The following is a 225,471-nucleotide window of genomic DNA, read 5'->3' as shown; positions in this document are numbered from 1 at the left end:
AGCGACGAGAACGAGTCGCCGGCGAAGAACTGCGCGGACAGGTAGACGGCCGAGTACGCGTAGACGAGGTTGTCGTACTGCTCCAGCAGGTTGCCGATGCTGCTCGAGACGACGGCCCTCAGCTGGAGTCTCGGGGCGTCCGCCTCCGTGGCGGCGTGCGCGGGGTGCACGGTCATGGTTCCTCCTCGGGAAGGGTCAGGACGCCGCCAGGTACCCGCCGTCGACGGGCACCAGCGCGCCCGTGACGAACGAGGACTCCGGTCCGGCGAGGAAGGCGAGCACGTCGGCGAGCTCGCCGAGCTCACCCGCGCGCGCCATCGGGGCACCGTCCACGCGGGCGCGCAACGCGTCGGGCGGCAGGTCTTCGAGCAGCGCCGTCCGGAACACCCCGGGCAGCACCGCGTTCACGCGGATCCCCCGCGGCGCGAGCTCCACGGCGGCGACCTTGGTCAGCTGGTGCACCGCCGCCTTGCTCATCTGGTAGGCCACGGACGACGGCACGGTCCCCTCGCCGCCCGGCGGCGTGGTGACGCCGTAGATGGAACCCACGTTCACGACCGCGCCCCGGGTGGCGGCGAGGTCGTCGGCGAAGGTCTTGATGCCGCGCCACGGGCCGAACGCGTTCACGGCCAGCACGCGGGCGAAGTCTTCGTCGGAGGTCGACAGCAGGTCGTCGCGCGCGCTGACACCCGCGTTGTTCACCAGCAGCCCGACCGTCCCGAAGTGCTCGTGCACGTGCTCGCGCAGCCGTTCCCACGACGCGGAGTCGGTCACGTCGAGGTGCACCCGGTCCTTCTCGGTGCCGTCGAACCGCAGGTCCGCGCGCACGACGGCCGCGCCCGCGCGGGCCAAGCGGTCCGCGAAACCGGCCCCGAGCCCGCCGGCCGCACCGGTCACCACCGCCAGCGTGTCCACTCGGCTCTCCTCCCGATCGACAACGGTGCCGGGGAAGGTAGGCGGGCCGGCCCGGCTCGGCATCGGTCGTTCGACCGATGTGCGAGAGCCGCGAATCGCGGTTCAAGTGGATCGGCCTGGTCATCTTCGCGTTCGGGTTCTCGCTGGACCCGCGGTCGTCGTAGGGTCGGACGCATGGCGATGCTGCAGTTCGACGACGAAGGCGCGAAGCGCACCGACCGGCTGTACGCGAGCCCGGACGTCGTGGCGCAGCGGAACGTGGTGCTGTCCTTGCTGGCGCCGCGGCTGGGCGAGCGGGTGCTGGACGTCGGGTCGGGACCGGGGTACCTGCTGGAGTCGATGGCGCGGGCGGTGGGTGCGACGGGCGCCGCGCACGGGCTGGACCCGAGCACGGCGATGAACGCCCTGGCCGCGAAGCGGGCCGAAGGCCTGCCCTGGGTGCGGCTCGACGAAGGCGACGCGACCGCGCTGCCCTACCCGGACGACACGTTCGACGCGGCCGTGTCCACGCAGGTCTACGAGTACGTGCCCGACGTGCCGGCCGCCCTGGCCGAGCTGCGCCGCGTGCTCAAGCCCGGCGGACGCGCGCTGATCCTCGACACCGACGCCGACTCGCTCGTGTGGCACACCTCCGACCTCGCTCGGCACCGCCGGATCCTCGACGCGTGGGACGAGCACCTCGCCCACCCGCGCCTGCCGCGCGAGCTGCCCGCGCTGCTGAAGCGCGCGGGCTTCCGCGTGACCGGGCACCACGTGCACCCGATCCTGAACCCCGAGCTGACGCCGGATTCCTTCAGCGCGACCCAGATGCACATCGTCGCCGAGTTCGTCGCCGGCCGCCGCGGGGTCACGGCGGCCGAAGCCGACGCGTGGCTGGCCGACCTGCGCAAGCGCGCCGAGGACGGTGAGTACTTCTACAGCCTCAACCGGTATCTGTTCACCGCCGAAGCGGAGTGACCGGCGCGTTTCCGGCGGACGGCCGCGAGCCGGGTGGTCACGCGCCGGACATCGCCATGACGAACCCGAGCACGGTGGTGGCACTGCCCGCGACCGGCAGACACCAGGTGACACTGCCGGGAGCACCCACGACCGCTGCCTGTGCCGCCGCCGGAATCCACCCCAGTGTTCCGAACTACGGCCGCGCGCCGGACGGGACGAGCTGGTTTCGGGCGCGGTTCAGCTCTCGATCTCCTGCTGCCACCGCGTGATCCAGGCCGAGAGGTTCTTGGAGATGGCTTCGCTGTCGAGCTGGATCAGCGATGAGATCTCCTGCTGGCCGTAGGGCACGTAGTTCGCGCTGAGGAACTGCTGGGGCAGCGTGACCTTGCTGTTCGTCGGGCCTTCCGCGATCGCCTGCACGAACTTGCCGTTGACGGCCGAGGAGATCTGGAAGTCCAGGTATGCGTGGGCGTCCTTCGCGCGGCTGGTGGCCGCGGGCAGGCACATCGCGGACAGGATGGCGGTGGCGCCTTCCTGCGGCCGGACGAACGCGACAGGCGCACCGCTCGACTTCAGGGCGCTCGTGCGGTCGGCGTACCAGACGCCGATGTCGGCCTCGCCGCTCGTGAGCAGCTTGCTCATCTCGTCGGGGGTGCTGTAGATGGCCGCGAGACTCGGCTTCAAGGACGCGATCGCGGCGAAACCGGGGTCGATGGCGGTCTCGCTGCCGCCGTTGAGCCGGGCGGCCATGGCGAGGAAGTGGTAACCGGCGGTGCCGCTGACGTTCGAGATCGCGACCTTGCCGCGGTACTTCGGGTCCCACAGGTCTTTCCACGACTTCGGCGGCGTTTTCACGCGCTCGGTGTGGTAGACGATGCCGGTCATCGACGCGAGCTCGGCGACCCAGTAGCCGTCCTTGTCCACGGCCAGCGGGTACAGCTCCGACAGCGACGGCAGCTGCGCGCGGTCGAGCTTCTGCAGCAGCCCGGCGGCTTTCGCCTGGTACAGTGGCGCCAGGTCGAGGTAGGCGAGGTCGAACGCGTTGTTCGCGGCGCGCATCTTGGTCAGCGCGTCGCTCGAGATCGCGGTGATCAGGTCGACGCCGACGCCGGTCTTGGTGGTGTAGGCGTCGGCGACGGTGCTCTGCACGGCGCTCTGGAACGTGCCGCCGAAGCTGTTGATCTTCAGTCCGCCACCCGACGAGCCGGGTTTGCCCGCCATGTTCGGGCCGCAGGCGGTGAGCACGGCGGCGCCCGCCGCGGCGCCGGTGAGCCGGAGGAAGCCCCGGCGGTCGAGGGTCGGCATGGTGTCTCCTAGCTGGTCGGCACGGTGGGGAGGGGAGTCAGTGCAGGGAACGGCCGCCGTCGAGCGCGAGCGTTGCGCCGGTGGCATAGCGGTTGGTGGCGAGCAGCACCACGGCCTCGGCGATCTCGGCCGCTTCGGCGGTGCGTTTCACCAGGTACGGTTCGAAGTTCCGCACGGCCGCGCGAGCCTCGCCGCCGCGCTGCTCCTGGGCGTGGCGCGCGAGCGGGGTGTCGACGAGGCCCGGGCACACGCAGTTCACGCGGATGCCCTGCGGCGCGTGGTCGATCGCCATCGCCCGCGTCAGCCCGACCACCGCGGCTTTCGACGCGACGTAGGCGGGCATCTCCGGGATCGCGCGCAACGCGGCCGCCGACGCGACGTTGACGATCGCGCCGCCCTCGGGCATCAACGGGATGAACGCGCGCGCCGTGCGCCACACGCCGGTGACGTTCACGTCGAAGGCCCGCGTCCAGTCCGCTTCGGACACGGAGAGCACGTCGCCGACGGCGACCACACCCGCGCAGTTCACCAGCACGTCGCACCGGCCGTGCTCGGCGGCCACCCGGCCGGCCAGCGCGGCGACACTGTCCGAAGAGGACACATCCGTGGACGGCGAAGCCGCCACATCGGCCACGACGACCGAGAAGCCGCGCTCCGCCAGCAGGTCCACCACTGCCGCGCCGATGCCGCTCGCGCCGCCGGTGACCACGGCGACCCCGGTCACGGCGCAAGCCCCGCTTCCGCGAGCAGCGCCGGCCGCACGCGGTCCGCGTAGTCCGCGCAGGACACGAACTCGCCCGTCCCGGCAGCCAGGATGTGCTTGATCGTCTCCTCCAGCGCCCACAGCCGCGACGGGCGCCCGATCACCTGCGGGTGCATGGCCAGCATGAAGTGCGTGCCCTTCTCCTGCGAAATCCCGTCGTACTCGCGCGTCCACGACTCCGCGACGGCCGAGGGCGCCGCCATCGTGCGGCCCGGCAACCGGTTGCTGTAGAGGAAAAACGGCGCGTCGTCGAGCACCCACGCGAAGGGCAGCTCGACGATCGAGGTCGTGCGCCCCTGGTCGGCCAGCAGGTGCGCGGTGTCGGCGTCGAAGAGGTTCGACGAGAACGTCATCCCGAACTGTTCCATGTACCGCACGGAATCCGCGGTCAGCTCCCCCGCCGGCGAGCGCCAGCCGCGCGGCTCGCGCCCGGTCGCCTTCACGATCGCGTCCCAGCCCTTCCGGAACTCCTCCAGCTCGGCCTCGGGCCCCAGCTTGTCCGACCACTCGTGCGTGTAGCTGTGGTGCTCGATGACGATCCCGGCTTCGAGGATGGCCTCGATCTGCGCCGGGTACCGCTCGACCACGAGTCCGGGCACGAAAAACGTCGCCGTGAGCTCGTACCGCTTGAGCAGCGCCAGGATCCGCGGCAGGCCGACCTTCGGCCCGTAGTGGCCTTGCGAGAGCCAGACCGGCTTTTCCGCACCCGCCGGGTCGCGCGCGGTCCACAGCAGCTCGGCGTCGAGGTCGAAGGTCAGCAGAACGGGAGTGGGCATCGGCGGCGCTCCTAACGCGACGTGGACAGGGCGGGCACGGGCGGCAGGCGGAACACGCGGTCCTGGAACGTCGCGGCGTAGGACATCAGCACGTCCTCCGAACCGGGCCGCCCGATCAGCTGCAGCCCGGCGGGCATCGACCGGACGGTGCCGCACGGCACCGTCACCGCCGGGAAACCGGTGTAGTTCAACAGGAACGTGAAGGCCACGAACCCGCGCCGCGCGTCCTCCGGCAGCTCGAGATCACCGTCGGGGATCCGCGGCGCGGTGAACGGCACGGTCGGCGTGGCCACCACGTCCACGCCGTCGAGCAGGCGTTCCAGGTGCTCCACGGCCTTCAGCTGGGTTTCGACCGCGGCCGAGTACGCGGCGCCGGTGACGGCCGAGCCGCGCGCGAACTGGTGGCGGCCGTAGTCGGTCAGCAGCGCGTTGGCCTTCTCGTCGCGGAAGATCTCCTCGCCGCCGGTGGAGAACCGGTCGGCCTGCATCATGTCGTAGAACGCCTCGCTGAACCGCGGCGAGTCAAGGCTGGCCACCGTTTCGTCGAGCCGGCCGCCGCATTCGCGCGCGAACCCGGCGGCGGCTTCGTACGCCGTGGCCACGACTTCGCCGTCCGCGCCGGGTACGCCGCTGTCGCCGATCCACCGCACGCGCGGGGTCGCCGGGATCCCGGCCGGCTGCCGGATGCCGGTCGGCAGCAGGCCGCGGCTGAGCCCGTCGCCGGCGTACGGTCCGGCCATCACCTGGTGGAGCACGTGCGCGTCGCGGGCGTCGAGCGTGATCGGACCGCCGGCGGAGAACCGGCGCGTGCCGATGCGGCCGCCGGTGCGGGGCAGCGCACCGCGCGAGGGCATCAGGCCGACGCAGCCGCACAGCGCGGCGGGCACGCGGATCGAGCCACCGCCGTCGCTGCCCACGGCGATCGTGGTCAGCCCGGCCGCGATCGACGCCGCCGCTCCCCCGCTCGACCCGCCCGTGGTGCAGGCCGGGTCCCACGGGTTGCGCGTTTCGGGCTGCAGGTCGTTGACCGTGCGGATGTAGATCGCGAACTCGGGCGTGTTCGTCTTCCCGACGAGGATCCCGCCGGCTCGGCGGATCCGGTGCACCAGCTCGGCGTCGTGGTCGGGCACGTGGTGGTCGTAGACGCGTGAGCCGTACGTCGTGCGCACGCCGCGGGTGTCGAACACGTCCTTGACGGAGAACGGCACTCCCCACAGCGGCCCGGGTTCCTCGCCCGCGGCACGGCGGCGGTCGAGCTCGCGGACCTGCTCGCGCGCGTGTTCCTCGTCGACGGTGAGGAACGCGTGCAGCGACGGGTCGGTCTTCCCGATGCCGGCCAGCGTCTCGTCCAGGACCTCGCCGGCGGAGAGCACTCCGTCGACGACGGCGTTGCGGAGCTCGAGCGCTCGTTCGGGAATCATGACCATCCTCCCCAGATGGACCAGCCGCCGTCGACGGACAGCGTCTGGCCGGTGATGTAGGACGCGTCGCGCGAGAGCAGGAACCGCGCGGCGGTGGCGATTTCGCGGGGCGCGCCGAGCCGGCCCAGCGGCGTGCGCTGCAGCACCTGGCCCTCGTCGAGCAGCCCGCGGGCGAAGTTGGTGCGCACCAAGGGAGTCAGGATCGTGCCGGGCGCGATCGCGTTCACGCGCACGCCGTCGGGCGCCCACTCGGCGGCCAGCTGTCTGGTCAGCCCTTCGAGCGCGGCTTTCGTCGCGCCGTAGCCGGCGCGGCCGGTCAGCGCCCGGCCGGCGGCGAGGCTCGACATCGTCACCACGGCGCCGTGCGCGGCCACGAGGTGCGGGTGCGCGGCCCGCAGCAGCCGCGTCGCGCCGAGCAGGTGCGTTTCCAGCAGCGTGGCCCAGTCGTCGTCACCGAGCTCGCCGAACGCTTTGGTGAGCCCGGTGCCGGCGTTGCTGACCACCCCGTCGAGGCGGCCGAACCGCTCGACAGCGTTGCTCACCAACGCTTCCGCCACCGACGGCTCCCGCATGTCGCCCGCGACCGGCACGGCCGTACCACCTTCGGCGCCGACCAGCTCGATCGTCTCGGCCAGCCCCGCGTCGGCTTCGAGCCCGTGGACGACGACGTCCCAGCCGCACTTCGCCAGCTCGACCGCGCAGGCCCGGCCGATGCCGGACGACGACCCGGTCACCACCGCCGCCGGCCGCGTGCCCTCAGCGCTCATCCTGGGTGCCCCCTCGCGTCACGAGCCCGACGAGCAGCGCGGAGACCAGCACGATCACGGTCGAGACCGCGGCGATCGTCGGGTTGTTCGAGTACTGGACGTAGGTGAAGATCGTGATCGGCAGCGTCGTGAATCCGCTGCCGGCGAGGAACAGCGTGACCACCGCTTCGTCGAACGAGATGACGAACGCGAACACCGCGCCGCCCACGATCGCGCCGCGCAGCGACGGCAGCACGATCCGGCCGAACGTGCGCAGCGCACCGGCCCCGAGCGAACGCGAAGCCTCCTCCAGCGCCGGATCGAGGCGCCGCAGCCCGGCCAGCACCGACCGCGTGACGAAGGGCGACGCGATGATCACGTGCGCCAGCAGGCCGCCGGGGAAGGTCCCGAGCCAGCCCGACAACGACAGCGCGAACAGGATGCCCAGCCCCAGCACCACCGCGGGCAGCAGGATCGGCGACAGCAGCACCTGTTCCAGCGCGCCGGTGACCACGCCGGGCCGGCGCACGATCGCGTAGCTCGCGAGCACGCCCGCCACGACGCTGAGCACCGTGGTCGTGGCCGCGAGCTCCAGGCTGGTCCACAACGCCTCGAGGAACTTCGGATCGTCCGCGGCGGCCGCGAACCACTTGAGCGTGAAGCCCTGCGGCGGGAACGTGAGGTACCCGGTCTCGGTGACCGACGAACCGATCGCGACGGCCAGCGGCGCGAGGGCGAAGACCACGATCACGGCGATCACCACACCGAACAGGATCCTGCCCGCCCACCGGCGTTCACCCGCGCGTCGCACGACGCACCGCCCAGGTCTGCAGGGACAGGATCACGAAGGTGATCACCAGCAGCACGACACCCAAAGCCGAAGCGAGCGGCCAGTTCTGCGCCGTCGTGGCCTGCTGGTAGATCACCGTGACGATCGTGGACACCTTGCCGCCGCCCAGCATCTGCGGCGTGATGAGCGCGCTCATGCTCGTCACGAACGTCAGCGCCGACCCGGCGGCCAGGCCGTCGAGCGACTGCGGGAACGTCACGCGCCGGAACACCTGCCCCGGCGGCGAACCCAGGGCCGCGGCCGCCTCCTCCGTGCGGCGGTCCAGCGCCGACAACGCGGCGACGAGACTGATGACCATGAACGGGAAGTAGGTGTGCACGAGCCCGACCACCACGCCGGTCGGCGTGTTCAGCAGCTTCACCGACGACAGCCCGACGGCGTCGAGCGCGCGCTGCAGGAACCCGTCGCTGCCGAGCAGCACCTGCCAGCCGAACGTCTTCACGACGACGCTGGTGAGCATCGGGATCGTCACCACGGCCATCAGCGGGCCGCGCAGCCGCCGCGGGCCGCGCGTGATCGCCAGCGCGAGCGGATACCCGATCAGCGCGGAGATCACGGTGGTCGCGAGCGCGAGGCCGAGCGTGCGCAGGATCAGGTTGCCGTACAACGGCGTGGTGAAGATCGTGAGGAACTGCTCGAAGGTGAAGCCCCACGTCTGCCCGCCGGCGGCGTCGAAGTGCTCGAGCGAGAACCGGATCACGAAGTAGAGCGGCACCGCGAACCCGACGGCGAAGATCACCAGCATCGGCAGCAGAAGCAGCAAGACCCGGCGGGACGGCGCTTTCCGGGCTTTCCCGGCGATGCGCGGCGGCGCGGCCGGCTGGGTGAGCGTGGCGGTCATGCGCCGGCCCCGTCGGGCAGGAGCACGGCGTCGTGCGCGGCTATGCGCAGTGAAACCTGTTGTCCTGCCTCGAACCGTGTGCTCGCCGTGCCGGTGACGAGTGCCTGGATCCGGGTTCCGGCGGCGTCGGCCTGCACGACGAGCGAGCTGCCGTAGTAGAAGCTCTCGGCGATCGTCGCGGGCAGCACGCCGGGTCCGGCCGGGGCCGGTGCGTCGATCCGCACGTCCTCGGGCCGCACGAGCACCATCACTTCCGCGCCCGGAGCGGCTTCGTCGCCGGTGACCAGCACGCCCGCGGCCGTGGTGACCGTGGTGGATCCGGTTGCCGGACCGGCCGCGGTCACGGTGCCCGCCAGCAGGTTCGCTTCGCCGGCGAAGCCCGCCATGAACGCGTTGACCGGACGCCGGTACACCTCGCGCGGGGTGGCGAGCTGCTCGATCCGGCCTTCGCGCAGCACGGCCATCCGGTCGGCCATGCCGAAGGCCTCCTGGCGGTCGTGCGTGACCATGATCGTCGTCGTCCCGGTGCGTTGCTGCAGCCGCCGGATCTCCTCGCCCACCTCGCGGCGCAGATTGGCGTCGAGGTTCGACAGCGGCTCGTCGAGCAGCAGCAGCTCGGGGTCCATCGCCAGCGCCCGGGCCAGCGCGACGCGTTGCTGCTGCCCGCCGGACAGGCGCGCCGGGCGTTTGCCCGCGTGCCCGGCCAGCTGCACGAGCTCGACCAGCTCGGCCACGCGCGCCTTGACGGCGGCGCGGCCTTTCTTCTGCACCTTCAGCGGATACGCGATGTTGTCCGCGACGGACAGGTGCGGGAACAGCGCGTAGCTCTGGAAGACCAGGCCGATGTTGCGGCGGTGCACCGGCACGCCGGCGAGGTCGCGCCCGTGCAGCAGCAGCCGTCCCGCGGCCGGCTCGGCGAACCCGGCGATCGTGCGGATCATCGTCGTCTTGCCCGACCCGCTGGGCCCGAGCAACGCGATCAGCTCGCCGCGCCGCACCGACAAGTCGACTTCTTGCAGCACGCGGGTGGCGCCGTAGTCGACCGTGACGCCGCGCATGGCGAGCACGACATCGGCTTCCGGCCGGGCGTCCGCCGTGGTCACGTCCGCGGCCCGGCTCCGAATGGTGGCGGGCATGCGCACCTCCGCATCGTCGTGGAGTGCCATCCGAGCTTCCTAGCATCTGGTCAGACCAGATGCTAGGTTGACGGGAGCCATCATTCATCGGCGCCCGGGCGGGGTCAAGACGTTCCCTCCGACCGGCTCGCCCCCGTCGACCTCACGCGGGTGGGCACGAGAGGATTGCGGAATGTTCACCCCCGTCACCAAGGGCCGGGCCTTCGAATCGGTCGTCGCCCAGATCGAGGCCGCCATCTACGGGGGCCAGTTCAAAGCCGGCGACTACCTGCCGTCGGAGCGCGCGCTGGTCGAGCAGTTCTCCGTCGGCCGGTCCACGGTCCGGGAAGCGCTGCGCATCCTGGAGAACATGGGACTGATCAAGACCAGTCCCGGCAGCCACAAGGGACCGCGGGTGTCGGCGTCGATGACCGAGGGCATCTCGCGGATGCTCAACGGCGCGGTGAAGGTCGAGCAGATCTCGCTCGTCGACCTCGTGCAGTACCGCATGATGACCGGCTCCACGGCCAACTTCCTCGCCGCGCACCTGCGCACGCAGGAACACCTCGACGAGATGGCCGAGGCGATCCGGCTCATGGCCGAGGTCGGCAGCGGCGACACCGAGGCGTTCGCGCGCGCCGACGCGCAGTTCCACGCCGCGATCCGCAAGGCGGCGGGCAACGCGCTGATGGACATCATCAACGACGTGATCGAAGAGGCCATAGTGGACCTCGTTCGCGACACTGTGGACTCTTCGACCGAGACCGACGAGGTGCGGGCGGAGTTCGTGCGCACGCACCAAGAGGTCTACGACGCGATCGAGCGCGGCGACGCCGAGACCGCCGCGTCGCTGTCGCGCCACAGTCTCGCGGCCGTGTACGGGCGGAGCCTGTCGGCCGAGGACCGGCGCCGGCTGGAGCTGCTCGACGCGTCGGTCCGCTCGGAGTAGCCCGCCCCGCCCTCAGGTCTCGAGCCTCAAGCCTCAAGCCTCAGTCGAAGAGGAGACGCGCATGCGCAAGCACCACCTGGCCGTGATCGGCGGCGACGGCATCGGCCCCGACGTGACCGCGGCCGCCCTCACCGCCGTGCACGCGGCGGCCGGGAAGTTCGGGTTCGCCGTGGAGACCACGGAGTTCGACCTCGGCGCCGAGCACTACCTGCGCACCGGCGTGGTCCTCGACGAGCCGGCCGTGGAGAAGCTGCGCGAGCACGACGCGATCCTGCTCGGCGCGGTCGGCGACCCGCGCGTCGCGCCCGGCATCCTGGAACGCGGCCTGATCGTGGCGCTGCGGGTGGCGTTCCGGCAGTCGGTGAACGTCCGGCCGGTGCGCCTCTACCCCGGTGTGGAAAGCCCGGTGAAGGGCGTGACGCCGGAGAACTGCGACCTCGTGGTGCTGCGCGAGAACACCGAAGGCCTCTACGCCGGCGGCGGTTCGACCACCCACGCCGGCACCCCGCACGCCGTGGCGCTGCAGAACTCGGTGACCACCGTGGCGGCGACGAGGGAGATCGTCGAGTTCGCGTTCCGGCTCGCGGAGCGGCGCCGGCGGCGCGTGACGTTGTGCCACAAGACGAACATCCTCGTGCACGCCGGGCAGCTGTGGCAGGACGTCGTCGACGAGGTCGCCACGCGCCACCCCGACGTGGAGCACGACTACGTGCACGCCGACGCGATGTGCCTGCACCTGCCGACGAACCCGGGCCGCTTCGACGTGGTGGTGACCGACAACCTCTTCGGCGACATCATCAGCGACCTCGGCGCCACCGTCCAAGGTGGACTCGGCGTGGCCGCGAGCGCCAACCACAACCCGACCGGCAGCGCGCCGAGCATGTTCGAGCCCGTGCACGGCTCCGCGCCCGACATCGCCGGCCGCGGCTGGGCGAACCCGGCCGCGGCCGTGCTGTCGGCCGCGCTCTGCCTCGCCACCCTCGGCGAGCGCGACGCGGCGCTCGCGCTGGAGGCCGCCGCCGCGTCCGTGCTCGCCGAGCTCCCCGCCCTGGCGGGCCCGGACATGGGTGCCACCACCGATGAGCTCGGGCACCGGATCGCCGACCGCGTCGCCACGGTGGCCCCGGCGGCGATCGGCGACCCGGCACGGTCGTTGGTCAGGGCGCTCGCCTGAGCGGGATCAGTTACCCGCGAGGATCTGGTCGATGCGGGCGAGCAGCTCGGGGCTGTTGCCGGTGATCTTGCGGAACTCGTCGAGCCGCAGGGCCGGGCCCTCGTCCAGCGACAGCTCGGCGCTCCGCACCAGCACGCGCTTCGCCGCGTAACCTCGCCGGAGCGCTCGCCGAGCTCCTCCAGCCGGTCGCCGAGCTCCGCGATCGACGCGAAGTCGAGGTAGTTCGGGGGCGGGCGGGTGTAGGTCAGCACGGCGACACCGTCGCGGTCTTCCAAGGTCCCGCTGGGCATGAGTTGATCTCAAGGACGAACCCCCGCACACCCGGTCCGAACGACCCGAAAGGAACCGGAACCTGCCCTCGCGCGCACCGTCCTCTGTGGACACCCGGGACCCCCGGCGCGATTCGTGTCTTGTCGGAGACACTCGGGCGACCACCTGGCGAACGCCGTCCCGGCTTCCCGATCCCCTCTCCGTCCGCGGCCGACCGCGATGCAAAAGGCGGCCGAACACCTGCTGTGGGTGGTCACGATGCAGGCGGCACTGGGTGGAAGTGACCGACAGCTGAGTCAGACAAAAACCAACCATCTCTGCGAACTTTCAGGTCAAGACTTTCGTAGCTAACCCACGCCCGGCGCTCTCTGGTCTGCTCAGGGGCAAGATCCTGCAGGTCCTCGAAGGGAGATGGCGAATGAGGGCAGACGTGAGGCGCGTGGTGGCCGCGCTGGCCGGGGTGGTGGCGGCGGGCGTGGTGGCCGCGGCGGGGGCGCCCGCGGCGTCGGCCGAGCAGGAGCCGTTGATCGTGGGCGGGACGCCCACCACGATCGACGAGTTCCCGGCCACGGTGATCTTCAACGTGGGTGGCGCGCAGCACTGCGCGGGCAGCCTGGTGGCGCCCAACAAGGTGCTGACGGCGGCGCACTGCACCGACGGCGTGAAACCCGCCCAGATGGAGATCATCGGCGGGCAGACCAACTTCTCCGACACCACGGGCGAGAAGGCGGGCGTCACGGAGGTCTGGCAGAACCCTGACTTCACCATGTCCGGCATGCAGCACGACAACTCCGTGCTGACGCTGGACAAGAACCTCTCCTTCAAGCCCGCCACGCTGGTGCAGTCCGCCGACGACCCGGCCTACCGGACTGGCTCCGACGTCACCGTGGTCGGCTGGGGCACCACGTCGGAGAACGGCGACGTCTCGGACGGGCTGCTGAAGGTCACCCTGCCGGTGGCGGACAACGACACCTGCGCCGCGGCGTACCAGAAGATCGGGGACAACTTCGACAAGGCGTCGATGTTCTGCGCGGGCGTGCCGGAAGGCGGCAAGGACTCGTGCCAGGGCGACTCCGGCGGCCCGGCCTACGTGGACGGCAAGCTGGCCGGCATCGTGTCCTGGGGCCAGGGCTGCGCGCGCGAAGGGTTCCCCGGCGTGTACACCAACGTGGGCAACGACTACCAGGTGATCAGCTCTCATTTGGGCTGACCACCGCCCGCCGGCGGGCTGCGCACCAGCCCGCCGGCGGGGTAGCGTGTCCCTCCATCCGACGCAGCGGAGGCGCGATGGAGGGCATGACCGTCCGGCTGGACACCCGCGACGTCGACCTGGCCCGCGCCCAGGTGGCCGGCTCCTACTGCCCCCACGACCTCTCCCCGCGCGGCCCGGCGTTCCACGCCCGCCACGCCGAAGCGTCCGGCGACGAGCTCGGCGTCTTCTCCCTCTCCTACGGCGGCGATCCCGTGCAGGTCGATCCCGTGCCGTTCGGCGACTTCGTGCTGTTCTCCCGTCCGCTCGCCGGCGAGCTCACCGTCGGCGAGGACACCCGCGTCGCCACCGGGCAGACCGTCGCCCTCGACGCACGGTCCGCCCACGCGCTGGCGTTCGGCCCCGGCTGCCGGCTGCTCACCGTGAAGCTCCCCGGCAAGCTGCTCGCCCGCGCGGCTGCCGCGTCGGGCCGGGCCGCCGACATCCGCACCGGCCGAGCACTCGACCCGCGGCCGTGGGACGCGGTCACCCGGTTCGTCGTCCGAGAGGTGCTTCCCCACGGTCTGCTGAAAGCGCCGTTCGGCACGTCGGTGGCGCAGCTCGTCGCCGTCGCGGCGCTGGACTCGTTCGGCGGCGCCGCCCCGAGCCGCCGGCAGGGCACCGCGGCCGATGTCGTCCGCCGGGCCTGCGAGTACATCGACGCCCACGCCGGCGCGGCCGTCGGCCTGCTCGACATCGCCGCCGCGGCCGACGTCGCCCCGCGCACCCTGCAGGACCACTTCCGCGAGCAGCTCGGCACGTCCCCGACGGCCCGGCTGCGGCAGGTCCGCCTCGAACGCGTGCACGCGGAACTCCTGGCCGGCGCCGCGAAATCCGTGGCCGAAGTCGCCACCCGCTGGGGTTTCGGCAACCTCGGGCGCTTCGCCGCCGACTACCGCCGGACGTTCGGCACCACCCCGTCCGACGACCTGCACCGCGCCTGAGCCCCGCGCGTTCCGGCCAGGCCGCGGATTCCGGACAGCCGCGGCCCGGCAACACGGCTACCTTGCCCGCCACCGCATCACCGCCTGCGAAGGGAAGACGCCATGGCCACTCTCGTCCTCGTCCACGGTTCCTGGCACGACGGACCGCTCTGGGAACCCGTCGCGAAGCACCTGCGCGACCGCGGCCACGAAGTGCACACCCCGACCGTCGCGGGCCACGGCAACGGCGTGGACAAGAACGTCGACCACAACGACTGCACGCAGTCGATCGTCGACGCCATCACCACCGCCGACCTGCACGACGTCGTCCTGCTCGGCCACAGCTTCGGCGGCACGGTGATCGCCCGCGTCGCCGAGGAGATCCCCGAGCGGCTCAAACGGCTGATCTTCTGGAACGCGTTCGTCCCCGCGCCGGGCAACAGCCTCAACGACGAGCTCCCGCCCCACTACCGCGAGATGTTCGCGCAGACCGCCGCCGCCAGCGACGACAACTCGGTCGCCATGCCCTTCCCGCTGTGGCGCGAGGCCTTCATCCAGGACGCCGACGCCGAGCTCGCCGCGTCGACGCACCGGGAGCTGTCCACCGAGCCTTACCAGCCGTTCCTGGACAAGCTCGACCTCACGCGGTTCTACGCGAGCGACATCCCCAAGAGCTACATCAACGCCACGGAGGACACCGCCCTGCCGCCCGGCGAATGGGGCTGGCACCCGCGGATGTCGGGCCGGCTCGGGCTGTACCGCCTCGTGCAGCTGCGCGGCAGCCACGAGGTCATGTTCACCGCACCGGACCGGCTCGCCACCGCGATCGAGGAAGCCGCCCGCGACTGATCGGTCAGGCGCCGTAGGTCGCCTGCGTCACCGCGAACACGTTGCGGTTGCCCGCGCCTTCCTGGAGTGTCCACAGTAGATCGGCATTGGTCGCGTCTTCCCAGTACGACAGGCTTTCGCCGCTGGAGATCCACGTGTGCGTCGCCGGGCCGGTGGCCGGGGTCCAGTAGTAGAGCTTCTTCTGGCCCGAGGAGTTGAACCACCAGCGGTTGTTGTGCGAGGCGACGCCGTTGAGGTTGTACCAGGGCAGCTGCAGCGCCTCGCTCGCCGTGGTCGTGGCGGCGAACGTCGTCGCGCCCGCGGCGAACGGGAACCGGATCGCGCGCGGCGCGCGGTTCGGGTACGCGGTGCAGCCGGACTGGCAGGTGTACTCCGCCATCACGATCGACTTGCTCACGCGGTCGAGCGAGATCGAGGACCACGCGAGGTTGGTGCCCGACGTGGTCTTCGACGTGATCGTGCCGACCTGCGGGAGCACGTAGGCGTAGTTGTGGGCGTAGTAGGTGCTGCCGGTCTGGTGCCCGATCTGGCCGGCCGTGCCGCCGGTGTTCGTCTTGAGGATCTTGCGCAAGTCGAACACGCGCATGCCGTGGCCGGTGTCGGCGACGTACAGGTAGTCGCCGTACCAGGACACGCCCCCGGCGTGGATCGGGATGTCCTTGAAGTCCGGCGCCGACGCCGTGCCGGTCGGCTCGACGAGGAGGATCTTGCGGTACTTGTTGGGGTAGGTGGCGTCCCAGTCGACGAGCGTGATGCGGCTGCGGGCCTGCGCGCCGTCGCAGCCGTCCTTGGTGTACCAGCTGACGAGCACGAGCTGGTGGCCGTCGTAGTTGCCGCTGTTCGCGGTACCCACGGCGTCGCGGCTGGTCGTGATGCCCTGCGGGTAGTTGGCGCAGTCGGAGTTGTCCGCGCTGTCGAACCGGAACCCGTCGGCCAGCCCCGCCACCGAAACCGACGACGGCAGCGCCGTCCGGTCGTGGTTCGCGTTGTCCATCACCGTGTGCACGGCGGCGGTCCCCAAGGTCGAGACCAGTGCCGCGTTCACGCTGTCGAACTGGTGATAGTCCGCGGTGAGCGTGTACTGGCTCGTGGGCAGATTGGTCGGCGCCGTCGCCGCCAACGCCGGCGGCGACGCGACCACCGCTCCCGCTATGAGCACCGCGGCGGCCACAACCGCCCGCGAAGCAACCAGAACCCGACGACGCACCGACATGAGACCCCCCAGGATCCGAAGCTACGTTCGCGGCCACGCTAGGGGTGGGTGGCGGGGTTCCGCAATACCCCTAATGCCACCCCCGGTTACGGGGAGTCAGGGGTACACCTGCCGGTTGCTGACTGTCCACTCAGTACTCATCTGCCGGCCGCCTCGGAGTGGTGGAACCGCAGGGGCTTCGGCCGATGTGAACGATGTTGGACGCTGACGACGCCCCGCCGGCCTGGACGACATCCCGACGGCCTGACGACGGTCCTGACTGCGACGACACCACTTGTTCACAGCACAGTGATCTCGACGCTTGCACGCCCAGCGGACCCCGACTGCCTCAGACGCCTCGCGCCGCTGACGTCAACACCCACCCGACGGCCGCACCAAGACGAACAACGCCGGGGTCCAGACAACGAATCCTCGCGGCAGTGACCACGTTCCGCCCAGCGGAGCCTCCTCCGAAGTTGCAGCCGCCGCAGTCCGAACCGCCCCACGCCGCCCGGGTCAGGATTCGCCAGTCGACCGCATCAGCGCGAACAGCCCCCGCCGCCCCGACAACGGGTCGTCAGCCGCCGTGACACCGTTGCGGGCCAGTAAAGCGGCCTCCACGCCCGTGGCGGCGGCGTGCCCGAGCTGGGCCGCGCCGAGGGGCGTGCCCGTGAGGGCGGCGAGGCCGGAGGCCTGCGTGGCCGCGATGCCGATGGTGTGGCGCAGGGCCGGGCCGCGCAGGTCGAGGACGCGGGCCGCCGCGGCGGCCGCGGCGACGGTGCCCGCCGTGGTTTCGAGGCACCAGCCGGAGCGGGTGTGGTCGGGGCCGAGGCCGTCGGCCACGGCGCGGGCGACCGCGTAGCCGGCGACGACGGCGTCGGGCGCCCCGTCGAGTGCGGCGACGGCGGCGACCACGGCGGCCCACTCGAGGTGCAGTTTCGCGGCCGCCGTGCCGAACAGGCGGGCGCGGCCGGTGGACCGGTCGGCGGCTAGGCCCAGTGCCTCGCGCACGACGTCGGCGGGTTCGGCCGCCCGGACGAGGGTGAGCGCGATGGCGGCCTCCGGGGAGTCGGCCACCGGGGCGTGGACGAGGGCCAGGATCTCCTCGGTCACGCGACCACCGCGTCCAGCAGCGCGCCGAGCCCGGGCGCGGTGGCGAGCCCGTCGACGGCCGCCGCCAGTTCGCGGGCCGCGCCGGGGCCGAGCATCGGTTCGACCAGGCGGTCGACCTTCCTGAACAGCTCCTCGTCGGTGAGCGGCCGGGCCTCGCTGCCGCGCGCGTGCTCGACGTGGACCTCCACCGGATCCTCCCCTTCCCGTTCGACGCGCACCGTCGCCGAGTCCCGCGGGCACTCGGCGATCGGCACGAGGTTCGTCAGCTCGCGCAGCCGGGCCACGTCGGCGGCGGCCGCGCGCTCGTCGGAGAACTGGCGCAGCCCGGCCTCGCCGTCGAGCAGGCCCACGGCCGCCGCGTGCCGGGCGCTGAAGCGCGCCTGCAGGCCGTCGACGGGCTGCGCACGGCCCATCAGCTCGGGCACCAGCGGGTGGCACCGGATCTCGACGGCCGTGATCGACCGCGGCTCCCCGATCAGCGCGGACGCGGCGACGGCAGCGTCGATCGCCGGGTGCGCCACGATCCCGCACGGGTAGGGCTTGAACGTGTTGCTCTCCAGCTCCCACGCGCCGGTCCACGCGCGCCGCAGCTGTTCGTAACGCGGCTGCGCGAACACCGGCAGCACGCCGCCCGGGCCGAGCGGATCGTCGGGCGCGGCCAGGCCGGCGGCCGCCAGCCGCGCCGCGAGCACCCCCGTGGCCGCGGCTTTCCCCGCGTGCAACGGTTTCGTCATGGAGCCGAACGCCTCGCGCTGGCCGAGCGTGCCCGTCGCCGCGATGCCGAGGGCGTGGCCGAGCCGCGTCGCGTCGAGGCCGAGCAGGTGGCCGGCGGCGACGGCCGCGCCGAACACCCCGCACGTGCCCGTGATGTGCCAGCCGCGGTCGTAGTGGCTGGGCGAAATGGCGACCCCGATCCGCAGCTGCGCCTCGCACCCGAGGGCGAACGCGGTGAGCGCCGTGGCGCCGTCGGGAGCGGTTTCGGGTGCGAGCGCCAGCACGGCGGCGAGCGCGGTGGCGCCGGGGTGGATCACGGTGTGCAGGTGGGTGTCGTCGAAGTCGTCGAGGTGCCCGGCCGTGCCGGTGACGATCGCGGCCCACTCGGGATCGAGCCGTTCGCCGCGGCCGGGGACCGGGACGGCGCCGGTGGCCCCGAGCTCGGCGGCGGTCGCGAGCACCGCCTCGACCGCCGGGGTGCGGGCCGCGCCGATCGCCGCGCCGAGGACGTTGAGCAGACTGCGCCGCGCGGCCCGGGCCACCGCGGCGGGCAGCGGCGCTTCGGCCGCTTTCCGCGCGTGCGCGCAGAAGAGCCGGGTCGAGTCGGAAGCCATCCGAAGATCATTTCAACGCCGCCCGCCGAGAACAACGACAACCGCGCGCCGGTCCGTTGCGAAAATCGCAACGATCAGCCGTTGCCCCGCGCGCGCCCGCACCATCAGCGAAACAGCGGGTTTTCTTTGGTGCGCCAGGAAAATCGTGCGGTGACACCCCCGTCGCGATCGGGATCCGCACGACGAGCGGATGGTGGTGATCGGCCATCCGGCTCGGCACCGGCCATCGACTCGACGACGAACGGGTGACTGCCCTCCACCGACACGCGCGGCAGGAACCCGGGCACAGGTTCCCGCGGCTGCTCGCGTCCGACGCAACGAACGACCGATCCTTCGTTTCCCGCAGGTGCACCGCTTAGTGCCTGGTCAGCGGATCCCCGATCGGCACCGCGAACACCAGGGGTTCGGTGAACAGCGGCAGCGCCACCACGTCGGGTGCGGCGGAGCCGAGCATCGGCGTCACCGCGCAGGCGGGTGACCGCGTCCATCGCGCAGCTCTGGTAGCAGCGGAACCGCAGGTCGGGGTGGCATTCGAGGAGACCCACCAGCACCTCCGGCACGAAGCCGAGCCCGAGGGAGAACGTGTGCGCGATCCACAGCACCTGCCGCGGACCGCCGGAAGCGGCGTGCGTGGTGACGATCGCCTCGGCCCGCCTGCGCAACACCGCGCTCAAGCACGCGGCCGGTGTCGGTCAGCCGGACGCGGCGCCCGTGCTGTTCCACGAGGTCGCCCCCAGCTTGCGCTCCAGCGCGAGGATGTTGCTGCACCGTCGTTGACGCCGAGCTCGTCGACTGCGCGGACGAAGCGCTCGTTCCCGGCGAACGCGAGGAAAACCTCGAAGTCGCGAAAGGACACTTCGTCGTCCACCGCTGTTGTTCTGCTCGCTGCGCGCCGGCGCGGACGGCCGGCCGCGCCGGACGCGGCGCGCGCGTTGCCTCACAGCTCGTGAGGTCTTGTACCGATCGGTCGGTACGGCTATAGTTCCGCGAAACATCCCAGGTCACGGGCGTGAAGATCGCCGGCCTGGGTCCGCCCGCCACGGGTCCCGGGACCCGCGGTGGCCGCCACCGGCACGCCGTTCGCGTGCCGTCTCCCCCGATGACGCTGGAGGTAGTTGTGGTTGTCGAGCAGCAGCAGGCGACGCGGATCAGACCCGCGCGCGTGGCGTTCGCGAGTTTCATCGGCACCGCCATCGAGTGGTATGACTTCTTCCTCTTCGGCTCGGCGGCGACGCTCGTCTTCAACGGCCAGTTCTTCCCCACGCTCAACCCGCTGGCCGGCACCCTGGCGGCCTTCGCGACGTTCGGGGTCGCCTTCGTGGCGCGCCCGCTCGGCGGCATCGTGTTCGGCCACTTCGGCGACCGGATCGGTCGCAAGCGGATGCTGTTCCTGTCGTTGCTGCTCATGGGCGGCGGCACGGTCGCGATCGGCTTGTTGCCGACGTACGGCCAGATCGGCGTCGCGGCACCGATCCTGCTGGTGCTCGTCCGGCTGCTGCAGGGCTTCGCCGTCGGCGGCGAGTGGGGCGGCGCGGTGCTGATGGCCGTCGAGCACGCCCCGCCGCACCGGCGCGCGTTCTACGGCAGCTGGCCGCAGGCGGGGGTGCCCGCGGGTCTCGTGCTGTCGGCGTCGGCGTTCCTCGCGGTGCAGCAGCTGCCGAAGGACCAGCTGCTGAGCTGGGGCTGGCGCCTGCCGTTCCTGGCGAGCGCGGTGCTCATCCTCGTCGGGCTGTACGTGCGGTCGCGGCTCGAGGAGTCGCCGGAGTTCAAGCGCGCCGACGTGCCCACGTTTCCCTTGCGGGACACCCTGCGGCGGTCCTTGCGCGCGGTGCTCGTGGGGATCTTCGCGCAGGCGGGGACGAACATCCCGTTCTACATCGCGAGCGTTTTCGTGCTGTCGTACGGCCCGAACGCGGCGGGCGTGTCCCGGGGCACGGTGTTGACCTGCCTCATCGTGGCTTCCCTCGTCGACATCGCGGCCGTGCCGTTGTTCGCCATGCTCGCCGACCGCATCGGCCGCCGCAACGTCCTCCTCGGCGGCGCGGTGTACTCGGCCGCCGTCGCGTTCCCGTTCTTCTGGCTCCTCGACACGGGCGCGCCGGGCGCGGTGCTGCTCGCGATGTTCCTGCTCGCGACCCTCGGCCACGCCAGTACCTACAGCGCCATGGCGGGTTTCCTCGCCGAGCTCTTCGGCGCGGAACACCGCTACACGGGCGTCTCGGTCGCCTACCAGGTCGGCGGCTTGATCACCAGCGGCCCGGCGCCGTTCATCGCGGCCGCGTTGTTCGCCGGCTTCGGCGGTTCGTGGGTGATCGCGCTGTACATCGTGGTGGCGTGCGCGATCACGTTCACGGCGCTGTTGCTGGCTCCCCGGCGGAGTTGACCGCGCGCAGGACTACGTCGCGGGTGTGGTGGGTGCCTTCCGGCCCGGGCCTGGTCCGGGGCCGCGACTCGTGGACCAGGATCGTCCAGCCGTCGAGGAGCCCCGCGATCTCGTCGGGCCGGTAGTAGTCGGCGTAGTCCACGCCCTCGTCGCCGGGGTCATGCCCGGCCACGAGCAGCGTGCCCCCGGGCGCGACCGACGCGAGCAACCGGTTCAGCGCCTCGTGCTCCGGCTGGTGCCGCAAGGGGAAGTACTGCACCGACACGAGATCGAACACCCCGGCCGGCAACGCGGCGGTGCTCAGATCGGCCCGCGTCCACGCCACCCGCCCGGCGACGTCGGAGCCGTGTGCTGCCGCCGCGCCCCGCCGCAACGCCGTCTCCGCCACGTCCACCGCCGTCACCCGCCACCCCCGGTGCGCCAGCCACATCGCGTCGGCCCCCTCCCCGCACCCGACGTCCAGCGCCTCCCCCGGCGCCAGCCCCGCGGCCTCCGCCACGAGCACCCCGTTGGGCTCCCCGCTGAACACCTGCGGGCGGCCGCGGTACATCTCGTCCCAGGACTCTGTATTCATGTGCCTCGCCTTCGTCACGACGTCCGGCCACCAATCTGCCGCGCGCGCGATCTCCTCGGCAAGCTCCTTTGCCGGAACGGCAAAGTCCTTCGCGATGCCCGATAGACTCCCGGCCGTGCCGGAATTCGCGTGGGTCGAACTCGACGGGGAGGTCCAGCGCGAACTGTGGAACGAGTTCGCCACCGAATACGGCTTCCGGCGCGGCCCAGATCCGGCGTCCTGGCCGGCGATCAGGGAACCGGCGCCGTCGTTGTGCTGGGCCCTCGGCTCAGCACCGATGCAGCCGGTCGCGCAACTCGTGTGCGACGTCCTGCGCGCCTGCACCGAATACTGGGACTCGGTGTTCTGGCACGACTCCGTGCACCCGTCGGCCCAGTACCGGCCGCACCGAGTTACGGACATCACGGATCTCGATGGCTGGGAGTACACCCACTACCCCAACGGGGATTACCTGATCTTCGTGTCGAAGGACCTGTCGTTCGGCGTCGTCGGCAACCACCACGAGCGAAGCCTGTGTTTCTTCGGTGAAACCGCCGTGCAAGCGGCCACCGAGCTGAACCGCAGGATTCTCGGCCCCCTGCTCCGCCGTGACGGGCAGACCGTGGACCCCGGCTCAGTGACCGAACAGCGACGTCACCAGCGTTTCCGCGATCTCCCGCAGCTCACCCGGCTCGTACCGCACCCGTTCCATGACCGCGAGGCCGCGCGTGGTGCTGACCACGAGCCGGGCGGCGGCGTGGAGGTCCACAAGGGACTCGACGCCGTCGTCCAGAGTGGACAGTTTCTTGTACACCAAGGTTTCCAGCTCGTCCAGCAGAGCGCGCACAGCGGATTCCGCGCGGGGCGACTCCGTGGCGGCTTCGATGGCGGTGCGGGTGGAGAGGCAGCCGTGGGCGGGCGTGCCGGCGGTGAAGGTCGTGATGCAGTAGTCGAAGAAGGACAGGAGGGCCGCGCGTTTTGTCGGCCGATTGAGCGCCGCAGAGGCGCCGGCGAGGAAGCCGGCCGTGTATTCGCCGAAGGCGCGCAGGAAGATTTCTTCCTTGCCGCCGTAGGCGTTGTACAGGGAGCCGCGCTGGACGCCGGTGCCGGCGGCCAGGTCGAGCATCGACGTGGCGCGGAAGCCGCGGTCGGTGAAGACGTCGAGGGCGCGCGAGAGAGCCTCGCGCTCGTCGAACTGGCGTACGCCCGCCATGGCACCCCTTTCCCTACCCGCAGGCCAGCCTAGTCCGCTGCGGGACGTCGAAGACGCCGTGCCGCGTCAGCAGCCCGGCCAGCCACCCCAGCGCCGCCGCCAGCAGGATCGGCGGCAGCAGGTCGAGCCCGCTCAGCTCGACCGCGAGCACGACGGCCGTCGCCGGGGCCCTCGACGCCGCGGCCAGGCACGCGGCCATTCCCGCCGCCGCACCACCGGCCATGGGCAACGCCGAACCCACGGTCGCCCCGACGAACAACGCCGGCCCGATCGTCCCGACCACCCCGCCCGCCCCGACGGTCACCCCCGTCGCGACGACCTTCACGACCGCCAGCGCCAGCAACGCACTCACGCCACCCGCGGCGGCCCCGGGCTGCCCGACGCCGGCGACACCGGGCGCCACAAGCACGAGCAGCCCGACGGCCACCCCGCCAACGACAGCGCGAACCCAGCCAGAACAGGCCCAGGTGACGAGAGTCCTGAGCCGGTCCGGCCGGGCGGAATCCGCGACACCCCCGGCCCCACCCGAGCTACCGGCGACTTCATCGGCCGGACCAGCACCCGCGCGGATCCGCAGCCAGCGCCACGCCGCGCGCGCCCAACCCGGCTGAACGGCACCCCGGGCGACACGAGCGTCGCCCGAGCGAGAGCCACCGACGACGACGTCGGACCTACCCAATGCACTCCGGTGCGAGGCATCAGCAAACCGGCCCTCGCCCGAGCCACCCCGCCGTGAGCCGGCCGCACTGCGGGCCCAGCCGGGCCAAGTCGCGCCCGCGTACAGCGACCACGCCAGCACCACGCCGAACAGTCCCGCCACCACACCGCCGAACGGGGACCCGGCCACGTCCACGTCCGGTAGCCGCAGCGGTTCGCCAGGCAGTGCCCAGCCCGTGAGGGCGCCGGAGGCCGAGCCGAGGGCTACGGCGGCGAGCTCCGCGCCGCCGAGGGCCTCGACGAGGACCTCGGCCACGAGCACCACGCCGGCCAGCGGCGCGCCGAACGAAGCGGCGACGCCGCCGGCGACGGCGGCGGCCGCGACAGGGCGCAGGGAAGCGGGAGGTAGCCGCAGCACGCGGGCCAAAGTGGAGCCCAGTGCGGCCGAGATGTGGACGACCGGGCCCTCCGCGCCGCCCGAACCGCCGGAGCCGAGCATCGTGCCGGAGGCCAGCGCTTTGGCGCCGGCGACGCGGCCGCGGACCGGCGAGCCCGCGAACGCCTGGCGCACCTGGGGAATCCCGCCGCCACCGGCGTCCGGTACGAAGCGCACCACCACCACGCACAGCAGCGCGCCGGCGACCGGCGCGAGCACGACGACGGCGGGCGGCGCACCGGCCACCAGCGACCGGAGCGCGCCCACCGTCTGTCCGAACGCGACAGCCGCGACTCCGGCGACCGCGCCGGCGAGGGCAGCCGAGCCGAACAGAGCCGCCGAGCCGGCCCGAGCAACGACGCCGGACAGGCCGGTGGAGCCGGACAAGGCAGCCCTCGAGAGCAGCGGGCCCGAGCGCACGCGTCAGGCCGCGTTCAGGCGCTGGTGCAGCTCGTACGAAGCCCGCTCGACGTGGTTGTGCACCAGCTTGCCGTCCTCGATCTCCCACACGGCGGTGCCGCTGAACGAGATCGGGCGACCGTCCGGTTCGGACCCGAGCACGCCGTTGTTGCGCCCGTGCACGTTCCACCGCGAGGCGACGCGGCTGCCGTCGTGGTTCTGGAACGTTTCGACGATCTCCAGCTCCAGGTCGTGCACCTGCTCGAGGAACGCGCCGATCCACGCCTTGAAGTTCTCGCGGCCCTCGATGCGCACGCCCGCGTTCGTGATCACGAAGTCCTCGACCACGAAATCGTCGGCCGCGTCCGGGTTGTGCGCGTTCCAGACCTCGTTCCAGAACGATTCGACCAGCTCCGCCGAGTTCGGCACGGTGACCTCCAGAGTCATGTTTGACATTGCTGTCAAAGATAGCTCCGGGACGGCCTCACCGAGCCCCTTTGCGAGCAGGACCACACCGAGAGCTAGCCGGCGAACGCGTCGGCGAACCGGTAGCCGTCGAGCAGTTCCCGCGCGGCGACCAGGTACTGGATCGTCGGCGTGCCTTCCTCCAGCCAGTTGAGGCGGGCGTCGCGGTACAACCGCTCGATCGGGTACTTGCGCGTGTAGCCGATGCCGCCGTGCACCAGCAGCGCCCGGTCGGTGACGCGCCCGACGGCCTCCAGCCCGAACTGCTTCAGCAGCGAAGACTCGGCCGGGATCCGCCGGCCGGCGTCCCACTTCGCCGCGGCATCGGCCAGCATGCCGCGCAGCGCGTACACATCCGCCGCCATCTCGGCGAGGTAGCGCTGGATCGCCTGCCGTGACGCGATCGGCTTGCCGAACGTCACCCGTTCCTGCGAGTACTTCACCGAAAGCTCGAGCGCCCGCGTCGCCGTGCCGAGCGAAGACGCCGCGATGAACACCCGGCTCACCTCCAGTGCCCGCTCCAGGTGCGCACCACCCTCGCCTTCGGCGCCCACGAGCGCCGACGCGGGCACCCGTACGTCGGTGAACGTGAGCTCACCGTGCTCGGCGCCCTTGCAGCCCATGGTCTCCGGCAGCGGCGCGATGGTGAACCCGGGCGCGTCCCGCGGCACGACGAGCGCGGAAACGTCCACCTCGGACGTCTTCGCGAACACCAGGAAGTGCGACGCGATGTCCGAGTTGGTGATGAGCCACTTGCGCCCGTTCAGCACGTACTCGTCACCTTCGCGACGCGCCACAGTGGACAGATCGGCGCCGGTCCCGTTGCCGGGTTCGGTGAGCGCGAAGGCGAGCGACTTCTCCCCCGTTGCCGCACCCGGCAGGATCTCGTTCTTCTGCGCGGCGTTCCCGATCTCCGACAGCGCGTGGGCGAACGAGTTGTGGACGTGCACCATCGCCCGGATCCCGCCCTGGATCTTGGCGAACTCGGCGAGGATCGGCAGGTACTGCGCGATCGACAGGCCGGAACCGCCGTACTCGCGCGGCACGATCAGGCCGAAGGCGCCGCACGCGCGCAGCGCCGGCAGCACCACGTCGTAGGGGATCTTCTCGGTGTCCTCGATCCGGTGCTCCAGAGGGTCGAGCTCGTCCCAGATCGTGGCGAAGACGGCGTCGCGCAGCTTGCGGTAGTCGTCCTCGGGCAGGCCAGTGTTCATCGGGTCCTCCTCGGTTTTACAGGCTTGGATTTCGCGGGCTTGGGTTCACGGTCACGGATTCACAAGGTCCAGCCGCCGTCGGCGGCGAGTACCGCGCCCGTGCAGAAGGTGGCGTCCTCGGCGAGGAACACCGCGGCGCGGGCGATCTCCTCCACGGTGCCGAAGCGGCCGAGCACGGTGGCGTCGGCGATCTTCTGCCGCGCCCCGCCGGGGATCGCGGCGGTCATGTCGGTCTCGACGAACCCGGGCGCCAGCACGTTCACGCGCACGCCTTGGGGCGCAAGCTCTTTCGCGAGCGACCGGGCGAAGCCCACCGCGGCGGCCTTCACGCTCGCGTACGCGGTGTCGCCGGCGAAGCCGACCGTTCCGACGGCGGACCCGACGAGCACCACGCTGGCGTTCGAACCGCCGGCCAGCCAAGGGATCGCGGCACGCACCAGTGCGGCCGTGCTGCGCAGGTTCTCCTCGATCACGCGCCACCAGTCGCCGGGGTCGGCGCGGGCGAGCTTGCCACCCTGCCACACCGCGGCGTTGAGCACGAGCGAGTCGAGCCGGCCCCACTGCCCGCAGACCTGCCCGACGACCGATTCGGCCGTGTCGGGCGCGGCGAGGTCGAACGCCACCGGCAGCACCCGGCCGGGCGCGTCCGCGGCCAGCTTCGCGACACGGTCCCCACCGGAGCGGTACGTGCCCGCGACCCGCAGCCCCCGGTCGAGCAACTGCCGCGCGATGCCCTCGCCGATCCCCCGCGAGGCACCGGTTACCAGCGCGACCCTGACGTCTTCTGCATTCATGAAATGATTGTACCGATCGGTCTGTACGAATAACTGTGACGAAGGTCAGAGCCGCTCGACGATCGTGGCGTTGGCCATGCCGCCCCACTCGCACATCGTCTGCAGCCCGTAGCGGGCGCCGCGGTGTTCGAGCGCGCCGACGAGGGTGGTCAGGATCCGGGCGCCGCTCGCGCCGAGCGGGTGGCCGAGCGCGATCGCTCCCCCGTGCACGTTGAGCCGCTCGGGCTCGGCTTCGGTCTCGCGCAACCAGGCCAGCGGCACCGGCGCGAACGCCTCGTTGACCTCGAACAGGTCGATGTCGCGGACGGTCAGCCCCGCCCGCGCGAGCACGGCGTGCGTGGCGGGCACGACACCCATGAGCATGAGGATCGGATCGTCGCCGACCACGGCCGCCGTGTGAATCCGGGCGCGTGGGGTGCACCCCAGCGCCTCGGCCTTGGCCGCGCTCATCAGCAGCACGCCGGCCGCGCCGTCGGACAGCGGCGACGAGTTGCCCGGTGTGATCTTCCAGTCGATCCCGGGAAACCGGCTCTCGGCGGCTTCGTCCACGAAGGACGGCCGCAGACCGGCCAGACCGGCCACTGTGGTCGACGGGCGGACGGTCTCGTCGGCCGTGAGCTCCGGCGCCTCGGCGACCGCGACCAGGTCCGGTGCGAACACCGCCTGCGATTCGGCGGCGCGGCGGTGGGATTCCGCGGAGAACGCGTCCAGCTCGTCACGGCTGAGCCCCCACCGCGCGCAGATCAGCTCTGCGGAGATCCCCTGCCCGACGAGCCCGCCGGGGAACCGCTCGGCCACGCGCGAGCCGAGGTGGTCGGTGCCCTGGGTGTCGGAGTGCATCGGCACGCGCGACATCGACTCCACGCCGCACGCGATCACGACGTCGGCCGCGCCGGCCTGGATCGCGTGCGCGGCGAAGTGCACGGCCTGCTGGCTCGAGCCGCACTGACGGTCGACCGTGGTCGCGGGCACCGACTGCGGGAACCCGGCGGCGAGCACGGCACTGCGCGCCGGGTTCACGGCCTGCTCCCCGGCCTTGGTCACGCAGCCGCCGATCACGTCGTCGACGAGCGCGGGGTCCAGGTCGTTGCGCGCGACGAGGCCGGCGAGGACGTCGGCCAGCAGGTTCACGGGGTGGACGTGCGAGAGCGCGCCACCCGGCTTCCCCTTGCCGACGGGGGTGCGCAGCACGTCGACGACCACCGCGTCGCGTGGTGAAGTCATGGGTCCTCCCGGAGTCCGGCGTTGGAATCACCGGGGACCATACCTGTATGGACCGGTCGGTACAAGGATTCAGGCACGCGACGGCCCGCAACGGGAATCGAATCGGGAAAACGGGAACCGAGGCGAATGTGCGCGGGTCAGGCGCGGATGCCCTCGATCAACGCGTCGAGGAACATGTCGGCGACCTCGTCCGGCGTCAGCTCACCGTCGGGCTCGTACCAGAGGTAGGTGTAGTTGAGCATGCCGAGGATGCCCTTCACGAGCAGGCGCGGGGTCTGGCGCAGCACCTTGGCGCGCACGCCGTTGTCCAGCGCCTGGCGCCAGTAGCCTTCGTAGCGTTCGCGCGCGGTGATCACGTGGTCGCGCCACTCGCCGGTCAGCGCCGTGTACTCGCGGAAGAACACGGCCCACTCCGAGCGGTGCTCGGCGATGTTGCGCAGCAGCCCGCGGGCCATGCGCCGCAGCAGCTCCTCGGCGCCGAGGTCCTCGTCGAGCAATTGCTCGGCGTAGGCGTTCATGGAGTCGACCTGCTCTTTGCTGATCGAGTAGAGCACGGCTTCTTTGCTGCCGATGTAGTGGTACAGCGCGCCCCGCCCGAGGCCGGCAGCGGTACCCAGCTCGGCGATGCCGGTGCCGTGGTAACCGTTTCGCGCGAACAGCTCGGCCGCGATGCCGATCACGCGAGCCCGGTTCGCCTCGAATCCCGTCACCGTCATCTCGCCGACGCCCGCCTTCACCCCGTGTGGACCGAACGTTCCAAGGATATCCGCCGGCGACCTCGCCCTGGCGCAAGGACGAGGTCCCGGCACGTCGGCCGGCCGCGCGGCCGGCGTCTCACTTCTTCTGCCGGCGGCTCCCGCCGTGCCAGTCCTCCTGCTTGCCGGTTTCACCGGCGCTGACGCCGAACGCCGGCAGCTGCGGCCGCTCGCGCAGGCTGCGCTTGAGCTCGGCGAAACCCGGGAACCGCGACAGCGCCACGACGTGGTCCCACAGCTCGACCGCCTCGTCGTCGGAGGGCAGCCGGCTGATCACCGGGCCGAACAGCGCGGTGCCGCGCGGCGGCTCGAAGTGCAGGATCGGCGTGCCGACGTCCTTGCCCGTCAGCGTCAGGGCGACGTCGGTCTCCGCCTGGATCACGGCGTCCCAGGTGTCGTCCTCGAGCGCGTCGGCGTAGTCGTGCGGGAGCCCGCACGCGTCGAGCGCCGTGGTCGCGAGGTCGCGCACGCCGCGGTGCACGGCCGCGGCCGTGCCCCCGGGGACGGCGTCCTGCTCGAACGTCTCCTGCCCCAGCTTCTCGTAGAACGCGCCGATCGGCCCGGGCCCGTGCTCGCGGCGGATCCGCGCGGCCACGCGCAGCAGCTTCAGGCCCGAGGTGTGCGATTCCTCGTACTCCGGCGGGAAGTGCGCCTCGTAGTCGATGTGCGAGTTGAGCAGGCGCAACGAGATGAACCGCCACTCGACGTCGTACTGCTTCAGCCGCGCGACGGTGCGTACCCACTTGCTCGTCATCCAGGCGAACGGGCAGACGGGGTCGAAGTAGAAGTGCAGGTCAGGGTCGCTCATGAAGTGAGCGTACCCAACGACCCTTGTTTATACCGATCGGTACAAGCATAATCCCCTACCAGGAGAAGTGCTCAGACCGATCGGTCCAAGGATCGTGCTCGGCAAAGGAGGTTGGGCGACGATGCTCGACAGGTCAGCCACGCGGACGCCCGGCGAAGACGGGTTGGTGCACCGGCCGGTTTGCGCGCGGGTCACGATCGCGGAGCTCTACGAACGGGCCTACCGCCAGTTCGGCTCGCGCGTCGCCGTGCGCGACGGCGGCACCGCGCTCACCTACCGCGAGCTCGGCGACCGGGTGCACCGCATCGTGGGCGGGCTCGCCGCGCTCGGTCTGCGCCGAGGTGACCGCGGCGTGCTGTTGGTGGGAAACGGACTCGAGTTCTTCGAATCCGAACACGCCCTGTTCGCCGGCGGACTCGTGCGCACCGCGCTCAGCACGCGTCTGCACGTGCGTGAAGTCGTCCACATCCTCAACGACTGCGCGGCGTCCGTGGTGTTCGCCGATGCCGCGTGGGCCGGGCAGCTGGCCGGGATCCGCGCCGAGCTCCCCCACCTCCGGGTCGTCGTCACGGTCGCCGGCGGCCTGGGCGACACGACGCTGGACGAACTGCGCGCGGCCGAACCCGCGCGACCGGTGAAGCCCGACGCCGGCGATCCCGCGGCGATCCTCTACACGAGCGGCACGACCGGCCTGCCCAAGGGCGCCACGCTCAGCCACGCCGCCTGGGCGGCCATGGTGCGCAACGAACTCCTCGAACTGCCCCCGGCGGCCGACGACGACCTCGTGCTGCACGTCGCGCCGCTGAGCCACCTGAGCGGCTACGTGGCGCCCGCGTACTTCGTGCGCGGCGCCACGCACCTCACGTGCGCCAAGTTCGATCCCGCGGTGGTGTTGGACCTGATCGAATCCCACCACGTGACCGTGCTCCCGATGGTGCCGACGATGCTGAACCTGCTCGTCCTCGCCGCCGAGCAGCGGCCCGGCGACTACACCTCGCTGCACTCCGTGGTGTACGCGGGTTCGCCGATCGCCCCGGACCGGCTCGCCCGCGCCCGCGCGGTGTTCGGTGACGTGTTCGTGCAGTTCTACGGCCTGAGTGAGCTGCCGATCCCGATCGCGTGCCTCTCCGCCCGTGACCACGCGTTCGACCCGGCCGGCGGGATCCCGGCGCGGCTGGCGTCGGCGGGCCGGGTCAGCCCGTTCGTGGAGGTCAAGCTCGTCGACGACACCGGCGCCGAGGTGGGCCACGGCGAGATCGGCGAGATCACCGTGCGCGGCGACCAGGCGATGATGGGCTACTGGCACCGGCCCGACGCGACGGCCGCGATGCTCGGCCCGGACGGCTGGGCCGGCACCGGCGACCTCGGCCGCTTCGACGACGAGGGCTACCTGTACCTGGTGGACCGCAAGAAGGACATGGTGGTCACCGGCGGGTTCAACGTCTACCCGACGGAGATCGAGAACGTCGTGTCGACCGTGGCGGGCGTCTCGGAGGTCGCCGTGGTCGGCGTGCCGGACGAGACGTGGGGCGAGGCGTTGAAAGCGATCGTGGTGGCTCGCGCCGGGTTCACGGTGACGGCCGACGACGTGATCGCCGCGTGCGCGCAACACCTGGCCGGCTACAAGAAACCGCGTTCGGTCGAGTTCGTCGACGAGCTGCCCAAGACCGGTTCGGGCAAGATCATGCGGCGCCGGCTTCGAGACCGCTACTGGGCGGACAGCGACCGCAAGGTCGGCGGCTGACCACAGTGGACGGAGTGCCGCGGCACACGCCGTCCACAAGGGATCGTCCACAGCGGAAGGCCGGTACCCGCGTCGGGGTACCGGCCTTCCGCGGACGGTGGGCTCAGGCGTTCTGCCAGGCCTTGCGCAGCCCTTCCCGGTCGACGCGAACGCCTTCGAGGTACACGTCGGCGATCCGCCGGGTCGCCGTGATGTCCCGCAGCGGATCCTCGTCCAGGACGACGAAGTCCGCCCGCTTGCCCACCGCGAGCGAACCGCGGTCGGCCAGCCCCAGCAGCTCGGCCGACACCTCCGTGGCCAGCCGCAGCGCCGCCAGCGGCGGCAACCCGGCCGCCACCAGGGCCTCCAGCTCCCGGTGCTCGGCGAAGCCGATGATCTGCGCGAGCAGGCCCGTGTCGGCGGAGAACACCAGCCGCACGCCCGCGTCGGCCAGGGCGACGAGCGTCTTCTCCATGCCGCGGTAGGCCGCTGCGGTGTCGAACAGCGGTTCCGGCGCCTTCTCGCGGATCGTCGCGCGCAGGGCCTCCACCGCGTCGCGCGGGAGGATGTCCGCGAACGCGGGCTCGTCCAGCCAGTCCTCACCCGGCGGGCGCTGGATGGCCATCGAGGTGAACACCGCGACGTTGTGGTCCTTCAGCAGCGCGATGAGCTCGTCGTCGGTCCCCGTGCGCGGCAGGTGCGCGATGATGTCCGCGCCCGCGCGGATGACGGCCTTCGCCTCGTCGAGCGTGTAGATGTGCGCGGCGACCGTGATGCCGTGGGCGTGCGCCTCGTCGATCACGGCCTCGTAGATCTCCGGCCCGAGCTTCTCCTTGGTGCCGTGGCGGCTGTCGAGCCAGAACTTCACGGCGTCGACCCGCTTCGCGGCGAGCCCGCGCACGAACGCGCGCACCTCGTCGGGGCCGGTCGCCTCGTGCACGGCGTCGGCGGCGAAGAACGGCCCGCCGTTGGTGTCGCCCGGCGTCGGCGCGACGATCCCGGCGCCCGCGGTGAACAGCTGCGCGACGTCGCGCTCGCCGAGCGTGCCCGCGCGCTGCTCGTCGCGGACGGCGAGTTCGGTGTCGTCGCGGTCGGTGCCGAGCGACTGGAACGTGCTGACGCCGTAGTACGCGAGCCGGTGCAGGTGGTCGACGACGTTGGCACGCGAGTAGAAGCCCGCGTCCGACGTGGTGCCGCGCATGTACCCGATGTGGCCGTGCGGGTTCACGATCGCCGGGATCACCGTCTTCCCCCGCAAGGAAACCACGGTGCCCTCAGCGGTGAGGTCGGTGCCGACCTGCCGGATCACCCCGTCGCGGACGACCAGCACCGCGTCGTCGAGCACCTGCTCGCCGGTGATCAGGCGCGCTCCCGTGTAGACAGTCGCGTCGCTCACGCCCGCGCCTCCTCTCCGCTCGCGTACCGTGCACTGCGCTGTTCGTACTCGTCGTAGCCCATGGCGGCTTCGAACGCGTGCTGCTCGGTGACGAGGTGCTTCACCGCGGCCACGTCCTCACCTTCCCGCAGCGCGTCGAGCACCGCCGTGACGTTCTTCGACGCGGCCCCGATCACCGTGTACCACAGCAGAACCACGTCGGCGCCGGCCTCGCCGTACTGCGCGATCGTGCTGGACGGCTCGTCCGAACCCGGCACGTCGAGCAGATCTCCGGGCACCATGACCGGCACCGGGATCCGGTCCCGCACGCGCTCGAGGTCGGTCGCCGGGATCGCCGGCGCGAACACCAGGTCCGCGCCGGCCGCGGCGTAGGCCTCGAGCCGGCGGACGCAGCCTTCGAGGTCGTGCTCGACCCACGCCGCGTCGGAGCGCGCGATCACGAGGAAGTCGGGGTCGGTGCGGGCGTCGACCGCCGCGCGCACCTTGTTCGCCATCTGCTCCACCGAAAGCAGCCCGGCGGGCATCGACGTGTGCTTGCCGCCCAGGTTGTCCTCGATGTGCACGCCGGCCACACCGGCGTCTTCGAAGACTTTCACGGCGCGCCAGACGTTCGGGGCGTCGTAGAAGCCGTTCTCCGCGTCGGCGAGCACGGGGATGCCGACGGCGTCGACGACGCGGCGCGCCTGCTCGGCGATCTCGTTCAGCGTCAGGAGCCCGACGTCCGGCAGCCCGAACGCCGAGGCGGCGGCGGCGAAACTGCCCAGGTAGGTCGCGGGGTACCCGGCCTTTTCGACGAGGCGGGCACTGAACGCGTCGTACGCTCCGGGCAGCACCAGCGGCCCGGTTCCGGTGAGGAGGGCTTTGAACGCCTTCCTGCGCTCGTGCGGTGTGTTCGGCATCGAACTTCCTTCTCCTCAGACGAGGAAATCGCGGTAGCGGCGCAACCGCTTGCGGGCGGTTTTCATGTTGTGGCGCTTGAGCTCTTCGGCCCCGCCGGCGTCACCGCGCACGAGGGCTTCGATGATGGCGCGGTGCTCGGCGAGGCTCTCCTCCATCCGGCCCGGGGTCATCAGGATCCGGCGGCGCAGCAGGTGCGCCTGGTCCTGGATGCCGGCGAGGGTTTCGGCGAGGAAATCCTGGCCCGCCAAGCGGATCACGGTGTCGCGGTAGGAGTCGATGGCCGCGAGGAACGTCTCGAGGTCGCCAGTGGCGGCGGCGTCGTCGAGCCGGCTCGGTGCGAAGAGCTCCTGAAGCGCCGTCCAGTCCTGCGGTTCGGCGTGCTGCGCCGCGAGCCGGGCGGCGAGACCTTCCAGCACCTCGAGGACGTCGTAGATCTCCTCCAGGCGATCGAAGTCGACCTTCGCCACGACGGTGCCGACGTTGGGGATCCGCTCCACCAGCTTGCGCGACTCGAGCGCCAGCAGGGCCGACCGGACGGCGTTGCGGGTGGTGCCGAGCTCGGCGGCGAGCTTCACCTCCGGCAGCCGGCTGCCCGGCGTGAAATCCCCGCGCAACAGCCGCTCCCGCAGGTGGAGCTCGACCTCTTCGCTCTTCATGGCCGTCCCTTCGTGCTGCCCTCCACTGTAGGAACGTGTCGCCTGGATTGTCAACAATGTAAGTGACATTATTGTCGCGTGGCTCTGGTCACGCTCGTTAGGGTGGAGTCGTGACGATCTTGGTGCGCAAGTCCGGACCCGCCGACCGCCCGGCGATCCTCGCGCTGCTCGACGGCGCCCGCGGCCTCGACCTGAGCCCTGAGGAACGCGCCGCGCAGGGCTTCGTGCAGGGCAGCTTCGACGCCGGCAAACTCGTCCTGTTCGAGACCACCACCGGCGTCTTCCTCGCGGAGGACGACGGCGAACCGGCCGGCGTCGCGCTGACGTCACCGGCGGAGTCCGCCGGCGGCGGCCCGCCCGGCCGCACGGTCGAGGTCGCGCGCGCCGCAGGCCTGACCGAGGGCGTGTTCCTCTACGGCCCCGTCACGGTCGCGCCGGCCCACCGCGGCCAGGGCGTCGTGCGGCTGCTGCTCGCCGCCGTGGCCGAGCACCTCGCCGGCTACCGCGCGGGCGTGCTGTTCGTGGAGCGCGCCAACGAGAAGTCGCTGGCCGTGCACACGCACCTCGGCATGAAGCACGTCGGCGACTTCACGCACGCGGACCGGGAGTACGCCGTCTTCTCGTTCACTCCGGCGCAGTTTCGCGCCTGACCCGCAGCCACTGCTCGAACCCGGCGGCGACGATGCGCTCGTCGTGCACCCCGGCCGCCTCGGGCGAGGCCAGCCACACGATGGGCGGCCCCATCACCTCCGGCTCGAGGAACCGGTGACCGGCGGGCGCGTCCGGCAGCATGCCCGTGACGGTCGCGCCGCCGGGCAGCAGCAGGTTCACCGTGACGCCGGTGCCGCGCAGGTCCGCCGCCATCACGCGGGACAGCGATTCGCTGCCCGCGCGCGACGGCCCGTAGGGCACGAACCCGGCCCGGCTCATGGTCGCCTCGCTCACCGCGATGTTCACGATCCGCCCGCCACCCGCGGCCGGCATCCGCGGCGTCACCTCGCGGGCCACCAGGAAGTAGCCCGTCAGGTTCGTCTCCACCACCTCGCGGAAACCCTCGACCGGGACTTCCCAGAACCCGCGCGGCTCGGTCATGAACCGCGGGTTGACCGTGCGCATGCCGAGCCCGGCGTTGTTGACCAGCAGGTCGATCCCGCCGAGCCGCTCCCACACCTCCGCGACGGCTCGCGCCACCGACGCGTCGTCACGCACGTCCAGCTCGACCCCGAACGCCCCCGGCAGCCCGGCGGCGACCTCGCGCGCCCGCTCCCCCGAGCGTCCGCTCACCGCGACACCCGCCCCGGCTCCGGCGAGCGCGGTCGCCATCGCCAGCCCGAGGCCGCTGGTCGCACCTGTCACGAGCACCCTCGACTCCATCGCACCGACGCTAGGAGCTGGTGCGCGCTCCAGGTCAAGCGGGCCGGGGTATGGGAAGTCTTCAACGCGACGATTAGTCCGCAAAGGACAGACCTCAGCAGGCGCAGCGAATCGTGAACTCTTTCTCCTGCCCCGCCAGCGACATGACGTGTGCGTTGAGGTTCGCCCGCACACTCCCCCGGATCTCGTTGTCGACGCGGTACAGGTCGGTCACCAGCGTTTCCCAGTCCCGGTTGCCGTCGGCCGCCCAGCGGAACGGCAGCCGGCGCAGCGACCACGGCCCGGCCGGGTCCACGGCCGCACCCGTCTCCAGCGCGGCGCGGACGATGGCGCGTTGCTGCTCGACCTCGCGGGGCCGGCCACCGGGACAACCGAGCGGGAAATCGAGGAACGTCGCGCGCGGGGCTTTGACCGCCGAGGCCGCGCGGTGCAGCGTCGTGAGGCTGGTGGTCGGCAAGCCCCGACGTTCGATCGCGCGCGCCAGGACCCCGCCGGCGACGTGGCACTGCGGACAGAATGGCACGACCAGCACGAGGTCCACCCCCATCGCGGTGAACTCGTCCACGATCCTCGGCGCGGTCTCGGTGGCGAGCTCGTCGTACTGCGAGATCGAGCCGACCATCGACACGGCGCGGTCGGCGTAGCGGCCGATCACGCCCGCGCGCTCGAGGTCGAGCATCGTGTCGCGGGGGTAGGCGACGTTCGCGTCGGCCAGCGCGAACGCCCGGATCGGCGTCATGTGCGCGAACAGCACCTCGGACAGGTCACGCTCACGCGGCAGCAGGCGGTAGGACAGGTCGCTGCGCTGCTCCAGCCGCTTCTGGTCCGGGTAGTAGGCGCCGCACGTGACGAGCAGCCCGACGGTCGCGTCGCCCAGTGGCTTGCGCAGCGGGGTGAGCTCGGGCGCGTCGAACTTCGGCACGCTCAGCGGCGGGATGCCGAGCACGGGGCCCGCCACGTTCGCGTCGAAGTCGTAGGTCCGGGAGTCAGCCTGGACGGTCATGGGTGATCCGTTCCTTCCTCGTGGTCGGTCAAGATCCAGGCTACGTCAGATACTCGAATATCTGTCCAATACTCGAATGATGACCCGAACGGACGAGCGCGGCGAAGCCGGCTCCAGGCTCGAACATTCGTAGAATGGACGGGTGCCCGACAAGGAGACCCGCAACGAGCGCGTGTACCTGAGCCTGCGCGAGGAGATCCTCTCCGGCGCGCGCGAACCGGGCTCGCCACTGCGCACGGCGGAGCTGTGCAAACGCTTCGAGTGCAGCGTCGGCGTCGCGCGCGAGAGCCTGCTGCGCCTGGCCGAGCGCGACCTGGTGCAGGAGCGGCCGATGCAGGGCTTCCGCGTCGCGGCGCTGTCGGAGGCGGACCTGCGCGACCTCACCGAGGCCCGGCTGGAGATCGAGACCCTCGCGTTGAAACATTCGGTGCGCGAGGGCGACGCGGCGTGGGAGGCGCGCGTGGTCGGCGCCCACCACCTGCTGCTCGTCACGCCGCGCACGGACGACCCGCGGTCCTCGGTCGCGGCCGGCAAGGCCCACGGCGCGTTCCACACCGCGCTGCTCGAAGGCTGCCGCAACCAGCGCATCCTCGCGATGGCGTACCGGCTGCGCGACAAGGGTGAGCTCTACCGCCGCTGGTCCGTCGCGGAGCCGGACGGCGAACGTAACGTCGACGCCGAGCACCGCGGCCTGCTCGACGCCGTGCTCGCCCGCGATGCCGACCTGGCGGCCGGCCGCCTCGCCGCCCACCTCGAAGCGACCCACGAAACGCTCGTGAGGGGCCTCTGACGCGCGTCCACTGTGGCCGGTCCACGCACCGTCCACAGCCGACGACGCACCGTCGCGGGGCGAACCGAGCAGGAATCGAGAAGCGCTCACGCGGCCGCCCCGGTTAGCGTCGAAGACACGCAGTCGAACCGACAAACACCGGGAGCCACCATGTCCACCACGCAAGGCATCAAGACCGTGCTGCACTCCGTCTCCGACCTGAGCAAGGCCAAGGAGGTCTACACCGCGCTGCTCGGGATCACGCCGCAGGCCGACAGCGAGTACTACGTCGGGTTCGACACCGCCGGCCAGCACATCGGCCTCGTGCCGAACGGCGGCCCGCAGGCCGCGCCCTCGCCCGTGGCCTACTGGCACGTCGACGACATCGAGGCGAAGCTGGCCGAGGTGACCGCGGCGGGCGCCGTGGTGCGGGAGGAGCCGAAGAACGTCGGCGGCGGGCGGCTCGTCGCCACCGTCACCGACCCGGACGGCAACGTGCTGGGCCTGCTCCAGGACCGCTGAACCGCCGCCCGCTCCGGGCGAGCGGGCGGCCGATCGGCCACGAGCATCCCGCCCGAGCTGGTTGAATCGACGCCAGCCGCTCCACCGACCCCGTCGACGCCGCACGCGCGGCCCGCGTCCCAGCAGAGGGAGACCCGATGACCACGGCGAAGGCCAAGCCCTCGTCCGCGCCGCAGGGCGCCGACAGCCACGACGTGATCCGCGTGCACGGCGCGCGCGTGAACAATCTGAAGGACGTCAGCGTCGAGCTGCCGAAACGCCGCCTGACCGTGTTCACCGGTGTGTCCGGCTCGGGCAAGAGCTCGCTGGTCTTCGGCACGATCGCGGCGGAGTCGCAGCGGCTGATCAACGAGACCTACAGCGCGTTCGTTCAGGGCTTCATGCCCACGCTCGCCCGGCCGGACGTCGACGTGCTCGAAGGCCTCACGACGGCGATCATCGTGGACCAGGAGCGCATGGGCGCCGACCCGCGGTCCACTGTGGGCACCGCGACCGACGCCAACGCGATGCTGCGGATCCTCTTCAGCCGGCTCGGCAAGCCGTACATCGGTTCGCCGCAGGCGTTTTCCTTCAACGTCGCGTCGATCAGCGGCGGTGGCGCGGTGACGTTCGAACGCGCCGGGCGGACGGTGAAGGAGCGCCGCACCTTCAGCATCACCGGCGGCATGTGCCCGCGGTGCGAGGGCCGCGGCAAGGTCAACGACATCGACCTCACCGCGCTCTACGACGAGAACAAGTCGCTCAACGAAGGCGCCATCACCATCCCCGGCTACAGCATGGAGGGCTGGTACGGCCGGATCTTCCGCGGCAGCGGCTTCTTCGACGCGGACAAGCCGATCAGGAAGTTCACGAAAAAAGAGCTGAACGACCTGGTGTACAAGGAACCGACGAAGATCAAGGTCGAGGGCATCAACCTCACCTACTCGGGACTCGTGCCCGCGATCCAGAAGTCGTTCCTGTCCAAGGACGTCGACGCGATGCAGCCGCACATCCGCGCGTTCGTGGAGCGGGCGGTCACGTTCACCGTCTGCCCGGAGTGCGAGGGCACGCGCCTGTCGGCGGAGGCGCGTTCGTCGAAGATCGGCAAGCTGTCCATCGCCGATGCGTGCGCGATGCAGATCAACGACCTGGCCGAGTGGGTGAGCGGGCTGAAGGAACCGTCGGTCGCTCCCCTGCTGGCGTCGCTGCGGCACACGCTCGACTCGTTCGTCGAGATCGGGCTCGGTTACCTCTCGCTCGACCGGCCGTCGGGCACGCTCTCGGGCGGCGAGGCGCAGCGCACCAAGATGATCCGTCACCTCGGCTCGTCGCTGACCGACGTGACCTACGTGTTCGACGAGCCGAGCATCGGCCTGCACCCGCACGACATCCAGCGCATGAACGGCCTGCTGCAGCAGCTGCGCGACAAGGGCAACACGGTGCTCGTGGTGGAGCACAAGCCGGAGACGATCGCGATCGGCGACCACGTCGTCGACCTCGGCCCCGACGCGGGCAGCGGCGGCGGCGAGGTCGTGTACGAGGGCAGTGTCGAGGGCCTGCGCAAGTCCGGCACCCGCACCGGCCGCCACCTGGACGACCGCGCGAAGCTGAAGCCGTCGGTGCGCACGCCGTCGGGCGCCCTCGAGGTGCGCGGCGCGAGCACGCACAACCTGCAGGACGTGGACGTCGACATCCCGCTCGGCGTGCTCGTGGTCGTCACCGGCGTGGCCGGTTCGGGCAAGAGCTCCCTCATCCACGGCTCGGTGTCCGGCGGCGCCGACGTGGTGACCGTGGACCAGGGTGCGATCCGCGGGTCGCGGCGCAGCAACCCGGCCACCTACACCGGCCTGCTGGAGCCGATCCGCAAGGCCTTCGCGAAGGCCAACGGCGTGAAGCCGGCCCTGTTCAGCGCCAACTCCGAGGGCGCGTGCCCGAACTGCAACGGCGCGGGTGTCGTCTACACCGACCTCGCGATGATGGCCGGCGTCGCCACGCCGTGCGAGGTGTGCGAGGGCAAGCGGTTCCAGGCTTCGGTGCTCGAATACCGGTTCGGCGGCCGCGACATCAGCGAGGTCCTCACGATGCCGGTGGCCGAGGCCGTGGACTTCTTCGCCGACGGCGAGGCCAAGATCCCGGCGGCGCACAAGATCCTGCAGCGCCTGGCCGACGTCGGCCTCGGCTACCTCACACTGGGCCAGCCCCTCACCACCCTCTCGGGCGGCGAGCGCCAGCGCATCAAGCTCGCCACGAACATGGGCACCGACGGCGGCGTCTACGTCCTCGACGAGCCGACCGCCGGCCTGCACCTGGCCGACGTCGACCAGCTGCTCGGCCTCCTGGACCGCCTCGTCGACGCCGGCAAGTCGGTCATCGTCATCGAACACCACCAAGCCGTGATGGCCCACGCCGACTGGATCATCGACCTCGGCCCGGGCGCCGGCCACGACGGCGGCCGCGTGGTCTTCGAGGGCACGCCGGCCGACCTCGTCGCGAAGCGCGCCACGCTGACTGGGGAGCATTTGGCGGACTACGTCGGTGCGTGAGCCGAGCGGCTCAGGAACCTTTCGGCAGTGTGGGGGTTCCTGAGCCGGTGCACGGTCGCGTGGCGGTGTGCTCGGCGAACGTGGCCTCGATGGCGGGCAGCGCGGCCGCGGGGGGAGCCACTGCCAGATGTGCTTGACGGAGTGCTGAACAGCGCCCGTGTAGGTGACACAGCAGACCGCACCGAGCTGATGAACCGCAGGTCAGGGTTGTTGTCCACAAGCAACGCGAGTTGTGGATGATCCGGCCTCTGGCCAGCTCGACCACCCGATTCTGTCGGTGCGGGCCGATACGCTGGAAGCGGGCAGGCCCGATCGGCCTTCCCGGCCGCGTTCCAGCCCCCCGACCCGCACCGAGCGACGGATCGTGAAGGTCCGTGTGCTGCGGCGCTGGGGGCCGGCCCGGATCGTGTTGTTCCTGCGCCTGGTGCCCTGCACCGCGTGCTGGCTCGTTACGGCCTGGCCCGCCTGTACCATCTCGACCGGGCCACAGCCGGTCGATCCGCCGCTACGAGCGCGCCGCAGCAGGCGAACTCGTGCCCGTGGACATCAAAAAACTGGGCAGAATCCCTGACGGGGGCGGGGACCGGGCCGTGGGCCGTCAGGCCGGACACCGGCACCGCACCCGCACACCGGGCAAGACCCTCGACGCCCGCGGCCGTAGCCACGTCGGCTACAGCCACCCGCACAACGCCATGGACGATCACTCCCGGCTGGCCTACAGCGAGATCTTGCCCGACGAGCGCACAGAGACCGCCGCCGCGTTCTGGCAACGCGCGCAACTGTTCTTCACCACCCACGGAATCACAGTGCAGACAGTGCTCGGCGACAACGGCGCCTGCTACACATCACGCCTCTGGCGCGGCACGCTCACCAACGCCGGGATCATCCACACACACCCGCCCCTACCGCGCAAACGGGAAAGTAGAACGCTTCAACCGCACCCTGCTCGCCGAATGGGCCTACAACAGCCCTACCCCTCCGAACGCGCCCGCCGCGACGCCCTCCCCGGCTGGCTCCACACCTACAATCACCACCGCGGCCACACCGCACTCGGCGGCCACCCACCCGCCAGCCGCGTTCCCAACCTCCCACGACAAAACACCTACGGGGGTGGGGTCTGCCCGCCGAGGGGCCGGTTGCGCGCGGGCTCCGCCTCCGGCGGCTAGCGGCGCACGAGCCAGAACGACGGGGTGCGCGACCGAGAACAGCGCATCGAGCTCCACCACGGGCACGTCGAGGGTCGTGCCGAGGCGTGCGGCGAACGTCGACTTGCCCGCGCCACTGCGGCCAAGGAGGGCGATGCGCCGCATTGCAGCGCCTCAGTTCGCGGGCAGGGCGGCGGTGAGCTTGCCGGGGTTGAGCATCCAGAGGATCTTGTCGATGCCGTCTTCCGTGGAGGTGAAGCTGATGACGCCGTACACCGCGCCGTTGCGGCTGAGGACGGCGGCGAGGTCGCCGTTGACGTGGGTGAAGACGATGTCGGCGTCCGTCCAGAAGAACGGCTGGTAGGCGCGGATGACCTTGGCGAGCGTGGCCGGGCCGAAGATCGCCGAGCGGGCGGCGCGGGCGACGCCGCCGCCGTCGGAGTAGCTCACCACGTCGGCGGCGAAGAGCTGTTCCAGCGCCGGCAGGTCGCCGGCCTGGGCGGCGGCGAGGAACGCGGTGAGCAGCTTCTTGCGTTCCTCCTCGCTCACCGGCTTGCGCTTCTCCGCGGCCAGGTGCTTGCGGGCGCGGCTCACGTACTGGCGCGCCGTGACCTCGGTGGTCTGGATGATCTCGGCGATCTGCGAGTACGGGTAGTCGAACGCCTCGCGCAGCACGTACGCGGCGCGCTCGGTCGGCGTGAGCTTCTCCAGCAGCATCAGCACGGCCACCTCCAGCGCGGCGGCGCGCTCGGCGCCGAGCTGCGGGTCGGCTGTCGTGTCGACGGGCTCGGGCAGCCAGGGCCCGACGTAGGTCTCGCGCCGCGCGTACGCGGTCCGCGTGGCGTTGATGGCCAGGCGCGTGGTCGTGGTCGCGAGGTAGGCGGCCGGGTTCTCGACCACCGAACGGTCGGCCTTCTGCCAGCGCAGCCACACCTCCTGCAGCACGTCCTCCGCGTCGGCCGCGCTGCCGAGCATGCGGTACGCGATGCCGAACAGCCGCGGGCGCACCTGCGCGAAGACCTCGGCCGCGTCGTCGAGAGTGGCGCTTCCGCTCTCTTCCATACCCCCGGCAGCCCTTCCGACGACGTGTGCGACTGACGCGGCCAGCTTACGCCCGCCCCGGAATCCGCCGGTGATCATCCACGGCGACGTCCGCCGCGACGTGGTGCTACAGGTCTGTCCACAGTGGATCTTTCCACGATCGAGTGACAGAAGGCTCGCGAACTGTCCACACCGGAGGCACGATGATCATCGGACCTGCCCGTGACAGGATCGGAGCCGGAATGCGAACAGTGCCGGGAAACGACCGTGGCGGCCGGTGGCGGCGGTCATTGCTGATCGTCGCCGGAGTGCTGGTGCCGGGAGGGCTGCTGACGGCGCCCGCCTCGGCCGCGCCGGCAGCCGACTACTCGCTCGCCGGGGACACGTACGCGGGCGCGCAGATCGCGGCGCACGAAGGGGTGCACGGGGGTCCTGACCTGGCCCGGGCCGACGTCGACCAGACGCTCGGCCACGACGTGAGCGGGCATACCGGCGCCGTCGACTGGAAGGCCGCGAGCGGGGCGGGCGCGCGGTTCACCTACGTCAAGGCGACCGAGGGCACCGGATTCGTCAACCCGCAGTTCGGCGCGCAGTACGACGGCGCCCACGCCGCCGGCATCATCCGCGGCGCCTACCACTTCGCGCGCCCCGACGTGTCCGGCGGCGCGCAGCAGGCGGAGTACTTCATCGCGAACGGCGGGGCCTGGCGCGGCGACGGCAAAACGCTGCCCGGAGCCCTCGACATCGAGTACAACCCGTACGGCGACGCCTGTTACGGCAAGAGCCCGGCCGACATGACCAACTGGATCGCCGACTTCACCCGCACCTATCTCGCGAAGGAAGGCCGCAGCGCGCTGATCTACACCTCCACCACGTGGTGGAAACGCTGCACCGGCAACACGAACCGCTTCGGCGACACGAATCCGCTGTGGCTCGCCCGCTACGCCCCGCAGATCGGCGAGCTGCCGGCGGGCTGGGACAAGCAGAGCATCTGGCAGTTCTCGCGCACCGGCGGCCTGCCGGGCGACCAGAACTACTACAACGGGCCGTTCAACCGGGTTCAGGCACTGGCGAGCGGGCCGGCCGCCGCAGCGTGACCCCGGCATGAAAAGCGCGGCGCCCGAGCGTCTCGAACGCCTCCGCCAGCTCGGGCGGTCCGACGACCTCCAGGTCCGCGTCGAACCGCCCGAACGCGGCGGCCAGCGAAACCCACGACCACGAGCCCAGCTCCAGCCGGCACCGGTCCGGGCCGGCCTCCTCGACGACGGCGTCCCCGGCGTAGCGCGACACCGCGGCGGCGGGCAGGTCGAGCAGCACCGAGCCGCGGCAGGGCCAGCCGTTGCCGGAGCCCTGGAACCGGCTGGTCACGAAGGCGGCGACGCTGCCGCCGGGCAGCTCGCGCGGGGTGAACCGCGGTCCGGTCGGCGTGCGGGGCGTGAGCCGGTCGGCGCGGAAGACGCGCCAGTCGCCGCGGTCGAGGTCCCAGGCCACGAGGTACCAGAGGCCGCCGCGGGCGACGAGGTGGTGCGGTTCGACGCGCCGCGGCGCCGGGCCAGGCGGGTAGTCGAAGCGCAGCACCTCGCTCGCGTGGACGGCGGCGCCCAGCGCGGCGAGTACTTCGCCGCCGACCTGCGGCCCCGGCCGGGCGAGCGCCGTCACCCGGACACTGTCAATCCGGTGCCGCAGCCGGGCGGGCATGACCTGGCGCACGGTCGTCAACGCCCGCGCAGCCGCCTCCTCGATGCCCGCGCCGGCGGTGGTCGCGAGCTGGAGGGCGACGGCGAGCGCGACGGCCTGCTCGTCGTCGAACAGCAACGGCGGCAGCTGCGCGCCGGCGTCGAGGCGGTAGCCGCCGTCGGGTCCCTTGGTCGCGACGATCGGATATCCCAGCTCCCGCAGGCGATCGACGTCGCGCCGGACGGTGCGCGGGCTGACGGCGAGCCGCTCGGCCAGCGCCGCGCCCGGCCAGTCGCGGCGCGCCCGCAGCAGCGAGAGCAACGCCAGCAGGCGGGCGGAAGTCTTCGGCACGGTTTCATCCTGACGGACGAAGCGGCCACATCCTGTCCGCTACCCCTGCCACGATGACGGCATGAGCGAAAAGACCGAACTCCTCACCCAGCTGGCCGAGGCCCGGGAGACGTTGAAGGCGAGCGTCCGCGACCTCACCGACGAGCAGCTCGGCGAGCGCCCCACCGTCAGCGAGCTGTGCCTCGGCGGGCTGGTCAAGCACGTCGCGTCGATGGAAGAGCAGTGGCTGCGTTTCGCCGTCGAAGGCGCGTCGGCGATGAGTTACGAGCTGCCCGAGGGCGTGACCTGGGCCGATTTCGCGGCGGGGACCGCGCGCGAGTACCCGAAGTGGGCGATCGAGCACCAGGCCGAGTTCAGCATGCAGCCCGGCGACACGCTGGCGGCGATCCTGAAGCGCTACGACGAGGTCGCCGCGCGGACCGAGGAGATCGTCACCGCCGTGCCCGATCTGGCGGCGACGCACCCGCTGCCGGAGGCGCCGTGGCACGAGGCCGGGGCCGAGCGCAGTGTGCGCGGAGTCCTGCTGCACGTGATCGTCGAGACCGCGCAGCACGCGGGCCACGCCGACCTGCTGCGCGAGACGCTCGAGGCGTCGTGACCCTGCTGGGCAACCGCGCGCTCAACCGCGCGACGCTCGCCCGCCAGCTGCTGCTGGAGCGCGCCAACCTGCCCGCGCTCGACGCCGTCGCGCACCTGTGCGGGCTGCAGGCGCAGGAGCCGCAGGAACCGTTCACGGGCCTGTGGTCGCGGTTGCGGGGGTTCGACCCGACTGAGCTGTCGGAGCTGCTCGTCGGGCGGCAGGTGGTCCGGACCCATCTCATGCGCCGCACCGTCCACCTCGTCACCGCCGACGACGCCCTCGCCTGGCGCACCCGCCACGACGCGATGCTGCGCCAGCGCGTCCTCGGCGTGTACCGGCGCGAGCTCGACGGCGTCGACCTCACCGAGCTCGCCGCGGCGGGCCGCGCCGTCCTGGCCGACGGCGAACCGCGGTCCATGCCCGAGCTCGCTCGGGCCGTCGCCGACCGCTGGCCCGCGCCCGGGCCGCGCGCGCTGGGCGAGATGCTGGTCGCCGCGCTGGTGCCCGTCGTGCAGCTGCCACCACGCGGGGTGTGGCGGGAGAAGGCAGGCGTGCGATACCTGCCGCTGTCCGCCTGGCTGGGCCGCGACGTCCCGGCGCCCCCGGACGACGTCGTGGGCGCCGAGCTGGTCCGCCGCTACCTCGCCGCGTATGGCCCGGCCGCCACCGCCGACCTGCGCGCGTGGTCCGGCCTCGCCGGGCTGCCCGCCGCCGTCGCCTCGGTGCGCGCCGAACTCGTCTCCTTCCGCGACGACCGCGGCCGCGAACTGCTGGACCTCCCCGACGCCCCGCGCCCCGACCCGGACACCCCGGCGCCCGTCCGCTACCTCCCCGCGTTCGACAACGCCCTCCTCGGCTACGCCGACCGCACCCGCATTGTCGACGACGCCCACCGCAACCTCTCCGTCGCGGGCTCCCGCGTCCTCCTCGCGGACGGCCGCGTCACAGCGACCTGGACCGTCGAGGAGGGCACGGTGGTCGTGTCCCCGTTGCGCCGCCTGACGCGGGCGGAGCGCGCGGCCGTCTGCGACGAAGGCGAGGCCGTGGCGTTGTTCTTGTCGGACGGGGAACACCAGGGCGTCCGCGTCGAAAGGTGACGCCGGATGCCGCAGTGGCCTGAGTTTGGGCTTCAACGGCAACGGGGGACTCGGCGACGGCACCGAGACCGACCGCGCCGTCCCCGGGCCGGTGTGCGTTGTGAGCGCAACGGACTGCACGGCCACGCCACTCACCGGGATCACCACGCTCGCCGTCGGCGGCCAGGTCGCCCTGGCTCGTACTTCCGAAGCCACGATGCTCGCCTGGGGCGCGAACTTCGACGGCGTGCTCGGCAACGGGACCACGACCGACAGCCTCGCCCCGGCCGCGGTTCTGTCTTCCCCGTTGGCCGGCGTCGCCGCGATCGCTGCCGGACGCCGGCACAGACTCGCGATCCGGGCCGGGTCCTGAGGGGCAAGCACCAGCGCGCTGACCCCGCGGTACTAGGACCACCGGACGATGGTGACCGGGCCCAGGGCGGCGTGACGATGAGGACATGACGAACTCACCGCAGAACAGCACGCAGCGGACCCGGCGCCGGGTCATCGGGGTGGCCGCGAGGACGGTGGCGGCCGCCGGGATCGTGACTGCGGTCGTGTGGGGCGGGGTGGCCGCGGGGTCACCGGAGCCCGCGACGAGGCCGGCCGCGGTTGTGTCCTTTGAGGACAATCCGCAGGCCGGGGACCGGACCACGGCGGCCGTGGTGCCCGGGGATCGGCACGGGGGCACGGGGATCGAGCCGGGGGACGATCGGGATGCCCGGGCTCAGGTGACCGATGGCCGGGCACCGCAGTCGACCACGTACGCGCCGCCGACCTCCACCACGCACCCGGAAACGAGCCGCAACCACGTTGAGCCCGGCGATGACCACGGACGGCACCTCGAGCCCGGGGACAACCACGGCCGGCACCTCGAACCCGGTGACGACCACGGCCGGCACCTCGAACCCGGTGACGACCACAGCCGGCACCTCGAGCCCGGGGACGACCACGGCGGCGACAGCGGCCACGGTGGTCCCGGCCGGCACTGAACAACTCCACAAAGGACGGTGCCACCGCCGGAAACCCCGGCAGTGGCACCGACCTCCGTCAGTGGTGCGGCCGCTTCAGGCCGGTCAGGTCGCGCTTGACGACGGTGTTGCGGTCGCCCACGGTGTTACCGAAGGCGAACTGCGGCCAGTAGCCCATGATCTCCTGGCGGCTGCGCTCGCTCCACTGGCGGGCGAGTGCGCTGCGGGACTTGTAGAAGTTCAGCGCGTAACCGTGGGTGTGCAGGCGAAGGATTGAGAAGCCGCCCGGGTATTCCTTGGCGGCGGCCACTTCCTGCAGCGTCACGCGCGGGGCCGTCGGGCTGATCGTGCGGTGGTTGCGGTGGGTGTGGCCCGCGTGGTGCAGGAACACGCCCGGCGTCTGCGAGTACCAGTCGAGGATCTGCGCGGCCTGGGTGGCGTCGACGGAGCTGCCCGCGGTGATCGGGAACGCCGAGTCCTGCATCACGAGCGGGTGGTGGCCGAACACGAGCGTCGGCTGGTCGCGGTGGTTCTTGAGGTCGGTGCGGAACCAGTCGAGCTGCTCGGGCGACAGGCCGCCGGCGTCGCCGCCGTTGCCGGGCTTGTCGTAGGTGTCGAGGCCGATCACGTGCAGGCCGGACAGGTCACGCGAGAAGTAGGTGCGCTCGGTGTGCGGGAAGTACGCGTCGTGGAAGCAGTCGTTGCCCTGCCACTGCCCGACGCGGCAGGTCGAGTACGCGTCGCCGATGTGCGCGCGGTCGTGGTTGCCGCGCGTGACGAAGTAATCCTCCTGGTAACGCCCGAAGCGCGACAGCAGGTGCCCGGCGCGGCTGAGGTCGGTCGGCACCGCCTCGGCGGAGATGTCACCGGCGGCCAGCAGGTAGCGCGGGTCGAAGCGCTTCACGTCCTGCACCAGCGATTCCAGCATCACCTCCGGGTACGGCGGCAGTCCGGGCACCTGCGAGATCCCGATGTACTGCGGCTGCCCGCCGACGAGCCCGGCCTGCGTCTCGCCCATGTGCAGGTCGTTGCACAGCACCATCGAGAACAGGTGGCTGCCCTCCGGCGGCTGAGGCGTCTTGAACTCGAACGGTCCCGTCGTGCCGAGGCCGCGGTCCGTGGTGCCCACGGCGTTGCCGGCGATGAGCGTGAACGCGGTGGGCGCGGCGAGCTTGCCGTTGGAACGGGCCTGGTAGTAGTACGTCTGGCCCGGCTCGAGGTCGGTCAGCTCGACGTAGTGGTACGGGGTGTGACCGGTGATGTCGTGCGCGACCCGGTTGAGGCGGTTGGGGTTGGCGCCGTAGCGGACTTCGCCGTCGGCGTCGGCCGGGACCATGCGGCCGAGCCCGTCGTCGGTGCCGGCGCGGCCGGTGTACCACGTGATCACGGCGCGGTCTTCCGCGAGCGTCACGAGTTCGAGGTTGACGGGCGTCACCGGGCCCGAGCCTTGGGAGTCGGTCGCGGCCAGCGCGCGGGCGGGGTCGAGCAACGTCGTCGAATCCGCCGTGGCGGCGTACGCGGTCCAGCGCAACAGGTCTCGGCGGGTGAAATCGCAAGCAGGCATGCGCTGCAAGCTCAAGCCGCCCATTGAACGGAACACCGCACCAGGGAGAAACGCAAGTGTCGGCACTCGGAAGTCGGCCGATTCCCGGGTGCTCGACCGGGCCCGGTTCCGCCCGCCGGAACGTCGGGCGGGCGGAACCGGGCCGGGTCAGGCGACGAGCCGCAGCGGCTGTTCGAGCGCGTCGACCAGAACGCCCAGCCACGAAGCCGCCAGCGCCCCGTCGATCGCGCGGTGGTCGACCGCCAGCGTGAGCGCCAGCTGCGTCGCCACGGTCAGCTCGCCGTCCACCACCACGGCACCGGCTTTCCCGGCGCCCACCGCGAGGATCGACGACTGCGGCGGGTTGATGATGGCCGTGAACTCGTCCACGCCGTACATGCCGAGGTTGCTCACCGCGATCGAGCCGCCTTCGAGGTCGTGCTGCCTGAGCTTGCCCTCGTCGGCCTGGCTCGCGAACCCCTTGACCTGGCCCGAAATCGCGCTCGGCGCCAGCTTCTCGACCCCGCGCACGACCGGCGTGACCAGGCCGCGCCCGGACGCGATGGCGACGCCGACGTCGACCGAGTCGTACTTGCGCAGCGCGTCCTCGGTCCAGATGACGTTGGCGTCGGGCACCTCGGTGTGCGCGACGGCCACGGCCCGGATGATCAGGTCGTTGACCGAGATCCGTGCCGGCGACACCTCGTTGAGCTGCTTGCGCAGAGCCAGCAGCGCGTCGATCCGCGCCGTGCGCCGCACGGAGAAGTGCGGCACCGTCTGCTTGCTCATCGTCAGCCGGCTCGCGATGGCGCGGCGGATCCGGGTGTGCGGGATCTCGGTGAACGACGCGCCTGCCGCCGGTTCACGGCGGACGGGCACGGATTCGGTCACGGGCTTTTCGGGCGCCGGAGCCGGTGCCGGCGCCGGTGCGGGCTGTGGCACGGCGGGTGCCGGCCGGTCCGCTCGCACGATCGCGGCCTCCACGTCCTTGCGCACGATCCGCCCGTTCGGCCCGGTCCCGGTCACCGCTTCGAGCCCGATCCCGGCTTCCTTCAGCATCTTGCGCGCCAGGGGGCTCGCGAAGATCCGCTCACGGGACCCGTTCGACGCGGCGGGCACCGGCTCAGACTCGGCCGGTTCAGACTCGGCCGACTCAGACGGGGCCGACTCAGACGGGGCCGAGCCGTTCTGCGAAGCCGAAGCCGATCCACCCAGCTCCGCCAGCAGCCCGCTCACGTCCTCCCCCACGGCACCCAGCACGGCGATCGGCGTGCCGACCTCCACCGTCGTCCCGCGGTCCACCAGTTGCCGCAGCACGGTCGCGCCGGCTTCGGCTTCGACCTCCACGGCCGCCTTGTCCGTCTCCAGCACGGCCAGTGCCGTGCCGGCGTCGAACGCCTCGTTCTCGGGCACCAGCCACTCGCTCAGCACGGCCTCGGTCGACCCCGTGGCGACTTCGGGCACCCGCAACAGCGTTGCCATCGTTGGAACTCCTCGCTGCCAGTCGCAGTTGCGGTCAGTCGGACAGGCGCCGCAGCGCCGCGGTCACTTCCTCGGTCCGCGCGATCGCCGCGCGTTCGAGGACCTTGCTGATGCTGGGCGACGCCTCGCCGCCGGTGACGCGCTCGATCGGCGCGTCGAGCCAGTCGAACAGGCGGCGCTGGATCTCGTCGGCGAGCCGGCCGCCGTAGGAGGTGCCGATGGCGCCCTGCTCGACGATCAGCACCCGGTTGGTCTTGCGGACACTGCGTTCGATCGTGTCCCAGTCGAGGCTCGCGCGGTCGAGCCAGCGCAGGTCGATCAGGTCGGCGCTCACGCCGGTCTCGTCGAGGGCCTCGAGGCAGTGCCCGACCATGGACAGGTAGCTGATCACGGTGAGGTCGTCGCCCGTGCGCCGCAGCGCGGCCTTGCCGACGGGGATGCGGTAGTCGAAGTCGTCGACCGGCGCGGTGCCCGTGGAGGCGTAGAGGTCCACGTGCTCCAGCACCACGACCGGGTCGTCGCAGGCCAGCGCGGTGTTCAGCAGGCCCACGTAGTCGAACGGGTTCGACGGCGCCACGACCCGCAGCCCGGGTGCCGTGGTGAGGACACCGGCCGGGTCCATCGAGTGCTGCGAGCCGTAGCCGGTGCCTGCTGCGAGCTTGCTGCGCAGCACGAACGGCACGCTGCCGGTCCCGCCGAACATGTGGCGCGCCTTGGCGACCTGGTTGAACAGCTGGTCGGCGGCGACCCACATGAAGTCGGCGTACATGAACTCGACGATCGGGCGGGCCCGGCCGTCGATGGCCATGCCGCCCGCGAGGCCCGCGAACGCGTTCTCGCTGATCGGCGTGCCCAGCACGCGCTCGGGTGCCGTTTCGATGGCCTTCTTGGTGGCGCCGTTGGTGCCGCCCTTGAGCCGGTCGACGTCCTCGCCGAGCACGACCACGCGCTCGTCGGTCTCCAGCCGCCGGGCGAGGACATCGCTCACGGCGTCGATGAAGCGCCGTTCCTTGAGCGCGCCGCTGAAGGATTCGGCTTCCTCGTAACGGCTTCCGTCCAGTTCGGACAGATCACCGCGCACGCCGACGTCGACGAACGCCGGGTCCGGCCACGCGGAGTCCTTGATGCGGCGCTTGCCGTCCGGGCCGTCTTCGAGGAAGCTGTCGCCGATCTCGTGCAGCGTCCGGGTGATCTCCTCGTCGAACGCCTTGAGCCGGTCGTCGTCGGCGAGGCCGCGGCGCACGACGTGACCGCGCAGCAGGTCGATCGGGTCGCGGTCGCGCCAGGACTTCTCCTCGTCCTTCGTGCGGTAGCCGAAGGCGCTGCCCGGGTACGGGCCGTTCTGGTGGAAGTAGCGGTAGACCTCGGCCTCGACGATGGTCGGCCCGTTGCCCGCGCGCATGTGGGCCACGGCCTCGCTCATCGCCAGGTGCACGGCGAGGGGATCCATTCCGTCCACCTGCCAGCTCGGGATGTTGAACCCGAGGCCGCGTGCGGAGAGCCGGGTTTCGGCCGTGGCCGTGTCGACCGGCGTGGACACCGCGTACTGGTTGTTCTCGATGAAGAAGCAGACGGGCAGTTTCCACGCGGCGGCGAGGTTGAACGTCTCCAGCACCGAGCCGATGTTCACGGCACCGTCGCCGAAGTAGGTGACGGTGACCGCGTCGGTGCCGGTGTGGCGCTGGTTCCAGGCGAAGCCCGCGGCCTGCGGCACTCCCCCGCCGACGATCGCGTTGGTGCCCATCGCGCCGGCCTCGCGCCACTGCAGGTGCATCGACCCGCCGCGCCCGCTGCCGTAGCCCTCGGCCAGGCCGCAGATCTCGGCGAGCGTGCGGCGCAGCACCGTGCGGACTTCGTCGTCGAGCGCCGGCAGGCCGGTGGGCTTCGGGGCGACGTGACCGAAGGCCTTGGCGAGGAACTGGTGGTGGCCGCGGTGCGAGCCGTTCACGAAGTCGTCGCTGCGCAGCGGGGCGATCGAGCCGACGGCGCCGCCCTCCTGGCCGATGCTCGAGTGGGCCGGGCCGTGCACGAGGCCCTGGCCGGCGAGTTCCAGCACGTACTCCTCGAACGACCGGATCCACTGCGCCCGCCCGAGCAGGCTCAGCAGCAGGTCCGGTGCGGCTTCGTCCCAGTCCTCCGGCGTGGCGCGCAGGCGGATCCAGGGCGCGCCGGCGACCAGTGACTCGTGAGTGGCCATCAGGGCTCCTCATCTTCGAATGGATCCATTGCGAAAGGCTTGACGGAGACTATGCCGTCAAGTAGCCATGAAAAGCAAGTGAATGGATCCATTGGAGGTGTGCTCATGCCGATCCCCGGAGTGACGGGCGTCGACCACTTCGGCCTCACGGTGCCGGACCTCGACCAGGCCCACGAGTTCTTCACCGAGGTACTGGGCTGCGAATACCTGTACCGGCTCGGACCGTACGAGCACGACGACAGCTGGATGAGCGAGCATCTCGGCGTCGACGACAAGGCGGTGATGCGGCGTCTGCACTTCTACCGGCTCGCCGGCTTGGCGATCTTCGAGGTGTTCCAGTACGAGGCGCCGGAGCAGAACCTCGTCCCGCCGCGCAACTCCGACGTCGGCGGGCACCACATCGCGCTGTACGTGGAGGATCTCGACGCCGCCGTCGCCGACCTGCACCGCCGCGGCCTGCGTGTGCTCGGCGAGCCGACCACCAGCAGCGGCGCGAGCGAAGGACAGCGGTGGGTGTACTTCCTGTCACCGTGGGGCCTGCAGTGTGAGCTAGTGTCCTATCCGAACGGAAAGGCCTTCGACCACAACCCGAAGGCGTTCGACTGAGCCTTGTCCGGCTGAGTCCGGGACCACCGCCGCGAGGCGTTCGATCGAGAGGAACGGGCGTGGCCGTACCCGCGGGTGTCGCGAGCCAGCGCGTCGCCGACGAGCTGCGAGCGCGGATCCTCGACGGCCGCCTCGCCCCGGGCACGCGCATCATCCAGGACGAGCTCGCCGAGGAGCTGCACACCAGCCGCCTGCCGGTGCGCGAGGCGCTGCGCATCCTGGAGTCCCGAGGGCTGGTGACCCTGCGCGCCAACTCCGGCGCGTGGGTCACCTCCATGGACGTACGCGAGTGCGAGCTGTCGTACAAGATGCGCGAACGGCTGGAACCCTTGCTGCTGGCCGAATCCGCGCCCCGGCTGTCCGATGGGGACATCGACGAGCTGGAAGCCCTCGAGGACCGCATCGAGAAGACGGACGACGTCGAGGAGTTCCTCGTGCTCGACCGGCAGCTGCACTGGACGGTCTACCGCCACCACGACGCCCACGACCTCGCCGCCATCCTCAACCGGCTGTGGGACACGACGCAGCACTACCGCCGGGCGTTCACGCGCCTGGCCGGCGAACGCCGCAGCTGGATCATCCGCGCGGAGCACCGCCTGCTCATCGAGGCGCTGCGCCAGCGCGACCACGCTTCGGCGGAGCGCATCCTGGAGCTGCACATCCGCCGGACGCGGGTGGAATTGGTGAAGCACCCGGAGGTGTTCGCGGTGCCCGTCCCGCCCGGAACCGGGGTTAACGGTCACTGAACCCCCGGGCCGGTGTCCCGCTCGCGCGCAAGGCGGGGGTGTCGGCGGCCCTCGTGAGCCGGATCGAGAACGGCAAGGCCCGGCCCTCGGTCGCGTCGCTGTACGCGCTGGTGCAGCACCTGAACCTGACCGTGGACGAGCTGGTCGACCCCGCCGGCGCACGAGCCGAAGCGCGGAGGGCCACCCCTCTCGTCAGGCAACGGCCGATCCGTGGCCGGCGAGCTCCCGGCGCCGCAGAAGCTGATCAGCGCGCCCTGGTGCAGCTGGGCGAGACCCGCCGCACGCTCAAGCTCGAAGTCGCGCGGCATCACCTGGGCGAGCCCGCCGTCGGCGTCCGGATGGTGCACGCGCCGTTCGGCCCGCCGGAGTGACGCGGTGTCCCGCGGTATGCTGCGTCGCGACAGTGGTCATTCTCGCTGACAGTCAGCACAGGTGACCACCTCGACCGGAAGGGTGCCGTCATGACTCGACTGGCTTTCGGGTTCTCGCTCGTGCCGACGCTCGACATCGGCGCGCACCGCGAGCTGGCAGTGGCCGCGGAGGAGCACGGGCTGGAGTTCCTCGGCATCCAGGACCACCCGTACGTGCCGGAGTACCTCGACACCTTCGTGCTCGCGGGCGCCCTGCTGGCCGCCACCCGCCGCATCCACGTGTTCCCCGACGTGACGAACCTGCCGCTGCGGCCGCCCGCGATGCTCGCCAAGGCGGCCGCGTCGCTCGACCTGGTGTCCGGTGGGCGGTTCGAGCTCGCCGTCGGCGCGGGCGGCTACTGGGACGCCATCGAGCGCCTCGGCGTCCGGCGGCGCTCGAGGGCCGAGGCCAACGCCGCGCTGGAGGAGGCGTTCGAGGTCATGCGGGCGATCTGGCGCGCCGACCGGCGGCCGCTGCACCACCGCGGCGTTCACTACACAGTGGACGGTCTCGTGCCCGGGCCCGCGCCCGCGCACCCGATCGAGCTGTGGACCGGCGCGCAGGGACCGAAGGCGCTGGCCCTGACCGGCCGGATCGCCGACGGCTGGGCCGCGCCGATCCCCTCGTACCTGCCCTACGAGCAGTGGGGTCCGGCCCACACGATCCTGGACGAGGCCGCCACCGCTGCCGGCCGCCGGCCGTCGGACGTGCGCCGGATCTGCCAGATCGTCGGCACGATCACCGACGCGCCCGGCACTCTGCGGGTCACCACCGGCGCCGAACCCGTGCGCGGCGACGCGGCCCAGTGGGCCGAGTTGCTGACCCGCTCGGCCACCGAACTGCCCTTCACGACGTTCGTCTTCTGGCCGGAGCACCAGACGATCGACCAGGTGCTGCGCTTCGCGCGAGACGTCGTCCCGGCCGTCCGGCGGACGGTCGAGGGCTAGGCCGGCGGGTCCCCAGGCGAGACCAGGCCGGTTTCGTAGGCCAGCACCACTGCTTGGGCGCGGTCACGCAGGGACAGCTTCGCGAAGATCCGGGCGACGTGGGTTTTGATCGTCGCCTCGCTCAGGGTGAGCTCGGCGGCGAGCTCGGTGTTGGACCGGCCGCGGCCCAGCAGCGCCAGGACTTCGAGCTCGCGCGGGGTCAGCGCGGACAGGTCGCGGTGTGGCAACGGGACGGCCGCGGCCGGAGCCGGAGCGGCGGCCGAGGCGAAGCGTTCCACCAGCCGGCGGGTGATCGAGGGCGCCAGCAGCGCGTCGCCGGTGTCGACGAGCCGGACGGCGGCCACGAGGTGTTCGGGCGTCACGTCCTTCAGCAGGAAGCCGCTCGCGCCGGCGGCGAGGGCTTGGTAGACGTAGCTGTCGAGGTCGAACGTCGTCAGCATCAGCACCTTGCAGCGCGGGTCGTCGGCCAGGACGCGGCGGGCGGCTTCGAGACCGTCCATGGCCGGCATGCGGATGTCCATGAGCACGACGTCGGGGTGCAGCTCCCGCACCAGCTCGACCGCCGCCAGCCCGTCGGCCGCTTCGCCGACCACGTCGATGCCGCCGGCCGTGAGGATCATGCGGAAGCCCGTGCGGACCAGGCCCTGGTCGTCGGCGATGACGACCCGCGGGGCGGTCACGGGCGTTCCAGCGGGATCCGGGCGCGCACGCGGAACCCGCCGCCGAGGCGGCGGCGCGCGTCGAGGTCACCGCCGAAGGCCGCGACGCGTTCCCGCAGCCCGAGCAAGCCGCGGCCCTCGCCGGGCGAGGACGACGCGGCGGCCGAGCCGCCCGTGAGCACGCTCGGCCCGCTGTTCACCACCTCGACCCGCAGATAGTGGTCGGTGTAGCGCACCGTCACCTCGGCCTTTCCCCCGTCGCCGTGCTTGAGCGCGTTGGTGAGCGCCTCCTGGATGATCCGGTACGCCGTCAAGTCCACTCCGGACGGCAGCGACCTCGGCTCGCCCGACACGCGCACCTCCACCGGCAGCCCGGCGAACGCGATCCGGTCGACGAGCGGGCTCAGCCGCGCGAGGCTGGGCTGTGGCGCGAGGTCGGTCGGCTCCTCGCCGTCGGCCGGCGGCGCGAGCAGGCCGAGCAGGTTCCGCAGCTCCGTCATCGTGTCGCGCCCGGCGGTCTCGACCTCCCGCAACGCCTCGGCCGCCTGCGCGGGCTCGGTCTCGACCACCAGCCGCGCGGCGCCGGCCTGCACGAGCATCACGCTCACGTTGTGGCTCACGATGTCGTGCAGCTCGCGGGCGATCCGCGCGCGTTCGGCGTCGACCGCCTGCTGCGCGGCGCTTTCCCGCTCCCGCTCCAGCAGCCACCCGCGCTCCTCGAGCGCACGCACGGCCGCGCGCCGCGCGCGAACCAGCCGCACGGCCAGCACCACCGCGACCAGGCATGCCACGGCCGCGACCCCGAGTTCCCACACACCCGGAGACTCTCCCAGGCCGCCGCGCCCGCCGCATCAACCCGGCGCCTACATCCCCAGGATGACGGCGGCCGGCGGTTACCTCCCCGGACGGATGCCCCGGCGGCGAAGCTGCTTCAGGATTGCGTGCTGTGACCAGTGACGAGAGCAGCGCGAACCCGGTGGTGCAGCTGACCGCCGTGCGCAAGGAGTACAGCGATTCCGTGGCCCTGGACGGGGTCTCGCTGGGAATCCGCGCCGGTGAGGCGGTCGCGGTGATGGGACCGTCGGGCAGCGGCAAGTCGACGCTGCTGAACATGGTGGCCGGGCTGGACCGCCCGACGTCCGGCTCAGTCGTCGTCAACGGCGAAGACCTCGGCAAGCTCAGCGAGACGGGGCTCGCGCTGTTCCGCCGCCGGCGCATCGGCATGATCTTCCAGTTCTTCAACCTGCTCGACGACCTCCCGGCGCTCGACAACGTCGCCCTCGCCGCGCAGCTGACCGGAACTTCGGCCGCGCAAGCCCGCGCCCGCGCGCTGGAGCTGCTCGACGAGCTCGGGATCGCCGGGCGCCGCAACATCCACCCCGCGCAGCTCAGCGGCGGCGAACGCCAGCGCGTGGCCGTCGCCCGGGCGCTGATGAACCGGCCCGCCCTGCTGCTGGCCGACGAGCCCACCGGCGCGCTGGACAGCCGCTCCGGCGAGCAGGTGATGGACCTGCTGCTCGACCTCAACCAGATCGGGCAGACGCTGCTGCTCGTCACGCACGACGAGCGGCTCGCGAAGCAGTGCGCCACCCGCGTGGTCCACGTCGTCGACGGCCGGATCGCCGCGACCTCGGGTCTGGAGCGCACCTCGTGAGCGCCGTGTGGCGGGTGGCGCGCGCCGCGGTCCGGCGCCGGCGGGTGCAGACGGCCGTCATCGGCGTCGTGGTCGCCGTGTCGACGGGCACGATCGTGCTCGCGCTCGGGCTGCTGGTGTCGGCGTCAGGGCCGTTCCAGCGAGCGCACGCGGAGCAGAACGGCGCGCACCTCGTCGTCGCCTACGACACCACGCGGGTGCCGGGCGAGCGGCTCGCCGCCACCTCCGCGCGGCCCGGGGTCGAGGCGGCGGCCGGGCCGTTCGGGCAGGTCACGCTGGACACGGCGAAGAGCGTCGCGGCGCGGGCGGGCAGCCTGACCACGGTCGGGCGCGCGGACCCCGGGGGCGCCGTCGACCGGCTGGACGTGTGGGCGGGCCGGTGGGCGACGGCGCCCGGGGAGATCGTGCTGAACTTCCCGCGCGGCTCCGGCGACCTGGTCCCCGTCGGTTCGCGGATCGAGATCCCGGGCAAGCCCGTGCTCACCGTCGTCGGGTTCGCGTATTCGGTGAGCGCCTCCGCCGACGCGTGGGTGACGCCGGCCCAGCTGACGGCGCTGCGGCCCACCACGGCGCAGATGCTCTACCGCTTCACCCACGCCGCCACGGCGGCGGAGGTCGACGCGGGCCTGACCTCGGTGACGGCCGGGTTGCCGGCGAAGTCGGTGCTGGGCGAGCAGTCCTACCTGACCGTCGAGGAACGGCTCAACTCCGACGTCGGCCCGTACGTGCCGTTCCTGGTCCCGTTCGGGATCCTCGGGCTCGCGGTGGCCGTGCTGATCGTCGCCAACGTGGTGAGCGGCGCGGTGGTGTCCGGGTTCCGCGACATCGGGGTGCTCAAGTCGCTCGGCTTCACACCGAATCAGGTGATGGGCGTGTACCTGCTGATGGTGCTCGTCCCCGCCGCCCTCGGCTGCGTGGTCGGGACGATCGGCGGCAATCTCGTCGCCAAACCTGTGCTCACGGACGCGTTCAGCGCGTTCGGCGCGGGCGGTGTTGGGATCGACGCGTGGGTCGACGTCGTCGCGCTGGTGGGCTTGCCGCTGGTCGTCGTGCTGGCCGCGCTGGTTTCCGCGCTGCGGGCCCGCCGGCTGCCGGCGACGGCGGCGATCAGCGCGGGCAGCGGACCGCGGTTCGGGCGCGCGTTCACCGTCCAGCGGTGGCTCGCGGGCACCCGGCTGCCGCGGTCGGTCAGCCTCGGTCTCGGTGTGCCGTTCGCCCGCCCGGCGCGCAGCGCGCTGACGCTGGCGGCGATCGTGCTCGGCGTCATGACGGTGACACTGTCGATCGGCGTCACGCTGTCGGTGAACGCGTACAAAAACGCGATGCGGCCCGCGCACCCCGACCGCGTCGAGTTCCTCGCCGGCCTGCCCGACGGGCTCACCATTCCGGCCGGGCTGCCCGGTCCGCGTCCGGCGCCGGCGCTCACCGATTCTGCCGACGAAGCGATGCTGCGTTCGCTCCCCGGTTCCACCCGCGTCGCCGTCTCGGCCGAGCGCACCGTGCACCTGCTCGGCAGCCAGGAGAACCCGTCGGTCATCTTCTCGCGCGGGGACTCGGCGGCGCTGGGGCCGGAGATCCTCGACGGCCGATGGCCGGCGCGCGCCGGGGAAGCCGCCGCGCCGTCCCGGTTCCTCAACCAGCGCGGGCTCGCCCTCGGTGACACGATCACAGTGGAGCTGGGCGGAAATCGCACGCAGCTCACGCTCGTCGGGGTCACGCTGACCAACAACGACCAGGCGATCTACGCCGACTGGTCGACCCTCGACGTCCTCGCGCCGGGCACCCGCGCGGAGACCTACGACGTGCAGCTGGCTCCCGGCGCCGGCCGCGAAACGCTCGTGAGCGCGGTGCAGGCCCGCGACCCCGGGCTGGAGGCCGCTCCCCCGCGTGACGGCACGTCTTCGCAAGCCGTGCTCCTGGTCGGCAGTGCGTCGGTCCTGACGCTGGTGCTGGCGATCGTCTCGGCGCTGGGGGTGTTCAACACCGTGGTGCTCAACGCGCGCGAACGCCGCCGCGACCTGGGGATGCTCAAGGCGATCGGGATGACCCCGCGCCAGGTGACGGTCATGATGATCACCTCGGTGGGCGTCCTGGGTGTGGTCGGCGGCCTGCTCGGGCTCCCGCTCGGCTTCTTCGTGCACCGGCTGGTCGGGCCGGCCATGCTGCGGGCGGCCCAGTCGGACGTGTTCGGGTTCGTGATCGACGTTTACCGCGCGCCGATGCTCGTCGCGCTGGGGCTGGCCGGGGTCGCGATCGCCGTGCTGGGTGCGCTCATCCCCGCCGGACGCGCGGCTCGGCTGCCGATCGCGGCGGTGCTGCACAACGAATGAAGTGCTGGAGCGGGCCGGTCGTGCGGGCCCGCTTCAGTCCACTTCGGACTGCTCGGCGCGGCGGTAGTGCCGGCGCGCCTTGAGGCGGTTGCCGCACGTGGCCATCGAGCACCAGCGGGCGGTGTTGGCCTTGCTGTGGTCGATGAGGAACAGACGGCACTCCGGGTTGGCGCAGGGGCGCAGGCGGCCGGATTCGCGCAGGCCGTCCCAGGTGAGGACCGCGCGTGCGGCCGCGGTGTGACCCGCGGGGGCGTCGAGGGTCCAGCCGATGCCGTCGGCGCCGAGGGTCGCGAGGTATCCGACGCCTTCGACGAAACGCCCGACCGACGACGGTTCCGCGTCGCCGCGCACCACGTCCTGCAGGGTCGCGCGCAGGTCGAGCAGCGTGCGCCACTCCGCTTCCGTCGCCGGCTGGCCGTGGGCGGAGAGCCAGCGCCGGGCGTCTGCCGAGTCGGCGAGGTCGTCGTGCGGCGTGCCGTCGACGAGTGCCGTGGTGTTCAGCAGGTCGAGGACCAGTGTCTCGTCTGGCTCCATCGCTCTTCCCTCCATTGACCTAACCCTCAAATTCCCTCTTGACAGGTTAGTTCTACCATGTTTGAGTTCTAACTACCAGAAGCGACTTTAAGGGTTAGACATGAACGTGACGCCGATGCACCCGAGGACCAGCGAAGCCATGTCGATGTCGGAGATGGGTCAGTCCGAGATGTCCGGGTCCGGGATGCCGATGGGCCGGATGTCGATGTCCGGGCCGTCGTCGAGCCCGCTGCGGACGTTCCTGCGGACCGAGTCCGGCAGCGCCGGGATCCTCGTCGCGGCGATCGTGGTGGCCCTGGCCTGGGCGAACCTGGCGCCGGGCGCGTACGACGCCGTGTGGAACTGGGTGCTGAGCGTGCGGGTCGGGCCGCTGAGCGCCGCACTGCCGGTGCGCGACTGGGTCAACAGCGGCCTGATGACGCTGTTCTTCCTGGTGGTGGGGCTCGAGGCGCGGCGTGAGTTCGACCTCGGCGACCTGCGCGAACGCCGCCGCCTGATCCTGCCCGCCGTCGCCGGGCTGGCCGGCATGGCGGTGCCGGTGCTGATCTACCTGGCGCTCAACGGCGGCGGGCCCGGCGCGCACGGCTGGGGCGCGGCGATGTCGACCGACACGGCGCTGGCGCTGGGCGTGTTCACCGTGGTCGGGCGGGGTGCGCCCGAGCGGATCCGCACGTTCGTGCTCACCGTGTTCGTGGTGGACGACATCGTGGCGCTGGTGGTGATCGCGCTGGCGTACAGCGGGCACGTGGACCTGATGGCCGTCGGGATCGCCGCCGCCGCGTACGCCGGAGTGCTGGCGAGCCGCCGGCTCGACTACCGCTACCGCAAGCCGGTGTTCACCGCGCTGGCGCTGACGGTGTGGGGCGCGCTGCTGACCAGCGGGATCGACCCGGTCGTGGCGGGTCTGGCGGTGGGGCTCGCGACGTCGGCGTACGTGCCGAAGCGCGACTCGCTGGAGGAGGCGACCCAGCTGGTGCGCCTGTTCCGCGAGCAGCCCACCGCGGAGGCGGCCAGCTCGGCGAGCAAGCGGCTGAGCGCCACGCTGTCGGCCAACGCGCGGCTGCGCCACGCCTTCCACCGCGCGACGAGCTACGTCGTCGTCCCGCTGTTCGCGCTGGCCAACGCCGGCATCACCGTGAACACCGAGGTGCTGGGGAGCGCGGTGACCGCGCCGGTCACCGTCGGGATCTTCCTCGCCTACGTGCTGGGCAAGCCGGTCGCGGTGTTCGGCTCCTCGTGGCTGCTGACCCGACTGACCGGCGGGGCGCTGCAGCCGCAGGTCGGCTGGGCCGGGGTGCTGAGCGGCGGCGCGATGGCGGGGGTCGGGTTCACCGTGTCGCTGCTGATCGCCGACCTCGCCTTCACCGGGCGAGAACTGGAAGAGGCGAAGCTCGGCGTCCTCGCAGCCGCGGCGGGCGCGGCGCTGCTGACCTTCCTCGTGCAGAAGGTCACGGCCGCGCTGCCGGAGGAGGTGCGGACCCGCGCGCTGCTCGGCGACGCGCCCGTGCTGACCGACCTCGTCGCTCCGGTGGACCTGAGCCGCGACCACGTGCGCGGGCCGGAGGACGCGGCGGTGACCGTGGTCGAGTACGGCGACTTCGAGTGCCCGTGGACCGGCATGGCGGCACCGACCGCGCGCGAACTGCTGGCCGAGAACAGCGACATTCGCTACGTGTGGCGCCACCTGCCGCTGCACGACATCCACCCCCACGCGCAGCTGGCGGCCGAGGCTGCGGAGGCGGCGGGCGCGCAGGGCGCGTTCTGGCCGATGCACGACCTGTTGCTGGGCAACCAGACCGACCTGCACTTCGACGCCCTCGTCGGCTACGCCGAGCAGCTGGGCCTCGACGTCGACCGCTTCCGCGACGACCTGCTGCGCCGCCGGTTCGCCGGCCACGTCGAGCGCGACGTCGAGTCGGCCGACCTCAGCGGGGTCGCGGGGACGCCGACGTTCTTCGTCAACGACCAGCGCCACGACGGCCCGCAGGACCTCGCGACCCTGACCACCGTGATCACCGGCGCCCGCAGCCGCGTGACCGCCTTCGCCCCCGCGGCGGCGATCGTTCCCGCCGCGGCCTGAGCACCGTCCACAAGAGACCTGTCCACTCGCGACACCCGGAGGAAGTCATGTCCGCTCACACCACCACCAACACCACCGCCTCGGCCGAGATCGACACCACCGGCGCGCTGAGCCCCGACGTGGGCCTCGTCCCGGGCATCTACATCACCCGCCACGGCGCCCGGTTACCGATCTGGCCCCGCCGCCGGCACGCGACACCGAAGTCGCGCTGAGCCGCTTGACGGCAGCGGATTCCCGTCGGTTGGCGGGAATCCGCTGCCGTCTGGCACCCAGACCGGCAGTCGGCGCGCTCAGCCCAGCCCTTCGGACTCAGCCCAAGCATCTGCATCACCCGCCAGGGCGCCCGGTTGCCGATCTGGCCTCGGCGCCGGCACCGAAGTCACGCTGAGCCCGACGGACCGCAGCGGAATCCCCTCGGCTGACGGGAATCCGCTGCTGTCTGGCACCCCGGCCAGTAGTCGGCGCGCTCAACCCCGCCCTCGGCCTCAGCCCATGCACCTACGTCACCCGCCACGACGCTCGGTTGCCGATCTGGCCCCGCCGCCGGCACGCGGCACCGAAAACGCACTGAGCCCGTTTGCACGACAGTGGATTCCCGTCGGTTGGCGGGAATCCACTGCTGTCTGGCATCCAGACCGGTAGTGGACGCACTCAGCCCAGCCCTCGGATTCAGCCCGGGCATCTACATCACCCGGCGAGCCACTCGGTTGCCGATCTGGCCTCGGCGCCGGCACCGAAGACACACTGAGCCCGATGCACGGCAGTGGATTCCCGCCGATTGGCAGGAATCCACTGCCGTCTGGCACCCCGGCCAGTAGTCGGCGCGCTCCCCGCCCTCGGCCTCAGCCCAGCACCTACGTCACCCGCCACGACGCTCGGTTGCCAATCTGGCCCCGCCGCAGGCACGCGACACCGAAGTCACACTGAGCCCACTGCACAGCAACGGAATCCCGCCGGTTGGCGAGATCCCACTGCTGGCTGGCACCCAGGCCGGCAGTGGGCGCACTCAGCCCAGCCCTCGGACTCAGCCCGAGCACCTCCATAACCCGCCACGACGCTCAGTCGTTGTTCTGACCCCGACGCCGACACACGGCACCGAAAACGCGCCGATCCCGTTGCACGGCAGCGGATTCCCGCCTGTTGGCCAGAAACCGCTGCCGTCTGGCACCCAGACCGGTAGTGGGCGCACGCAGCCCAGCCCTCGGACTCAGTCCAAGCATCTCCATAACCCGCCACGACGCTCGGTTGCCGTTCTGCCCCGGCGCCGCACACGGCACCGAAAACGCGCTGAGCCCGTCGCACGACAACGGAATCCTGCCGGTTGGCGGGAATCCGCTGCTGTCTGGCACCCAGGCCAGTGGTCGGCGCGCCCCGTGGTTCCTAGCGTGACGGCCATGACCGAAGTGCTGCTGCCGATCGTGATCGGCCTGGTGTACGTGCTGCTGTCGTCCCTGATTCGCGAGCCGCACCGGCGGAGGTTCAACGCGCTCATGGTCGCCGGCGCGGGGGCGGCCTACCTCTCCGGCGGCGGGCTGGGCGTGTGGGAGCTGGCGTTCTGCGCGGTGATGACGCTGGTCGCCTTCCGTGGGCTGGACTCGTGGACGTTCATCGGGATCGGGTGGCTGCTGCACACGGCGTGGGACGTCGTCCACCACCTCAAGGGGGCGCCGATCCTGCCGTTCGCGGCGGACTCGTCGTTCGGGTGCGCGCTGACGGATCCGGTGATCGCGCTGTGGGCGTTCACGGGTGGGCGCAGTCCGTGGGCGTGGCTGCGCCGGAAGGCTCCGGCCGCGGTGGGCGGCTAGTCGCTGCGGCCACGCAGGGTGAGCACGACGCGGAGCACGTGCTCGACGGCCGACGGGAAGATGGCCGCGCGCAGCTCACCGCGCGTGGCGAGGTTCTGCGACGCGAACTCCAGCATGCGCTCGGGCCCCAGCCGCCGGACGACCAGCGCCGCGATCTCCTCCAGCTCGAGGTCGGGGTTGTCCAGGCGCCGCAGCGCGAACTCGACGACGAGCTCTTCGTCGGTCATGGCCCCTCCTCGTGGATCTCCCTCGTCCAGAATAGGCCACGTCGGACAGCCTGCCGACGTGTTCGTGGTCGCGGCACTCCCCCGCCCTCCGACGATCTTGCCGGGAACGTCCTACGGGCGAGTAGCGCCCGCACCTGCAAAAACTCCGCCAGATCACTTTAGTTACGACTATTGACTGTAACTTATCTCCCGTTTACGTTTCCCCGAACCGGTCACACGAACCGGACACCTCCGCCGGAAAGGGAGACGACCATGTCCGCAGGAGTTCCGCCCGCCGCCGCGCGGCTCGAGACGGTCATCGGCGATCGGAGGGTCGGCCGGTTCCACGTGCTGCTGCTCGCGCTGACCGGCTCGGTCATGTTCCTCGACGGTCTCGACACGCAGGCGATCAGCTTCGTCGCCCCCGTCGTGGCGAAGGAGTGGCACCTGCCGGTCGCGGCGCTGGGGCCGCTGTTCTCGGCGTCGATCGTCGGGCTGATGGTGGGGTACCTGCTGCTGGCACCGCTGGCGGCGCGGATCGAGCACCGCCGGCTGATCGCGCTGTCGGTGGCGCTGTTCGGCGTCTTCACGTTGCTGTGCGTGTTCGCGACGAACGAGACGCAGCTGATCGTGTTCCGCTTCTTCACCGGGGTGGGGCTCGGCGGGGCGATCCCGAGTGCGGTCGCGCTCGCCAGCGAGTTCGCTCCCGCCCGCCGACGTTCGACGTTCGTGATGTTCAGTTACTGCTGGCTGGCGCTGGGTTTCGTCGCGGCGAGCCTGCTGTCCGGCGTCCTCATCCCGGCCTGGGGCTGGCGCTCGATCTTCGTCCTCGGCGGGGTCCTGCCGCTGGCGGTGTCGGTCGTGCTCGCGGTCTGGCTGCCCCGTTCCCCGGTCCACCTGCTCCAGCGCGGTGAGCACGCCGAACTGCACGCGACGCTGCGCCGCCTGGCCCCCGACCTCGACCCGCGCGCCACGTTCGTCCTCGACGAGCCGGCAGCCGGGAAAGCCACCCGGCGCGACGTCCTGGGCCGCAACCGTCTCGCGGCCACCCTGCTGCTGTGGCTCGCGTTCGCGCTGAACCTCGGCGTGTTCTACGCCGTGCTCAGCTGGCTGCCGACGGTGCTGCTCCGCCTCGGCCACCCGACGTCGACGGCGGTCACGGCCACTGCCCTCGTCACCGTCGGCGGCATCGTCGCGGCGCTGGTCATCGGCCCGGCGATGGACAAGCGCGGCGCGTTCGCCACGCTCGGCACCGTGTACCTGATCGGCTCGGCCCTCATCGCCGTGCTGGGTTTCGCGCTCACCGGTTCGAGCGGGCTGCTGCTCGTGGCCGCCTTCCTCGCCGGCACGTGCGTGACCGGTGGGCAGATGAGCGTGATCGCGCTCGCCGCGGTGCTGTACCCGCCGCGGATCCGTTCGACGGGGGTCGGCTGGGCGCTCGGCATCGGGCGGGCCGGCGGCATCGTGGGGCCTCTGCTCGTCGGGGCCGCTCTCGGCGCGGGCGCCGGTGCGCGGGTGGTGTTCCTGGTGATGGCGGCGGTGTTCCTGCTCGCCAGCGGCACGGTCGCGGTGATGAGCCGCGTGAGCCGGCCCGCGGAGGTCCCGGTTCCGCAAGCCGACCCGCGTCCGGCGACGGCGGGCTAACGCGTCGGGTCCGCCAGCGCCAGCACAGTGCGCGCCCGCTCGACCATCGCCACGTCGAGGAACGTCCCGTCGGCCAGGGCGATCGCCCCGACCCCGGCCGCCGTGGCGTCGGCGACGCGCGCGACGACCTCGCTGGCCCGCGCCACCTCCTCCGCGCTCGGCAGGAACGCGGCGCGGATCGTCGCGAGCTGGGCCGGGTGGATCGCCGTCCGCCCGCGGAACCCGAGCGCCCGCCCGGCCCGGCACGACGCCGCCAGCCCGTCGAGATCGCGCACGTTGGTGTAGGCCGACATCGCCGGCGGCGCCAGCCGCGCAGCCCGCGCCGCCACGATCACGCGGCTGCGCGCCCACGTCAGCCCGGCTTCGTCGTCCACCCCCAGGTCCGACCGCAGATCCGCCTCGCCCAGCCCGATCGACGCCACCTGCGGCGACGCGGTCGCGATCTGCAACGCCCGCTCCACCCCCAGCGCCGACTCGATCAACGGGTGCAATGCGCGCCCCGGCAGCGCCGCGGCGAGCGCCAGCACCTCCTCGGCCGCCTCCACCTTCGGCATCCGCACGCCGACCGCCACCGGCAGCCCCGCCACCGCCTTGACGTCCACCTCGTGCCACGGCGTGCTGGGATGGTTCACGCGCACCTGCATCCGGCGCCCCTCCGGCAGGTCCGCCAGCATCCGCACGACGTCCCCACGCGCCTCCTCCTTGCGCGCCGGCGCCACGGCGTCCTCCAGATCCACCAGCACCACGTCGGCCTCCGACGCGAGCGCCTTCTCCACCCGCTCGGGCCGATCGGCGGGGGCGTAGAGGAAGGTCAACGGCGGGGTGGTGCTCATACCGCTTCTCCTTCGCTCACGACCGCGAGCCGCAGCGCCACATTCGCGCGCACCACGGCCCCAGATGCGGGCAGGTCGGCCCGGGCGTCGGGAAAGGCTTCCGTCGGGCTCATGCCGTACCCCCTTGGCTCGGGTCCGCGAGCGGCCGCACTGCGTTCGCCCGTCGCGCCCGCGGGCGTAGGCGCGACGGGTGCCTCGAACTCACCGAACCCAGTGCCGCCGCGCCGAGGTCGGACCGGGCGGCCAATGCGCGGGTCGGGGTTGTGCACATACCGCTCTCCTTGCACTCCGCGCCGGGGCCGGCCGCGCGGTTCGCGCGCCGTGTCGTTGTGCGCCGCAACTGCGGCGTCTTCGACGTCGTCGAAGACGCCGCCTTCTTCACTCGCTCGGGCCGGTCGGGCGGCGCGGCGAGGAACGTCAACGCCGGCGTCGCGGTCATACCGCTCCCCCTTCGCGCAGGGCCGCGAGCCGCAGCGCCACAATCGCCCGCCACAGCCCCGCGCGCGGGCACCTCGGCCCGGGCGTCGGGAAAAGCCTGCGGAAGCATCGCGCTCATACCTCGCCCCCTTCGTGGAGTTCGGCGATGCGTTCCGCCGAGAAGCCCAGTTCCTCCAGGACGGTGTCGGTGTCGGCGCCGTGGGGGCGGCCGGTGAAGCCGATGACGCCGTCGTTGGCGGAGAGGCGGAAGAGGGGGCCCTGCATGAGGAGGGGGCCGAGTTCGGGGTCGTCGATCTCGTGGATGGTGCCGAGGGCCTGGAACTGGGGGTCGGCGACGATGTCGGCGGCGTCGTAGATGGGGGCGACCGCGGCTTGGGCCTCCTCGAAGGCGGCGACGACCTCGGCGCGGCTGCGCTGGGCGATCCAGCCGCCGACGGCTTCGTCGAGTTCGTCGGCGTGCTGGGCGCGGTCGGCGCCGCGGGCGAACCACGGCTGGTCGGCGAGGTCGGGGCGCCCGACGAGCCGCACCACGCGCTCGGCCACCGACTGCGCCGAGGTGGACACGGCGACCCACTGGCCGTCGGCGGTGCGGTAGGTGTTGCGCGGGGCGTTGTTGATGGACCGGTTGCCCGTGCGCGGCTGCACGGTCCGAAGCTGGTCCCACCGCGTGATCTGCGGGCCGAGCATGGCGAGGATCGGCTCGATGATCGCGGTGTCCACGACCTGCCCGCGTCCGCTGGTGGCGCGGGCCGAAAGCGCGACCATGATCGCGTAGGCCGTGGCCAGGGACGCGACGCCGTCGGCGAGGCCGAAGGGCGGGAGCGTCGGCGGGCCGTCCGGCTCGCCCGTGGTGGCGGCGAACCCGCTCATCGCCTCGGCGAGCGTGCCGAAGCCGGGCCGCGAGCGGTACGGGCCGAACTGCCCGAACCCGGTCACGCGCGCGAGCACCAGCCGCGGGTTGCGGGCCGAAAGCTCGTCGTAGCCGAGGTGCCAGCGTTCGAGGGTGCCGGGGCGGAAGTTCTCGATCACCACGTCGGCCTGGGCGGCCAGCGCCAGGAACACCTCCCGCCCGCCTTCACTGCCGAGGTCCGCGGTGACGGTGCGCTTGTTGCGCCCGAGCGTTTTCCACCACAGGTTGACCCCGTCTTTGGCGACGCCGTGCGTGCGCGACGGGTCGGGGCGGCTCGGGTGCTCGACCTTGATCACCTCGGCGCCCATGTCACCCAGGTGCATCGCGGCCATCGGCCCGGCGAACAGCGTGGACGCGTCCACCACCCGCAACCCGGCGAGCGCGCCGCCGGCGGAATCCCGCGACGTCGTCATGCCGTCACCTCCCAAGCGCAGCGGAAGCCGACCGTCGCGGCGCGCGCCAGGCCCAGGCCGGGCAGCAGGAGCTTCGCGCTGACGTCCGGCGCGTGGCGGCCGCCCGCCACGTACCACTCGGATCCCTCGGCCCGGTAGTCGCTGCCGCCCTTGAGCATCACGAAGCGGGTCCGCCCGTCGGAGTGCTCGCTCTCGGTCCAGTTCCACACGGCGGGCTCGCCCCGGCGCAGGCCGCCGGTCTCCCCCGCCAGCTGCCACTCGTCCTCGGTGGGCAGCCGGCCGCCGCGCCACGCGCAGTAGGCGCGGGCGTCGTCGAGGTCCACATAGGTCACGGGCTCGTCCGGATTCCCCGGCACACCGTCGATCCAGTGGGCGAGAAACCGGTGCGCGTAGGCGGGCCGGTAGCCGGTGGCGGTGAGGAACTCGGCGAACTGAGCGTTGGTGACCTCGGTGCTTGCCACCGCGACGGAAGTCGTGAGCGAGCCCTCGCGCTGGAGGGTCCGGGCGTCGTGCAGCCGCGGCGGGAGCGGCTTCCATTCGTCGACGTAGGGTGCGCCCTGGTACATCCCGGTTTCGCGGGCCTGGTAGCGGACGGTCAGCACATACGGGCCGGCCGGCACCGTCACGACATCAACGTCAGGTCGGCCAGTGGTCCTTTGTGGACTCAGCCGTTCGGCGATCCGGTGTGGGAACCGCGAATGGGCATTGTGGGGCGCCGACTTCAGCGCATCGAGCAGCTCCGGCAACCACGCGGGTTCGGGAGTGCCGTCGGCGAGGTGCAGCACCGCGCCGATGCCACGGGCGGGCACCCCACCCAGCAGATCGAGGACCTTGCCGGGCCCGGCGGGCAGAACGTCACCGGTGTAGTCCGTCTCGCCGCGGTTGACGAGTGTCCACAGTGTCACGCCGTCGAGCTCCCAGCCGGACGCGTAGACGCCGGCGCTGTCGGCTTCGGGCGTCAGCTCGGCGAGCGGGGTCCACTCACCGCCCAGCAGCAGGTCGCCGGCCGCGCGCTGCACGGTCACCATGCGCCGCACGGTCGCGGCGTCGCGGGCCGACCAGCCGACCCACACGCCGAACACGACCTCCCACACCATCACGCCGACGCCGTTGAGCCACGCCGACTGCAGCTCCTCGGAGTGGTCGCGGTGCCAGCGGCGCACGTGGTGCTGCATGTGGCGCCGCTCGTACCAGTGGGCGCGCAGCACGCCGGGCACGGGCGAGTCGGCGAAGAACTGGGCCCACGACGCCGTGTGGTCGGCGATGCGCTCGACCGGCAGCTTCGACTCGCCCTCCAGCACGATCCCGGGACGCGCGGCTTCGAGCCGTTCGACGAAGCCCGGTTCGGCTTTCTTGAGCGTGTCGAGGAAAACGCCGTCGGCCTCGAAGTCGGCGACGAGGGCGGCCAGCTCGGTGAGGTCGTCGGCGCCCCGGCGGGTGCCGACGTCCCACGGGTTGTAGTCCACGAACACGTGCAGGCCGGCGTCGTGCAGGGCCTTGACGAGCTCCGCCAGGCCGGGAACGTCGCGGTAGTAGTCCCACTGGTTGCGGTCGTCGAGGCCGATCACGGGATAGGCGTGCCAGAGCACGACGGCGTCGAGGCCGCCGAAGCGTTCGCGGGCGTCGGCGAGGAACACCTCGGGCGTGAACTTGTGCTCGGCGAAGGAGTACAACAGCTCGTCCCACAGCCAGACCTGCGCCACGGTGTGGCAGCGCGCGGCCCACGCGGCGCCGGGGCGTTCGTAGGCCTCGCCGGTGTAGTCGTGGCGACGGCGAGAATCCTCGCGCCAGCGCCGCAGGTTCTCCCGCCACGCCGGCCGGTCGGCCGGGTCCGCGGGCGCGGCGAAGATCTTGGCCTCGTCGAGGGCGACGAGCTGCTCGTCGGTGAGCGGGGTCAGCGGGACCTCCGCCGGCCGGTCGATCGGACGCGGCACGAGGGGGTCGAACGGGGCGGTCATCGCACCTTTTCTCCGGCCGCGAAAGCCGCGACCTCTTCGGCAGTGGGAACGGCGGCCTGCGCGCCGGGCCGCGTGACGGCCAGCGCTCCGGCCACGCACGCGAGCCGCGCGGCTTCGGCCAGCGATCGGCCTTGCGCGAGACCCGCGGCGAGCACCCCGCAGAACGTGTCACCGGCGCCGGTCGTGTCCACAGTGGTCACCCGGATTCCGGGGACGGTAACAGGTTCCCGGCCGCGTTCGGCCACGAGGCAGCCGTCGCCGCCGAGCGTCACCACGACGGCGGGCACGCGGCCGAGCAGAGTTTCGCGGCCGCCGAGGTCGGCGGCTTCGTGCTCGTTGACCACCAGCACGTCGACCGCGGCCCAGACATCGGCCGGCAGCTCCCGCGACGGCGCGGCATTGAGCACGAACAGCGCACCCGGCTTGCGCGCGGCCGCGGCGGCGCGCACCACCGCGAGCGGGATCTCCAGCTGCGCCAGCACCACGTCGGCCACCGCGATCCGCGCGGCCTCCACCTCGCCGATCCGCACGCGCTCGTTCGCACCCGGCGCCACGACGATCGCGTTCTCGCCGTCCGGCGACACGGTGATGAACGCCGTGCCCGTGGCCGCTTTCGTCCGCGCGACGAGGTCGGTCCGCACACCGGCGCCACCCAGCGACAGCAGGATCAGGTCCCCGGCCTCGTCCTCACCGAGCGCGCCCACGAACGTCGTGTGCGCTCCCCCGGCCAGGGCGGCAGCCGCAGCCTGGTTCGCGCCCTTGCCGCCGGGGCTGCGCCGCAGCCGCCCGCCGAGGACCGTCTCCCCCGCCCGCGGCGGCCGCGGCGCGTCGACGACCAGGTCCACGTTCGCCGACCCGACCACCACGACACTCCCGCTCACGACACACGCTCCCTGCCACCGACGGACCCTGATGAGCCGGCGCTGCTCGGCAACGCGACCGGGATTTCCCCGCCCGCGCTTGCAGCAACGCCGACGAGTGGCGCCGCCGGCGCGAACCGGCGCGTCGTCACGACGCGCGCTCCGCGAGGGCGACCAACCGCGCCGCCAAGACGACGCCCCGCGACGCGTGCAGGATTTCCCCTGCCGCCGCGCTGACGAACCGACCCGACCACCACGACACTCCCGGTCACGACACACGCTCCGCCAGTGCGACCGTCCGGGCCGCCAGGTCGGTGATCTTCTGTTCGCCACCCGGCAACGACGTCGCGATGCGGCCGTCCAGGGGCTTGACCCACTGGGCGCCGATGCCGTCCACGCCGCGCAGGGCGCCGACCACGCCGCCGACGGTGGCGGCGGCCGAGTCGGTGTCCCAGCCCGCCGTGACGGCGAGGGAGATGCTCGGGCCGAACTCGCCGGCACCCTGGGCGAGGGCGTAGGCGATGACGGCGGCGTTGCCGAGCACGTGGACCCAGTGCAGGTCGCCGTAGGCGGCGTGGAGGCGGTCGAGGCCGGTGCGGATGTCGCCGGAAGACGCGGCTTCGCGGCCGAGGCGCACGGCCTCCGCCAACCGGCTACCCGGCGGGATCACCGTGAAGGCGGCGTCGAGCACCTCGTCCACCGACGAGCACACCATCGCCGCCGAGGCCAGGGCCGCGGCCCACATCGCGCCGTAGACGCCGTTGCGGGTGTGGCTGAGCCGGGCGTCGGTCCACGCCAGGTGTGCGGCCGCGCGCAGGTCGCCCGGGGAGACCCAGCCGAAGACGTCCGTGCGGATCAGCGCGCCGATCCATTCGCGGAACGGGTTGAGGTGCGTCGCGGTCTCGGGTACCGGGCGGGCGTCGAGGATGTTGCGGTAGGCCGCTCGCTCGGCCGTGAACACGCGCCCGGCCGGGAGGTTGTCGAGCCACAGCTGGGCGACGTCCTCGGTGGTGAAGCCGCGCCCGCGCGTCTCGAGCAGGGTGAGCGCCAGCATCGGGTAGTTGAGGTCGTCGTCCTCGGGCATGCCGTGGATGTTCTCCGCGAGCGACGTCGGCGCCGAGCGCTTGTTCCACGGCCAGCGCGCGGCGACGTCGGCAGGCAGCCCGACGGCGGTGAACCACGTCTCCAGCGGCCACCGGCCCGTGGCGCGCAGGATCTCCTCGATGCCCTCGCGCGGGATCTTCTCCACCGGCTTGCCCAGCAAGCACCCGGCGGCCCGCCCGGTCCACGCGCCGAGCACCCGCCCGTCGCGCAGACCCCGCGGCAGGGACGGCGCGGCCGGCAACGTGGCGACGATCGAGTCCCAGTCGTCGGGCTCGTCGGGCGCCGAAGCGACCGGCCGGGCGGACAGCTCGTCGAGCAACGTGCGCGCCAGCGCCCGCAGGGCGGGCGGCGCCGGGTTCGGCCCGGCACCGCTCACGGCGGGGACGGGGTCGCCGCCCGCCGCCACCCAGCGTTCCCGCACGTCCGCGGTGACGCGACCCTCCACGGAGGACTGGACGAGCTCGTGCGCGAGCAGGTCCTCGGGCTGGGCCCAGGTCAGCCTCACGCCCGCGCCCCCGCCTCGACGGGAAGGGCACCGTCCAGGCCGTCCAGCGCCTTGACCCGGGCCTGTGCCCGCTCCCGGTCGGCCCGCATGATGTCGGCCGCCGCCGAGGCCAGCACACGGCCGGTCTCGACGATGTCCATGCGGCTGGCCTCGCTGATCGGGTCGAGCCACTCCGCCGGCACGACCTGGGCACCACCGAGGGCCGCGCAGATCGCCCCGGCCATGGCGGCGATCGAGTCCGCGTCACGCCCGTAGTTCACGGCCGCGAGCACGGCACCCCGGAAGTCACCGCGGTGCGCGAGCACGAACGCGAGCGCCGCGGGCAGCTCCTCGATGGACTTGGTCCGCGACGGCCGCCGCGCGTCCAGCGACATCTGCCGGTACTCCGGCCCCACCGAGTCGAACGGCGCCACGACTTCCCGCACCTTGCGGGCCAGCGCGCGTTCCTCCTCGTCGGTGGCCGGCGCCGCGGTGGTGGTCCCGCCGAAGGCGTCGATCACCGCGCGCAGCGCCTCCGCCGTGCCGTCGTGCGCGAGCTCCAGCGCCGCCGCGGTCACGTCGCCCAGCGTCGCGCCCGGGGCGGCCGCGGCCGCGACCAGCGCCGCGAGGACGCCGGCCGCTTCCCGGCCGTAGCTCGACTGGTGCGCGCCCGTGAGGTCGATCGCCTCGGCGTAAGCACCGCGGGGATCACCCGCGTTGACCACGCCCACCGGCGCGACGTACATCGCCGCACCGCAGTTGACGACGTTGCCCACGCCCGCTTCGCGCGGGTCCACGTGTCCGTAGTGGAGCCGGGCGACGATCCACTTCTCCGCCAGGAACACGCGCTGCAGCAGCAGCGCCGTGGACTCCAGCTCCGGCACCCACTGCGGTTCGCCGATCATCAGCGGCACGAGGTCCTCGGCCACTGCGAACGCGTCGAGGTGCTCACGGCGCTTCGCGTAGACCTCCACGAGCGCCCGCGTCATGAGGGTGTCATCGGTGATGTGCCCGTCGCCCTTGTGGTACGGCGCGATGGGACGCGCGTCGCGCCAGTTCGGGTACCACGGTCCCACGATGCCGGTCACGCGGCCGCCGTGGCGTTCCTCGATCTGCTCGGGGGTCCACCCTTCGACGGCCCCGCCGAGGGCGTCGCCCACGGCCGCGCCGGTGATCACCGCGACGGCCCGGTCTTCCAGCCAGGTCAAGAGAATCGTCTCCAGTCCCAATTCGTTTTGTGGTCACACTTCAGTTGGTGGTAACGCTCTTCCAGCCGTTCTGCAGCTGGGTCGTCAAGCCACCGGCGTCGATCTTCTGAGCCAGGAACTGCTGGTACGCCGGCGTGGCGATGGTGTCCTTCCACTGCGGGTATTTGCTCGCGAACAGGTACGGCGCCGACGTGATGTACTGGCCCGAGGCGAGGATCTGGTCCCAGCCGGTCTTGCCGGCGAGCTTCGTGGCCAGCGCCTGGCGCGCGGAGTTCGTGGGCGGGATCAGGGCGTCGGCCTCGTTCATCGCGGCCAGGTTGTCGGTGTTGGTGAAGTAGTCGATGAACTCGGCGGCTTCCTTGACGTGCGCGGAGTCCTTGTTCACCGACAGCGTCTGCGGGCTGGCGGCCTGCGCGGGACCGGCGGGGCCGGCCAGCGGCGGCAGCGTGACCCAGTCGAAGCCCTTCGGCGCGTCCTTCGCGATGTTGGCCGCCTGGTAGGAACCCTGCACGGTCATCGCGGTCTGGCCCGCGTAGAACGGCGCGAGCGCCTTCGAACCCGACTGCGTCAGCGTGACCGGCAGGATCGAGTGGTCCTGGTAGGCCATCTCGTCGACGAGCTTCGGCAGCGCCGTCTCGCCCTCGCCCACCGTCAGGTTGGCCTGGTCACCGGTGCCCTGGAAGTACTTGCCGCCGAAGCCGGGGGCCAGCGCGACGAACGCCGCCGTCGGGCTCGACAGGCCCCAGCCGAGGCCGTAGGTGGACCCCTTGGTGGTGGCCTTGGAGATCTGGCGCAGCTGGTCCCACGTCATGGTCTTGCCGGTCGGCACGGCGACCCCGGCCTGCTGCAGCAGCTTCTTGTTCGCGAAGACCACATAGGACTGCACCTCGGTCGGGAACGCGACGACCTTGCCGCCGAACGTCACCGAGTCCAGCACGCCCTTCTGGAAGTCGGCGCGCTTGGCCTGCGAGAGGTACGGCGTGAGGTCGGCGAGGTAGTCGTCCTCGGCGAACGGCTCGATGCCCGCCGCCTCGTAGTGCACGATGTCCGGCGCGGTGCCGGCGTTGAACTGGGTGATCAGCTTGTCGTAGACGCTGTCCCAGCCGGCCTGCACGATCTTCACCTGCACGTCGGGGTGCGCGGTGTTCCAGGCGCCGACGATCTTCTGCGTCTCGGCGATCGCGGCCGGCTGGTCGGACAGGGACTGGAACGTGAGGGTGACGGGGCCACTCGCGTCACCGCTGCCGCTGCCGCACGCGGCGACGAGCAGGGCGGTGACCATCAGGCTGGCGGCGGCCAGCAGGCGTCGTGTCTTCATCGACCGACCTTTCGGGGATTTCTGTTGGGGGATTTCGGGGTTGGCGGTTTCGCGGGGTCCGGGCGGGTGCGGGGTCATCCCTTCACCGCCCCGGCCATGAGCCCGCTGGTGAGCTTCCTCCGCAGGATGCTGAAGAAGACGATGCTGGGGATCGCGGCGAGCACGGCCCCGGCGGCGAGCGGTCCGAGGGCGGTCTTGCCCTCACCGCCCACGAACATGTTCAAGGTGATGGGCAGCGTGTAGTTCTCGGGCGACTGCAGCAGCACCAAGGCGAAGAAGAACTCGTTCCACGAGGACACGAAGCTGAACATCGCCGTCGCGACCACGCCGGGGGCCAGCAGCGGGAAGACGATCGTGCGCAGCACGGTGAACCGGCTCGCGCCGTCCATCGCGCCCGCTTCTTCGAGCTCTGTGGGGATCGCGGCCACGTACCCCTGCAGCATCCACAATGCGAACGGCAGCATGTACGTTGTGTGCACGAGCGTGAGCCCGACGAGGTTGTCGGCCAGCCCGAGCGTCCGCAGGATCAGGAACAGCGGCAGGATGATCAGCACCACCGGGAAGACCTGGCTCACCAGGATCCAGCCGACACCGGCGATGCGGACCTTGCCCTTGAGCCGGGCCAGCACGTAGGACGCCGGCACGGAGATGATGATCGACAGCACCGTCGAGGCCAGCGCCACGAGGAGGCTGTTCCACGCCGAGTGCAGAAGTCCTTGGCGCGTCAGGGCTTCGCTGTAGTTCTCCCAGTGCCACTCCTGCGGCAGCAGGTTCACCGTCAGCGAGTTGAGCTCACCCGAGGACTTCACCGAGGCCGACATCAGCCACAGCAGGGGGAACCCGAGGAACAGGATGTACAGCGCCAGGGCCACGTACTGGGCCGGACGAACGAGCAAGCGCATGGCTCAGCGCCCCTTTTCCGCGCGGTCTTCGGTGCGGAACTGCGACCGCAGGTACACGGCGAGGATCAGCACCACCACGATCACGACGACGAGTCCCATCGCCGCGGCGTAGCCGATCTCGCGGTTCTTGAAGGCTTCCAGGTAGATGAACAGCACCGGGACCATCGTCTTGCCGCCCGGCCCACCGGCGGTGAGCACGTAGACCAGCGAGAACGAGTTGAAGTTCCAGATGAAGTTGAGCGAGGTGATCGACGTGACGATCGGGCGCATCGCCGGCCACGTCACGGCCGTGAACTTCCGCCACGCGCCCGCGCCGTCGACCGCCGCGGCCTCCAGCAGCTCGCCGGGGATCTGCTGCAGCCCGGCCAGCAGCGTCACCGTGGTCTGCGGCATCCCGACCCACACGCCGACGACGATCACCGCCGGCAGCGCCGTGGAGAAGTCGCCGAGCCAGTTGATGTCGCTCGGCAGGCCCACCGCGCCGAGGAACGCGTTGAGCGGCCCGCCGTTCGCGGAGTAGATCATCTGCCACATGATCGCCACGACCACGGGCGGCATCGCCCACGGCACGAGCGCGAGCACCCGCGTCAGCCCCTGCAGCTTCAGGCCGGAGTTGAGCAGCAGCGCCAGGCCCATCGCCGCCGCGAGCTGCAGCAGCGTCACGCCGACGGTCCAGATCATGCCGATCCGCAGCGAGTCCCAGAACAACGCGTTGCCGCCGAGGCGGGCGAAGTTGTCGAGGCCGGCGAAGCTGTAGTCGGGGTGGCGCACGAGCCGGGCGTTGGTGAACGCCAGGAACACGCCGACCACGAGCGGCGCCACGCTCAGCACCAGGATCGGGATCAGCGACGGCAGCACCAGCGCGATCGCCTCCCGCCGGCGTGTGCGCGCCATCGGCTTCACGCGTTTTTTGGACCGCGGGGCCGGGGGCTGCGCGGTGGGGCGCTTCGGCTCGGTCAGGGACGGGGTCGTCATCGGTCACCTCGCTCGGTCCCGGGAATCAAAGTGGGTGCAGGGGGCACGGCCGGTTCGGTTCGCTCGGGCGCCGGCCGCGAGGGCCGTTCGCCGGTGGAGCACCCGTCTTCGGCCGGGCGTTTTCGGATGCCCACAAGCCGCACTGTCATCGCGCACCCCGTTCGGTGGCCGTTGTGGTGGATTCGCGCACCACGAGCTCCGCACCCACCGACACCTGCCGGGCCGGCTGGCCGGGGTCGTCGGCGAGCTGCAGCATCAGGCGGGCCGCGGCGCGCCCGCGTTCGCTCGCGCCGAGGGACACGCTGGTGAGGCTGGGCTGGAAGACGCGGCCGATCTCGGTGTCGTCCATGCCGGTCACGGCGATGTCCTCCGGCACGGACAGACCGAGTTCCCGCACGGCGCGGATGGCGCCGATGGCGAGCAGATCGTTGGCCGCGACGAGCGCGTCCAGCTGCGGCACGCCCTCGGGCACGCGCGCCAGGATCCGGCGGGCGGCCTCGAGGCCGGCGCCGACGGTGAAGTCCTCGGCGGTCTCCCGCTCGATGCGCTCGGCCGCGAGGTCGCCGGCGTTGACCGCCGCGTCGAAACCGCGCTGGCGCGAAGCACCGGGCGTGGTGTCGAGGGGACCGTTGAGAAAGCCGATGCGGCGGCGGCCGATGGCGTGCAGGTGGCGCACCGCCTCGCAGATCCCGCCCGCGGAATCGGTAGACACGGAGCTGATACCGCGGTCGTCCATCGCGCGCCCGATCACCACGACGGGCACGGGGGCCTGCTGGATCTCGGTGATCAGGCCGTCGTCGGTGCGCAGCGGGCTCACGATCATGCCGTCCACGAAGCCGCTGCCGAGGCTGCGCACCAGCTCGATCGTCGAGTCGGAGGTGTCCCCGGTCGACATGACGACCACGCGGTAGCCGTGCGGCGCCAGCACCTCGTGGATCGCCCGCATCATCTCGACGTAGACCGGGTTGCCGATGTCCGCCACCGCGAACGCGACCTGGAACGTCTTCTTCATCCGCAGCGACCGGCCGATCGCGTCGGCGCTGTACCCGAGCTCTTCGGCTGCGGCCCGGACGCGCTCGACCATCGCCCTGCTCGCACCCACGCCGTGCAGCGCACGGGAGGTGGACGCCAGGGACACCCCGGCGCGCTCGGCCACCTGGATCAGCGTGGCCCGTGTTGACGTCATCGTCGTTCGTACCTCGGTAGTGGTCTCGCGGATTTGGAAACGTTTCCAATTCGCGATCGGGCCGTTGGAAACGTTTCCAACGGGATTAATCACGATAGTGCACCCCGCGGAGCCACCGTGTCAACCAGCGGTACACCACACCGTGACCTCCGCGCCCGGCCGACGCCTGCGACCTGCGGCGCGGCGGTTTTCCGGCCACTGAAAAGGGGGCGGAGACCCGTGGTCCCCGCCCCCTTCGGAGGTCACCGGGAGCCCGAAGGCCCCCGCGTCACGCTCAGACCAGGTCGTAGCGGTCCAGCATCATGACCTTGTCCCACGCGGCGACGAAGTCCTTCACGAACTTCTCCTTCGCGTCGTCCGCGGCGTAGACCTCGGCCACGGCCCGCAGCTCCGAGTTCGACCCGAAGAGCAGGTCGACGCGGCTGCCGGTCCACTTGACCTCGCCGGTGGCGCGGTCGCGGCCCTCGAAGGCCTCGCCATCCTCCGACACCGTCTTCCACTCCACGCCCATGTCGAGCAGGTTGGCGAAGAAGTCGTTGGTCAGCGCGCCCGGCGTCTCGGTGAACACGCCCTGCTTCGACGCCTGGTAGTTGGCGCCCAGCACGCGCAGGCCACCCACGAGCACGGTCATCTCGGGCGCGCTCAGGTTGAGCAGGTTCGCGCGGTCGATGAGCAGGTACTCGCTCGGCAGGCGGTTGCCCTTGCCGCGGTAGTTGCGGAAGCCGTCGGCCTTCGGCTCGAGCGGCACGAACGACTCGGCGTCGGTCTGCTCCGCCGTCGCGTCGGTGCGGCCCGGGGTGAACGGCACCGTGATGGTGACGCCCGCGTCCTTCGCGGCCTTCTCGACACCCGCGGCGCCGCCCAGCACGATCAGGTCGGCCAGGGAGATCTTCTTGCCGCCCGACTGGGCCGCGTTGAAGGCCTCCTGCACACCTTCGAGCGTGGTCAGGACCTGCGCCAGCTCGTCCGGGTTGTTGACCTCCCAGCCGCGCTGCGGCTCGAGGCGCAGGCGGGCACCGTTGGCGCCACCGCGCTTGTCCCCGATGCGGAACGTCGAGGCCGACGCCCACGCGGTGGACACGAGCTGGGCCGTGGTGAGGCCCGAGTCGAGCAGCTTGGCCTTGAGGTCCGCGACGTCGGCGTCGGTGACCAGCTCGTGGTCGACGGCCGGCACGCGGTCCTGCCAGATGAGGGCCTCGTCCGGGACGAGCGCGCCGAGGTAGCGCTGGACCGGGCCCATGTCGCGGTGCGTCAGCTTGTACCAGGCGCGGGCGAAGGTGTCCGCGAACTCCTGTGGGTTCTCGTAGAAGCGGCGCGAGATCGGCTCGTAGATCGGGTCGAAGCGCAGCGCGAGGTCCGCGGTCAGCATGCCGGGCGCGCGGTTGAGCTCACCGGTCTCGGGGTCCGGCACGGTGTTCGCGGCGGCGCCGTTGGCCGGCTTCCACTGGTTCGCACCACCGGGGCCGGTTTCCAGCTCCCACTCGTACTCGAACAGGTTGTGGAAGAACCAGTTGCTCCACTTGGTCGGAGTCGGGGTCCAGGTGACCTCGATGCCACTGGTGATGGCGTCGCGGCCCTTGCCCGAGCCGAAGCTGTTCTTCCAGCCCAGGCCCTGCTCCTCGAGCGGCGCGCCCTCGGGCTCGGCGCTGACGAACTCGTCGGCGTCGGCGGCACCGTGGGTCTTGCCGAAGGTGTGGCCACCGGCGATCAGGGCGACGGTCTCCTCGTCGTTCATCGCCATGCGGCGGAACGTCTCGCGGATGTCGCGGCCCGAGGCCACCGGGTCCGGGTTCCCGTTCGGGCCCTCGGGGTTGACGTAGATCAGGCCCATCTGCACGGCGGCCAGCGGGGCCTCGAGCTCGCGGTCACCGCTGTAGCGCTCGTCGCCCAGCCAGGTGCGCTCCGGGCCCCAGTACACGTCCTGGTCGGGCTCGTACACGTCGGCGCGGCCACCGGCGAAGCCGAAGGTCTTGAAGCCCATGGTCTCCAGGGCGCGGTTGCCCGTGAAGATCATCAGGTCGGCCCACGAGATCTTCTTGCCGTACTTCTTCTTCACCGGCCACAGCAGACGGCGGGCCTTGTCCAGGTTGCCGTTGTCCGGCCAGCTGTTCAGCGGGGCGAAGCGCTGCATGCCGGCGCCCGCGCCGCCGCGGCCGTCTTCGATGCGGTAGGTGCCGGCGCTGTGCCACGCCATGCGGATCATGAAGCCGCCGTAGTGACCGAAGTCCGCGGGCCACCAGTCCTGCGAGGTGGTCAGGACCGCGTCGACGTCGCGCGCCAGTTCGTCGAGGTCGACGGTCTGGAACTCCTTGGCGTAGTCGAAGTCCTCGTCCATGGGGTTCGCCACGGCCGAGTGCTTCCGGAGGATCGAGAGGTTGAGCTGGTTGGGCCACCAGTCACGGTTGCTGCCGCCCTCGGTGGGGTGCGCGATGCGCCCCGTGTGGACGGGGCACCCGCCCGCGCTCTCCACGTTCATCTCGCCGACTTCGGCGTTGGGGGTGTCAGACACGGGAATCCTTCCGGGAATCAGTGTGGGTAACGGTGTTGCAGTCGGGGCACAGGCCCCAGTAGATGACCTCGGCCTCGTCGATGACGAAGCCGTGGTCGTCCGACGCGGTCAGGCAGGGCGCGGCGCCGACCGCGCAGTCGACATCGGCGATCGCACCGCACGACCGGCACACGACGTGGTGGTGGTTGTCCCCCACCCGTGCCTCGTACCGCGCGACCGAGCCCTCGGGCTCGATCCGCCGCACGAGACCCGCGGAGGTCAGGGCGGCCAGGACGTCGTAGACGGCCTGGTGGGACACCTCGCCGAGATCCGCGCGCACGGCACCGATGAGCGACGCGGTGTCGGCGTGGGGATGATCGTGCACCGCGGACAGCACCGCCATCCGAGGACGCGTCACCCGCAGAGCCGCTCCGCGTAGCATGCGCTCGAAGTCCGAAGTCGTTGGCACGCCTGGCAGTGTGCCGCAGCTTCTGGAATCAATCAAGAATGACCCGCCGTCGTGAACCTGCCGGATGACCCGCTCCCACCGTCACACGCTGGGGGGTCGCCGTAAACTTACAGTCACGGAAACTTCGCGCGAACCCGGGTGAGCCCGGAGGTTTCCCGCTGCCGGCGGCCACTCTGGACGTTCAGGCACCGGTGTCCGGGCGGCGCGAGGTCCGTACCGGTTTCGCACCCGCCGGGCTTTTCGCGACCGGGCTTCTCGCCCCGGTCGTCTTGGCGGCGGCGTCCTTCACCGCCGGACGCCGCGTGCGCGCGAAGTGGCCCAGACCCGACTCCAGCAGCCGGGCGGCGCGGAGCACGTCGGTGGTCACGGCACCGCGGATCCGGGCCGGCGTGCGGCCCGCGTCCACGTGCTTGGCGAGGCTGCCGAACTGCACGCGCCACAGCCCGGTGAGCGCGATCGCGGCGAGCTGCGGCTCCGGGTCGGCGGTGGCCAGGCCCGCGCGCACGGCCAGCAGCCGCGCGGCGCCGGCGGCGAGCTCGTCGAGCAGCTCGCGCTGGTAGGCGGCCAGCGCCGGCGTGGAGCGGATCAGCTCGCCGTAGCGGCGGAACCCCGCGCCCGCGGCGCGGCGATCACGCTGGTCCTCCAGCCAGCCGGTGACCGCGGCCAGCTCGCCGGCGAGGATGCGCAGCACGGCTTCGACGGGCGTGCGGGCCGGGTCGCCGAGTTCGACGCGCAACGCGGCCAGCGTCGCGTCGGGCCGGTCGAGGATGAGGGACTCCTTGGCGGGGAAGTAGTTGAAGACGGTCTTCTCCGAGACGCCGCCGGCCCGCGCGACGTCGGCGACGCGCACGGCGTCGAAGCCGCGCGCCAGGAAGAGCTCCGTGGCGGTGTTGACGAGCAGGCGCCGGGTCTCGCGCTTCTTGCGCTCGCGCAGGCCCTCCGCGGGAGCCTCGTCCCGCGGGGTCCGCAACGCCGCCCAGTCGACCCGCCGTCCGCCCACGGAACCGAGAATAGCTTGAGGACACGGGATTTCCGGCGAGTCAGCGGCGCGGCACGCTGCCCCGCACGGCCCATGCCCGAGCCGTGAGGGTGATCGTGCCGTCCGCGGCGATCGGCAGCCGGGCGCGCAGGAGGTCGCGCAGGGCCCGGCGGTGGTCTTCGGGCAGCTGCACCGCGTACGCGGGCGCCGGACCCTGCCCGCCGAGGAAGGGCAGCCAGTAGTCGTCGAAGCCGGCGAACGCGGTGCGCACGCCGATCGCGCGCACCACCACGCCGGTCAGGCCCGCGTCCGTCCACAGTCGACTCAGCGGATCCGGGTGGCACAGGGGAAAGCGGCGGCCTTCGTCGAGGTCCGGGACGACCGGGTCGAGCTCGGCCGCGACGTCCCAGAACCAGCGCATCAGCTCCATGCCCTCGGCGTAGTCCCACACGTACGCGGTCACCACTCCCCCGGGCTTCACGGCCCGGACCCAGTCGGTGACCGCCCGGTGCGGATCGGGCACGAAGTTGAGCGCCAGCCCGCTCACGGCGGCGTCGAACGCGTCGCCGGGCACGGGCAGGGCTTGCGCGTCGCCGACCACGAAGGCCGCCCGCGGGTCGGCGGCCAGCCGGCGGGCGTGGGCGACGAACGGCACGGCCCGGTCGACGCCGAGGACGCCGCCGGGATCGGCCGTGGCCAGCACCGCCGACGTCAGCGCGCCGGTGCCGCAGCCGACGTCGAGCCAGCGCGCTCCGGGCGGCACGACCGTGCCCTCGAGGAAGGCCGTGGCGACCCGGCGGCTCCACCGGCCGACGTACCGCTCGTACGCCTCGCCCGACGACCAGTCGCTCATCGTCCGAACCTACGCCAGCGGGCAACCGTCCGGCTTTACATTTCTCTTCGACTTGTCAAGCTGGATGTACATCACTTACCGTCTTGTCAACCACGTCGGACAGTGTCGTTGACGGAGGAGGACGAGATGAGCGAAGTCGCGGGGACGGTGCCCGCCGGCTCCACCGAGTCGTGGACGGACCGCAAGCGGTACCTGTGGCTGATCGGGCTCGTGGTGCCCTCGCTCGCCTTCCTGGCGATCGGGCTGCACGCGGCCACCGGCTGGGGCGTGTGGTTCTGGATCGGGCCGATCGTGATCCTCGTGATCGTGCCCGTGATCGACCTGGTCGCGGGGCTCGACCGCAGCAATCCGCCCGACGACGTGCTCGAACAGCTGGAGAACGACCGGTACTACCGCTGGATCACCTACCTCTTCCTGCCGATCCAGTACGTCGGGTTCGTGGCGGCGTTCTGGCTGATCGGGCGCGGCGACCTGACCGTGGTGGACAAGATCGGGCTGGCCGCGTCCATCGGGTGCATCGGCGGGATCGGCATCAACACCGCCCACGAACTGGGGCACAAGAAGGAGAGCCACGAGCGCTGGCTGTCGAAGATCGCGCTCGCGCAGAGCTTCTACGGCCACTTCTACATCGAGCACAACCGCGGCCACCACGTCCGCGTGGCCACCCCCGAGGACCCGGCTTCGAGCCGCGTCGGCGAGAGCTTCTACCGCTTCTGGCCGCGTACGGTCGGCGGCTCGCTGAAGTCCGCGTGGCGGCTGGAGCGCAAGCGCTACGCGCGCCGGGACAAGCACCCGTTCCGCATCGGCAACGACGTGCTCAACGCGTGGCTGATGTCGGCCGTGCTGTGGGCGGCGATGCTGGTGTGGCTCGGGGTGGGGATCCTGCCGTACCTGCTGATCCAGGCCGTGGTGGGCTTCTCGCTGCTGGAAGTCGTGAACTACATGGAGCACTACGGGATGCTGCGCCGGCGGGTGGGGGCGCCGGCCCGGCGCCGCTACGAGCGGGTGGACCCGAGCCACAGCTGGAACTCCAACAACGTCGCCACCAACGTGCTGCTCTACCACCTGCAGCGCCACAGCGACCACCACGCCAACCCCACGCGCCGCTACCAGACGCTGCGGGACTTCGCCGAGTCGCCGGTGCTGCCCACCGGGTACGCGGGGATGATCGTGCTGGCGCTCGTGCCGCCGTTGTGGCGGCGGGTGATGGACCCGCGGGTGCTGGCGCACTTCGACGGCGACATCGGCCGCGCCAACATCCAGCCGCGCAAGCGGGGCGGGGTCCTGGCCCGGTACGGCACCCGCGTGACGGCCGAGGAGCGGATCGCCGCCGACACCCGCGGCGACGCCACCGAGGGCGGCATGTGCCCCGGTTGCGGCTACGTCTACGACGAACACCGCGGTGATCCGCGCGAGGGTTTCCCCGCCGGCACGCCGTGGTCGGCGATCCCGGACTCGTGGTGCTGCCCGGACTGCGGCGTGCGCGAGAAGGTCGACTTCGTGGCTCCCGGAAGGGTGGGTGCGTGATGCGGATCGAGGCGAACCGCGAGCTGTGCGCGGGGCTCGGCATGTGCGAGGCGATGGCGCCGGACTTCTTCGAGGTCGGGGACGACGGCACGGTGGTGCTGCTGGAGGAGAGCCCGGCCGAGCAGCACCGCCTGGACGTCACGGCCGCGGCCGACGCGTGCCCGGTGCTGGCGCTGAAGGTGCGGGACTGAGGTGCGTTCGCCAGTTCGCCGGGACCACACGGGAGGCGGCCTAGGATGACGATCATGAGCGGGGCACTCCGGGCCGCACCGCCCGAGGGCGGCCAGCACCGGCAGCCGATCGTCACCGCGGCCATCGAGCTGACCGCGAGCGAGGGCTGGTCGGCGGTCACGATGGCGCGGCTGGCCGAGGCCGCGGGCGTGAGCCGCCAGACCGTGTACAACGAGATCGGCTCCAAGGCCGCGCTGGCCGAGGTGATGATCTCCCACGAGCTGGCCCGCTTCCTCGCCTTGGTGCGCACCGCGTTCGACCGGCACCCCGACGACCTGGTCGAGGCGATCTACGAGGCCAGCCGCGCCGTGCTCGACCTCGCCGACGACAACACGCTGCTGCGCGCCATCGCGTCGGCGACACACGGCACGGACACAGAACTGCTGCCACTGCTGACCACGCGCGCGGGCTCGTTGCTCACCGAGGCGAAGACCATGCTGATCGAGCGCGTGCGCACCTACGGGCCGCCGCTGGACGACGAGCAGATCGCCGTGGTGATCGACCTCGTCGTGCGCACCGTGCTCAGCCACGTGATGCAGCCGTCCGACACCCCCGCCCGCACGGCCGACGCGCTGGCCTGGGTGGTCGGGCGCGTGCTGGGCACGTCGGCGGCGCGGCCTATGCGCCGCGGCTGACCGGCGGCTGGGGCATGATGGACCCGTGGAGTCGACCAGGGTGGACCGCTGGCTGTGGGCCGTACGGCTGGCGAAAACGCGCTCGGACGCGGCCGCCGCGTGCCGGGGCGGGCACGTGCGCGTGAACGACCGCCCGGCCAAACCCGCCACCACCGTCGTCCCCGGCGACGAGGTCCGCGCCCGGATCGGCCAGACCACCCGCGTTGTCGAGGTCGTCCAGGTCATCCAGAAACGCGTCGGTGCGCCCGAGGCGGCCAAGTGCATCATCGACCGCACTCCGAAACCCCCGCCGGAGGCCGCGATCCCGGTGGCGCGCCGCGAGCGCGGCGCGGGCCGGCCGACGAAGCGGGAGCGCCGCGTGCTCGACGAGTTCCGGTCGCGCTGGGGCTGAGTCAGCCCAGGGTTCGGGCGACGTACTTCGCGGCCTCGGCGATCAAGGCGTAGCGGGGTTCGTCGTCGTAGGCGGTGCGTTCGGACATGATCGCGAAGACCAGCGGGGGCGCGCCCGGCGGCCGGAGGACGGCGACGTCGTTGACGCGGCCGTAGTCGCCGTGGCCGGTTTTGCCGATCACGCGCCAGGCGGCGGGCACACCCGCGCGGATGGTCTGGGCGCCCGTGGTGCTGCGGGCCAGCCAGTCTTCGAGGAGTGCTCGCTGGTCCGGCTGGAGCGTGGTGCCGAGCACGACCGCTCGATGGTCGGCGGCCAGCGCGCGCGGGGTGGTGGTGTCGCGGGGGTCGTCCAGGGGGTCGCGGTTGAGCTCGGGCTCGTACTGGTCCATGCGGCTGGTGGCGTCGCCGAGCCCGCGCAGGTACGCGGTGAGCCCCGCCGGCCCGCCGGCGTCGCGCATGAGCAGGTTGCCGGCCGTCCCGTCGCTGTAGCGGATCGCGGCATCGCACAGCTGCCGCACGCTCATCCCGGCGCCGGCGTGGTGCTGGGTGATCGGCGAGAACGAGTTGACTTCGGCTGGGGTGTACGGAATTTTCGTGTCCAGGTAGGACAGTGGGTGGTTCTGCAGCACGGCTGCCGCGGCGAAGGTTTTGAAGGTGGAACAGAAGGCGAATCTTTCGTCGGCCCGGTAGTCCAGCGTGGCTCCGGTTTTCGTGTCGAGCGCGTGAATCCCCAGGCGGGCCTGGTACTTCCGCTCGAGGGCTTCGAGTGGGGCGGTCGACGGCGGGATTGCCGTTTTCGGTCGTGGTGCGGGGTTCACTGGGGCCGGGTTCGCACACCCGGCGATAGGTGCGGCGAGCACTCCGGCGAGCAGGGTCCGCCGGGTGATGCGATGTCGGTCCGCCACGGAAGTTCCTCTCACGATTCCGCGTCCGCCAGGGAGAAGCCCGGGTGGGGGACGCGCGGTGGGCGGCCTTCGGGGTGGTATTCGAAGTGCCACCATTCGTTGTCGTAGACGCGGTACAGGTGGTGGGCCGCGCCGTGGAGTTCGAGCCAGTGGGCGCCGTCGCGGGGGCGGATGTCGAGGGCGGTGCCGGTGACGTGGCGGGAGCTCGCCGGGGGCAGCGCGCGTCGGCGGGCCGAGGCGGCGGAGCCGGTGCGGCGGACCTCGGCGGTGAACAGGCGGTCCTGGGCGCCGGCGTCGCGGTGGCCGGAGGTGAGCCCGAGGAGGGTGCCGTGGTGCCAGAGGGCCGCGCAGCGGGCCGCGACGAAAGCGGCGTGGGTGCCGGGCGACAGGCCGCTGAGGTTCTCGGACGGGAAGCGGATGCGGAGCGCCCAGGAGCACGCGACGGATCGTCCGAGGCCGGGCGCGACCAGGCAGGCCGGTGGCCACAGCGCGAAGGCGAGCAGTCGCGTGATCACCCGGTAGCCGAGGTCACGACGCCGCGAATAAGGGTCCGAAGTGGACGGTTTCATGACTCCCCCAGGAGAACGTCTCATCCCAGCGCGTTCACCGCGGCCGCCGTGGCGCGGGCGACGAGGGCGTCGTCGATGGGGGCGTCGGTGGCGAGGTGGTCGGAGAACACGACGAACACGATCGGCGCGCGGCCCGGGGGCCAGGCGATCGCGATGTCGTTGCGGGTGCCGCGGTCGGCGGTGCCGGACTTGTCGGCGACCTGCCACCCCGAAGGAACGCCCGCGCGGACGAGGTTGGTGCCGGTGGTGCTGGCGCGCATGGTGTTCGTCAGGACGGTGCGCAGCGGCGCGGCCAGGGTGTCGCCGAGGGCGACCGTGCGCAGCGACCGGGCCCAGGCGCGCGGGGTGGTCGTGTCGCGGAGGTCGCCGGGCGTGGTTTCGTTCAGGGTGGGCTCGGTGCGGTCGACGTGGGTGGTCGTGTCGCCGATCGAGCGCAGCCACGTGCCCAGCGCGGCCGGCCCGCCGAGCTCGCGGAAGAGCAGGTTGCCGCCGGTGTTGTCGCTGTAGCGCAGGGCGGCGTCCATGATCGCGCCGAGCGTCATGCCGGCGCCCGCGTGTTTTTCGGTGATCGGCGAGTTCGCGACGACGTCGCCCGGCCCGTACTTGATCACGCGGTCGAGCCCCGCCGTCCCCACCTTCTGCAGCACAGCCGCGGCACTGAACACCTTGTGCGTCGACGCGTACGCGAACCGCTCGTCCGCGCGGTAGGCGACTTCGCGACCTGAGCCGGTGTCCACGACGTACACGCCGAGCCGGGCGCCGAACGACCGTTCGAGATCGGCGAACGCTTGGTTCGAGACCGTCGGCGAAGCGGAAGTGACGGGCGGCGCGGCGGGCGGCAGAGCCTGCGGCGCGCCGCATCCCGCCAGCGCCACCAATGCCACCGCTGCCACCACAGACTTGCTGAACACCGGGTTCCCCCTTCGGAAGTGATCGACATCCGCAGTCTCACCGAGGTCGTTCATGCTGTCCAAGACAGAAGTGGCCCCTTCCATGCGGAACGGGCATACAGTGTGGTCGTGGACCTGATCGGAAGCTGCCGCGCGTTCGTCGGCGTGAGCGAGACCGGGAGCTTCACGGCGGGGGCGGCGGTGGCCGGCATCCCCCAGCCCGTGGCGAGCCGCCGGATCGCAGCGCTCGAACGCCACCTCGGCGAGCGCCTCTTCGACCGCGCGACGCGAAGCGCCCAGCTCACGCCGTTCGGCCGCGACATGCTGCCGTCCGCGCGGCGCCTCGTCCACCTCGCCGACGCCATGGAGCACGACGCGAAGCGCGCCAAGCTGCGTCCGCTGCGCCTCGCCGTGCCCGGCACCTGCCCGACGCGTGACCTGGCGGAGCTCGACGCCGAGGCCCGCGCGCTGGGCATCTTCCTCGAGTTCCGCCCGGCGCCGCCCGGCGAGCGCGCCGAGCTCGTGCGCACGCAGGACGTGCGCGCCGCCCTGGTGGCCGTGCCCGAGACCGAGGCCGTGTGGACGGTGCCGCTCGGCGTCGCCGCGACGGAACGCCAGCAGCTCCCGCCCGTGGTCCACCTCGAGACGCTGCGCGCAGGCCGTGCCACGAAAGCCGAGCGCCGCCGCGTGTGGATCCAGCCCGAGGACGACGTGCCCCACATCCGCGATCGCGTGTTCCGCGTCCGCGACGCCGTCGGGCTGCAACCGGCCCAGGTCTCCGTCGCCGATTCCCTGACGGCCGCCGCGGCCGCCGTCTACAGGTCCGCCGACCTGCTCCTGTGCTCCCCCGCGCAGGCCACCGAGCTCGGCCTGGGCTGGCGCCCCCTCGGCGACGCCTCCCTCGCCCGCGGCTTCGACATCGCCGCCGCACTCGGCGAAGACGCCCACCACCTGCGCACCCGGCTGCGGTCCGGCATCGCCCGCTGCCTCGGCGCCTCCGACGAGGAGACCGTGTGAACACCGAATCCCTGCTCCGCGACCTCCGCGAACAACTCGACGACGGCGGCCTGCGCGGCTCCTTCCTCGTGCGCGACCTCCACACCGGACACGAGATCGGCCTCGACGCGGACTGGGAGTTCCCCAGCGCGTCGCTGGTCAAGGTGCCGCTCGCGGCGGCGACGCTGGAGCGCATCCGGCGGGGCGAGCTCGACGGCGCCACACAGCTGGAGGTGGAGCCCGGGCGGGTCACCACCGCCGGGCCGGCCGGGCTGGCGCGGTTCCGCCACCCGGCGCGCGTGGCGATCGACGATCTGCTCTACCTGAGCGTGGCGGTGAGCGACGGCACCGCGGCCGACGCGTTGTTCGAGCTCACGCCGCCGGCCGAGGTCACGCGGATGCTGCGCGAGTGGGGCATCGACGGCGTCTCCGTGCGGCACCCGACGGCGGAGCTGGCCGACACCCCCGCGGAACGGTTCGAGCCCGGCGAGGTGCACCTCGCCCACGCGCTCGCCATTCGCGCGGGCACGGCCGGGCGGGGGCACCCGGTGTCGCAACTGGACGTCAGCCGGGCCAGTGCCGGGTCGGCGCGGGCGTATGTGGCGCTGCTGGAGGCGTTGTGGCGGCCGTCCGAAGTGGACTCCGAGGTGGCGGCGCGCACCCGGGAGCTCATGGCCCACAACCTGCTGCGCCAGCGGCTCACGCCGGATTTCGGGTCCGACGCGACGAAGTGGTCGTCCAAGACCGGCACGCTGCTGAACCTGCGGCACGAGGTCGGGGTCGCCGAGCACGCCGACGGGCAGGTGTTCGCGGTGGCCGCACTCACCGAGTCGCGGGTGCCGGCGGCGATCCAGCCCGAGGCGGAGATCCTCATGGCCCGGGTCGCGCGCACGATGCGGGACCACCTGCGGTCGCGGTGAACCTCAGCCCAGGCGGTCGAACCAGCGGTCCACGACCGCGTCGGCAACGGTGGTGTCGTCGCGCAGGATGCTGGTGAGCGCGAGGCCCCGCAACAGCATCAGCAGCGACTCGTTGCCGACGCGATCGTCCCCTGTGGACTCGAACGCCTTGCGCAGCTCCCGCCCCAGCTCGCGTTCGGCGGGCAGCAACGCCGCGCGCAACGCCGGGTCGGTCCGCGCGCCGAGCCAGAGTTCCAGCCCCGCCAGGAACAACGGCCCCGACATCGCCTCCCGCAACGCGGTCACCAGCTGCCGCCGCGAGTCGGCGCCGGCGAGCCGCACCCGCGCCAGCTGCTGCTCGGCGATGTAGTGGATCGCCGCGACGAACAGGTCCGCCTTCGACCCGAAGTGGTGCAGCAGCGCGCCGCGCGACACGCCCGCTCGCTCCTGCACGCGCTGCGTCGTCGTGCCGGCGTAGCCGAACTCGACCAGGCACGCGACGGTGGCGTCCAGCAGGGTCTGGTGGGTGCGCGCTCGTTGTTCGCTGCGGCTCACCCGGGCAGCCTACCGTCCTCGTTGACAGTCCGGACGGACTGTGAAAACCTCCCGGCATGCTCGCTGTGGAGTTGGTGCGCCGGGGTGCCCAGCGCTTCGCGGACCGGACGGCCGTGGTAGTCGGCGACCGGGAGTTCTCCTTCGCCGAGGTCGACGAGCGCGCCAGCCGCCTCGCGAACGCGCTGCTCGCCGCAGGGGCCGGCCGCGGCACGAGGGTGGGGCTGCTGGTCGACAACGGCGAGTGGTCCGTCCCGCTCGACTTCGCCTGCCTCAAGGCCGGCGTGACCCGGGTGCCGCTCAACGCCCGCCTCGCCGTGGCCGAACAAACCCGGATGCTCGCCGAAACCGGCGTCACCCTGCTCGTGTACTGCAAGCCCCTGGCCGAACGCGCCGCGGAACTCGCCGAAGCCCTCGACGGCCTGCGCCTGGCCGGGCTCGGCGACCGCCTGCGCGCCCGGGACCTCGACCTCGTCGCCGAGCTGGACCGCGTTCCGGCGGCCGACCCGTGCATCCGGGTCGCACCGGACGACGTCGTGCTCGCCCTCTACACGTCCGGCACCACCGGCACCCTCAAGGCCGCGCAGCACACGCAGGCCAGCTACGCCGCGATCACCACGAACATCCTCGCCAACCTCCTCTCCCCCGGGCCCGGCTCGGCGATGCTGCACGCCGCGTCGCTCATCCACGCCAGCGGGACTTTCGTGCTGCCGTACTGGATCCGCGGCGGCCGCGCGGTCGTGCTGCCGGGTTTCGACCCCGGGTCCTATCTCGACTCGATCGCCCGGCACCACGTCACCGAGGTCAACCTCGTGCCGACGATGCTGGGCCTGCTGCTCACCGAGTCCAGTGTGGACCTTTCTGCGGTGGACACCATCGTCTACGGCGCCAGCCCCATGCCGAAGCCGCTGATCCAGGAGGCGATGGAGCGCTTCGGCCCGAAGTTCGTGCAGTACTACGGCCAGACCGAGGCACCGCTGTGCCAGACGGTGCTCGGCAAGGCCGACCACCTGCGCGGCGAGCTGCTCGGCTCGTGCGGCCACCCGGCCGTCGACGCGGAACTGGTGCTCACCGACCCGGACGGGAATCCGGTGCCGCGCGGGGAGATCGGGGAGATCCGCGTGCGCGCGCCGTTTACGATGAGCGGGTACCTCGACGCGCCCGAGCTCACCGCCGAGACCCTCGTGGACGGCTGGATCCGCACGCGCGACCTCGCTCGCGCCGACGAGCGCGGATACCTCTACCTGGTCGACCGCGCGAGCGACATGATCGTGACAGGCGGCTACAACGTCTACCCGCGGGAGGTCGAGGACGCACTGGCCGCGCACCCGGCCGTCGCCGAGTCCGCTGTGGTCGGCGCGCCCGACCCGACGTGGGTCGAGGCGGTGACGGCGTTCGTTGCCCTGCGGCCGGGAGCCGCGGTGTCCGAAGAGGACTTGCGTACGCACGTGCGCGGCCTGCTCGCGGGGTACAAGGTGCCCAAGAGCGTGCACGTAGTCGACGCGATCCCGAAGTCGGCGGTGGGCAAGATCCTGCGCCGTGCCCTGCGTGATCCCCTCTGGGAGGACCGATGACCGTCCTGGTCGAAAAGCGCGGCCCCGTCACGATCGTGACGATCGACCGGCCCGAACGGCGCAACGCCGTCGACCGCACCACCGCTTCGGCGCTGGCGGACGCTTTCCGCGCCTTCGACGCCGATCCCGAGTCCTCGGTCGCCGTGCTGCAGGGCTCCGGCGGCACGTTCTGCGCGGGCGCCGACCTCAAGGCCGTGAGCGAAGGCCGCGGCAACCGCACCGAACCGTCGGGCGACGGCCCGATGGGCCCGACGCGGCTGCGCCTGAGCAAGCCGGTCATCGCCGCCGTGAGCGGCCACGCCGTGGCGGGCGGGCTGGAGCTGGCGATCTGGTGCGACCTGCGCGTGGCCGACGAAACCGCCGTGTTCGGCGTGTTCTGCCGGCGCTGGGGCGTGCCGCTCATCGACGGTGGCACCGTTCGGCTGCCGCGTCTGATCGGCCAGAGCCACGCTTTGGACCTGATCCTGACCGGACGCCCGGTCGCCGCCGACGAAGCACTCCGGATCGGACTTGCCAACCGCGTCGTTCCCGCCGGCCAGGCCCTCGACGCGGCCGTCGAGCTGGCCCGGAGCCTGGCGGCTTTCCCGCAGACCTGCCTGCGCGAGGACCGCGCGTCGGTACTCGAACAACACGGCGCCACCGAAGAACAGGCCCTGGCCAACGAGTTCGGCCACGGCCTGGTGTCCCTCGCGAGCGACACCGTCGCCGGCGCCACCCGCTTCACCCGCGGCGCCGGCCGCCACGGCTCGTTCGACGCGTGACCCCGGGGCGGGGCACAGCAAACCCCGCCCCGGATCCGTCACGCCGCGACGTAGCCCGCGTCCAGCTCCCGATGCAGGGTCACGCGGTCGATGGCCTTCTCCCACTTGCCCACGACCAGTGTGGCCACGCAGTTGCCCGCGATGTTGGTGAACACGAACGCGGCCGACAGGACACTGTGGACACCCAGCACCAGGGCGATGCTGCTGACCGGGATCGTGTGCGTGGCCGCCAGGGTCAGCGCCAGCACCGCGATGGCCGAGCCCGACACGCCGGCGCCGCCCTTGGACGTCAGGAGCAGCACGAACAGCAGGCCCAGCTGGGCCTGCCAGCTCAGGTCCGTGCCGGTGGCCTGGGCCAGGAACACGCTCACCGCTGCGAAGTACAGGCAGGTGCCGTCGTGGTTGAAGCTGTACGCGGTGGGCAGCACGAGCCCCACCACCGGCTCGTCGACGCCCAGCTTTTCCAGCTTCGCCGTGAGCTGCGGGAAGACGCTTTCGGACGAGCTCGTGCCGAGCACCAGTACCAGCTCTGCGCGGAAGTAGCGCAGCACCTTCCACAGGCTGACCCCGGCGTAGTGCGACACCGGCCACAGCACGAGCACGAAGAACAGCACCACGATCAGGTAGAACACCCCGACCAGCTTGCCCAGCGGCAGCAGCGTGCTCAGCCCGTACTTCGACACCGTGAACGCGATGGCCCCGAACGCGGCGAACGGCGCGAGCCGCATGACCTTCTTGATGATCCAGAACAGCGACTGCTGCACGGTGCCGACGATGTTCAGCACCGGCTGCGCCTTCTCGCCCAGCGCGGCGAGGCCGCAGGCGAACAGGACCGAGAACACCAGCACCTGCAGGATCTCGCCCTTGGCGAACGCGTCGACGGCCGACGTGGGCACGAGGCTCACGAGGAAGTCGTCGAAGCCCTCCGACTTGGCCGGCGCGGCCGAGGCGGGGGCGTGCAGCGACGACGGGTCGATGTTCATGCCGATGCCGGGCTTGAGCACGTTGACCACCACGAGGCCGATCACCAGCGCGATCGTGGTGATCACCTCGAAGTACACAATGGACTTCACCGCGATGCGGCCGACCTTGCCGAGGTCGCGCACGCTGGCGATGCCGTGCGTGACCGTGCAGAAGATGATCAGGCCGACGACCATCTGGATGAGGTGGATGAAGATGTCGCCGAGGAAGTCGACGTGGTGGCCGACCGAGGGCGCGAGCACGCCCACGAGCACGCCGACGACGACGCCGGCGAGGACCTGGAAGGTCAGGTCCTGGTAGAACGGCTTGCGCTTGCGGGTCTGCCCGGGGGCGCCCGTGGACGTGGTTTCGCTCATCGTCTTCCGGTTTCTCCGTTGAAATGTCCGGTGGGGAGGGAACTAGCCGAGGATCTGCCGGGCCGGCGCGAACACCTCGTCGGCGCCGAGGCGGCGCGGGAGCAGGCCCTGTTCGAGGCACGCGTCGACGATCAGCTCGATCGGGCCGCTCAGGTTCTCGAAGCCGAACATCGTGGGGACCGGCGCGCCGTCGGGCCGCTCGACGGTCGCGTCGGCGCGGCGCAGCAGCTCGTAGGCCTCGCGGACGGCGCCGGGGTCGCGGCGGCTGAGCGACTCCCCCGCGACGACCATGTGGTTGATCGGCATGAAGCCGTGCTCGCGCCACCACTGCTCATCACGCGTTGCGGCGTCGGGGATCACGCGCACGAACTCGTCGCCTTCGGGCAGGTCGTTGCCGAGGATGGTGGCGTCGATGCGGCCTTCGCGCAGGAGGTCGGGCAGGCTCGAGTCGCCGACGCCGTGCTCGACGAAGTCGGGGTCCTCGTACTCCGCGACGTGGGCGCCGTCGCGGGTGAGCCAGTGGATGTCGCGCGAGGCGAGGCCGAAATCCTCGGTGAGGTGCGCGCGGACCCACATGCCGGTGGTCTGCGTGAAGGCGCGCACGCCGATGCGCTTGCCCTTGAGCCCGGCCGGGTCCACCGGGCGCGACGCGTGCGCGATGAGGCAACCGCGCTGGAACCGCGACGCGACCACGACCGGCAGCAGCACCACGGGCCGGCCGTAGGCGATCGCCTGCAGCGCCGTGACCACGGCCAGCTCGCTCAGGTCGTAGGCCTCGTCGCGCACCATCGGCGCGAACGCCTTGTGCACCGGGGAGACCGCGGTGAAGTCGAGCTCGACCGACGGGCTGGTGACCTCGCCGTTCTTGAGCGGCTTCGTGTGCGGGTAGTCCGCGAGGACGGTCCGCAGGATCGTGGGCTCAGGCACGGCTCGCACCCTTCAGCGACGGGTAGAAGGCGGCGGCGGTCCCGCCGAAGATCTGGTCGAGGTCGGCTTCGGGCAGCACGGACACCGTCTCGCGGGCCTCGGCCAGCAGGTCGGGCAGCACGCCGTCGGCCGCGGGGAAGTTGGAGCCCCACGCGATGCGGGCGGCGCCGTAGGCCGAGACCAGGTCGGTGAGGAAGTCCTCGGTCGTGGACGCGCCCTTCGCCGACGCGGCCAGCGCGCGGTGGGTGAGCTTGAGGTGCACGCCGGGGTAGGCGGCGAGGTCGAACAGGTCCTTGGCCAGGCGGTACGGCCGCCCGTCGGACAAGTCGGGGCGCGCGCAGTGGTCGAGCAGCACCCGCACCCGCGGGAACCGGTCGAGGATCTCGCGCAGCTTCGGCAGGCCCTGGATCGTCATCTGCAGGCACACGGGGATGTCGTGCTTCTCGGCGTGGGCCCAGGCGGGGAACGAGTCCTCGTGGCCGAGCCAGTCGGCCTGGCCGGGCATGGTCGTGCCGGTGGTGAACAGGCGGAAGCCCGAGAGGCCGAGGCCCTGCCAGTGGTCGATCTTCTCGACGGCGTCCGGGGCCATCGCGTCGATCGAGTAGACGCCCGCGAAGCGGTCGGGGTGACGGCGCAGCGCTTCGGCGACGTAGCGGTTGTCGTGGCCGTACACCGTGGACGCCTGCACCACCACGGCCTGCGCGATGCCCGCCGAGTCCAGCGCCCGCACGAGGCCGTCGATGTCCACCGGGTGCGCCTTCGACCACTCGCTCTGCTTGCCGCCGATGGGGTCGACCGGGTACTGGCCCGCGTCCGGGGAGATGACGTGGGTGTGCGAGTCGATGATGTCCATGTGACCTCCTGTGAACCGGCGATTCGGCGCAGCACCGGATCCTCGGCGACCCGGCTCGGAGCCCGCGCGCTCCGGCAGATCGGGACCATACACGATTGTTAACAATCTCGTACAAGATTGTGGGGACGATTTCGTTGAGGATCACGGTGCGCATCACTCCGCGAACACAGCGCGAGGCGGGCCCCGTGGAATCCGTGCAGGTGGGAGGGTGCGGGACGGGCGGGCGTCCTGACAAGTGAGGGTGGCTGGAGACTCAGTAACCCGGACGGGGGAAGGTGACGCCGCGGGAGGGTTCGCCTGAACCGGGCAATCCGAGGCCGGAGGGGTGGCAAGGCCCAGGTCGGGCGCGGGTTCGGGTGGTGTTTCCGGCCCCCGCCCGACACCGACGCCCCTACGCCGGACTCTCCACCCGAGGGGACCTCGAGCCCCGCGGCATCCGGCCGGCGAGCGCGGCCAGGTCCACGACGGCGCGGCGGACGAACTGCCGCTCGACGACCACACCGACAGCGGTCGCCGCGGTCCGGCACCATCGCCGAGGCGCGAGGGGCGAGGGCTCGAAGCAATCCGGCAGTGGGCGGGGCAACGCCCCCGGCTCCGATGAGTCCGGCGCCCGAGGCGTCGGGGCGACGGGAGCGGGGATCGATTCGGCGCTGTCCGGGAGCGGACAGCACGACACCCCTCGCACCCGAATCCCCCAGGCCACAGCGGCGACCGGATCAGGCAAGAGGGACAAACAGGGCAGATCAGACGCGGACAGCACAACGCCCCAGGCTCCGGGAGATCCGGTGCCTGGGGCGTCGTAGCGGTGGGAGCGGTGGTGGGCCGGGGGTCAGCCGAACATGCCCACCTCGTAGTGGCCCGCGGGCTGCTGGGTGATGACGTTCATGCGGTTGTAGGTGTTGATGAGTGCGATGAGCATGGTGAGGCCGGTGAGCTGGTCCTCGTCGTAGTGCTTGGCGGCCTGCTGCCAGACCTCGTCGCTGACGCCGCCGGCGGCGTCGGCGATGCGGGTGCCCTCTTCGGCCAGTTCGAGGGCCGCGCGCTCGGCGTCGGTGAAGACGGTGGCTTCGCGCCAGGCCGCGACGAGGTTGAGGCGCGTGGGTTCCTCGCCCGCGGCCACGGCTTCCTTGTAGTGCATGTCGGTGCAGAAGCCGCAGCCGTTGATCTGGCTGGCGCGCAGCTTCACGAGCTCCTGCGTCGCGGCGGGGAGGCCCGAGTCGGCGATCGGCTTGTTCGCCGCGTTCAGGTACTTGACGAACTTGCCGGCGACAGCGTTCCCGAAGAGGTTGAGTCGTGCTTCCACTGATCTGCTCCTTCACCCGTTTCCACTGGTTACACACCCTTGACGGGTGGGCCCGCGAAGTTGTGACACCGGTGAAAGTGACCTGCGTCTCACCCCAGGTCGGCCTCCGCACGGATCTCCAGCGTCTCCCCCGGCTGGTGCAGCTCCAGCACCACGAGCTCGTTGCGCCCCCGTCGCCACAGCGGCGCCGGGGCGTAGAGAGTCCGTTGTGGACCGCGGCTCCAGTAGCGGCCGAGGTTGAAGCCGTTCAGCCAGACGATGCCCTTCTCCCAGCCCGGCAGCGCGACGAACCCGTCGGCGGGCGCCCCGATCGTCACCGCGGCCCGGTGGAAGGCCGGCCCGGCCCCGGGAGCGCCCGGCGTGAAGTGCACAGTGGACAGATCGTCGAGCGGCAGCGGCCGGATCTCCCAGCCGAACAGCTTCTGCTGGGTGTTCATCGCGACCCACCCGTCGATGCCCTTGCGATCGGCCAGATACGGGCCGTAGTTGATCCGGCCCATCGTGTCCACGAGGATGTCGAGCTGGTTCTCCGCCTCCTCGAACACGAGGTCCACCGTGCCGTCGGGGGTGTTGCGGTCGAGAACGCCGACCTGCTCGCCGCCGGCGAAGACCAGCGCGCGGTCGGCGAGGCCGTGGATGCTCAGGGTGCCGTTGTGCGGGCCCTGCACCTTCGTCCGGTAGTGGATGAGCCCCGTGGCCTGGCCGAGCTTCTCCATCGGCAACGGCTGCGGCGAGCGCACCACCTTCGACAACGCGGGCAGCGACTCCAGCAGCGACGCCGTCGCGTCCGGCTTTACGGTCTGCGGCGCCAGCCGCGGGGAACGGCCGGGGATCGGCCCCTCGGGCAGCTTCGTGTACTTGCCGATCACGCTCCGCAGCGCGGTGAACTTGGCGCCGAGGTCGCCGGCCTCCCCCACCGGCGAGTCGTAGTCGTAGCTCGTGACGGTGGGCTGGTAGGTCGTGCCGGAGGTGTTGGCCCCGCTCGTGAAGCCGAAGTTCGTGCCGCCGCACGCCATGTACAGGTTCACCGACGCGCCGGACGCGAGCACGGTGTCGATGTAGCCCGCCATCTGCTGCGGGTCGCGGGTGTTGTGCTGTTCGCCCCAGTGGTCGAACCAGCCGTCCCAGAACTCCGCCATCATCACCGGTTTGCCGGGCTGGAACTTCTTCAGCGCTTCGAGACTCGGCACCGGGTTCCCGTCGCCCGTGCCGACTTCGAGCGTGCCCGGCAGCGAGCCGAAACGCATGAAGAAGTCCGACGCGCCGTCGGCCGCGAACAGCAGGCTCTCGCACCCGCGCGAACGCAGGCTGTCGCGCAGGTGCGCCAGGTACGAGGTGTCGTTGCCGTAGCTGCCGTACTCGTTCTCGATCTGCACGGCGATCACCGGCCCGCCGCGGTGCGCCTCCAGCGTGGCCAGGCGCGGCACGAGGTGGTCGTACCAGGCGTCGACCGCCTTGAGGTACTTCGGATCCGCGCACCGCAGTTCGAGGTCGCGGTCGGCGAGCAGCCACGCGGGCAGGCCGCCGAACTCCCACTCCGCGCAGATGTACGGGCTCGGCCGCACGATCACCCGCAGTCCCACCTCGCCGGCGGTGCGGATGAACTTCGGCAGGTCACGCCACCCGCTGAAGTCCGGCAGGCCCGGCTTCGGCTGGTGGAAGTTCCACGCGACGTACGTCTCGACCGTGTTCAGGCCGAGTGCACGCAGCCGCTCCAGCCGGTCGCGCCACTGGTCGGGGTGGATGCGGAAGTAGTGCACGGCACCCGAGATGATCTGGAACGGCTTACCGTCCAACAGGAACTGCTCGCCGGACACGGTCAGTCCGCCACGGCCCGCCGCGCCGGCCGGCCCGGCGAAAACCGTGCTCGCCGCGGCCAGCCCGGCGACCCCGCCGAGGAAACTCCTCCTGCTCACTGCGCTCACGAAGCTCTCCGTCCTTTCGGGGTCAGCCGAGCGTCGCGGCCCGGGCCTGGGTGATGAACGCGTCGAGGACCCCGTCGCCGACGAGCGCCTGCCGCACTCCCCACCGGTTGGTGTCGCCGGTCTTCACGGCCTGGGCCCGGGCGACGAGACCGTCGGCGGACGCGGTGAGCCGTTGCGCCGCCTTGGTGTCACCACGCCCGGCGGCCGCGAGGGCGTCGAGCTGGTCGACCATCGCGCCGCCCCACAACGCCGTCGCGTCGAGCCACGGCGAGGCCTCGTCGACGAACGCGCTCTCGACCCGGCCACCGCGGATCACCTTCGCGGCGTCGCGGATCTGCACCGCGTAGGCCCGCAGGTCGGCGACCCGGTGGTCACCCGCGTTCCACCGCTGCCAGAACGCCTTCGTCTTCGCCGCGAGCACCGGCGCCTGCGGCTGCCACGGCGTCGGGCCGAACGTCGGGGCCAGGTGTTCGAGGTCGGCGAACACCCGCAACGCGGCCGTGGCCCGGGCGTCACCGCCCGCGAGCCGCGCAAGCGCTTGCGGCCAGGAGCGCTCCGGCGAGTACCCGGCGTCGTTCCACGCGAAGTCGGTGGCGCCGAACTCGGCCACCTCGCTGGCCGCCTCCTGGTTCATTGGGTTCGCGACGATCCCGTTGAGGTACTGCGAAAGCCCGGCCTCCCGCTGCGCGTAGGGCGCGAGCAGCAGCCGGCCGGCGGACTGCTCGTAGTCGTTCACGGGGTAGTTGTCCCAGAGGAACACCTTGCGGCCGTACACAGTGGACACCTGCTGCGCCTCGTCGGTGGTGACGCTCGGCGGCACCACGTCCGTGCCGGTCCACTGCACGACCACCGACGGGTCGAGGTTCTCGCGCAGCTCGGTCTTGTACGGCGAGTCCTTCAGGTCGCTGTACTCGGTGGGCACCGTCTGCAGTGGACGCACGCCGTCGTGGGTCTTGACGAAGTCGCTGGTGATCGCGTTGAGCAACGAAACCTGGGCCTTGCCCGCGGCGGCCTGCCCGGGCGCGCCGAACGCCGTCTGGTCGGCGGCGCAGTTCCACTTGGTGTAGGAGATGTCGTCGAACGGGATCGAGAACGACCGCACGCCCAGGTCGTACACCGACTGCAGCTTCGCCTTCACCGCGGCGAGATCGTCGGGCGAGGAGAAGCAGATCGACACGCCGGGCGAGAGCGCGTAGGTGAAGTCGACGTGGTGCGCGGTCGCCGACTGCACCAGCTGCCCGAGCGTGGCCAGCTCGTCCGCGGGGTAGGGATCGCGCCACTGCGCACGCAGGTAGGCGTCGTCCTTGGCGCTGTAGACGTAGCTGTTGGCCTTGACCTCGCCGAGGAACGCGATCTGCCGCAGCCGGTCGGCGGTGCTCCACGGCGGGCCGTAGAAGCCTTCGATCGACCCGCGCAGCGCCATGTTCGGCCAGTCGCGCACGGCCACGCCGCTGATCGCCCACCCGTGGCCGGAGCGGACGAACAGCTGCCGCAACGTCTGCGCGGCGTAGTACTGGCCGGAGCCGTCGCGCCCGGCGAGCACGATCTCGCCGCGCGTGGTGGTGAGCGAGTAGCCCTCGGCCTGGGACGGGGCCGTGGATCCGGCGCCGAGCCGGACCACGAGAGCGTGGCCTCGGCCAGGTTCCTTCGTGACCGTGGTGACCTTGCGTGCGCCGTGCTGCCGCAGCAGCGTGGTGACGAGGTCTTTCGCGGCGGCGTCGGTGGTGCTGTCGGTGACGAGCACGACCTCGTCGGGCACGGCGACGTCGGCGGAGTCACGGGCGAGCGACTGCGGCGTGGGTGTGACGACGGGCAGCGGCTGCTGGTGGTCGGGGGCGGCCGCCGCGGGTTGCGCGACGAGCGCGGCGAGCGAAACCCCGGCCGCGAGCACGGCGGCCAGGTGGCGCTTTCGGGAAGTCATCAAGGGGTCCTTCGGGTCAGGCGGCCGGCGCCACGGTGCGGTACAGGGCGAAGGTCGAGAGGTACGGCGTGGCGCGGGCCTGGGTGATCACCACGCGCAGGTGGCTGGTCGTCACGGGTGCGGAGAGCGTGACCAGGCGGGTGTAGCCGATGGTGGTGACGGTGCCGAGCGTCCGCCACGCGCCGTCGACCTCGGCCTGCACGGTCGCGCCCTCCACGTGCTGGCCGCGGCTGATGTCCTCGCCGAGGCGGATCTGGTCGAACGTCGCGGGCCGGGCCAGCGGCACGTCGAGCGTGCCCGCCGGCGCGCCGTGCGGCGGGGTCCAGGACGTGGTGAGCGATCCGTCCGTGACCGCGGCGACGGCCTTGTCGCCGGGCCGTGCGTGGGCCTGGTTCACCTGTGTGGCCGCGACGGACTGGCCGAAGGCGGCCAACGAAGCGACGTCGGCAGGGGCGAACTCGCCGTCGGGGCCGGGCGGCACGTTCAGCAGCAGCGAGGAGTTGCGGCCCACCGTGCGCCGGTAGATGTCCACTAGCTGCGCGGCGGTTTTCGGCTGTTCGCCCGGGTGGAAGAACCAGCCGGGGCGGATCGAGACGTCGGACTCGGCCGGCGCCCACTGCAGGAAGCGCACGGACGGGTCGGCCAGCACCTGGCGCGAGCCGAGGTCGGTGGCCGTCGCGCCGCCGAGGAACAGCTCCTCGTTGTGCGCGGTGTTCGGGTCGCCGGTCGTCGGCAGCGGGCTCCACTCCGTGGTCCGCGCCTGGCCGGCCTCGTTGCCGACCCAGCGCACGCCGGCGGGCCCGGCGAACGTGACGGTGTTCGGCGAGAGCGCGTGGATCATCGAGAACCAGGTGGTGAAGTCGTAGTTCTCGCTGATGCCGCGGTCGCGCCACGGGTTGGCGCCGTCGAGCCACAGCTCGTCGATCGGGCCGTACTGGGTGAACAGTTCGTAGAGCTGGTTGAGGTAGTAGGTGTTGTAGTCGTCCTCGGTCACGGTGAAGCGCGGCAGCTTCCCGGCGGCGAGCGCGGCCGCGCGGTCGTCGTCCGCCACCAGCGTGGGGATGGTCCGTCGGGTCACGGCGCTGCCGGTGCCGTAGCGGCCCTGGCCCTGCGGGGCGCTCGCGCGGTCGTCGTAGGTGGCCTGTTCCTCGATGGACAGCGACTGTCCGGCCGCGACCTTCGCCTCGATCCGCTTGACCTCGTCGGCGAAGAAGGTCGCGGGCAGCTCGGCGCCGTCGGCGGGCGAGAGGTAGACGCCGACCTTGAGGCCGGCCTTGCGAGCGGAGTCCACGTAGTCGTGCAGGATGTCGCCGCGGGGGTTGGTGCAGCCCGCGTCGCGCGCCTGCCAGAACGCGGACGGGTCCTGCGAGCGCGTGGCCTGCGCGGCTTGGCGGGCGGCGTCGGCCTCCGGGTCGGTGCAGCCCGCGCTGAGCCACCACGGGCTGGCGACGACGGAGTGGTCGGTGTAGCGCGTCGGGTAGAGCACGAAACCGTCGTGGTGCTTGGCGGTGAGCATCACCTGCGTCACCCCGGCGGCCTTGAGCGAGCGCATCCACTGGTCGGTGTCCACGGCCGGTGGCGCGAACGTCGACTCCTTCTCGGCGCCCGAACCCCATTCGCGGTCGGTGAAGGTGTTCATGCCGAAGTGCGTGAAGGCCGTGACAGGCCGCTGCTGCCAGGCGAGCTGGCCGGGCCGCGGCACGACGGCGGCCGCCTTGGCCAGCACGCGGTCCATGCCGTCGCACGGTTCGACGGTCATGATCGACGCGGTCTTGATCGGTCCGGTGCAGCCGCGGTCCGGCTGTGCGGCGATTCCGGGCGTGGCCGTGAATCCGGCCACGGCGAGGGAAAACAGTGCGGCCAGAACGGCGTTCCGGCGCGTCGAGATCGGCACGTGCTCCTCCTGACGGGTCCGCGCGGCCGCGTGCCCCGGTGGCGGCCGGCGACGAGCTGGTGGATCGCCCAGCACATTAGGTGCGTGATCCATCGGATGTCTAGACCTACTCGGGGGAGGCGCACTCGACTGTCCATTCCCTGTCTCCCCGCGAGAATCTGCATTCGTGCCTGGTTGACGCCGTTTACTCGCGGGCGGGTTTGCCGGCGGGACAAGGTCAGTCGTCCGATGGTTCTTGACCGATGCCGTCGTCGCGCCAAGACCCGATCGCGGCGCTAGGATCCGCGAAGTGCTGACGGTGCTCGGGTGGCTGACGCTCGTGGTGTGGCTGGGACTCGCCTTCGGCCACGGCTGGTTCTGGCGGACGGACCAGCGGCTGCCGCCGTCGGTGCGCCCGGCCGAGTGGCCGTCGGTGGCGGTCGTGGTGCCGGCGCGCGACGAGGCGGCCGTGCTCCCGACGACGTTGCCCGCCCTGCTCGCGCAACGCTATCCGGGCGAGGCGCGCGTGATCCTCGTCGACGACGACAGCGCCGACGGCACCGGCGAGCTGGCCCGGCGGCTCGGCGGTGCGGCCGGGGCGTTGCCGCTGACCGTGGTGACGCCGGACCCGTTGCCGGCGGACTGGACGGGCAAGCTGTGGGCGGCCGCGCGCGGCGTCGCCGAGGCGGGCGCAGTGGATTTCGTGCTGCTGACCGACGCGGACATCGAACACGGGCCGGGTTCGCTCGAAACCCTCGTGGCGGCGTGCGGTGAGCACGACCTCGTGTCGCAGATGGCCGTGCTGCGCACCGAAACGCCGTGGGAACGGCTGATCGTGCCGGCGTTCGTGTACTTCTTCGCGATGCTCTACCCGTTCCGGCGCGTGAACAACCCGCGCTCGCGGGTGGCCGCGGCCGCCGGCGGGTGCGTGCTCGTGCGCCGCTCCACTCTCGAACGCGCGGGTGGCCTCGCGGCCGTCCGCGGCGCCGTGATCGACGACGTCGCCCTGGCCCGCGCGGTGTCCGCGGCGGGTGGGCGGACGTGGCTCGGGTTCGCGTCGAAGGTCCACAGTGTCCGGCCGTACCCGCGGCTTTCCGATCTGTGGCAGATGGTCGCGCGCACGGCGTACACGCAGCTGCGCCACTCCCCGCTCGTGCTGGCGGGCACGGTCGTCGGTCTGGCGCTGGTGTTCGTCGCTCCCCCGGTGCTGACATTCACCGGCCCTTCGTGGCCCGCGCCGGCCGCGTGGCTGCTGATGGCGGCGACGTTCGTGCCGATGGCGCGCTACTACCGGCAGTGGCCGGTGCTGGGCTTGCTGCTGCCGCTGACGGCGCTGCTGTACACGCTGATGACGCTCGATTCGGCGCGCCGGCACTTCGCCGGCCGTGGCGCCGGGTGGAAGGGGCGGACGTACTCGTCCACTTAGGACGTTGCGCGGGTCGGACACCGGCCTAGGGTCCGGATCGAGACGCCGAATCACTGACGTGACCCAGGACTGCCCACATCGGATCGTTTGACAGGTCCTGGGGCCGCGAGTCATGATGAACACCTGTTCATGAACGTATGTTCACAACGCTGGGAGGACATCGTGACCGGGATCGTCAACACGGAGCAGGCGCAGGCGTGGAACGGCTACGAAGGTGGGCACTGGGCGGAGCACGCCGATCGCTACGACGCGGTGAACAGCGGGTTCAACGAGTTCCTGCTGGCCGCGGTGGGGCCGGGCGACGACGTGGTCGACCTCGGGTGCGGCACGGGGCAGCTGACCCGGCTCGCGGCGGCGCGGTCCGGGTCCGGGCGGGTGCTGGGCCTCGACCTGTCCGGGCCGATGCTGGCGACGGCGCGGGACCGGAGTGCGCCGAACGTGGTGTTCGAGCAGGCTGACGTGCAGGTTTACCCGTTCGAGGAGGGCTCGTTCGACGTCGCGCTGAGCCGGTTCGGGGTGATGTTCTACGCGGATCCGGTGGCGGCGTTCGCCCGGGTGCGCCGCGCGCTGCGGCCGGGTGGGCGGCTCGCGTTCGTGTGCCTGACGGAGCCGGCGGGGACCGACCTGGGGGCGGTGTTCGGCGCGCTGGCTCCGCTGCCTTCGGGCGTCGGGCCGGCGTCGCTGGCCGATCCCGCGCACACGCGTTCGGTGCTGACGGACGCCGGGTTCCGCGACGTCACGTGCACGCGCGTCGAGGCCGACCAGGTCCGGGGCCGCGACGTGGCCGACGCGGCGGAGTTCATCGCCGGCTGGGGCCCGGTCCGGCACCACGGACCGGACGCCGAAGCCGTGCTGGTGGAGGCCTTGCGCCCATTCGCCGAGCCCGGCGCCGTGCGGCTGCGGGGCGCGGCGTGGCTCGTCACCGCCGTCCGGTGAATACGATGGCCGCGATGTCACCGAGAACAGCAGCCGCCCTGCGCGACGGGGACCGCAGCCTGCGCGAGCACCTCATCGTGACGGCCGGCGCGCTCATGGCCGAGGAAGGCGCGGCGAAGCTGACGGTCCGCGCGATCGCCCGCCGCGCCGGCGTCGCGGACGGCGTGCTGTACAACCACTTCGCCGACAAGGAGGAACTCCTGGCGCACGCGCTGCGCGCCCACGTCCGCGCCGCCGAACGCGAACTCGGCGCCCTGCCCACACCCGGCGACGCCACGGTCGAAACCAACCTGCGCGCGCACCTCGCCTACGGGCTCGCCCTGCACCGCGCCATCCTGCCCACGTTCGCCGGCCTGCTCGCCCACCCGGCGGTCCTCGCGCGCTTCGCCTCCCTCACCCCCACGCACACCGAATGGCGCGACCGCCTCCTCACCTACCTCCACGCCGAACGCGACCTCGGCCGCCTCTCCCCCACCGCCCACCTCGACGCCGCGGCCGCCCTCCTGGTCGGCGCCTGCCACGAGACGGTGTTCTCGGCCCTGGTTCCCCACGCGGGCCCGCCCCAGGCCCCGTCGATCGACGCCGTGGTGGCGACGGTGCTCGAGGGCATCGGCGCCTGAGGATCACCTCGCCGCACGCGAGTCCCGCCGGTGTTGCCCCTGGTGAGAACGACGCAGTCATCCGCAACAGGTGATGCCGAGATGGCCGGGGGTTCGCAAGGTGGGGCATCGAGGAGAGGGGCGCCCGATGGCCACGGGATCGAAGAGCGTCTCCGCGTCCGCAGTGGTGCTGCCGCTCGCGCTCGGGCAGTTCATCGCGAGCTACGCGGCGACGAACATGAACGTGGCGATCAGCACGATCGCCGACGACATCGGCACATCGGTCATCAGCATCCAGACCGCGATCACGCTGTTCACGCTCACGATGGCCGCGCTGATGATCCCCGGCAGCAAGCTCACGGACTTCCTCGGCCGCAAGGTGTGTTTCATCGCGGGTCTCGTGATCTACGGCTCGGGTGCGCTGCTGTCGTCGTTCGCGCAGGGCATCGGGGTGCTGATCGTGGGGTACTCGCTGCTGGAGGGCATCGGGTCGGCGCTGCTGATCCCGCCGATCTACATCCTCGTGACGGTGGTGTTCGACGACGTGAGCGCCCGCGCGCGCAACTTCGGGATCGTGAGCGGGGCGGCGGGGCTCGGGGCGGCGGCGGGGCCGCTGCTCGGTGGTCTGATCACGAGCTACCTCGGCTGGCGGGCGTCGTTCCTCTTCCAGGTGGCCGTGATCGTGCTGATCATCTTCCTCGCCCTGCGCATCGTCGACCCGCCGCTGGCCGAGCGGCCGCCGCACTTCGACGTGTGGGGCGCCGTGCTGTCGGCGGCCGGGCTGTTCTTCGTGGTGTTCGGCGTGCTGCAGAGCTCGACCTACGGGTGGCTCAAGTCGCGGGAGGACTTCACGATCGGGGGCACGGTGGTGATCCCGAAGGGCGGCATGTCGCCGGTGTGGATCTACGTCGCGATCGGGGCCGTGCTGCTGGTGATCTTCTTCCTGCACCTGCGGCGCGTGGAGCACGCCGGACGCGCACCGTTGTTCTCGCTGAAGATCTTCCGCAGCAAGGCATCCAACCTCGGGCTCGTCACCCAGGTGCTGCAGTGGCTGGTCATGCAGGGCGCGTTCTTCGTGACATCGGTGTTCCTGCAGCAGATCCGCGGCTTCAGCGCGATCGAGACGGGACTGGTGCTCGTGCCGGCCACCATCGGCATCCTCGCCGCGTCGGCGCTCGCGGGACGGATGTCGCGGCGCCACTCGCTGCGCCGGCTGATCCGGGCCGGCTTCACCTCCACGACGCTGGGCCTGGTGCTGATGCTGGTGCTGGTCCGCGAGGACTCGAGCGTCTGGACCTTCACACCCGGGCTGCTGCTGATGGGCATCGGGATCGGCGTGATGCTGACGGCGTCGGTCAACCTCGTGCAGTCGAGCTCGCCGGAAGAGGCGCAGGGCGACATCTCCGGTGTCTCGCGCAGCGTGTCGAACCTCGGCTCGTCACTGGGCACCGCGCTGGTCGGCTCCGTGCTCGCCGGTGCGGCCGTCCCGGGCAACGGGCCGTTCGGCATCGCCCTGATCATGCTCGTGTGCCTCGGCCTCCTCGGGGTCGTCACGGCGCTGCTGATCCCGAAGCACGCCCAGCGGTAACCGCGAGCGGCTGCGCTGCACGGCCGTCAGGATCACCCGCAGCGCGACGCCGACCACCAGCAGGTTCGCGATCATCTGCACCGTGACCAGCAGGCGCGCGGCCTGCGTCACGGGCACGATGTCGCCGAACCCGACCGTCGCGAACACCGTGACCACGAAGTACAGCGAATCGGTGCGGTTCAGCGGCGCGCTGAAGCTCTGCGGCACGTTGTACTGCAGCACGTAGTAGACGTTGGCGAACACCAGCAGGAACAGCGGCACCACCAGCGCCAGCGCCTGGATGCCCTGCAACGCCGGGCGCGCGGAGCGCAGGATCGCGCGCGCTTCGACCACCACCAGGACCACGACCAGCGTCACCCCGACGACGAGCCCCACGACCGTCCACGCGTCGAGCTGCCGGTTCACCGGGAGCAGGTAGTACACGGCGATGAGCGTCGCCACCGTCAGCACGGGACGCAGCACACCCGGGCCGAGCAGCTGCCGCGCCTTCACCGCCCCGACTCGGCCTTGACCGCACCGGTCTTGATGGCCTTGGTCAGCTCCGTGTGGTCCTTCTCGTTCTGGTCGGCGTAGTCGTGCGTGAACTCGGCGATCGCGTGGTCGAACGAGTCACCGGAACCGACGTAGGCGCCGATCGCCACGCTGTCGCCGGTGCGGGCGTGGGCGCGCGCGAGCGTCCACGCGCACAGCATGCCGTAGGTGCGCAGGTCGCGCGGGTCCATCGACTCGACGTTGGCCGAGCCCTTCCAGTCGCGCAGCTGGCGCAGGTAGAAGTCGCGCGGGCGTTCGTCGACACCGGTCACGTGGACCCAGCCGAGGAAGATGTCGCTCACCGTCTGCATCAGCCGCTGGCCCACGACCACGCGGCGCCCGGAGTTGTCGTAGTCGCTGGCCCCGGCGAACTCCTCCAGCACCGACGGGCCGGCTTCCTTCGCCTGCAGGAACAACGGGTCGCGGTCGTCGTTGCCGAGCAGCAGCACCATCCAGCACCGGGTGCCGACACTGCCGACGCCCACGACCTTGTGCGCCATGTCCACGATCCGGTAGCGGTCCAGCAGCACGCGCCGCTCGGGTTCCAGCGTGGCGCGGTAGGCCTTCAGGATCGAGCCCATCTGGTTACGCACCTCGTCGGCGGCCTCCTTGGTGGGCGCCAGCTCTTCGAGGGGCAGCACGATCGGCGGGTCGGGCTTGATCTGCACCGTGCCGTCGGTGACCGACGTGAAGCGACGCAGGGCGCCGAGATTGTCGTGCGCCTGAGCCGAGGCCATGCCCTTCGCGATCATCCGGCGCCGGTGCCCGCCCAGGCGATCGGCGTACAAGGCCTCGACCTGATCGACATCGGCGTGGGCGTACCAGACATCGAGCGCGGTGCGCTCGCCGAAGTCCCGCATCGCCTTGCGGTACTGCGCGATCGTCGCGAGCACCACGCCGCGGCACTGGCGGGCGGAAAACCCGTTGTCCCGGCTCGCGATCTCGAGGCTCGCCGCGAGGCGCTTCACGTCCCACTCCCATGGGCCGGGCAGGGTCTCGTCGAAGTCGTTGATGTCGAATACGAGCTTGCGTTCCGGCGAGGCGAACACGCCGAAGTTCATCAGGTGCGCGTCGCCGCACGCCTGCACCCGCAGCCCGCTGAGCGGCGTGCCGGACAGGTCGCTCGCCATCGGCAGCGCGGCACCGCGGAAGTAGGTGAACGGCGACACCGCCATGCGCCCGTAGCGGATCGGCAGCAGATCCTTGACGCGCGTCTCGTCTTGGCGTGCGAGCAGTTCCAGCGGACCCGGGCGGCCACGTTCTCTCGTGAACCCGGCGTGGCTCGACCGCGGAGCGGCCGCGCGGGCCGCCTTGCCCCGGGCGATCCGGTCTTCCCGGGATTCGACCGTCGAACGTCGTGAGGTGAGCACCATCGGGGCAGCTTCGCGCTCGGGCGAGCGCCTTTCCTCCCCCGCACGGGGTGAGACGAGGCATCATCCGGACGGGGTGACGACACGGGACCGTCCGCCCACGCAGGGTCGGCGCATGACCGGCCCTGCTCCGTCGCTCGCCCGGCGCGCGTGCGCGCTCGGCGCCCTCCTCGCGCTGGCCGCCGCGGTCGTGGTGGCGGTGCTCGCCGCGGTCCGCAGCCCGGGGCAGCTGGTGCTCGCCGTGGTGCTGCTGGTGATCGCCACGATCGCGGCCTGGGCGGCGCTGGTCCGCCACGGGTTCGCGCGGATCGTGCTCGCGGTCGTGGCGGTCCTCGCGCTCGCCGCGATCGCCCTGCTGCCGGACCTGCGCACGTTGGTGGTGCTGCTTCTGGTCCTCGGGCTGATGGTGCTCGCGGCACTGGCGGCGCGGGTGGCGATCGGCCACGACCTGGCCCGGCCGGCACAGGCCGACCGTGTCGGGCCCGCGCGCCACGGCGTGCTGCTGATGAACCCGCGCTCCGGCGGCGGGAAGGTGGCGCAGTTCGACCTCGAACGCAAGGCGCGCGAACGCGGCGTCACCCCCGTGGTGCTGCGCCGCGGCGACGACCTGCGGGCGCTCGCCGAAGAGGCCGCCCAGCACGCGGACGTGATCGGGATGGCCGGCGGCGACGGCTCCCAGGCGCTGGTCGCCGACGTCGCGCGCCGCCACGGCCTGCCGTACGTCTGCGTGCCCGCCGGCACCCGCAACCACTTCGCCCTCGACCTCGGGCTCGACCGGGAGAACGTGACCGCCGCCCTAGACGCGTACGGCGAAGCGGCCGAGCACCGCATCGACCTCGCGCTGATCGGCGACCGGGTGTTCGTGAACAACGCCTCGCTCGGCGTCTACGCCACCGTGGTCCAGTCACCGGGCTACCGCGACGCCAAGGTGTCGACGGTCGCCGGCCAGCTGCCGCAGCTGCTAGGCCCGGAGTCCGAGCACTTCGACCTCCAGTACCGCGTGCCCGGTGACGAAGACCGCCCGCCGGCCGACATCGTGCTCGTGTCCAACGGCGCCTACCGCCTCGACCGCCTCAGCGGCTTCGGCTCGCGCGAACGGCTCGACAGCGGCTCGCTCGGCATCGTCACCGTGAACGTCGACCGCGCGCGCGACCTGCCGGCGCTGATCACCGCCGAGCTCACGGGCCAGCTCGCCCGCTACCCCGGCTACCACGAGTGGCAGACCGAGGAGTTCGTGGTGAGCTCGGGACAGTCCCTTGTGGACATCGGTGTCGACGGTGAGGCGCTTCGGCTGGAACCACCGCTGCGGTTCCGCACCCTGCCCGGCGCGCTGCGCGTCCGCGTGCCGCTGGACGCGCCCGGCGTCGCCCCCGCCGCGGCCGCGCCCCACGGCATGGGCGAGGCGCTGCGCGTGCTGTTCCGCGTGCTCGCCGGACGGCCGGCCCGCTGACGTCCGGAATGGACGGTTTCATCCGCACGGGGCGAAGCGCCCGCGAGCCCGGCCGTCGAGGATGTCCGCGGCCAGGAGAAGGGACCCGATCATGAGCGATCACGCTGTGCGCCCGGACGCACCCGCGCAGGAGTCCACCGACGAGGAGTCCGGCTGGGCCCGCTGGATCTTCTTCGGTGCCACGATGATGCTCCTGCTCGGGAGCTTCACCCTGGTCGAAGGGCTCACGGCGCTGCTCGACCCGCAGTACTACGCCGTGACCGCGCACGGGACCCTGCTGTTCGACCTCACCGGCTGGGGCTGGGTGCACCTGGTGCTGGGCGTGGCCGCGGTGGTGACGGGGCTCGGGCTGTTCGCGCGGGCGAGCTGGGCCCGGTACCCCGGTATCGCGATCGCCGGGCTCAGCGCCTTGGCGCACCTGACTTTCCTGCCCGCCGCGCCGTTCTGGGCGCTCATCGTGCTCACCCTCGACGTGCTCGTCATCTGGGCGCTGGTCGTACATGCCTCCGACGCACTCCAGCCCCGTCACAGCCGCCGCTGAACCGGCGACGCGCCCCCAAGGCGCGCTGACCGCGTGGGCCTGGGGCCTCGCGCAGCGCCACCTTTCGCGCGAGCTGCCGCGAAGGTGGGAGCACGTGCGGGGCGTCGCGAAGTGCGGGCGGCAGATCGGGCCGAGCCTGCTGTCCGCCGACGAGGAGGAGCTGCTTGTCGCGGCCGCGCTGGTGCACGACATCGGCTACGCACCCGGCCTCGTCGTCACCGGCTACCACCCGCTCGACGGCGCCCGGTTCCTCGTCGCGGTGGCGGCACCGCCCCGGCTGGTGAACCTCGTGGCCCAGCACTCGGCCGCCGCGTTCATCGCAGAGGAGCGCGGGCTCGCGGCCGACCTCGCCCGCTACCCGGACGAGCGCACCGTGCTGCGCGACGCCCTGTGGTTCTGCGACATGCGGACGGCCCCGGACGGCCGCCCGACCGACTTCGCCGAACGCATCGCGAGCATCCGCGCCCGCCACGGCCCCGGCTCACCCCTCGTGCGCGCGCTCGACGCCGGCGCGCAGGCCGCCCGGCACGACGCGGTCCGGCGCACCGAGCTGCGGCTCGGTGCCGCGGCGGTGCGGCGGCGGGTCTCACCCCGCAGGGGCGAGGCGGACGGGGCCGTGCGGGGCGACGGTGGCGTCGGCGCAGCCCGCGAACCCGACAGGAGAGAACGATGACGACGCTGACGGTGTGGAAGTTCGACAGCCCCGACGGAGCCGACAACGCGGTGGACACCCTCCGGAGCCTGGCCAAGCAGGAACTGATCTCGATCCACGACGCGGCCACCGTGTCCTGGAAGCCCGACGCCAAGAAGCCGAAGACCCGTCAGCTGCGCAACCTCACCGCCGGCGGAGCGATGAGCGGGATGTTCTGGGGCATGCTCTTCGGCCTGATCTTCCTGGTGCCGCTGCTCGGTGCCGCCATCGGCGCGGCCACCGGGGCGCTCGCCGGCTCGCTGACCGACGTCGGCATCGACGACGACTTCATCAAGTCCGTGCGCGACAAGATCACGCCCGGCACCTCGGCCTTGTTCCTGATGTCCAGCGACGCGGTGGTCGACAAGGTCAAGGCCGCGATCGAGGCCGGCGGCCACAAGCCGGAGCTGCTGCAGTCCAACCTGTCCGCGGAGCAGGAAGCCGCGCTGCGGGAAATGATGTCGAGCTGAGCGGACCGGACCGGTCATGTCGGAGAGCACGGAACACCGCATCGAGCCGACCGCCGACGAGCGGGCCGAGCTGGAACAGCTGCGGCTCGAGGTAGCGCGGCTGCGGGCCACGCGCGAACGTCGCCGCGTCAGCTGGCGGCCGATCGTGTCCTCGATCCTCATCGTGATCGGCTGCATCCTCGCCCCGCTCGCGCTCGCGTCGGTGTGGGTGCACAACCAGATCTCCGACACCGACCGGTTCACCGCCACGATGAGCCCGCTGATCCGCGACCCGGCGGTGCAGGCCGCCGTGACCGACCGGGTCACCGAGGCGATCTTCACCAACGTCAACGTGCAGGCCATCGCGACCGACGCCGTCCGCGCGCTCGCGGCCCAGGGCGTCCCGCCGGCCGTCACCGACCGGCTGGAGGACCTGACCGGTCCGCTCGCGTCGGGCGTGCAGAGCTTCGTGCACGGCCGCGTCGCGACCCTCGTGGCGAGTGACCAGATCGCGCAGACGTGGGACCGCGTGATCCGCGTGGCCCACGAGCAGGCGGTGGCGGTGCTCGACGGATCGGCCTCGGCCATCGCGATCCAGGGTGACAAGGTCGTGCTCGACCTGGCGCCGTTCATCGACGTCGCCAAGCAGCAGCTCGCCGCCGACGGGCTCACCATCGTCAACCGCATCCCCGAAGTCCACCCGACGATCGCGGTCGCCGACGCGGCCGGCCTGGTGAAAGCGCGGTCCTGGTACACCGCCTCGGACCGGCTCGCCACGTGGCTGCCGTGGATCGCGATCGTCCTGCTCGCCGCGGGCGTCTACGTCGCCAAGCACAAACGGCGGGCGCTCATCGGCGCCGCGCTCGGGTTCGCCTTCAGCATGCTGGTCCTCGCCATCGGGCTCGCGATCGGGCGCACCATCGTCGTCGACGCGGTCCCGAGCCGCTCGGCGGCGCCCGTCTCGGCGGCGTTCGACATCGTGCTGCGGTTCCTGCGCGACGGTCTGAGAACGCTGTTCGCGGTCGGGATCGTCGTGGCGCTCGGGGCCTTCCTCGCCGGTCCTTCGTCGACCGCCGTGCACATCCGCCAGGGTGTGGTCAAGGGACTGTCGTGGCTGCGCTCGCGCAGCGGCCTGCGCGCCACCGGTCTCGGCAAGTGGGTGCACTCCTACCGCGTGGCCCTGCGCGCCGGTGCCGTCGCGATCGCCGTGCTCGTGTTCCTGTTCCTCGACCGGCCGAGCGGGCTCGCGGTGCTGCTGATCGCGCTCGTACTGCTGGTGGTCCTCGCCGTGATCCAGTTCCTCGACGCCCCCGGCGACCGGCCGGCGGCGACCGGCTGAAAGGGGACGGTCGTGAACGACGAGCCCGACCGCGTCGGTGCGGTGCTGGGGCTGGGCGCGGTGGCGCTCAAGGCCGGCTGGTGGGCGTCGACGCCCCTGCGGCGGGCGGGCTGGGCCGTGCTGACGGCCGCCGTGCCCGAGGACGTGGCGCGCCGCGCGGTGCGGGACGTGGTGACCGCGGCCGCCGCGGCCGTGCTCGACGCGGTGGATCTGCCGAAGCTGGTCGGCGAGCACGTGGACGTCGACGCCGTGCTCGCGGAGATCGACGTGGCGGGCGTGGTGTCCACACTGGACTTCGGTGACCTCGTGGCCGCGATGGACCTGCCCGAGGTCGTGCGTCAGTCGACTGGAACCGTTGCGGGGGAAGCGATCCGGGGCGTCCGCGGAGCCGGGGTGAACGCCGACGACGCCGTGGCCCGCGCGGTCGGCCGCGTGCTGCGGCGCCGTGGTGACCGGCCCGCCTGAGGGGCCGGCGGGCATCGTCACGCGCCTGATCGCCGCGGTGATCGACGCGGCCGTGACCGGGCTGATCACGGTCGGCGGCTACTTCGCGGTGGTGGCAGCGCTGTTCGCGGCCTCGCCGCTGTCGTTCCGGTGGCCCGCGGCACCGCCGGCACTGGCCGGCGGGATCTCCGTGGCCGTCGCGATCGCGTACCTCACCGTCGGCTGGGCCACCATCGGCCGCAGCTACGGCGACGCCCTGCTCGGCCTCCGCGTGCTGGGCCGCGGCCGGCGCCTGGGCTGGGCGCGCGCCGCGGCTCGCGCGCTGTTCTGCGTCGTCTTCCCGGTCGGGCTGCTGTGGGCGATCGTCAGCCCGCACCGCCGGTCCCTGCAGGACGTCGTCCTCCGGACGACGGTCGTCTACGACTGGCACACGGACGGCGGAGCGCAGGTGTCCACAAAGGACGCTGTATAGGTCGTTATACGATCCGGTGGCCGAAAGGTGCCACGCCCCGCACCGGGCCGTCTGCGCCGCTGAGCTGAGTGTGACCCAAGACACAGCGGAGGGCCGACGGTTTTCGCGGCGCCGCGAGGTCTTGATGCGGACCGATTTCCCTCACCACCCGGGAGTGTCCGATGTCTTTCCAGACCGCCGTCGTCACCGGAGCCGGCCGTGGGTTCGGGCGGGCGATCGCCGTCGCGCTCGTGGCCGCCGGCACGCGCGTCGTCGGGATCGCGCGCACCGAAGAAGATCTGCGCGCCGTCCGCGACGAGGCCGGGGAGCTCTTCACGCCCCTGGCCGCCGACGCGACCGACGAAACGCTGGCCGCGGCCGTGCTCCGCGACCACCGTCCCGACCTGCTCGTGCTGAACGCCGGCGCCACGCCGCACATGGCGCCGGTGCAGGAGCAGACCTGGGAAACCTTCAACCGCAACTGGCACACCGACACGCGGCACGTCTTCGAGTGGACGCGCGCGGCGTTGCGCCAGCCGCTCGCGCCCGGCGGCGTGGTCGTGTCGATGTCGAGCGGTGCGGCGCTGGCCGGGTCGCCGCTCAGCGGTGGGTACGCGAGCGCCAAGGCCGCGGTCCGCTACCTGCGCGGCTACGCAGCCGACGAAGCCGAGCGCGCCGGGCTCGGCCTGCGGTTCCTGACGCTGCTCCCCCAGCTCACGCCGACGGCCGGGGTGGGCTCGGCCGGCGTCACCGCCTACGCGGCCCGCCAGGGCGTGGCGCGCGACGCGTTCGTCGAGGGTCTGCAGCCGGTGCTCACCCCGGAGCAGGTGGCCAAGGCCGTGCTCGACCTGGCGGCCGACGAGACCGCGGCGCCGGAGCACGTGGTCGGCGGCACCGGCGTGCGCCCGCTGCCGTGAGCGGCCTCTACAGTGGACTCCTGCGCACCACGGGAGAGCCCATGCCGTCGAACGCCGAGTTCAGCGCGCTGACCGAGCCGTTCCGGCCGGAGCTGCTCGCCCACTGCTACCGGCTGCTGGGCTCGATCCACGACGCCGAGGATCTCGTGCAGGAGACGTACCTGCGGGCGTGGCGCGGGTTCGGCGGGTTCGAGGGCCGGTCGTCGGTGCGGCGCTGGCTGTACAAGATCGCCACCACCGCCTGCCTCACGGCGCTGGCGACCCGGGCCCGGCGGCCGCTGCCGTCGGGCCTGGGCGCGCCGTCCGACGACCACCGGGTGCCCGTCGCCTCGCGGGAGCCCGCGGTCGCGTGGCTCCAGCCGGCCCCCGAGTTCGGGGCCGGCGACCCGGCCGTGGCCGCCGCCGCGCGGGCCGGGGTGCGGCTCGCGTTCATCGCCGCGCTGCAGCTGCTGCCCGCGCGGCAGCGGGCCGTGCTGACGTTGCGCGACGTGCTCGCCTTCCCCGCGGCCGAGGTCGCCGAGCTGCTCGACACGACCACGGCGGCCGTCGACAGCGCCCTGCGCCGCGCGCGGACCCACCTCGCCGAGGCCGGACCGATCGAGGACGAGATGACCGAACCGACCGGCGAGACCGACCGGGCGCTGCTCGAGGACTACGTGGCCGCGTTCACCCGCGCCGACGCCGAAGCGCTGGTCCGGCTCCTGCGCGCCGACGTCGAGCTGGAGATGCCGCCGATCCCGACGTGGTTCACCGGCCGCGACGCCGTCTCGGGGTTCCTCGCCGCGCGCGTGCTGCGCCCTGGCCGCTGGCGGATGACGCCCACCCGCGCCAACGGCCAGCCCGCCCTCGTCGTGCACCACCGCACCGACGACGGGCGCGACCAGCCGTACGGCGTGCAGGTCCTGACCGTCCGCGGTGGGCGCATCGCCCGCATCACGTCGTTCAACGACCCGGCGCTGGTGCCGGTGTTCGCGCCTTCGTACCGGTGACCCGGCCGGTCCGCCCACCGCGGGCGGACCGGCCGGGACGTCACGCGCTGGGCAGCTCGTCGAACTCGACGACCTGGCGCACCTCGACCTCGATCTCGTCGTCGAAGAGCGCCGCGTAGGTCTTCGCGTACTCCACGGCTTCCTCGCGGTTCGCGAAGTTCAGCAGCGCGAAGCCCCCGATGACCTCCTTGGCCTCGGTGAACGGGCCGTCGGTGGCCTTGATGGCGCCGCCGCGCGTCTTGCGCACGAGCGCGCCCTTCTCCGACGGGTGGACGCCCTCCGCCGTGATCAGGATGCCCTTCTCCGCCGAGTCCTGGATGAACTCGCCCATCTTCGCGATGAACTCCTGGCTGGGGTTCCACGCCGAAGAGTCGCTCTCCGACAGCCGGTGCATCATGAGAAACCGCATGTCCGCTCCTTTGTCCCTCGGGCCGGGATCCGGATTCTTCCGGAAGCGCTGACCGGCCCACACCGACGCGTCGAACGGCCCCGCGCACGATTCGACAAACCGATCGGGAAGATTTTCGACGACCCCGGGGCGGGGGACCAGCCGAGCCCGGTCCCCCGCCCCGAACGTCACGAAACCGCAGGTACGCGCAGGTCGATCCCGCCCGTTTCGCGGCCGGTCACCACGGGCACGGGCCGCGGGTACTCGAGCGGACCCTGGCTGCCGTGCCACCACTCGATCCGCACGTCCTGCGTGGCCAGCCCGGGCAGCGTGTACTGGCCGGCGCCGGTCACGAGCCCGTCGGGACCGGCCGGGTCACCCGTGCGGGCGTTGTAGGCGTTCACGGCGACCCACTGCATCGGGAGCGTCGCGTCGAGCACCTTCCCGGTGATCCTGCCCGCCGGCTTCAGCGCGGCGTCGAGCGTGGTCGCGGCCCCCGCCGTGACGTGCACGGGCCGGGCCGAGAACCGGTCGGACGCGCCGCCGGACCACTGCCACGCGTGGGCGCCGGTCAGGTCGGGGAACTGCACGCGCCAGTCATAAGGCCCGAGCCCGCCGATCGTGTACCGGCCCTCGGTGTAGGTGCACTGCACGCCCCACGGGTGGTTGTAACCCGACCACGCGGCCGTGACCCCCGGGCAGACCTCGGAGACCGGTGCGCCCGTCGCGGCGTCGGTGACCTTGCCGGTGATCGAGCCCGCCGCGTCGAACTTCACCCGCACGTCGGTCGTCTGCCCGGGCTTGATCTCGAACCAGGTCGCCTTCTCGACGTCACCCGTGCCGCCCCGCGCGCCGACCCACTGGCTGCCGTGCGCGTCGTCGCCGCCCGCGACGTTCCCGGGCACCGCGAAGAACCGGTACTTGCCCGGCCACAGGAAGTCGAGGTCGAGCTTGCCCGTGCCGAAGGCGCACGACATGTTGTCCGGCGACACCGACCCGTGCTGGGTCGGGTCGACGATCGCCAGGCAGGCGTCGCCGACCGGCGCGCCGGTGGCGGCGTCGGTGAAGCTGACCGACACTTTCGCCCGCTGCAGCAGCTTCGACGCGAGCTCGGTCGTCTCGTCGGCGCGGACGTCGGCGTTGATCACGTCGTCGAGGTGGCCCTCGGCGGTGATGCGGAACTGGTAGGTGCCGGCGCGCAGCACCGGGAAGCGCACCTTGCCCGCCGAGTCCGCGCACGCGTTGGCCCACTGGCCCACCCCGGTCGCGGACACGCACGCCCCCGGCAGCGGCCGGTAGGTCGCGTCGTCGGTCACGGTGAGCTCGGCCGAACCCGCCTGCAGCGCCGTCTCGTCGACGACGGTGTCCGCGCCGGCGGTCACCTCGACGAGCTTCGCCTGGTACGGATCGGTCTGCCGCGGATACCACTGCTCGGCGTTTTCGGGCCAGTAGTAGCGGAGTTTGTACTTGCCGGTCTTCACGTGGTCGAAGCGGTACCCGCCGCCGGCATCGGTGACCGTGCGGGCGACGTCGTTGCCGTTCGGGTCGGCGAGCTGCACGGCGGCGCCGGTGACCGGCCGGCCGGGGCCGCGCCCGAACGTGCCGGCCAGGCCGCCGTATTCGTACGGTGCCAGGGCGACCGGCACGGTGCCCGGCGAGGTCACCGGGTCGGTGACCTTGGTGTCGTACTCGGTGGCCATGACCTCGAGCGTGTACTGGCCCGGCCGCAGCGAAACGTCGTAGTGGCCCGCGTCGTCGGTGCCGGCCCCCGTGATCCCGGCCCCGCTGCTGTCGTGCACCTGCACCCACGCGCCGCGCACCGGGGCGCCGGTCCGGGCGTCGGTGACGACGCCGTCGATCCCCTTCTCCGACGCGACCGCGGGCGCGGCCGTCCCCACCAGCACCAGTGCCGCGCTCGCCACCGCGAGCACCAGCGATCTTCGTCTGTGCACGATTTCCCCCTCCGTGTACGTTCGGTCGCTTTCCTCACGCACGACCGGTCCGGACGGTTGCTTCCCCGGCCGGGCGAACTTCGCCGACGCACCGGACCGGTCACCGGTGGGCGGGGCGGCTACCTCTACGATTCGGCGGGTGACCACCTACGACGACACCTTCGACCATCTCGACGCCTCGTCCCTGCCACTTCGCCAGCAGCAGATCCTGGTCACGATCCGGGACTGGGTGGTCCGCCACGGATACGCGCCGAGCAGCCGCGAGATCGGCGAGGCCGTGGGACTGCGGTCGTCCTCGTCGGTGTCGAAGCACCTGGCGAGCCTGGAGGACAAGGGTTACCTGCGGCGCAGCAGCTCGATGTCGCGACCGATCGACGTGCGCGCGTTCCTCGGCACGGCCGAGCCGCAGCAGGGTGAGGACTCCGTGGCGGTGCCGGTCGTCGGCCACATCGCCGCCGGTACGCCGATCTCGGCCGAGGAGCACCTCGACGAGATGCTGCAGCTGCCGCGCGGGCTCACCGGCCGCGGCAACGTCTTCGGCCTGCGCGTGCGCGGCGACTCGATGATCGACGCCGCGATCTGCGACGGCGACATCGTGGTGGTGCGCCAGCAATCGGAGGCGCACTCGGGCCAGATCGTCGCCGCGATGATCGACGAAGAGGCGACCGTGAAGGTCTACCGGCGCCGCAACGGCCACGTGTACCTCGAACCCCGCAACCCGGCCTACGACGTGATCGACGGCGACCGGGCCGTGGTGCTGGGCACCGTCGTGTCGGTGCTGCGCAGCATGTGAGTCAGCGCATGAACAGGCCGCCGTTGATGTCGAAGGTGGCCCCGGTGATGTACCCGGTGTTCTCGCCGCACAGGTAGGCGACGAGGTCCGCGACCTCCCCGGCCCGCCCGAACCGGCCCACGGGGATCGCGGCCTCGGCGGCTTCGAGCTGTCCGGCGTCCATCTCGTCCATCACCGGCGTGCGTGTCGCCGCGGGCGCCACGGCGTTCACCGTGACGCCCGAGGCCGCGAGCTCTTTCGCGAACACCTTGGTGAGCACCAGAACCCCGGCCTTCGACGATGCGTAGTGCGCCCCCGCCACCAGCCCGCCCTGCTGCCCCGCCAGCGACGCGAGGTTGACCACGCGGCCCCACCCGCGCTCGCGCATCGCCGGCGCGAGCTCGCGCGTGAGCAGGAAAACGCCGCGCAGGTTGGTCGCGAGCACGTCGTCCCACTCGGCCACGTCGATGTCCCACACCGACCGGCTCTGCGTGCGGGCCGCGTTGTTCACCAGGATCTCCGGCACGCCGAACTCGTGCCGCACCTGCTCGGCGACGGACCGCACGGCGGCCGGGTCGCGGACGTCGACGGCGAACGCACGCGCAGCCGTGCCGGAGGCGTCGAGCTCCCGTGCCTTCGCCGCCGCGCTGCCGGCGTCGAGGTCGAGCAGCGCGACGCGGTGGCCGAGCCCGTGCAGCCGTTCCGCGACGGCCGCCCCGATCCCGCGCCCGGCCCCGGTCACGACGGCGGTCCTGCGAGTGTCCACTGTGTCCTCTCGGGAGTCGGGTCGTCGGCGTCGCGCATCCGTTGCGCGGCAGGGACCATCCTGCCCGAGATCCGCCACCGCGTCCGGGTCAGGCCGGCAGCCCCCACGGGGTGCTCGGTCCGTTCGGAGCCACCGGCCGCACCGCGAAGTCCGGCCGGTCGCCCGCGCGGTACACGAAGGCGTCTTCGCCGCGGGCGAGGTCGACCTGGACGTCGCCGTTGGACAGGGTGCGCCAGCGCTTCGAGCGACCCCGTGCGTCGGTGACCTCGAGGGCGCCGTCGATGCCCGGGCGCAGGACGCAGGGGGCGCCGGCTTCGCTGTGGACCTTCAGCCAGCGCGTTCTGCCGCCTTCGCGGGCGGCGCTGAGCAGGAACGCGCCCTCGGTGCGGAAGTCGCGCAGGGAGATGTCGGCCCACGTCGCGGGGACGGCGGGGAACAGCCGCACGACGCCGCCCCAGCTCTGCACCAGCATGTCCTGCATCGACTTCACCGCCGAGAGCGGCGTCTCGATCACGGGGCCCGACTCCTCGTACATCGTGTTGGGCTTGATGAACCGGCTCTGCAGCTGGTCGAGGTAGGCCGCCGCCTGGTCGCCGCGTCGCATCGAGGCCGAGATCGACGCCGCGCCGGTGAAGGTGTAGCCCTGCAGCGCGCCTTCGAAGCCGACCCAGTGCGCCAGCGACTTCTCGATGAGGGCGCGGTTCTCCGGCTGCTCCCAGGTGATCTCGTACAGCGGGTAGACCTGCAGCAGGTGCGAGTAGTGCCGGTGCGACTTCGCGAACGGCACGCCGGCGCCGATCATGTAGCCGTTCTCGTCCACGGCGTAGGGCGCGAGCGTCGCGGCCACCTGCTGCCAGCGGGGCACGAGCGGGTCGGCGATGCGCAGTTCGCGCGCCGCGTCGAGGAGGGTGCGGCAGCCCCAGCGCACGAGCGCGAGGTCGTAGGTGCAGTCGGGGGCGTTCACGCCGTACTCGGGCGAGAAAGTGGGCGGCAGGTGCAGTCTGCCGTCCGGGCCTGGCGCAAGGAAGTGCAGGTAGTAGTTGATCGCCTTGCGCAGCAACGGGAACAGCGTGTCGCGCAGCAGGCGGCGGTCCAGTGTGTGCCGGTAGGACAGCCACACGTTGTGCAGTGCCCAGGTGAGGTCGCCGACCTCCGGGGTCGGGGTGTCCTGGCCGGGCACGCCGACGGGGAAGCCGCTGTTGGCGTCGGATACGCCGTTGGACAGCGTCATGTCGGTGGTGCGCGGGATGCCGGCGGAGTCGCCCTGGTACGGCGCGCCGACCTGACTCGACAGGTGTCCGCGGTACTGGTCGAGCGCCCGGCTCACGGCGTCGAGCTCGAGGTGGTTGGAGCCGTGGATGAGCCAGTACTCGAGCTGCACGTTGAGGTTCCACCACGTGGCCGGCCACGGCGTGTTCTCCAGCCACGGGCCCGAAGTCGCCATAACCGGCGCCTCGCGCCGCGCGGCCGAGGCGAGCTTGTACAGCTGGATCCAGTAGAAGCTCTGCAGCCGGGTGTCCGGAATGGACACGAAACTGCGCCGGTAGTAGTCCTGCCACCAGCGGCGGTGCTCGCGGGTGAGCGCGCCGAACTCGGCCGCCGTGCGCACGGACCACAGCGCCCGCGCGGTGGACGTGCGCTCGGGGTGCGACCAGGCGACCGCGGCGTAGAGCGTCCGCGCGCCGCCGCGGGTGACCTCCCGCCAGGCGGTGACGTGCTCACCGCCCGCGAGCAGCGGCTGCTCGGCGACGTGGCTGTCGCCGACGGCGCGGACCGTCGCCTGCGGGTTCGCGACGTACCCCTCGGGCGGCGCCTTCTTCCACACGGGGTCGGCTCGTGGGCTCACGGCCTCGGCCGGGTGGAAGACCCAGCGGAACCCGCGTTCGCCCTCGGTCGGGCGCACCTCGACGGCGAGCACCGGCTGTCCGGTGTGGACGATCGCGCGCAGCGCGAGGCTGCCCGCGGCGGTGGTGATCGTGCCGGTGAGCTCGGCGTTGCCCAGCTCCAGCCGCCAGTCGACGCCGGTGATCGCGCCGGCGGGTTCGAGCGTGAAGTACCCGATCGGCAGCCGCGCCAGGCCGAACAGCGAGCCGTACTGCGGCCGGTGGTCCTGCACCTCGCTGTGCTGCACGGTGAAGCGCACCGCGTTCTTGCCCGGCTCGGCGTAGACGCCGGAGCCGAGGAAGCCGTTGCCGAGGAACGGCCCTTCCGTCCACGCGACCGGCATCCGCTGCCACCGCAGATCCGCGGTGGCGAGGAACGCGGCCCAGTCGAAATCGTCGCCGCCGGGCGGCGGGTGGCTCGCGGCCGAGGCGACGGCCGGGCCCAGCCCCGCCGCGCTCGCCGCGATCCCGGCGAGCGCGCCGCCGAGGACTGTTCTGCGGGAGACGTCCATGTCTGCGACCTCCAGGTCAGGGGCGGCGGCGGTCGGGCTCAAAACATAGGATGTCTGACATCCGTTGTCGAGACCTCTGCGTAAGTTCGTGACAAGGCAACCCGACTGGAGCACCATGACTCCTCAGAAGCGTTGTAGCCTCTTCATCGATTCATCGGATGACTATCGTGCCGCGGGTCGGTCGGGACGAGCGCGAGCCGCAGGGGCGCAGGTCACAGCCGGGCGCGCCGGGCCCGGCCCTACAATCGGGGCCAGCCGCGCCGCGGCGGTGGGCGGAGGAGAACCGTGCGGGTCACGATCCGGGATGTCGCACGGCGGGCAGAGGTGTCGGTGGCCACGGTGTCGCGGGCGCTCGGCTCGCCCGACCGCGTCAGCGAAGCCACGCGCGACCGGGTGCTCGCGGTCGTGCGGGAGCTGGGCTACCGGCCGAGCCCGGCGGCCCGCAGCCTCATCACCGGCAAGACCGGCGCGATCGCGATCGTGGTGCCGGATCTGGGGAACCCGTTTTTCACCGGCCTGCTCAAGAGCGTGCAGGCGCGGGCGCGCGAAACCGGCCACGCCGTGCTGGTCGGCGACAGCGACGAGGACCCGGCCACCGAGCAGGAGCTCGTGCGCACGCTGGCGAAGCAAGCCGACGGCGTGCTGCTGTGCTCACCCGGGATCGACGACGACACCATCACCGAGCTCGCCGGCCTCACGTCGCTGGCGCTGCTCAACCGCCGCGTCGCCGGGATCGGTGCCACGGTGATGGACAGCGCCGGCGGGATGCGCGAGGTCGTGGCGCACCTGGCCGGGCTCGGGCACCGGCGCTGCGCCTACCTCAACGGCCCGGACAGCTCGTGGTCCAACCACGAGCGGCTGCGCGGGCTGCGACCCGCCGCCGCGGAACACGGCGTCGAGATCGTGGAGCTCGGGCCGTTCGCCCCGCGGTACGAGGACGGTGCGCCCGCCGCCGACCAGACGCTGGCCGCCGGGGTGACCGCGGCGCTCGCCTACAACGACGTGATGGCGCTCGGTGTGCTGGCGCGCCTGCGCGACCGCGGGGTCGACGTGCCGGGCGAGCTGAGCGTGACCGGCTTCGACGACCTCGTCTACGCGGCGGTGTCCGCTCCCCCGCTCACCACGGTCGCCATGCCGGTGGCCGAGGCCGGCCGCCACGCCGTGGATCTGCTGCTGGCCCACGCCGCCGCCGACCCGGCCGGCCGGGTGGTCACGGAACTGCCGACGCGGCTCGTCGTGCGCGCCACCACGGCCAGCGCGCCCGGGTGTCACCGCTGACCATTCCCGCGTGTGAGGGGAAATGTCGGAAAATGATCGGGACGGACACGTAATCCGGTCACTCCCGATACTGCGTTCCACTGTGGATCGATGTTACAGTTCTTCACAGGCCACGGAAACGGGGCTGCCGGAAACGTTCGAGGAGGATTCACCCGCCATGGCGCACAAGGTCCTGGTCCAGATGGTGGACGACATCGACGGCGGGGTCGCGCACCAGACCGTGCCCTTCGGCCTCGACGGCGTCCAGTACGAAATCGATCTCTCCGACAAGAACGCGGGAACTCTGCGTGAAGAGTTCGCCCGCTACATCGCCGCCTCGCGGCGCACAGGCGGCCGCAAGGTGCGCCGTGGCACCGGTTCGGGCACGCCGACGCCCGAGGACCGCGAACGCTCGCGCGCCATCCGCGCGTGGGCCGCGGACAACGGCTGGAGCATTTCCGAACGCGGCCGCATTCCCACCGACGTGGTCACCGCCTACGAAAACAGCCGCGCCTCCGGCTCGAAGTCGCGTGCCCGCGGAGGCCGCACAAAGGCGAAGGCGTAAAACCGATCCGGGGGTGGCCGTGCGGCCATTTCCCCCGACCTGCCGCACGCCCCGACGGAAACGTCCACACCGAATTCGAAAACCGCGGATCACCGGCGGCTTCCGGTGAACCACTGCCGCCGCGAGGGCCTTGACAGCCCGTCGCGGCGGTTCGTACGTTCCGACCGGGAGCCGCGGACCTTCCCCGAAGTCCGCTTCGGAGAGGGTGCTCGCGGATGAGTTTCACCGAGTCGTTCGAGACCGTCGCCACCGTGATCGAAGGCCTCGGCGTCGGCATCATGGCCCTCGGTCTCGTGGTGGTCCTGGTGCGCTTCGTCGTCGACGTCACCCGGCACCGCGGCAGCTACGACCAGCTGCGGGTGCACCTCGGCCGCGTCATCCTGCTCGGGCTCGAGATCCTCATCGCCGGGGACATCATCCGGACCGTGATCGTCGACGCGTCGCTGGAGAACGTGCTGGTCCTCGGCCTGATCGTGCTGATCCGGACCGTGCTGAGCTTCGCGCTCGAGGTCGAGATCTCCGGCGCGTGGCCGTGGCAGGCCAGGCGGGGGCCGCAGCCGCCCGCCTGACCTCCCCCGGCGCTCAGGCCGCGCGGCCCAGGAACGCCAGCAGCCGCGTGGTCTCGTCGGCGTCCGCCGGCGGTGCGAGCTCGGGCCCGAAGAACTCGGGCCGCCGCAACGGAATCGAGCGGACCCACTCGTCCGTCGCCTTCACCACCGCCGGATCCAGCGTGACGGTCAGACCGACGGCCTGGGCGATGTCCCAGGTGTGGACGAGCGCGTCGGAGATGAACGCCGGCAGCAGCGTCGTGAGCGGCGCACCCCCGGCGTCGTCGACCGACGTGACCCGCGCGAGCCCGTCGCGGGTCAGCGCCGGGGCGGTGGCCTCGAAGGCCACGCGCCACTCCCCCGCCGGGTCCCCGGCGCACAGCACCCCGGGGTTCGGCGCGCCGGGCTCCCCCGCAGTCTCGGGGTAGTCGGCGCCGGTCACCCAGGCCGCCAGCCGGTGGCGGCCCCACAGCACGTGGCCCACGATGTCCCGCACCGTCCACGCCGCGCACGGCGACGGCGCGTCCCACCGCCGCGCCGGCACCTCGGCCACCACCGCGCCGAAGCCGTCCTGCGCCACGAAGTACTGCTCCAGAAGATCCACAGCTCGCTCCCTTCACCGATGTCGTCGCCCTACGACCACCGGCGGACGCCGAAACAGACCGAATCCGGTCCCGGCTTCGCCGGCTCGCGGCTACCGTGGCAGGAATGACCGATTCGACCAGTACCGAAGACCAGACCGGCGCGCTGACGCGCAACGTCGAGGGACACGAGGTCGGTGCGAGCGTGTCCATCATCCGCGAGAGCACCGACGTCGCCGGGTCCGGCCCGCGGCTGCACCGCCACCCCTATCGCGAGACGTTCGTGATCCAGCGCGGCCGCGCTCTGTTCACGATCGGCGACACCGAACGGGAAGGCCGGGCGGGCGACGTCCTCGCGGTCGCCGCCGGGGTCGCGCACAAGTTCGTGGTCCTCGGGCCCGAGCGCTACGAGGCTGTGCACATCCACGAGAACGACCGGTTCGTCACGGAGTGGCTCGAGTAGACGCCGTCCACTCACGACGATGCCCCCGACCCGCCCGCGCGTTCGCGTTCGCACATTTGTCGGCGCGCGTCACAGCGCAGTCGGCAACTGGCCGAATCACGCCCTGACCTGCGGAACCTTCCGGCGTCCCGGAGGACGAGTTTCCGTCACGCGGAAACACTCCGCGCCCGGGCCGCCACGTCGTGAAAACCGGCCCTGACCACCGGCAACGGCCGGGGCCGCCGCTGCCTTGACACCACGTTGGCCCGGACTCATCCTCACTTCTCTCGTTTCCGTTCGATGGAGGGTGTGATTCCGCATGACGGAGGTGCTGGACCGGACGACCGGCCGCGACGACCGCGACCGGCTGTTCGCCGCCGCGCCCGGGTCGGCCGTAGACCTGGCGGTGCCCCTGGGCCCGCTCACGCTCGCCAACCCGGTGATGCCCGCGTCCGGCTGCTTCGGCCCTGAGCTCGGTCCCCTGCTGCCGGTGCGCGAGCTCGGCGCGGTCGTGACGAAGACCGTGTTCGCGCAGCGCCGCTCCGGCAACCCGTCGCACCGGCTGACCGAAAGTGCGCTCGGCATGCTCAACAGCGTCGGCATCCCCAGCCCGGGCACGAGCCGGTTCGTCCACGACGTGCTGCCGCGCTACCGCGAGTTCGGCGTCCCGGTGATCGCCAGCGTCGGCGGGCTGACCGTGGACGAGTACTGGCAGGTCGCCGACGAGCTGGCCGGTGCGGAGTGCGCGGCCTTCGAGGTCAACGTGTCCTGCCCCAACCTCGAACACGGCGGGCTCGCCATCGGCGCCGACCCCGCGGCGGTCGAGGCCGTCGTCGCCGGCGTGGCGGCTCGGACGGAACTGCCGGTGCTGGTGAAGCTCACGCCCGGTGTCACCGACATCGGCGAGATCGCCCGCGCCGCCGAGCGGGCGGGCGCGACCGCCGTGACCGTGAGCAACACCTTCCCCGCCCTGGCCGTCGACGTGCGCTCGCGGCGCGCCGTGCTGGGCAACGGCGTCGGCGGCCTGTCCGGCCCGGCCGTGAAACCGCTCGCGCTGCGGCTGGTGTGGCAGGCGGCCTCGGCCGTCGACATCCCCGTCATCGGCTGCGGCGGCATCAGCAGCGCGCGTGACGTCGTCGAGTTCCTCATCGCCGGCGCCACCGCCGTGCAGGTCGGCACCGCGACGTTCACCCGCCCCTACGCGATGGCGGAGATCGTGCGCGACCTCGCGGGCCACTGTGCCGAGCTCGGGGCGGGAGCCGTCCACGAGCTCATCGGAACCCTGCGCACCTGACCCTTCCCGTCCTTCCCCCGACCCGTCCTTCCCCCTACCCGTCTTTCCCCCAACGCCGTGAGGAGTGCTCCCCACCATGTCCGACGAAACGCTCGCCGGCAGCGCCGCGCCACCCGTCACGTCCGAAGACACCCCCGCCACGAAGGCGACCACGCGCTACGCCCGCAAGGCCGTGTTCGCGTCGTCGCTCGGCTACGCGATGGACGGCTTCGACCTGCTGATCCTCGGGTTCGCCCTCTCCGCCATCTCCGGCGACCTCGGGCTCGGCGGCGCCGAGGCCGGCTCGCTGGCCACCATCACGCTGATCGGCGCGGTGGTCGGCGGGATCGCGTTCGGGGTCCTGTCCGACCGCATCGGCCGCGTGAAGGTGCTGACCTACTCGGTGATCTTCTTCGCCGTGTTCACCGGGCTCACGGCGATTTCCACGAGCTACTGGGAGATCGCGGTCTTCCGGTTCCTCGCCGGCGTCGGCATCGGCGGCGAGTTCGGCATCGGCATGACGCTGGCGGCCGAAGCGTGGCCGGCGAAGAAGCGCGCACGGGCGACGTCGCTCGTCGGCCTCGGCTGGCAGGCCGGGGTGCTGCTCGCGGCGCTCGTCTCCGCTCCTGTGCTCAACGCGTGGGGCTGGCGCGGGCTGTTCCTGCTCGGCGCGTTTCCCGCGATCGTCGCCATCGTGTTCCGCTCGCGGCTGCACGAGCCCGAGCAGTTCACCCGCCACCGCGAGAGCCGGCAGGGCAAGCCGAAGGTGCCGCTCAAGCTGCTGGTGGCCGACGGGCCCACCACCCGCGCGACGATCGGCGTCCTCGTGCTCACGTCGGTGCAGAACTTCGGCTACTTCGGCATCATGATCTGGCTGCCCACCTACCTGTCCACGCAGTTCGGCTACAGCCTCACCAAATCCGGGGTGTGGACCGCCGTCACGGTGGTGGGCATGGGCGTCGGAATTCTGGCGTTCGGCGAGATCGCCGACAAACTGGGCCGCCGCAAGGCCTTCTGGCTCTTCCAGGCCGGGGCCGCCGTCTCGGTACTGGGCTACAGCCAGCTCTCTTCGCCGTGGGCGCTGATGGTGGGCGGCGCGGTCATGGGCGCCTTCGCCAACGGCATGATCGGCGGCTACGGCGCGCTGATGGCCGAGCTCTACCCCACGGCCATCCGGTCCACGGCGCAGAACGTGCTGTTCAACCTCGGCCGCGCGGTCGGCGGGTTCGCACCGATCGTCGTCGCGCTCGTGGCCGCCAGCTACGGGTTCGGTTTCGCCATCGGCGTGCTGTCCGTGATCTACCTGCTCGACATGGTCGCGATGATCTTCATCCCCGACCGGCGCGCCGAGCAGCTGGCCTGAGCCGGCCCCGAGCAAGGAGAACCATGCAGGTCGTCATCCGCGCCTTGTCCGTGCTGCGGGCCCTCGCGACGAAGGGCAAGGGCGCCACGCTCCAGGAGCTGCACGAGGAGCTCGACATCCCCGTGGGCAGCGCGCACCGCGTGCTCACCACACTGATGGAGGAGAACTTCGTGACCCGCTCCCCCACCAACAAGCGCTACTTCCTCGGCCCGGCCGCGCGGCAGCTCGGCGAGCCGGCGCCGCACCGGACGGCCTTGCTGGCCAACCCGCACCAGGCCGTGGTCGACGCCGCGGAAGCCAGTGGCGAGACGGTGTTCCTCACCGAGCTCATCGGCGCCCGCGCGGTGTGCGTCGCGCTGGTGGAGGGCCGGCACCCGCTGCGCCTGTTCGTGCGCATCGGGCAGGAGATGCCGCTGCACGCCGCCGCGTCCAGCCGTTCGCTGCTGGCCTACCTGCCGGAGCCCGCGGCCCGGCGGGTGCTCGAAACCCAGTCGCTCGACGCGTTCACCCCGGACACGCCGACCACAGTGGACGAGCTCGTCGAGCACCTCGCCCTCGTGCGGGCCCGTGGTTACGACATCTGCGACGACGAGCTCGACCGCGGCGTGTGGGCCGTGTCCGCCCCGATCTTCACCTCCACGGGCGCGGTGGCCGCGAGTGTGACGCTGGCCGCGGCGGGCAACCGCATGCGCGAGGGCAGTGCGCGCACGGTGGCGACGGACGCCGTCCTCACCGCCGCTCGCGAGCTTTCCGCGGAGCTCGGTTTCGCCGGTGCCGAACCCACCACGGCCGTCGGCGGACCGGCGAGGAGCGCCCGATGAGCCTCGATCACGACCTGGCCACGGCCACCGACACCACCACCGTGTTCCTCGACGCCGCACGGCGGCGGACCGAGCTGCGCGCGGATCTCGCCGCGATCGGCGCCGCGTTCACCACGCGACCGTCGATCCTGCGCCGGGCCGCGGCGCTGCTCGCCGAGGAACTGCCCACGGCCACCGATCGGCTGGTCACGACGGGCACGGCCGACGCCGTCGCGGTCACCACGGCGCTCGCGTTGCACACCGGCCTGCCGTTCACGGTGGACGCCGGCGAGGTGCACCGGGGCGACCGCGTCGCCGTGGTCACGCCGATCGCCGACAACCCGGCCGACACCCCCACCGACACGACCGCCGCCGCGCTGGCCGACCGCGTCCGCGCGGCCGGCGCCGAGCCCGTCGTCCTGCTCAGCGTGCTCGCGGCCGACGGCACCCCCGCCCTCGCGGGCACTCGAACCCCTTCGGAGAACCCGTCATGACCACTCCCGTCCAGGACGCCGGCGCCGCGGTGCGCAAGCTCGGCGTCAGCCCCGACACCTACGGCCCTTCGCTCGACACGCCCACCGATCCCGCCGCCACCGAAGTGGTCGGGGCCGCGCTGGCGGAGCTGCTGACCACGCAGACCCTCGACCAGATCGCGGTGTGGCACGGCGCCGACGACGCCGTGCTCGCCCACGTCGTCGCCCGGCAGCTGGGCGCCACGGTGACGCGCGCGTCCGAGCTCGAAGGCGTGGTCGGCTTCCACCCGCCGGTCGCGGCCGGCACGCGGATCGCGCTGGTCGGCACCGCGTGGGAACCCGCGCGGCTGCGGACGCTGCTGAACCTCGCGGCGACCGCGCGTGCCGAAGTCGCCGCAGTGGTGGCGGTGGTGGCCACTCCCGCGCTCGCCGAGGTGACGGGCCCGCCGACGGCGGCGCTGCTCGCGGAGCTGCCAGGCGGCCCACGATGACCGCGTCCACCGCACCAGCAGGGTCCACTGTGGACGCTCGGCTGCGCGCCGACCCGGAGCGGATCGCGCACTGGCTCGACACGTTCGCCGCACTGTCCGAACCGGACTCCGGCCCGGGCGTGACCCGCCTCGCGCACACCCCGCTCGAACGCCGCGCGCACGCGCTGTTCGCCAAGCACGTCAGCGGGCTCGGCCTCGCCGTGCACACCGACGCCGCGGGCAACACGATCGCCGAGCTCCCCGGCACCGTGGCCGGCGCGCCCGCGCTCGGCACCGGCTCGCACCTCGACAGCGTGCCCAACGCCGGCGCGTTCGACGGCATCGCCGGCGTGGTCGCCGCCATGGAGACCGCGCGGCTCTACACCGAGCACGACGTGCGCCTGGCCCACCCCGTGCGGTTCGTCGTGTTCGCCGCGGAGGAGGGCGCGCGGTTCGGCCAGGCGTGCACCGGCAGCCGGGTCGTCGCCGGGCTCACCGGCGCCGCGGACCTGGAGACCAAGTTCGACGCCGGCGGCGTGAGCCTGGCCGACGCGATGCGCTCGGTCGGCCTCGATCCCGCGGGTGCGGCCGGTGCGCGCTGGCGCCCCGAGGACTGGGCCGCGTTCCTGGAGCTGCACATCGAACAGGGCAGCGTGCTCGAGTCGACGGGCCTGCCGCTCGGCGTCGTCGACCTCATCTCCGGCAGCACCCGGCTGCGGCTCGACCTCACCGGCCGCGCGTCGCACACCGGCGGCACGCCGATGCACCAGCGCGCCGACGCGCTCGCCGCCGCGGCCGAGATCGTGCTGCTGATCGAAGCCATCGCCACCGACAGCCGCCACCACGGCACCCGCGCGACCGTCGGGCGGCTCGACTCCGCGCCCGGCTCCATCACGACGATCGCGGGTCAAGCGCAGCTGCACGTCGACGTGCGCGACGTCGACAGCGACCGCCAGCGCCAGACCGCCGCGGAGATCGTCGAGCGCGCCCACGCCCTCGCCGCGCGCCGGGGCATCGGGTTCGCCGCCCACACCCTCGCCGACGCCTCCCCCGTGCTGCTGCCCCGCCGGGTGACGGACGTCGTCGCGGCCACGTGCGCCGAGCTGGGCTACGCGCACCGCGTACTGCCCAGCGGCGCCAGCCACGACGCGCAGATGGTCAACCACGTCACGCCGACCGGCATGCTCTTCGTGCCCAGCCGCGCCGGGGTGAGCCACAGCCCCGACGAGTGGACCGACCTCGCCGACCTCGTCGTCGGCACCGAAGTGCTCGCCCACAGCCTCGTCCGGCTCGACACCGCGTTCCCGGTCGCGGGATCGGAGCAGTCATGACCACGACCGAAACGCGGGCCGTCCGCGACCACGTGACGCCCCTGCCGCCCACCGGCGCCGTGCTCCCGACCCCGACGTGGCACCACGCGGAAGTGCTGGAGCACCGCCCGGAAGCCGACCGCTACCAGTACCTGCGCCTGCACGCGCCGAGCATCGCGCGGGCCGCGACGGCCGGGCAGTTCGTGATGCTCACCGCCGCCCGCCACGGCGAACGCGGCCCCGTGCTGCCCCGGCCGATGGCGATCTACCGCCGCGACGCGGAGGCGGGCACGATCGAGGTCGTCTACGGCGTGGTCGGTGACGGCACGCGCAAGCTCACCACATTCGCCGCGGGCGAGACGATGCTCGTGGTCGGCCCGCTGGGCCGCGGGTTCCACGTGCCCACCGGCACCCCGCGCGTGCTGCTGGTCGGGCGCGGCATCGGCACCTGCTCGCTCACCACCGTCGCCCAGGACCTCGCCGGCAGCGGCACGGAGCTCGTCGCCGTCGCGAGCGGTCGGACGCGGCAAGCCGTGATCGGCGCGGACTTCTACCGCGAGTGCGGCGCCGAGCGCGTGCTCACCGTGACCGACGCCGAGGGCACCAGCGAGATCGCGCGCCTGCGCGCGGAGCTGACCTCCACTTTGGACAGTGCACCGCCGCGGCAGATCTTCACGTGCGGCTCGGACCGGCTGGCGTGGCTGTGCCGCGAGCTGGCCGATCGCTGGGGCGCCGAGGCGCAGGTGTCGCTGGAAGCCCACATGGCGTGTGGCCTCGGCTACTGCCACGGCTGCGCCACCGGCACCCGCGGCGGGCCCGAGGAGTCGCCGTTGATCTGCAAGGACGGCCCCGTTTTCCGCCTGGAGGAGACGCCATGAGCCCGCTGACGCAGGCCCCGCTCGGCCACGCGGTGCTCACCGGCGTGGCCCCGTTCGGCGGCACCCCGATCGACCTCGTGGTGCGCGACGGCCGCATCACCGAGCTGCGGCCCCGCGGCAGCGCCGACGAGCCGAACCGGTTCGACGCCGACGGTCTCGTGCTGCTGCCCGCGTTCGTCGACCTGCACACGCACCTGCGCGAGCCGGGCGGCGAGGACGCCGAGACCATCGCCACCGGTACCGCCGCGGCGGCGGCCGGCGGCTACTCCGACGTGTTCGCCATGGCCAACTGCAGCCCGGTCACCGACTCCGCCGAGCGGATCCGCCACATCCTCGACCTGGCCGAGCGCACCGCGTCGTGCCGCGTGCACGCCGTCGGCGCCATCACCGAAGGCCTTGCGGGACAACGCCTCGCGCCGCTGGAAGCCATGGCCGCGGCCGGCGCGCGCCTGTTCTCCGACGACGGCCGCTGCGTCGACGACCCGGTGCTCGTGCGTGACGCCCTCGAGCTGACCAAGCGGACCGGCACCGTGCTCGCCCAGCACGCCCAGTCCGGCCCGCTGGCCGGCGCCGGCCAGATCAACGCGGGCCGCGCGGCCGAGCGCACCGGGCTGCCGCCGTGGCCGGCCACGGGCGAGGAAACCGTGGTGGCGCGCGACATCGTGCTCGCCGCCGACGCCGGGGCGCCGCTGCACGTGTGCCACGTGTCCACGGCGCGCTCGGTCGCGCTCGTGCGGTGGGCCAAGGAGCAGGGCTGGGCCGTGAGCGCCGAGGTCACGCCGCACCACCTGCTGCTCACCGACGGCGAAGCCGCGAGCGCCGACACGAAGTTCAAGGTCAACCCGCCGCTGCGCTCCCCGAGCGACGTCCGCGCGCTGCGCGCCGCGCTGCTCGACGGCACGATCGACGCCGTCGCCACCGACCACGCGCCGCACCTCGCCGAGGCGAAGGCCGCCGACTGGTGCGGGGCGCCGTTCGGGATGACCGGGCTGGAGACGGCGCTGGCCGTGGTGTCCGAGGTCCTGCACACCAGCCGCGGCGTCGACTGGGCGCTGGTAGCCGACCGCATGTCCCACGCCCCGGCGCGCATCGGCGGCATCGCCGCGTCCGCGGGCCGGCCGATCGCCGTCGGCGAGCCGGCCACGTTCACCCTCGTCGACCCGCGGGCCGGCTGGACGGTCGACCCCGCCGACACCGTCGGCCGTTCGCACAACACCCCGTTCGCGGGCCTGTCCTTCACCCACCGGCCCGTGGCGACGGTCGTCGCCGGCGCCGTGACCGCCGACCACGGCGGGTTGTTCACCAGGAGTGACCGATGACGTCCACCCGCACCGAAGCGGACCTGCTCGGCGAGCTGGCCGTGCCCGCCGACGCGTACTACGGCGTGCACACCCGCCGCGCCATGGCCAACTTCCCCATCAGCGGCCTGCCGCTCTCGACCCACCCCGAGCTCGTGGTCGCGCTGGCCCGCGTGAAGCACGCGGCCGCGCTGGCCAACCACGACGTCGGCCTGCTGTCCGGCGACAAGACCACCGCGATCGTCGCCGCGTGCGAGGAGATCGAGGCCGGCCGGCTGCACGAGCAGTTCACCGTGGACGTGATCCAGGGCGGGGCGGGCACGTCGTCGAACATGAACGTGAACGAGGTCGTGACGAACCGGGCGCTGGAGCTCCTCGGCCACCCCCGCGGCGACTACGCCCGGCTGCACCCGATCGACGACGTGAACCTGGGCCAGTCCACCAACGACGTCTACCCCACCGCCGTGAAGCTCGCGGTGCACGCGGCCGCGACCGAGCTGCTCGACGCCATGGCCGAGCTGCGCGGCGCGCTCGCCGCCAAGGGCCGCGAGTTCGCCGACGTCGTGAAGATCGGGCGCACTCAGCTGCAGGACGCCGTGCCGATGACGCTGGGCCGCGAGTTCACCGCGTTCGCCGTGACGCTCGGCGAGGACGAGCAGCGGCTGGCCGAGGCACTCACGCTGCTGACCGAGATCAACCTCGGCGGCACCGCGATCGGCACGGGCCTCAACGCACACCCGGACTACGCGCGCCTGGCGTGCGAGCACCTCGCCCGGCTCACCGGCACGCCGCTCGTCACCGCCACCGACCTCGTGGAGGCGACGGCCGACGTCGGGGTGTTCGTGCAGCTGTCCGGCGTGCTCAAGCGCGTGGCGGTGAAACTTTCCAAGACCTGCAACGATCTTCGGCTGCTGTCCTCCGGTCCGCAGGCCGGGCTCAACGAGCTGCGGCTGCCGAAGGTCCAGGCCGGGTCGAGCATCATGCCGGGCAAGGTCAACCCGGTGATCCCCGAGGTGGTCAACCAGATCGCGTTCGAGGTGATCGGCAACGACACCACCGTCACGCTCGCCGCCGAGGCCGGGCAGCTGCAGCTCAACGCGTTCGAGCCGATCATCGCCCACTCCTTGCTGAAGTCGCTGCGCCACCTGCGCACCGGCGCGCAGACGCTGGCGCGCCGCTGCGTCACGGGCATCACGGCCAACACCGAGCAGCTGCGCCGCCAGGTCCGCGAGTCGATCGGCCTCGTCACGGCGCTGAACCCGGTGATCGGCTACGAAGCGGCGAGCGCGCTGGCGAAGCAGGCTTCGGCCACCGGCCGTTCGATCCACGAGCTCGTGGTCGACGCCGGCCTGCTCACCTCCGAGCAGCTCGACACGCTGCTGGGCCTGCCGGCGGCCACGTCGAGCTGACACCGTCGGCCGACACCGTGACGACCGGCTTCGTTTACCCCACGTTTACCTAGGTGTACTGCAATGAAACCTCCATCGGGTGACGCCAGGAGGCTTCATGAGCACGCAGACCCTCGGAGCCCTGGCCCCGGAGCAGCCCGACGCCCACTTCGGACACCTGGAAGACCGCCTCAGCCGCGACTTCGCGACCGTCGGCGCCGAGTCCGTGCACGACCTCGTGGAGCGCGAGCGGGCCCGCTTCACCGGCGCGCCGATCCAGGCGTTCGTGCCGATCCTGGTCGAGCGCGCCGTCCGGGCCGTGCTGGCCGGCCGGCAGCCCGCCTGAGGCGGGCGCTGAAAATTCAGCGGCCGCACCGTCCACTGTGCACTGACCGTCCGGCGCGGCGGGCCGCGACCGCTGCTCGGTAGGCTGTCGGGTCGTGACCGCCCACGACGACCGGACCGACTCGCTCAGCGCTCGTGTCGAGGAGCGGCTCGCCGGGCTGTCGCCTGCCGAGCAGCGCGTGGCGGAGTACCTGCGCAGCCACCAGGAAGCGATCCTGCTGTCCACGGCCGGCGACCTCGGCGTGCTCAGCGGCACCAGCGACGCGACGGTCGTCCGCGCGGTGAAGGCGCTGGGCTACTCCGGCCTGCCGGAGCTCAAGCGCGTGGTGGGCCGCTACGTCGTCGGCGACACCAACCCGGCCACGCGGCTGCGCGAGCGCATCGAGCGGACCGGCGACGACACCGGCGCCCTGCTCGACCAGGTGCTGACCGAGTCGGTCGAGCGGCTCACGGAGACACGCCGGCTGCTGGCCGACCCCGAGTTCACTGCGGCCGTCGACCTGCTGGACTCCGCGGCCGAGGTGCTCGGCTACGGCCTCGGCCCGTCCGAGCTGCCGATGCAGTATCTCGTGACCCGCCTGCACCGGCTCGGCCGGCGCGCCTGGAGCACGTCGGCGACGGGCTTCCGGCTCGCCGACGACCTGTTGCGCCTCAAGGAGAACGACGTTGTGGTGCTGTGCGTACCCGACCGGCTCCTGCACGACGTCAAGACCCTCGTCGACCACGCGCGTGCGATCGGCGCGCGCGTGCTGCTCGTGACCAACTCCCTGCGGCCCGTGCTCGGCGACCAGGTCGACGTCGTGCTCACGGCCGTGCACTCGGTCAGCGGCCTGACGCACGAGGGACTCGGGGCGACGCTGGTCGTCGACTGCCTGGTGGCCGGGCTGGCGCGCAAGGACCCGGCCGCGGTTTCGGACCACACCGACCTGCTGACCGCCTTGCGCACCGCCCTCGTGCCCCGCGACATGCGGGCGCGGCGGCCCGGCCGGGAGTGACCAGGGCTCAGCGCCCCATCTCAGCGGCCCGGTCGCGCGCCGCCTCGATCGCCGCCATCACCGCCGCGCGCACCCCGCGTTCCTCGAACTGCCGGATCGCGGCGATCGTCGCCCCGCCCGGGCTGGTCACGGCCGCGCGCATGCGCACCGCGTCGGCGTCCGGGACCTGCAGCATCTCGGCCGCGCCGGCGGCGTTGGCCTTCACCAGCTCCTCGGCCAGCGGGCGCGGCAGGCCGAGCAGGATCCCGGCTTCGATCAGCGCCTCGGTGAGGAAGAAGTAGTACGCCGGTCCGCTGCCCGACAGTGCCGTGATGGCGTCCATGCGCGACTCCTCGACGCGCACGACCTTGCCCACCGGCTCGAACAGCGACTGCGCGTAGTCGAGCTCGGCCTCGCCCGCGTGCGTGCCCGCGCTGATCGCCACGACCCCGCGGCCGACGGACACCGGGGTGTTGGGCATGCAGCGCACCACCGGCGACTTGCCCGGCAGCAGCGCTTCGAGCCGCGACGTGCGCACGCCGCCGACGGCCGAGACGAACAGCTGGTCGTCGTTCACGTCGTCCGCGACCGCGGCGAACAGGTCGTCCACGTGGTACGGCTTCACCGTGAGCAGCACGGTTTCCGCCGCCCGGATCGCGGGTCCGGCTTCGGCCGTGGTGGCCACGCCGTAGCGCTCGCGCAGGTACGCCGCGCGCTCGCCGGCGAGCTCGACCACGACGACCTCGGCCGCCGTGAACCTCGGTTCGGTGCCGGCGAGCAGTCCGGCGAGCAGCGCCTCGCCCATGTTGCCGCCGCCGATGATGGCCAGTTTCGTCATCGCAGGGTGAACCCCGTTCCCAGTTCGTCGGCCGGGTCGAGCGTGAACACGCTCTCGCCGGCCAGGTGTGCGGTGCCTTCGATCTCCGTGGCGACGCTGCCGTCGGTGCCGTCGCCGCCGGTCGACAGGATCCGGCCGGTGAAGGTCGTGCCGATGATGGAGCCGTGGGTGAGCACGTCGCCCTCGCGCAGCCGGCCTTCGGCCGCGAGCAGCGCCAGCCGCGCGGAAGTGCCGGAGCCACAAGGGGAACGGTCGACCTGCCCGTCGGCGAACACGGTCACGTTGCGCTGGTGCGGCCCGGTCGCGGTGTCGCCGAGGTCGTCGTAGAGGATCACGCCGTAGACGCCGCCGAGCCGGCTGTCCGCGGAGTGCCGTGCCCACTCGGTGCCGCTGAGCGCGGCCTTGACCTCGCGGCCGGCCGCCACGAGCTCGGCGTGGTGCTCGGGGACCACGGCGAGGCCGAACGCGGAAGCCGGCACGCACGCGTAGATCGCGCCGCTGTAGGCGAGATCGACCGCGACCGGGCCGCTTTTCGTGCTGACCTCGACGCCGCGGCCGAGCACGGTCGTGCCGACGTTGCGGAAGGCCACCTTCCGCACCTCGCCGCCCTCGCACGTCACCGCGGCGATGACGCGACCCGACGGGACGTCCATCGGCACCTCGGTCACGCCGTCGGCCGCCGCTTCGACCCGGCCGGTGCGCACGGCCCACGCGCCGAGCGCGATCGTGCCGTGCCCGCAGGCGGTGGAGTAGCCCTCGCGGTGCCAGAACAGCACGCCGAACAACGACCCCTCGGTCTGCGGCGGCACCAGGAAACAGCCGTACATCGCCGAGTGCCCGCGCGGCTCGCGCACGAGCAGTTCGCGCACCGCGTCGATGGCCGGCGTGGACCGTGCGGCCTCGCGCCGTTCGAGCACCGTCGTGCCGGGGATCTCCGGCGCCCCACCGGTGACGATGCGGAAGGGCTCCCCCGCCGTGTGGTAGTCGGTGACGGTCACCGCGTCCACTGTGGACCGTCCAGCCTTGTTGTAGTTTTCATGACAGGTGACAGTACATGGTAGTTTTCACTACGGGAAGACCTGTGCGCGCGGTCACCGCTGCCGCCGTCCGGAATACTATTCGTGCACGAATAGTTGAACCGAGCATGAAGACTTCCGTGCTCACCCGGCACCGCTGGTGGTGGCAGCCACTGGGCATCTCCCTGCTGCTGGTGCTCGTGTTCATCGGTCTCTACGTCGGGTTCCAGCGCAGCCCGCGGCCCTACCAGGTGCCCGTCGCGGTGGCCGGGACCTCGCTGCAAGCGCAGTTCGCCGGGGCGACCGGGCCGGCCGTGGCCGTCGTGCCCGTCGCCGACCAGGCCGCGGGCGACGCGCTGCTGCGCCACGGCGACGCCGTCGCGACGCTGACCGACCAGGCCGGGCACCTGCGGCTGGACGTCGCCGGCGCGAGCGGCGCCTCGACGGTGTCCGCGGCCGAGAAGCTCGTGACCGCGTTCGCGCAGCACCGGGGGCAGCCGCTGGCGGTCACCGACGTGCTGCCGCTCTCGGCGTTCGACAGCAAGGGGATGTCGGGCTTCTACGTGGCCTTCGGCGTCACGCTGGCGTCGTTCGCGCTCGCGCAGAACCTGCTGGCGGCCGCGCGGCGCGTCCGGCTGCGCCACCGCATGGCGGCGCTCGTGGGGTTCGCGGCGCTGGCCGGGATCGCCGCGGCCGCGCTGGCCGGGCCGGTGCTCGGCGCACTGCCCGCGCCGTTCGTGCCGCTCGCGCTGACGCTCGGCCTCCTCTCGGCCGCGACGGCGCTGGCGACCAAGGCGCTCGGCACGTGGTTCGGCGCGATCGGCATCCCGATGTCGACGCTGCTGCTGCTCACCGTCGGCAACTCGACCAGCGGCGGCGTGCTCGGCGTGAACCTCCTGCCGGAACCGGCGCGGTGGGCCTCGGCCGCGCTGCCGCCGGGTGCCGCGGTGCGCGCGCTGTCGGACCTCGACTACTTCCACGGCGCCCACCTGCTGGTGCCGGTCCTGACCCTGCTGGCGTGGTCCGCGGGTGCCGCTTTCCTGATCCACGTGCGGGAACGCGGCCGCGCCACCGCCGCCGAGCCCGGGCAGCCGGCGCCGGCCGGGGAGATCTCCGGGCACGTCAGCGCCCCGGCGGTCCTCGTCGTGACGGATCCGCAGGGCGCCGTCACCGCGCGGTCGGACACCGACGGCCGCGGCCGGTTCCACCTGACCGGCCTGGCACCCGGCTCCGTGACGCTGACCGCCGTCGCCGAAGGGTTCCTGCCGCAGACGCGGGCCCTGACGGTGCCGGCGAGCGGCGCCGCGACCGTGGATCTGGCCATGGCGCCCGCGTACGCCCGCGCGGCATGAGGCAGCCTGGGGCCATGGACATCGGACCGGACCACGACGTCGAGGACGGCGAGCGCCCGCTCGGCGACGCTCCGCTCTACCTGCTGCGCCAAGCCCTGCGCACCTACACCGCGCACTGGCAGGACACCGTGCGCGAAGTGACGCCGCCGCAGTACGTCGCGCTGCGCGTGCTGCGGGCCTCGCCCGATCTCGACCAGGCGGCGCTGGCCGAGGCGACGCGCATCGACACGGCCACGCTCACGCCGCTCCTCGCGCGGCTCGAGGAGCGCGGTCACGTCGTGCGGCGCGTCGACCCCGGCAACCGCCGGCGCAAGCTGTTGCGGATCACCGAGGACGGCGCCGCGGTGCTGCGCCGCGTCGCGCCGCTCGTCGCCGAGACCGAGGACACGTTGCTGGGTGAGCTGAGCGCGGAGCAGCGCACGGCGTTCACCGACGTGCTGCGGCGGATCGCGCTCGCCTGAGCGATGTCCCTATCGGTGGGGTTCGTGTCCGGTCCGGGCACGGCGGAGGAGGGCTCGCACGCGGCAAACTGCGAGGACCACACCGTTTCTCACCCAGGGAGTCGTGATGACCGAGACGATCGCCGGGATCACCGTGCCGGACACGGAGCTCGTCGCCGAGGTGACGGCGCTGATCCGCGAGAAGTCCACCGAGCTGCTGTTCAACCACTCGCGCCGCGTGTTCCTGTTCGGCAGCCTGCAGGCGCGGGCCCTCGGCATCGACCCCGACCCGGAGCTGCTCTACGTCGCCGCACTGTTCCACGACACCGGTCTCGTGCCGCCGTGGCGCAGCGAGCAGCAGCGCTTCGAGATCGACGGCGCCGACCAGGCCCGGGAGTTCCTGCTCGCGCACGGCCGTTCGGCCGCCGACGCCGACCTGGTGTGGACGTCGATCGCGCTGCACACCACGCCCGAGGTGCCCTACCGGATGGCGCCCGAGATCGCCGCCACGACCGCGGGCGTCGAGACCGACGTGCTCGGCCTGCACCTGGACCGCGTGTCCGGCGAGGACATCGCCGCCGTCACCGCCGCGCACCCGCGCCCCGACTTCAAGCGCCGGATCCTGCAGGCGTTCAAGGACGGGTTCGCCCACCGTCCCGACTCGACGTTCGGCACGGTGAACGCCGACGTGCTGGAGCACTTCGTGCCCGGCTTCAAGCACACCGATTTCGTCGACGTGATCGAGAACTCCGACTGGAAAGAGTGACGCCGGCCGGCCGCTGCCGTGCGCCCCGAGGACACGGCGGCGGCCAAAACGCTTGCGCGATAACCCCGGCTGCTGTCATGATCGCGGTATGTCTGAAGGAAAGGGCGTGCTCGCCCTCGCGCGGTGACCGCGCCCCGCGGGCCGGGAGCCCGCGCTCCGGAACACCCTGAAATCGTTGACCCGCAACGGGTTCGCCGGCAGCTCGCCGAGGCGGCCCGAGCGGAGTGGCTCGGCCACGCCCTGTCCTGCGAGCCCGCCGACCGGCCGGCCGCGGAAGCGGCGATCACCGCGCTCTACGAGCTCGTCGACCAGCCTCCCCCGACGTTCGTGTGGGTGGATTCTCCTGGCGCGGCAGTGAAATTCGTACCACCGAGCCGGCCGCTGTCGGCCGGGTCGCCGACCTGGCTGGAGAGCCGCCTCGCCAACTCCTTGTCGGGCCTGCGTGCCCGGTTCGACCGCAGGATCCGCTCCTCCGGCAACTCGTGGCGACCGTCGGTCCTGCCCGAAGATCCCTCGGAAGCGCTCGATCGCGGGTCCCTGGACACGTGGCTGTACTCCGGTATCCTCTGGTCGGTGCGGCGCAGCATCCTCGATTCCGTCGCCGGCACGATCAGGGCCGCACTGCGCGCGCCGACCGGGATCGGCTGGTACGGCCAGCACGAGGCCCACTGGGTGGCGCACTACGACGCCCACCGCCGGCTCGGTGTCCACTTCGGACCCGAACCCGAACGGCAGCTGGACCTGTGGGCGGAAACCGTGCGCTCGTGCGGCTGGTGGTGGCCCCGCGACGACGTGTGCGTGCTCACCGAACACCCGGTCGTCCTCCGCACCGAACCCGTGCCCGGCGCCGCGTACGGCGAGGTGCGGACGCACGCCGCCGACGGACCGGCCATCGCCTACCCCGACGGCTGGCGCGCGTATGCGTGGCACGGCACCCCGGTGCCGGCGTGGGTGATCGAAGACGTGACGGCCGAAGCCATCAACACCGAACGCAACGTCGAGGTCCGCCGGTGCGCCGTCGAACGCCTGGGCTGGGACGCCTACATCGAGCGGGCCGGTCTCACGTTCGTGGCGCGGGCACCGGATCCGGGCAACCGGGACTCCGAACTGGAGCTCTACGACGTGCCCCGCGCGCCCGGCATCATCGCGCGCCGGCTTCTCCTCGCGGTCAACGGATCCGTGGAACGCGACGGCACCCGCCGCCGCTACGGATTGTCCGTGCCGCCGTGGTTCGACGATCCCGTCGACGCCGCCGGCTGGTCCTACGGGCTCACCGGAGCCCAGTACACCGGCCTGCTTCGCCGGACCTGACCCAACCCTGCGAAACCCCAAGGTGATCACCATGACCGAAACATCCACATCGGACACCCGGACCGTCAGCCTCGCCGACCTCCTCGACCGCTCCGGCCTCGACGTGCTGGAGCACCTCGAACGCCAAGTCGCCGTTCCCGTGCTCGACGGGCTGCAGGCCCAAGGCGACCTCATCGTCATCCCGCACGCCCTTGTCGCCCGTACCGTCGTGCTGCACACCAACGCGTGGTGGCAGGACGTGCCGCGCGGCGGTGTCGAACTGGTGCGCGGCGTGGACGGGCGCAACCCGCACACCCTGGTGGCCGATCCGGACACCTGCCGGTGGACCTCGTCGGTCCGCGACCCGCTGAACCTGGGCATCGCGGTGTTCGAGAACTCCGCGCCCGCCTACCTCATCCACCCCGAGCACGGCGGCAGCGGGGTGGCTCCGGGCCGGTGGCTCGCGCGGCGCCAGCAGGAGCGCGGGGTGGCCTTGACCAGGCTGCTCATCGCCGACTGAACCCGACCTGGACCTTCGAGTTGTACGTCCCTTGTATCCCGTTCCATGATTCTTTGCCCGGATTCATCCGCGGACGAGAGGACCAGGGATGCTCAGGAAGGTCGTCACACTGACCGCGCTCGCGGCGGCGGCGCTCGGCGTGGCCGCACCGGTTTCGGCCGGTGCGGCCACGCAGGCGCTGCCCGCGGCGAGCATGGAGGCCGTGCTCAAGGCCGCGCAGATCGACCCGCGCCGCGCCGACAGCACGCAGACGCCCGGCGCGCACGACAGCGTGCTGCTGGTGGAGCAGGCGCTGCAGGCGAAGGGCCTGCTCGACGCGAAGTACGTGGACGGGTACTTCGGCACCACGACCATCGCGGCGTACTCGCAATACCAGAAGTCGCTGGGCTACACCGGGATCGACGCCTCGGGCCTGCCCGGCCGGACGTCGCTGGAGAAGCTGGGCGCGAACCGCTACACCGTCACCGCCGTGATCGCCGCGGGCAGCCACGTGACCTACCACGGCGTCACGCTCAACACCCGCACCAAGGCCATGCTCGTGGCCGCCGAAGGCCTGCTCGGACGGCAGATGAGCCTCACGCAGGGCTCGTACAACCCAGGCGGCGTCGACGCCTCCGCCGGCACGCACGACGGCGGCGGCACGTTCGACGTCTCGGTGGCGGGCCTGTCCACCGCGACCCGCACGAGCGTGGTCAAGACCCTGCGCCAGGTCGGGTTCGCGGCGTGGCTGCGCACGCCGGAGCAGGCCGACTGGGGTTACCACATCCACGCCGTCGCGATCTCCGACCCGGACCTGTCCTCGGGCGCCCAGCACCAGACCGGCGACTACTACCTGGGCCTCAACGGCCTGGCCGGACGCGGCCCGGACGACGGCCCGGCGGTGAACCCGAAGAAAACCTGGGAGGAGTACCAGCGCGGCTGACGGCGACGTCCTCGCCGGTTCGCCTGAGAGCCGGCGAGGACACCCGCCGTGGTGGCACCCGCACCCCGGACGGTGGTTGTATCGGCGTCATCGACTACGGGGGTGTTTCCATGGCGAACAAGGCGTTCCGGTTCGGAGTGGTCGCGGCGGCCCAGGGCAGCGGCGCGCAGTGGCAGGCCACGGCGCGGCGCGCGGAGGAGCTGGGCTACTCGACCCTGCTCTCACCCGACAACCTCAACCTGCCCTCGCCCACGGCGGCGCTGGCGATCGCCGCGGCGGTCACCACGACCTTGCGGGTCGGCTCGTTCGTGCTGGCCAGCCCCCTGCGCACGCCGCGCGCGGCCGCGTGGGAGGCCCACAGCCTCACGCAGCTCACCGACGGCCGCTTCGAGCTCGGCCTCGGCACCGGCCTGCCCACGATGCGCCAGGCGGCCGACGAGCTCGGCCTGCCCTACGGCTCCGGCCAGGACCGGCTCGACCAGGTTTCGGAGACCGTCGACCACGTCCGGCGCCTCGACGGAGCCGCGCACACCCCCGTGATGATCGCGGCCGGCGGCCCCAAGGCCCGCCGGCTCGCCGCGGCGAAGGCCGACATCGTCACCCTCGCCGGCGGCGCGCTGACCACGCGCGCGGAGATGGCCGGCCACGTGGCGGAGATCCGCGCGGCCGCGGGGGCCCGCGCCGGCGAGATCGAGCTGTCGCACAACATTTTCGTGGTGGGCACCGAGGCGCCGCCGTGGATGAGCGGGTTCCTCGGCGGCCTCGACGCGAAAACCCTCGTCGAGCGCGATTCGCTCACGGTGCTCAACGGTGACCTCGACACGATGGCCGCCGAGCTCGAACGCCGCCGCGAAGAGCTCGGGGTGTCGTACTTCACCGTGAACAGCGCGTTCGTCGAGGAGTTCGCCCCTCTCGTGGAGCGCCTCACCGGCCGGTGAGTCCACTTCGGACTTCGGCCGGCGGTGAAAACCTCGTGACCGCGTTGTGCCGCTGTGGTGTGTTCCTCTCGCTCTTCCCGCTCTAACTTGAGTGGGAGGTGGGTGCCATGTCGATACGTCACCGGTTCGCCGTGCGGGTGGGTGCCGGTTCGCTCCTGCTCGCGAGCGCCGCGGCTTGTTCGGGGCCGGGTTCCGGCGCCGGTCCGGCAACGGAGGTCTCGACCGGCGTCGCGTCGACGGCGTCGTCGGTCGAGACCACCGGCTCGAGCCCGTCGACGGAGGGCACCGGCCCGGAGCCGCCGCGCTCGTCCGAACGCGAGGGCTCGGTGGCGCTGGCCGGCCTGCCGGTCGGGGGCGGCAACGACGCGAGCGGGGCGCAGGACTGCATCCGCGTGAGCCTGCTCGACAGCAACGTCCCCGAAGGCGCCCGGATCGCGGTGGGTGAGGTCGCCGCCGGTCCCGGGGACCTCGTCACCGGCGGCGGGGCCTGCGGCGGCCCTCCCGCGTGTTCGTCGTACACCTTCACGGCGCAGGACAACTCCTGCTCCGTCGCGCTCTCCTGGCACCGGCCCGGCGACGGCGCCACGCTGACCATGAAGGGCAGCTACGCCTGCGGCGGAGACCCGAGCGTGTGTGCGGAGTTCGGCAAGACGCTGCGGACCAACACGATCGACCTGACGAACCCGCTCGAGACCCCGGAAACCACGACGTCGACGGAGGAGTCCGCCGTGACGACGCCGGAATCCACGACGACGTCGGCCACGTCGGGCTGAGCGAGGTGCCCGAGGAGGGGGACGTCACCGGCCGGTTCGAGCACTGGGTGCGGACGGTCGGGAACGTCGTCGCCCCGGCGACCCTGCTCACCACGCTGCTGTTCTACTTCGGCTACGTCTCCACGCGTTCGCAGTACGAGTACTTCGGCATCGACGTGGACACGATCGGCCTGGCCACGCAGGACTACGTGATGCGCAGCCCGCAGCCGCTGCTGACGCCGTTGCTCGTGCTCACCTTCGCCAGCGTCGGCGCGCTGGCCCTGCATTCGGTCGTGCAGAAGCGGATCGCGGCGGCCGAGGACACCAGCCGGCTCCGGTCCACGGTGCGCACGCTCACCGCGGCGGGGCTGACGGTCCTGGCCGCAGGGGTGGTGTTGCTGCTGCTGTATGCGTTCGTGCGCGACTGGACCTTCTACGCCCTGGTCACTCCCCTGCTCATCGCCGCGGGCGGCGTGCTGGTGGTGTACGGCTTCCGGATCCTGCGCCGCCTGGCCGGCAGCGCCCCGCCGCCGGTCTCGCCCGTGCGGCGCGTGTCGCTGGCCCTGGTGCTGGTGGTCGTGGCGGTGAGCTTGTTCTGGACCACGGCCACGGTCGCGCAGTGGTCGGGGCGCGGGCTCGCGATGGCGCAAGCGCGGTCGCTGGACCAGCTGCCGAGCGTGATCGTGGACACGAAGGAGCGGCTGTTCCTGCGCAGCCCGGGCATCGAGGAGACCGCGCTGCCGTCGGCACCGGGACAGACCTTCCGCTACCGCTACCGCAACCTGCGGCTGCTCGTGCACGGCAACGACCGCATGTTCCTCGTTCCGCGTACGTGGTCGGCCAGCGACACCACGTTCGTCGTCCCGCTCGACGGGCAGGTGCGCGTGCAGTTCCAGTTCCAGAACCAGCAGCCCTAGCAGCGCTTCCCGAATCCCGGTTGTGGAAGCCTTCGCGGCGCGCGCCCGCTAACCTGGTGGGAACGGTGCTGACGCGATGAGGAGAACGAGTGAGCCGGGCGGAAGTTCGCGGGACGAAGCGGCAGTCCTCGCCGTCCGCGCGTCCCAACCGCCGCGCCGAGCTGCTCGCGGCCGCGGCCCGGCTGTTCCGCGAACGCGGCTACGGCGGAGTGTCCGTGGCGGACATCGCCGAGCAGGTCGGCATCACGGCCGGTGCGGTGTACAAGCACTTCCCCGACAAGCGCGCGCTGCTCGCCGAGCCCATCCGCGAGATGGTGCTCACCTGGCGCAACCGCGAGGTGCTCGCGCTGGCGCAGGGCGGCGACACCGACGAGGTGCTGCGGCGGCTCGCGACCTCCGTTGTCGGCGTCGTGCTGGAGCGACCCGACGTGGTGCGCCTGTGGCACCAGGAGGCCCACTACCTCACGAGCGAGGTCCGCGAAGAGCTGGTGGCGGTGCGTGTCGAAGGCGTCGGCCTCTGGCTGCGCGTGCTGGTGGACGCGCGCCCGGAACTGACCACGAGCCAGGCGGAGTTCCGGATCCGCGCCGCGCTGGGCCTGCTCAACAGCGTGCCCGCGTTGCCGCGGCGCCGGCTGTCGGCCCACGCGGCGACGCTGGAAACCGTGCTGCTGGCCACGTTGCTCGCGCCGGAACCGCCGAAGACCCTGCCGGAAATCCGCGTGGTGGACCGGGAATCACCGGCCGTGGCGGAGAACACGCGCAGCCGCGCGATCCTCGACGAGGCGGCGAAGCTGTTCCGCGAACGCGGCTACCACGCCGTGGGCATCGACGACATCGCCGCGGGCGTGGGCATCGCCGGCCCGTCGATCTACAGCCACTTCCCCAGCAAGGCGGCCGTGCTCACCGCCGTGGTCGAGGAGATCGCCGACGAGCTGTGCTGGGGCGGCGCGCTGGCGATGGCCTCGGACGGGACCCCGCACGAGGTGCTGGAGCGGCTGGTGACCACACACGTCCGCACGGCGATCGCGAAGAGCGACCTGATCGCGGTGTGGATGACCGAGGAGCACCACGTGCCCGAGGACCTCGGCGAGGCCGTGCGCCGCGACCGCAAGCGCTACCTGGACTACTGGGTGGGCGCGGTGCTCGCGGTGAACCCCGGCGTCGAGGAAGCGGTGGCGGAGACCGCGAGCCTCGCGGTGATGGAGCTGATCGACGCCGTGGCCCGGTCGAGGCGGTTCGCGGCGGTGCCGGAGCGTCCCGAGTGGACGGTCGGGCTCGCGCTGGCGGCGCTGACGAGCGTGGCGGTCTGACGCGTCCCCGGTTTGTACGGACGCAGTGATCTGTACAGACCGTGATCTGTACAGACAGCGATTTGTACCGAACCTGTTTCATACAGACACAGTGGACGGACACCGAGGGCGGGGGTGGACCTTCCCCCTCGGTCAGGTCCTTCCCCGCCCTCGGTGTTCTCAGCCGGTCGCCCTTCGGCTTTCTCCGGTGGCCGCACCCGTCCGGTTGCGCGGCCACAGGTGTCGCGCGCGGCTCAGTCGCTTGCGCGCTCGGTGCCCTTCCAGCGGTCGGAGCCCTTGCGGGCGAACGACCACAGCTGCGCGCTCTGTTCCAGGGGCACGGCCGCCTGCCAGCTCAACGCCGGCGGGCCGACCTCCGCCCGCAGGCTGCGGATCGCCGCCCGCGTGAGGGCCGGGTCGCTGCCGCCGCGAGCCGCGAGCGCGAAGGCCCGGGCCTCGACCTCCTCGTCGGGCTGCGCTTCGTAGGCGAGCCCGAGCTCCACGGCGCGGCGGCCGTTCACCGACTCGCCCAGCACGCCGAGCACCGTCGCGGCCTCCGGCGTGACGACCCGCGTCAGCAACGTGTAGTGCCCGCCGCCGGGGTGCACGCCCAGGCGCGTGAAGCCGGACGCGAGCACGGCGTCCTCGGCGACGACGCGCACGTCGGCGGCCAGCGCGAGGTTCATCCCGGCGCCCACCGCCCCGCCGCGCACGGCGGCGACCGTCGGCACCTTCAGCGCACCGAAACGCAGGAACGCGTCGTAGATCCGTTGCGTGGCGCGGATTCCCTCGTCCGACGCGGGGGCGGCCGAGATCGCCGCCAGCTCGTCGCGGTCGCCGCCCGAGCAGAAGTACCCGCCGGCGCCCTGGATCACGGCCGAGCCGATCGCGAGGTCGGCGTCGATGCGTTCGCACGCCTCGATCAGCGCGCCGGCCAGCTCGCCGTCGATGGCGTTGCGTTTGCGCGGCGCGTTGAGGGTGAGCACGGCGACGCCGTCGGTCACCTCGAACAGCACGGGTTCGGGTTCGGTCATGAGCGGGCTCCGCGGAGGTCGACGTCGTCGGTTTCGTGCGTGCGCAGCAGGGCCGAGCGGACCTTCTGCGTCGCCGTCTTGGGCAGTGCGGGGCGCACCGAGATGTAGCGCGGCCAGGCGAACTTCGGCAGCTTGCCGTCGAGGAACGCGGGCAGCCCGAGCGGGTCGAACTCGCCGCGCGGCACCACGACGGCACGGACCTCCTGGCCCACGACGTCGTCGGGCACGCCGACCACGGCCACCTCGTCCACCGCCGGGTGCTCGGCGATCGCCGCCTCGACGTCGGCCGGGCGCACGTTCTCGCCGGCGCGGCGGATCATGTCGTCGGCCCGGCCGTGGAAGACGAGGTAACCCTCGTCGTCGAGCGCGCCCAGGTCGCCGGTGTGGAACCACAGGTTGCGGAACTTCTGCAGCGTCAGCTCGGCCTTGCCGTGGTAGCCGTCGAAGAGCACGAAGGCCTCACGCGGGCGCACGCAGATCTGCCCGGGCTCGCCGGGTGCCACGGGCACGTCGTTCGCGTCGAGGATCGCCAGGTCCATGTCGGGCCGGACGGTACCGCAGGTGCCGCGGCGACGCTGCCCGGACCGGTTGGCCGTGACCCAGCCGCCGGTCTCGGTCATGCCGTAGAGCTCGTGGACCTCGACGCCCACGTGGTCCTCGATCGTCGTCCACAGCCCGACGGGCGCGCCGCCGCCGGTGCAGAAGCGCAGCTTGTGCGGCGGGATGTGCTCGGGCAGCTTGCGCACGAGCATCGCCAGCATCGTGCCGACGTAGGTGAACCCCGTGGCCTCGTACCGGATCGCCTGCTCCAGGAACTTCGCCGGTTCGAACTTCTCCAGCAGCGCCAGGGAACAGCCCGTGGCGATCGCGGTCATCACCGCGTACACCTGCGGGTTGGTGTGGAACAGCGGCAGCGCCACCATGATCCGGTCGTCGGCGCGGATCCCGATCGCGTCGGCCAGCTCCCGGCCGCCGGCGAGGAACGCGCCGTCGGACAGCACCGCCCCCTTGGGCGGGCCGGTGGTGCCCGAGGTGTAGAGCAGGCTGCTCTCGGCGTCGATCCCGGCCTCGTGCATCGGGTGCGGCGCGAGGCCGGCCACGGCGTGCTCCAGCTCGCCGGCCGTGGCGAAGCCGAGCGTGTGCCCGGGGTCGAAGCCGGCGTCGGCGACCAGGCGCGCGATGCTCGCGGTGTCGCCGACGGCGAACTCGATGCCCGCGTCGGCCACGACCTGGCGGATGTGCGCGCCGGTCGCCTGGTTGTGCAGCGGCACGCACGTGGCGCCGAGCCAGCGCAGCGCGAACCACAGGTAGGGGAACGTCGGCGTGTTGCCGCAGGCGAGCAGCACGCGGTCACCGGCCCGGACGCCGTTGCTCTGCAGCAGCGTCGCGGTGCGGGTGACCACGTCGAGCAGCCCGGCCCAGCTGATCACCTTCTCGTCCTGCAGCAGGAACGGCGCGTCGCCGCTGGTCTCGCACCGCTGCTTCAGTGTTGCCGCGAACATCTACCGATCCTCCACCCTGACGGCCTTGACCAGGCTCTTCGCGACGGTGTTCTTGAGCACCTCGGCTGATCCCCCGGCCACCTCGTACGCCTTCGCGTCGCGCAGGTACCGGCCGAACGGCTGGGTCTCGCGCGTGCCGTGCGCGCCGCACACCTGCACCGCCGTGGAGGCGACCTTCGTGGCGAGCGAGGCCGCCAGCAGCTTCGCCGACGACGACGAGCGCGCGATGTCGCGGCCCGCGTCGAGGTCGCGCGCGGCCTCGTAGGTGAGCAGCCGCGTCGCGTCGATCTGCGCGGCCAGCTCGGCGAAGTACCACTGGATCCCTTGGAAATCCAGGACCTTCGTGCCGAACGCCGAGCGCGTGTCCACGTACTTCAGCGCGCCCTCGAACGCCGCGCGCGCGATGCCGAGGCTGATGCCGGCGGCGAGCGTGCGCGAGTTGGCGAGGGTGACCATCACCTGCTTGAGGCCGCGGCCCTCGGTGCCGATGAGGTGGTCGGCGGGCACCTCGACGTCCTCCAGCACCAGGTTGACGTGCGGGCCGTTGCGCAGCCCGAACGTCTCGGCCTCGTGGCCCTGGTAGCTGGACACGCCCGGGGTGTCCTTGGTGACCGCGAACGTCGAGACGCCGACGTCGGTCTCGGCGAGCACCACGAACAGCTCCGCGGCCGCGCCGGAGGTGATGAAGGCCTTCTCGCCGTTGAGGACCCAGCCCTTGTCGGTGCGGTGGGCCTTGGTGTCGAGCGTGCGGATGTCGCTGCCGTGCCCGTCCTCGGTCAGCGCGAACGACGCGGGCAGGCCGCCCGCGTAGCGCGGCAGGTAGCGCTCCTTGAGCGACTCCTCGCCGTAGAGCTCGATGCAGCGCTGGCTCTGGAAGATCGTGACGAGCGAGATGCCCAGGATCGCACTGGCGACCGAGAGTTCCTCCAGCACGGCGAGCAGTTCCGTCATCGGGCGGCCCTCGCCGCCGTAGCGCGGGTCGAGCGTCATCGAGTTCCAGCCGCGTTCGGCGGTGAGCCGCACGAGGTCGAGTGGGTAGCGGTCGTCGCGGTCGAGGGCGTCCGCGACGGGGGCCACGTGCTCGCGCGTGAACTCGCGGGCCTCGAGCGCGAGGCGCTCGTCGACGTGGTCCCTCCAGAGGTGCTGCAAGGCGTTCCCCTTCCTCATTCCGCCGCGGTGATGGCCCGGCCGGAGCGGTCGGCCAGGAACAGCGCGGTGATCATCATCAGTGCCACGGCGAACAGGCCGGTCGAGATGCCGCCGCCGAGGCCGTAGCGGGCGGCGAGCAGGCCGACGATCCCGGGCCCGAAGCTCGCGATGCCGCGGCCCACCGAGTAGCAGAAGCTCGAGCCCGTGGCCCGGATCGGCGTCGCGAACAGTTCGCCGAACCACGTGCCGAACACGGCGAAATAGCCGAGCCCGAACGAGATCACGAAGTACATCGCGATCACCGACCCGGTCGCGGCACCGGTGGCGATCAGCACGGCGAAGGCGATGAACGCGACCAGCTGCACCGAGGCGAAGGCGAGCAGCGCCTTGCGCCGGCCCCACCGGTCGCCGAGCGCGCCCGCCGCGACGTAGGAGACGAGCGAGATGGCGGCGCTGACGTAGAGCACCGTCTGCGTCGGTCCCGCGCCCAGGTGCAGGCCGGTCTTGAGGAAGGTCGGCATCCAGGACGAGTAGACGTAGTAGGAGTACTGCGCGCCGAACACCACGACGGTGCCGAGCACGACCATCTTCAGCGCGTTCTTCTTGAACAGCAAGGCGAGTCCGGCGGGCTCTCGGGTTTGCGCCGTGCCGGCCGTCCGGCCCTCCGCCTTGGCGCGCTGCAGTTCCAGCCACTGCTTCGACTCCGGGCAGGCGAGCCGGATCGCCACCGCGGCCAGCGCGGGCAGCGCGCCGATGGCGAAGGCCCAGCGCCAGTTCGGAACCGCGCCGGCGACGAAGATGCCGATCGCGTAAGCGGGCCAGATCGCGGCCTGCACCATGCCGCCGGCGAGCCCGCGGCGCTTGGGCGACCACGCCTCGTTCAGCAGCGCGAACCCGATGGCCCACTCGCCGCCGATGCCGACCCCGGCGAGCATCCGGCACACCACGAACAACCCGAAGTTCGGCGCGAGCGCGCCGAGCCCCGTGCCGATCGCGAAGATCCAGATCGTCCACGTGAGCACGCGGCGGCGGCCGAACCGGTCGGCCAGCGGGCCGAACAGGATGCCGCCGATCGCCGTGGCCGCGAGCTGCGCGGTGAAGACCGCGCCCACCGCGGCCGTGGAGACGCCGAACGTCTTCCCGACGTCGCCGGCCACGAGCGACAGGATCACGAGATCGAAGTACTCCATCCCCCAGCCGCTGACCGCGGCCGCGATGATCAGACCGCGCTCTCTTCGGGTGTAGGCGGACCCGGCCACGCCGGCCGGGGCGTTGGTCGCCACTTCGGACATGGGCCACCTGCTTCTTTGCGGGAGGTGAATACTGGTTAGGCGGACGGTAACTCGTCGTTAGCCAGAGTTCAAGGGGGTTCGCGGTCACGGTCCGGCGGCGCAGCAGCCGGTCACCGCCCCGGCACGCACCGCACCCGCGCCCGCCGGACGGGTTTTCCGGGCGCGCCCGGGCGGACCGGCCCCGGTAGCGTGAGGCCGGTGTCGGAACGGATCCGGGTGGTCGTCGGCGAGGACCAGGCCCTGGTCCGGGAGGGGATCGTGCGCGTCCTCGAACGCGCCGGCTTCGAGGTCGCCGGCGTGGCCTCCGACGCGCCCGCCGTGCTGCGCCAGGTCCGCGCGCACCGGCCCGACGTGCTGATCACCGACATCCGCATGCCCCCGGACCTCACCGACGACGGCCTGCGCGCGGCGCTGGAGATCCGCTCCTCCGACCCGGACGTCGGGGTGATCGTGCTGTCGCAGTTCCTGGAGGACCGCTACGCCTTCGAGCTCGTCGGCGACCGCGCGGAAGGCGTCGGCTACCTGCTCAAGGAAAAGGTCGCCGACCCGGCTGTCCTCATCGACGCCGTCCGCCGCGTCGCCGCCGGCGACACGGCCCTCGACCCGGACGTCATCGCCCGCCTCGTCGGGCGCAAACGTGTCGGCAGCCCGCTCGACGACCTCACCCCCCGCGAGCGCGACGTCCTCGCCCTCATGGCCGAGGGCCACTCCAACGTCGGCATCGCGGAGAAGCTCGTGGTCACCGTGCCCGCCGTGGAACGCCACGTGACGGGGATCTTCAGCAAACTCGGCCTGCACCAGTCGGCGAGCAGCCGGCACCGGCGGGTGCTGGCGGTGCTGCGGTACCTGCGGAGCTGACGTCCCGGGGTCGTGCGTTCCGGAGATCGTGTCGAGGAAATTTCGGCGGCGCGGCCCGCCTTCGCCGGAGTCAAGCCGCTGTTCGACGAAGAACTGGAGCTGGTCGAGTCCGGTCTGGACGATCACGTGGAGGCCTGGGAACGGATCCACGAGCGCATCACGGGATCGCTGAGCCTGCTGTCGCCGCGTGGGCCGGTGGTCGAGTTCCTCCTCCACGTCGAGGACGGGAAAGCGTGGTTTCGCTGGAGCGACGAGCCGTTCGACGACCGAGGCTGACGTCCCCGCGCCGAGGGGTCAGGCGGCCGTGAAGCCGAACAGCGCCGGCAGGTCGGCCGTCGCGAGGTGGTCCTTGGCGACGAAGGCGATGATGCCGACTGCGGCGAGGTCGGCGGGGGTGTAGCCGGGCGGCTCGGTCGAGGTGACGAGGATCCGGGGCGCCGGGCCGGGGGCGGCGGTGAGGGCGCGGGCGGCCGAGAGGCCGTCGGTGTCGGGGAGGTGGAGGTCGAGGAGCACGCAGTCGGGGTGGTGGGCCCGTGCGGCTGCCAGGGCTTGCCCCGCGTCGGCCGCCTCGGCGACGACGGCGAAGCCCCGGGCGGCGAGCAGGCGCCGCGCCGCGCGCCGGAAGCCGGTGTCGTCGTCGACGATCAGGGCGGTGGGCGGCATAGCTCAAGGGTCCCCGTCCCGCACCCGGCCCCGCCATGGGGATGTCCCCACAGTTCGCGCGTTCAGAGGGGGAACTCCGCGCGCAGCACGGTTCCGCCGCCGGGCGGGGAGGACAGGGTGAGCCGGCCGTCGAGGGCGTCGACGCGATCGGTCAGGCCGGCGAGGCCGGAACCGGATCCGCCGGCGACGGCCCCGCCGACGCCGTCGTCGCGCACCTCGACCGTGAGCAGGGGCCCGGTCGCCGCCACGGTCACCGTGACCTGCGACGCGTGCGAGTGCTTGACCGCGTTCGTGAGCGCCTCGGCGGCGACGAAGTAGGCGCACGCCTCGACCCCTTCGGCGAGCTCGACCTCGACCGACCCGGTCACCGTCACCGGCAGCGCCGCGCGCGAGGCGAGCGCCTCGACGGCGAACCGGAGCCCGCGCGCGGACAGGATGGCCGGGTGGATCCCGGCGGCGAGGTCCCGCAGCTCGGTGATGGCCGCGCGCGTCTGCTCGACGGCCTCGTCGAGCAGCCCGGGCACCCGCTCCGGCGCGGCGAACTCCTCACGGGCGAGCTGCAGGTCGATGAGCAGCGCGACGAGCCGTTGCTGCGCACCGTCGTGCAGGTCGCGGGCCAGCTGCCGGCGGGCGGCCGTCGCGCTCTCGACGATGCGCCGGCCGGTGGCGCGCGACTCGGCCGCGCGGATCCGCGCCGCGTCGCGCTCGCGCACGGCCTGCTCCGCCGCACGGCGCCGCGTGGTCTCCTCGAAGGCGAGCACCGCGCCACGGCCGCCGGGCAGGTCCAGCGGGGCCGACCACCACTCGATCGGGAACATCGAGCCGTCCCGCCGGAAGAACCAGTCCTCGTCGCTGTGCACGGTCTCCCCGGCCTGGCGCGACCGCAGCATCGGGCACTCCGACGCGGGGAAGGGCGAGCCGTCCGGATAGTGGTGGTGCACCGTCTCGTGGCTCTGGCGCCCGCGCAGCTCGGCGAGGTCGCCGTAACCGAGCGCGCCGACGGCCGCCGGGTTCGCGTAGACGATCGCCCCGCCGTGGTCGATCACCCAGACCGGCTGCGGAACCGTGTGCAGGATCAGCTCGAGCGTTTCACGGGGAGATTCCACGGCGCCCTCCCGACCGGGTCGGAGGCCTTCACCGTACCCACGCCCGCGCCGGTGTGGTCACCGTCGCCGGGCCGGGCGCCGCGAGCCGCGGGCCGGCCATGACGGGGGGGATGGCCGGCCCGCGGGTGCCGCCGCTGTGCGGGAGGGGCGCGGCGGCACGCCCTGTCAGTGCAGGGCCTCCCGCAGGACCGCGATCGCTTGCGCAGCAGCGGCTTTCGTCGCGTGCGTGTCCTGGACCGGGTCGAGCATGGTGAAGCCGGGCGCCGCGGTGCGCAACGGCGGGTTCGCCGTGGCGACGGACTGCGCCTGAGCCGCTCGTTCGAGGTGCGAATCCGGCGTGCGGTGGGTGGCCATCGTTCGCTCCTTTCGTCGGCGCTGCTCGTGTGTCCAAGCCTCGCGCGAGGGGCGCAGCGGAGCCATCGAGCAGCCACCACGGCCGCTCACCCGCCGGTGTGGGGTAAACCCCACGCCCGGCGGGAGGAAATTCCGGCGGGCAAGGAATAGGGCCGCGGGGGTACGGGATTGCACGAGACATGAAGGCTGTCACGTTCACCCGCCACGGCGGGCCGGAAGTGTTGTCGCTGTCGGAGCGGGATGTCCCGGAGCCGGGCGCCGGCGAGGTTCGCGTGCGGATCGTCGTGTCGGCGGTGAACCCCACGGACTGGAAGTCGCGCCGCGGGCCCGGGGAGCTCGCGGGCCCGGCGGTGCCCAACCAGGACGGTGCCGGCGTGGTCGACGCCGTCGGGCCGGGCGTCACGGAGTTCGCGGCCGGAGACCGCGTGTGGGTGCTGCTGGCCGCCGCCCACTCCCCCGCGTCCGGAACGGCGCAGGAGTACACCGTGCTGCCCGCCGAGCGGCTCGTACGCCTGCCCGACGGCGTCGGCTTCGACGAGGGCGCCGGCTTCGCGATTCCCGCGCTCACCGCGCACCGCGCCCTGACCGTCGCCGAGGACGGGCCGACGCGGCTCGCCCCGGGCGCGCTCGCGGGCCGCACCGTCCTGGTCACGGGCGGGGCGGGCGCCGTCGGCAACGCCACCATCCAGCTCGCCCGCTGGGCCGGCGCGACCGTGCTCACCACCGTCAGCACCGAGGCCAAAGCCACCCTCGCCCGGGCGGCCGGCGCGGACCACGCGCTGCTCTACACCTCCGGCGACCTCGCGGCCGAGATCCGGGCGATCGCCCCCGACGGCGTGGACCTCGTCGTCGAGGTCGCCGCCGGCACGAACACCGGGCTGCACGCCGACGTCCTGCGCACCCGCGGCACCGTCGCGGCCTACGGCGACGACCGCGGCACCGGCAGGATCACCCTCGAGTTCGGCCGCAACCTGTGGCTGAACTCGCGCTACCAGTTCCTGGTCCTCTACACCGTCGGCCTGGACAAGCTGCGCGCCGGCGCGGAGGACGTCACCGCGGCCCTCGTCGACGGCGCGCTGCGCCTGGGCGAGGAGCGCGGCCTGCCGGTGCACCGCTTCGCCCTGGCCGACACCGCGAAAGCCCACGAAGCCTCGGAAAACGGCGCGACGGGCAAGATCCTCATCGACGTGACACCCGCAGGCTGAACCCCGCGCCGGTCACCGGACCCCGGTGACCGGCGTTTCCCGGGTGATCAGGCCTGGGGCCGCCACGCCTGGTAGGGCGTGCCACAGTGCTTTCCGGACAGGACGTACACGCACGGCGTGACCTTGATCCGGTCGATGCCCCCGACCAGGTCGGGATCCCCGGCCACGAACGAAAATTCCTTGTAGACCGCGTACCGGCTCACCGTCCGCGTCTGCGCCGCACCCACCTTCGCGCTGCCCGCGTACGCCTCGAAGACCGCCTGCGTGTAGTCCGGCGCGTCCGAGGTGGAGACCTTGCCCGTCGCGGTGCGGATTTCCTCCCCAGGAGAGACAGACCACGCGTCAGCCGGCCTCCCGCCGCCGATCACGTCGGCACGACCGTAACCGAACCCCGCGCTTCACCGGCGCACATCGGGCAGTACCACCCGAAAGGCCCAATTCCCCTCATCGACCGCCCATCAGGGCGCGGTCACGAAGTCCGGGTCCACGCCCGCGAGTTCCGCGCTCGAGTCCCACAGCCGGCGGCCCGTCGCGGGGTCGGCGAGTGGGCCCTTCGGCGTTTCGAGGCGCGGTTTTCCGCGCAGCCCGAACGACCGCGGGCCCCACAGCTGTCCATTGCAGACGGACGGGTCGAGCGCCGCGTGCACGGCGGACCACGCGCCTGCGTGTTTTCCTTGCAGCAGCAGGCCGGCGGGAAGCGTACGGAGCAGCTGGGGAGTGGTGCGCGAGTGGACCGGCGGCCGCGACGGAGTCAGTGCGTCCAGCGCGCCGCCCGGGTGGACCACGACGCTGAGGGCCTGGCTGCCCGCCTTCTCGAGACGGTGGGCCAACTCGAAGCCGAACAGCATCTGCGCGAGTTTGGCGCGCTCGTAGGCCCGCTTGGGGGCGTAGGCCTGAGTGCTCTGCAGGTCGTCGAGGTCGAGACGCGCGGAGCGGGCCGTGAAGCTGCCCGTGGTCACCACGCGACCGGCCGACAACCGCGGCCACAGCAGGGCCGTGAGGGCGAAGTGGCCGAGGTGGTTGGTGCCGAACGTCAGCTCGTGGCCGGCCGGGGTTTCGCGCCGCTCGGGACCGTCGAGGAGCACCCCCGCGTTGAGGACGGCCACGTCGAGCCGAGGCACGTCGAGGGCGTCGGCCGAGGATTTCAGCGAGGCGAGGTCGGCGAGGTCGAGGCGCACGGACGTGACCCGGGCGCCGGGCACCCGCGCCTGGATCGCCGCGGTCGCGGAGGCGGCTTTCACCGGGTCGCGGCTGCCGAGCACCACGGCGGCCCCGGCCGTGGCGAGTTGCTCGGCGACGAAGTAGCCGATGCCGGCGTTGCCGCCGGTCACCAGCGCGATCGTGGACTGGGTCGGCATGACGAGCCCTCGTTTCTGTAGTCACTCTGATTTCAGAGTAACTCCAGTTTCGGCTATCGTGAGATTCATGCCCGGACGGCGCGAACGCAAGAAGGCCCGCACCCGCCAGGCGCTCGACGAAGCCGCCCTGCGCCTGTTCCTGGAACACGGCTACGACCACGTCACCGTCGCGCGGATCGCCGAGGAGGCCGACGTCTCCGTCGCCACGCTGTTCGCCCACGTGCCCGACGGCAAGGAAGCCCTGATCTTCGACGACGGCACCGAACGCCGCGAAGGTCTCGTCGCCGCCGTGCGCGAGCGGGGAGCCGGCGAACCCGTTCTCGCCGCCCTGCGCCGGTTCTTCGCCGGCCGCGGGCCGTTCGCGGCCGAACTGCCGCCGGAGTACGAACGCAAGCGCGCCCTGATCGTCTCCACGCCGGCCTTGCGCGGGTACGCGCGCAAGCTCTGGATCGCGAGCGAAGACGCGTTGGCGGAAGCGATCGCCGAAGCGAGCGACCTGCCTACCACCGAAACGGCCGCCAGGGCCCTGGCCCGCTTCGTGCTGGAGATCCCCGACCTCACGGGCACCGAGCCCGACCCCCTCGCCGCGCTCAACGCCGTGTTCGATCTCCTCGAGTCCGGCTGGCCGCCGCGGCGCGCCTGAGCACCCCGCACGCGCGAGGCCACACTTTCGCAGGTACCGCGCCGGACGGCACAGCCGGTATACCTGGTCGCACGCACCGATAGGTCTGGACCATTACGGCAGCCGACCGGGGTGTCGGCCCGGCCGCGCCCCGGCACCGTCCTTTGTGGAGGTACCATGCACCGGCTGGACGCGATCCGCGACCACGCGATCGGACTCTTCCGCATCGTCGTGGGGTTCCTCTTCGCCTGCCACGGCGTGAAAACCCTCTTCGGCCTCCTCGGCGCCCACGCCCCCGCGCAGGTCGGCTCGTGGCCCGGCTGGTGGGCGGCGCTCATCCAGCTCGTGGCGGGCACGCTGGTGTGCCTCGGCATCGGCACCCGCGCGGCCGCGCTGATCGGCTCGGGGTCGATGGCCTTCGCCTACTTCACCGTCCACGCGCCGAATGACGTGCTGCCGATCCAGAACGGCGGTGAGCAGGCCGCCCTGTTCTGCTGGACGTTGCTGGTGCTGGCCTTCACCGGGCCGGGCCGGTTCGCGCTCACCGGGGCACTCGCGGCTTTCCGTGCCGCTCAACGGGAAGACCCCCGCGCACCCGTACGGGGGTGAGGTGCGCGGGGGTCGAGTCGCCCGGATCGGCAGCCCGGAACGAGAACGGATCAGCCGACCGACGGCCCCATCCCGAGCGACTGCGGAGTGCTCGCGTCGGGTGAAGGCTGGTGCAGGCCCTCGTCGAGCGGCCCGAACTCGGTCATCAGCGCCGCGCTGCCGCCCCACGGCGTCTGCTCCTCGGCGATCAGCGAGTTCGTCGTCAGCAGCAGGCCGGCGACCGACGCGCCGTTCTGCAACGCCGACCGGCACACCCGCAGCGGGTCGATGATGCCGAGCTCGACGAGGTCGCCGAAGCGCCCGACCAACGCGTCGAACCCTTCGTCGTCGCCGAGTTTCCGGGTCTGCGCCACGATCTCCTCGGCCGCGTACCCGGCGTTGCTGGCGATCAGCAGCGCCGGCGCGCTCAGCGCGCGCCGCACGATGTCGGCGCCGATGGCGTAGTCGCCTTCGAGGTCGAGACCCTCCAGTACCTTTTCGGCGTGCAGCAGGGTCGCGCCGCCGCCGGCGACCACGCCCTCCGCGATAGCGGCCCGGGTGGCCGAGAGCGCGTCCTCCACGCGGTGCTGCAGCTCCTTGAGCTCGGCCGGCGTCGCGGCGCCGACGCGGATCACCGCGACCTTGCCCGTCAGCGCGCCGATCCGCTCGGTCAGCACGTCGTCGTCGATGCCGAACTGCGCGCGCTCGCGCTCGGCCCGCAGCTGGTTCACGCGGAACTCGATGTCGTCGGCCGACCCCGCGCCCCCGACGATCTGGGTCGCGTTCTCCGTCACCCGGACCTGCTTCGCGCGGCCGAGGTGCTCCAGCTTCATCGTCTCCAGCGTGAAGCCCGAGTGCTTCGACAGCACGGCCCCGCCGACCACGGCCGCGAGGTCCTCCAGCTTGTGCAGCCGGCGGTCGCCGAAGCCCGGCGCCCGGATCGCGACGGCCTGGAACGTGCGGTTCACGTGGTTGTGCACGAGCATCGACAGCGCCGTGCCCTCCACGTTCTCCGCGATCAGCACGAGCGGGCGCGGGTTGCGCATCACCTTGTCCAGCACCGGCATCAGCTGCTGGACGTTGCTGATCTTCTCGCTGCACATGAGGATGTACGGGTCGTCGAGCACCGCTTCCAGGCGCCCGGGATCCGTGACGAGGTACGGCGAGAGGTAGCCGTTGTCGAACTCGAAGCCCTCCACGAACTCCACCGACATGCCGATGCGCGGCGACTCCTCGATCGTGACGACGCCGCTCTCCCCCACCGTGTGGAGCGCCTTGGCGATCACCGAGCCGACGGCCCCGTCGTCGTTGGCGGAGATCGCCGCGACCCGCGCGTAGTCCTCTTCGGACTTCACCGGATGCGCCATCGTCTCCAGGTGCTCGACGAGCCGGCCCACCGCCGCGTCGATGCCCCGCTTGACGAGCACGGGGTTGCCGCCGTGGGCGATCGCCCGCATGCCCTCGCCCACGATCGCCTGGGCGAGCACGGTCGCGGTCGTGGTGCCGTCGCCCACCACGTCGTTGGTCTTGATCGCCGCTTCCTTCACCAGCTGTGCGCCCATGTTCTCGAACTGGTTGCGCAGGTGGACTTCACGCGCGATCGTCACGCCGTCGTTGGTGACCACGGGCGAACCGGTGATCTTCTCGATGATCACGTTGCGCCCCTTGGGGCCCAGCGTCGACTTCACGGCCTCCGCGAGTTTGTCCACACCCGCCACCAGCAGGTCGCGGGCTTCCGAGCCGAAGCGAAGTTCCTTGGCCATGCTGCTCCTCCTGTGTGATGGGGCTGGATCGGCTAGGGGACGAGAATGGCGCGGCCCCGCACGCGGCCGGCGTCGAGATCGGCCAGCGCGTCGAGTGCCGCGTCGAGCGGGTACTGCCTGGTGTGCAAGGTGACCTTGCCCGCCTGCGCGAGCACCATCAGCTCCACGAGGTCGTTGTAGGTGCCCACCAGGTTGCCCACGATGTTGCGTTCCGTGGAGATGATGTCGATGGTCGGGATGTCGATGTTGCCGCCGTAGCCGATCACGAAGTGCGAGCCGGCCCGGCGCGTCATGGCGAACGCGTCCTGCTGCGCGCCCTGCTCGGCGACGAAGTCGAGCACCACCTCGGCGCCGTGGCCGCCGGTGAGGTCCAGGACCGCGTCGACGTGGCTGCCGTCGGCGACCACGGTGTGGTCGGCCCCGAGGTCGGCGGCCAGCTTCAGGGCGTCGACGTTGCGGTCCACGACCACCACGGTCGTCGCGGTCAGCGCCCGCAGCGACTGGATGCCGATGTGCCCGAGCCCGCCGGCGCCGTTGACGACGCACACCGTGCCCGGGGGCAGCAGCGGCACCGCCTTGCGCACGGCGTGGTAGGCGGTGATGCCGGCGTCGGCCAGCGCCGCGACGTCCTCGGGCCGGGTATCCGCGTCGAGCTTGATGCACGCGCGGGCGGAGGTGAGCAGGTACTCGGCCATCCCGCCGTCGGTGTCGATGCCGGGGAAGGCGTTGTTCTCGCAGTGCATGTCGTTGCCGGCGCGGCAGGCGTGGCACAGCCCGCAGGTCGGCGTCGGGTGCAGGATCACGGTGTCGCCGACGGCCACGTTGGTGACCGCGGAGCCGATCTCGTGCACCCAGCCCGCGTTCTCGTGCCCGATCGTGTAAGGCAGCGCGACGCCCGATTTCGCGGCCCACTGCTCCTCGATGATGTGCAGGTCCGTGCGGCACACGCCGGCCCCGCCGATCTTCACCACCACGTCGAGCGGACCGGAGACCTTCGGCTCCGGCACGTCTTCGATCACGGGCTGCTGGTGGTAAGCGTGCAACCGGACCGCCTTCATGGCGTCTCCTCCGTATCGGGGTTGTCGGTGGCCTCCGGGTAACGGGCGCGCAGCATCCCGCGGCACACCCCCGAGTTGGCGTCCTGGCTCACGCGCGTGAGCCGCGCGAGGCCGAGGTGCCGGTGCAGCTCGTCGGCCGTCACCGCCCGCCCGGTGCCCGGGTCGAGCACCAGCGGGTCGGCGTCGCCGCCGGGCAGGCCCAGCTCACGGCGGCGCTCCCGCAGCCGCTCGCGGTCCGGCGTCGGCGGCGCGTCGGCGAGCGTCAGGTCGGCCAGGCGTTCGCGGGCCACGCCGCCGGACACCATCGACCGGCACACGCGGTCGGTGCCGGCGAGCACGGCCTTGCGCAGGAAGTCGGCGCGCAGGCCGTCGAGCTCGTCGGCCGCCTCGTCGCCGAAGGAGCCGACGAAACCGGCCCGCGCCGCCACCCCCTTGTTGATCACGTCGGCGGCGAAGTGGTCCTTCAGGCGCACCACGGCCCGGCTGACGCCCGGCACCGCCGACACGGCGTCGTAGGAGTCGGCCACCATCAGGAACGCGAAGTTCGGCGCGCAGAAATACGTCGGCAGGCACAGCTCGACGACCGCCTCCCCACCCGGGTCCACCGTGGAGCTCGCCACGAAACCCAGGTCGGTCAGCGGCCGGTCCAGCTCGGGATCGCGCACGGTCCCCAGCGCCGACCAGACCGCCGCGGTGATCGCGGCGGTCTGGTCGGTGCGCGCGCCGGCGGTTCCGGCTGCCGTCACGGCGACGGAACCCCGACCGCCTCGACGGTCTCGGGATCCTTGAGCCCGAGACCTTCGGGCACGTCGAGCCCGTACAGGCGGGCCGCGTTGAGACCGAGGATCTTCTTCTTGGTCTCGACCGTGAGCTTCCCGTAGTCGGAGAACTCCTCACCGTCGGGCATCTGCCAGTCGACGAAGCCCTCCACCTGCCACTTCGGCTCCCAGATGGCGTAGTCGGCGCCGAAGAGCATCTTGTCCTCACCGACCCAGAACAGCAGCTCTCCCATGACCTTCGCGAAGAACCGCGGCCGCGCGTGCATGAGCCCGCCGATGACCACCGACAGGCCGGCGTAGACGTTGGGCTCCTGCGTGGCCATGAAGCAGAAGTCCTCGATCCGCGGCAGCCCCACGTGCTCGACGATGAAGTTGAGCTCCGGGAAGTTCGTGGCGGCGTAGTCCACGTCCTTCACGTCGAACGCGTCCTTGTCCAGGGGCCAGATCGTCGGTCCCTTGTGGACGTGGATGTTCTTCACGCCGAGCTCCTGGCACTTCTCCAGGTAGCGCGAGGCCTCCGGGTCCCGCAGGCTCCAGCCGCGCGAGTCGCCGTACCACTCGGCGGTGTAGAGCTTCGCACCCTTGCAGCCCCAGCGCTTCACGCGCTCTTCCAGGCCCTTCAGACCCGGGTCGCCGTCCCGGGGGTCCCAGTTCGTGTTGACCACGAACCGGCCCGGGTACTTCTCCGCCAGCGCCCCGTTGGCCTCAGTGGTGTTGAACCCTTCGCGGTACCACTGCCGCAGGCTCGTGGGCTGGAAGATGGCGATGTCCACGTGACCCGCGTCGAACAGGTCGTGCATCATCGTCTCTTCGTCGTACTTCTGGAACTTCTCGATCGGCCAGTGGGTCTCTTTCGGGCCGAGGCTCTGGTACGCGTGGAAGCACTCGATCCAGCCCTTGGCGTACTCCTCCTGACCCGGAACCCAGTTGGCGGGACTGGCATCCCAGAAGTGGGTGTGCCCGTCGACCACGAAGTACTTTTCGCCGTCCTTTTCGTACACGGTGCTCCTCCCGGACTGAATCGAGTGCTTCTGCCGAGTTGTGCTTCTCCGATCTCGGCTACTTGCGCGCCACGAGGTCGAAGTCGAGGTATTCGGCCGCGTCCTCGGGGTTGGCGAACATGATCGTGCGGTCGTCGAGGTGGACCATGCGCCCGTAGTGGGTGGACATGCTCTCCTCGAACTCCGCCGAGTCGAACCAGCCCTCCTCCTCGCCCGCGGCTTCGTCCACGTCGGCGAAGACGAGGTCCATGCGGCCCACGGCGTCCACGCGGATCATCGAGGGCAGTGGCGTCACGGTGACGTTGTCGAGCTTGCCCACGACCTCGGCGATGATGGCGCCGACCTGGTTGTTCATCAGGGTGAAGCCGCACATGTTCGACGCGGTGTTGTCGGACTTGAACGGGCTTTCCGCGGTTTTGAAGACAGTCACTGGCTCAGCTCCTTCGGTGCCTGCAGACCCAGGTCGGACAGGATGCCGCCGAAGCGGCTCTTGGCGCGGTCGAGGCTGTCTTCGAACCGCATGGGCTTGGCGTCGGGCTGCGACCACAGCGGCTGCATCGTGCGTGCGGCCGAAAGGCACTTGGGCACCCACGCCGAGAGCCACTTGTCGATCAGCGCACGGTTGTGGTCGGCGAACTCGCTGTCGTTGACCAGCAGCTCGAACATCGCCTTCGTGTAGCGCAGGTCGCGCTCGGAGAAGTCGAACTCCTCCGCGCCGATCAGCGTCGGGGTCACGAAGTCGCCGTTGGCCGGCGCCGCCTGCTGCACGAGCCGGCTGCGGAACAGCTCGCCCACGAGGGGCTCGAACACGATGTTCGCGGCGAAGATCGCCTCACACCAGTCCCAGATCTCCGTGAGCGCTTCGGCGGTGTCCCGCACGCCCTGCCACGCGGGGTCCTCGTTCCACGTCGCGAGGTGCGCGGTGCCGTCGAAGCCCTCGATCTCCTCGGACAGAGTGAGGTTGTACAGCGCGAGGTCCTGCGCCGCGCGGATGCGGTGCATGCTGTTCACGGAGATCGCGTTGTTGTGCATGTTGGTGGGAGCGCGCCGGTTGGCGTTGGCGAACAGGTAGAGCCCGAGGCCGTGGTCCACGTGCATCCACGCGCCGATGTGCTGCGACACGAAGCTGACCCAGTTGGGGTTCCACTGCTCGAACGCCTTCGACTGCCGCGCCGCGTCGATGTTCTGGTTGAGCTGGCGCACCACGTTGGCGTTGTAGCGGTAGAGCGTGAGCTCCCACTCCTCGTTGGGGTCGCGGAACTCGTGCCAGCCGTGCGCCGGCCACGGGTAGCCCTGGCCGCCGGAGCCGGGGCTGCGCACGGGCACGGGCCGGTCGGAACCCCAGGCCTTGAGCGCGGTCCACTCGAGCGGGTAACCGCCCTTGCCATCGGCGAAGCCGTACAGCCAGCCCTGGCTCAAGTAGTGCCGCGGGTCGGGCTGCACCTCGACGGTGACGTCCTCGTAGTGGCTCTGCTTGCGCTTTTTCGGGGTGTAGTAGTTGAATCGCCTCGCCTCGGAGTCCGGGAACTCCCTGGCGCCCGCCTCGGCATCGGTGAAGACGGGCTTGGGAACGCTGCGTTCAGCCGTCGTTGTCATGGGTTTCATTCCTTCGCGTCGGGCACTGGCCTCGTCGTTGCGTCGGTTTCCCAGCCGGACTCACGTCTCGTCCGCATCGCCGGTCGTGGTGAACTTGTCGTAGAAGATCCGCTTCTCCGGCACGCCGAGCGCCGGCAGCAGTTCCAGGGCCGCCTCCACCATGGGCGGCGGCCCGCACACGTAGACGTCGGTGCGGCCCAGGTCGGTCTCGAGCCGCCGCACCACGTCGGTGATCAGGCCGGTCTCGCCGTCCCAGTCCTCACCCTGCTCGGGTTCGGACAGCGCCGGCACGAACCGGAAACCCGGGATCTTGTCCTCGAGAGCCGTCAGCTCGCTCTCGAAACACAGGTCCCTCTTGCGACGGGCGCCGTAGTAGTAGGTCGCCTTCCGCTCGATGCCGCGCTCGGCCATGGACCGCAGCAGCGAGAGGATGGGCGCCATGCCGGCGCCGCCACCGAGGAACACCAGATCCCGCTCGGGCGCGTCCCGCAGGGTGAAGACCCCGAACGGGCCCGACACGTCGAGCCGGTCCCCGACCGACACCGCGGTGTCCAGGAAGTGCGAGAACAACCCGTCCGGGTAGATCCTGATCACGAACTCCAGCAGGCCGGAGTCCCGGCCGGGGGTGTTCGCCATCGAGAACGACCGGGTGGCCTCGTGTCCTGGGACCACGAAGTCGACGTACTGGCCGGGGAAGAACTTGAACGACTCGGCGTCGATGAGCCGGACCACGAGCCGGCGCAGGTCGTGCGTGACCTCCTCGAGGGAAACCACCTCCGCGACCGCCTCCTGGATCGGCAGTCCGGAGTGGATCATCTCCTCGTCGTAGTTGAGCAGTTCGATCGTCAGGTCCTCGTACGCGTGCGCCCGGCACAGCAGCGTGAAGCCCTCCTCCTTTTCGAAGTCGGGCAACGCGAACGTGGAGTACCGGTCGTGGTCGACGTCGTCGCCGTCGAGGATGAACGACTTACAGGAGGCGCACTGCCCCTCCTTGCACCCGTGCATGAGCATGACGCCCTGCTCGGCAGCCGCTCGCAGGATGTTCTGGTCCTCGTCGACCTCGATCTCGATGCCGACCGGTTCGAAGCGGACGTGGTGCTTGTTTCCCATCGCTTCCCTGCCTGAACGCCGGAGTTCGCACACATCCCGGGTCGCCACCGTCGGCGATCGGGTGCCACCGCGAGAGCGGCACCCGATCGCCGGCGGAGACCGGTTGTCCGTCCGATCAGGACGCTGCCCTTGCGGGCCGTCCTGCCGGACCCTGGCGGTTGTAGTCGTCCTGGAACGCGGCCCGCTGCTCGGCGTTCATCTCGTTGAGCAGCACGTTCGGGCTCTGCAGCGGCGGGCACCGGCGCAGGTGGTCCAGCGTCCACATCTTCTTCGGGTCCAGGTCGAGGTGCGGCTGGGCGACCAGGGTCTTGCCGTCGTCGCGGACGTAGCCCATGTCGGACACCACATCGGCCCAGTTCCAGCCGTGGTAGAGCGTCTCCCACTCGCGGGAACCGATGAGCTGGCCCATGTTCGGGGTCTCGCGGCCCTGGTACGTGGGCCGGAACGCCTCGACGTCGGTCCACCGGCAGGCTTCGTGGCAGTACGTCCGCCACTGCCCGTCGACCTCCGCCATGACCATGTCCTCACGCACGAGGCACGGGACCATGCAGGTCCAGCACCGGTGCGGGTAGACGTAGTCGACGTCTTCCAGCGCGATCGGGTTGTGCCCGTTCGGCACGGACAGGCGGCTGTAGTTCTCCCACCACTTGCCGTACTTGTCGTACCAGCCCGGGTACTTGTACTCGAACCACTCGAAGTCCTCGTCCGTCATCGGGTCGATGCGCCAGTAGTTGGCGAGCCACCCGGTGGCGAAGAACTGCGCGACTTCGTGCACGTAGCCCTTGTCCCAGATCTGCTTCCACGCTTCTTCGATCAAGTCGTGCGGAATGACCAGACCGTACTTCTCGAGCGGGACGAGATAGCTGCGGTAGTAGTCGTCGTAGATCCACCGGCGCCACATCTCCGCGTAGCTTTCCCGGTCCTTGCGGCGGTCCTTCGTGCCGTACTCGATGAAGGTGCCGATGGCCGCGTCGACCACCCGGTGGTTGTTCCACCACGCGTAACGCAGGTCGCGTTCGAGCAACTGGTGGTTGCTTTCGTCGGAAAGTGCCATCAACAGCGTGGCGTAACCGTTGCTGATGTGGCGCGACTCGTCGGACTGCACCGAGTGGAACACCGTCGGCAGCAGGTAGTCGCCATTGGCCGCGGCCTCGGCGGGCATGGCGACGAACAGCGTGTTGGTGAACGCCGTCTCGGCCACGATCGTGAGGTAGATGCTCGCCGCGGTGATGGCGTCACCGGTGATGAAGCCCTCGGCGAACTGCCGGCCGATCGTGCCGCAGTAGTCGTTCTGGAAGTTGCGCAGGCTCGAGTTGAAACCCGCCGGGTCGATGTAGTTGTTCATGTACAGGCGCTTCAGGTTCTGCTGGATCGTCGAGTGGCGTACCTCGTCGATCATCTGGATCGCCTGGCCGTTGTGCAGTTCCGGGTTCGGCACCGTGCGGAACAGCAGCGGCATGGCCCGCGCCGCGGAGATCTCCGGCAACGGGATGATGGACAGGAACAGCTTCTGCCACTCCAGCCACCGTTCCTGGACCTGCCGGAACATGTTGCCTCGGATGGCGCCGTCCTCGGCCCCGTAAACGCGGTGATCCTTTTCCTCTTGCATCGGGAAGTAGGAACGGAGCACCTGCTTGAGCGGGTCCTTCTTCTTGGCCTTGTGGAACGTGTAATCGGTTCCGTAGTGCGACACCGGCTGGTGGTACACCGGTTCCCACGACAGCTCCTGGATCTTCTGGTGGGCTTTCGCCACGCTCTGGCGGCTCATGGTCTCTCCTTACCCGTCGCGCCACGACGGCTGCTGGCTCGCCCTGCCCGTACCTCGGTACCCGGTTCACCCGGTGCGGACCGGGGCGTCAAGTCCTGCGAACACGATTAAGGGGGCGGCCCGCGGAACCGCGAGTCTCAATACGAGACAAGCCGCGGAGATTTTTTCAGCCGTCCTCCATCATCGCGGCCCGCAGCTGGGCCAGCTGCGACTCCTTCTCGTGCTGGATGCGTACGTCTCCTTCCGCCGTAGGGGTGATCCCGAGCGCACGCAGCAGTTCCGCGGCCGGCTCGCCGGGCGGGCCGCCGGAGCCAAGCGTCGGGTGCAGCCCGATGTCCACGAGGTGGCGGAACACCAGGTCGACAACCGTCCAGGGGTTGTACGTCTCCTCGGTTTGTTCATCCATTCGGGTCCTCCTGCGCGCTGGTCCGGACTACCCCATGAGAACCCCGCGCGCGCAAGGAGCGCGTCTCAAGGTGAGACCCGCGCTGGACACGTGTCCTAAGCTGGGCACGACCCGGTACTGCGACACAACGACGTGGGCAGCGACAGGAGGTCGAGCCGTGGTGAAGAGTCCACCCGCCCGCCAGGTCGCACCGAACCCGGCCGCGATCCTGCCCGACGAGGACGGTCTGGCGAGGACCCGGATTCGCTTTCTGACATCGGAAACCATTGAGCCGGACCAAGTCCGCGAGGCGATCCTCGCCTCGTGGTGGCGGTCGCGGCACTTCCGCGTGCCCGCCGATCGCATCGACCTGCCCTACCTCGGCGAGGTCAACCTCGACACTCCCTTGATCCACAGCGCGAAACTCGTCATGCAACGCCTCGGCGACCAGCTGGACGGGCAGCCGATCAGCATGATCCTCGCCGACCCGACCGGCACGGTGCTGAGCCAGCGCACCGGCGACACCGATCTGCACCGCCACCTCGAACGGGTGGAACTGGTCCCCGGCTTCAGCTACGGCGAGAAGTTCGTGGGCACCAACGGCATCGGCACCGCGCTGGAGGACGACCAGCCGACGCACGTGTTCGGCCACGAGCACTACGCCGAGCACCTGGAGAACCTCGCGTGCGCGGGCGTTCCCATCCACCACCCGATCTCCGGGAAGATGATCGGCGCCGTCGACCTGACGTGCTGGCGCAAGGACGCGGGCGGGCTGCTGATCGCGCTCGCGCGCAGCACGGCCGAGCAAATCCAGCAGGCGCTGCTGACGCACAGCAACCTGCGCGAGCTGATCCTCTTCCAGTCCTACCTGCAGGCGTGCCGCCGCACGACCGGCATCGTGATGGCGTTCAACGACGACATCGTGATGATGAACGACAGCGCGCGCCAGCTGCTCAACTCCGCCGACCAGTCGATCCTGCTCGGGCACGCGGCGCAGGCGCTGTCGGAATACCGGCGCAACACCGCGACCGTGACGCTCTCGGGCGGGGGCAAGGTCAAGATGCACTGCCGCCGCGTGCCGGGCCAGCACGAGGACGACGTCGTGGGCGGCGTGCTCTCGGTGAAGCTGATCGTCTCGGAGGCCGAGTCGAGCGGCGTGCCCGTGCCGATGCTGCCGATGTTCCTGCCGGGCCTGGTCGGTTCGGCACCGTCGTGGCTGCGGTGCACGCACGACGTCGACGCCGGCTACAGCCGCGGCGAGTGGCTCGTGCTTGCGGGAGAGCCGGGCACCGGGAAGCTGAGCCTCGCCAAGGGCGTGCACCAGCGGCGCAACCCGACCGGCCGGCTGCACACGCTCGACGCGCGCGAGGCGGCGGAGGACGACTGGCTCTGCGACCTCCGGCGCGACCTGATCGACGATCCGGTCGACACGCTCGTGGTGCAGCACCTGGAGTCGCTGCGCGGCGAGCAGCTGAAGGCGTTCTCCGGGGTGCTCGAAGAAGTGCGTACCGCGTACGGCGCCAACGCGCCGTGGCTCGCGGTCACGCTGGCCCCGGAGGCCGAAACGACGCCGGACCTGGCCGAGTCGCTGGCGTTCTTCCCGCGGACGGTGACCGTGCCGCCGCTGCGCCGCCACATCGACGACCTGACCGAGCTCGTGCCGTTCTTCCTCGCGAAGCTCTCGCGCGGCAGCCGGCTCTCGTGCTCGCCGACGGCGCTGCACCTGCTGATGCGCGCCGACTGGCCGGACAACACCGCGCAGCTGTACCAGGTGCTCAAGAAGGTCGCGCAGCACCGGCGGCTCGGAGCGATCCAGCCGAGCGACCTGCCGGCCGAGTACCAGGCCATCGCGAAACGGCCGCTGAAGGGGCTCGAGTCGATCGAGCGCGACGCGATCGTGCGCAGCCTCGAGGAGGCCCACGGCAACAAACCGCGCGCGGCGCAGCTGCTCGGCATCTCGCGCGCGACGATCTACCGCAAGATCCACGAGTACGGCATCGTCACGCCCGACCACTGAGTTGTTGAAACCCTGAGTGGTTGAAACGCTGAGCGTTCGAACCGCTGGGCGCTCGGAACGCTCAGCTCACGGAGGTCCCGCACGCCCGGGATCATCATGGAACCATGAGGTGGCCGGGTGTGCGAGCGCTGAGCCCGCGGCGTCGGCTGCTCGTCGCTGCCGTGGCGCTCTTCGTGGTGGCCGCCGGCGTGGTCACGGCGGTGTCCGTCGGCGGCGGCTCCGGCGTACCTCGTGCCGGGAGCCCCGCGCAGGACACGCCCGGGCCGGTGCTGCTGGTGCCCGGCTACGGCGGGGGCCGGGACTCGCTCGAACAGCTGGCCGGCCGCATCCACCAGGCCACCGGCCGGGACACCGAGGTGCTCACCCTCGCCGGCGACGGCACCGGCGATCTCCTGCAGCAGGTGGACGTGCTGACGCAGGCCGTCGAACGCGCGTACGCCGGCGGAGCCCCGTCGGTGGACGTGATCGGCTACTCGGCGGGCGGGGTCGTCGCGCGGCTGTGGGTCGCGCGCGAAGGCGGTGAGCACCAGGCGCGCCGCGTGATCACGCTCGGCGCGCCGATGCACGGCACCACGCTCGCCACCGCGGGCGGCGTGCTCGCGCCGAGTGCGTGTCCCACGGCCTGCCGCCAGCTCACGCCCGGCAGCGCCCTGCTGCGGCAGCTGCCGCCGATCCCGCCGGGCCTGCCGTGGCTTTCGGTGTGGACGCGGCTCGACCGGACCGTGACGCCGCCGGAGTCGGCGCGGCTCGACGGCGCGGTGAACGTGGCACTGCAGCAGGTGTGCCCCGCCGACACCGCCGCGCACGGCGACCTGCCGACGGACCCGGCCGTGACCGGTCTCGTGCTGAACGCGATCGGCACGGCGCCGTTGTCGGTGCCGGCTTCGTGCGCGGCGCTCAGCTCGTGACGTCCTTGGTCGCGAAGTTCGCCCACGCGGCGCCGAAGAACACCACGATGTAGCCGGCCTGCAGCAACAGCCCGCGGTCGATGTTGTGCCACAGCACGGGATCGCGGAAGAAATCGAGCCACGACAGCCAGTAGTGCGTGGGCAGGTACGGCTTCACCGGCGCGGCCGCGTCGAGCGTCTCCAGGACCGAGCTCGTGATGAGCACGGCCAGCCCGCCGAGCGCGGCCCCGAGCGCCGAGTCCGCCAGCGTCGACAGGAACATCGTGATCGCCGCGAACCCGAGCATCGACAACACGATGTAGGCCACGGCCCCCAGCAACCGCAACGCGAGCGACGACGAGCTGAGCGACGTGCCCGACAACGTCACGACCTGGGCCGCCTGGCCGCCCGCCCCGACCTCGCCGCCCGTGCCGAACAACAGGATCCCGATCACCAGCGACGTGAGGACCACGATCGCGATCGCCGCCGTCACGTACACCGCGAGCGCCACGAGCTTGGCCGTCAGCAGCCGCGTCCGCCCGGCCGGGCGCGCCAGCAGATATCGCAGCGTGCCGCCCGAGGCCTCCCCCGCCACCGAGTCCCCGGCCACGACCGCCACCGCGATCGGCAGGAACAGCGGCAGCACCAGCGCGAGCGCGGCCGCCGGGTACAGCGACCCGTCGCTCACCACCGCCGACAGGAACGCCCCGCCCTGCCCCGGAGGCGGCGCGAAGTCCGCGGTCGCCAGGAACACCGCCACGATCGCCGGCAGCAGGCACAACAGCAGCACGCTCACCCACACGCGCGGGCGCAACGCGAGCTTGCGCAGTTCGACGCCGATCACCGCGTGCCTCCGAAGCGGTCCGAGCCGTGGCTCGTCACGTCGAGGACGACCTGTTCCAAGGTGCGGTGCTCCTCCCGCAGGTCGCTCACCCGGACGCCCGCGCTCACGAGGCGGGTGTTGAGCTCCGCGGCGTCGGCGTAGCGGACGACGAGGTGTTCGCCGTCGCGGTGTTCGAGGTGTCCGTCGAGCACGGCGGCGGCCGCGGCGGGGTCGGGCGTACGGAGCAGGACGCGCCCGGTGGCGCCGCGCAGAGCGGCGACCTCGCCGTCGAGCACCAGGCGGCCGTGGTCGACGATGCCGACGCGGGTGCACAGCTGCTCGATCTCGGTGAGCAGGTGGCTGGACAGGAAAACCGTGGTGCCATTGCGGTTGAGCTCCAGCAGCAGCTCCCGGATCTCCTTGATGCCCTGGGGGTCGAGGCCGTTGGTGGGCTCGTCGAGCACCAGCAGCCGCGGGCCGTCGAGCAGGGCGCCGGCCAGCCCGAGGCGCTGGCGCATGCCCAGCGAGTACGCCTTGACCGGCCGCCGGTCGACGCCGGCGAGACCCACGCGTTCCAACGCCTCCTCGATGCGCCGCCGGCGGGTGCGCCGGCCGCGGTGTCGGCCGGCGGCGTCGAGCAGCGCCAGGTTGCGCCGGCCCGAAAGGTGCGGGTAGGCGGCGGGGCCCTCGACGAGCGCGCCGACGTCGGGCAGCACGTCGGCGAGCCGTTTCGGCACCGGCTGCCCCAGCACCTCGATCTCGCCGCTCGTGGCGTAGACGAGCCCGAGCAGCATCCGCACGAGCGTGGTCTTGCCGGACCCGTTCGGGCCGAGGAAGCCGTAGCGGTCGCCTTCGCGGACCTCCAGGTCGACGGCGTCGACGGCCACGGTCCGGCCGTACCGCTTGGTCAGCCCGCGCGTGACGATCATCGGCCGCTCCGGCGCAGCGTGGCCAGGTCGGCCGCGGCCGCGGCCAGCACCGGCGGGGTGACCAGACCGGCGAGCAGGTATCCGCGCCGCGAGCTCGGCGGGCGCACGATCGCCAGCGACAACGGCGTGACCGCGAGCTGCACGGCCGAGCCCTGCGGCAGCGTGATGGCGGTTCCGCCCGCCTTGGCGGCGGCGTCCGCCGCGCCGTCGGCGACCGCGCGCGGCACGGCGACCACGGCGAACGTCGCGAGGCCCGAACCGTAGAGCGCGGCGCCCTGCACGCCACCGAAGTTCGCGGCGCGCACCGGCCGGCCGCCGAGCGTCGGCGGCAGCCGGACGCGGCCCAGCGCGCCCAGCGCGTTCGACAGGTCCGGCGCATTGGTGGCCGTGAAGCCGCTGCCCGGCGCGGGCACCGGCGTGGTGACGACGGGGGCGGTCTGCTCGACGTCCTCGAACTCCGCGGTGAGCATCGGCGCCTGCTGTCCCCGCGCGGTCACCTCGACGCGCAGCGGCAGCCCGGTCCCCGGATCGGCCCACACGTCGACGCCGCCGATCGTCGTCTGCGGGTCGGCGGGCACCAGGCGGAAGCCGGCGGCCGGCACACCCGCGACGGTGCGCGGCGGCAGCGCGCTCACCGGGTCCGTGGGCGCGGACCGCAGTGCCCACCGCGCCAGCTCGGGGGGCAGCAGGTCACCCGCGCGCGGCAGCCGCACGGCCGGGTCGCCCGTCAGCTTCGTCAGCATGTTCGCCCCGTAGTCCCAGGTGTATTCGCCTTCGGGCAGGTGGTAGACGTCGTGCTCCCCCGTCGTGGTCAGCACCGCCACGCGGTAGCGGTCGGGCGCGGCGTACCAGGCGCGCGTGGTCGTGGTGGTGGAGAACAGGGCCGACACGTCGGCGAGGTCGGGCAGCTCGGGGATCGCCAGCGAGCCCCGGCTCTGTGCGAGGCCCTGGTACGGCTTTGCGGCCGAACCCAGCACGAGGTCACGCAGGTGCCCGGCGCCGGTGGCCGGCCCGGCGGGCCGCAGCGCGGCGACGAGCGAAGGCAGCGCCACCAGCGCGAGGGCCACGACGGCGACCACCGCCCAGCGACGACCGCGCTCACGTCGCACGACGGACACCGGCATCACCTCTGGTCCCTTTGTACGCCACGAAACCGCGTGACCCCCGTTTCCGAATCCTTACGCCGGCCCTGTCGCCTTAGGGTGAGGCCCATGGAAGATCTCGCGCAGCGGTACGCGGCGGGCACCCTCGCCGACGTCGTCCCCTCGGCGCTCGCCGGGCTCGGCGTCGCCGGTGAACGGAACGCGCTCGACCTGCCCGCCGCCGACCGCGTGTGCGTGCTGCTCGTCGACGGCCTCGGCTGGACCTCACTCCAGGCGCACGCCGACGCCGCGCCGTTTCTGGCGCGGCTGTCGGCACGCCCGCTGACGGCCGGCTTCCCCAGCACGACCGCGACCAGCGTGGCGTCGCTCGGCACCGGCCTGACGCCGGGCGAGCACGGCGTGGTCGGCTATGCCTTCGAGGCCGGACGGGACGTGCTCAACGTCCTCGGCTGGCGCCGCCACACCGGCGGCAAGCCGATCGACCTGCGCGAGCGGATCGTGCCGGAGGAGCTTCAGCCGCGCCCGACCGCGTTCGAACGCGCGGCGGCGGCGGGCGTCGCCGTGCGCGTGGTCGGGCCGCGCGACCAGCGCGACAGCGGACTCACGCGAGCCGCGTTGCGGGGCGGGGAGTTCCAGGGCGTGCACGCGCTCGGCGATCTCACGGCGGCCGTCGCCGACGCGCTGGAACGGCCGCGGAGTCTCTGCTACGCCTACCACGCCGACCTCGACCTGCTCGGCCACGTGCACGGCCCCGGCAGCACGCCGTGGCTCTACCAGCTGTCCTACGTCGACCGCCTCGCCGAGACGATCGCCGGCAGCCTGCCCAGCGGCTCGGCACTGATCGTGACGGCCGACCACGGCATGGTCACCGTCGGCGAGCGCGTCGACTACGACGCCGAACCCGTGTTGCAGGCCGGTGTCCGCACCGTCGGCGGCGAAGCCCGCGCGCGCCACGTCTACACGGTCGAGGGCGCGGCGCCCGACGTGCGCGCCGCATGGCGCGAAACCCTCGGCGAGAAGGCCTGGGTACTCGGCCGCGAAGAAGCCGTCGCGGCCGGCTGGTTCGGCCCGCGCGTCGCCGACGCCGTGCTCCCCCGCATCGGCGACGTCGTCGTCGCGGCCCGCGGGAGGACGGCCGTCGTCCGCACCGCGGCCGAACCTCGGCTGAGCCGCATGACGGGCCAGCACGGCTCGGTGACCGACGAAGAACTGTTGGTACCGCTGGCGATCGCCCGCGCCTGACCGTCCGTTATGGACGTTCGGGGTGCGGCGGGCCGGTCTCGGCGAGCTGGTCGATGGCGCCCACGAGCTCGGCCAGCGCCGGAATGGCCGACGCGATCAGGTGCCGCCAAGCCGGGTGCAGCCGGTCGATCGCGGCGGCGAGGATCTCGGCGTTGTGGTGCTTGTAGCGGTCCACTGCCGCCTGCCCGCTCTCGGTCAGTTCGAGTTCGACCGTCCGCCGGTCCTCGCTGCCGCTGGTGCGCGTGACGAGGTCGCGCGCCCGCAGGCCGGTGACCATGGTCGTGACGGAGTTCGGCGCCAGCTTCAGCAGCTGGGCAACCCGGCTCGGGCGCGCGCCGGGGTTCTCGGCCAGGCACGAGAGCAGTTCGAGCTGCGCGACCGACAGCGTGTTGTCCGGGTCGGCCGTGCGCGCGGCGCGGCGCATGGCGCGCCGGAGGCGGGCGACGACGTCGGCGAGATTCGGTTCGGGCGTCATGCGGTACGGGGTCGGGAGCCGGCGGCGAGACCCGTGCCGGCGGCCAGCACCGCCGCCACGGCCAGGGCGACGAGCGCGAGCGGCCGGCCGCCGGTTCCCCCGGCGTGCAGGCACAACGTCACCAGTGCCACGCCCAGCGCCGTGCCGAGTCCGCGGGCCATGTTCACCAGACCTCCTCCGGTGGCCGACATCCGCGTGGGGATGGCGCCCATGACGGCCGAGTTGTTCGCCGGGATGAACACTCCCAGACCGAGCCCCACCGCGAACAGCGACACGCCTGTTTCCCACGGACCGGACACCCCGGCCAGCACCGCGCAGCCGACCGCCGCCAATGCCGCCCCGGCGCCGATGCGGACGCGGGAGCCGAGCGCCGCGGGCAGCACGCGATCGGCGGCCACGGCGGCGACCGCGAAGCCGGCGGGCAGGCTCGTGAGCACCACGCCGGTCGCGCCGTGCGCGCCCAGGACCTGCGGCAACAGCGCCAGCGGCCCGAACAGTACGAGGTAGCCGCACAGCGCGCCCACCAGCCCGAACGACACGACCGGCGGCCGCAGCACCGCGAGGCGCAGGATCGGGCTCGCCGCCGAGTTCTCGCGCAGCACGAACGCGCCGGCCGCCACCACCGACGCCACGAACAGCGCCGGCACGGTCCAGCCGGGCAGCGCCAGCCCGGACAGGCCCGAGATCGCCAGCAGCAGCGCGGTCGACGCCGTGGCCAGCAGGGCCACGCCCGCGCCGTCGAAGCGGCCCAGCGGTGTGCGCTCGCGGGTGCGTGGCAGCAGGTACCGCCCGGCGACCAGGCCGACGAGGCCGACCGGCGCGTTGACCAGGAACACCCACCGCCAGCCCACGGTGTCCACGAGCAGCCCGCCGACCGCGGGCCCGAGCGCGAGACCGAGCGCCTGCGCGGCGGCCTGCACCCCGAGCGCCGCGCGCATCTTCTCGCGGCGCACGCTGCCCACGACCAGCGCGACGCTGTTGGCCTGCAGCATCGCCGCGCCGAGCGCCTGCACCACGCGGAACACGACGAGCCACGTCAGCGTCGGCGCCAGCCCGCACGCGATCGACGCCGCGGTGAACACGCCGAAGCCGTAGCCGTAGGTCAGCTTGCGGCCGTAGGCGTCCGCGAGGCGGCCGACCGCGGCGAGCAGCCCCACCAGCGTGAGCAGGTAGGCCAGCGACACCCACTGCACCGCCGCCAGTGGCTCGGAGAACTCGCGCTGCAGCGCCGGGAACGTGAGCGTGACGATGCTGGCGTCCAGCTGGCCCATGAACGCGCCGAAGCACACCGCGCCCACCGCGAACCACCCCGCGAACCGGTGCTCACGCACCACGCGCGGCCGGGGCCGCTCCACCAGCATCGCCACAGCGGCCCCCTTCGCCGACAGTTCGTTCTCACACAGAACTACTTTGCCGGGAACTTGGCCACCTCAACGCGATCAATGCCACACAACTAACTCTGTACCCGAATGATCGACGCAACCCACCAGCGAGATCGCGTCGGTGTTTCGTCGGGGCGGTCCGATCGGCCGCCAGGCTGATCCGACCGGCCCGACGAAACACCGACTCAAAGGCGATCTCGCACGCCCCGCCGGAGGCGGGGCCAACAACGCTGTCGCACATTGAGACACGCAAGCCGGCCGAGGTGCGGTGTGATGGCGGCAACACTCGCACCGGCAGGACAGGAGCGTCCCGGGATGTCCCAACCCACGGCACCGGTCAAGAACGCGCGCCAGCTCAGGACTCCGCTGGCGCTCGCGCTGGCCGACCTCGCGGCGATCTTCGACGACCTGCAGTTCACGCTGCGCTGTTGCGAGCGCCTGGTCGTCGAGCTCGAACGTGGCGAGGCGCAACGTGACCCCGTGCTGATCGAATCGCTGTGGGTCTCGGCCTTGAACTCGTACGCGCGCTGCTTCCGCCCCGGCGAGCGCGGCATGGGCCTGACCGAGGACGACCTCAAGGCCACCGGTGTGCAGGGCGAGGTGCTCGAGTGGCACGGGCTGCTGCGCAAGATCCGCAAGCACCTGGTGCTCGGCGAGGCCAACCCGCGCGAGGTCTACTCGATCGGGGTCTCGCAGGCGGCCGACGGGAGCCCCGAGGGCATCGTGATCACCTCGGCGATCCACCCGCTCGTCGACGACCTCACCGTCCGCCAGACCGGCCGGCTCGCCTTCGAGCTGAGCCGCCTGCTCGACGAGCGCATCAAGGAGCACCAGAAGAAGGTGTTCGCCGCCGTCGAGGAGCTGCCGAAGGGCAAGCTCGACGAGCTGCCCGACATCGAGATCACCAGCTGAGCCGAGCCCGGACCGGCTGAGACCGGCCGGGACGGCCGCGTGACACCCGGCCGCGAAACGCACGGGCCCATCGGGCACTCAAGCGCGAGAAACGGGCACACCGCCGCCGCGGCGGGTGCGCCACGCCAGGCCCGGGCGATGACCTGGTGTGGGCGCGGGTGCGCGAGCCTTCCCTCGCGCACCCGCGCCCTTGCCACGTTCCGGCGTCAGCCGGTGATGCTGTCCGAACCGTCCTCGAGGTGGCCGGCGTAGCGGCGCGCCCAGGACTTGTCGCCGTCCAGGGTCACGGTCACGTCGTACCAGCCGTGGTCCGAACCGCACGGGTCGACCGAGTGCAGCGCGCGGCCGTGCGCGGGCACGCGGTAGGTCTTCGGACGGTCGTCGGAGTACTGGTTGTGCTTCACGGTGAAGGTGACCGGCCGCGAGCCGTCGTTTTCCAGCTCCAGCAGCAGCCGCGGCCGCGAGCCGAAGCCGAGGATGCCGTCGAAGTAGGCGGCGGTGACCTTCGCGGTGCGGCCGGCGGCGTCGAGGTCACCGGTGAACTGGCGCAGGAAGCGGTTCGGGCCCACCACGGTGAGGTCGTAGCGGTTGCCGGCCAGCGGCACCGAACCCGGCGTGGTCTTGTCCCAGACCGTGCTCGACGGCGCCACCGTGTACTGGCCCGGGAACTTCGCCGGGTAGTCCTTGAGCGACGGGGTCGCCTGGGTGTTGTCGTACACGGCGAAGTGGCTGGCCTTGCGCACGTGCTTGCCGTTGTTGCTGAACGACAGCTTCGCCTGCGTCGAGTCGAGCGAGGTGGTGAACCCGTCGAGGTTTGCGTTCGGCTGGTACGGCAGCGCACGGGCCTTCTTGGTGCCCGGCTCCTGCTTCGGCATCTTGTTCGTGGTCACCGGCGGCTGGTACGAACCACCCGCCGGGTCGCCGATCACGGTGGTCTTCGGCAGCCGCGGCAGGCCGTACACCGGCGAGTGGAAGTCGAACGCGCCCGTCAGGTCACCGCACACGCTGCGGCGCCACGCGCTGATGTTCGGGCAGTGCGCGGTCTTGCCGAGCGCCTCGGTCCACTTCTCCAGGAACTGGATCACCGACGTGTGGTCGGAGACCTCCGAGGTCACCCAGCCACCGCGCGTCCACGGCGAGATCAGCAACAGCGGCACGCGGAACCCGAGACCCACGGGCATCGGCTGGGTGAGGCCGGCACTGGCGAGCGCGCCGGAGGCCTCGAGGTAGAACTCGTCGTCGGTGCCGGGCGCGGGCACGGGCGGCGGCACGTGGTCGAACTGGCCGTCGTTCTCGTCGTAGTCGATGATCACGAGTGTCGAGTTGAAGACCTCGGGGTCGGCGTTGAGGGCCTCGAGAACGTTGTTGACGTAGTAGGCGCCGTCGTTCGGCGAACCGTCCGGGTGCTCGGAGAAGGCTTGGTTCGTGACCATCCACGAGACCTTCGCGAGCTTGCCCGCCACCACGTCGGCGCGCAGCGCGTCGGTGAGGTTGTCGGCGTTGGCGCTCAGGCCGGTGTGCGGCTCGGGGACGATCGCCACGCCGTTGTCGTAGAACACGTTGCCGGGCGCGGCGGTGCCGCCCTGCGACGGGTCGAGCTTGGCGAAGGTGTCGAAGTACTCGACACCGTTGTCACCATAGTTGTCGGAGCCCTGGTAGACCTTCCACGAGTGGCCGGCCTTCTGCAGCGACTCGGCGTAGGTCTCCCACAGCAGGTGCTTGCCGAGCTCGTCGCCGCCGTTGAAGGCCACGTAGTCGCCGTGCAACTTGTCGGCGTTGATCGAGCCGCTCCACAGGTAGGTGCGGTTCGGGCCGGTCGCGCTGAGCACGGAGCAGTGGTAGGCGTCGCCGACGGTGTAGGTGTCGGCCAGCGCGTAGTGGAACGGGATGTCCGAGCGGTCGAGGTAGCCGAGCGTGGTCGGGCCGCCCTTGGCGTAGTACCAGCCGTTCATGAGGCCGCCGTACCAGGCGCCGTGCTGGTCGTCCCAGCTGTGCGAGGTGCCGCCGTAGCCCTGCGCGCCGACCTCGGAGGTGGGCGGCTGGTGGTTGGCCGGGTACTGCGACACCTTGGCGTCGGACAGCTTCCACGGGTACTGGGTGGTCGTGCCCGGAGCGGTGGGCGCCGTCGTGGGCTGCTGGAACACCGAGTTGCCGCCGGGCAGCGTGATCGCCGAGCGGTCGCCGAAGCCGCGGACGCCCTTGAGCGAGCCGAAGTAGTGGTCGAAGCTGCGGTTCTCCTGCATCAGGATCACCACGTGCTTGATGTCCCGCAGGTCGCCGTGCCGCTTCGCCGGCACGGCCGGCCGGGGCGACGCCGCGGCTTCGGTGGCGGCCGGCCCGCCGCCGACGACCGCGGCACCGGTGACCGCCGCGGCTGCGCCGAGGAAACCTCTTCGGGAAAGATCGGACATGGGTGAGAACCTCCGGTAACGGCCGGCACGCGCGAGAGAGCACGTGGGACGGGCGAAACCTACGGTCGCGGAACAGTTTCGGGGCGAACTCGACCTGAACACTCCTCGACGCCCGTCGAAACCGTGGCCGGGTTCGGCCGACCGGCGCAGTCCACACCGGACAGACCGGACAGCCGGCCACCGCGAGGGCACCCGTGCGTCACGGGTTGATCACAGCCGCAACGCCGGGGACGCACAGCCGTCTTTCCCCGTGACAGCAAGCTTTTCGCGAATCCTGGGGGAATGATCACATGGCGCGGACAACCGTGTTCAGAGGCGCTCTCGCCGCCGCTTCCGTCTCGGCGGCGGTGCTCGCCACCGCGTGCTCGGGCGGGCCCGCCGCACCGCCGGTTCCGTCAGTGCCGTCGGTACCGTTGTCCACCTCCGTGGCCCCGACCGCGACGCGGGCGCCGGCGGCCCCGTCGTCTTCCGCGCAGCAGCCCGGCCAGTCCCAGCAGCCGGTGGCGGCGGCCGCCGCCGGGTTGAAGTTTCCGGGCAAGAGCCTCGAAGTGCGCTTCACCCGCTTCGACCGCGCGACCGGGATGGCGGAGTTCTACCTGGTCACGCTCGCCCCGAACGGCGGCGCGGGCCCGCACCTGGTCGACGTGCCGGGGCTGCACCGGCTGCCGCTGGCCCCGAACGCGACGATCGAGTCCGTCGACCCCGCCGGGTTCCCGTTCGAGACCTGCCCGCCGACCGAGTGCTCGACCGGGATCGAGCTGCGGAGCGTGCTGAGCCACTACGGCGGCAGCGGGCTGTTCGCCGACGCCGCCGTGAACGCCGCCGACCGGATCACCGACATCCACGAGATGGCGTACTGACCGCGGCCGGGTTCCCGGGCCGCCGGTCCGGGAACCCGGGTCAGGAGCTCTGCTGGGTGCGCCGGCGGGCGCGGTAGGCGCGCAGGTTGACCGCGTTGCCGCACACCTGCACGTTGTGCCACACGCCGCTGTTGTTGCGGGAGCGGTCGTAGAAGGCGACCGCGCAACGCTTGTTGCGGCAGGTCTTCAGACGCCGCCAGCGGTCGGCGCGCTGGGCCTCCAGCACCTCGATGAGCACGATCGACGCCACGCGCCGCCAGCCGGTGCCGCGCGGTTCGGGCCGGATCCAGCCGTCGGCGCCGGGCTGCAGGACCACGGGCGCGCTGTGCAGCAGGGCCGTGCCGGCTTCGGCGTCGTGGTCGGTGAAGTCGCGCAGCTCGTCGCGCAGGTCGCGCAGGCGCTCGACGTCGTCGCCGGTCAGCTCGACGCGTTCGGCCGGGCGTTCGGTGGCCTCGGCCCACCGCTCGAGCGCGTCGTCGAGCCACTTCTGCGCGTCGCCGAGCTCGGCGAGCAGGTCCTTCTCCCGGGGCTTGCCGGCCGAGAGGGTGTTGAGCAGGTCGTGCACGAAACCCAGCCCGCCCGGGCTCACCTCGAGCTCGTAGCGATCGGTCGCCGGCCAGTTCATCTCGCACTCCTCCCGGCAGAGTCATCACGTCGTCAACTCTGTCGGATCGACTATACCGCCTGTGGCCAGCACGCAAGACGGAAAGGGCAGTCCACCCGGTCCGACGCAGGCGGACCGCTTTCGGCTGCGTCGGCGGCTCGGGAAGGCAGCTCGGGAAAAGGCAGCTCGGGAACGACTCAGCGCCCGTCGAACGTCAGCACCGGCCGCGGCCGGCCCGCCTGGTACGCGGTGATCGCCGACGCCAGGCCGCGGCGGGCGTCTTCGGTTTCGTACAGCGGCATCGACAGGTCGAACAGCACCTGGTCAGCGGCCGCAGTGCCGCCGGTCTCCCACGTGCGCAGCAACGCCTTGTGCACGGCGTGCGCCCGGGTCGGGCCCTGCGCCACGCGGCGCGCGAACGCCAGTGCCTCGGCGAACACCTGCTCGTCGGGGACCACCCGGTTGACCACCCCGGCCTGAGCCATCTCGGCGGCCGGCACCGGCTCGGAGGTGAGCGCCCACTCCATCGCCCGGGCCCGCCCGGCCCGCGCGGCGACGCGGTGGATCCCGCCGAGCAGCGTCACGATCCCCAGCGTCTGCTCGGGGTGGCCGAACCGCGCCGATTCGCCGGCGAAGAGCACGTCGGCCCGCAGCGCCAGCTCGAAGCCACCGCCGAAGCACAACCCGTGCACCGCGGCGATCACGGGCACGGGCAGCTGCTCGACCGCGTTGAACGCGCGCAGGAAGAGCTCGAACGACGCCCGCAGTTCGCGGACGTCCTGCCCCTCCCACGGCACGATGTCGCCGCCGTAGCTGAAGTCGGGGCCTTCGGCGTGCAGCACGACGGCACGGGCGCCGTGCGCGGTGATCTCGTCGACCGCAGCCAGCAGCTCCGTCGTCATCGGGACGCCGATGCGGTTCTGCGGCGGGTTGTGGAGCGTGAGCACGGCGACGTGCTCGGAACTGTCTCGGCTCAGGGAAAGCTGGGGCACGGCGGGCTCCTCAGGACAGGTGCTGCTCGAACCAGGACCGGGCTGCGGCGCTGGAACGGGCGAACTCGGCGACGTACGGGTCGAAGTGCCCGCCCGGGATCAGTTCGAGCCGCTTCGGCTGCAGAGCGCGTTCGTAGGCGGCGAGCGCCAGGTCGGTCACGGTGACCGTGTCGTTCAGGGCCACGACCAGCAGCAGCGGCGTCGGCGACACCCGGCTGATCCACGAGCCCGGCTCGTACATCCGCGCGGCACGCGTGGAGCGCACGGTGACCTGGTTCTCCCAGATGCCCTCGGGGATGTCCTGCAGGTAGAACCCGACCGCGTCCGGCGCGCGGTAGGAGGCGGGCACGGCCGGGTCCGCGCTCACGATCGTCTGGCTGCGCGGAGGTTCACCCCGCCCCACCGCGCGGTCGTCCTCGGCGAACGCGTGCTCCAGCGCCGCGACCGCGTCCGGCGGCACGCGGCGCAGGCCCTGCTCGACGCCGCTGATCGTCGGCACCTGCGCGACCACGGCCTTGAGCCGCCGGTCGGTGGCGCCCAGCACGATCGCGTGGCCGCCCGCGTAGCTGGTGCCCCACAGGCCGATCCGCTCCGCGTCGACCTCGGGCCGGGCCTCGAGGAAGGTGATCGCGCGGCGCCAGTCGGCGATCTGGCGCCACGGGTCCACGTCCTGGCGCGGCGTGCCGTCGCTGGCGCCGAACGTGCGGTGGTCGTGCACCAGCACCACGAAACCGGCGTCGGCGAACGCCTCGGCGAAGGGTTCGAGACCGTGTTCTTTCACGCCGGCGTAGCCGTGGGCCATGGTGATGGCGGGCCGCGGGCCCGGCTGGTCCGGCACGAACAACCAGCCGCGCAGGGTCACGCCGTCCTCGCCGGCGAACTCGACGTCGTTTCGCGTGGTCATGTCAGGCCTCCTGGTGGAAGTGGGTGGCCGCGAGGTCGGGCAGACGCCGGCCCAGCTCCGCGGAGAACTCGAGCGCGCCGCCGAGCGGGCGGTGGTGGATGGCCGCCCGCACGATCCGGCCGGCCTCGTCCCGGGTGAGCACGGTGACGCCGAGCAGCGTCGTGCCGCCGAACGCCACGGCCTCCCACTCGAGGTAGGTGCGCTCGCCGGACTCGGTCTGGTGCGTGAACTTCAGCGACTCGTAGATCGCGCTGGCGGCGGCCATCACGCGCTGCACGTTCTCCCGGCCTTCGACCGGTTCGCGCAACACGGCGGCTTCGAGGACCACGTCCTCGGCGAACGTCTCGCCGAACGCGGCGGCGCTCTTGCGCGAGAACCCGGCGGCCCAGCCGCGCGCCTGCCCGCCGGCGAACCGGGCGATCAGCTCGGCGAGCCGGGCGGGCGCCTCGGCGTGGGTCCAGTGGCCCGCACCGGCGACGACCTCCGTGACGGGCGCGGCGAAGCGCGGCGCGACGGCGCCGGCCACGAGGTCGGCCGTGACGAACGGGTCGTCCCCGCCGCGCACGATGAGCACCGGCCCCGGGTAGCCGCTCGGCGCGTGCCCTTCGGGGGCACCGTTGTTCCAGCAGGAGGCGAACGCGCGCACCACCTCGGGACGCACCCGCAACCCGGCGGCGCCGATGCGTTCGGAGGTCACGGCGCTCAGGTTCGGCGACAGGTTCGCCCGCGCCGCGCGCTGCGCTTCGGCTCCGGCCTCGCCGAGCGAGCGGAACGGCTCGATGGCCTCGTCCGGCAGGTGCGTGCCGGCCAGCGGCACCGGGTTCACGAGCACCAGCCCGCTGGTCAGCTCCGGTCGTGCCGCCGCGACCAGCTCGGCCACCGCCGAGCCCATGCTGTGGCCCACCAGCAGGAACGGGCCGCCGATCGCATCCACAGTGGACAGCAGGTCGGCGGCGAACCGGTCGTAGGTAAAGGGCCCGGCCTCCGTCGCACGGTCACCGCAGCCGGCGAGGTCCACGACCACGTACTCACCGCCGGCCGGCAGCGCCGCGACGAGACCGTCCCAGACCCGGTGGTCGTCGAGGAACCCGTGCACGAAGACGGTCGGCTCGGCCATGGATCTTCCCCGATCAGGTCCTCCCGGCGTCGGGCGACTGCCGGTGTCTGACCCAACCGTAAACCGTTAGCCTCTGTCGTGTCAGGAGCTACGCCGGGTGACGCCGACCACACGGCACGCGTTCAGCGTCCGGAAGTTCCCCATTCAGGACCGTCTTCGTGCCGAGTTACGACAGAAGTGTACGAATTTGGCCGCCGGTCTTCACTGCCGGTACGGCGCGGCGGCCGCCTGCGCGGCGGTGATGAACGCGCCCTTGTTCTTCGGCCAGAACGTGCTGTCCACACAGGAGTACTTCGGCAGGAACCCGCCGCACGTGCCGCTCGAGGCACCGACCTCGAAGGTGAAGCTCGCGACGCCGAGGGCGCCGTAGGTGAAGTCGTCGGTGGTGCCGCTCGTGTCGTAGCCGACGGTCTCGCGGTTGGTGCCCACGAGGTAGCCGTTGGAGGCGGTGAATTTCGCACCGAGCTTGCGGTACTGCGCGTCGTTGGGCGAGTTCGCCTGCGTGAAGCCCCACGGGATCACGATGTCGTTGCCGTAGCTGTGCAGCGTGATCATCGTGCCGCGCGCGGTCGTGGGCGCCGGGTCGTTGGTTCCGGTGCCGCGCTGCACGGGGTAGATCGCGCGGAAGAACTTCTCCAGCGCCTGCGTCTCCGGCTCCGAACCGGCGCTCGCGCCCTGGTAGGTCTCGGCGCACGGCGAGTTCGAGTCCCCGCCCCAGTGGAACGTGGAGTTGCGGTTCACGTCGATGCCGACGTTGGTGCCGGAGCAGCCGCCGCGGGTGTTGTCGGCGTTCTTGCGCTGCAGCTTGGGCGAGTTGCCGCCCGAGGCCACGATGTCGACGCCGTCCGGGTTGGCGATCGGGATCACCCACACCTCGGTGGTGTCCAGAATGGACTTCGCGGTCGCGTCGCTCGCGTACCCGTCGGCGAGGTAGTCGATCCAGCGCCACGCGAGCTCGCCGGTCGAGATCTCGCGCGCGTGGATCTGGGCCATCAGCACGAACTTCGGCTTGGCCGACGTCGTGGACAGCGTGCAGTCGCCGGCCTGCTTCTTGCTGAGGCAGATGGCTTTCAGGTCGTGTCCGCCCTGGCCCTTGGTCTTCTTCCACGACGGACCGAGCGTGTACACGGTCGCGAGGTCCGGGTGCGCGGAGGCGACCTGGGCCAGGTGCGCTTCCTGCGCGGCGACGGTGCGGTAGCCGCCGTAGAAGGTGTCGGCCGCGGCCCGGGCAGACGCGGCGGGCACGTCCTTGTAGACGGAGTCGAAGTACGACGGCCGGTACCCCAGCGTCCGCAGCTGCCGCGCCACGGCCTGGTCACCCACGACGTACGCGGCTTCGCGGTCGGATTCGGCGACGTCGAACCCGGCCCGCGCGAGCCCCGCCGCCTGGTCCGCGTTCGCCGGCACCCGCCAGAACACCGGCGCACCGGACCCGGGCGCGGCGGCCGTGGCGCCGGGGGCACCGCTCGCCAGGCCCGCCACCAGCACGCCGACCGCCGCCAGCGCGGCCTTCCACGACGACCTGACCTTCATCGGGGCTCCTCACGGGTGCATCGGGGGACGGACCGACGGTGACCGTCCCGCAACGCACAGTGTGGCGGCCCGGGACAAACCCGGCACACCCACGAAAGTCGGAACTCCCGGCTCAGCCCTCCGTGAGGATCGTCGCGAGCAGCTCGGCCGCGATGTTGCGCCCCGACACGACGAGCACGACCGGCCGGTCGAGGGGCACCAGGCCCGCGCGCAACGCGGCCAGCGCGGCGGCCGACGAACCCTCCGCGACCAGCCCCGCCGTGAGCGCGAACTCGCGGACCGACCGGCGGATCGCGGGCTCGTCGACGTCGACCAGCTCGACACCGGCCTCGCGCACGATGTCGGGCGTGATGGTGCCCGGCTCGAGGTTGCCGACCAGCCCGTCCGCGATCGTCTCCCCCACCGGCACCGTCACGAGGTGTCCCGCCGCGACCGCCGCGGACACCGCGTGGCAGGCGGCGGACTCGACGCCGACCACGCGCACGTCCGGTTTCGCGCGGCGGGCGCCGAGCGCCGTGCCGGCCAGCAGCCCGCCCGAGCCCGTGGGCACCACGATCGTGAAGTCCTCGCCGAAGCTGTCGGCGACCTCACCGACGAGCGTGCTCTGGCCTGCGATCACGTACGGGTCGTTGTAGGCGGACACGAACTTCATCCCGCCGGCCGCGAGCTCCAGCGCCTTCGCCTCCGCGCCGTCGTAGCCGCCCGGCGCGAGCACGAGGTCCACCGGGTAGGTGCGCAGGGCCGAGATCTTCGCCGGGGAGCCGGCTTCAGGAACGACCACTGTGGACTTCGCGCCGAGCAGCCGCGACGCGTGCGCGATGCCGAGCGCGTGGTTGCCCGCCGAGGCCGTGACGACCGGCGTGCCGTCGGCGGCGTACGCGGTGAGGGCGGTGACGCCGCCGCGGACCTTGAACGAGCCGGTGGGCTGCGCGCCCTCGTACTTGAGGAACACGGGCACGTCGAGGCCCGCGGCGGGGAACGGCAGCAGCGGGGTCGGCGGGAGGTTCCGCGCGACCGTTTCCCTTGCCTGGTCGAGGATGGCGTCGGCGATCAGGGGCATGGCTCTCCTTCGAGGGGACGGGTCAGGCTTCCGGGGCGAGCTCGCGGCGCAGGCGGGTGAGCAGCTCGTAGGTGTCGACGGCAGGGTCGCGCCCGACGGCCATCGTGGCGAGCACGAGCATGTCGGCCAGCAGCATCCCGCCCAGCGGTTCGGCGGTGAGGCCGCCCGCGGACGCCTCGTCGCGCAGGACGACGTCGACGGCGCCGGTGAGCTCCTCGCCGAGGTTCTCGGTCACGAGGATCGTTCCGGCCCCGGCGGCCCGCGCGTGGGCGACGAGCGTGTCGAGCTCGGGCAACGCGCGGCCGGGCGCGAAGATCACCACGGCGTGGCGGGCCGACAGGCTGAGCAGGTCGTCGGCGAGGGTGAAGCCGGTGGCACCGGAGCAGACCGCGAACTTGCCGATGCGGTTCAGCTTCAGGGCGAGGTAGCGGGCGCTCAACTCGTTGACGCCCCAGCCGTAGCAGAAGACCGTGGCCGCGGGCGCGATCAGCTGCAGCGCCTTCGCCAGCGCGGCCGGGTCGGTCTTGCGGCCGAGCTCGGTGATCCGCTCGTGCGCGTCGGCCAGGACCCGGTCTGCGGTGGCCGAGAAGTCCCGCGCGGTACGGGCCAGCTGGAGGCGTTCGCTGATCTGCGGTGGCGTGGCCGGGCCGAAGTTCTCGCCCAGCGCGGCTTTGAGGTCCGGGAGCCCGGCGTACCCGAGCCGGCGCGCGGTGCGGACCACCGTGGCGTCGCTCGTGCCCGTGGTGCGGCCGATGTCGCCGGCGGTGGCCAGCATGATCCGCTGCGGCGGCGACGCGACGAGGTAGCGCGCGACGACGCGTTCGGTCTTGCTCAGCCGGGTCCACTCGTGGTTGACCCGGCTGGCGAGGGTGCGCGGTTCTGAAGTATCCAATTCAGCTAGTGCCGTTTCTGTCGTCACTGCTACAGTGACCGCAGCTTACCCCGCCCGGCCGGGACTGCCCCGGGCCTCGCCGCGCACGCCCGCTCGCCGCGAAGAAGGAGCTGCCTTGTCCCCGACCACCGGCGCCATCGCCTCGCCGCACGCCCTCGCCACCCGCGCCGGGGAACAGGCGTTCCGCGCGGGCGGCAACGCGATCGACGCGGCCCTCGCGGCCGCCACGGCGCTCACCGTCGTCTACCCGCACAACACCGCGCTCGGCGGTGATCTCGTGGCGCTCGTGCGCACCCCCGACGGCTCGATCACCTGCGTGAACGCCACCGGTACGGCTCCGGCCGCCCGCGACCTCACCGCACTGCGCGCCCGCCACGGCGAGCGGCTGCCGGAACGCGGGCCCGACACCATCACCGTGCCCGGTGCGGTACGCGGCTGGGAGGCGCTGCGCGGCCACGGCGCCGCGCTGGACTGGGCCGCGCAGTTCGACACCGCGATCGAGTACGCGGCCGAAGGCGTTCCCGTGGCGCGCTCGCTCGCCGCCGCGCTGGTGATCGACCGGGCGCTCCTCGACACCGACGCCGGTTCGCGGGCGGTGTTCGGTGCGTCGCTTCGCGAAGGTGACCTGCTCGTGCAGCCGAGGCTCGCGGAATCGCTGAGCGCGATCGCGGCCGGCGGGCCCGGGGAGCTCTACGAAGGTGCGGTGGGCGCGACTCTGGCCCGTGGCGTGCAGGCGCTCGACTGTCCACTCACGACGGCCGACCTCGCCGGGTACGTGGCCCGGGACACGGCCGCGATCTCCGCACCGCTGGGCGGGTTCCGCGTGCATACCAGCCCGCCCAACACGCAGGGCTTCGCGCTCTTGCGGACTGTGCGGGCCCTCACCGAGCTGGGCTTCGCCGCCACGCCGTGGACGGCGCCGGCCGCTGTACTGGGCCGCCTGTTCCACGACGGCACCCGCGTGCGCGACACCCTGCTGGCCGACCCGGCCTTCGCCGCCACGGACGTGGCGAACGACGGGTTCGCCGAGCTGATCGCGGGGCTGCGGGATCCGCGCGCCGCCGACGTGGCGGCGGCTCCCTCGATCCCGCGCGGCGACACCGTGGGCGTGGCGGCGGCCGATTCCGCGGGCTACGCCGTGTCGATCATCCAGAGCGTGTTCGACAGCTTCGGCGCCGGCGTGCTGGAACCGGAGACCGGCATCATCCTGCAGAACCGGGGCACGAGCTTCTCGCTCGATCCCCGCTCCCCCAACGTGATCGCGCCGGGTAAGCGACCCAAGCACACGCTGATGCCCGTGCTCGTCACCGGCGAGGACGGCCGCGTCCGCTGGGTGAACTCGACGATGGGCGGGCACGGCCAGCCGCAGATCCACGCGCAGGTGCTGCTGCGGCTGCTGGCCGGCGACTCGCCCGCGGAAGCCGTGAGTGCGCCGCGCTGGGTCGTCGGCGCGCGGGCCGAAGGCCAGGCCTCCGACACCGTGCACCACGAAGCCGACCTCGCGGCCGGGATCGTGGCGGACCTCGCCGCCGACGGCTTCCCGCTGCGGGAAGTCCCGCCACGGACGGAATTCCTGGGGCACACCAACGTCGTCTCGGTCGCGCCGGACGGCACCTTCACCGCCGGCAGCGACCCGCGTTCCGACGGCTCCGCCGCGGTGGTCCGGGCATGAGCGGGCGCCTGCGGCCCGGTTGAAGGGCCCGGGTGGCGAGCCGCCGGCCCGCCACCCCGCCCGGCTCACTCCTGCGCGAGAGCCATGGCGCCCAGGAACGTCTCCAGCGCCACGTTCCGTCCACAGAGGACGACCGCGACCTTCTGGCCCCGGTACTGCTCGGCCGTGCGGATCAGGCCGGCCACCGCGACGCCGGCGGCGCCTTCGACGATCCAGCGCTCGCCGTCGGCGATCTTCCGCATGGCGCGGGCGATCTCCGGCTCGGTGACCGTGACCGTCTCGTCGATCACTTCCTGGCAGATCGGGAACGTCACGGAGCCGGGCTCCACCGCGCCGGCCGAACCGTCGGACAGCGTGGGGAACTCCGGCGTCTCGATGATCTCGCCGGCCTTCAGCGAGTCGAGCATGCAGGTGGAAGCTTCCGGCCACACGCCGACGACCTTCGTGCGCGGGCTCAGCCGCTTCAGCGCGGTGCCTGCGCCGCCGATCAGGCCGCCGCCCCCGGTGCAGATGAACACGGCGTCGAGGTCCGGCGCCTGCTCGGCCAGCTCCACGCCGAGCGTGCCCTGGCCGGCGACGGTGTCGAGGTCGTTGTAGGGCGCCACGTACGGCTTGCCGAGGCGCTCCGACTGCCGGCGCGCCTCCAGCTCGGCGTCGAGCGCGCCGCCCTCGACCACCACGAGCTCGGCCCCCATCGCCCGGATCGCGGCCATCTTGGCCGGTGCGGTGTAGGAAGCCACGTACACCGTGACGGCAACCCCCGCGAGGTTGCCGGCGCGGGCCACGCCCTGGCCGTGGTTACCGGTCGACGTGGTGATCACCCCGGTCCGCTTCGCGCTCTCGCCGAGCACGCGGATCTTGTTGGCCGAGCCCCGCACCTTGAACGAACCGGTGGGCATGAGGTGCTCGGTCTTGAGCCACACGTCGCACCCGAGCTCGTCCGACAGCAGCCGGCTGCGTTCGAGCGTGCTCACCGGCACCTGCGGGCGGATGCCCTGGTGCGCGTCGAGAATGCGGTCGAAGAGGGTGGGCACGCGGGGCTCCTCGGGGGGTTCTCCGGATGGGCCCCGGACGCTGCGCCAGGGCCGCTGGTCTCACTTCCGGGCTTATTATAGCCTATAAGCTGTATGGAAGGAGCGCCTTGAGTACAGCGTCGAACACCTCGGCTTCGAACACCGCAGTCACTTCCGCCACCGCGGGGCACGACAGCTTCGGCAGCCTCGCCCACCTCGACCTCGGCGGCGAGAGCTACCGGGTGCACCGGCTCGACGCCGTCCCCGGCGCCGAGCGGCTGCCCCTGAGCCACAAGATCCTGCTGGAGAACCTGCTGCGGCACGAAGACGGCCACACCGTCACGGCCGAGCACATCACGGCGCTGGTACACGGCGGTTCCGACGCGGCCCAGGACGTCGTCGCCTTCTCGCCGTCGCGGGTGTTCCTCCACGACACCAACGGCGTGCCCGTGCTCACGGACCTGGCCGCGCTGCGCGACGCCGTCGCCGCGGCCGGGGGTGATCCCCGCAGCGTGCGCCCGCGCATCCCGAGCCACCTGACCGTGGACCACTCCGTGGCCACGGAGGTGTCCGGCCGGGCCGACGCCTTGCGCCGCAACGTCGAGATCGAGTACCGCCGCAACGCCGAGCGCTACCGCTTCCTCAAGTGGGGCGAGACGCTCGACGGCGTGCACGTGGTGCCGCCCGGCACGGGGATCATGCACCAGATCAACCTCGAGTACCTCGCCAGCGTGGTGGAACGCCGCGACGGCTGGGCGTTCCCCGACACCTGCGCGGGCACCGATTCGCACACGACGATGGTCAACGCACTGGGCGTGCTGGCGTGGGGCGTCGGCGGCGTCGAGGCGGAGGTGGCGCTGCTGGGCCAGCCGCTGAGCATGCTCGTGCCGCCGGTGGTCGGCGTGGAGCTGACGGGCGAGCTCGGCCCCGGCGTGACGGCGACGGACCTCGTGCTCACGGTCGTCGAAACCCTGCGCGCGCACGGCGTGGTCGGGAAGTTCGTGGAGTTCACCGGCGACGCCGTGGCACGCATCCCGCTCGCGCACCGCGCGACGATCTCCAACATGTGCCCCGAGTTCGGCGCCACCGCCGCGATGTTCCCCATCGACGACGCCACAATCGGCTACCTGCGCCTCACCGGCCGCACGCCCGGCCACGTCGCCGCGGTGGAGACGTACGCGAAGGAACAGGGCCTCTGGCACGATCCTTCGGCGGACCTGCGTTACGACGAGCGCCTGCGGATCGACCTCTCAGGTGTGACGGCTTCCCTCGCCGGGCCGCGCCGGCCCCAGGACCGCGTGCCGCTCGCCGCCGTGCCGGCCAACGCCACGGCCGCCATCGACCGCGTGCGCGCTTCGCGCCCGGCGGAGCAACCGAGCGCCCAGATCCCCGATGGTGCTGTCGCCATCGCGGCGATCACGTCGTGCACCAATACGTCCAATCCGCACGTGATGGTCGCCGCGGGTCTGCTCGCGCGCAACGCCCGCGAGCGCGGCCTGACCGCCAAGCCGTGGGTGAAGACGAGCCTCGCGCCGGGGTCGAAGACCGTCACCGAGTACCTGGCGCGCGCGGGGCTGACCGGACCGCTCGACGAGCTGGGGTTCCAGCTCGTCGGCTACGGCTGCATGACGTGCATCGGCAACTCCGGCCCGCTGCTGCCCAGCGCCGCCGAGGCGGTGGCCGAGCGCGGCGCCGTGGTGGCGTCCGTGTTGTCGGGCAACCGGAACTTCGACGGGCGCATCAACAACGACGTCTCGCTCAACTACCTCGCTTCTCCCCCGCTCGTCGTCGCCTACGCGCTGGCCGGTTCGGTCAAGCACGACCTGACGACCGAGCCGCTGGGGGTCGACGCCGACGGGGAGCCCGTGCTGCTCGCGGACCTGTGGCCGGACGACGCCGAGATCGACGAGGTCGTGCGGGCGCACCTCACGCCCGAGCTGTTCCATGAGGCCTACACCGACGTGTTCGGCGGCGACGAGCACTGGGCCGGCGTGCCCGAGTCCGACGGCCACCACTTCGCGTGGGAGCCGGACTCGACCTACCTGCGCCGCCCGCCGTTCCTCGACGAGGTGAGCGAAACCGTCGCCACGCCGGCGGACGTGACCGGCGCCCGCACCCTGTTGCTGCTGGGCGACTCCGTGACGACCGACCACATCAGCCCCGCCGGCCGCATCCCCGCGGCGAGCAGCGCCGGGCGCTACCTCACGGCCCTGGGCGAGACCGACCTCAACACCTACGCCTCGCGCCGCGGCAACTTCGAGGTGATGGTGCGCGGCGGCTTCGCCAACCCGCGGCTGGCCAACCTGCTCGCGCCGGAGGGCGGCGGCGTCACCCCCGACTTCACCCGCGACGGCGCGCTCGTGCCCATCCACGAGGCTTCGGAGTCGTACGCCGCGGCCGGCGTGCCGTTGATCGTGATCGCCGGCCAGGAGTACGGCACCGGCTCGTCGCGCGACTGGGCGGCGAAGACGACCGCGCTGCTCAAGGTGAAAGCCGTGCTGGCGCAGTCGTTCGAGCGGATCCACCGGTCCAACCTCGTGGCGCTGGGCGTGCTGCCGCTGCAGTTCCTCGACGGCGACAGCGCGGCCTCGCTCGGGCTCGACGGCACGGAGGAGTTCGACCTCGCCGGGATCGCCGGCGTCGTCGAGGATCCGGCGCGGCCGCTGACGGTGCGCGTGCGCCCGGCGGACCGGCCCGCGTTCGAGTTCGCCGTGCGCGCCCGCCTCGACACCCCGCGCGAAGCGGCCTACTACGCGAACGGCGGCGTGCTGCCGTACGTCCACCGGCTGATCCTGCGAGGTGAGCTTGACTGATCCCGCGCCCGTCGTCGAACCGCTGCTGCTCGGCTACGGCCTCTCGTCCGACCAGGGCAGCATCGGGTTCTGCGGCGTCTACCTCGTGCAGACGCCGCGGCGGCGCATCCTGTTCGACTGCGGCCACGCGGGCCGCCGCCGCGCGCTGCACCGGGCGCTGGCGCGCCACGGCCTCGGCGTGCGCGACGTCGACACGCTGGTGCTCTCCCACGCGCACTACGACCACGTGCAGAACGCCGACCTGTTCACCCGCGCCCAGGTGTTCCTGCACCCGGCCGAACGCGCGCTCGCGCCCGGCGACCCCGTCACTCCCCCGTGGACGGACGCGATCTTCGCCGGCCTGGCGCTGCACGACGGCGTTGACGGGCTCGAACTAGCACCCGGCGTCACGATCACCGGGCTGCCCGGCCACACCGCGGGTTCGCTCGGCCTCACCGTCGAAACCGCCGACGGCACGGCGCTGCTCACCGGCGACGCCGTCCCCTCCTCCCGCGCTCTGCGCGCCGGCCGCGCCACCACAGCGGCGAGCGAGGACGCGGCCGCCGCGTCGATCGAGCTCGTGCGGACGCGGGCCGACGTGGTGTACCCGGGCCACGACCGGCCGTTCACGATCGAGGCCGGGCTGCCCGGCCGGTACCTGTTCCCGCGCGTGGACCTCGAGGTGCTCGCGCCCGACCCGCTGACCGACGACCCGCCCGCGCCGTCCTGAGCGCGGGTCTCCGCCGAAAGGAAGCTCCCCCGCATGACCACCGCCACCGGCATCTTCGCCGAGCCGGCACCGAAGTTCTCCCCCGAGGGCCTTCACGCCGTGCTCCGCGAGCACTGGGCGCTCACCGACCCGGTGCTCGAGCCGCTCGACAGCGAACGCGACCTCAACGTGCTCGTCGACGGCCGGTTCGTGCTCAAGATCTCCAACCCCGCCGAGCAGGCCGACGTCGTGGACATGGAGACCCGCGCACTGGAGCACGTGCACGCGGCCGACCCGGAGCTGCCGGTGCCGGAGACGGTCGCGAACACCGCGGGCGAACCCGTCGCGCGCCCGCGGGACGACGCCGGACGCGAATGCCTGGCCCGGCTCATCACGCTGCTGCCCGGTTCACCGCTCGAAGGCGGACCGCTCGACGCCGGTCTCGCCGAGCAGGTCGGCGCGGTCGCCGCGCGCATTTCCGTGGCGCTGCAAGGGTTCTTCCACCCTTCGGCCGGCCGGACGCTGATGTGGGACATCCGGCGGATGCCGGAAGTCCTGGCGGCGGCCGGAATCGCGACCGGGCGGCTGGGCGAGCTCGCCGAACGCGTCGCGCCCGCGCTGGCCGCCACGGCCACGCTCCCGGCGGGGGTGCAGCACGCCGACGTGACCCTCACCAACGTGCTGGCCTCGCGCGCGAGCGTGACCGGCGTGATCGACTTCGGCGACATGCACCACACGGCCGCCGTCGCCGACCTCGCTGTGACGCTGACCTCCGTGCTGCGCCTCAGCGGCGGCGACGCGGACCGCCTGTGGCGCCTGACCGACGCCGTGCTGCGTGGCTACCAGCGCCACCGCTCGCTGTCCCCCGCCGAGGTGGCGGTGCTGGGTGAGCTCGTGATCGCGCGCCTGCTCACGACACTCGCGGTGTCGGCGACCCGGCGGGGGCCGCACGCGGACAACCACCGCTACATCACGCAGTACGACACCAACAGCGAGCAGGCGCTGGAGCTGCTGTCGGCGTTGTCCGTGCGCGAGCTCGCCGACCGCTTGGCGCGCCTGGCGGGCACGCGGGACCTCACGGCGGCGATCTCGCCGGACAGCCTCCCGGCGCGGCGCGCGCAGGCCATGGGCGGCAAGCTCGCCCCGCTGTTCTACCGGCGGCCGCTGGAGATCGTGCGCGGCGAGGGGCCGTGGCTCTACGCCCGCGACGGCGCGCGCTACCTCGACGCGTACAACAACGTCGCGGTCATCGGCCACACGCACCCCGCGGTGACGCAGGCGGTAAGCCGGCAGCTGGCCCAGCTCAACACGCACTCGCGCTACTTGCACGCGGGGATCGTCGAGCTGTCCGAACGCATTCTCGCGACGATGCCGGCGCCGCTCGACACGGTCCTGTTCACCACGTCCGGCACCGAGGCCAACGAGCTGGCCTGGCGTCTGGCCACCGAGTACACCGGCGCCGGCGCGGCCGTGATCGCCGAGCACGCCTACCACGGGGCGTCGAAGTGGATGGCGGACCTGAGCTCGAACGAGTGGCCCGCGGGCTACCGGCCGGCGCACGTCGCGACGTTCGAGGCACCGCACGGCCCGGCTGACGAGCTGACGGAGACCGTTGCGGCCGAACGGATCCGCCGGGCGGACGAGACCCTGCGCGCCGCCGGGGAACGCCCGGCCCTCGTGCTCGCGGACTCGCAGTTCACGTCCGAAGGCATCCTCGACGTGCCGGGCGAGTTCGTGACGGGCCTGGTCGCGGGCGCGCACACGGCGGGCGCGCTGTACCTGGCCGACGAGGTCCAGTCGGGCTACGGCCGCAGCGGTCCGCAGCTGTGGCGCTTCCTGCTCGCCGGCGTGACCCCCGACCTCGTGACGCTGGGCAAGCCGATGGGCGCCGGCTACCCGATCGGCGCCGTCGTGGCGCGGCGCGAGATCGCCGACGCGCTCGCGGGCAGCTACGAGTACTTCTCCACCTTCGCCGCCACTCCGGCTGCGGCCGCGGCCGGCCACGCGGTGCTCGACGTCCTCAGCCTCACCGACCTGCCCGCCCGCGCCGCCGCGACGGGCACGTTCCTGCGGGAGGGCCTGCGGGCGTTGGCCGCGGAGGAACCGCTGCTCGGCGAGGTCCGCGGCACCGGGCTGCTCGCCGGCGTCGACGTGCTCGGCTCGGGCGCGTCGACGTCCCGCGAAGTCACGCGCGCACTCGTGTCGGAGCTGGTCGGGCAGGCCGTGCTCGCCGGCTCCACCGGCCCGCGCGGTGACGTGCTGAAGGTGCGCCCGCCGCTGGTGTGGGAGGACACGCACGTGAGCCAGTTCCTGGAACGGCTGCGGCGGGCGCTCGCCGCGTTGCGGGCCTGACCAAGTGAAACCGGCCGTGGGGTCCGCCGTCGGTGCGGCAGACCCCACGGCCGGGGCCGGGGGACTACTTGCGGAGCTCGCCGCGCGCCGGCGGCAGGGTCGTCGGCCCGGAGTTGACGTTCGTGGCGTGGCCCACGGTGACCCCGGTGCCGTCGAAGGTCAGGTCGAGCCGGTCGACGAACGGCGACTCCAGGAAGTGCCACGTCAGGTGCAGCTCGTCGGCCGACCACCACTGCCCGGCAGCGAGGACGGCGGCGGTCGGGTCCTGGTAGGAGTGGTGCAGGCGCCACACGCTGACGCCGGTGTCCTGGCGCGTCCACGTGCCCACGCCGTGGTCGATCGGGTGCCGGCCCAGCTCGTCCTCGACGACGACGTGCACCGACCCGTCGCGGACCTCGACCGCCAGCGACACGAGACCCTGCTCGTTGGGCTCGAAGTCGTACGTCGCCGTGAACCCGGCCCGCTGCACCGCGGCACCGACGGTTTCCGGCTCCCGCACGCGGTCCACCCACGCGCCCAGCGCGTCCACTTCGGACTGTTCCCGGGCCGGGCTCTCGAAGGCCGCGGTGAACGCGGACCGCAACATCCCCGGCAGGTCGTGGTAGCTGCCGTCCCCCATGGCGCCGGTGATCACGACGACCCCGTCGTGGTGCGGGAAAACCATGCACTCCTGGCCGAAAATGCCGGAAGCGCTGTAGATCCCGGCCTCGGTGGTCCAGAACTGGTAGCCGTACCCCTCCTCGGCGACGACGTCGGGCGCGGGCGGCACGAGCTCCTTGCCGTTCCACTCCCCGCTGATCGCGCGGCGCACGTGCAGCGCCGAAGCCTTCTGCACCCAGCCGACCGGCAGCACGCGGGAGCCTTCCCACGCGCCGTCCCGCAGGTGCAGGACGCCGAACTTCAGCAGGTCGCGCGGGCGCAGCGAAAGCCCGTTGCCGCCGCTGGACACGCCCTCGGGGTCGCGTTCCCAGGTGTAGTCCGTGATCCCGAGCGGGTCGAACAGGCGGGGCCGCAGGTACTCGTCGATCGCCTGACCGGAGACCTGCTGCACGATCGCCGACAGCACGTGGCTCGTGGTGCTGCTGTAGGTGAAGTTGCGCCCCGGCAGCTCGACCACGGGCTCCTCGAGGAACTCGTCGACCCAGCCCGTGCGCCGCAGCCGCGTGGTGGCGCCCGACAGTCCGCGCGCGTGGCCCGTGCACATCGTCAGCAGGTCGCGCACGCGCATGCGGCCGAGGTTCTCGCTCGGCTCGCCGGGCAGCCGGTCGGCGAAGAAGCCGACGACCGGATCGTCGAGGGAGAGCAGGCCCTCGGCCTCGGCGAACCCGACAGCCGCGGACGTGAAGCTCTTCGTGGCCGAGTGCACCTTGTGCCGCAGGCCGGGTTCGTGCGGCCACTGCCACAGGTCCAGCACCGTCCGCCCGTGGCGGTGCACGAGCAGGGAGTGCACGCGCATCCCGCGCTCGGCCATGGTCTGCAGCAGGGTGTGGACCGGGCCCGGGTCGAACGTCGGCGCCGGGTCCTCGAAGGCGTTGCTCATGCTCACCGTTCTCGTGCGGAAACTCTTACCGAATCACAAAACTTGCGAAAGGAACGACTTCAGCCGCGGCGTGCGCGGGTCGGTCAGCAGCTGCCGGGCCGGGCCCTCCTCGGCGATCACGCCGCTGTCCACGAACAGCACGCGGTCGGCGACCTCGCGGGCGAAGTTCATCTCGTGCGTCACCACCATCATCGTCATCCCGGACGCCGTCGCGAGGTCGCGCATCACGTCGAGCACGCCCTTCACCAGCTCGGGGTCGAGCGCCGAGGTCGCCTCGTCGAACAGCATGATGTCGGGCTCCATCGCGAGCGAACGCGCGATCGCCACGCGCTGCTGCTGGCCGCCCGACAGGTGCGAGGGCCGCGCCGACGCCAGCGCCCGCAAGCCGACCTTGTCCAGCTGCTGCAACGCGCGTTCCCGCGCTTCGTCGCGCGACATCTTGCGTACGCGCCGCAGCGCGAGCGCGATGTTGTCCACCGCGCTCTTGTGCTGGAACAGGTTGAAGTGCTGGAACACCATGCCGGTGCGCGAGCGCACGGCGTTGAGGTCCACCTTCGGGTCGGTGATCGTCTGCCCGTGCAGCCGGATCGTGCCCGACGTCGGCGGGGACAGGAGGTTCACGCACCGCAGCAGGGTCGATTTGCCCGAGCCCGAGGCGCCGATGAGGCACACGGTCTCGCCGCGCGCGACCGTCGCCGACACGCCCTTGAGCACCTCGACGGCACCGAAGGACTTGCAGATGTCGACCAGCTCGATGGCGGGGACCTCGGCCTTCGCCTCGTCCGCGGCCTCGGGAGACGTCGTGACCTGGTTCATCTTCACGCTCCCGCTTCGAATCCGGTGGCCCCGACGGGGATCAGCGGCTGCGGCGTCGCGGCCGGGCCGCTCCCGCCGCTCGCCGGGCGGCGGCCTTCCCGCAACCGCTTGTCGAACCAGTTCACCAGGTGCGTCAGCGGCACCGTGAACACGATGTAGACCAGGCCCGCGGCCACGAACGACGACGAGTTGTACGAAATGGACTGTGCCTGCTGCGCGATGAAGTACAGCTCGCGCTCACCGACGGCCAGGCCGAGCAGGTACACCAGCGAACTCTCCTTCACCGCCACGATGAACTGGTTCGCCAGCGCCGGCAGCACGTTGCGGATGCCCTGGGGCACCACGACGAGCAGCTGCGTGCTCAGGTGACTCATCCCGAGGCTGCGGCCCGCCTCCGCCTGGCCGGGCGGCACGCTCTGGATGCCCGAGCGGAAGATCTCCGCGATGTAGGCCGCGTTGATCAGGCCCACGGCGAGGATCGCGTAGCCCATCGGCGACTGGCCGAACAAGCGCACACCCGCCGACGGCAGCCCGATGCCGATGAGGCTCACCGTGACGATGGCCGGCAGGCCCCGGAACACGTCGACGTAGACGCGGGCCGGCATCCGCAGCCACCAGCGCGTGGAGATCAGCAGCATCGCCAGCAGCAGGCCCACCACCAGCCCGAGGACCAGCGCGAGCGACGCGATGATCAACGTGTTGCGCAGGCCCTCCCCGAGCAGCGAGGGCAGGACGGCGAGGATCTGGTGGATGTCGAAGAAGGAATGCAGGAAATCGCCCATGGGACCAGGTGTCCTTACCTCGGTTCGGCCGCGGACCGCGGGAGTGCGCGCGGACCCGGGCTCAGCGGGGTCGGCGACGGTACCGGCCGGCAGGTCGTCTTATAGACTATAACTGTGACGTGGCGCTCACGGTAGCAGGTTCGACAAGATAGTCAACGGCTGAAGTGTTCACTTCACACGGTTCGCGAGCAGGCCGGCGAAGAAGTCCTGGACCACGGGGATCACCCGGCTGCCCTGGTGGGCCACCCCGGGCACCACGTCGAACCGCACGGAGAGCCCGCTGCGCTCGAAGCTGTCGCGCAACGTCTCGATGCGCTCGATGCGCGTGCGGCCGGTCTTCTCCACGCCGTCCATCCAGTTCGGACCGCCGGCGTTGTTGATCTCCCACGTCTCCACGTCCGCGGAGCCGACCACCATCTGCACCGGCACGCGCCGCAGCGCCGCGAGGTCGAGCTCGATGCCGAACTTCTCGCGGAACCCGCCGGTGCCGAGCCACCACGGCAGCGAGTCGTCGAGCTGCGTGATGCGGCCCGGCGCGCCGATCGAGATGCCGGCGAGGCGGCCGGGGTGGGCGTAGAAGAACCGGTGCGCGAACTGCCCGCCGCCGGAGAAACCGTGCAGGAAGAAGGTTTCGGTCTCGGTGTTGAACTCCTCGCCGACCTCTTCGACGATGTGCAGCAGCTCCTCGTCGAAGCGGATCCCGTCGTACTCCAGGAACTTGAAGCTGTGCAGCTCGCGCCGCTTGCCGATGCCGGCCGGGAACAGGGGCGCGAGGATCACGCACCGGTGGCGGGTCGCGAAGTCCGCCCACTGGTCGCGGTAGCGCTCGGCCGAGCGGCCGGTGCCGTGCTGCACCACGACCAGCGGCAACGGGGCGGCCTCGGGCGTGTGGTCGGTCGGCACGAACAGCCCGTAGGACAGGCGCTGGTCGTGGCCGGAGGCGAAGAACGGGGTCGCGCCGACGAAGTGGGCTCCCTGCGAGTCGGGCTCGGTGGTGGTGGTCATGGCCGGTGGGGACTCCTCGGGGTTCAGGGGACGGGCACGAGCGGTGTGCTACGGACGAAAACGATATAGGCTATAAACTCGACGAAGGGCTTCTGGACCCTGTGTGATGCGACAACTCCGGCCGGGCGGACCCACGAGGTCGCCTCGTCCGGCCCGACAGGATGCAGGCCGCAGGCCACAGCCTGCCCACCGAGCGGGAGGGAGACCGATATCCTTGCGGTCCCCCTTTGCCCGCGGAGAGAGATGCCAGGCCGATGACCCACCCCCGCCCAGCCCTCACGAAGAACGCGTACGTCTACGAGGAGCTGCGCCGGCGCATCCTGGCCGGCGAGCTGATCCAGGGCCAGTCCATCTCCCAGGAGCAGCTCGCGGCGGAACTCGGCGTGAGCACCACTCCCCTGCGCGAGGCGCTGCGGCGGCTCGACGCCGAGGGGCTCGTGACGATCGACGCGCACCGCGACGCCCGGGTGAGCCGGCTCAACGCCGAGGAGGCCCGCAGCCTCTTCGAGGTCCGCGAACGCCTCGACCCGCTGGCCACCAAGCTCGCCGCTACGCGCCGGACCGACGCCGACATCACGGCGATCGAGTCCGCGCTCAAGGACCTCGAGCCGCTGAGCACGTCCACCGGCTTCGATTCGCTGCTCGTGCACCGCGCGTTCCACCGCAGCATCTACACGGCCTCGCACAACCCGTTGCTGATGACGCTGCTCGAAGGGCTCTGGGACAAGGCCGACCGCTACCGGCTGATCGGCCTGCAGTCCAAACCGGACTCCCCGGCCGACCAGGAACGCGTGCGGCGCGAGCACGTCGAGATCGCCCAGGCCGTGATCGCGGGGGACGCCCGCACGGCCGAGCGGACCATGAAGAAGCACGTGCTCGGCAGCCTCGGCCGCCGGGCGATCGCCGCGCTGGAGGCCTGAGCGCGCTCACAGCAGCGCCAGCGGGTTGGCCGGCGAACCCGTCCCGCCCTCGACCACGAGCGGCGCCACCACGAAGAGGAACTCGTGACGACCTTCCTCGGCACACGCGGCAGCCAGCGGTTCGAGTGCGCAGTTGTCCACTACGGCCAGCCCGTAGGCGAAGATCGCGCCGTGCACGGTCCACGGCACTCCGCCGTCGTTCGGGGCGCGGTCGAGCATGTCCCACGCGAGCGCGGCGCAGTCGTGGTCGCGCAGGAACTCCAGGCAGGAGGCGTGCAGGCCCGGCCGGCTCGCCTCGGTGCCCCACGGCGGGTTCTCGCGGTCCCACGCGTCGCGTCCACAGTGGACGACCACGGCGTCGCCGGGGCCGACGGTGACGCCGTGCGCCTGGGCGATCGCTTCGAGCTCGGCTCCGTGCACCGGCCGGTCGAGCGTCACGTACGGCTCGCCGCGGAAGGCCGGCACGTCGAGCAGGACCCCGCGCGTGACGATGCCTTCGCGCCAGTGGTCCACCGAACCCCAGCGACTGCCTCGCGAGGTGAGTTCCACGTCGGGGTCGCGGCCCTGCCACAGGCCGCGCTCGTCCCAGACGTGGCACAGCGCGTCGACGTGGGTGGAGGCGACGCCGTGGTACTCGATGCCGTAGTAGTCACCGGAGATCCCGCCGGTGCCGCGGGGCGTTTTGGTCGTGTAGTGCGAAGCCGGACGCGGGTTGTCCGCGTTCGGCCGGGTCGGGAACGGCCGGCTCAGCGACACCGAGCGGCCCGAGCGCACCAGCTGTGCGGCTTCGGCCCGCTTGGCGGCGGTGATCAGGTTGACGGCGCCGACCTGGTCGTCGGCACCCCAGCGGCCCCAGTTGCTGCGGCCGTGGAGCTGCTGCTCCACTTCGGCGCGGGTCCAGTCACGCGCCACCGCTTCACCTCTTCCGGCTCGCCTCCGAGTGTTGGTATTTTCTAAGCGACAAGTACCAGATTGTCAACCGTGGAAAGGCGGCGACGAGTGAAGAAGATCGTCCTGTTCGGCGACAGCATGCTGGGCCGGTTCACCAAGCCCCGCATCGACCAGCTCGAAGCCGAGGCCGGCGACGTGGTCGTCTTCAACTGCGCCGCGGGCGGCTGGAAGAGCGACGACGGCGCGCGCCGCGCGGCCACGATCGCCAAGACCGAGCCGGACGTGGTGGTGTTGTCCTTCGGCGCCAACGACTGCGCACCCGACCGGCTGGTAGAGCTCCACGCGTACACCGAGAACCTGCGGGCGATCGCCGATGCCTTCGCCCCGGCCACGCTCATCGGGTTCCTGCCGCCCTCGATCGAGGAGATCGACGGCGTCGGCAGGCGCGGACGCACGAACGCCGTGCTCGACACGTACCGCGAAGTGCTGCGCGAGGTCGTTTCGGCCGCGAACTCGGTGGACACCGACGCCGCGGTGGCGCCGCTCGTCGCCGCCGGAGAGCCGGTGCACGAGGACGGTCTGCACCTCACCGGCGACGCCTACCGGCTCGTGATCTCGGCGCTCGCCGAGCGGATCGCCCGTCGGAACCGCCTCCGACCTGCACTGATCTTCCCGAAGACGCCGTGGTGAAGCCGGCACTACACGTCGTTGACGTTCTGAAGTTCTATAGCCTATAGTTCCGCTCCATCATCAGCGCTCCCCGCTGTCCCCGCTCTCCCCTCCCCTCCCCTCCTGGTCTGGCGAAGGAGACCCATGAATCGACTTCCCCTGCGGCGCGCGCTCGGTGCGCTCGGCCTCGCCGCACTCACCGCCGCCTCGGTCACCGCGTGCGGCGGAGGCGACTCCGCGGCCGGCGACGACTTCGGTCTCGCGCAGCCCGGCACCATCACGGCGGCGGTCACGGCGGGCGACTACCCGTTCGTCTCCCCCGACGCCAGCGGCAAACCGGTCGGCTTGCTCGTCGACCTGAACAACCTCATCGCGGACCGGATGCACCTCAAGATCGTCTACAAGACGACCACCGTCCAAGCCGGACTCCCCGGTCTCACCAGCGGTCAGTACGACCTGATGTCGGTGGGGCTGGTCGCGAGCGACGAACGCAAGAAGAGCGTGGCGTTCACGAAGCCGATCTTCTGGGGCCAGAACGTGGTCGTGGTGCCGGCGAGCTCGACCGCGAAGTCCATCCCGGACCTCGCCGGCAAGCGCGTGGGCGCCGGCGCGAACAGCACGCAGGAGGACTTCGCCAAGAAGAAGATGACCACGTCGCAGCTGGTGTCCGAGGCCACCGACGGCGCGGGCGTGAACCAGCTGCTCGCGGGCAACCTCGACGCGATGGTGCTCGGCTCGACGCACGTCGGGCAGATCTTCACCGAGCACCCGGGCAAGCTCAAGGTCGCGCTGACCTCACCGCAGGACCAGCCGGGCGCCGAGGCGGTCGGCAAGAAGCTGACGAAGTTCCTCGACGCCTACAACACGGAGCTCACCGCTCTCGCGAACGACGGCACGTTCCTCAAGCTGTACCAGAAGTACTTCCCGAACCTGCCGTACCCGACGCAGATGTACCAGTTCTGGCCGTCGATCCAGCAGCAGATCGAGAAACAGGGCAAGCCGACCCCGTAGCCGGGGCCCGTCCGGTGTCCGTCACCCGCTCAGCAGGTGACGGACACCTTCGCGCCGGCCTTGAACGACACGTGCACGTGGTCGAAGTGGTTCGCGGTGGGGCTGCCGCGGTCCTCCATCGGCTCCCAGCCGCTGCCCATGTTGATGCGCTGGCGCCAGATCACGTACGTCACGCCGAACTCGCTCTGGTGGGCCAGCACGTACGCGGCGAGCGCGTTGCCGGTTGCGGTGTCGACCATGAAGTCGAGCGCGAGACCCGTGGGGTGGTCACTCGCGCCCCCTCGGCCGGCGCGGCCGCCGACGGAGCTCACCTTGAACTTGGTCAGGATGTGGTTGCCCACCTGGGCCGCGCCGGGCTGCGCACCGGCCAAAGTGGACGAACACGCCTTACCAGCGGACAGGGTCTTCGTTGCCGCGGGCGGGGGTTTCGGCTTGGTCTTGGCGACCGGCTGCTTCGTCGTCGGCTTCGGGGACGCGGCCGACGTGCCGGGTACGGACGTGCTGGGGGTCGTCTGGGTCGCGCTGCTCGGCGTCGGGCGGCTCGGCGTCGTGCTGTCCGGCACGGGGACGCCGGACAGCGAAGCGCTCGACTGCGGAGCGCTGAGGGCGAGGCGGTCGGCGGCCGAGACCTGCCCACCGCCCGGGGTAGTGCCCGTCAGCCACACGAGGGCGACCAGTCCGAGGGCGGCGAGCACGCCGGCCCCGACTGGCAGCCGCCACGACAGCGACCGGGAGCGATGTCTTCCGGACATCCTGGTGCACCATTTTCTTCGCTCGGGGAACGCGCGCCGCGAATTCGGGGGATACGGCGCACGCAAAGCCGCCCCGACATTACGAATCGGACACGGGAAAGTCACTTCCGAGTGATTGTCCGCACAGATCAACACCGATCGATGCAGGTCAGCCGTGAGGTCAACGTTCCGGCTACCCGCCATTGACAGAACCTCGGCCGCCATTCCGCGCGTTGCCGGTCACGATGAGCGAGCCCGCCGTCGCGCATTCCGGCGAAGCGCTTTCCTTGATCACCGGTGCGCGGCCGAGCAGGGCTGGCAGAGCTTCGGAACCGATACCGAAGAGTGGTCCCGGTTGACGAACCGCCGTTTTGGATCCAAACTCTCGGGGATTCCGACCCGACGCATGGAGGCGGCATGACGTTCTCGTTCCTCAGTCACCTGGAGTGTTCCCGGACCGGAGACCGGTACGAGGCGGACCAGGTGGCCGGCACGTCGGCCGCGGGCGCGCCGCTGCTCGCGCGCTACGACCTGGAGCGGGTGCGGGAAACGGTCACCCGCGAGGACATCGCGGCCCGGGAACCCAGTCTCTGGCGCTACCACGAGGTGCTGCCGGTGCGTTCGCGCGACAACATCGTGAGCCTCGGCGAAGGCCTGACTCCCCTGCTGCCGCTGCCGAACCAGGGCAAGCAGTCCGGCGTGCCCAAGCTGCTCATGAAGGACGAGGGCCTGGTGCCCACCGGGTCGTTCAAGGCCCGCGGTGCCGCCGTGGGCGTTTCGCGCGCGGCCGAGCTCGGCGTTCGCGGCGTCGCGATGCCGACCAACGGCAACGCCGGTGCGGCCTGGGCGCTCTACGCCGCCCGCGCCGGAATGGACAGCCTCATCGCGATGCCCGACGACGCCCCCGCGATCACCATGAAGGAGTGCCTCGCCGCCGGCGCCGAGCTGTACCGGGTGGACGGACTGATCGGCGACGCGGGCAAGCTCGTCGGCGCCGCCGTGGCCGAACGCCAGGGCTACCAGGACGTGTCCACCCTCAAGGAGCCCTACCGGCTCGAGGGCAAGAAGACGATGGGCTACGAGATCGTCGAGCAGCTCGGGTGGCGCGTGCCCGACGTGATCCTCTACCCGACCGGTGGCGGCGTCGGCATCATCGGCATCTACAAGGCCCTGCTGGAGATGCGGGAGCTGGGCTGGATCTCCGGCGACCTGCCCCGGCTCGTCGCCGTGCAGGCCACCGGCTGCGCGCCGATCGTCGAGGCCTTCAAGTCCGGCGCCGCGGAAAGCACCCTGTTCCCCGACGCACGCACCGTCGCCTTCGGCATCACCGTGCCCAAGGCGCTGGGCGACTTCCTCGTGCTGGACGCCGTCCGGGCCACCGAGGGCACCGCGATCGCGGTGACCGACGACGAGCTGCTGGCCGCCCAACGTCGGCTGGCCACGCTGGAGGGCGCCTTCATCTGCCCCGAGGGCGCGGCCTGCTTCGCGGCACTGGACCAGCTGCGCGAATCCGGCTGGGTCAGCGAGGACGACGAGGTCGTGGTCCTCAACACCGGCGCCGGAATCAAGTACCCCGAGACCGTGGAGGTCGACGCGCCGCTGCTGGCGAAGACCGACGCGATCCCCGCCCGGGGAGGCATGTTGCGCGCGCGTTAACCCTGCGCGCAGGCCTTTGCCGCCTCGATTGGATCTGATCTGATGTCCCCACCTCAGCAGCCGATCTGACAGGACCGAGCCCATGAACCGACGACGTTTCCGTGCGGCGCTCCTCCTGGCCACCGCCCTCGCCCTGGGTGCCGCCTCGTGCGGCATCCAGCCGGCGAGCGCGGGCCGTGGCCCCGGCACGATCACGATCGACACCGCCAACTACCCGTCCACACTGGACCCCGGCAAGCAGTACGACACCGACACGTACTCGGTGTACCGCAACATCTTCGACCAGCTGCTGCGCCGGAACCCGAAGACGAACGCGGTCGTGCCGTGGCTCGCCACGAAGTGGCGGCAGACCGATCCGCTCACCTGGCGCTTCACCATGCGCCCCGGCGTGACCTTCAGCGACGGCAGCCCGCTCACCGCCGAAGACGCGGCGTACTCCATCAGCCGGATCCTCGACAAGAAGTTCGGCAGCCAGCAGTACGCGAACTTCTCCGTGATCGACAAGGCCACGGCCGACGGCGGCGACCTCGTGGTGCACACGTCGGTCCCCTCCCCCACGCTGCTGAGCTACCTGACCACGCTCTCGGTGGTGCCGAAGGCCTACGTGCAGCGCGTCGGGGACAAGCAGTTCGCCGTGAAGCCGATCGGGTCCGGCCCGTTCGTGCTGCAGTCGGCGACGGCGGGGTCCGAGGTCGTGCTCACGGCCAACCCGAAGTGGTGGGGCCCGCCCACGCAGATCCGCACGGCCGTGTTCCGCGCGGTGCCGAACGTGGCCAGCCGCGTGGCCGACCTGCAGTCGCGCAAGGTCGACCTCGCGACCACGCTCACGCCGGACGCCGCCGACCAGATCCGCCGCGACCCGACGCTGGCGATCCTGTCCACGCCCACCGAGCGCGTCGCCTACCTCGCCTACAACACGATCAAGGGCGGTGCCACCAACGATCCCCGCGTGCGCAAGGCCATCGCCGAGGCGATCGACTACGACGCGCTGATCAAGAACCTCCAGCGCGGGTACGCCAAGCCGATCAACTCCATGGCCACGCCGCTCGCGTTCGGCTACGACAAGTCGTTGCCGAACAATCACCACGATCCCGAGGACGCCAAACGCCTGCTGCAGGAAGCGCACGCGGTCGGCGCGAAGCTGGTGATGGCGACCTCGCCGTCGTTCGACCCGCAGGTGGTGCAGGCGATCCAGGGTGACCTCGCCGCCGTCGGGCTCCAGGTGGAGATCCAGAACAGCGACCAGGCGACGTACCTGAAGAAGGTGCAGGACCCGTCGCACGAGTGGGGCTCGATCCGCTTCGGCAAGTGGTCGTGCTCGTGCCTCGACTCCGACGGCGTGATCTACCCGCTGTTCCACACCGGCGAGATCTGGAGCTCCTACAGCAACCCCGCCTTCGACAAGATCGTGGAGCAGGCGCGCGAAACGATCGACCCCGCGCGGAGGACGGAGCTGTACTCGCAGGCGTTCGAGCTGCTCAACCGCGACCTGCCGGGCATCGGTCTCTTCCAGGCATACGCGGTGTACGGCGCGAACTCGCGTCTGCAGTGGACACCCGACGCGTCGGAAAGCCTGTTCCTCGACCAGATGAAGGTGAGCTGACATGACGGCGATCGCAGTGCCGGCCCGCCGGAGGCGGACGAGGAGCCTGCCGGCGACCCCGCGGTACGTCGCGGGCCGGCTGGGCCAGGCCGTGCTCGCGCTGTTCGGCGTGACCACCATCGTGTTCTTCGCGCTGCGCCTCTCCGGCGACCCGGCGCGGCTGCTCGTGCCCGAGGGCGCCACGGCGGCCGACATCGAGCGGGTGCGCGAGCAGCTCGGCCTCAGCGATTCCCTGTGGCACCAGTACGTTTCGTTCCTCGGCAACGCCGTGCGCGGCGACCTCGGGTACTCCTACGTGCAGAACCGGCCGGCGGCGGCGCTGATCGCCGAGCGGCTGCCCTACACGGCGAACCTCGCGGTGGCCGCGCTGATCCTGTCGGTGGTGTTCGGCGTGGTGATCGGGGTGATCACGGCGCTCAAGCGCGGCCGCTGGCAGGAACGCGTGCTCATGCCGATCGTGCTGGTCGGACAGGCGATGCCCGCGTTCTGGACCGGGCTGCTGCTCGTGCTCGTGTTCTCGGTGGCGCTGCGCTGGCTGCCGTCCACCGGGTACGACGGGCCGCTTTCGTTGCTGCTGCCCGCTGTCACGCTCGCCTCGCTGTCCGCCGCGGCGATCGCCCGCGTGACGCGCGGCGCGGTGCTGGAACAGCTGTCACAGGACTACGTGCGCACCGCGCGGGCCAAGGGCTCGAGCACCACGCGGCTCGTGCTGCGCCACCTCGCGCGCAACAGCGCGATCCCGGTGCTCACCGTCGCGGCGCTGGAGCTGGCCAACCTGCTCGGCGGCGCGGTGGTGACCGAGGTGATCTTCGCGTGGCCGGGCATCGGCCAGCTGACGATCCAGTCGGTGTCGGCGCGCGACTTCCCGGTGGTGCAGGCGATCGTGCTGTTCGCTTCCGCGGTGTACATCGTGATCAACCTGCTCACCGACCTGCTCTACGGCGTGATCGACCGGCGCGTCGCCACCGGTGCCCGAGGAGGTGCGGCGTGAAGCGGCGGGCGATCGTCATTCCCCTGGTCGTACTCGCGATCTACGTGCTGGCCGCGGTGTTCGCGCCGCTGCTGGCCCCGTTCGACCCGGACAAGGTCACGCTCGCGCAGCGGCTGCTGCCCCCGGGCGCGCACCACTGGCTCGGCACCGACGCGCTCGGGCGCGACGTGGCATCCCGCGTCATCTACGGCACCCAGGTCTCGCTGCTCGTCGCGATCGGTGCCGTCGTGGCCGGCGGGGTGGTCGGCGTCGCGCTCGGCGTGCTCGCGGGCTGGCGCGGCGGCTGGCTCGGCGCGGTGATCATGCGGGTGGTCGACATCGTGCTCTCGGTGCCGTTCTTCCTGCTGGCGATCCTCGTGGTCGCGGTGCTCGGGCCGAGCCTGCTCAACGTGGTGGTGTGCCTGGCGCTCGTGCGCTGGCCGCGCTACGCCCGCGTCGCCCATTCCGCGACGCTGCAGGCGCGCGGCCGCGGGTTCGTCCGCGCGGCCACGGCGACGGGCGCGCCCGCGTGGTGGATCGTGCTGCGGCACGTGCTGCCCGAGGTGCTGCCGGTGTCCATTGTGGTCGCCACGCTGGAGCTGGGCCTGATGGTGATCTACGAGGCCTCGCTGTCGTTCCTGGGTCTCGGCGTGCAGCCGCCCACCGCGTCGTGGGGCTCGATCCTGTCCGACGGCCAGCAGTACATCGCTTCGGCGTGGTGGCTGGCGACCTTCCCGGGCATCGCGTTGTTCCTGCTCGTGCTGGCCGTGAACCTGCTGGGTGATGCGGCGCGCGACCGGCTGGACCCGGCGAAACGCGCCGAGCTGCCGCGCCCGCGGCTCCTTCGACGGATGGCGAGGCAGACCGCATGATCCCCGACTACCGAGGCGAGTTCACCGGCAAGCGCGTGGTCATCACGGGCGCGGCCGGGTTGATCGGCACGTGGACGGCCGAGGCCTTCCACGCCGAGGGCGCCGAGTTGGTGTTGTCCGACAACCGGCCCGAGCCGGTGCGGGAGCTGGCGAAGCGGCTGGGCGCCCACGCGGCGGTGGCCGACCTGACCACCGGCGCCGGCGTGGAAGAACTGATCGCGGCGATCGACGACCGCTGGCCGACGGCCGACATCCTCGTCAACAACGCCGGCATCTACCCGCGCACGCCGGTCGCCACCACCGAGCGTGAGACCGTGGAGACGATCTTCGCCGTCAACGTCCTCGCGCCCTACCAGCTCGCGCGGCACGTGATCGCGACGATGGCCGCCACCGGCACGCAGGGCTGCATCGTCAACCTGTCGTCCGGCGCGGCGAAACGCCCGACCCGCACCGGCGGCGTCTACTCCGCGAGCAAAGCGGCGCTGGAGATGCTCACCCGGTCGCTCGCCCTCGAAACGGGTGAGGCCGGGATCCGCGTCAACAGTGTGGGCCCCGGGTTCGCGCCCGGAAGCGAGGTCAGCGAGCTGCCCGACGAGCACGTCGCCAAGATGCGCCGGGCGATCCCGCTCGGGCGCACGTCCGGGCCCGCCGACGCGCCGTCGGCGATCCTCTGGCTGTGCTCCAGCGCCGCGTCGTTCGTCACCGGCACCACCCTCGACGTCGACGGCGGCCGCACCGCCGGCGACTTCACCCCGCCCGGAGGTGCGTCGTGACCTACCCCTGGCCCGGTGGCGCCCGCGCGGCCGTGTGCTTCACGCTCGACTTCGACGGCGAATCGCCCCACCTGTGGCGCACCCGCGAAAACCCGCCCGCCTCCGTCGGTGAGCTGGAGCAGCGGCGCTACGGGCCGCGGCGCGGGATCCGCAACCTGCTGTCCATGATGGACAACCTGCACCTGCGGGCGACGGTCTTCGTGCCCGGCTGGATCGCCGACCGCTACCCGGAGCAGGTGGCCGAGGTCCACGCCCGCGGCCACGAGCTGGCCCTGCACGGCTGGTGCCACGAGGCACCGACCGGCCTGACGCGCGACGAGCTGCGCCGCACGCTGACCCACGCCGCGGACACGCTCACGGCGATCACCGGCGAACGGCCGGTCGGCTACCGCTCCCCCAGCTGGGACATGACCACCGACGTGTTCCCGGTCCTGCACGAGCTCGGCCTGACGTACGACAGTTCGCTGATGGGCGACGACCGTCCGTACCTCGTCGACGACCTCGTGGAGGTCCCCGTCGACTGGGCCACCGACGACGCGCCCTACTACCGCTACGTCGGCGGGGATCCGCGGCCACCCGCGACCACACCCGAAGTGCTGGCCGGCTGGGCCGCGGAGATCGCGGCGGCGAAGAAGCTCGGGTCGCTGTGCATGATCACCGTCCACCCGTGGCTGTCGGGCCGGCCCGCCCGCGTGGCCGCGCTGGAAGCACTGCTCGCCCTCGTCGTCGCCGACGCCGGGCTGGCCACCCCCACCACCGGCGAGCTCGCCGCGCACCACCGCGAGCACGGCACCGGATACGAAGTCCCCCTCGGAGAGTTGGGCAGGCCCGGTCATGACTGAGCTGCTGGAAGTACAGGACCTGAAAGTGTCGTTCGGCGCCGGCCGTGAAGCCGTGCGCGGGGTCGACCTCACCGTCGGCCGCGGCGAAACCCTCGCCGTGGTCGGGGAATCCGGCTGCGGCAAGAGCCTCACGGCGCTGTCGCTGCTCGGCCTCGAACCGGCCGCCGCGCAGGTGACGGGGTCGGCGACACTCGGCGGCACGGAGCTCATCGGCCGCGGCGAACGCGAGCTGCGGCGCCTGCGCGGCACCCGCGCGGCGATGATCTTCCAGGACCCGATGAGCTCGCTGAACCCCACCACCCGCATCGGCACGCAGATCGCCGAGGTGCTGGCCATCCACACGCCGATGCGGCGCTCGGCCCGGCTGCGCCACGCCGTGGAGCTGATGGAGTCGGTCGGCATCACCGACGCCGCGGCGCGGGCGCGGCAGATGCCGCACGAGCTGTCCGGCGGCATGCGCCAGCGCGTGATGATCTCGATCGCGCTGGCCGGCAGCCCCGAGCTGCTCATCGCGGACGAGCCCACGACGGCGCTCGACGTGACCGTGCAGGCCCAGGTCCTCGCGCTGCTGCGGGAACGCACGCGGGACACCGCGCTGCTGTTCATCACGCACGACATGGGTGTGGTCGCGGAGATCGCCGACCGCGTCGCGGTGATGTACGCGGGGAAGGTCGTGGAGACCGGCACCGTGCGCGAAGTCCTCGAAGCCCCGCGCCACCCCTACACCGCGGCGCTGCTGCGCTCGGTGCCCGATCCCGACCGCCCGGCGGCCGGAGAACTGCCCACCATCCCCGGGCAGGTCCCCGCCGTCGGCGCGGTGCTCGAAGGCTGCCCGTTCCGCCCGCGCTGCGACCACGCCGACGACACCTGTGCCACGGCCCCGGCGCTCGTCGACGGCGTCGCGTGCTGGCACCCGGTGTCCTGCGAATCCCAGGAGGTGGCGTGATGACGGATCTCGTGGTCGCGGAAGGACTGGTCAAGCGCTTCGCCGTGCGCGGCGGCACGATGGCCGCCGTCGACGGCGTGAGCCTGCGCGTCGAGCAGGGCACCACGCTAGCGCTCGTCGGCGAGTCCGGCTGCGGGAAGTCGACCACCGGGCGGCTGCTGCTCGCGCTGGAGCGCCCGGACGAGGGCAGCGTGGAGGTCGCCGGGCAGGCCGTGCACTCGATCGGCAAGAAGCAGCTGCGCGAGCTGCGGCGCACGATGCAGCCGGTGTTCCAGGACCCCTACGACTCGCTCAACGGCCGCATGACCGTCGGGCAGATCGTCGCGGAACCCCTGCGCGTGCACCACTTCCGCGGCGATCTCGACGCACGCGTGCGGGAGCTGCTCGAAGCCGTCACGCTCGCGCCGGAGCTCGCGCAGCGCTACCCCCACGAGCTCTCGGGCGGGCAGCGCCAGCGCGTGGCGATCGCGCGGGCCATCGCGCTCGACCCGGAGTTCCTCGTGTGCGACGAGCCGGTGTCCGCGTTGGACGTCTCGGTGCAGGCGCAGGTGGTGAACCTGTTGCGGCGCCTGCAGGACGAGCGCGGGATCACGTACCTGTTCATCAGCCACGACCTCGCGCTGGTGCGCCACCTGGCTCACCGCGTGGCCGTGATGTACCTCGGGCGGATCGTGGAGGAGGGCGAGACCGAGGAGCTGTTCGCCGACCCGCGCCACCCGTACACGCAGCTGCTGCTCGCCGCCGCGCCCCGGCCGCGGGTGCGTGACCACGACCGGCAGGAGCCGGTGGAGCAGCCCGGCGAGGCCACGAGCGCACTGTCGCGATCGGACGGGTGCTCGTTCGCCCCGCGGTGCCCGCTGGCGACGGACCGCTGCCGCACCGAGGATCCCGCGCTGCGGCCGCTCGCGGACTCGCGCGCCGCGGCGTGCCACTACGCCGAGACCGCGCGGGTCGGGGTCGCATGATCACTCGCGACGCGTACGGAATCCCTTCGGTGGTGGCGGAAACCGAGGATCAGGCGTGGTTCGAGCTCGGCCGCGCCGCCGCCGAGGACCGGCTGTGGCAGCTGGAGTACGACCGCCGCCGCGCGGCCGGGCGGTGGGCCGAGGTCGTGGGCGAGCCGGCCGTGGCCGCCGACCGGCTCGCCCGCCGGCTGCGCCTCGCCGACGCCGCCGACCGCGACCTGGCCGCCATGGATCCCGCCACGCTCGCGACGTTCGAGCACTACGCGGCGGGCGTCAACGCCCACGTCGCCGAGCGCGGCACCGGCGTCGAGCACGACCGCGGCGGCATCGGCTGGGAACCGTGGACACCGAGGGATTCGCTGCTGATGTTCAAGATCCGCCACGTGCTGATGGGCGTGTGGCAGTACAAGATCGCCCGCGCAGTGCTGCGTGCGACGGCCGGCGCCGAGGCGGCCGCGAAGCTGGATCCACGGCCGCTGCCGGGCATGCGCGTGACGGTGCCGCCGCTGGGCCGGGTCGGCGACGCCCGCGCGAACCTGTTCGAGCAGGCCCGCGCCGACGTCGAAGCGGCGGCCGAGCACCTCGGGTTCCTCAGCGAGTCCGAGGGCGGGTCCAACGCGTGGGTGCTCGGACCGAGCCGCACCGCCAGCGGGAAACCGTTGCTGGTCAACGACTCCCACCGCGCGCTGGACGTGCCGAACACCTACTGGCAGGCCCACGTGCGCTGCCCGGAGTTCACCGTGTCCGGCGCGACGTTCCCCGGCCTGCCGGGCTTTCCGCACTTCGGCCACAACGGCCGCGTCGGCTGGGCCATCACCAACGCCGCGGCCGACGCGCAGGACCTCTACGTCGAGCACTTCCGCGGCGAGCAGGTGCGCACGGCCGACGGCTGGGCGGAAGCGTCGGTGCGCGACGAGGTCATCCACGTGCGCGACGGCGAGGACCGCGTCGAACGCTGCTGGCTGACCCCGAACGGTCCCGTGGTGCACGGCGACCCCGCGAGCGGGGCGGCCCTGTCACTGCGCTGGACGGCCACCGACGGCGCGTGCGAGCAGTTCGGCGTGCTGCGCCGGATGCTCCTCGCCCCCGACGTGCACACGCTGCTCGACGCGCAGGACGGCTGGGTCGACCCGGTCAACAACCTCCTGGCCGCCGATGGCGACGGACACATCGGTTACCTGCTGCGCGGACAGCTCCCGGCGCGCGACAACCACGCCGCCACGCAGCTGCCGGTCCCCGGCTGGGAGACCACCCACCGCTGGCGCGGCCGCGTGCCGTTCGGCGAGATGCCGCGGACGGAGGACCCGCCGGAAGACCTCATCGTCACGTCGAACAACACGGTCACCGCCGCCACGCACCCGGTCATCTCCCACGCGGTCAACGACTCCTACCGCGCCGAGCGCATCCACGAGCTGGCCGCCGCGGCCGGCCCCGCGACGGCCGAGGACATGCGCGTGTGGCAGGGCGACACGACGTCGGTCGCGGCCCGGCGCTGGGCGGAGCTGCTCGACGGACGCGGACCGTTCACCGGCGACGCCGAGCGGGCCCGCGCCGTGCTCGTGGCCGGCCGCGGGGACCTCGGCCCCGGCGAGACCACCGGGCTCGTGCACGCGTGCTTCCGCCGCGAGGTCGCCGCGCGCGTGCTGGACGCCGAGCTCGGCGCGGACACGCGGGCGTGGCTGATGAAGTGCGGGCTGCCGGGCATGCCCGTGGTGCTGCGCCGTTGGTTCGCGAGCCTGACCTGGCCGCGCGAGGGCACCTGGCCCGCCGAGCGGCTCGGCGACAACCTGCTCGCCGACGCGCTCGCCGCGGCCTGGCGCCGCGTGGCGGAGACGGGCCCGCAGCCTTGGGGCGAGGTCCACCGCACGGCGGCGAAGCACCCGCTGCACCCCGTGGTCGGCGCGGAGTTCGACCCGCCCGCCGTCGGCATCGGCGGGGACAACGAGACGATCCAGAACGGCGCCTACGGCTGGGCCCCGGGCGGGCGGTTCGACATCACCAACCTGTCGGTGTACCGGCAGGTACTCGATCTGGCCGAGCTCGGCGCCGCCGGCTGGGTGATTCCCGGCGGAGCGTCCGGCTCGCCCGGTTCGGCGCACTATTCTGACCAGCTGGTCGCGTGGCAACGGCACGAGCTCGTCCCGATGCACCCACCCGCGACCACGGCAGCCGCAACGGACACAGCCACGAACGAGGAGCCGCGACCCGGTGACTGACCAGCCCCCCGAACCGGCCAGCCTGGTCCGCACCGCGTACCGGGCGATCCGCGAGGCTGTGCTGGACCGGCAGCTGCTGCCCGGCGAGCGGGTGACCGTACGGCCGCTGACCGAGCGCCTCGGCATCTCGCCGACGCCGGTCAAGGCCGCGCTGGCCATCCTCGAACGCGAGGGATTCCTCGTGGCGCGGCAGCATTCGGGGTACTTCGTGGCCGAGCTGACCGTGGCCGACATGCGCGACATCTACGAGCTGCGCTCCGCCGTCGACACGCTCGCCGCGCGCGACATCGCCCGCACGCAGCCGGCCGAGCTGCTCGCCCGGCTGGCCGAGCTCGTCGAGGGCCAGCACGCCGCCCTGGCCGCCGGCGACGTGCCACGCTACGCCGAGCTCGACCGGGAGTTCCACGCCCTGATCTGGCAGGGCTCGGCCAACCGCCGCCTGCTGGCCATCGCCGATCTGCTCGGCGCGCAGCTGCAGCTGGGCCAGAACGTGACGATCACCGTCCCCGGCCGCCCCGAGGCGAGCCTCGACGAGCACGGGGAGATCCTGGACGCGCTGCGCTCCGGCGACACGGCGGCAGCGGAACAGGCGACGCGCCGGCACGTCACCCAGGTCATCCGGGCCTTGGAGTCGGCGCTCCCGTCCTGACGACACACGGAGGTGGAGCACGTGGACTTCGGGTTGACCGAAGACCAGGAAGCACTGCGCCGCGGCGCCCGCGAGCTGGCGGCGAAGTTCCCCGACGAGTACTGGGCCCGCTGCGACGCCGAGGGTGAGTTCCCGTGGGACTTCTACACCGCGTTCGCCGACGCCGGCTGGCTCGGCATCGCGATCCCCGAGCAGTACGGCGGCGGCGGGCTCGGGATCTTCGAAGCCGCGCTGCTGCTGGAAGAAGTCGCCGCGTCCGGCGCCGGGATGAACGGGTGCAGCACCATGCACCTCACGATCTTCGGCCTCAACACCATCGTGAAACACGGCAGCCCCGCGCTGCGTGAGGAGATCCTCCCCCGCGCCGCCGACGGCTCGCTGCACGTCTGCTTCGGTGTCACCGAGCCCGACGCCGGCACCGACACCACGCGCATCCGCACCTTCGCCCGCCGCGACGGCGGTGCCGACGCGGACTACGTGATCAACGGCCGCAAGGTCTGGATCACCAAGGCCGGCCAGTCGCAGAAGATGGTGCTCATCGCGCGCACCACGCCGCTCGAGGAGGTCGAGCGGCCCACCGACGGCATGTCGCTGTTCCTCGTGGACGTCGATCCCGAAGCGATCACGCTGACCGCGATCCCGAAGATGGGCCGCAACGCCGTCAGCTCCTACGAGGTCGCGATCGACGACCTGCGCGTGCCCGCGTCGGCCCGCATCGGCGAGGAGGGCCAGGGCTTCCGCTACCTGCTCGACGGCCTGAACCCCGAACGCATCCTGCTCGCCCACGAAGCCCTCGGCCTCGGCCGCGCCGCCGTGGACCGCGCCGTGGCCTACGCCCGCGAGCGCATCGTGTTCGACCGGCCGATCGGGCAGAACCAGGGCATCGCGTTCCCGCTCGCCGAAGCCCGGACCCGCCTCGACGCCGCCGAGCTCATGGCCCGCAACGCGGCCTGGCGCTACGACCAGGGCCTCTCGTGCGGGCGCGAGGCCAACATGGCCAAGTGGCTCTGCGCCGACGCCGGGTTCCAGGCCGCCGACCGCGCGATGCAGACCCTCGGCGGCATGGGTTACGCGAAGGAGTACCACGTCGAGCGCTACTTCCGCGAAGCCCGCCTGCTGCGGATCGCGCCGGTGAGCCAGGAGATGGTGCTGAACTACGTCTCCACCCACGTGCTCGGGCTGCCCAAGTCGTACTGACACGCGAAAAGCGGTCCCGCCCGGGTGGCTCCCCGGGCGGGACCGCTTTTCGCTGGTGCGCCTAGATCTTGGGCAGAGCCACGTCGTTCACCGTGGCCTGGCCCGCCATCACCTTCACCTGCCGGAACTGCGGCTGGTACCCGTTGGCGGCCACGGTGACCATCAGCGGGTTGTAACCCTTGTCCAGCCACAGCCGGTAGCGGCCCTGCGCGTCGGTCTTGAGGGTGTACGACACCTCGCCGCACACTCCGTTGTGGACCATCGTGCACACCTGCACCGTGGCGTCGGCCACCGGCGCGCCCGACGCGGAGTCGGTGACCGTACCCGAAAGCTCACCCCAGGCCTTGGGAGCCGCGGCCTGCAGCGTGACGGGCAGGGCCGCCACCGCGTAGGGCGAGTCGGTGTCGAGCGCGATCGTCGCCGTGTACTTGCCGGGCTGGGTGACCTTGCCGGAGTCGACGGTCACCGCGACCTTCGCGATGGCGCCGGGTGCGAGGTCCAGCTCGGTGCTGCCTTCGGAGAGCCAGCCGGCGTCGTCGTCACCGCACTGGTCGTAGCCCGGCAGCATCGCCGTGGTGCGCAGCGCCGGCACGAACGAACCGACCTGGTAGAGCGCACACGCCCCGCGTCCGCCGCCGTAGTACTCCTGCGGCAGGTCCGGCAGCGACGACCACCTGTCGCTCACCGGGTCGTACTCGATGGTGTGCGCGGTCTCGCCGGCCTGGGAGACGACCGTGCCGGTGCCGGTCTCGCCACCGGCGAGCTGCAGGCGGCCGTTCGCCCCGCTGTAGGCCATCTGGGAGACCTCGTACGGTGCGTCGGCCACCTTCGTCCACGCGGCGCTGCCCGGCTTGAACACATAGGTCGACTTGATGTTCGTGACGCCACCGAGGTACCCGCCGGCGCACACGATCTCACCGTGGATCCCGGCGCAGGCCGCGTCGCTCTCGGCCTCCGGGTAGTCGGGCAGTGCCGACCAGGCGTTGCGCACCGGGTCGTAGACGAACGCCGTCTTCACCGGGTCCTTGCCGCACACGCTCGCGCAGCCGCCGACCACGTACAGCTTCCCGCCGAGCGTGGCGGCGGTGGCGCCGTAGAGCTTCGCCGGCAGGTCCGCCAGCCGCGACCAGGTGTTCGTCTGCGGGTGGTAGGCGTACGTCGTGGACAGGAGGCCGGGCATCCCGGCCCCGCCGACGACGTACAGCGAACCGTCCAGGAACGCCGCCGCACCACGCATCACCGGCTCCGGCATGTCCGCGATCGGCGACCACGCGGCGGAGACCGGGTCGTACACGTAGCTGCGGGCCGAGGGCGAGAGCATGTGCATGGGCATGCCGCCCGCGCTGTAGATCTTGCCCTGGTAACCGCCGAGCGCGCTTTGGTAGGTGAACTCCGGGACGTTCGCCATCGGCTGCCAGCCGGCCGCCGCCGACGGGTCGACCCCAGTGAACCCGGTGACGTGCTCGCCGAGCGACACGTGCACCGGTGCCGTGCCGGTGTTGGTGAGCTTCACCGTCTGGTTCGCGACCTGGCCCATCGTCTTGCTCACGGTCAGCGCGGTCGAACCGACCGCCAGCTGCCCGGCCTTGAGCTTGACGTCCAGGCGGGCCACGGAGTTCAGGCCGGTCGTCGTCGACAGCGCCGGTGACGAGTACCGCGGCAGGCTCGCCGTGTACTGGTGCGCACCGGTGGTGTCGAACAGCTCGTAGAAACCGTCCGCCAGGGCGGCGTCGTCCGGGGTGGGCGAGCTGACCGCGGAGCGGGCCGCGGCGGCCGAGTCGGCCACCGTGACGTCGTCGAGCGGCCGGCCGTTGTTGGCGTCGGTGACCACGCCCGCGACCAGGCCGCCTTCGCCGGCCGTGCACGAACCGACGACCACGTCGTCCAGCTCCGCGAGCGAGTTCCCGGCACCCTGGAAGTGGAACCGCACGCGCACGGAGTCCTTGCCCGCGGCCTGCGGCAGCGGGATCGACACCTGCGTTTGCACGAGGTCGGTGGTGTGGTGCGCCAGCGGGCTCCACGTGGCACCGCCGTCGAGGGACAGATCGGCGTCGAACGCGCTGTTCCCGTCCGGCACGTACACGCCGCCGAACGACAGCACCGGAGCGTCGTCGCCGGTCAGGTCGAGGACCGGCGAGAGGAACGTGGTGTCCTCCGCCTTGCCGTCGCGGGTGATCGGGCTGGCGAGCGCGTAGTTGCCGCTGCTGATGAAGTTGAACAGCTCGATGCCGTTGTCGAACGTCCAGCCCGTCGAGGCCGGGTCGGCGTTCGTCACGGTCCACCCGTCCTTCGGGGCGGTGCCGAGCCAGCCGTCGAAGTGCGTCAGCGCGGCGTGGCCGTAGCCGAGCGCGGTGCACGCGTTCGGGTCGACGGCGGCGGTGAAGTTCTGCCGCACGCCCGAATCGGCGACGGTCACCTGCTTGTCGATCTGCTGGTAGCCGGGCTGCACCGCGGAGACGTGCAGCTGGTAGGCCGCGCCCTGCGGCAGGTCGACGCTGTACTTGCCGGAGAACGGGTCGGTGTAGATCGCGCCGCCGGGGTAGCCGTCGACGGTGATCTTCGCGTACAGCGGCCAGCCGTGGCCGGAGCCGTCGGTCACGGTGCCCGACACGGCCTGGGTGGCGATCTTCGCGACGGCGTAGTCGGACGTGGCGGCCTGACCGTCCACGATGGACAGTTCGCCGCTGCCGTTCTCGTAGCCGAAGCGGGTGACCGCGAGCTGGTAGGAGTCGGCGGCGACGGCCAGGTGGTAGGCGCCCTGGGCGTCGGTCGTGGCGTGGTAGACGTTGCCGGTGGCCTTGCCGGTGGCGGTCACCGTGGCGCCGGCGACCGGCGTGCCCGCGGTGTCGCGGACGTGGCCGTCGACCGTCCCTTGTGGAGTGTAGGCGAGGGTCGCGACGCCGTGGGGCGAGCCGAGACCGGTGGGGCCGTCCCAGCCCGGGCCGGCGGTGCACAGGACCGTGGCGCACGAACCGTTGGTGCCCTGGGTGACGTCGTAGAGGTCGTTGCCGTGGTTGAAGTAGGCGTAGGTCGCGGGGTTCGTGCCCGGCCGCGGGTCGCCGGCGAGGGCGAACATCGAGGCGATCAGCGGCGACGACAGGCTCGTGCCGCCCACCTGGCCCCAGCCGCCGGACTTGCCGGAGTCGTAGATCGCGAAGCCGCTCGCCGGGTCGGCGACGGCGGAGACGTCGGCGATGGCGCGGTTCGCGCAGCCGGTGGCCAGCTCCTGCTGGTACTCGGGCTTCGGCTCGTACGGGGAGCAGCCGGAGCCGGCGTCGGACCAGGCCTGCTCGCTCCAGCCGCGCGGGTTCGCCGGGTCGCGGTAGAGGTTCGTGCCGCCGGCGGCGACGACGTTGGGGTTGGCGGCGGGCCAGTCCTGCAGGCCGTAGGCGTGGTCACCGGTGGAGGCGACCATCGCGACGCCGGGCACGGTGTAGTGCGAGTCGAGCGTGCCCTCTTCGGGGTCCTCGCCGTCGATGCCGTAGGAGTTCGAGACGAACTTCGCGCCCAGGCGCACGGCGGTGTCGACCCCGACCACGATGTCGTACGGGCTCGTGGAAGCGCCCTCGACGAGCAGGATGTGGCACGCGGGGCAGGCGGCCGAGACGGCGTCGAGGTCGAGCGCGGTCTCCTGCGCCCAGCCGTCGTCGTCGGCCGGGTAGTTCACGCCGCCGTTCTGGTCCACCTTGCGGAAGCAGCCGTTGTCCGTGGTGCACGGCGGGAGGCCGTACTGCGCGCGGTACACGGCGAGGTCGGCCTCGGCGTGGGAGTCGCCGAGCGCGTCGATAATGGCGACGGTCTTGCCCGCGCCGCCGTCGGGGAGGTCGTAGGCGGCCTTGATGTCGGCCGGGCCGAGCGAATCCGGCAGCGGGCCGGCGTTGCTGGTCAGGGGGCGCAGGTCCGTGCCCGCCTTGAACAGCGAGTTGCACGTGACGGTGTGCGGCTTCGGCTTGGCGGGGTTGCAGCCGGTCGGGGCGTAGAGCGCCTTGGGCGCCTTCGCGGCGGTCTTGCCCGTGGCCGTCCGGGTGGCCTTGTCGGCGGCGACGGGCTTCGCGTCGCCGGAGGTGTTGGCGGCGTCGAGCACGGCCTGCCCGGCGGCTGCGGCTTGGGCCGGGGCTTCCGCGGACGTCTGCGGTGGGGTTGTGCCGGGTTGGAGGCCGGGTTGGGTGGTGCCGACGACCAGCGCCAGGCCGGCCAGCACCGGGAGGATGAGCGCCAGCAGGCGCCCCCGGGGGACTCTCAAGGGATGACCTTTCCGTTCGCCCGGGCAGTCACAGGGGTTCGTACCCCGCGGGCAGGTCGCGCCCGCCTTCGTCGGCTGCCCGGTCGGACCGATCGCCGGACGCCGGTGCGGCGTCGGCGCGATCCTCGGTGGTGGGGTGGGGATCGGTTCCCGCGCCGGGCCGGGGTTCCGCGCTGCCGTCCACCGGACAGCCATCGCCGGGTCTCGTCGCGTTCACCGGCGAAGTATCGGGGCGCACACGCTCGGTTCGCGATTGGGCGGATGACCTAATCTCGCGGACCGCGCTTGCTTAGTCCACGCCTTGGTTCAGTCCGCCCGTCGCCGGGGTGATGCCGGCCTGGGTGGCGCTCACGGCCAGCGCCGTGCGCGAGGAGACGCGGTGTTTGCGCATCGCGGAGTTCAGCTGGGCCGCCACGGTTTTCGGGGAGCGGGACAGGGCCTGGGCGATCTCCGGGGTGGTGAGACCGGTCAGCAGGAGGCGCACGACTTCCAGCTCGCGCGGGGACAGCTGGTCGCCGTAGCCGCGACGGCCGCCGCGCCAGACGGGGGGCGCGGGGAGCTGGGCGCGGATCCGGGAGGCGAGGGCGGAGGCGCCCAGGGCGACGCAGTCGGCGAGCACCGATTCCAGCTGCTCCACCGCGGCGGCGCGAGAACCGCCGGCCGGCAGGCACGCTGCTGCGCGCTCGCGGGCGAGCAGGGCGTCGTACGGGCGCGGCAGAGCGGCCCACGCGGCGGCGGCCTCGGCCCACTCGCGCGCGGCGCCGGCGTGGTCGCCCGTGGCCTCGGTGAGCAGCGCCCGGCAGCAGTGGATCGCGCCCGTCCCGCCGGGGTGACCGGCGGCGAACTCGGCCACCAGCGCCGAGGCCTCGGCGACCCGGCCGGCCGCGAGCAGCGCCTCCACCCGCACCGGCGCCAGTTCGGCCGCCCACAGCCAGATCTGCTTGCGCGCCACCACGGCCATCGGTTCCTCGGTGACCGCCAGCGCCCGCTCCGGGCGTCCGGCCGCCAGGTGCAGCCGGGCCAGCGCCGCCGCCGGTTCGAGCGGCATGTCGACAATCCCGCGTTGCCGGGCGGCGTCGAGCACCAGCGTGAGCTTGCGCTCGACCTCGGCCTCGCTGCCGGGCTCGGTGGCCGACTGCAGCAGCGCGCCCACCAACGTCGTGTCCAGCTGGATCAGCGGTTCCTCCGCGAGGTCCGCGAACTCGGCGACCCGGGCGGCCAGCCCGGTCCACGCGCCGGTCAGCCAGTCGAGCCGGATCAGCGTGGCGAGCCCCATGTCGCGCAACCGCTGCAACCCCTGCTGCTCGGCCAGCTCGACGGACCGGGTCAGCTTGGCGCGCGCGTCGGCGTAGCGGCCCCACTGCAGCGCGGCGTCGCCGTAGTTGAGCAGGCCGCGGGTGATCTGCAGCGGGTCGTGGGCGTCGTCCGCGGGCAGGGTGTCCGCGACCGCCCAGCCGGCTTCGTCGCCCATCTCGAGCAACGCCGTCGCGCGGTCGACGGTGAACGACAGCCGCTCGCGCTCCGGCACGGCCGAGCGCACGACGGCGTCGGCGCGGTCGAGCCATTCGCGGTGCGCCTGGAGGGGCCACGACGCTCCGGCGGGCCGGCCGAGCACCGACATCGCCTGCGCCGCGGCGGCCGGGTTGTCCGCCAGATCGGGGATCGCCCTGGCGATTTCGGCGGCACCC

General features: G+C 72.0%; 214 protein-coding genes and 3 pseudogenes (2 of these 217 cut by a window edge). 104 read left to right on the top strand and 113 right to left on the bottom strand.

The features are described from left to right. Positions 1-176: the 5' end (the start) of an MFS transporter gene (locus ACQPXB_RS18780; RefSeq protein ID WP_432853816.1), read on the bottom strand. The gene continues 1,126 nt to the left of window position 1, outside the view; only the first 176 of its 1,302 coding nucleotides appear in the window; the start codon lies at positions 174-176; its stop codon lies off the left edge, out of view. Between the two features lie 19 nt (positions 177-195). Then, positions 196-915 (bottom strand): SDR family NAD(P)-dependent oxidoreductase, encoded by a 720-nt coding sequence (locus ACQPXB_RS18775; RefSeq protein ID WP_432853813.1) that lies wholly within the window; start codon positions 913-915, stop codon positions 196-198. A 174-nt stretch (positions 916-1,089) separates the two neighbouring features. On the opposite strand from ACQPXB_RS18775, the gene ACQPXB_RS18770 reads away from it, so the two are divergent. Continuing rightward, positions 1,090-1,872 (top strand): methyltransferase domain-containing protein, encoded by a 783-nt coding sequence (locus ACQPXB_RS18770; protein WP_432853810.1) that lies wholly within the window; start codon positions 1,090-1,092, stop codon positions 1,870-1,872. Between the two features lie 219 nt (positions 1,873-2,091). Here ACQPXB_RS18770 and ACQPXB_RS18765 read toward each other — a convergent pair whose 3' ends face one another. The 8 genes from ACQPXB_RS18765 to ACQPXB_RS18730 are packed head-to-tail and all read right to left on the bottom strand — an operon-like array spanning position 2,092 to position 9,722. Continuing rightward, complete coding sequence (locus ACQPXB_RS18765; protein WP_432853807.1) at positions 2,092-3,159, bottom strand: ABC transporter substrate-binding protein; 1,068 nt, start codon at positions 3,157-3,159, stop codon at positions 2,092-2,094. 37 nt (positions 3,160-3,196) lie between these two features. Next, entirely contained in the window at positions 3,197-3,883 is a 687-nt protein-coding gene (locus ACQPXB_RS18760) for an SDR family NAD(P)-dependent oxidoreductase (RefSeq protein ID WP_432853804.1), read from the bottom strand. Beyond that, positions 3,880-4,698, bottom strand: coding sequence for a polysaccharide deacetylase family protein (locus tag ACQPXB_RS18755; RefSeq protein WP_432853801.1), 819 nt, complete (start codon positions 4,696-4,698; stop codon positions 3,880-3,882). The genes ACQPXB_RS18760 and ACQPXB_RS18755 overlap by 4 nt, the downstream gene beginning before the upstream one ends. Before the next feature lie 11 nt (positions 4,699-4,709). Further along, a complete protein-coding gene (locus ACQPXB_RS18750; RefSeq protein ID WP_366578374.1) occupies positions 4,710-6,119 on the bottom strand; it encodes an amidase in 1,410 nt (469 codons plus the stop codon). Then, positions 6,116-6,886, bottom strand: coding sequence for an SDR family NAD(P)-dependent oxidoreductase (locus ACQPXB_RS18745; protein WP_432853798.1), 771 nt, complete (start codon positions 6,884-6,886; stop codon positions 6,116-6,118). Before ACQPXB_RS18745 ends, ACQPXB_RS18750 begins: the two co-directional genes overlap by 4 nt. Continuing rightward, positions 6,876-7,628, bottom strand: a complete 753-nt coding sequence (locus ACQPXB_RS18740) for an ABC transporter permease (RefSeq protein ID WP_432853795.1) — start codon at positions 7,626-7,628, stop codon at positions 6,876-6,878. The genes ACQPXB_RS18745 and ACQPXB_RS18740 overlap by 11 nt, the downstream gene beginning before the upstream one ends. 31 nt (positions 7,629-7,659) lie before the next feature. Beyond that, positions 7,660-8,556: an ABC transporter permease gene (locus ACQPXB_RS18735; RefSeq protein ID WP_432853792.1), complete on the bottom strand. Its 897-nt coding sequence runs from the start codon at positions 8,554-8,556 to the stop codon at positions 7,660-7,662. Beyond that, positions 8,553-9,722 carry an ABC transporter ATP-binding protein gene (locus tag ACQPXB_RS18730; protein ID WP_432853789.1) on the bottom strand — a complete coding sequence of 390 codons (1,170 nt, stop codon included), beginning with the start codon at positions 9,720-9,722 and terminating at the stop codon, positions 8,553-8,555. Before ACQPXB_RS18730 ends, ACQPXB_RS18735 begins: the two co-directional genes overlap by 4 nt. A gap of 142 nt (positions 9,723-9,864) precedes the next feature. Between ACQPXB_RS18730 and ACQPXB_RS18725 the strand changes: the two genes are divergently transcribed. Beyond that, positions 9,865-10,620 carry a FadR/GntR family transcriptional regulator gene (locus ACQPXB_RS18725; protein ID WP_366578365.1) on the top strand — a complete coding sequence of 252 codons (756 nt, stop codon included), beginning with the start codon at positions 9,865-9,867 and terminating at the stop codon, positions 10,618-10,620. A 61-nt stretch (positions 10,621-10,681) separates the two neighbouring features. Then, positions 10,682-11,794, top strand: a complete 1,113-nt coding sequence (locus ACQPXB_RS18720; RefSeq protein WP_432853785.1) for a 3-isopropylmalate dehydrogenase — start codon at positions 10,682-10,684, stop codon at positions 11,792-11,794. A gap of 6 nt (positions 11,795-11,800) precedes the next feature. On the opposite strand, the gene ACQPXB_RS18715 is transcribed toward ACQPXB_RS18720, so the two are convergent. Continuing rightward, on the bottom strand, positions 11,801-11,929 hold the full coding sequence (locus tag ACQPXB_RS18715) for a hypothetical protein (protein WP_366578362.1): 129 nt from the start codon (positions 11,927-11,929) through the stop codon (positions 11,801-11,803). A 553-nt stretch (positions 11,930-12,482) separates the two neighbouring features. On the opposite strand from ACQPXB_RS18715, the gene ACQPXB_RS18710 reads away from it, so the two are divergent. The 3 genes from ACQPXB_RS18710 to ACQPXB_RS18700 all read left to right on the top strand — a co-directional run bounded on the left by ACQPXB_RS18710 (position 12,483) and on the right by ACQPXB_RS18700 (position 15,085). Further along, positions 12,483-13,274, top strand: a complete 792-nt coding sequence (locus ACQPXB_RS18710) for a serine protease (protein WP_432853781.1) — start codon at positions 12,483-12,485, stop codon at positions 13,272-13,274. 77 nt (positions 13,275-13,351) lie between these two features. Next, positions 13,352-14,257, top strand: a complete 906-nt coding sequence (locus ACQPXB_RS18705; protein ID WP_432853779.1) for an AraC family transcriptional regulator — start codon at positions 13,352-13,354, stop codon at positions 14,255-14,257. A 102-nt stretch (positions 14,258-14,359) separates the two neighbouring features. Then, the gene (locus tag ACQPXB_RS18700; protein ID WP_432853776.1) at positions 14,360-15,085 is read left to right on the top strand and encodes an alpha/beta fold hydrolase; all 726 of its coding nucleotides are present in this window, start codon (positions 14,360-14,362) and stop codon (positions 15,083-15,085) included. 4 nt (positions 15,086-15,089) lie between these two features. Here the strand turns inward: ACQPXB_RS18700 and ACQPXB_RS18695 are convergent, their stop codons facing one another. The 4 genes from ACQPXB_RS18695 to ACQPXB_RS18680 form a co-directional block, all read right to left on the bottom strand. Then, positions 15,090-16,226, bottom strand: coding sequence for a hypothetical protein (locus ACQPXB_RS18695; RefSeq protein ID WP_432853773.1), 1,137 nt, complete (start codon positions 16,224-16,226; stop codon positions 15,090-15,092). Between the two features lie 567 nt (positions 16,227-16,793). Then, positions 16,794-17,390 (bottom strand): MmgE/PrpD family protein, encoded by a 597-nt coding sequence (locus ACQPXB_RS18690; protein WP_432853770.1) that lies wholly within the window; start codon positions 17,388-17,390, stop codon positions 16,794-16,796. Next, on the bottom strand, positions 17,387-18,718 hold the full coding sequence (locus tag ACQPXB_RS18685; protein ID WP_432853767.1) for an MmgE/PrpD family protein: 1,332 nt from the start codon (positions 18,716-18,718) through the stop codon (positions 17,387-17,389). Before ACQPXB_RS18685 ends, ACQPXB_RS18690 begins: the two co-directional genes overlap by 4 nt. 104 nt (positions 18,719-18,822) lie before the next feature. After that, positions 18,823-19,392, bottom strand: coding sequence for a hypothetical protein (locus tag ACQPXB_RS18680; RefSeq protein ID WP_432853764.1), 570 nt, complete (start codon positions 19,390-19,392; stop codon positions 18,823-18,825). 425 nt (positions 19,393-19,817) lie between these two features. On the opposite strand from ACQPXB_RS18680, the gene ACQPXB_RS18675 reads away from it, so the two are divergent. After that, on the top strand, positions 19,818-21,101 hold the full coding sequence (locus tag ACQPXB_RS18675) for an MFS transporter (protein WP_432853761.1): 1,284 nt from the start codon (positions 19,818-19,820) through the stop codon (positions 21,099-21,101). On the opposite strand, the gene ACQPXB_RS18670 is transcribed toward ACQPXB_RS18675, so the two are convergent. Further along, positions 21,067-21,675 (bottom strand): class I SAM-dependent methyltransferase, encoded by a 609-nt coding sequence (locus ACQPXB_RS18670; protein ID WP_432853758.1) that lies wholly within the window; start codon positions 21,673-21,675, stop codon positions 21,067-21,069. The genes ACQPXB_RS18675 and ACQPXB_RS18670 overlap by 35 nt on opposite strands. Here ACQPXB_RS18670 and ACQPXB_RS18665 point away from each other — a divergent pair. After that, positions 21,674-22,195, top strand: a pseudogene (locus ACQPXB_RS18665) (DUF2716 domain-containing protein); the annotation flags it as partial. The gene ACQPXB_RS18670 and the pseudogene ACQPXB_RS18665 sit on opposite strands and share 2 nt — an antisense overlap. A 93-nt stretch (positions 22,196-22,288) precedes the next feature. Here the strand turns inward: ACQPXB_RS18665 and ACQPXB_RS18660 are convergent. From ACQPXB_RS18660 to ACQPXB_RS18625, 8 genes are all read right to left on the bottom strand, one after another. After that, complete coding sequence (locus ACQPXB_RS18660; protein WP_432853755.1) at positions 22,289-22,867, bottom strand: TetR/AcrR family transcriptional regulator; 579 nt, start codon at positions 22,865-22,867, stop codon at positions 22,289-22,291. Positions 22,868-22,880: 13 nt separating this feature from the next. Continuing rightward, positions 22,881-24,347, bottom strand: a complete 1,467-nt coding sequence (locus ACQPXB_RS18655; RefSeq protein ID WP_432853752.1) for a chloride channel protein — start codon at positions 24,345-24,347, stop codon at positions 22,881-22,883. 36 nt (positions 24,348-24,383) lie between these two features. After that, positions 24,384-24,815: an ester cyclase gene (locus tag ACQPXB_RS18650; protein WP_366578334.1), complete on the bottom strand. Its 432-nt coding sequence runs from the start codon at positions 24,813-24,815 to the stop codon at positions 24,384-24,386. Between the two features lie 65 nt (positions 24,816-24,880). After that, positions 24,881-26,038 carry an acyl-CoA dehydrogenase family protein gene (locus tag ACQPXB_RS18645; protein WP_432853749.1) on the bottom strand — a complete coding sequence of 386 codons (1,158 nt, stop codon included), beginning with the start codon at positions 26,036-26,038 and terminating at the stop codon, positions 24,881-24,883. Positions 26,039-26,097: 59 nt separating this feature from the next. Continuing rightward, positions 26,098-26,832, bottom strand: a complete 735-nt coding sequence (locus ACQPXB_RS18640) for an SDR family NAD(P)-dependent oxidoreductase (RefSeq protein WP_432853746.1) — start codon at positions 26,830-26,832, stop codon at positions 26,098-26,100. Positions 26,833-26,877: 45 nt separating this feature from the next. After that, complete coding sequence (locus ACQPXB_RS18635; RefSeq protein ID WP_432853743.1) at positions 26,878-28,056, bottom strand: thiolase family protein; 1,179 nt, start codon at positions 28,054-28,056, stop codon at positions 26,878-26,880. A gap of 137 nt (positions 28,057-28,193) precedes the next feature. Next, a complete protein-coding gene (locus ACQPXB_RS18630) occupies positions 28,194-28,772 on the bottom strand; it encodes a TetR/AcrR family transcriptional regulator (protein WP_366578327.1) in 579 nt (192 codons plus the stop codon). A gap of 118 nt (positions 28,773-28,890) precedes the next feature. Next, positions 28,891-29,619: a mycothiol-dependent nitroreductase Rv2466c family protein gene (locus tag ACQPXB_RS18625; protein ID WP_386953675.1), complete on the bottom strand. Its 729-nt coding sequence runs from the start codon at positions 29,617-29,619 to the stop codon at positions 28,891-28,893. 121 nt (positions 29,620-29,740) lie between these two features. On the opposite strand from ACQPXB_RS18625, the gene ACQPXB_RS18620 reads away from it, so the two are divergent. Continuing rightward, on the top strand, positions 29,741-31,363 hold the full coding sequence (locus tag ACQPXB_RS18620) for a class I adenylate-forming enzyme family protein (protein ID WP_432853739.1): 1,623 nt from the start codon (positions 29,741-29,743) through the stop codon (positions 31,361-31,363). 103 nt (positions 31,364-31,466) lie between these two features. Here ACQPXB_RS18620 and ACQPXB_RS18615 read toward each other — a convergent pair whose 3' ends face one another. From ACQPXB_RS18615 to ACQPXB_RS18605, 3 genes are read right to left on the bottom strand one after another with little or no spacing between them, the layout of a single operon-like run. Next, positions 31,467-32,738 (bottom strand): amidohydrolase family protein, encoded by a 1,272-nt coding sequence (locus ACQPXB_RS18615; RefSeq protein ID WP_432853736.1) that lies wholly within the window; start codon positions 32,736-32,738, stop codon positions 31,467-31,469. Continuing rightward, entirely contained in the window at positions 32,735-33,637 is a 903-nt protein-coding gene (locus tag ACQPXB_RS18610) for an isocitrate lyase/PEP mutase family protein (RefSeq protein WP_432853733.1), read from the bottom strand. Before ACQPXB_RS18610 ends, ACQPXB_RS18615 begins: the two co-directional genes overlap by 4 nt. 15 nt (positions 33,638-33,652) lie before the next feature. After that, positions 33,653-34,294 carry a GntR family transcriptional regulator gene (locus ACQPXB_RS18605; protein WP_432853730.1) on the bottom strand — a complete coding sequence of 214 codons (642 nt, stop codon included), beginning with the start codon at positions 34,292-34,294 and terminating at the stop codon, positions 33,653-33,655. A gap of 110 nt (positions 34,295-34,404) precedes the next feature. On the opposite strand from ACQPXB_RS18605, the gene ACQPXB_RS18600 reads away from it, so the two are divergent. Next, positions 34,405-34,944, top strand: a complete 540-nt coding sequence (locus ACQPXB_RS18600) for an N-acetyltransferase family protein (RefSeq protein ID WP_432853727.1) — start codon at positions 34,405-34,407, stop codon at positions 34,942-34,944. Here the strand turns inward: ACQPXB_RS18600 and ACQPXB_RS18595 are convergent. Together ACQPXB_RS18595 and ACQPXB_RS18590 are read right to left on the bottom strand one after the other, a co-directional pair. After that, complete coding sequence (locus tag ACQPXB_RS18595) at positions 34,919-35,668, bottom strand: SDR family NAD(P)-dependent oxidoreductase (RefSeq protein WP_432853724.1); 750 nt, start codon at positions 35,666-35,668, stop codon at positions 34,919-34,921. The genes ACQPXB_RS18600 and ACQPXB_RS18595 overlap by 26 nt on opposite strands. 94 nt (positions 35,669-35,762) lie before the next feature. Then, positions 35,763-36,671, bottom strand: coding sequence for a hypothetical protein (locus tag ACQPXB_RS18590; protein WP_432853721.1), 909 nt, complete (start codon positions 36,669-36,671; stop codon positions 35,763-35,765). Between the two features lie 142 nt (positions 36,672-36,813). Here ACQPXB_RS18590 and ACQPXB_RS18585 point away from each other — a divergent pair, with 142 nt between their 5' ends. From ACQPXB_RS18585 to ACQPXB_RS18570, 4 genes and pseudogenes are all read left to right on the top strand, one after another. Further along, positions 36,814-37,461: a GntR family transcriptional regulator gene (locus ACQPXB_RS18585; protein WP_432853719.1), complete on the top strand. Its 648-nt coding sequence runs from the start codon at positions 36,814-36,816 to the stop codon at positions 37,459-37,461. 150 nt (positions 37,462-37,611) lie between these two features. Further along, positions 37,612-37,962, top strand: a complete 351-nt coding sequence (locus ACQPXB_RS18580; RefSeq protein ID WP_386953653.1) for a VOC family protein — start codon at positions 37,612-37,614, stop codon at positions 37,960-37,962. Positions 37,963-38,099: 137 nt separating this feature from the next. Beyond that, positions 38,100-40,484 (top strand): excinuclease ABC subunit UvrA, encoded by a 2,385-nt coding sequence (locus ACQPXB_RS18575; RefSeq protein ID WP_366578305.1) that lies wholly within the window; start codon positions 38,100-38,102, stop codon positions 40,482-40,484. 298 nt (positions 40,485-40,782) lie between these two features. Beyond that, a pseudogene (locus tag ACQPXB_RS18570) lies at positions 40,783-41,572 on the top strand (IS481 family transposase); the annotation flags it as partial. 231 nt (positions 41,573-41,803) lie between these two features. Here the strand turns inward: ACQPXB_RS18570 and ACQPXB_RS18565 are convergent. Further along, the gene (locus ACQPXB_RS18565; protein ID WP_366578303.1) at positions 41,804-42,691 is read right to left on the bottom strand and encodes an RNA polymerase sigma-70 factor; all 888 of its coding nucleotides are present in this window, start codon (positions 42,689-42,691) and stop codon (positions 41,804-41,806) included. Between the two features lie 221 nt (positions 42,692-42,912). On the opposite strand from ACQPXB_RS18565, the gene ACQPXB_RS18560 reads away from it, so the two are divergent. Then, a complete protein-coding gene (locus ACQPXB_RS18560) occupies positions 42,913-43,767 on the top strand; it encodes a lysozyme (RefSeq protein WP_432853714.1) in 855 nt (284 codons plus the stop codon). On the opposite strand, the gene ACQPXB_RS18555 is transcribed toward ACQPXB_RS18560, so the two are convergent. Further along, on the bottom strand, positions 43,721-44,698 hold the full coding sequence (locus tag ACQPXB_RS18555; protein WP_432853711.1) for a helix-turn-helix transcriptional regulator: 978 nt from the start codon (positions 44,696-44,698) through the stop codon (positions 43,721-43,723). The two genes, ACQPXB_RS18560 and ACQPXB_RS18555, sit on opposite strands and share 47 nt — an antisense overlap. Before the next feature lie 61 nt (positions 44,699-44,759). On the opposite strand from ACQPXB_RS18555, the gene ACQPXB_RS18550 reads away from it, so the two are divergent. The 4 genes from ACQPXB_RS18550 to ACQPXB_RS18535 all read left to right on the top strand — a co-directional run bounded on the left by ACQPXB_RS18550 (position 44,760) and on the right by ACQPXB_RS18535 (position 47,346). Continuing rightward, positions 44,760-45,296: a DinB family protein gene (locus ACQPXB_RS18550; protein ID WP_386953642.1), complete on the top strand. Its 537-nt coding sequence runs from the start codon at positions 44,760-44,762 to the stop codon at positions 45,294-45,296. Then, on the top strand, positions 45,293-46,375 hold the full coding sequence (locus tag ACQPXB_RS18545; RefSeq protein ID WP_432853707.1) for a winged helix DNA-binding domain-containing protein: 1,083 nt from the start codon (positions 45,293-45,295) through the stop codon (positions 46,373-46,375). Before ACQPXB_RS18550 ends, ACQPXB_RS18545 begins: the two co-directional genes overlap by 4 nt. 100 nt (positions 46,376-46,475) lie before the next feature. Then, positions 46,476-46,727 (top strand): hypothetical protein, encoded by a 252-nt coding sequence (locus tag ACQPXB_RS18540; protein ID WP_432853705.1) that lies wholly within the window; start codon positions 46,476-46,478, stop codon positions 46,725-46,727. 85 nt (positions 46,728-46,812) lie between these two features. Then, the gene (locus ACQPXB_RS18535; protein ID WP_432853703.1) at positions 46,813-47,346 is read left to right on the top strand and encodes a hypothetical protein; all 534 of its coding nucleotides are present in this window, start codon (positions 46,813-46,815) and stop codon (positions 47,344-47,346) included. A gap of 58 nt (positions 47,347-47,404) precedes the next feature. Here the strand turns inward: ACQPXB_RS18535 and ACQPXB_RS18530 are convergent, their stop codons facing one another. The 3 genes from ACQPXB_RS18530 to ACQPXB_RS18520 all read right to left on the bottom strand — a co-directional run bounded on the left by ACQPXB_RS18530 (position 47,405) and on the right by ACQPXB_RS18520 (position 52,547). Then, positions 47,405-48,889, bottom strand: a complete 1,485-nt coding sequence (locus ACQPXB_RS18530) for a metallophosphoesterase (protein ID WP_432853701.1) — start codon at positions 48,887-48,889, stop codon at positions 47,405-47,407. Positions 48,890-49,036: 147 nt separating this feature from the next. Next, positions 49,037-50,350 carry a dihydrolipoamide acetyltransferase family protein gene (locus ACQPXB_RS18525; protein ID WP_432853699.1) on the bottom strand — a complete coding sequence of 438 codons (1,314 nt, stop codon included), beginning with the start codon at positions 50,348-50,350 and terminating at the stop codon, positions 49,037-49,039. Positions 50,351-50,384: 34 nt separating this feature from the next. Continuing rightward, positions 50,385-52,547, bottom strand: a complete 2,163-nt coding sequence (locus ACQPXB_RS18520) for an alpha-ketoacid dehydrogenase subunit alpha/beta (protein ID WP_432853697.1) — start codon at positions 52,545-52,547, stop codon at positions 50,385-50,387. A 105-nt stretch (positions 52,548-52,652) separates the two neighbouring features. Between ACQPXB_RS18520 and ACQPXB_RS18515 the strand changes: the two genes are divergently transcribed. From ACQPXB_RS18515 to ACQPXB_RS18500, 4 genes are all read left to right on the top strand, one after another. Continuing rightward, entirely contained in the window at positions 52,653-53,153 is a 501-nt protein-coding gene (locus ACQPXB_RS18515; RefSeq protein ID WP_366578284.1) for a VOC family protein, read from the top strand. A 59-nt stretch (positions 53,154-53,212) separates the two neighbouring features. Further along, positions 53,213-53,899, top strand: coding sequence for a GntR family transcriptional regulator (locus tag ACQPXB_RS18510; protein WP_432853694.1), 687 nt, complete (start codon positions 53,213-53,215; stop codon positions 53,897-53,899). Next, entirely contained in the window at positions 53,896-54,270 is a 375-nt protein-coding gene (locus tag ACQPXB_RS18505; RefSeq protein ID WP_432856690.1) for a helix-turn-helix domain-containing protein, read from the top strand. The genes ACQPXB_RS18510 and ACQPXB_RS18505 overlap by 4 nt, the downstream gene beginning before the upstream one ends. Positions 54,271-54,360: 90 nt before the next feature. Further along, positions 54,361-55,257, top strand: coding sequence for an LLM class flavin-dependent oxidoreductase (locus tag ACQPXB_RS18500; protein ID WP_432853691.1), 897 nt, complete (start codon positions 54,361-54,363; stop codon positions 55,255-55,257). Here ACQPXB_RS18500 and ACQPXB_RS18495 read toward each other — a convergent pair. Next, on the bottom strand, positions 55,254-55,937 hold the full coding sequence (locus ACQPXB_RS18495) for a response regulator (RefSeq protein WP_386953628.1): 684 nt from the start codon (positions 55,935-55,937) through the stop codon (positions 55,254-55,256). The genes ACQPXB_RS18500 and ACQPXB_RS18495 overlap by 4 nt on opposite strands. Then, positions 55,934-56,731 carry a sensor histidine kinase gene (locus ACQPXB_RS18490; protein ID WP_386953625.1) on the bottom strand — a complete coding sequence of 266 codons (798 nt, stop codon included), beginning with the start codon at positions 56,729-56,731 and terminating at the stop codon, positions 55,934-55,936. The genes ACQPXB_RS18495 and ACQPXB_RS18490 overlap by 4 nt, the downstream gene beginning before the upstream one ends. 131 nt (positions 56,732-56,862) lie before the next feature. Between ACQPXB_RS18490 and ACQPXB_RS18485 the strand changes: the two genes are divergently transcribed. Continuing rightward, positions 56,863-57,570 carry an ABC transporter ATP-binding protein gene (locus ACQPXB_RS18485; protein WP_432853686.1) on the top strand — a complete coding sequence of 236 codons (708 nt, stop codon included), beginning with the start codon at positions 56,863-56,865 and terminating at the stop codon, positions 57,568-57,570. After that, positions 57,567-59,900: an FtsX-like permease family protein gene (locus ACQPXB_RS18480; protein WP_432853683.1), complete on the top strand. Its 2,334-nt coding sequence runs from the start codon at positions 57,567-57,569 to the stop codon at positions 59,898-59,900. Before ACQPXB_RS18485 ends, ACQPXB_RS18480 begins: the two co-directional genes overlap by 4 nt. A gap of 33 nt (positions 59,901-59,933) precedes the next feature. Here ACQPXB_RS18480 and ACQPXB_RS18475 read toward each other — a convergent pair whose 3' ends face one another. Beyond that, a complete protein-coding gene (locus ACQPXB_RS18475) occupies positions 59,934-60,434 on the bottom strand; it encodes a CGNR zinc finger domain-containing protein (protein WP_432853680.1) in 501 nt (166 codons plus the stop codon). Between the two features lie 100 nt (positions 60,435-60,534). Between ACQPXB_RS18475 and ACQPXB_RS18470 the strand changes: the two genes are divergently transcribed. From ACQPXB_RS18470 to ACQPXB_RS18460, 3 genes are all read left to right on the top strand, one after another. Further along, complete coding sequence (locus tag ACQPXB_RS18470) at positions 60,535-62,514, top strand: Na+/H+ antiporter NhaA (protein WP_432853677.1); 1,980 nt, start codon at positions 60,535-60,537, stop codon at positions 62,512-62,514. Between the two features lie 47 nt (positions 62,515-62,561). Beyond that, positions 62,562-62,726: a hypothetical protein gene (locus tag ACQPXB_RS18465; RefSeq protein WP_432853674.1), complete on the top strand. Its 165-nt coding sequence runs from the start codon at positions 62,562-62,564 to the stop codon at positions 62,724-62,726. A gap of 1,182 nt (positions 62,727-63,908) precedes the next feature. Beyond that, complete coding sequence (locus ACQPXB_RS18460) at positions 63,909-64,319, top strand: DUF6010 family protein (RefSeq protein ID WP_386953610.1); 411 nt, start codon at positions 63,909-63,911, stop codon at positions 64,317-64,319. On the opposite strand, the gene ACQPXB_RS18455 is transcribed toward ACQPXB_RS18460, so the two are convergent. Further along, positions 64,316-64,546 carry a hypothetical protein gene (locus ACQPXB_RS18455; RefSeq protein WP_220239402.1) on the bottom strand — a complete coding sequence of 77 codons (231 nt, stop codon included), beginning with the start codon at positions 64,544-64,546 and terminating at the stop codon, positions 64,316-64,318. The genes ACQPXB_RS18460 and ACQPXB_RS18455 overlap by 4 nt on opposite strands. A gap of 252 nt (positions 64,547-64,798) precedes the next feature. Here ACQPXB_RS18455 and ACQPXB_RS18450 point away from each other — a divergent pair, with 252 nt between their 5' ends. Beyond that, a complete protein-coding gene (locus ACQPXB_RS18450; protein WP_432853670.1) occupies positions 64,799-66,169 on the top strand; it encodes an MFS transporter in 1,371 nt (456 codons plus the stop codon). Here ACQPXB_RS18450 and ACQPXB_RS18445 read toward each other — a convergent pair. From ACQPXB_RS18445 to ACQPXB_RS18380, 14 genes are all read right to left on the bottom strand, one after another. After that, the gene (locus tag ACQPXB_RS18445) at positions 66,166-67,002 is read right to left on the bottom strand and encodes an HpcH/HpaI aldolase/citrate lyase family protein (protein ID WP_432853667.1); all 837 of its coding nucleotides are present in this window, start codon (positions 67,000-67,002) and stop codon (positions 66,166-66,168) included. The genes ACQPXB_RS18450 and ACQPXB_RS18445 overlap by 4 nt on opposite strands. A gap of 552 nt (positions 67,003-67,554) precedes the next feature. Beyond that, positions 67,555-68,763, bottom strand: a complete 1,209-nt coding sequence (locus ACQPXB_RS18440; protein WP_366578269.1) for a CaiB/BaiF CoA transferase family protein — start codon at positions 68,761-68,763, stop codon at positions 67,555-67,557. Continuing rightward, positions 68,760-70,721, bottom strand: coding sequence for an SUMF1/EgtB/PvdO family nonheme iron enzyme (locus tag ACQPXB_RS18435; protein ID WP_386953604.1), 1,962 nt, complete (start codon positions 70,719-70,721; stop codon positions 68,760-68,762). Before ACQPXB_RS18435 ends, ACQPXB_RS18440 begins: the two co-directional genes overlap by 4 nt. After that, positions 70,718-71,602 (bottom strand): ribokinase, encoded by an 885-nt coding sequence (locus tag ACQPXB_RS18430; protein ID WP_432853663.1) that lies wholly within the window; start codon positions 71,600-71,602, stop codon positions 70,718-70,720. Before ACQPXB_RS18430 ends, ACQPXB_RS18435 begins: the two co-directional genes overlap by 4 nt. Positions 71,603-71,849: 247 nt before the next feature. Further along, on the bottom strand, positions 71,850-73,190 hold the full coding sequence (locus ACQPXB_RS18425; RefSeq protein ID WP_432853660.1) for an ADP-ribosylglycohydrolase family protein: 1,341 nt from the start codon (positions 73,188-73,190) through the stop codon (positions 71,850-71,852). Then, complete coding sequence (locus tag ACQPXB_RS18420) at positions 73,187-74,377, bottom strand: ADP-ribosylglycohydrolase family protein (protein WP_432853657.1); 1,191 nt, start codon at positions 74,375-74,377, stop codon at positions 73,187-73,189. Before ACQPXB_RS18420 ends, ACQPXB_RS18425 begins: the two co-directional genes overlap by 4 nt. 40 nt (positions 74,378-74,417) lie before the next feature. Then, on the bottom strand, positions 74,418-75,695 hold the full coding sequence (locus ACQPXB_RS18415; RefSeq protein WP_366578259.1) for an ABC transporter substrate-binding protein: 1,278 nt from the start codon (positions 75,693-75,695) through the stop codon (positions 74,418-74,420). Between the two features lie 74 nt (positions 75,696-75,769). Beyond that, on the bottom strand, positions 75,770-76,597 hold the full coding sequence (locus ACQPXB_RS18410) for a carbohydrate ABC transporter permease (protein ID WP_386953598.1): 828 nt from the start codon (positions 76,595-76,597) through the stop codon (positions 75,770-75,772). Positions 76,598-76,600: 3 nt separating this feature from the next. After that, on the bottom strand, positions 76,601-77,572 hold the full coding sequence (locus tag ACQPXB_RS18405; RefSeq protein ID WP_366578257.1) for a carbohydrate ABC transporter permease: 972 nt from the start codon (positions 77,570-77,572) through the stop codon (positions 76,601-76,603). 145 nt (positions 77,573-77,717) lie between these two features. Then, a complete protein-coding gene (locus ACQPXB_RS18400) occupies positions 77,718-78,758 on the bottom strand; it encodes a LacI family DNA-binding transcriptional regulator (RefSeq protein WP_432853652.1) in 1,041 nt (346 codons plus the stop codon). A 274-nt stretch (positions 78,759-79,032) separates the two neighbouring features. Next, positions 79,033-81,267 (bottom strand): catalase/peroxidase HPI, encoded by a 2,235-nt coding sequence (gene katG, locus ACQPXB_RS18395; RefSeq protein ID WP_432853649.1) that lies wholly within the window; start codon positions 81,265-81,267, stop codon positions 79,033-79,035. Next, a complete protein-coding gene (locus tag ACQPXB_RS18390; protein WP_366578252.1) occupies positions 81,260-81,715 on the bottom strand; it encodes a Fur family transcriptional regulator in 456 nt (151 codons plus the stop codon). Before ACQPXB_RS18390 ends, katG begins: the two co-directional genes overlap by 8 nt. 181 nt (positions 81,716-81,896) lie before the next feature. Next, the gene (locus ACQPXB_RS18385; protein WP_432853646.1) at positions 81,897-82,715 is read right to left on the bottom strand and encodes a TetR family transcriptional regulator; all 819 of its coding nucleotides are present in this window, start codon (positions 82,713-82,715) and stop codon (positions 81,897-81,899) included. Positions 82,716-82,755: 40 nt separating this feature from the next. After that, positions 82,756-83,547 carry a class I SAM-dependent methyltransferase gene (locus ACQPXB_RS18380; protein WP_432853644.1) on the bottom strand — a complete coding sequence of 264 codons (792 nt, stop codon included), beginning with the start codon at positions 83,545-83,547 and terminating at the stop codon, positions 82,756-82,758. A gap of 126 nt (positions 83,548-83,673) precedes the next feature. Here ACQPXB_RS18380 and ACQPXB_RS18375 point away from each other — a divergent pair, with 126 nt between their 5' ends. From ACQPXB_RS18375 to ACQPXB_RS18360, 4 genes are read left to right on the top strand one after another with little or no spacing between them, the layout of a single operon-like run. Next, positions 83,674-85,074, top strand: a complete 1,401-nt coding sequence (locus tag ACQPXB_RS18375; RefSeq protein ID WP_432853641.1) for a fatty acid desaturase — start codon at positions 83,674-83,676, stop codon at positions 85,072-85,074. Further along, complete coding sequence (locus ACQPXB_RS18370; RefSeq protein ID WP_366578244.1) at positions 85,074-85,265, top strand: ferredoxin; 192 nt, start codon at positions 85,074-85,076, stop codon at positions 85,263-85,265. Before ACQPXB_RS18375 ends, ACQPXB_RS18370 begins: the two co-directional genes overlap by 1 nt. A 45-nt stretch (positions 85,266-85,310) precedes the next feature. Then, entirely contained in the window at positions 85,311-85,940 is a 630-nt protein-coding gene (locus tag ACQPXB_RS18365) for a TetR family transcriptional regulator (protein WP_432853636.1), read from the top strand. 25 nt (positions 85,941-85,965) lie between these two features. Continuing rightward, the gene (locus tag ACQPXB_RS18360) at positions 85,966-86,331 is read left to right on the top strand and encodes an RNA-binding S4 domain-containing protein (protein ID WP_366578241.1); all 366 of its coding nucleotides are present in this window, start codon (positions 85,966-85,968) and stop codon (positions 86,329-86,331) included. Between the two features lies 1 nt (position 86,332). Here ACQPXB_RS18360 and bla (ACQPXB_RS18355) read toward each other — a convergent pair whose 3' ends face one another. From bla (ACQPXB_RS18355) to bla (ACQPXB_RS18345), 3 genes are read right to left on the bottom strand one after another with little or no spacing between them, the layout of a single operon-like run. Further along, complete coding sequence (gene bla, locus ACQPXB_RS18355; protein WP_432853633.1) at positions 86,333-87,235, bottom strand: class A beta-lactamase; 903 nt, start codon at positions 87,233-87,235, stop codon at positions 86,333-86,335. Positions 87,236-87,246: 11 nt separating this feature from the next. Next, positions 87,247-87,804, bottom strand: coding sequence for a D-alanyl-D-alanine carboxypeptidase family protein (locus tag ACQPXB_RS18350; RefSeq protein WP_432853630.1), 558 nt, complete (start codon positions 87,802-87,804; stop codon positions 87,247-87,249). Positions 87,805-87,824: 20 nt separating this feature from the next. Then, positions 87,825-88,715 carry a class A beta-lactamase gene (gene bla, locus ACQPXB_RS18345; protein ID WP_432853627.1) on the bottom strand — a complete coding sequence of 297 codons (891 nt, stop codon included), beginning with the start codon at positions 88,713-88,715 and terminating at the stop codon, positions 87,825-87,827. Between the two features lie 102 nt (positions 88,716-88,817). On the opposite strand from bla (ACQPXB_RS18345), the gene ACQPXB_RS18340 reads away from it, so the two are divergent. Next, positions 88,818-89,711 (top strand): LysR family transcriptional regulator, encoded by an 894-nt coding sequence (locus ACQPXB_RS18340; protein ID WP_432853624.1) that lies wholly within the window; start codon positions 88,818-88,820, stop codon positions 89,709-89,711. Continuing rightward, the gene (locus ACQPXB_RS18335) at positions 89,708-90,610 is read left to right on the top strand and encodes a serine hydrolase (protein WP_366578232.1); all 903 of its coding nucleotides are present in this window, start codon (positions 89,708-89,710) and stop codon (positions 90,608-90,610) included. The genes ACQPXB_RS18340 and ACQPXB_RS18335 overlap by 4 nt, the downstream gene beginning before the upstream one ends. Before the next feature lie 3 nt (positions 90,611-90,613). Here the strand turns inward: ACQPXB_RS18335 and ACQPXB_RS18330 are convergent, their stop codons facing one another. Next, a complete protein-coding gene (locus tag ACQPXB_RS18330; protein WP_432853621.1) occupies positions 90,614-91,144 on the bottom strand; it encodes a TetR/AcrR family transcriptional regulator in 531 nt (176 codons plus the stop codon). A gap of 56 nt (positions 91,145-91,200) precedes the next feature. On the opposite strand from ACQPXB_RS18330, the gene ACQPXB_RS18325 reads away from it, so the two are divergent. Continuing rightward, positions 91,201-92,715 carry an AMP-binding protein gene (locus ACQPXB_RS18325; RefSeq protein WP_432853618.1) on the top strand — a complete coding sequence of 505 codons (1,515 nt, stop codon included), beginning with the start codon at positions 91,201-91,203 and terminating at the stop codon, positions 92,713-92,715. Beyond that, a complete protein-coding gene (locus tag ACQPXB_RS18320; RefSeq protein ID WP_432853615.1) occupies positions 92,712-93,476 on the top strand; it encodes a crotonase/enoyl-CoA hydratase family protein in 765 nt (254 codons plus the stop codon). Before ACQPXB_RS18325 ends, ACQPXB_RS18320 begins: the two co-directional genes overlap by 4 nt. Positions 93,477-93,514: 38 nt before the next feature. On the opposite strand, the gene ACQPXB_RS18315 is transcribed toward ACQPXB_RS18320, so the two are convergent. The 7 genes from ACQPXB_RS18315 to ACQPXB_RS18285 all read right to left on the bottom strand — a co-directional run bounded on the left by ACQPXB_RS18315 (position 93,515) and on the right by ACQPXB_RS18285 (position 103,636). Next, positions 93,515-94,813 (bottom strand): cation:dicarboxylate symporter family transporter, encoded by a 1,299-nt coding sequence (locus ACQPXB_RS18315; protein WP_432853612.1) that lies wholly within the window; start codon positions 94,811-94,813, stop codon positions 93,515-93,517. A gap of 42 nt (positions 94,814-94,855) precedes the next feature. Beyond that, positions 94,856-95,740, bottom strand: coding sequence for a hypothetical protein (locus tag ACQPXB_RS18310; protein WP_432853609.1), 885 nt, complete (start codon positions 95,738-95,740; stop codon positions 94,856-94,858). Continuing rightward, on the bottom strand, positions 95,733-96,593 hold the full coding sequence (locus ACQPXB_RS18305; RefSeq protein WP_432853607.1) for an amidohydrolase family protein: 861 nt from the start codon (positions 96,591-96,593) through the stop codon (positions 95,733-95,735). The genes ACQPXB_RS18310 and ACQPXB_RS18305 overlap by 8 nt, the downstream gene beginning before the upstream one ends. Before the next feature lie 829 nt (positions 96,594-97,422). Beyond that, complete coding sequence (locus ACQPXB_RS18300) at positions 97,423-97,896, bottom strand: carboxymuconolactone decarboxylase family protein (RefSeq protein ID WP_366578218.1); 474 nt, start codon at positions 97,894-97,896, stop codon at positions 97,423-97,425. 89 nt (positions 97,897-97,985) lie between these two features. Then, positions 97,986-99,821: a glycoside hydrolase family 35 protein gene (locus tag ACQPXB_RS18295; RefSeq protein ID WP_432853603.1), complete on the bottom strand. Its 1,836-nt coding sequence runs from the start codon at positions 99,819-99,821 to the stop codon at positions 97,986-97,988. Between the two features lie 22 nt (positions 99,822-99,843). Next, entirely contained in the window at positions 99,844-101,742 is a 1,899-nt protein-coding gene (locus tag ACQPXB_RS18290; RefSeq protein WP_432853600.1) for a beta-N-acetylglucosaminidase domain-containing protein, read from the bottom strand. 16 nt (positions 101,743-101,758) lie between these two features. Further along, positions 101,759-103,636 (bottom strand): alpha-L-fucosidase, encoded by a 1,878-nt coding sequence (locus ACQPXB_RS18285; protein WP_432853597.1) that lies wholly within the window; start codon positions 103,634-103,636, stop codon positions 101,759-101,761. A gap of 289 nt (positions 103,637-103,925) precedes the next feature. Between ACQPXB_RS18285 and ACQPXB_RS18280 the strand changes: the two genes are divergently transcribed. The 4 genes from ACQPXB_RS18280 (at position 103,926) to ACQPXB_RS18265 (ending at position 108,164) form a co-directional block, all read left to right on the top strand. Continuing rightward, the gene (locus ACQPXB_RS18280; protein ID WP_432853594.1) at positions 103,926-105,041 is read left to right on the top strand and encodes a glycosyltransferase; all 1,116 of its coding nucleotides are present in this window, start codon (positions 103,926-103,928) and stop codon (positions 105,039-105,041) included. Positions 105,042-105,203: 162 nt separating this feature from the next. Further along, positions 105,204-105,977, top strand: coding sequence for a class I SAM-dependent methyltransferase (locus ACQPXB_RS18275; protein ID WP_432853591.1), 774 nt, complete (start codon positions 105,204-105,206; stop codon positions 105,975-105,977). Between the two features lie 14 nt (positions 105,978-105,991). Then, on the top strand, positions 105,992-106,597 hold the full coding sequence (locus ACQPXB_RS18270) for a TetR/AcrR family transcriptional regulator (protein WP_432853589.1): 606 nt from the start codon (positions 105,992-105,994) through the stop codon (positions 106,595-106,597). 127 nt (positions 106,598-106,724) lie between these two features. Next, positions 106,725-108,164: an MFS transporter gene (locus ACQPXB_RS18265; protein ID WP_366578202.1), complete on the top strand. Its 1,440-nt coding sequence runs from the start codon at positions 106,725-106,727 to the stop codon at positions 108,162-108,164. A 27-nt stretch (positions 108,165-108,191) separates the two neighbouring features. Here the strand turns inward: ACQPXB_RS18265 and ACQPXB_RS18260 are convergent. Together ACQPXB_RS18260 and ACQPXB_RS18255 are read right to left on the bottom strand one after the other, a co-directional pair. After that, positions 108,192-108,407, bottom strand: a pseudogene (locus tag ACQPXB_RS18260) (potassium channel family protein); the annotation flags it as partial. Between the two features lie 245 nt (positions 108,408-108,652). Continuing rightward, the gene (locus ACQPXB_RS18255) at positions 108,653-110,068 is read right to left on the bottom strand and encodes a DUF2252 domain-containing protein (protein ID WP_432853585.1); all 1,416 of its coding nucleotides are present in this window, start codon (positions 110,066-110,068) and stop codon (positions 108,653-108,655) included. Between the two features lie 112 nt (positions 110,069-110,180). Between ACQPXB_RS18255 and ACQPXB_RS18250 the strand changes: the two genes are divergently transcribed. The 9 genes from ACQPXB_RS18250 to ACQPXB_RS18210 all read left to right on the top strand — a co-directional run bounded on the left by ACQPXB_RS18250 (position 110,181) and on the right by ACQPXB_RS18210 (position 117,336). Beyond that, a complete protein-coding gene (locus tag ACQPXB_RS18250; RefSeq protein WP_432853582.1) occupies positions 110,181-111,515 on the top strand; it encodes a diacylglycerol/lipid kinase family protein in 1,335 nt (444 codons plus the stop codon). 91 nt (positions 111,516-111,606) lie between these two features. Then, positions 111,607-112,056, top strand: coding sequence for a DUF7144 family membrane protein (locus ACQPXB_RS18245; protein WP_366578196.1), 450 nt, complete (start codon positions 111,607-111,609; stop codon positions 112,054-112,056). Next, positions 112,016-112,729 (top strand): HD domain-containing protein, encoded by a 714-nt coding sequence (locus ACQPXB_RS18240; protein WP_432853579.1) that lies wholly within the window; start codon positions 112,016-112,018, stop codon positions 112,727-112,729. Before ACQPXB_RS18245 ends, ACQPXB_RS18240 begins: the two co-directional genes overlap by 41 nt. After that, a complete protein-coding gene (locus ACQPXB_RS18235; protein ID WP_366578192.1) occupies positions 112,726-113,217 on the top strand; it encodes a DUF1269 domain-containing protein in 492 nt (163 codons plus the stop codon). Before ACQPXB_RS18240 ends, ACQPXB_RS18235 begins: the two co-directional genes overlap by 4 nt. Positions 113,218-113,233: 16 nt before the next feature. Next, positions 113,234-114,535, top strand: a complete 1,302-nt coding sequence (locus ACQPXB_RS18230; RefSeq protein WP_366578190.1) for a hypothetical protein — start codon at positions 113,234-113,236, stop codon at positions 114,533-114,535. 12 nt (positions 114,536-114,547) lie between these two features. Then, positions 114,548-115,000, top strand: a complete 453-nt coding sequence (locus tag ACQPXB_RS18225; RefSeq protein ID WP_366578188.1) for a hypothetical protein — start codon at positions 114,548-114,550, stop codon at positions 114,998-115,000. Continuing rightward, positions 114,984-115,451: an RDD family protein gene (locus tag ACQPXB_RS18220; protein ID WP_366578186.1), complete on the top strand. Its 468-nt coding sequence runs from the start codon at positions 114,984-114,986 to the stop codon at positions 115,449-115,451. The genes ACQPXB_RS18225 and ACQPXB_RS18220 overlap by 17 nt, the downstream gene beginning before the upstream one ends. Before the next feature lie 161 nt (positions 115,452-115,612). Further along, positions 115,613-116,347 carry an SDR family oxidoreductase gene (locus ACQPXB_RS18215; RefSeq protein WP_432853573.1) on the top strand — a complete coding sequence of 245 codons (735 nt, stop codon included), beginning with the start codon at positions 115,613-115,615 and terminating at the stop codon, positions 116,345-116,347. A gap of 41 nt (positions 116,348-116,388) precedes the next feature. Beyond that, positions 116,389-117,336 carry an RNA polymerase subunit sigma-70 gene (locus ACQPXB_RS18210; protein WP_432853570.1) on the top strand — a complete coding sequence of 316 codons (948 nt, stop codon included), beginning with the start codon at positions 116,389-116,391 and terminating at the stop codon, positions 117,334-117,336. Between the two features lie 40 nt (positions 117,337-117,376). Here ACQPXB_RS18210 and ACQPXB_RS18205 read toward each other — a convergent pair whose 3' ends face one another. Together ACQPXB_RS18205 and ACQPXB_RS18200 are read right to left on the bottom strand one after the other, a co-directional pair. Then, a complete protein-coding gene (locus ACQPXB_RS18205; RefSeq protein ID WP_366578180.1) occupies positions 117,377-117,745 on the bottom strand; it encodes a YciI family protein in 369 nt (122 codons plus the stop codon). Between the two features lie 167 nt (positions 117,746-117,912). Next, complete coding sequence (locus ACQPXB_RS18200) at positions 117,913-119,676, bottom strand: carboxypeptidase regulatory-like domain-containing protein (RefSeq protein WP_432853567.1); 1,764 nt, start codon at positions 119,674-119,676, stop codon at positions 117,913-117,915. Positions 119,677-119,815: 139 nt separating this feature from the next. Between ACQPXB_RS18200 and lexA the strand changes: the two genes are divergently transcribed. After that, positions 119,816-120,469, top strand: coding sequence for a transcriptional repressor LexA (gene lexA / locus ACQPXB_RS18195; RefSeq protein WP_364045697.1), 654 nt, complete (start codon positions 119,816-119,818; stop codon positions 120,467-120,469). Between the two features lies 1 nt (position 120,470). Here the strand turns inward: lexA and ACQPXB_RS18190 are convergent, their stop codons facing one another. Further along, positions 120,471-121,190, bottom strand: coding sequence for an SDR family NAD(P)-dependent oxidoreductase (locus tag ACQPXB_RS18190; protein ID WP_366578176.1), 720 nt, complete (start codon positions 121,188-121,190; stop codon positions 120,471-120,473). Between the two features lie 112 nt (positions 121,191-121,302). Further along, positions 121,303-123,609: a glycosyl hydrolase family 95 catalytic domain-containing protein gene (locus ACQPXB_RS18185; RefSeq protein ID WP_432853562.1), complete on the bottom strand. Its 2,307-nt coding sequence runs from the start codon at positions 123,607-123,609 to the stop codon at positions 121,303-121,305. Positions 123,610-123,894: 285 nt separating this feature from the next. Between ACQPXB_RS18185 and ACQPXB_RS18180 the strand changes: the two genes are divergently transcribed. From ACQPXB_RS18180 to ACQPXB_RS18170, 3 genes are all read left to right on the top strand, one after another. Continuing rightward, positions 123,895-124,887: a LacI family DNA-binding transcriptional regulator gene (locus tag ACQPXB_RS18180; RefSeq protein WP_432853559.1), complete on the top strand. Its 993-nt coding sequence runs from the start codon at positions 123,895-123,897 to the stop codon at positions 124,885-124,887. Between the two features lie 157 nt (positions 124,888-125,044). Beyond that, complete coding sequence (locus tag ACQPXB_RS18175; protein ID WP_386953529.1) at positions 125,045-125,431, top strand: histone-like nucleoid-structuring protein Lsr2; 387 nt, start codon at positions 125,045-125,047, stop codon at positions 125,429-125,431. Between the two features lie 215 nt (positions 125,432-125,646). Next, positions 125,647-126,000: a DUF1622 domain-containing protein gene (locus ACQPXB_RS18170; RefSeq protein ID WP_366578168.1), complete on the top strand. Its 354-nt coding sequence runs from the start codon at positions 125,647-125,649 to the stop codon at positions 125,998-126,000. 13 nt (positions 126,001-126,013) lie between these two features. On the opposite strand, the gene ACQPXB_RS18165 is transcribed toward ACQPXB_RS18170, so the two are convergent. After that, positions 126,014-126,583, bottom strand: coding sequence for a TIGR03086 family metal-binding protein (locus ACQPXB_RS18165; protein ID WP_366578166.1), 570 nt, complete (start codon positions 126,581-126,583; stop codon positions 126,014-126,016). Positions 126,584-126,687: 104 nt separating this feature from the next. Between ACQPXB_RS18165 and ACQPXB_RS18160 the strand changes: the two genes are divergently transcribed. The 12 genes from ACQPXB_RS18160 (at position 126,688) to ACQPXB_RS18105 (ending at position 137,595) form a co-directional block, all read left to right on the top strand. Further along, entirely contained in the window at positions 126,688-127,023 is a 336-nt protein-coding gene (locus tag ACQPXB_RS18160) for a cupin domain-containing protein (protein WP_366578164.1), read from the top strand. A 298-nt stretch (positions 127,024-127,321) separates the two neighbouring features. Further along, a complete protein-coding gene (locus ACQPXB_RS18155) occupies positions 127,322-128,296 on the top strand; it encodes a dihydroorotate dehydrogenase (protein WP_366578162.1) in 975 nt (324 codons plus the stop codon). Positions 128,297-128,372: 76 nt separating this feature from the next. After that, positions 128,373-129,638: an MFS transporter gene (locus ACQPXB_RS18150; protein ID WP_366578160.1), complete on the top strand. Its 1,266-nt coding sequence runs from the start codon at positions 128,373-128,375 to the stop codon at positions 129,636-129,638. Between the two features lie 23 nt (positions 129,639-129,661). Further along, positions 129,662-130,459: an IclR family transcriptional regulator gene (locus ACQPXB_RS18145; RefSeq protein ID WP_432853552.1), complete on the top strand. Its 798-nt coding sequence runs from the start codon at positions 129,662-129,664 to the stop codon at positions 130,457-130,459. Then, complete coding sequence (locus ACQPXB_RS18140; RefSeq protein WP_432853549.1) at positions 130,456-130,932, top strand: hypothetical protein; 477 nt, start codon at positions 130,456-130,458, stop codon at positions 130,930-130,932. The genes ACQPXB_RS18145 and ACQPXB_RS18140 overlap by 4 nt, the downstream gene beginning before the upstream one ends. Beyond that, on the top strand, positions 130,929-131,402 hold the full coding sequence (locus tag ACQPXB_RS18135) for a hypothetical protein (RefSeq protein WP_366578154.1): 474 nt from the start codon (positions 130,929-130,931) through the stop codon (positions 131,400-131,402). The genes ACQPXB_RS18140 and ACQPXB_RS18135 overlap by 4 nt, the downstream gene beginning before the upstream one ends. Beyond that, a complete protein-coding gene (locus ACQPXB_RS18130; protein WP_432853546.1) occupies positions 131,399-132,712 on the top strand; it encodes a Zn-dependent hydrolase in 1,314 nt (437 codons plus the stop codon). Before ACQPXB_RS18135 ends, ACQPXB_RS18130 begins: the two co-directional genes overlap by 4 nt. After that, a complete protein-coding gene (locus tag ACQPXB_RS18125; RefSeq protein ID WP_432853543.1) occupies positions 132,709-133,569 on the top strand; it encodes a dihydroorotate oxidase electron transfer subunit in 861 nt (286 codons plus the stop codon). The genes ACQPXB_RS18130 and ACQPXB_RS18125 overlap by 4 nt, the downstream gene beginning before the upstream one ends. Next, positions 133,566-134,888: a dihydroorotase gene (locus tag ACQPXB_RS18120; RefSeq protein WP_366578148.1), complete on the top strand. Its 1,323-nt coding sequence runs from the start codon at positions 133,566-133,568 to the stop codon at positions 134,886-134,888. The genes ACQPXB_RS18125 and ACQPXB_RS18120 overlap by 4 nt, the downstream gene beginning before the upstream one ends. Continuing rightward, on the top strand, positions 134,885-136,276 hold the full coding sequence (locus ACQPXB_RS18115; RefSeq protein WP_432853539.1) for an aspartate ammonia-lyase: 1,392 nt from the start codon (positions 134,885-134,887) through the stop codon (positions 136,274-136,276). The genes ACQPXB_RS18120 and ACQPXB_RS18115 overlap by 4 nt, the downstream gene beginning before the upstream one ends. A 97-nt stretch (positions 136,277-136,373) precedes the next feature. After that, positions 136,374-136,601 (top strand): three-helix bundle dimerization domain-containing protein, encoded by a 228-nt coding sequence (locus ACQPXB_RS18110; protein WP_432853536.1) that lies wholly within the window; start codon positions 136,374-136,376, stop codon positions 136,599-136,601. 94 nt (positions 136,602-136,695) lie between these two features. Beyond that, the gene (locus tag ACQPXB_RS18105) at positions 136,696-137,595 is read left to right on the top strand and encodes a MurR/RpiR family transcriptional regulator (protein ID WP_432853533.1); all 900 of its coding nucleotides are present in this window, start codon (positions 136,696-136,698) and stop codon (positions 137,593-137,595) included. Between the two features lie 7 nt (positions 137,596-137,602). Here the strand turns inward: ACQPXB_RS18105 and proC are convergent, their stop codons facing one another. Together proC and ACQPXB_RS18095 are read right to left on the bottom strand one after the other, a co-directional pair. Then, entirely contained in the window at positions 137,603-138,412 is an 810-nt protein-coding gene (gene proC, locus ACQPXB_RS18100) for a pyrroline-5-carboxylate reductase (protein WP_366578141.1), read from the bottom strand. Further along, a complete protein-coding gene (locus ACQPXB_RS18095; RefSeq protein ID WP_366578140.1) occupies positions 138,409-139,410 on the bottom strand; it encodes a proline racemase family protein in 1,002 nt (333 codons plus the stop codon). Before ACQPXB_RS18095 ends, proC begins: the two co-directional genes overlap by 4 nt. Positions 139,411-139,556: 146 nt before the next feature. On the opposite strand from ACQPXB_RS18095, the gene ACQPXB_RS18090 reads away from it, so the two are divergent. The 10 genes from ACQPXB_RS18090 to ACQPXB_RS18045 all read left to right on the top strand — a co-directional run bounded on the left by ACQPXB_RS18090 (position 139,557) and on the right by ACQPXB_RS18045 (position 148,635). Next, a complete protein-coding gene (locus tag ACQPXB_RS18090; protein ID WP_432853529.1) occupies positions 139,557-140,780 on the top strand; it encodes a carboxypeptidase-like regulatory domain-containing protein in 1,224 nt (407 codons plus the stop codon). A gap of 14 nt (positions 140,781-140,794) precedes the next feature. Beyond that, complete coding sequence (locus ACQPXB_RS18085; protein ID WP_366578136.1) at positions 140,795-141,241, top strand: MarR family winged helix-turn-helix transcriptional regulator; 447 nt, start codon at positions 140,795-140,797, stop codon at positions 141,239-141,241. Between the two features lie 106 nt (positions 141,242-141,347). Further along, positions 141,348-141,986, top strand: coding sequence for an HD domain-containing protein (locus ACQPXB_RS18080; RefSeq protein WP_366578135.1), 639 nt, complete (start codon positions 141,348-141,350; stop codon positions 141,984-141,986). Between the two features lie 123 nt (positions 141,987-142,109). Continuing rightward, positions 142,110-143,297, top strand: coding sequence for a DUF6745 domain-containing protein (locus ACQPXB_RS18075; protein WP_432853525.1), 1,188 nt, complete (start codon positions 142,110-142,112; stop codon positions 143,295-143,297). 31 nt (positions 143,298-143,328) lie between these two features. Next, positions 143,329-143,796 (top strand): hypothetical protein, encoded by a 468-nt coding sequence (locus ACQPXB_RS18070; protein WP_432853522.1) that lies wholly within the window; start codon positions 143,329-143,331, stop codon positions 143,794-143,796. Positions 143,797-143,884: 88 nt separating this feature from the next. After that, positions 143,885-144,718 (top strand): peptidoglycan-binding domain-containing protein, encoded by an 834-nt coding sequence (locus tag ACQPXB_RS18065; RefSeq protein ID WP_432853519.1) that lies wholly within the window; start codon positions 143,885-143,887, stop codon positions 144,716-144,718. Positions 144,719-144,828: 110 nt separating this feature from the next. Next, positions 144,829-145,656 (top strand): LLM class flavin-dependent oxidoreductase, encoded by an 828-nt coding sequence (locus tag ACQPXB_RS18060; RefSeq protein ID WP_432853516.1) that lies wholly within the window; start codon positions 144,829-144,831, stop codon positions 145,654-145,656. A gap of 107 nt (positions 145,657-145,763) precedes the next feature. Continuing rightward, positions 145,764-146,429 (top strand): hypothetical protein, encoded by a 666-nt coding sequence (locus tag ACQPXB_RS18055; RefSeq protein ID WP_432853513.1) that lies wholly within the window; start codon positions 145,764-145,766, stop codon positions 146,427-146,429. A gap of 5 nt (positions 146,430-146,434) precedes the next feature. After that, the gene (locus tag ACQPXB_RS18050) at positions 146,435-147,325 is read left to right on the top strand and encodes a hypothetical protein (RefSeq protein WP_366578124.1); all 891 of its coding nucleotides are present in this window, start codon (positions 146,435-146,437) and stop codon (positions 147,323-147,325) included. 89 nt (positions 147,326-147,414) lie between these two features. After that, positions 147,415-148,635: a TetR/AcrR family transcriptional regulator gene (locus ACQPXB_RS18045; protein ID WP_366578122.1), complete on the top strand. Its 1,221-nt coding sequence runs from the start codon at positions 147,415-147,417 to the stop codon at positions 148,633-148,635. Between the two features lie 233 nt (positions 148,636-148,868). Here ACQPXB_RS18045 and ACQPXB_RS18040 read toward each other — a convergent pair whose 3' ends face one another. From ACQPXB_RS18040 to ACQPXB_RS18025, 4 genes are read right to left on the bottom strand one after another with little or no spacing between them, the layout of a single operon-like run. Then, on the bottom strand, positions 148,869-149,648 hold the full coding sequence (locus ACQPXB_RS18040) for an enoyl-CoA hydratase/isomerase family protein (protein ID WP_432853508.1): 780 nt from the start codon (positions 149,646-149,648) through the stop codon (positions 148,869-148,871). Beyond that, the gene (locus ACQPXB_RS18035; RefSeq protein WP_432853505.1) at positions 149,645-151,150 is read right to left on the bottom strand and encodes a class I adenylate-forming enzyme family protein; all 1,506 of its coding nucleotides are present in this window, start codon (positions 151,148-151,150) and stop codon (positions 149,645-149,647) included. Before ACQPXB_RS18035 ends, ACQPXB_RS18040 begins: the two co-directional genes overlap by 4 nt. Beyond that, complete coding sequence (locus ACQPXB_RS18030; protein WP_432853502.1) at positions 151,151-152,299, bottom strand: acyl-CoA dehydrogenase family protein; 1,149 nt, start codon at positions 152,297-152,299, stop codon at positions 151,151-151,153. Positions 152,300-152,313: 14 nt separating this feature from the next. Beyond that, complete coding sequence (locus tag ACQPXB_RS18025) at positions 152,314-153,591, bottom strand: MFS transporter (RefSeq protein WP_366578115.1); 1,278 nt, start codon at positions 153,589-153,591, stop codon at positions 152,314-152,316. Positions 153,592-153,801: 210 nt separating this feature from the next. On the opposite strand from ACQPXB_RS18025, the gene ACQPXB_RS18020 reads away from it, so the two are divergent. Together ACQPXB_RS18020 and ACQPXB_RS18015 are read left to right on the top strand one after the other, a co-directional pair. Continuing rightward, positions 153,802-154,449 (top strand): response regulator transcription factor, encoded by a 648-nt coding sequence (locus ACQPXB_RS18020; protein ID WP_366578710.1) that lies wholly within the window; start codon positions 153,802-153,804, stop codon positions 154,447-154,449. 12 nt (positions 154,450-154,461) lie between these two features. After that, positions 154,462-154,725, top strand: coding sequence for a hypothetical protein (locus ACQPXB_RS18015; protein ID WP_432853498.1), 264 nt, complete (start codon positions 154,462-154,464; stop codon positions 154,723-154,725). Positions 154,726-154,743: 18 nt separating this feature from the next. On the opposite strand, the gene ACQPXB_RS18010 is transcribed toward ACQPXB_RS18015, so the two are convergent. From ACQPXB_RS18010 to ACQPXB_RS18000, 3 genes are all read right to left on the bottom strand, one after another. After that, the gene (locus tag ACQPXB_RS18010) at positions 154,744-155,112 is read right to left on the bottom strand and encodes a response regulator (protein WP_386953492.1); all 369 of its coding nucleotides are present in this window, start codon (positions 155,110-155,112) and stop codon (positions 154,744-154,746) included. Between the two features lie 62 nt (positions 155,113-155,174). Next, a complete protein-coding gene (locus ACQPXB_RS18005; RefSeq protein WP_432853495.1) occupies positions 155,175-156,218 on the bottom strand; it encodes a PAS domain S-box protein in 1,044 nt (347 codons plus the stop codon). A gap of 165 nt (positions 156,219-156,383) precedes the next feature. Beyond that, on the bottom strand, positions 156,384-156,572 hold the full coding sequence (locus ACQPXB_RS18000; RefSeq protein ID WP_432853492.1) for a hypothetical protein: 189 nt from the start codon (positions 156,570-156,572) through the stop codon (positions 156,384-156,386). A gap of 179 nt (positions 156,573-156,751) precedes the next feature. Between ACQPXB_RS18000 and ACQPXB_RS17995 the strand changes: the two genes are divergently transcribed. Further along, positions 156,752-157,777, top strand: a complete 1,026-nt coding sequence (locus ACQPXB_RS17995) for an NADPH:quinone reductase (RefSeq protein ID WP_432853489.1) — start codon at positions 156,752-156,754, stop codon at positions 157,775-157,777. A gap of 47 nt (positions 157,778-157,824) precedes the next feature. Here the strand turns inward: ACQPXB_RS17995 and ACQPXB_RS17990 are convergent, their stop codons facing one another. Both ACQPXB_RS17990 and ACQPXB_RS17985 read right to left on the bottom strand, forming a co-directional pair. Further along, on the bottom strand, positions 157,825-158,145 hold the full coding sequence (locus ACQPXB_RS17990; RefSeq protein WP_432853486.1) for a hypothetical protein: 321 nt from the start codon (positions 158,143-158,145) through the stop codon (positions 157,825-157,827). A gap of 90 nt (positions 158,146-158,235) precedes the next feature. Continuing rightward, positions 158,236-159,135: an SDR family NAD(P)-dependent oxidoreductase gene (locus tag ACQPXB_RS17985; protein ID WP_432853483.1), complete on the bottom strand. Its 900-nt coding sequence runs from the start codon at positions 159,133-159,135 to the stop codon at positions 158,236-158,238. A 67-nt stretch (positions 159,136-159,202) separates the two neighbouring features. Between ACQPXB_RS17985 and ACQPXB_RS17980 the strand changes: the two genes are divergently transcribed. Further along, a complete protein-coding gene (locus ACQPXB_RS17980; protein WP_432853480.1) occupies positions 159,203-159,778 on the top strand; it encodes a TetR/AcrR family transcriptional regulator in 576 nt (191 codons plus the stop codon). A gap of 156 nt (positions 159,779-159,934) precedes the next feature. Beyond that, complete coding sequence (locus ACQPXB_RS17975) at positions 159,935-160,366, top strand: DoxX family protein (RefSeq protein WP_366578098.1); 432 nt, start codon at positions 159,935-159,937, stop codon at positions 160,364-160,366. Positions 160,367-160,416: 50 nt separating this feature from the next. Here ACQPXB_RS17975 and groL read toward each other — a convergent pair whose 3' ends face one another. The 9 genes from groL to ACQPXB_RS17930 form a co-directional block, all read right to left on the bottom strand. Next, positions 160,417-162,108, bottom strand: coding sequence for a chaperonin GroEL (gene groL / locus ACQPXB_RS17970; RefSeq protein ID WP_366578097.1), 1,692 nt, complete (start codon positions 162,106-162,108; stop codon positions 160,417-160,419). A 32-nt stretch (positions 162,109-162,140) separates the two neighbouring features. Next, positions 162,141-163,166, bottom strand: a complete 1,026-nt coding sequence (locus ACQPXB_RS17965) for an NAD(P)-dependent alcohol dehydrogenase (protein WP_366578095.1) — start codon at positions 163,164-163,166, stop codon at positions 162,141-162,143. After that, positions 163,163-163,912, bottom strand: coding sequence for an iron-sulfur cluster assembly protein (locus tag ACQPXB_RS17960; RefSeq protein ID WP_386953469.1), 750 nt, complete (start codon positions 163,910-163,912; stop codon positions 163,163-163,165). The genes ACQPXB_RS17965 and ACQPXB_RS17960 overlap by 4 nt, the downstream gene beginning before the upstream one ends. After that, the gene (locus tag ACQPXB_RS17955) at positions 163,909-164,946 is read right to left on the bottom strand and encodes an amidohydrolase family protein (protein ID WP_432853474.1); all 1,038 of its coding nucleotides are present in this window, start codon (positions 164,944-164,946) and stop codon (positions 163,909-163,911) included. Before ACQPXB_RS17955 ends, ACQPXB_RS17960 begins: the two co-directional genes overlap by 4 nt. A 58-nt stretch (positions 164,947-165,004) precedes the next feature. Next, complete coding sequence (gene mimD / locus ACQPXB_RS17950) at positions 165,005-165,376, bottom strand: propane 2-monooxygenase effector subunit MimD (RefSeq protein WP_366578090.1); 372 nt, start codon at positions 165,374-165,376, stop codon at positions 165,005-165,007. Next, complete coding sequence (locus ACQPXB_RS17945; protein WP_432853471.1) at positions 165,373-166,542, bottom strand: toluene hydroxylase; 1,170 nt, start codon at positions 166,540-166,542, stop codon at positions 165,373-165,375. The genes mimD and ACQPXB_RS17945 overlap by 4 nt, the downstream gene beginning before the upstream one ends. 60 nt (positions 166,543-166,602) lie before the next feature. Further along, positions 166,603-167,652, bottom strand: coding sequence for an NADH:ubiquinone reductase (Na(+)-transporting) subunit F (locus tag ACQPXB_RS17940; protein WP_432853468.1), 1,050 nt, complete (start codon positions 167,650-167,652; stop codon positions 166,603-166,605). A 115-nt stretch (positions 167,653-167,767) separates the two neighbouring features. After that, positions 167,768-169,420, bottom strand: coding sequence for a methane monooxygenase (locus ACQPXB_RS17935; protein ID WP_366578086.1), 1,653 nt, complete (start codon positions 169,418-169,420; stop codon positions 167,768-167,770). Between the two features lie 166 nt (positions 169,421-169,586). Continuing rightward, complete coding sequence (locus ACQPXB_RS17930; protein WP_366578084.1) at positions 169,587-169,826, bottom strand: hypothetical protein; 240 nt, start codon at positions 169,824-169,826, stop codon at positions 169,587-169,589. A 160-nt stretch (positions 169,827-169,986) separates the two neighbouring features. On the opposite strand from ACQPXB_RS17930, the gene ACQPXB_RS17925 reads away from it, so the two are divergent. Further along, positions 169,987-171,822 (top strand): sigma-54-dependent Fis family transcriptional regulator, encoded by a 1,836-nt coding sequence (locus ACQPXB_RS17925; protein ID WP_366578082.1) that lies wholly within the window; start codon positions 169,987-169,989, stop codon positions 171,820-171,822. 104 nt (positions 171,823-171,926) lie between these two features. Continuing rightward, positions 171,927-172,730, top strand: a complete 804-nt coding sequence (locus ACQPXB_RS17920) for an esterase/lipase family protein (RefSeq protein WP_432853463.1) — start codon at positions 171,927-171,929, stop codon at positions 172,728-172,730. On the opposite strand, the gene ACQPXB_RS17915 is transcribed toward ACQPXB_RS17920, so the two are convergent. The 3 genes from ACQPXB_RS17915 to ACQPXB_RS17905 are packed head-to-tail and all read right to left on the bottom strand — an operon-like array spanning position 172,720 to position 175,585. Continuing rightward, positions 172,720-173,553 carry an ABC transporter permease gene (locus tag ACQPXB_RS17915; RefSeq protein ID WP_366578078.1) on the bottom strand — a complete coding sequence of 278 codons (834 nt, stop codon included), beginning with the start codon at positions 173,551-173,553 and terminating at the stop codon, positions 172,720-172,722. The two genes, ACQPXB_RS17920 and ACQPXB_RS17915, sit on opposite strands and share 11 nt — an antisense overlap. Beyond that, positions 173,550-174,461, bottom strand: coding sequence for an ABC transporter ATP-binding protein (locus tag ACQPXB_RS17910; protein ID WP_366578076.1), 912 nt, complete (start codon positions 174,459-174,461; stop codon positions 173,550-173,552). Before ACQPXB_RS17910 ends, ACQPXB_RS17915 begins: the two co-directional genes overlap by 4 nt. Beyond that, positions 174,458-175,585 carry a hypothetical protein gene (locus tag ACQPXB_RS17905; protein ID WP_432853459.1) on the bottom strand — a complete coding sequence of 376 codons (1,128 nt, stop codon included), beginning with the start codon at positions 175,583-175,585 and terminating at the stop codon, positions 174,458-174,460. The genes ACQPXB_RS17910 and ACQPXB_RS17905 overlap by 4 nt, the downstream gene beginning before the upstream one ends. Before the next feature lie 87 nt (positions 175,586-175,672). Here ACQPXB_RS17905 and ACQPXB_RS17900 point away from each other — a divergent pair, with 87 nt between their 5' ends. Further along, complete coding sequence (locus tag ACQPXB_RS17900; RefSeq protein ID WP_432853456.1) at positions 175,673-176,806, top strand: alkaline phosphatase family protein; 1,134 nt, start codon at positions 175,673-175,675, stop codon at positions 176,804-176,806. 7 nt (positions 176,807-176,813) lie between these two features. On the opposite strand, the gene ACQPXB_RS17895 is transcribed toward ACQPXB_RS17900, so the two are convergent. After that, the gene (locus ACQPXB_RS17895) at positions 176,814-177,281 is read right to left on the bottom strand and encodes a MarR family winged helix-turn-helix transcriptional regulator (protein WP_432853453.1); all 468 of its coding nucleotides are present in this window, start codon (positions 177,279-177,281) and stop codon (positions 176,814-176,816) included. Then, complete coding sequence (locus tag ACQPXB_RS17890) at positions 177,278-178,642, bottom strand: MFS transporter (protein ID WP_432856686.1); 1,365 nt, start codon at positions 178,640-178,642, stop codon at positions 177,278-177,280. The genes ACQPXB_RS17895 and ACQPXB_RS17890 overlap by 4 nt, the downstream gene beginning before the upstream one ends. A gap of 336 nt (positions 178,643-178,978) precedes the next feature. On the opposite strand from ACQPXB_RS17890, the gene ACQPXB_RS17885 reads away from it, so the two are divergent. After that, a complete protein-coding gene (locus ACQPXB_RS17885; protein WP_220239294.1) occupies positions 178,979-179,575 on the top strand; it encodes a hypothetical protein in 597 nt (198 codons plus the stop codon). Positions 179,576-179,781: 206 nt separating this feature from the next. Here ACQPXB_RS17885 and ACQPXB_RS17880 read toward each other — a convergent pair whose 3' ends face one another. After that, positions 179,782-181,986, bottom strand: coding sequence for a phosphocholine-specific phospholipase C (locus ACQPXB_RS17880; protein ID WP_432853449.1), 2,205 nt, complete (start codon positions 181,984-181,986; stop codon positions 179,782-179,784). Positions 181,987-182,276: 290 nt separating this feature from the next. Here ACQPXB_RS17880 and ACQPXB_RS17875 point away from each other — a divergent pair, with 290 nt between their 5' ends. Continuing rightward, a complete protein-coding gene (locus tag ACQPXB_RS17875) occupies positions 182,277-182,846 on the top strand; it encodes a hypothetical protein (protein ID WP_432853446.1) in 570 nt (189 codons plus the stop codon). A gap of 40 nt (positions 182,847-182,886) precedes the next feature. Here ACQPXB_RS17875 and ACQPXB_RS17870 read toward each other — a convergent pair whose 3' ends face one another. The 7 genes from ACQPXB_RS17870 to ACQPXB_RS17840 form a co-directional block, all read right to left on the bottom strand. Then, the gene (locus ACQPXB_RS17870; RefSeq protein ID WP_432853443.1) at positions 182,887-183,471 is read right to left on the bottom strand and encodes a CGNR zinc finger domain-containing protein; all 585 of its coding nucleotides are present in this window, start codon (positions 183,469-183,471) and stop codon (positions 182,887-182,889) included. Positions 183,472-183,647: 176 nt separating this feature from the next. After that, positions 183,648-184,442, bottom strand: coding sequence for an enoyl-CoA hydratase/isomerase family protein (locus tag ACQPXB_RS17865; RefSeq protein WP_432853440.1), 795 nt, complete (start codon positions 184,440-184,442; stop codon positions 183,648-183,650). 10 nt (positions 184,443-184,452) lie between these two features. Continuing rightward, positions 184,453-185,346 carry an alpha/beta hydrolase gene (locus ACQPXB_RS17860; protein ID WP_366578064.1) on the bottom strand — a complete coding sequence of 298 codons (894 nt, stop codon included), beginning with the start codon at positions 185,344-185,346 and terminating at the stop codon, positions 184,453-184,455. A 1-nt stretch (position 185,347) separates the two neighbouring features. Further along, positions 185,348-186,463, bottom strand: a complete 1,116-nt coding sequence (locus tag ACQPXB_RS17855; protein ID WP_432853436.1) for an alpha/beta fold hydrolase — start codon at positions 186,461-186,463, stop codon at positions 185,348-185,350. A gap of 201 nt (positions 186,464-186,664) precedes the next feature. Then, the gene (locus tag ACQPXB_RS17850) at positions 186,665-187,996 is read right to left on the bottom strand and encodes a M14 family zinc carboxypeptidase (protein ID WP_432853433.1); all 1,332 of its coding nucleotides are present in this window, start codon (positions 187,994-187,996) and stop codon (positions 186,665-186,667) included. Positions 187,997-188,108: 112 nt separating this feature from the next. Further along, positions 188,109-189,056: a threonine ammonia-lyase gene (locus ACQPXB_RS17845; RefSeq protein WP_432853430.1), complete on the bottom strand. Its 948-nt coding sequence runs from the start codon at positions 189,054-189,056 to the stop codon at positions 188,109-188,111. A 22-nt stretch (positions 189,057-189,078) separates the two neighbouring features. Beyond that, complete coding sequence (locus ACQPXB_RS17840) at positions 189,079-189,948, bottom strand: MurR/RpiR family transcriptional regulator (protein ID WP_366578058.1); 870 nt, start codon at positions 189,946-189,948, stop codon at positions 189,079-189,081. A 115-nt stretch (positions 189,949-190,063) separates the two neighbouring features. On the opposite strand from ACQPXB_RS17840, the gene ACQPXB_RS17835 reads away from it, so the two are divergent. Then, positions 190,064-191,620: a gamma-glutamyltransferase family protein gene (locus ACQPXB_RS17835; protein WP_432853426.1), complete on the top strand. Its 1,557-nt coding sequence runs from the start codon at positions 190,064-190,066 to the stop codon at positions 191,618-191,620. Positions 191,621-191,685: 65 nt separating this feature from the next. Here the strand turns inward: ACQPXB_RS17835 and ACQPXB_RS17830 are convergent, their stop codons facing one another. After that, a complete protein-coding gene (locus ACQPXB_RS17830; RefSeq protein WP_432853423.1) occupies positions 191,686-192,654 on the bottom strand; it encodes a threonine/serine dehydratase in 969 nt (322 codons plus the stop codon). Between the two features lie 107 nt (positions 192,655-192,761). On the opposite strand from ACQPXB_RS17830, the gene acnA reads away from it, so the two are divergent. From acnA to ACQPXB_RS17815, 3 genes are read left to right on the top strand one after another with little or no spacing between them, the layout of a single operon-like run. After that, entirely contained in the window at positions 192,762-195,446 is a 2,685-nt protein-coding gene (gene acnA / locus ACQPXB_RS17825; RefSeq protein WP_432853420.1) for an aconitate hydratase AcnA, read from the top strand. Further along, positions 195,439-196,155: an MBL fold metallo-hydrolase gene (locus ACQPXB_RS17820; protein ID WP_432853417.1), complete on the top strand. Its 717-nt coding sequence runs from the start codon at positions 195,439-195,441 to the stop codon at positions 196,153-196,155. The genes acnA and ACQPXB_RS17820 overlap by 8 nt, the downstream gene beginning before the upstream one ends. A 33-nt stretch (positions 196,156-196,188) precedes the next feature. Further along, positions 196,189-198,486 (top strand): aminotransferase class III-fold pyridoxal phosphate-dependent enzyme, encoded by a 2,298-nt coding sequence (locus ACQPXB_RS17815; RefSeq protein ID WP_432853414.1) that lies wholly within the window; start codon positions 196,189-196,191, stop codon positions 198,484-198,486. Positions 198,487-198,550: 64 nt separating this feature from the next. Here ACQPXB_RS17815 and ACQPXB_RS17810 read toward each other — a convergent pair whose 3' ends face one another. The 4 genes from ACQPXB_RS17810 to ACQPXB_RS17795 all read right to left on the bottom strand — a co-directional run bounded on the left by ACQPXB_RS17810 (position 198,551) and on the right by ACQPXB_RS17795 (position 202,629). Then, positions 198,551-200,026 (bottom strand): serine hydrolase domain-containing protein, encoded by a 1,476-nt coding sequence (locus tag ACQPXB_RS17810; protein WP_432853411.1) that lies wholly within the window; start codon positions 200,024-200,026, stop codon positions 198,551-198,553. A 33-nt stretch (positions 200,027-200,059) separates the two neighbouring features. Further along, on the bottom strand, positions 200,060-200,842 hold the full coding sequence (locus ACQPXB_RS17805) for an amino acid ABC transporter ATP-binding protein (protein ID WP_386953414.1): 783 nt from the start codon (positions 200,840-200,842) through the stop codon (positions 200,060-200,062). Between the two features lie 2 nt (positions 200,843-200,844). Next, on the bottom strand, positions 200,845-201,624 hold the full coding sequence (locus ACQPXB_RS17800; RefSeq protein ID WP_366578046.1) for an amino acid ABC transporter permease: 780 nt from the start codon (positions 201,622-201,624) through the stop codon (positions 200,845-200,847). Positions 201,625-201,792: 168 nt separating this feature from the next. Further along, positions 201,793-202,629, bottom strand: coding sequence for an alpha/beta hydrolase (locus tag ACQPXB_RS17795; protein WP_366578044.1), 837 nt, complete (start codon positions 202,627-202,629; stop codon positions 201,793-201,795). Between the two features lie 254 nt (positions 202,630-202,883). Here ACQPXB_RS17795 and ACQPXB_RS17790 point away from each other — a divergent pair, with 254 nt between their 5' ends. After that, positions 202,884-203,549: a GntR family transcriptional regulator gene (locus ACQPXB_RS17790; RefSeq protein ID WP_386953412.1), complete on the top strand. Its 666-nt coding sequence runs from the start codon at positions 202,884-202,886 to the stop codon at positions 203,547-203,549. Positions 203,550-203,555: 6 nt separating this feature from the next. Here the strand turns inward: ACQPXB_RS17790 and ACQPXB_RS17785 are convergent, their stop codons facing one another. Further along, positions 203,556-204,461 (bottom strand): cyclase family protein, encoded by a 906-nt coding sequence (locus ACQPXB_RS17785; RefSeq protein ID WP_386953409.1) that lies wholly within the window; start codon positions 204,459-204,461, stop codon positions 203,556-203,558. Positions 204,462-204,548: 87 nt separating this feature from the next. On the opposite strand from ACQPXB_RS17785, the gene ACQPXB_RS17780 reads away from it, so the two are divergent. Next, positions 204,549-205,130: a GDSL-type esterase/lipase family protein gene (locus ACQPXB_RS17780; protein WP_432853404.1), complete on the top strand. Its 582-nt coding sequence runs from the start codon at positions 204,549-204,551 to the stop codon at positions 205,128-205,130. Positions 205,131-205,253: 123 nt separating this feature from the next. Then, positions 205,254-206,120 (top strand): substrate-binding periplasmic protein, encoded by an 867-nt coding sequence (locus ACQPXB_RS17775; protein WP_366578036.1) that lies wholly within the window; start codon positions 205,254-205,256, stop codon positions 206,118-206,120. A gap of 29 nt (positions 206,121-206,149) precedes the next feature. On the opposite strand, the gene ACQPXB_RS17770 is transcribed toward ACQPXB_RS17775, so the two are convergent. Continuing rightward, positions 206,150-206,872 carry a hypothetical protein gene (locus tag ACQPXB_RS17770; RefSeq protein WP_432853401.1) on the bottom strand — a complete coding sequence of 241 codons (723 nt, stop codon included), beginning with the start codon at positions 206,870-206,872 and terminating at the stop codon, positions 206,150-206,152. Positions 206,873-207,268: 396 nt separating this feature from the next. On the opposite strand from ACQPXB_RS17770, the gene ACQPXB_RS17765 reads away from it, so the two are divergent. The 11 genes from ACQPXB_RS17765 to ACQPXB_RS17715 all read left to right on the top strand — a co-directional run bounded on the left by ACQPXB_RS17765 (position 207,269) and on the right by ACQPXB_RS17715 (position 219,540). After that, entirely contained in the window at positions 207,269-208,507 is a 1,239-nt protein-coding gene (locus tag ACQPXB_RS17765) for a threonine synthase (protein WP_366578033.1), read from the top strand. Positions 208,508-208,589: 82 nt separating this feature from the next. Next, on the top strand, positions 208,590-210,110 hold the full coding sequence (locus tag ACQPXB_RS17760; RefSeq protein WP_386953402.1) for an ABC transporter substrate-binding protein: 1,521 nt from the start codon (positions 208,590-208,592) through the stop codon (positions 210,108-210,110). A gap of 1 nt (position 210,111) precedes the next feature. Next, positions 210,112-211,101 carry an ABC transporter permease gene (locus ACQPXB_RS17755; protein WP_432853396.1) on the top strand — a complete coding sequence of 330 codons (990 nt, stop codon included), beginning with the start codon at positions 210,112-210,114 and terminating at the stop codon, positions 211,099-211,101. Further along, positions 211,098-211,952, top strand: coding sequence for an ABC transporter permease (locus ACQPXB_RS17750; RefSeq protein WP_432853393.1), 855 nt, complete (start codon positions 211,098-211,100; stop codon positions 211,950-211,952). Before ACQPXB_RS17755 ends, ACQPXB_RS17750 begins: the two co-directional genes overlap by 4 nt. Further along, a complete protein-coding gene (locus ACQPXB_RS17745) occupies positions 211,949-212,725 on the top strand; it encodes an SDR family NAD(P)-dependent oxidoreductase (RefSeq protein ID WP_432853390.1) in 777 nt (258 codons plus the stop codon). The genes ACQPXB_RS17750 and ACQPXB_RS17745 overlap by 4 nt, the downstream gene beginning before the upstream one ends. Further along, positions 212,722-213,567, top strand: coding sequence for a polysaccharide deacetylase family protein (locus ACQPXB_RS17740; protein WP_432853387.1), 846 nt, complete (start codon positions 212,722-212,724; stop codon positions 213,565-213,567). The genes ACQPXB_RS17745 and ACQPXB_RS17740 overlap by 4 nt, the downstream gene beginning before the upstream one ends. Then, on the top strand, positions 213,560-214,513 hold the full coding sequence (locus tag ACQPXB_RS17735; RefSeq protein WP_366578022.1) for an ABC transporter ATP-binding protein: 954 nt from the start codon (positions 213,560-213,562) through the stop codon (positions 214,511-214,513). Before ACQPXB_RS17740 ends, ACQPXB_RS17735 begins: the two co-directional genes overlap by 8 nt. Beyond that, positions 214,513-215,478, top strand: coding sequence for an ABC transporter ATP-binding protein (locus ACQPXB_RS17730; protein ID WP_432853384.1), 966 nt, complete (start codon positions 214,513-214,515; stop codon positions 215,476-215,478). The genes ACQPXB_RS17735 and ACQPXB_RS17730 overlap by 1 nt, the downstream gene beginning before the upstream one ends. Next, on the top strand, positions 215,475-217,694 hold the full coding sequence (locus tag ACQPXB_RS17725; protein ID WP_432853381.1) for a penicillin acylase family protein: 2,220 nt from the start codon (positions 215,475-215,477) through the stop codon (positions 217,692-217,694). The genes ACQPXB_RS17730 and ACQPXB_RS17725 overlap by 4 nt, the downstream gene beginning before the upstream one ends. Beyond that, a complete protein-coding gene (locus ACQPXB_RS17720) occupies positions 217,687-218,343 on the top strand; it encodes a GntR family transcriptional regulator (protein WP_366578017.1) in 657 nt (218 codons plus the stop codon). Before ACQPXB_RS17725 ends, ACQPXB_RS17720 begins: the two co-directional genes overlap by 8 nt. A 21-nt stretch (positions 218,344-218,364) precedes the next feature. Further along, positions 218,365-219,540: an acyl-CoA dehydrogenase family protein gene (locus ACQPXB_RS17715; RefSeq protein ID WP_386953386.1), complete on the top strand. Its 1,176-nt coding sequence runs from the start codon at positions 218,365-218,367 to the stop codon at positions 219,538-219,540. Between the two features lie 61 nt (positions 219,541-219,601). Here ACQPXB_RS17715 and ACQPXB_RS17710 read toward each other — a convergent pair whose 3' ends face one another. From ACQPXB_RS17710 to ACQPXB_RS17700, 3 genes are all read right to left on the bottom strand, one after another. After that, positions 219,602-223,783 carry a carboxypeptidase regulatory-like domain-containing protein gene (locus ACQPXB_RS17710; protein WP_432853376.1) on the bottom strand — a complete coding sequence of 1,394 codons (4,182 nt, stop codon included), beginning with the start codon at positions 223,781-223,783 and terminating at the stop codon, positions 219,602-219,604. Positions 223,784-223,811: 28 nt separating this feature from the next. Continuing rightward, entirely contained in the window at positions 223,812-224,000 is a 189-nt protein-coding gene (locus ACQPXB_RS17705; protein ID WP_366578011.1) for a hypothetical protein, read from the bottom strand. Between the two features lie 72 nt (positions 224,001-224,072). After that, positions 224,073-225,471 carry the final stretch of an ATP-binding protein gene (locus ACQPXB_RS17700; RefSeq protein ID WP_432853373.1) on the bottom strand. It continues 1,466 nt past the right edge of the window, so 1,399 of the gene's 2,865 nt are visible here — the last part of the coding sequence; its start codon lies off the right edge, out of view; the stop codon is at positions 224,073-224,075.

Origin of the sequence: Amycolatopsis sp. CA-161197 (assembly GCF_050942255.1) — a bacterium.
Lineage (GTDB): Bacteria > Actinomycetota > Actinomycetes > Mycobacteriales > Pseudonocardiaceae > Amycolatopsis.
This window is presented reverse-complemented; position numbering and strand designations above follow the sequence as displayed.

Coding starts and splice junctions, on each gene's coding strand:
- ACQPXB_RS18770 (WP_432853810.1), top strand. CDS start 1,090: ATGGCGATGCTGCAGTTCGACGACGAAGGCGCGAAGCGCACCGACCGG.
- ACQPXB_RS18765 (WP_432853807.1), bottom strand. CDS start 3,159: ATGCCGACCCTCGACCGCCGGGGCTTCCTCCGGCTCACCGGCGCCGCG.
- ACQPXB_RS18755 (WP_432853801.1), bottom strand. CDS start 4,698: ATGCCCACTCCCGTTCTGCTGACCTTCGACCTCGACGCCGAGCTGCTG.
- ACQPXB_RS18750 (WP_366578374.1), bottom strand. CDS start 6,119: ATGATTCCCGAACGAGCGCTCGAGCTCCGCAACGCCGTCGTCGACGGA.
- ACQPXB_RS18745 (WP_432853798.1), bottom strand. CDS start 6,886: ATGAGCGCTGAGGGCACGCGGCCGGCGGCGGTGGTGACCGGGTCGTCG.
- ACQPXB_RS18735 (WP_432853792.1), bottom strand. CDS start 8,556: ATGACCGCCACGCTCACCCAGCCGGCCGCGCCGCCGCGCATCGCCGGG.
- ACQPXB_RS18730 (WP_432853789.1), bottom strand. CDS start 9,722: ATGGCACTCCACGACGATGCGGAGGTGCGCATGCCCGCCACCATTCGG.
- ACQPXB_RS18725 (WP_366578365.1), top strand. CDS start 9,865: ATGTTCACCCCCGTCACCAAGGGCCGGGCCTTCGAATCGGTCGTCGCC.
- ACQPXB_RS18720 (WP_432853785.1), top strand. CDS start 10,682: ATGCGCAAGCACCACCTGGCCGTGATCGGCGGCGACGGCATCGGCCCC.
- ACQPXB_RS18710 (WP_432853781.1), top strand. CDS start 12,483: ATGAGGGCAGACGTGAGGCGCGTGGTGGCCGCGCTGGCCGGGGTGGTG.
- ACQPXB_RS18705 (WP_432853779.1), top strand. CDS start 13,352: ATGGAGGGCATGACCGTCCGGCTGGACACCCGCGACGTCGACCTGGCC.
- ACQPXB_RS18700 (WP_432853776.1), top strand. CDS start 14,360: ATGGCCACTCTCGTCCTCGTCCACGGTTCCTGGCACGACGGACCGCTC.
- ACQPXB_RS18685 (WP_432853767.1), bottom strand. CDS start 18,718: ATGGCTTCCGACTCGACCCGGCTCTTCTGCGCGCACGCGCGGAAAGCG.
- ACQPXB_RS18675 (WP_432853761.1), top strand. CDS start 19,818: ATGACGCTGGAGGTAGTTGTGGTTGTCGAGCAGCAGCAGGCGACGCGG.
- ACQPXB_RS18670 (WP_432853758.1), bottom strand. CDS start 21,675: ATGAATACAGAGTCCTGGGACGAGATGTACCGCGGCCGCCCGCAGGTG.
- ACQPXB_RS18660 (WP_432853755.1), bottom strand. CDS start 22,867: ATGGCGGGCGTACGCCAGTTCGACGAGCGCGAGGCTCTCTCGCGCGCC.
- ACQPXB_RS18650 (WP_366578334.1), bottom strand. CDS start 24,815: ATGTCAAACATGACTCTGGAGGTCACCGTGCCGAACTCGGCGGAGCTG.
- ACQPXB_RS18645 (WP_432853749.1), bottom strand. CDS start 26,038: ATGAACACTGGCCTGCCCGAGGACGACTACCGCAAGCTGCGCGACGCC.
- ACQPXB_RS18640 (WP_432853746.1), bottom strand. CDS start 26,832: ATGAATGCAGAAGACGTCAGGGTCGCGCTGGTAACCGGTGCCTCGCGG.
- ACQPXB_RS18635 (WP_432853743.1), bottom strand. CDS start 28,056: ATGACTTCACCACGCGACGCGGTGGTCGTCGACGTGCTGCGCACCCCC.
- ACQPXB_RS18630 (WP_366578327.1), bottom strand. CDS start 28,772: ATGACGGTGACGGGATTCGAGGCGAACCGGGCTCGCGTGATCGGCATC.
- ACQPXB_RS18625 (WP_386953675.1), bottom strand. CDS start 29,619: ATGAGCGACCCTGACCTGCACTTCTACTTCGACCCCGTCTGCCCGTTC.
- ACQPXB_RS18620 (WP_432853739.1), top strand. CDS start 29,741: ATGCTCGACAGGTCAGCCACGCGGACGCCCGGCGAAGACGGGTTGGTG.
- ACQPXB_RS18610 (WP_432853733.1), bottom strand. CDS start 33,637: ATGCCGAACACACCGCACGAGCGCAGGAAGGCGTTCAAAGCCCTCCTC.
- ACQPXB_RS18605 (WP_432853730.1), bottom strand. CDS start 34,294: ATGAAGAGCGAAGAGGTCGAGCTCCACCTGCGGGAGCGGCTGTTGCGC.
- ACQPXB_RS18595 (WP_432853724.1), bottom strand. CDS start 35,668: ATGGAGTCGAGGGTGCTCGTGACAGGTGCGACCAGCGGCCTCGGGCTG.
- ACQPXB_RS18590 (WP_432853721.1), bottom strand. CDS start 36,671: ATGACCGTCCAGGCTGACTCCCGGACCTACGACTTCGACGCGAACGTG.
- ACQPXB_RS18580 (WP_386953653.1), top strand. CDS start 37,612: ATGTCCACCACGCAAGGCATCAAGACCGTGCTGCACTCCGTCTCCGAC.
- ACQPXB_RS18575 (WP_366578305.1), top strand. CDS start 38,100: ATGACCACGGCGAAGGCCAAGCCCTCGTCCGCGCCGCAGGGCGCCGAC.
- ACQPXB_RS18565 (WP_366578303.1), bottom strand. CDS start 42,691: ATGGAAGAGAGCGGAAGCGCCACTCTCGACGACGCGGCCGAGGTCTTC.
- ACQPXB_RS18560 (WP_432853714.1), top strand. CDS start 42,913: ATGCGAACAGTGCCGGGAAACGACCGTGGCGGCCGGTGGCGGCGGTCA.
- ACQPXB_RS18550 (WP_386953642.1), top strand. CDS start 44,760: ATGAGCGAAAAGACCGAACTCCTCACCCAGCTGGCCGAGGCCCGGGAG.
- ACQPXB_RS18535 (WP_432853703.1), top strand. CDS start 46,813: ATGACGAACTCACCGCAGAACAGCACGCAGCGGACCCGGCGCCGGGTC.
- ACQPXB_RS18530 (WP_432853701.1), bottom strand. CDS start 48,889: ATGCCTGCTTGCGATTTCACCCGCCGAGACCTGTTGCGCTGGACCGCG.
- ACQPXB_RS18525 (WP_432853699.1), bottom strand. CDS start 50,350: ATGGCAACGCTGTTGCGGGTGCCCGAAGTCGCCACGGGGTCGACCGAG.
- ACQPXB_RS18520 (WP_432853697.1), bottom strand. CDS start 52,547: ATGGCCACTCACGAGTCACTGGTCGCCGGCGCGCCCTGGATCCGCCTG.
- ACQPXB_RS18515 (WP_366578284.1), top strand. CDS start 52,653: ATGCCGATCCCCGGAGTGACGGGCGTCGACCACTTCGGCCTCACGGTG.
- ACQPXB_RS18500 (WP_432853691.1), top strand. CDS start 54,361: ATGACTCGACTGGCTTTCGGGTTCTCGCTCGTGCCGACGCTCGACATC.
- ACQPXB_RS18475 (WP_432853680.1), bottom strand. CDS start 60,434: ATGGAGCCAGACGAGACACTGGTCCTCGACCTGCTGAACACCACGGCA.
- ACQPXB_RS18470 (WP_432853677.1), top strand. CDS start 60,535: ATGAACGTGACGCCGATGCACCCGAGGACCAGCGAAGCCATGTCGATG.
- ACQPXB_RS18465 (WP_432853674.1), top strand. CDS start 62,562: ATGTCCGCTCACACCACCACCAACACCACCGCCTCGGCCGAGATCGAC.
- ACQPXB_RS18460 (WP_386953610.1), top strand. CDS start 63,909: ATGACCGAAGTGCTGCTGCCGATCGTGATCGGCCTGGTGTACGTGCTG.
- ACQPXB_RS18455 (WP_220239402.1), bottom strand. CDS start 64,546: ATGACCGACGAAGAGCTCGTCGTCGAGTTCGCGCTGCGGCGCCTGGAC.
- ACQPXB_RS18450 (WP_432853670.1), top strand. CDS start 64,799: ATGTCCGCAGGAGTTCCGCCCGCCGCCGCGCGGCTCGAGACGGTCATC.
- ACQPXB_RS18445 (WP_432853667.1), bottom strand. CDS start 67,002: ATGAGCACCACCCCGCCGTTGACCTTCCTCTACGCCCCCGCCGATCGG.
- ACQPXB_RS18440 (WP_366578269.1), bottom strand. CDS start 68,763: ATGACGACGTCGCGGGATTCCGCCGGCGGCGCGCTCGCCGGGTTGCGG.
- ACQPXB_RS18435 (WP_386953604.1), bottom strand. CDS start 70,721: ATGACCGCCCCGTTCGACCCCCTCGTGCCGCGTCCGATCGACCGGCCG.
- ACQPXB_RS18415 (WP_366578259.1), bottom strand. CDS start 75,695: ATGAAGACACGACGCCTGCTGGCCGCCGCCAGCCTGATGGTCACCGCC.
- ACQPXB_RS18410 (WP_386953598.1), bottom strand. CDS start 76,597: ATGCGCTTGCTCGTTCGTCCGGCCCAGTACGTGGCCCTGGCGCTGTAC.
- ACQPXB_RS18405 (WP_366578257.1), bottom strand. CDS start 77,572: ATGACGACCCCGTCCCTGACCGAGCCGAAGCGCCCCACCGCGCAGCCC.
- ACQPXB_RS18400 (WP_432853652.1), bottom strand. CDS start 78,758: ATGACGTCAACACGGGCCACGCTGATCCAGGTGGCCGAGCGCGCCGGG.
- ACQPXB_RS18380 (WP_432853644.1), bottom strand. CDS start 83,547: ATGAGCGACTGGTCGTCGGGCGAGGCGTACGAGCGGTACGTCGGCCGG.
- ACQPXB_RS18375 (WP_432853641.1), top strand. CDS start 83,674: ATGAGCGAAGTCGCGGGGACGGTGCCCGCCGGCTCCACCGAGTCGTGG.
- ACQPXB_RS18370 (WP_366578244.1), top strand. CDS start 85,074: ATGCGGATCGAGGCGAACCGCGAGCTGTGCGCGGGGCTCGGCATGTGC.
- ACQPXB_RS18365 (WP_432853636.1), top strand. CDS start 85,311: ATGACGATCATGAGCGGGGCACTCCGGGCCGCACCGCCCGAGGGCGGC.
- ACQPXB_RS18350 (WP_432853630.1), bottom strand. CDS start 87,804: ATGAAACCGTCCACTTCGGACCCTTATTCGCGGCGTCGTGACCTCGGC.
- ACQPXB_RS18325 (WP_432853618.1), top strand. CDS start 91,201: ATGCTCGCTGTGGAGTTGGTGCGCCGGGGTGCCCAGCGCTTCGCGGAC.
- ACQPXB_RS18320 (WP_432853615.1), top strand. CDS start 92,712: ATGACCGTCCTGGTCGAAAAGCGCGGCCCCGTCACGATCGTGACGATC.
- ACQPXB_RS18315 (WP_432853612.1), bottom strand. CDS start 94,813: ATGAGCGAAACCACGTCCACGGGCGCCCCCGGGCAGACCCGCAAGCGC.
- ACQPXB_RS18305 (WP_432853607.1), bottom strand. CDS start 96,593: ATGGACATCATCGACTCGCACACCCACGTCATCTCCCCGGACGCGGGC.
- ACQPXB_RS18290 (WP_432853600.1), bottom strand. CDS start 101,742: ATGACTTCCCGAAAGCGCCACCTGGCCGCCGTGCTCGCGGCCGGGGTT.
- ACQPXB_RS18270 (WP_432853589.1), top strand. CDS start 105,992: ATGTCACCGAGAACAGCAGCCGCCCTGCGCGACGGGGACCGCAGCCTG.
- ACQPXB_RS18265 (WP_366578202.1), top strand. CDS start 106,725: ATGGCCACGGGATCGAAGAGCGTCTCCGCGTCCGCAGTGGTGCTGCCG.
- ACQPXB_RS18255 (WP_432853585.1), bottom strand. CDS start 110,068: ATGGTGCTCACCTCACGACGTTCGACGGTCGAATCCCGGGAAGACCGG.
- ACQPXB_RS18250 (WP_432853582.1), top strand. CDS start 110,181: ATGACCGGCCCTGCTCCGTCGCTCGCCCGGCGCGCGTGCGCGCTCGGC.
- ACQPXB_RS18245 (WP_366578196.1), top strand. CDS start 111,607: ATGAGCGATCACGCTGTGCGCCCGGACGCACCCGCGCAGGAGTCCACC.
- ACQPXB_RS18240 (WP_432853579.1), top strand. CDS start 112,016: ATGCCTCCGACGCACTCCAGCCCCGTCACAGCCGCCGCTGAACCGGCG.
- ACQPXB_RS18235 (WP_366578192.1), top strand. CDS start 112,726: ATGACGACGCTGACGGTGTGGAAGTTCGACAGCCCCGACGGAGCCGAC.
- ACQPXB_RS18230 (WP_366578190.1), top strand. CDS start 113,234: ATGTCGGAGAGCACGGAACACCGCATCGAGCCGACCGCCGACGAGCGG.
- ACQPXB_RS18215 (WP_432853573.1), top strand. CDS start 115,613: ATGTCTTTCCAGACCGCCGTCGTCACCGGAGCCGGCCGTGGGTTCGGG.
- ACQPXB_RS18210 (WP_432853570.1), top strand. CDS start 116,389: ATGCCGTCGAACGCCGAGTTCAGCGCGCTGACCGAGCCGTTCCGGCCG.
- ACQPXB_RS18205 (WP_366578180.1), bottom strand. CDS start 117,745: ATGCGGTTTCTCATGATGCACCGGCTGTCGGAGAGCGACTCTTCGGCG.
- ACQPXB_RS18185 (WP_432853562.1), bottom strand. CDS start 123,609: ATGGACGTCTCCCGCAGAACAGTCCTCGGCGGCGCGCTCGCCGGGATC.
- ACQPXB_RS18175 (WP_386953529.1), top strand. CDS start 125,045: ATGGCGCACAAGGTCCTGGTCCAGATGGTGGACGACATCGACGGCGGG.
- ACQPXB_RS18170 (WP_366578168.1), top strand. CDS start 125,647: ATGAGTTTCACCGAGTCGTTCGAGACCGTCGCCACCGTGATCGAAGGC.
- ACQPXB_RS18160 (WP_366578164.1), top strand. CDS start 126,688: ATGACCGATTCGACCAGTACCGAAGACCAGACCGGCGCGCTGACGCGC.
- ACQPXB_RS18155 (WP_366578162.1), top strand. CDS start 127,322: ATGACGGAGGTGCTGGACCGGACGACCGGCCGCGACGACCGCGACCGG.
- ACQPXB_RS18150 (WP_366578160.1), top strand. CDS start 128,373: ATGTCCGACGAAACGCTCGCCGGCAGCGCCGCGCCACCCGTCACGTCC.
- ACQPXB_RS18145 (WP_432853552.1), top strand. CDS start 129,662: ATGCAGGTCGTCATCCGCGCCTTGTCCGTGCTGCGGGCCCTCGCGACG.
- ACQPXB_RS18140 (WP_432853549.1), top strand. CDS start 130,456: ATGAGCCTCGATCACGACCTGGCCACGGCCACCGACACCACCACCGTG.
- ACQPXB_RS18135 (WP_366578154.1), top strand. CDS start 130,929: ATGACCACTCCCGTCCAGGACGCCGGCGCCGCGGTGCGCAAGCTCGGC.
- ACQPXB_RS18130 (WP_432853546.1), top strand. CDS start 131,399: ATGACCGCGTCCACCGCACCAGCAGGGTCCACTGTGGACGCTCGGCTG.
- ACQPXB_RS18125 (WP_432853543.1), top strand. CDS start 132,709: ATGACCACGACCGAAACGCGGGCCGTCCGCGACCACGTGACGCCCCTG.
- ACQPXB_RS18120 (WP_366578148.1), top strand. CDS start 133,566: ATGAGCCCGCTGACGCAGGCCCCGCTCGGCCACGCGGTGCTCACCGGC.
- ACQPXB_RS18115 (WP_432853539.1), top strand. CDS start 134,885: ATGACGTCCACCCGCACCGAAGCGGACCTGCTCGGCGAGCTGGCCGTG.
- ACQPXB_RS18110 (WP_432853536.1), top strand. CDS start 136,374: ATGAGCACGCAGACCCTCGGAGCCCTGGCCCCGGAGCAGCCCGACGCC.
- proC (WP_366578141.1), bottom strand. CDS start 138,412: ATGACGAAACTGGCCATCATCGGCGGCGGCAACATGGGCGAGGCGCTG.
- ACQPXB_RS18090 (WP_432853529.1), top strand. CDS start 139,557: ATGAAGACTTCCGTGCTCACCCGGCACCGCTGGTGGTGGCAGCCACTG.
- ACQPXB_RS18085 (WP_366578136.1), top strand. CDS start 140,795: ATGGACATCGGACCGGACCACGACGTCGAGGACGGCGAGCGCCCGCTC.
- ACQPXB_RS18080 (WP_366578135.1), top strand. CDS start 141,348: ATGACCGAGACGATCGCCGGGATCACCGTGCCGGACACGGAGCTCGTC.
- ACQPXB_RS18070 (WP_432853522.1), top strand. CDS start 143,329: ATGACCGAAACATCCACATCGGACACCCGGACCGTCAGCCTCGCCGAC.
- ACQPXB_RS18065 (WP_432853519.1), top strand. CDS start 143,885: ATGCTCAGGAAGGTCGTCACACTGACCGCGCTCGCGGCGGCGGCGCTC.
- ACQPXB_RS18060 (WP_432853516.1), top strand. CDS start 144,829: ATGGCGAACAAGGCGTTCCGGTTCGGAGTGGTCGCGGCGGCCCAGGGC.
- ACQPXB_RS18055 (WP_432853513.1), top strand. CDS start 145,764: ATGTCGATACGTCACCGGTTCGCCGTGCGGGTGGGTGCCGGTTCGCTC.
- ACQPXB_RS18040 (WP_432853508.1), bottom strand. CDS start 149,648: ATGACCGAACCCGAACCCGTGCTGTTCGAGGTGACCGACGGCGTCGCC.
- ACQPXB_RS18035 (WP_432853505.1), bottom strand. CDS start 151,150: ATGTTCGCGGCAACACTGAAGCAGCGGTGCGAGACCAGCGGCGACGCG.
- ACQPXB_RS18025 (WP_366578115.1), bottom strand. CDS start 153,591: ATGTCCGAAGTGGCGACCAACGCCCCGGCCGGCGTGGCCGGGTCCGCC.
- ACQPXB_RS18010 (WP_386953492.1), bottom strand. CDS start 155,112: ATGCCGCCCACCGCCCTGATCGTCGACGACGACACCGGCTTCCGGCGC.
- ACQPXB_RS18000 (WP_432853492.1), bottom strand. CDS start 156,572: ATGGCCACCCACCGCACGCCGGATTCGCACCTCGAACGAGCGGCTCAG.
- ACQPXB_RS17995 (WP_432853489.1), top strand. CDS start 156,752: ATGAAGGCTGTCACGTTCACCCGCCACGGCGGGCCGGAAGTGTTGTCG.
- ACQPXB_RS17985 (WP_432853483.1), bottom strand. CDS start 159,135: ATGCCGACCCAGTCCACGATCGCGCTGGTGACCGGCGGCAACGCCGGC.
- ACQPXB_RS17980 (WP_432853480.1), top strand. CDS start 159,203: ATGCCCGGACGGCGCGAACGCAAGAAGGCCCGCACCCGCCAGGCGCTC.
- ACQPXB_RS17975 (WP_366578098.1), top strand. CDS start 159,935: ATGCACCGGCTGGACGCGATCCGCGACCACGCGATCGGACTCTTCCGC.
- groL (WP_366578097.1), bottom strand. CDS start 162,108: ATGGCCAAGGAACTTCGCTTCGGCTCGGAAGCCCGCGACCTGCTGGTG.
- ACQPXB_RS17965 (WP_366578095.1), bottom strand. CDS start 163,166: ATGAAGGCGGTCCGGTTGCACGCTTACCACCAGCAGCCCGTGATCGAA.
- ACQPXB_RS17945 (WP_432853471.1), bottom strand. CDS start 166,542: ATGACAACGACGGCTGAACGCAGCGTTCCCAAGCCCGTCTTCACCGAT.
- ACQPXB_RS17940 (WP_432853468.1), bottom strand. CDS start 167,652: ATGGGAAACAAGCACCACGTCCGCTTCGAACCGGTCGGCATCGAGATC.
- ACQPXB_RS17935 (WP_366578086.1), bottom strand. CDS start 169,420: ATGAGCCGCCAGAGCGTGGCGAAAGCCCACCAGAAGATCCAGGAGCTG.
- ACQPXB_RS17930 (WP_366578084.1), bottom strand. CDS start 169,826: ATGGATGAACAAACCGAGGAGACGTACAACCCCTGGACGGTTGTCGAC.
- ACQPXB_RS17920 (WP_432853463.1), top strand. CDS start 171,927: ATGAGGTGGCCGGGTGTGCGAGCGCTGAGCCCGCGGCGTCGGCTGCTC.
- ACQPXB_RS17910 (WP_366578076.1), bottom strand. CDS start 174,461: ATGATCGTCACGCGCGGGCTGACCAAGCGGTACGGCCGGACCGTGGCC.
- ACQPXB_RS17905 (WP_432853459.1), bottom strand. CDS start 175,585: ATGCCGGTGTCCGTCGTGCGACGTGAGCGCGGTCGTCGCTGGGCGGTG.
- ACQPXB_RS17900 (WP_432853456.1), top strand. CDS start 175,673: ATGGAAGATCTCGCGCAGCGGTACGCGGCGGGCACCCTCGCCGACGTC.
- ACQPXB_RS17895 (WP_432853453.1), bottom strand. CDS start 177,281: ATGACGCCCGAACCGAATCTCGCCGACGTCGTCGCCCGCCTCCGGCGC.
- ACQPXB_RS17890 (WP_432856686.1), bottom strand. CDS start 178,642: ATGCTGGTGGAGCGGCCCCGGCCGCGCGTGGTGCGTGAGCACCGGTTC.
- ACQPXB_RS17885 (WP_220239294.1), top strand. CDS start 178,979: ATGTCCCAACCCACGGCACCGGTCAAGAACGCGCGCCAGCTCAGGACT.
- ACQPXB_RS17880 (WP_432853449.1), bottom strand. CDS start 181,986: ATGTCCGATCTTTCCCGAAGAGGTTTCCTCGGCGCAGCCGCGGCGGTC.
- ACQPXB_RS17875 (WP_432853446.1), top strand. CDS start 182,277: ATGGCGCGGACAACCGTGTTCAGAGGCGCTCTCGCCGCCGCTTCCGTC.
- ACQPXB_RS17870 (WP_432853443.1), bottom strand. CDS start 183,471: ATGAACTGGCCGGCGACCGATCGCTACGAGCTCGAGGTGAGCCCGGGC.
- ACQPXB_RS17860 (WP_366578064.1), bottom strand. CDS start 185,346: ATGACCACGCGAAACGACGTCGAGTTCGCCGGCGAGGACGGCGTGACC.
- ACQPXB_RS17855 (WP_432853436.1), bottom strand. CDS start 186,463: ATGGCCGAGCCGACCGTCTTCGTGCACGGGTTCCTCGACGACCACCGG.
- ACQPXB_RS17850 (WP_432853433.1), bottom strand. CDS start 187,996: ATGAAGGTCAGGTCGTCGTGGAAGGCCGCGCTGGCGGCGGTCGGCGTG.
- ACQPXB_RS17845 (WP_432853430.1), bottom strand. CDS start 189,056: ATGCCCCTGATCGCCGACGCCATCCTCGACCAGGCAAGGGAAACGGTC.
- ACQPXB_RS17815 (WP_432853414.1), top strand. CDS start 196,189: ATGACCACCGCCACCGGCATCTTCGCCGAGCCGGCACCGAAGTTCTCC.
- ACQPXB_RS17810 (WP_432853411.1), bottom strand. CDS start 200,026: ATGAGCAACGCCTTCGAGGACCCGGCGCCGACGTTCGACCCGGGCCCG.
- ACQPXB_RS17805 (WP_386953414.1), bottom strand. CDS start 200,842: ATGAACCAGGTCACGACGTCTCCCGAGGCCGCGGACGAGGCGAAGGCC.
- ACQPXB_RS17800 (WP_366578046.1), bottom strand. CDS start 201,624: ATGGGCGATTTCCTGCATTCCTTCTTCGACATCCACCAGATCCTCGCC.
- ACQPXB_RS17795 (WP_366578044.1), bottom strand. CDS start 202,629: ATGACCACCACCACCGAGCCCGACTCGCAGGGAGCCCACTTCGTCGGC.
- ACQPXB_RS17790 (WP_386953412.1), top strand. CDS start 202,884: ATGACCCACCCCCGCCCAGCCCTCACGAAGAACGCGTACGTCTACGAG.
- ACQPXB_RS17775 (WP_366578036.1), top strand. CDS start 205,254: ATGAATCGACTTCCCCTGCGGCGCGCGCTCGGTGCGCTCGGCCTCGCC.
- ACQPXB_RS17770 (WP_432853401.1), bottom strand. CDS start 206,872: ATGTCCGGAAGACATCGCTCCCGGTCGCTGTCGTGGCGGCTGCCAGTC.
- ACQPXB_RS17765 (WP_366578033.1), top strand. CDS start 207,269: ATGACGTTCTCGTTCCTCAGTCACCTGGAGTGTTCCCGGACCGGAGAC.
- ACQPXB_RS17760 (WP_386953402.1), top strand. CDS start 208,590: ATGAACCGACGACGTTTCCGTGCGGCGCTCCTCCTGGCCACCGCCCTC.
- ACQPXB_RS17755 (WP_432853396.1), top strand. CDS start 210,112: ATGACGGCGATCGCAGTGCCGGCCCGCCGGAGGCGGACGAGGAGCCTG.
- ACQPXB_RS17745 (WP_432853390.1), top strand. CDS start 211,949: ATGATCCCCGACTACCGAGGCGAGTTCACCGGCAAGCGCGTGGTCATC.
- ACQPXB_RS17735 (WP_366578022.1), top strand. CDS start 213,560: ATGACTGAGCTGCTGGAAGTACAGGACCTGAAAGTGTCGTTCGGCGCC.
- ACQPXB_RS17730 (WP_432853384.1), top strand. CDS start 214,513: ATGACGGATCTCGTGGTCGCGGAAGGACTGGTCAAGCGCTTCGCCGTG.
- ACQPXB_RS17725 (WP_432853381.1), top strand. CDS start 215,475: ATGATCACTCGCGACGCGTACGGAATCCCTTCGGTGGTGGCGGAAACC.